The sequence below is a fragment of the Glutamicibacter soli genome (genome assembly GCF_003309065.1).
GTDB lineage: Bacteria > Actinomycetota > Actinomycetes > Actinomycetales > Micrococcaceae > Glutamicibacter > Glutamicibacter soli.
In genome coordinates this window covers 1-230,686 of sequence record NZ_POAF01000002.1, presented here as the reverse complement: position 1 = coordinate 230,686, position 230,686 = coordinate 1, and the positions used below count along the sequence as shown (strand labels likewise).

The window sequence follows — 230,686 nt, the reverse complement described above, 5'->3', positions numbered from 1 at the left end:
GTTCTGCTACCGCCTGGCTACGGCCATGCACGAACGCGGACACCGGGTCCACGTTTTGGCCGCGCGCGGCGAGTCCGGCCGGACCTACACCGAGGTTCGCGACGAGGCCATCGTCCACCGGCTGAAGTCGCACTCCGTGCCGACCCACGATTATTTCCGCATCGTTTTCCCGTGGGAGGTCAATCGGCAGATCGATAAGCTGCTGGCGGAGATCAAGCCTGACGTAGTGCATGCGCAAAGCCATTACATGATCGGCCAGCACACCATCGCCTGGGCGCGGAAGAACAAGGTCCGCTCCATCGCGACGAATCACTTCATGCCCGAGAACCTGGATCCATTCCTCCCGTTCCCGGTCTGGTTCAAGAAGATCGTCGCGCACAACTCGTGGCGGGACATGGGAAAGATCTTCGGCCGCGCCGAAGCCGTCACCACACCGACGCCACTGGCCGCGAAGGCCATGCGCGAACGAGCCCGGCTCAAGGACGTCCTTCCGCTGTCCAACGGGATCGAGGTCGGGAACTACGAACTGGCTGCAGGGGAGACCGTCTCCAAGAACGCGGAGCCGACCATTCTCTTCGCAGGCCGCCTGGCCGTGGAAAAGAACATCAACGAGTTGATTGAAGCACTGCCGCTGATGCACTCGGTGCCGAACGCGATTCTCGAGATTGTCGGAGGCGGAGAGCAGCGCAAGAACCTGGAACGCATCGCGGCCGAGCAGAAGGTCAGCGACAGGGTGCGATTCCTGGGCCATGTATCGGACGAGGAATTGCGCAAGGCCTACCTGCGCTGCGACGTGTTCTGCCAGCCGGGCACCGCAGAACTGCAGTCGCTGGTGACCTTGGAGGCGCTGTCCGCGTCCAAGCCCGTGGTGCTGGCCAACGCCATGGCCCTGCCGCACCTGGTAGATGAGGGCGTCAACGGCTACATGTTCACCCCGGGCGACCGGCAAGACCTTGCAAAGAAGCTGGAGAAGGTCCTGCAGCTCGACGAAGCTGGCCGGGCCAAGCTGGGCAAGGCTGGGCACCGCAAGGTGCTGAACCATGCGCAGGAGAAAACAATGAATGCCTTTGAAGCCCTGTACCGCGGACACAAGGTGACCATGCACTAATTGGGTTCGGGCCCGTGCGCCGAATCGGCGTTTGGGCTGGTGATGCCCTAGAATATTTCGAGTGTGCTTCCCCTGAAACTTCAGGAAAGCTCGCGGATGGGGAGTTAGCTCAGTTGGTTAGAGCAGGGGACTCATAATCCCTTGGTCGTCGGTTCAAGTCCGTCACTCCCTACATCTCGGGTCGCCCGGTGATCTGCGCCAGCAGATCGCCGGGCGATTTTTCGGTTTCAAGTCTTCAGTGAATTGCCTGCAGTCCTGTTGAAACGGCGCAAGCCTAATGCAAAGGCAACAGGATCGATGGCCGCAGATCCCTGATAAGCAGCGCCGGATCAATGTATTCGCCATCGAGTCGGACACCCCAGTGCAGGCAACGCTTCGAGCAATGCGCTCCGGTGGCCACGGTTCCGACGTTGTCTCCCGCCTCGATCCAGGCGCCGGCCGCGAGCTCGCTGCTGACAGGTTCCAGGCTGGTGACAAAACCAGAGCCGTGGTCGATCACAAGCACTGGTCGGTCCACGACCGTGGAACGGAACGCGACCTTTCCCCGGTGGGGTGCCAGCACGCTTGTGTCCTCGGCTGCCCGCAGGTCCACACCGCGGTGCCCGGCGAGCCATTTCTGTTCGGGCTTGTCGAACGGGGTCAGGATTGCGGGCTCGCCGGCCAGCGGCCATTGCCATCCCGGGCGGGCGGCGGCTGTGGGCAAGGAGCCTTGTGCGGCCGTGTTGCCAGATGTGCCCGCGGCAGTCAGCATGATGCCCAAAATCAGCAGTTGGATCAGTGCGAGTACTCGAAGGGGTTTCATGGATCCACCCTGCGATGCCCCGGGCCGACCGGTGTTGGATTCACCGCTGATTGTGGGCAGCGCGGTGGGCGCTAGATCACCTTGCTCTCGGGCGAAGCGGCCCCTGGGGGTGTAGTACACTGAAAAGTGCAGTTTTCTGTCAGAGGTGTGTCCAAAATCGGATGCTCCGGGCAGGAAATTGACTTCGCGCATGAAGTTCTTCCTCGCGCAAGCGGGGAAGCCGGCCGTTCCAGTGGTCCGAGAGAATCGGTGGACGGCGTGCGGAATGCCAAGCATTCCGGGGTTCATGCCAGGGCGGATGTTCACAATGTACATCTGCAACAACCCAAACAACTAGGGCAGTTACCGCGGGCGTTCGTGCGCCCGGTCCGCTACTGCTGAAAGGAGTTGCGACATGCCAGTCGTAACCATGCGAGAGCTGCTGAACAGCGGCGTACACTTCGGCCACCAGACCCGTCGCTGGAACCCGAAGATGAAGCGTTTCATCCTGACCGAGCGCAACGGCATCTACATCATCGACCTGCAGCAGTCGCTGTCGTTCATCGACCGCGCCTACGACTTCGTCAAGCAGACCGTTGCACACGGCGGCTCGGTGCTGTTCGTCGGCACCAAGAAGCAGGCTCAGGAAGCAATTGCCGAGCAGGCTAACCGCGTTGGCCAGCCATACGTGAACCAGCGCTGGCTCGGCGGTATGCTGACCAACTTCCAGACCGTCTCCAAGCGCGTTCAGCGCATGAAGGAACTGGAAGAGATCAACTTCGACGACGTTGCCGGTTCGGGCCACACCAAGAAGGAACTGCTGCTGCTGAAGCGCGAGCTGACCAAGCTGCAGAACAACCTCGGTGGTATCCGCAACCTGACCCGCACCCCGTCGGCTATCTGGATCGTTGACACCAAGAAGGAACACCTGGCAATCGACGAAGCTCAGAAGCTGGGCATCCCTGTTGTCGCCATCCTGGACACCAACTGCGATCCTGACGAAGTCACCTACCCGATCCCGGGTAACGACGACGCCATCCGCTCCGTCAACCTGCTGACCCGCGTTGTTGCCGACGCAGTGGCAGAGGGCCTGATTGCCAAGAACAACAAGGCTGCAGGCAAGACCGAGGGCGCCGCTGAGCCACTGGCTGAGTGGGAGCGCGAGCTGCTCGAGGGCGAGAAGGCCAAGGCCGAGGCTGCTGCCGAGACCGAGGCTCCAGAAGCCAAGTAGTCACTTCCGTGACTTCTGGAGTTTCCCTTTAGGCACTAGCGTGCTGTGAAGGGAAACTCCACACTCTCGTGGGACGGGTTGGGTATCCGACCCGTCCCACGAGCAAACTAACTTGAAACTCCTAGCTGAATGGGATTGCACGTGGCAAACTACACCGCTGCTGATATCAAGGCACTGCGCGAGCGCACCGGCGCCGGCATGATGGACGTTAAGAAGGCTCTGGACGAGGCCAACGGCGACGCCGAGAAGGCCATCGAGATCATCCGCGTCAAGGGCCTGAAGGGCGCTACCAAGCGCGAAGGCCGCTCGACCGCCGAGGGCCTGGTTGCCGCCAAGGTCGAGGGCAAGGCCGGCGTCATGATCGAGATCAACTGCGAGACCGACTTCGTTGCCAAGAACGACAAGTTCATCACCCTGGCCAACAAGGTCCTGGACGCAGCTGTCGCCTCGGGCGCAGCCGACGTCGAGACCCTGCTGGCTTTCGAGGTTGACGGCAAGACCGTTGGCGACACCGTCATCGAAGAGGGCGCAATCCTCGGCGAGAAGGTTGTTGTCCGCCGCGTAGCACGCGTTGAGGGCGAGCACGTTGCTGCTTACCTGCACAAGACCAGCAAGGACCTGCCTGCCCAGGTTGGCGTGCTGCTGGCTGTCGACTCCGCTTCGGAAGCTGCTGCTGCCGTGGCCCACGACGTTGCAGTGCACACCGCCGCAATGGCACCGACCTACCTGACCCGCGACGAGGTTCCAGCAGACAAGGTTGCCGACGAGCGCCGCATCGCTGACGAGACCGCTCGCGCCGAAGGCAAGCCAGAGGCCGCCCTGACCAAGATCGTTGAAGGCCGCCTGACCGGCTTCTTCAAGGAGCTTGTCCTGGTTGACCAGGCCTTCGCCAAGGATGCCAAGAAGTCCGTTGGTTCGGTTCTCGAAGAGGCCGGCACCAAGGCTGAGGCCTTCGCTCGTTTCCGCGTAGGCGCCTAAGCTTCACCGCCGAAGGCAATCGCACGAAATGTGTTCGCGGCCGCTAGCCGGCCGCACTAGAGAAAAGGGAGGTGGGCACCGAGCATACACTCGGTGACTCGCCTCCCTTTTCTCGAGCCCGGATCTCAAGGTAGCTTGGGACTCGGGATGATCCCCTCACCACAGAATTACCAACTGCAGGAGTTAGACCCCATGTCAACCAGCCCAGAAACCAAGCGTCGCCGCGTACTGCTCAAGCTCTCAGGAGAAGTTTTCGGCGGCGGCAAGGTGGGCGTCGACCCGAAGACCGTGCGCGGCATCGCCGAGCAGATTGCCCAGACTGTGGGCGAGGTCGAGGTGGCGATCGTCGTCGGCGGCGGCAACTTCTTCCGCGGCGCCGAGCTGTCGGCTTCGGGCATGGACCGCTCCCGCGCAGACTACATGGGTATGCTCGGCACCGTGATGAACTGCCTGGCCCTGCAGGACTTCCTGGAGCAGTGCGGCGTCGAGACCCGCGTGCAGTCGGCCATCGCCATGGCCCAGGTCGCGGAGAACTACATCCCGCGCCGCGCAATCCGCCACATGGAAAAGGACCGCGTGGTCATCTTCGGCGCGGGCGCCGGACTGCCGTACTTCTCCACCGACACCGTCGCGGCCCAGCGCGCCCTGGAAGTCGACGCCGACGAGGTGCTGATGGCCAAGTCGGGCGTGGACGGCGTGTATACCGCCGATCCCAAGACCGACCCGACCGCCACCAAGCTCGACACGCTGACCTACACCGAGGCGCTGGTCAAGAACATCCGCGTGATGGACCAGACCGCCATGACCATGTGCCAGGACAACAAGCTGGACATGCTGGTCTTCGGCATGGAAGGTGAGGGCAATGTCACCCGCGCCATCCGCGGCGAGCGAATCGGCACCACCGTCACCGCATAAGCGGTGAACGTGGCATAGGATTGTTCTAGATTTATTTTCCCTTGGTGGAAACAGCAATGAGTACTTGAGGAGTACCGGTGATTGACGAAACCCTGGCGGAAACCGCCGAAAAGATGGACCGCACCATTGAGGCCGCGAAGGAAGACTTCGCCACGATCCGCACCGGCCGTGCACACCCTGGCATGTACTCGAAGGTCATGGTGGACTACTACGGCTCGCCGACCCCGCTGCAGCAGCTGGCTTCCTTCGCCGTGCCAGAGGCCCGCACCATCACCATCACCCCGTTCGACGTGACCGCCCTGCGCGAGATCGAAAAGGCGCTGGGTGATCCAGAGGTCGGCGCCAACCCGTCGAGCGACGGCAAGATGATCCGCGTGACCCTTCCGGTGCTGACCGAGGAGCGCCGCAAGGAGTACGTCAAGCTGGCCCGCGCCAAGGGCGAGGATGCCCGCGTTGCACTGCGAAACCTGCGCCGCAAGGCCAAGGACGCCATCGACAAGTTCGTCAAGGACGGCGAGATCGGCGAGGACGAGGGCAACCGCGGTGAAAAGGACCTGGACGCACTGACCAAGAAGCACGTTGACGCAGTCGACGAGATTCTGAAGAACAAAGAAGCCGAGCTGCTGGAAGTCTAATGCCAGGCTCGACAGATCACACTGAGGGCACGGCTTCGGCGGTGCCCTCAGTGGCATCCGGTGAAGCCAAACCCCTGACCCGCCGCGAGGCGAGAGCCCTGCACGAAGCCCAGCAGAAGGAAGCCAAGCGCCGCGGCAAGAAGCCTGCCGCGCGCGAACCCGAGGACGCAGGCCCGCCGCAGCCGGTGATTGAACCGGGGATGCCAGCCGCGAGCGCCGCGGTGGACTCGCAGCAGGCCAAACAGCGCGCCAAGGCGGCTTTCACCGCGGAGGACCGCTCTCCGGTTCCTCCCGAGGAACTCAAGGTCGAAGGTCCTGCCGAGCCCCCTCCGGTCAGCGAGTCCGAGGACCTGGCTGAAACCGGTGAACCGGACGCCGCCCGGGCCTCGATCCCGACCGAACTGCTGGTCGGCGCGCCGGCCGAGCCCAAGAAGTCCCGGGCCGGGCGCAACCTGCCGGCCGCCATCGGCGTCGGACTGCTCATGCTCGGACTGGTGCTCGCGGGCCTGTTCCTCTACGAGCCTCTGCTGGTCGGACTGATTGTGGCCCTGGCCGGGGTGGGCAGCTGGGAAGTCGCCCGTGCGACCACCCACGCCAAGACCTCGGTCCCGCTGGTTCCGCTCTTCCTCGCCTCGGCGATGCTTCCGATCAGCGCGATCTGGGGCGGGCTGGAAGCCATGGGCTTCACCTACATGATCTGCCTGGTCATCGCGCTGCTGGTGCGGTTGACGGAGGGGCTGAAGGGGGCCGCGGCCTCGGTGATGAGCAGCGTGTTCATCATCAGCTGGGTCCCGCTGCTGCTGTCCTTCGCGCTGCTGATCCTCGAGGAGCCCAACGGCCAGTGGCTGATCGCAACGATCCTGCTGCTGGCGGTCAGCAACGACACCTTCGGCTATATCGTCGGGGTGCTGTTCGGCAAGCATCCCATGGCCCCGAAGATATCGCCCAAGAAGTCCTGGGAGGGCTTCGCCGGCTCGATGCTTGGATCCATGGCGGTCGGCGCCCTGGCCATGCACTTCTGGCTGGACATGCCATGGTGGACCGGCGTGATCCTGGCGTTCTTCACCACGATCGCGGCAACCACGGGAGACTTCTCCGAATCCATGATCAAGCGCGAGCTGGGCATCAAGGACATGAGCAACCTGCTGCCGGGCCATGGCGGCATCATGGACCGGCTGGACTCGGTGGTCTTCGTCGTCCCGTTGGGCTACCTGATCTCCCACTTGCTGACATGGAGTGTTTCCCTGTCATAGGCCGCAGCACCGGCGCGGTGTGATCCTTTCCCATGGATGACGCCCGCCGGTGTGGCTTTTAACCCATGCCTTGGCTCACGCCATAGAATAACTAGGGATCGCGGATCACCTCGATCCGCCCCTGACTTTATCGAGAGAAGAAGGATCAGTCGTGTCGCAGCAGCAAGATGCTCCGTTTTCCCGGGTCCCGGATTCGGAATTCGGCTACAACGTCAAGCAGGTTGATGCGTTCCTCAGCCGCGCCCGTGCCACCTTCAACGGCGGGGGCAACGACGACAGCGTGGTCACCAGCCACCTGATCCGCCGCACGACCTTCGCCCCGCAGAAGGGCGGCTACCAGGCCCGCGAGGTCGACGGCGCGCTGGACCGGCTGGAAGACGTCTTCGCCAAGCGCGAGCGCGACGACCTGATCGCCCACCAGGGCGAGGAAGTCTGGCTGCAGCAGGTAGGCCGCCTGGCGGCGATCCTGCGCGGGCGACTGCACCGTGCCAAGGGGGAGCGCTTCCGCCGCCCCTCGCGCACCAACGCTTCGAGCTACAACGTCGAAGACGTGGACCGCTTGTGCGACCAGCTGATCGACTACTTCGAGAAGGACGTGCCGATGTCAGTGGACACCGTGCGCCGCGTGGAGTTCCGCTCGTCCACCGGAACCGACGGCTACGAGGAGTCGCAGGTCGACGCGTTCCTCGACCGCGTGGTCGAGCTGATGGCCTCGATCGACTAGCACCGCGCAGCTTCACAGGCCGCCGCCTGCCCGGGTTATTCCCCGGCGGCCGGCGGCCTTGTGCGTCTCTGCACACTCCACGTGCTGGTGGGCGGTGGATCAGAAGGCGGAGTCGCGGTCCGGAACGTGCAGCCGGGCCATGATGCGGTCCGCATTGGCGGGGACGCTGCGCGCGGTGGCGCGGGAGACCGCGATCATGACCACGAAGGCCAGCGGGACGCTCCAGGCAGCCGGCTGGCGCAGCATGTGGAACCAGAGGGTGTCGACCTCGGGCAGCAGGCTGGAAATCATCAGTGCCAGGCCGCAGGCGGCCGCGCCGGTCAGCATGCCGGCAATGGCTCCGCGGGCGGTCAGCGAGCGCCACCAGATGCCCAGCAGCAGCAGCGGGCAGATGGTCGAGGCGGTGAAAGCGAAGACGTTGCCGATCGCTCCGGCCAGCGCCAGCGAGCTGGTCACCACCGCGATGAACACCGGCAGGGCGGTGGCCAGCACGGTGGAGATGCGGAAGCCCCGCACGGTCCCGGCGAAGAATTCCTGGGACAGCGCCCCGGCCAGCGAGACCACTAGCCCGGAGGTGGTGGACAGGAACGCGGCGAAGGCGCCGCCGACCACGATCGCGGTCAGCGAGTCGCCCAGGAACCCGTCCAGCACCGCCGAGGGCAGCAGGAGCACCGTGGCGTCGGTCTCCGCGTTGCCGCCCAGCTGCGGGGCGTAGAGCAGACCCAGCACGCCGAGGGTGGTGGGCAGCAGGTAAAACACCGAGAGCAAGCCCAGCACGATCACGGTAGTGGAACGTGCGGCCTGCCCGGTGGGGTTGGTGTAGAAGCGCACCAGCACGTGGGGAAGGCCCAGGGTGCCGAAGAGCAGCGCGAGGATGATGGAGATGGTCTCGTACAGGTTCAGCCCGGCCACCGATTCCAGCTGGGTCGCGATGCTGTCGAGGCGCGCGGTGCTGGACTGCTCTGGGATCACCTGGAAGAGCAGGAAGATCGTGGGGACCACGAGCGCTGCCAGCTTGAACCAGTACTGGAAAGCCTGGACGAAGGTCACCGAGCGCATGCCGCCGGAGACCACCGTGATGCACACGACCGCAGCCACGATCACCGGTCCGAGCCATCCGGGCAGCCCGGTGGCGATCGATAGGGTCAGGGCCGCCCCATGCATCTGCGGGACGATGTACAGCCAGCAGATCACCACCACCAGGTAGGTGGTGATCTTGCGCAGCGACTTGGATTCCTCGAAGCGGATCTGGGCGAAGTCGGGGATGGTATAGGCCTGCGAGCGGCGCAGCGGCGCGGCGACGAACAGCAGCAGCATCAGGTAGCCAGCCGTGTACCCGATGGGGAACCAGAGCCCGGACTGGCCGGAGAGCACGATCAGCCCGGCCACACCCAGGAAAGAGGCGGCCGACAGGTATTCGCCGCCGATGGCCGAGGCGTTCCACCACGGGCGCACGGTGCGGCTGGCCACGTAGAAATCGCTGGTGGTGCGCGACAGGCGCAGCCCGTGGAAGGCGATCAGCATGGTGGTCACGCAGACCACCACCAAGGCCAGGGCTGAAAGCAGATTAATCACGGCTGATGCTCCGGTAGCGTTTTTCATTGCGGGCCGCCGCGCCGTTGAACAGCATGCCGGCCACGATGATCAGCGGATAGATCCCCACCCCGAGAATCCACCATGGCAGGGGTATATGCCACAAAGTGAATTCATAGACCGTCGGCCAGAGGGCCAGCAGCGCACTGATACCCACGAGCATGGTCAGCAGCCCTGCGGCCACGGCGCAGGCCAGCCGCAACTGGGAGCGGATCAACTGCTGGACGTAGAATTCCTGGGCCGTATGTTCCGGCTTGACCGCGGAAACGGTCAGCGAGGCATTCTGGGGAGCCTGGACGCGTACCCGCTGCGGACGCTGCTGGGCAAAGCGTCCAGGCAGGGGAGCCTCCGGGGAGTCGCGCTTCACGGAATCACGCCGGGCCTAGAGCGGGCGGACGCGGTTGGCGGCCAGGCGCTCGCGCAAGTAGGGCAGGGCGCGCCGGGAGATCGGCAGCTCGGTCCCGTTGACCAGCACGGCCGCCTTGCCGGTCTGCAGCCGGACGTTTTCGATCTTGTCCATGCTCACCAGGTAGGAGCGGTGGATGCGCACGTAACCAGACTCCGCCCATTGCTGCTCCAGATCATTCAACGGGACGCGGATCAGATAGCTGGAGTCCTTGGTATGCAGGCGCGCGTAGTCCCCCTGGGCCTGGACGTAGGCGATGTCGCCGCGGGGGATGAGCTTGGTGATGCCGCCCTGGTCCACGGTGATCATTTCGGGTTTGGCGGGGGCTTCCTCCACGAGCTCGCACAGGCGGCGCACGGACTCGGCCAAGCGCTGCGGGCGGATGGGCTTGAGCACGTAGTCGACCGCGGCGAGCTCGAAGGCTTCCAAGGCCTGGTCCTCGTCGGCGGTCACGAAGACCACCAGCGGCGGGTTGGCGAAGCGGGAGATGACCCGTGCGATATCAAGGCCGGAGAGCGCGGGCATGTGGATGTCGAGGAAGAGCGCGTCCACTTCGTTTTCCTCCAGCGCTTTCAACGCCGCGGCGCCAGAGGTTGCGCGATGGATTTTCCCGATTCGGGAGTCCTGGCTCAGGAGGAACGCGATCTCTTCCACTGCCGGAAGTTCGTCGTCGGCGACAACCACATTAATCATGAGTTGATTCTATCGTTTCTGTTGTGTTTGCCTTCGGGACCCATGGAATTCATTCGTCGATCGATGCCGTGCCCGGAGCCAGGAACTTCGGGATGCGCAAGGTGATCTGCGTACCTGCGCCTGGCGCGGTGTCGATGATCAGCCCGTTCGAATTGCCGTAGAGCTGGCGAAGCCGCACGTCAACGTTGCGCAGACCCACATGCATGTTGACCGTGGTGCCTGCCAGCACGCTGGACAGCTGCTCCGGATCCATGCCCACGCCGTCGTCTTCCACGCTGATGACCGCGTGCATCCCGTCCTCGGTAGCGGTGATGGAAATAACCCCGCCGTCGGGCCTGGCTTCCAGGCCGTGGCGAACCGCGTTTTCCACCAGCGGTTGCAACGAGAGGAACGGGATCCTGGTCGAGAGCACTTCCGGGGCGATCTGCAAAGACACCTTGATGCGGTCGCCGAAGCGGGCCTTTTCCAGCAGCAGGTAGCGGTCGATGGCCTCCAGCTCCTCGGCCAGGGTGGTGAATTCCCCACGGCGGCGGAAGGAATAGCGGGTGAAGTCAGCGAATTCGATCACCAGCTCGCGGGCGCGGGCTGGATCCGTGTTGATGAACGAGGCGATGGCGTTCAGCGAGTTGTAGATGAAGTGGGGCGAAATCTGCGCGCGCAGGGCCCGCATCTGCGCTTCGAGCAGCATCGCCTTGTTCTCATCCAATTGCGCGGTGGAGACCTGGGCGGAGACGAAAACCGCCACCTCCGAGACGGCGCGGACGAATCCAGCCCCGGCACGCGGGGTCAGGGCGGTCACCGTACCCACCGGCTGGTTTCCCACCATGATCGGGGCGGCCACGAAATCCTGGCCGGAGAGCCGCTTCACCTGCGTTTTGCCGGTGGCCAGCGCGGTGCTGAATGCTTCCGAAGCTTGCTCTTCGAGATCCGCGGTGAATTCGATGCCGGCATCCGTGGCAAGGATGTGGCGGGTGTCGGAGATCAGCAGGACCGGGCAGTTCAGCAGCCTGCGCAGCGCCTTGGCGCTCTTCGCGGCTCCTTCCACTGTCAGCCCCCGTTCCAGGTGGGGAACGGCGACGGACATGTGGTGCAGGGTGGTGAAGGTCGCTTCCTCCGCGTCGGTGCCCATCTCCTTGGTTGAGCGGGAGATCTTGAATCCGAAATACCCGATGACGGCAATGCCGACCGTCACGATGGTGACGATGAGGGTGATCTGCAGGGCTGGGGACATACATCAATCCTAAGGTCACAACCCGTTGCCCGACCGCTTGTCGTCGATAGATGTGCCGTTGGGCGCAGGTTTTGCTCCGCTGAGCCATGGCTGGGCCCAAACCCCTAGTCGGGGACGGAACTTTCGCAGATAGTGAACTTAGTCACAGTCGAGATGTGCCTTGCATCACATCAGGTTTCAATCATCCAACCACCCGCACAAGGAGGGCATCATGAGTGCCAATCCCCACCACAATGTCGAAGACGACATTGATTTCGTGGCGGAGAGCAAGTCGGAGGAATTCCAGGAACTGCGCCGCACCCACCGTAGCTTCGTATTCCCCATGGCTATCTTCTTCCTGGTCTGGTATTTCGCCTACGTTCTTTTGGCCGATTACTTCCACGACTTCATGTCCATCAAGGTCCTGGGCAACATCAACATGGGCATCGTCCTGGGCCTGCTGCAGTTCGTGTCCACCTTCGCCATCACCGCAGCCTACGTGAGCTTCTCCAACAAGAAGCTCGATCCGAAGGCCACCAAGATCCGTGAGCGTCTGGAGAACCAGGGAGCAGATCAGTGAACAACCTAACCATCCTTGCGGCGGCGGCTGAGAAGACCACTGTCGGCAACCCGCTGGTGAACATCGCCATCTTCGTCGCCTTCGTCGGCGTCACCCTGGTGATCGTGCTCCGAGCCAGCAAGAACAACAAGACCGCCGCTGACTACTACGCCGGCGGACGCTCCTTCACCGGAACCCAGAATGGCACCGCCATCGCCGGCGACTACCTGTCGGCGGCATCCTTCCTGGGCATCGTCGGCGCCATCGCCATCAACGGCTACGACGGCTTCCTGTACTCCATCGGCTTCCTCGTGGCCTGGCTGGTTGCCCTGCTGCTCGTGGCCGAGCTGCTGCGCAACACCGGCAAGTTCACCATGGCCGATGTGCTTTCCTTCCGCCTGAAGCAGCGTCCTGTGCGCATCGCCGCGGCGATCTCCACCCTCGCGGTGTGCGTGTTCTACCTGCTGGCGCAAATGGCCGGCGCCGGCGCACTGGTGTCCCTGCTGCTGGGCATCGACTCCAAGGCAGGCCAGTCGCTGGTGATCGTCATCGTCGGCGCGCTGATGATCCTATACGTCCTGGTCGGCGGCATGAAGGGCACCACCTGGGTGCAGATCATCAAGGCCTGCCTGCTCATCGCCGGCGCCCTGATCATGACCGTGTGGACCCTGGCCATGTTCGGATTCAACTTCTCCGAGCTGCTAGGCAAGGCCGCCGAAGTGGCTGGCAACCCTGAGATCCTGAACCCGGGCATGCAGTATGGCAAGTCCGAAACCTCAAAGCTCGACTTCATCTCCCTGGCCCTGGCCTTGGTGCTCGGCACCGCAGGTTTGCCGCACGTGCTGATGCGCTTTTACACCGTGCCAACCGCCAAGGAAGCCCGCAAGTCGGTCGTCTGGGCCATCTGGCTGATCGGTGCCTTCTACCTGTTCACCCTGGTCCTCGGCTTCGGCGCCGGCGCCCTGATCGGCCCGGACAAGATCAAGGCCGCCCCGGGCGGCGTGAACTCCGCAGCCCCGCTGCTGGCCTACGAACTGGGCGGCACGCTGCTGCTGGGCCTGATCTCCGCGGTGGCCTTCGCAACCATCCTGGCGGTGGTAGCCGGCCTGACCATCACCGCAGCTGCTTCCTTCGCCCACGATGTCTACGCATCGGTCATCTCCAAGGGCAAGAGCACCCCGGAGAAGGAAATGAAGGTTGCCCGTCGCACCGTACTGGTCATCGGCGTCTTCGCGATCGCCGGCGGCATCGGTGCCCAGGGCCAGAACGTCGCCTTCCTGGTGGCGCTGGCCTTCGCGGTAGCTGCCTCGGCCAACCTTCCGACCATCCTCTACTCGCTGTTCTGGAAGGGCTTCAAGACCCGCGGTGCAGTCTGGTCGATGTACGGTGGCCTGGGCTCGGCCATCCTGCTGATCATCTTCTCGCCGGTCTTCTCCGGTGCGGCAACCTCGATGATCCCGAGCATCGATATCTCGATCTTCCCGCTGGCCAACCCGGGCCTCGTCTCCATCCCGCTGGCATTCCTGCTCGGCTGGCTGGGCTCGATCACCGATCCGGGAAGCGAGGATCCCAAGAAGGCGGCGGAAATGGAAGTTCGCTCGCTGACCGGTGTCGGTGCAGAGAAGGCAGTCGACCACTAGCCTTCTGCTCAATCACCTAGCGGAAAACCGATGCGGACGGGATCAGCCACTCAGGCTGGTCCCGTCCGCATTTCTGAGCCGCCATGCTGTGGCGCGCCGCTGCGCGGTGTCATGCATCGACCTGCCTGAGGGCGGAGCAGCCACCTCGGATACGGCGGATTGGGTGTTCCTGCCGGCCTTGCCAAGCGCTGGCCCGGGACAGTCGGGCGACCCGGCAGTCAGGTGCTCGGCAGACCCGGTGACGCGACTTTCCGGACGGGGAAATCCATGGACGCAAGCGCGTGGAGGGGTCGCTGATTGCGAAAAAGACACATTGTTACGCGAGGATTTTCAACGTTCCGAACGAAATTTTTGGGGACTTGGAGACGCGGATTAATGACTTTCCTGCTAGCTCGGAACTTCTGCGCCAGCGGTGATTTCATGGCCGCGGCCAGGGATTGAAGGCCGGAATTACGGCGCGGAAGGCAGCATCTACGTTCGCCCAACTGCACGTGAAGCCGCAGTTCGAGCGAGTGGGGTGGAGCCTTGAAAGTTCGTGGATTTCGAGTGGCGATGCGCGAAGTCGTGGAAGAAGTTTTGCCTGGATGCACGAATCAGGTACCTTGAATTTGCAAGTTGCGACGTAAATGTCGAGAACTGCACCAAGTATTGATCTAGGGGAATTATCAATACGCGTACCTTTTCATGAGCAAGAGTCTTTGCGATGGGGATCGTGAAGTCTTAAGTCATTGTTTGTGATTTCCGGACAAGCAGCTAACTGCTTTTCTGGTTATTTGGTGCGCCGACTTTTTGGGGGAAATCGGCTTATGCCATGGTCATCTGTAATTTCTGCTGCCTTGAGCCTTTCGGCAGCACTCGTCTTCGCGCTTCCAAGCCAGCGCAAGCATCTCAAGCGGCGTTTCCGCCGCGGTTCGCAACTCATCGCGGTACTGGTCGTGGGATCCATAGTCCTGGCCATGGTCAACCTGCTCGTGGCCAGCGGCCCATGGCAGTCGGAGCCATTGCGCGAAATGGCAATCCAGGTCACCCTCGTCTTCGCCTTCGGCATGGCGATCTTCGCGATCACCAACCAGATCGTGCCCGTCGTTCCGCAATCGCAGCAGCGGGTTGTCTTGGCGATCGGCGCCCATCCCGACGACCTTGAAATTGCCTGCGGTGCCACCCTGGCCAAGCTGGCCGATACGGGACACGAAGTTCACGTGCTGGTGATGAGCAACGGCGCGGTCGGAGGTGACGAAGCCGTTCGCGAAAACGAGGCGATGCGCGGAGCCCGTTTCATGGGAGCCAAGAGCATGGTCACTCACAGCCTTCCGGATACCAAGCTGTCCGATTCAACGAACGAGATGGTCCAGGCCATTGAAGAACGGGTGACGGTCCTGAATCCCGACCTGATTTTCACGCATTCCGAGCACGACCAGCACCAGGACCACCATGCTGTGCATTTCGCCACCCTCCGTGCGGCCCGCCGGCATTCGTCGATCCTGTGCTTTGAGAGCCCGTCGGTCACCAGGAAGTTCAATCCTGCCGTGTTCATCGACGTAGCCGACTACATCGGCGTCAAGGTCCATGCGGTGGCTCAGCACGCCGACCAGAAGGGCAAGCCCTACATGACCGAAGAGAATCTCAAGGGTATTGCCGCTTTCCGCGGCAACCAGGCCAAAACGAAGTATGCCGAGGGATTCGAGCCAGTGCGCCTGCTCGGTTCCGCGATTGGAGTGTTCTAAATGCGAATCCTGTTTACCGGAGCGAACGGACCAGCCGGCCGAGCCCTCGGGGCGCAGCTTGCCTCAAGCGATTTCACCGTCATCGGCGCCGACATGGACAGCACTGCCAATGAGTACTACGCGGTCATCGAGAAGGTCCCGGCGGCCAGCGACCCGTCGATGATCGGCCGCTTGGCCGAGATCATCCGCGAGCACCATATCGACGTGCTGATTCCCACGGTCAGCGACGAGCTTCCCGCCGTGGCGGCTGCCGGCGCCGAGCTGGCTGGATGCACCGTCATGATCGGATCGCCGGAAGCCGTATCCACCGCCCACGACAAGTGGCTGACCATGCAGGTCCTGGCAGCGGCCGGGGTGCCGGTCCCGCGCTCGGCGCTTCCAAGCAGCTTCGAGAACCTGGATGCGGCCTTCGAGGCGCTCGGCCGTCCACTGATCGTCAAGCCGCGAATCGCCCGGGGCGGCCGCGGGGTCGGCGTGGTGGGGAACCACAGCGATCTGGATTTCTCCGCGCTGGATGATTCATGGGTCCTGCAGGAATTCGCCAGCGGGGAAGAATTCGCGCCGATGGTCTTCAACGGCAACGGCGAGAACGACCTGGCAGTGGTCGTCCGCAAGACCGAGCTCAAGCAGGGAGTTGTGGGCAACGCGGTGTCGACCGAGCGCGTGGCAGCTGATGAAGCCGTGGACGTGCAGCAGATCGCACTGGACGCGGTGCGCGCGGTGGGCCTGGAATACCAGGCCGACCTCGACATCCGCCGCCTCGCCAACGGCCAGCCGGTGGTGCTGGAAATCAACGCCCGCTTCGGGGCGAACTCCCGGCAGGCTCCCGAGCTGCTGTCCACCGTGCTGCGCGCATCGTCCCGCGCACTAGCAGCCGCCGGGGGCAGGCCATGACCGAATTCCTGAATGGTTTCTTTGACGGGATCACGACGCCCATCGGCATGGTGGTCGTGGGGCTGTTCATGGTCGGCGGCGGGCTGATCCTCGGAATGGGTTTGGTCAAGCTCTGCTTCATTCCCATGTCGCTGGCGTTTGTCGCCCGCGAGCGCCGCCGCGCCAAGAACAACAAGCAGCTGGTCTTCGAATCCCGTCCGCGCGTGAGCATCGTGGTGCCCGGATACAACGAGGAAGTGGTCATCTCCAACTGCGTGGAGTCGATCCTGCGCAGCAACTACGAGGATTTCGAGGTGATCCTCGTTGACGACGGGTCGACTGACGGCACCGCCAGGATCATGGATGAATGGGCGGCGAAGGACCACCGGGTCTCCAGCATTTCCCAGCCAAATGCGGGAAAGGGCGCGGCGCTCAATCGCGGGTTCGCGGCCAGCGACGGCGAGGTAGTGCTCTTCGTCGATGCCGACGGCGTGTTCGGCGAGGAGACCATCAACGAGATGCTCAAGGGATTCAACCACCCCAGCATCGGCGCGGTGTGCGGGGACGACCGCCCGGTCAACCTGAATACCGTGCAGACCCGCCTGCTCACCGTCATCTCGCACCTGGGTACCGGCGTCGTGCGCCGCGCCTTGGCGCTCATCGGCTGCCTGCCCATCGTGTCCGGCAATTCCGGTGCGTTCCTGCGCTCCGCCTTGAACGTGGCCGGCAATTTGGATGAGCGGATTATCGGCGAGGACCTCGAACTGACGTGGCGCATCCACAAGGCCGGATACCAGGTGAACTTCGCGCCGCGGGCCCTGGTCTACGCGGAATCTCCGTCAACCCTGCGCGGGTTGTGGAAGCAGCGCGTACGGTGGGCGCGCGGACTGCTGCAAACCATCAAGATCCACAAGTCCATGCACGGAAATCCGCGTTTCGGAGCCTTCGGCTTCTTCCTCGTCTTCAACACCTTCAACATGGTCGCCATGCCGGTGATCCAGCTCCTGGTTCTCTTGTCGATCCCGGTGATGTTCCTGCTGGGAAGCAACCCGATTGGCGATGGCGTGTGGGCTTTCCTCGCGTGGCTCGGCATTCTTGTCTCGATTGCACTGGCCATCTACGCCATCGCGCTGAATCGCGCGGCGGCGGATCTGCGCCACCTGTGGACGATTCCGCTTTGGCCGATCTACTCCGTCTTGATCGGGCTGACGATGCTCAGCGCACTGTTCAAGGAGATCACCAACAAGCCTGCGAACTGGAACAAACTCGATCGCTCCGGCGTCGTGTCGGTCGGCAGGTAGCCCTCCGGACCTTTGTGAAGCCTCCCTGCTGCGCCCGCGCGATCGCGCCCGCGCCGCAGGGAGGCTTTGTGCCGTTGCTCATGCAGGTTGCTTGCGCGCAGGCCCGTCTGCCAGCGAATGCTCCAGCAACCGCGTGGTGCGGTAGGGGACCAGCTCCGCCATCGACAGCGCCGAATCGGCCCGGTTGACCCCTTCGATATGCAGCAGCTGGCCGTGGACCCGGAAAAGTTCTTCGGCGTCCTTGGCGGCGACCCGGACCAGGATGTCCGCCGAGCCGGTCAGTCCGTGCGCCTCGAGCACCTCAGGGATCTGTTCCAGCTTGGCCGCGATGTCCTCCAAATGGCGTTGGTCCACATGAAGCTCGACGAATGAGAGCAGCCCGTAACCCAGCGACTTCGCGGGGATGCGCCGGTCGAGCGAATCGAGGACCTCGTTCTCCAATCGGGTGATGCGGGTCTGCACGGTATTGCGGCCCAGGCCCAAGGTGGTTGCCACGGCTGAGGCGGTCCGCTTGGCGGCGGTGGACAGGGCAAGCAGGATGCGGCGGTCCGTCTGGTCAAGTAGCTGCATAATGAGCACGTTAGCACCGATACCGGAGGGCGGACAGTGCGTTTTGCCCGAATTCGAATCTGGCCATTGTGCAATCTGCGTTGCGTGAGTAGCATCACATTAAGCCTGAAGTGTGAAACTGCCTCGGGCACCGACTACGCGAGAGTAAGGATGCTGATCGTGTCCACCAAGCACATCGATGTAGCCGCGGAGTGCATACCTACGCACCAGCTGCTGAACGTCGCCGGGGAACGGGTCCCGGACCGAGAACTAGACCATTACGTTGCCAAGCTGACCGAGTCGGACTTGGCGGATTTTCTGCGGGACATGGTTGTCCTGCGGCGGCTGGATCACGAGGCGACCGCCTTGCAGCGCCAGGGCGAACTGGGCCTGTGGGCCCCTCTGCTCGGCCAGGAGGCTGCGCAGATCGGTTCGGTGCGCGCCGCCCGCGATTCTGATTTCATCTTCCCTTCCTACCGCGAGCACGGCGTGGCCTGGGCCCGGGGTGTTAAGGCCGAGGACCTCCTCAGCGTCTGGCGCGGGGCACAGTCCAGCGGGTGGAACCCCAACGAGGTCAACATCGCCTGCCAGCAGATCGTGATCGGTGCGCAGACCCTGCACGCCGCCGGCTACGGCATGGGCATCAAGTTCGACGGAACCGACGACGTGGCCATCACCTACTTCGGTGATGGCGCCACCAGCCAGGGCGACGTCAGCGAGGCCATGGTCTTCGCCGCCAGCTACCAGGCGCCGGTGCTGTTCTTCTGCCAGAACAACCAGTGGGCCATTTCCGAGCCGGTGGCGCTGCAGAGCCGCACCCAGATCGCCGACCGGGCCCACGGCTTCGGATTGAAGACTTGGCGTGTTGACGGCAACGACATCCTGGCCGTCTACGCCGCGACCCAAGCCGCCTTGGCGCACTGCCGCAACGGGCTGGGCCCGACATTCGTCGAAGCCGTCACCTACCGCATGGGTTCGCACACCACCGCCGATGATCCGACGCGGTACCGCAAGGATGAAGAGCTTCAGAAGTGGAAGGCCAAGGACCCGATCGACCGGCTGGTCAAGTACCTGCACGTGATCGGCGCCGACGTCCAGTCCTATGAGCAGCGCGCGCAGAACGCCGCCGACGACCTGGCCGCGCAGCTGCGCGCCGCCATCACCGCGATGCCTGACCCCGCGGTGGGCGAGCTGTTCGACAATGTCTATTCCGAGGCGCACGAGCCCAGCACCCGGGCACGCGAGGGCTACCTCAGCTACCTGTCGGAGTTTGAGGAGGAGGGGCACTGATGGCCACCACCATGCTCAAGGCGCTGAACCAGTCGCTGCGCGATGCGCTGACTGAGGACGAGAAAGTGGTCCTGCTCGGCGAGGACATCGGAACCCTCGGCGGGGTCTTCCGCGTCACCGATGGCCTGAAGAAGGACTTCGGCGAGCACCGGGTCGTCGACACCCCGCTGGCCGAATCCGGGATCGTGGGCGCCGCCATCGGCTTGGCCTACCGCGGCTACCGGCCGGTGGTGGAGATCCAATTCGACGGGTTCACCTATCCGGCCTTCGACCAGCTGGTCTCCCAGCTGGCCAAGCTGCACTACCGCTCGCGCGGCCGGGTGAAGATGCCCGTGACCGTGCGGATTCCCTACGGCGGCGGCATCGGCTCGCCCGAGCACCACAGCGAATCCCCGGAAGCCTACTTCGCCCACACCGCCGGGCTGCGTGTTTTCGCGCCGTCCAGCGTGCAGGACGCCTACACAATGCTGCGTCAGGCCATCGCGAGCGATGATCCGGTGATCTATTTCGAGCCCAAGCGCCGCTACCACGAAAAGGCTGAGGTCGAGCTGGCTACGCCGGAGAGCGACTCCTCGCCGAAGGCCAAGGTGCTGCGCGAAGGCGACGACGTCACTGTCGTTGGATACGGCCCGACCACCTACACGCTCATGGACGCGGCGCAGGCGGCGGAAGACGAAGGCGTCGGCCTGGAAGTCATCGACCTGCGCAGCCTGGACCCGCTGGATATCGACACCGTTGCCGAATCGGTGAAGCGCACCGGCAAGCTCGTGGTGGTGCACGAGGCCAGCCGCACCAGCGGGATGGGGGCCGAGATCTGCGCCCAGATCACCGAGAGCTGCTTCGACTACCTGGAGCACGCCCCGCTGCGGGTCACGGGCTTCGACGTCCCCTACCCGCCATCCCGGCTTGAAAGCCACCACCTGCCTGATCTCGACAGGGTGATGCATGCGGTCGACACCGTGATGCGCCACCACGAGGCAACCGAAGGAGCTGCCAAGTGATGACCGCCCAAACCTTCAAGCTGCCGGATCTCGGCGAAGGACTGACCGAGTCCGAGGTGCTGAACTGGAAAATCAAGGTCGGCGAGCACGTCAGCCTGAACCAGATCATTGCCGAAGTGGAAACCGCCAAGGCAGTGGTTGAGCTTCCCTCGCCCTTCGCTGGCATCGTGCAGAAGCTGCATGCCGACGAGGGCCAGGTAGTTCCCGTGGGAGGCCCCCTGGTGACCTTCGACGACAAGCCTGTGGACCTGGACGGCAAGGGCGGTGCACAGCCAGGAGCTGAAGTCCCGGGGGAGAAGGAGGGCGCCGCCGAGCGGACTCCGACGCTGGTGGGCTACGGCGCTCCGGCGGCCAGCGGCAAGCGTCCGGCTCGCCGCGGCCGCGGCAAGACCGTTGCCGCCGAGGGGTCTGCTGCTGCAAGTGCTGCCGCGGTGCCCGAAGCGGCGCGGGCCACCGTGGCACGCAGCACGCCCCCGGTCCGCAAGCTTGCCCGAGACCACGGCATCGACATCGCCGAGGTGAAAGGCAGCGGGCCCGATGGCCTGGTGCTGCGCCGGGATATTGAAGCTCTGGTCAGTTCTCCCGCGGCACCCGCTGTAGAACCGCGGCCTGTTGCGGGCGAGCCGGCTGCCGTGGATGGGCAGAAGCGGGTGAAGATCAGCGCCATGCGACGGGCCACCGCCAATGCCATGGTGCAGTCGGCATTCACGGCGCCGCATGCCACCGAGTTCTTGACGGTCGATGTCACGAAGTCGTTGGAGCTGATCGACAAGCTCCGTGCCCGCCGCGAATTCAGGGACCTGAAACTGAACATCACGTCGCTGACGGCACTGGTGGTTTCACGCCTGCTGCTGAACTTCCCGAGCGTCAATGCGCGCTGGGACGGCGAGAACGATGAAATTATCCAATTCGCGGACGTGAATCTCGGTATGGCGGTCGCCAGCGACCGCGGACTGCTTGTCCCCGTGCTCAAACAGGCGCAGAATAAGCCACTAACATTGTTGGCCGCTGAATTGACTGAGCTCATCGACCATGCGCGGGCCGGCACCCTGACGGCGTCCCAGCTGACCGGCGGTACTTTTTCAATCACTAACGTTGGGGTGTTCGGCGTCGATGCCGGTACACCTATTCTGCCTCCGGGGCAGACAGGGATTCTCGCCTTAGGCCAAGTCAAGCCTAGGCCTTGGGAGTACCGAGGGGAAGTAGCACTACGGCATACTTCAACGCTGGCCTTGTCGTTCGACCACCGGGTCGTGGATGGCAAGGAAGCCAGCGAGTTACTTGCCGGTATCGGTGCGGTCCTTGAGGATCCCGGAATGATGAACTTTTTTCTTTGATTACGTCTAACCTTTGACTTGTAATCATATTATAAGTTTGAGTGACTAAAAGATTATCAAGCACTACTTTCACGATTATTCATTGGTTGTTTCGCAATCTTTGATGTAATCTCATTCACTAAGTGCTATAGCTCACGCTATACCGCACGGCTCCGCGAATTGCGGAAGCAGCAACGAACTGTTGAGGAGAAGAAGGATGCGAATCTCGCACGCATCGAAGGCCGTAGCTCTGTCCGCGGCCCTGGCATTGACCCTGTCGGCATGTGGCGGCGGCTCGTCTGAAACCCCTGAGGGTAACGGCGACGCCCAGGCAGGCGACACTTCATACGTCGTTTCGGCAAACACCACCGAACCGCAGAACGGCCTGCTGCCGGCCAACACCAACGAAGTTGGTGGCGGCCGCGTCATGGATCTGATCTTCACCGGCCTGGTGAGCTACACCGCCGATGGCAAGACCCAGAATGAGCTGGCCGAGTCGATCGAAACCACCGACTCCCAGAACTACACCATCAAGATCAAGTCCGGCCAGACTTTCTCCGATGGCTCGCCAGTGACCGCTGCTTCGTTCGTGGACGCCTGGAACTTCGGCGCCGCTGCAAAGAACGCACAGCTGAACTCCTACTTCTTCGAGTCCATCAAGGGCTACAAGGAAGTTAGCGCAGAGAACGCCAAGAAGGACACCATGGAGGGCCTGAAGGTCGTGGATGACACCACCTTCACCGTAGAGCTCTCGCAGCCTGAGTCCGACTTCCCGCTGCGACTTGGCTACACCGCCTTCTTCCCGCTTCCTGAAGCAGCGTTCGAGGATCCCAAGGCCTTCGGCGAAAAGCCGGTCGGCAACGGTCCATACACGCTGGCCGAGTGGAACCACGACGTCAACCTGAAGCTGGAAGTCAACGAGAAGTACGACGGTCCACGCAAGGCCCAGAACGGCGGAATCGACTTCAAGGTATACCAGTCGACTGACTCGGCATACCAGGATCTCATTTCCGGCAACTTGGATGTCCTGGATCAGGTTCCGCCAAGCCAGCTGGCTTCGTACCAGAGTGACTTGGGTGACCGTTCGGTCAACTCGCCTTACGCAGGCAACGCGACCATCACCATCCCGGGCTACCTGGATCACTTCAAGCAGGGCGAAGAGGGCAACCTGCGTCGTGCCGCTATCTCGCAGGCTATCGACCGCCAGCTGGTCATCGACAAGGTGTACCAGGGCGGCAAGGTCATCGCCAAGGACTTCACCGCACCGGTAATCGACGGCTACTCCGACAGCATTCCAGGCAGTGAAGTGCTGACTTTCAACGCCGAGGCCGCCAAGAAGGCCTGGGCCGACGCAGATGCCATTTCGAAGTGGGATGCAGATGCAGAACTGTCCATCGGCTACAACGTTGACGGCGCCGGCAACAAGGAATACGTCGAGGCTGTTGTCAACCAGCTGAAGAACAACCTGGGCATCAACGCCGTAGCCAAACCATACAGCTCCTTCAAGGAACTGCGTGAGCAGGTCACCGAGCGCAAGATGACCGGCGGCTTCCGTACCGGCTGGCAGGCCGACTACCCATCGCTGTACAACTTCCTCGGCGCCCTCTACGGCACCGGCGCAGGCTCCAACGATGGCGACTACTCGAACAAGGAGTTCGACGCCAAGCTGAAGGAAGGCTTGGCAGCGACCGATCCTGCTGCAGGTGCCGAGATCTTCAACCAGGCCCAGGAAATCCTGATGAAGGACCTTCCGGCCATCCCGCTGTGGTACCAGGCTGTTCAGGGCGGCTGGAGCGAAAACGTCTCCAACGTCGAATTCGGCTGGAACGGTGTCCCGCTGTACAACGAGATCGCCGGCAAGTAATTACGTTCAGCGTTTAGCCTGATCAAAGGCTCGAATAGCTGGGAACAACGTCAAGGGAGACCCGCAACAACTAGGGTCTCCCTTTGGCGTGTCTGTCCTGCCTCGCAAAAAAGTAACGTCGGATAATCTCCGACGGAAAGAGGAAAATAATGGCCAAGCGCCCTCTGGTGTCTCGAGGTGAGATGCAAGCATGTTAAGTTTTACCCTCAAGCGCATTGCGCAGCTGATTCCGGTATTCATCGGAGCCACGTTGCTGGTGTACTTCCTGGTTTTTGCGACCCCGGGTGACCCGATCGCGGCACTATCCGGTGGCAAGCCGATGACGCCTGCGACCGAAGCAGCGCTTCGCGCACAATACAATCTTGACCAGCCATTCTGGATCCAGTACGGGCTCTACCTGAAGAATCTGGTGACCTTCGATCTCGGCATGTCCTTCTCTGGCCAGCCTGTGGCCGACCTGCTTGGACGGGCTTTCCCAGTGACCGCCCGTTTGGCGATCCTGGCATTGTTGATCGAAGGCGTTTTCGGCATCATCTTCGGCGTGATCGCCGGTATGCGCAAGGGCAAGTTCTTTGATTCGACCATTCTGGTTGCTTCGCTGATCGTCATCGCGGTTCCGACCTTCGTGCTCGGCTTCGTGCTGCAGTTCGTGATCGGTGTGAAGCTTGAATGGGCCAAACCCACTGTCTCCGGTGCCGGCACGTGGAGCGAGCTGATTCTCCCCGCCATGGTTCTGGGCTTGGTTTCGCTGGCCTACGTGATCCGCTTGACCCGTACCTCCGTGATCGAGAACAAGAGCGCGGACTATGTGCGTACCGCTACGGCCAAGGGATTGAGCCGCAACCGTGTGGTGCGTGTCCACGTCCTGCGCAACTCGCTGATTCCCGTGGTGACCTTCCTTGGTGCCGACCTCGGATCGCTCATGGGCGGCGCCATCGTGACCGAGGGTATCTTCAACGTCCCCGGTGTCGGAAACCTTTTGTACCGAGCGATCCTCAAGGGCGAGACGCCCACCGTTGTCGCCGTGGTCGGTGTCCTGGTGATCGTGTTCGTGATCGCCAACTTGATCGTGGATATGCTGTACGCCCTGCTTGACCCTAGGATCCGTTATGCCTGAGAACCAGAACTTCAATTCCGAGGCCGGCCTGCCCGTCAACCGCCGAGCTGGCAAGGTCTCCAAGTACAAGATCGAGCACTATGTGGCTCCGTTGGACGAGACGCCTCTGCAGGCAGTCGACTCCGTCAAGGAGACGGGCAAGCCGCTGTCCATGTGGGCCGAGGCCTGGCGCTCGCTGCGCAAGCAGCCTTTGTTCATCATTTCCGCAATCCTGATTCTCGCTGTCATCATCGTTGCAGCGTTCCCTCAGTGGTTCACGTCGCAAGACCCCACGTATTGCGCGCTGGAAAATTCGAACGAGCCGGGGCGTGAAGGCCACATCATGGGCTTCAACCTCCAAGGTTGCGACATCTACTCCCGCGTCATCTACGGCACGCGTGCTTCCCTCCTAGTCGGCATCTTCACGACCTTGATCGTAATCATCGTTGGCGGCACCATCGGTGCGCTGGCAGGCTTCTACGGAGGCTGGATCGACACCATCCTGGCTCGCTTGGGCGACATTTTCTTCGCCCTGCCGCTGATCCTCGGTGCAATCATCGTCATGCAGCTGCCTGCCTTCCGAGACAACAAGAGCGTCTGGACGGTGATCATCACGTTGGCCATCTTCGGCTGGCCGCAGCTGGCCCGCATCACCCGTGGTGCCGTCATCGAGGCGCGCAATGCGGACTTCGTCAAGGCTTCGCGCTCGCTGGGCCTGTCCAAGTTCAAGTCGTTGGTCAAGCACGTGCTGCCGAACTCGATCGCTCCGATCATCGTGGTTGCGACCGTGAATCTCGGTGTATACATCGTTGCCGAGGCAACCCTGTCCTTCCTGGGCGTTGGCTTGCCGCCGGATATCATGAGCTGGGGCAACGACATTGCCACCGCCCAGACCCAGCTTCGCAGCAATCCGATGATGCTGATGTGGCCAGCACTGTTCCTTTCAGTAACTGTCTTGAGCTTCATCATGCTCGGCGATGCAGTGCGCGACGCACTGGATCCCAAGGCCCGGAAGGGAGCCTAGCCCGTGAGCGAGAACGCAACTCCCAAGCCGCTGCTTGAAGTCAAGGATCTGGCGATCACCTTCTCCACTCCTGACGGACCGGTGCACGCGGTGCGCGACGCCAACTTCACCGTGATGCCCGGCGAAACCGTGGCCATCGTGGGCGAGTCCGGATCCGGCAAGTCGACGTCGGCACTGGCCGCCATCGGCCTGCTGGCCGGCAACGGCCGTGTGTCCGCAGGACAGATCCTGTTCGACGGCGAAGATATTGCCAACGCCAGCGAAAAGCGATTCGTTGAGCTGCGCGGCAACCACATCGGCATGGTTCCGCAGGACCCGATGTCGAACCTCAACCCGGTATGGAAGATCGGATTCCAGGTCAAGGAAACCCTGAAGGCCAACGGCTTGGCGGGGGACAATCCCAAGAAGCGTGTGGCCCAGGTGCTGGCCGACGCAGGGCTGCCCAACCCAGAGGCCCGCGCCAACCAGTACCCGCACGAGTTCTCCGGCGGCATGCGCCAGCGCGCGCTGATCGCCATCGGCCTCGCCTGCCGTCCTCGCCTGCTGATTGCCGACGAGCCGACCAGTGCGCTGGACGTGACGGTGCAGCAGCAGATCCTGGATCACTTGGATACCATGACCAGCGAGCTGGGCACCGCCGTGCTGCTGATCACCCACGACCTGGGCCTGGCCGCAGAGCGTGCCGAAAAGGTCGTCGTGATGTACAAGGGCCGCGTGGTCGAGTACGGGCCGGCGCTGGAGATCCTGCGCAACCCGAAGCACCCGTACACCCAGCGCCTGATCAACTCGGCTCCATCGCTCTCCGCTGCACGCGGCGACAAGCATGAGGCCATAGTCGAGGAGACCTCCCCGGCCAAGGCCGAGCCGCTGCTGTCCGTCAGCAACCTGACCAAGGTCTTCGACATCCGCAAGGGTTTCGGCAAGAAGGAAAAGTTCACCGCGGTGGACAACGTCTCCTTCGAGATTCCGAAGGGCACCACGACTGCAGTTGTGGGCGAATCGGGCTCCGGCAAGTCGACCATTGCGCAGATGGTGCTGAACCTGCTGGATTCGACCAGCGGCGAGATCACCTTCGACGGCCAGCAGATCGGCAACCTGAGCGAGAAGCAGCTGTTCAAGTACCGCCGCCGCGTCCAGCCGATCTTCCAGGATCCGTACGGCTCCCTGGATCCGATGTACTCGATCTACCGCACGATCGAGGAGCCGCTGCGCATCCACGGCATCGGAAACTCGGCCTCGCGCCAGAAGAAGGTCAAGGAGCTGCTTGACCAGGTCTCCATGCCTGCGGCAACCATGCACCGCTTCCCGAACGAGCTCTCCGGCGGCCAGCGCCAGCGCATCGCGATTGCGCGTGCCCTGGCCCTGCAGCCGGAAATGATCGTCTGCGACGAGGCGGTTTCCGCGCTGGACGTCCTGGTCCAGGCCCAGGTGCTGGAGCTCCTTGATGAGCTGCAGCGCGACATGGGGCTGACCTACCTGTTCATCACCCACGACCTTGCAGTCGTGCGCCAGATCGCGGACAACGTCTGCGTGATGGAACGCGGAAAGATCGTCGAGCAGGGTTCTGTCGACGATATTTTCGACGCGCCGAAGAGCGATTACACCCGTAATCTGCTGGCAGCCATCCCGGGGGCAACCCTGATCTAGCCGACGCTGAGCACGCCGAAAAGAACGCCGCAACCGATACCGGTTGCGGCGTTCTTTTCAGTTTTGATGACATGCATGCCTGCTTTGATGACGTGCGAGGACATCGATATTCAAGATTTGCTTGAGATTATTACGGGAATCTTCCGGCGTTACCAAACTGTTATAAACGACTCCAGGGCAAGACTTGGACTCAGCTGCGCATCTGGTTGATTTTTCCCAATCTGAAAGAAACCCTTGAAATCTTGCGGATGTGAGGCAACTCGCATTAACTCGCCGGTAACATGCGAAATCCTGCATTAACTTTTCGTGGCCTTCCCGTGACTATCTGAAGCGAGTCTTTCTATATCCAAGACCGGAAATTCCCGTTAGTCTATTGCTCATTGGATCGGGTGTGACTTGATCCACACTGATTCGGAAGTTTCAGAACTCGTATCAATCGAAGATCTCAAGGAGGCGAAATGCGGTTCCAACGCGTTTCGAAGGCAGTCGTCGTAGGCGCAGCGATGGCACTGGCGCTGTCTGCATGTGCCCCAGGCGGAAGCGAAACCAGCCCATCGGCCAGCGAATCCGCAGGCGGGGGCAACGCCGGCGCAGAGGCGACCACTACCGGTCTGGCGGACCTGGGCGACATCGCGACCAAGGATGGAGCCATCAAGGTTTCCATCGGCGCCCCTGAATTCATCAGCTACAACGGCAACACGCCGCAGACCTACTCCACCTACAACTCCGGCATTACCGACCGGATGTTCGCGAGCTTCGTCTACTTCGGTACCGACGGGAAGATCTACCCGAATGAGGACCTGGGAAGCTTCGAGAAGATCAGCGACGACCCGCTGACCATCAAGTACACCATCGCAGACAACGCCAAGTGGTCCGATGGCACCGACATCACCACCGCCGACGCGGTACTCGCGTGGGCTACTCAGAACCTGAACCTGAATTCGGGATCAAAGGACAAGCCGCTGTTCAACTCGGTCTCCACCGACCTCGGCGATACCGTCCCGAAGGGCCCTCAGGGCGATCCTGCGGGCAAGGAGTTCACCGTTGAGTTCAAGGCCCCGGATCCGGACTGGCAGATCCAGACCTGGATGCTGCACCCGGCCCACGTCGTGGCCAAGAAGGGCGGCCTGAGCACCGAAGAGTTCGTCGCTGCCGTTCGCGATGGCGACTCCAAGAAGCTTGAGAAGGCCGCAAAGTTCTGGAACGAAGGCTGGACCACCAAGCCGGGCACCCTTCCTGACGAAGCAGACATTCCGGTTTCTGGCCCATACAAGCTCAGCTCGTGGAAGGCTGGCGAGTCAGTCACCCTGACCGCCAATGAGAACTACTACGGCACCCCGGCGGCAACCAAGGAACTGAACTTCCGCTTCCTTGCCGATTCCGGCATGGTCCAGGCACTGCAGAACAAGGACCTCGACGTCATTGGCCCACAGCCGACCGTCGATACCCTGGAACAGCTCAAGGGGCTGGGCAGCGCCGTCAACATCCAGCAGGGTGACACCCTGACCTGGGAGCACCTGGACTTCAACTTCGTCAAGGGCAACACGATGACCAATCTGGAGCTGCGCAAGGCCTTCGCCATGTGCGTTCCGCGCCAGGAAATCGTCGACAACCTGATCAAGCCGCTGAACCCTGAGGCTCAGGTCATGAACCTGCGCGAAGTCTTCCCGTTCCAGGAGAACTACGCGGACACCGTGGCAGCAGCCTATGACGGACGCTACGACCAGGTCGACATCGAGGGTGCCAAGAAGATCCTCGAGGAACAGGACGCAGTCGGCACCAAGGTGCGCATCGGCTACTCGGCGCCGAACGAACGCCGCACCAACGAGGTCGCGCAGATCAAGTCCTCGTGCGACAAGGCGGGCTTCGAGATCGTGGATGCAGGCGACCCGAAGTTCTTCGCACCGGGCGGAACCCAGGAGCGCGGCGACTACGAGGTAGCACTGTTCGCGTGGGCCGGTTCGGGCCAGATCACATCCGGCCAGAACATCTACGCGACAGGCAAGCCGCAGAACTACGGCAAGTACTCGAATGCTGAGGTCGACGCCGCGTGGGAGACCCTGGCCACCTCGCTGGACCCGGCAGTCCACGCGGAGCAGACCAAGAAGATCGAGAAGCTGCTGTGGGATGACCTGTTCGGCATCCCGATGTTCGCCCACCCGGGTCTGAGCGCCTCGGGCGCAGACATCCAGAATGTCCGCCACACGGCAACCCAGAACGGCATCGTCTGGAACGCCGAGCAGTGGATGCGTGCTGAGTAGGCCTTGGGCCTAGACAAACGCATACACCAGCTGTGAGCGCCCGCGGGGCCCGATCATCATCGGGCCCCGCGTCGTGTCCGGCTCCAACATCGCGGAGGCGGGAGCGCCACAAGGCGAGAAGAAAGAGGACGTTAGTACCGTGTTGAAATTCATCCTGAAGAGACTGGGGTCGGCCGCCGGCGTGCTGTTAGCCGCATCGCTGCTGCTCTATATCCTGGTCATTAATTCCGGCGACCCGCTCGGCGATCTGCGTGAAAGCAACGCGGAAAACCGCGAGTACCTGATGCAGCAGCGCACCGAATACATGAACCTGGAACAGCCCTGGTACCTGCGGTACCTGACCTGGCTGACCGGTGTTTCCAAGTGCTTCGTGGGCGCCTGCGACCTGGGCCGCAATATCAACGGCATCGAGGTCACGGACCTGCTGGCCAACGCCGCATCATCAACCCTGCGACTGGTGCTGCTGGCAACAGTCATCGCAGCCATCCTGGGCATCGCCATCGGCGTGCTGACCGCCGTGCGCCAGTACTCGGGTCTCGACTACCTCGTCACCTTCCTGACCTTCCTGTTCTTCTCCCTGCCGGTGTTCTGGGCCGCGGTGCTGCTCAAGGAATACATGGCCATCGGCTACAACAACTGGCTGGAGAACCCCCAGATCTCACTGGGCACCAGCATCCTGATCGGCGTGGTCGCAGGTCTGGTCCTGCAGATGCTGCTGGCCGGTTCGCTCAAGCGCCGCGGCATCACCTTCCTGGCCACTGCCATCTTCGTGCCGCTGCTGCTGCAGTACAGCGTGTGGCTGAACTTCTACCGTTTCCCGCAGATGGGACCGGCAGTCATCATCGTGCTGACGGTGCTGCTGGCGCTGTCCGCCACCGCCATGAGCGTCGGGCTCAAGGAAAAGCGCGTGCTGTACCCGGCCTTGATCACCGCGGTGCTAGTGCTGGGCATGTACTACGCGACCTTCTGGCTCCTGGCGGAACCGAACGGATGGCTGCTGCTGGGCGGTGCCATCCTGGCCGTGGTCATTCCGGGCCTGATCGGCAAGCTCATGGGGGGCCGCCTGTCCAAGGCCGCCATGGGCGTTTCGGTGACCGTCGGCCTGGTCGGCGCCGGCCTAACCGTGCTGGACCACATCTTCCGCGCGTGGCCTGGCTTCCTGGACCTCAAGGGACGCCCCATCGCAACCATCGGTTCCTCCACCGCGAACCTTGAAGGCGGCTTCTGGGACCATTTCCTGGACAACGCCACCCAGCTGCTGCTGCCAACCATCGTGCTGGCCATCATCTCGCTGGCAAGCTACTCGCGCTACACCCGCTCATCGATGCTGGAAGTGCAGCAGCAGGACTACATCCGCACCGCACGCTCCAAAGGCTTGAGCGAACGCACCGTGATCTTCCGCCATGCATTCCGCAACGCGCTGATCCCGATCGCCACCATCGCGGCCTTCGACTTCGCCGGCCTGATCGGCGGCGCTGTGGTAACCGAGACGGTGTTCGGCTGGAAGGGCATGGGAGACCTGTTCAATACCGGGCTGCATGCGGTGGACCCCGCACCGGTCATGGCATTCTTCCTGGTCACCGGCACCGCAGCGGTGCTGTTCAACCTCCTGGCAGACATTGTGTACGCGATTCTCGATCCGCGGATCCGGGTCTAGGAAACTAAGGACATTCGATGAGTAACACAAACGACAAGATGCCAGGGAACCTGACATCCATTGCAGAGGTCGAAGACGCCAAACTCGCTGTCTCGACCGAAACTTCCAAGAGCCAGTCGCGGATCGTCCTGGAACGCTTCCTGCGCCACAAGCCGGCCATGATTTCCGCGATCGTCCTCGTGCTGATCACTTTGCTGGCATTCACCTCGATCGGCTACGGGCCGATTCCCGGCTGGTGGAAACAGAGCTACCTCGACGCCGGCGCCGTGGTCAACGGCGGCAAGCCCACCTTGTCGCTGCTGCCCACCTGGCTCGGCGGCTCGGGCATCCAGATCGGCGAGCACCCCTTCGGCCAGGACTCCATCGGCAAGGACTACTTCGCCCTGGTCATGAACGGGACGCAGAAGTCCATCATCATCGGCGTGGTCGTCGGGCTGGTGGCCACCGCGATCGGCGCAGTCGTCGGCGCGCTGGCCGGATATTTCCGCGGCTGGATCGACGAGGCGCTGATGCGCATCACCGACCTGTTCATCGTCATCCCGCTGCTGGTGCTGGCCGCGGTCTTGGGCCAGATCGCCGGGCGCGGATCCAGCTCGATCATCCTGCTGGCGCTCATGCTGGGACTGGTGTCCTGGACCGGCATGGCGCGCCTGGTGCGCGGCGACATCCTGTCGCTGCGTGAACGCGAATTCGTCTCCGCGGCCCAGGCCATGGGCTCCAAGACCTCGCGGGTGATTTTCAAGCACCTGCTGCCCAACACCATCGGCGTGATCGTGGTGAACTCGACCTTCCTGATCGCCGGGGCGATCCTGCTGGAATCCTCGCTGTCCTTCCTGGGCTTCGGGGTCCAGCCTCCGGAATCCTCGCTGGGCCTGCTGATCAGCCAGTACCAGAACGCGTTCACCACCCGGCCGTGGCTGTTCTGGTGGCCGGGCATGACCATCGTGGCCATCGCCCTGTCGGTGAACTTCCTGGGCGACGGCCTGCGAGATGCCTTCGACCCACGCCACAGTGGCAAGCGCCGCCGCCGCGCGGGCCTGTTTGCCATGCCAACCCGCAAGGAGAAGCCATGAGCCACGCCGCACCAACCAATGACTCTGCCGGGGGCTACGCGCTGAGCTTCAACAACCTGCAGGTCACGTTCGAGACCGCGGGCCCCGACGTGCACGCGGTCAAGGGGCTGTCGCTGGCAGTGAAGCCCGGCGAAGTGGTCGCGCTGGTCGGCGAGTCCGGCTCCGGCAAGTCGGTGACCTCCACCGCCGCCATGGGCCTGCTGCCTGAGAACGCTAACGTCTCGGGCGTGGCCAAGGTGGGCAACGTGAACGTGGTGGGCCTGGAAGCCGGGAAGATGCGCAAGATGCGCGCCACCGACATCGCCATGGTCTTCCAGGAGCCGATGACCGCGCTGAATCCGGTGCTGACCATCGAGCGCCAGCTGACCGAGGCGCTGGAACTGCACGGCATCGCCTACGGCAAGGAAGCCACCGCCCGCGCCGTGGAGCTGCTGACCCTGGTCGGCATTCCCGACCCGGCCAAGCGCATCAAGCAGTACCCGCACCAGTTCTCCGGCGGCCAGCGTCAGCGCATCGTGATTGCCATGGCGATCTCCTGCGACCCGAAGGTCATCATCGCCGACGAGCCGACCACCGCGCTGGACGTGACGGTGCAAGCCGAGATCCTCGACCTTTTGCGTGAGCTCAAGGACCGGCTGAACACCGGCATCCTGCTGATCACCCACAACATGGGTGTAGTGGCGGACATGGCGGACCAGGTGGCCGTGATGTTCCAGGGCAATCTGGTGGAGACCGGCACCGTGGAGCAGGTGATGCTGCATCCGCAGCACGAGTACACCCAGCGCCTGCTGTCGGCGGTGCCGAAGCTTTCGCCGGTGGTGATCGACGCGAACGCCGCCCACGCCGAGCAGACCGCCTCCGCGGGCCGCGAGCTGGTGCTTGAAGCCAAGGACCTGGTGCTGGAATACGACATGCGCGGCACCAAGTTCAGGGCCGTTCAGGGCGTAAGCTTCGACGTGGCCAAGGGCGAGGTGCTGGGCATCGTGGGCGAGTCCGGATCCGGCAAATCGACCGTAGCCAAGGCGGTGATCGGCCTGCTTCCGGTCGCCGAAGGCACGCTCTCGGTGCAGGGGCACAACCTGCCCAAGCTGTCGCCGCGCGAAGCGCGCAAGGTGCGCAAGTCGATCGGCGTGATCTTCCAAGATCCCGCCGCCTCGCTGAACCCGAGGTTCCCGATCGGCGAATGCATCACGGAGCCGATGGTGGTGCACAAGGAGGGCACCAAGGCCAGCCGCATCCAGCGCGCCATGGAGCTGCTGGACGCGGTGAAGCTGCCGCGCAGCGTGGTCAACCGCTATCCGCACGAGCTCTCCGGCGGCCAGCGCCAGCGTGTGTGCATCGCCCGCGCGCTGACGATGAACCCGGAACTGCTGATTGCCGACGAGCCCACCAGCGCGCTGGATGTCTCGGTGCAGGCGGTGGTGCTGGAAATGCTCCAGGACCTGCAGCGGGACTTCAACTTCGCCTGCCTGTTCGTCAGCCACGACCTGGCAGTGGTGGACATGCTCGCCGACTACGTGGTGGTCATGCAGTCAGGCCGTGCGGTGGAGCAGGGCAAGGTCAAGACCGTGCTGCACGCCCCGCAGCACGACTACACCCGTCGCCTGCTGGCGGCCGCTCCGGTGCCGGATCCTCATGAGCAGGCGGTCCGCCGCGAGGCCTGGCGGACGCTGAACGCCACCAGGTAGCGCCGGCCGGGGCACGGCGATTCGCCCCGACAATGCACTGAGCCGGTTCCCGCAAAGGGAACCGGCTCAGTGCATCAATGCTTGGCGCCGCTAGTCCAGCTGCATGACGTTCTCGGTGACGACTTCTGCGCGGGCGTTGGAGAAGATCTGCTCGGTGCCCACGGTCTTGAAGCCGCGGCGCTCAAGGACCTTGATGGAGCCGAGGTTGTCCTGCACCACGTGGGCCATCAACGGGCGCTTGGTGAACTCGGCCAGGAACGCATCCACCGCGCTGGTGGTGATGCCCTTGCCCCAGAACTTGGTGGAGGTCCAGAAGTTGATCTCGGGGGCTTCGCCGTCGAAGACCAGGATCGAGCCGGCGACTTCGCCTTCGTGCTCGATGGTGCGCACCAGCACCGTGGGATCGTTCAGGATCTGGTTCCAGTGGTGGTCGAACACCGAACGATCAGCAGGATTGCGCGCCTGGTAAGCGGCCATCAGATTCGCTTCTGGTTCCTGCTGGTGAGCGAAGAATGCGTCCAAGTCGGAAGCGCGGACCTCACGTAGCTGCACGGCAAAGGCCTTTCGATCGGGTGGGAAGCGTGCCGGTTGGCAGGCTTCAAAGAGCAAGGGCTTAGAACTAGGTTACCGGTGAAGTCAGCGCCGCAAGCGCCATATTGGACAGCAGCGGCTTTAATCCCGACTTTTTGGTGCGCGGATTGTGCGCCGAATGCGCGGTGGAGTTCAGCAGGCCGAACACCGCGTGCGCGCGGAAGCGGTGCGACTGCGCCGAGTCCCTGGGATGCAGCTTGGCCAGCTGCGCGGTCCACAGCGCGATATAGGAGTTCTGCAGCTTGCGCACCAGCGCCAGCTCGGCCTTGGGCAGCGATTTCAGGTCCCGGTCCTGCACCTGCAGGATGTCGGGGCGCGAGAGCGAAAAATCGGTGTGGAAATCCACCAGCCGGGAGAGCACCTCGATCGGCTCGCCGCCGGCCTCGGCCGCGGCCTGCCCGCCGTCGTGGATGTCCTTGGACATGTCCACCAGCAGGGCGATGAGCACCGCCTGCTTGCCGGCGAAGTGGCGGTAGACCGCCGGGCCCGAGATGCCGCACGCGGCGCCCAGGTCTTCCAGCGACACCCCGGCGTAGCCGTGCTGGGCGAACAGGCGGGTTGCCTCGCGCAGCAGCGCCTCTCGGCGTTCGGCCTTGGCGCGCTCGCGGTCCGTTGGCTCATGCAGCGGCTGGTACCTTGCCACAGGCATCATCTCCTTGCGAATGCCGACCCCGACTATGGACAACTGTGATGCCTGCCACTAGTGTCAAAAATGTGGCTGATACTAAAAAATATCGGCGATCAGTTAACGAATATTAACCATACGCGCCTTGGGTGTGAGCGGCCAAGTAATGCTGGCCTCAGGGCGACACGACCCGTCATCCAGTGCCGGCACACCGCGCAGCTGGATGGGGAACCCCGATGGAGAGAGAGCCTCATGCTTGATCTGGAACTCGATGAGCAATACCAGGACCTGGTAAACCTCGTTCGCGACTTCGCCCAACAGGTCGTGGCCCCGCAGAGCGCGGCCAACGACGCCAACAAGACCTTCCCCTATGACATCGTGAAGCAGATGGGTGAACTGGGCTTGTTCGGGCTTCCGATTTCCGAGGAATACGGCGGCTCGGGCGGCGACTACTTCCACCTGGCCCTCGCGCTGGAGGAACTGGGCAAGGTGGACCAGTCGGTGGCCATCACCCTGGAAGCCGGGGTGTCGCTGGGCGCCATGCCGCTGTACCGCTTCGGCAGCCAGGAGCAGAAGCTGACCTGGCTTCCGGAACTGGCGGCCGGGGAAAAGCTGGCCGGCTTCGGGCTGACCGAGCCCGGGGCGGGATCCGATGCCTCGGCAGCGCTGACCCGCGCCCGGCTCGAGGGCGGCGAATGGGTGATCGACGGGGGCAAGGAATTCATCACGAACTCCGGTACGGATATCACCTCCCTGGTCACGGTCACCGCGGTGACCGGCATGGACGAATCCACCGGAGAGAAGCAGATCTCGGCTATTATCGTCCCCTCGGGCACCCAGGGGTTCACCGTCGCTCCCGCCTATGACAAGGTCGGCTGGAGGGCCAGCGACACCCATGCGCTGCACTTCGACGGCGCCCGGGTGCCGCAGGAGAACCTGCTCGGCGAGCAGGGGCGCGGCTATTCCTACTTCCTGGAGATCCTCGACGAGGGGCGCATCGCCATCGCCGCCCTGGCCACGGGCGCAGCCCAGGGATGCCTGGACGAGGCGGTGGCATATGCCAAGACCCGCACGACCTTCGGCACCCCGATCGGCAAGAACCAGGGAATCTCGTTCATGCTGGCCCGCATGGCCACCCGCGTGCATCTGGCGCGCCTGGCCTACTACGCGGCGGCGGCGAAGATGCTGGCGGGCAAGGACTTCAAGGTGGAGGCCGCGCACGCCAAGCTGGTGGGCAGCGAGGCGGCCATGGACAACGCCCGGGACGCCACTCAGATTTTCGGCGGCTACGGTTTCATGAACGAATCCCTGGTGGCCAGGCACTACCGGGACTCCAAGATCCTTGAAATCGGGGAGGGAACCACCCAGGTGCAGCAGCTGCTGATTGCCCGCAGCCTGGGGCTGTGAGCGCCGGCGCGGAGGCGGCGCTCTTTGGGACCTCACAGTTAGAAGAACCATAATGGATGGGTGAGCACCAAAGATTTTTCTCCCGAACCAGGGCGGCCGCGCCGCGTCACGTTGATCGGTTCCACCGGGTCCATCGGCACCCAGGGGCTGGATGTCATCGACAACGCGCCGGAGCAGTTCAGCGTCGCCGCGCTCAGCGGCGGCTACAACCTGGAGCTGCTGGCGCGCCAGGCGGTGAAGTTCCGCCCTGCCGTGGTGGGCAGCGCCGTGGATTCCACGCAGGAGCTCGCCGACGCGATCGCCGCGGCCGCGCAGGAGGCCTCGGTGCACGGCTACGCGCCCGAGCTGTTCGCCGGCCCGCGGGCCGCCACCGAGGTCGCCGGGTTCGCGGACGCCGACGTGGTGCTCAACGGCATCACCGGCGCTATCGGCCTGGAGCCGACCATCGCCGCGCTGAAGGCAGGGCACCTGCTGGCGCTGGCCAACAAGGAATCATTGATCATCGGAGGCCAGGTGGTCAAGCAGTTCGCCGCACCGGGGCAGATCGCCCCGGTCGACTCCGAGCACTCGGCCCTGGCCCAGGCGCTGCGCTCGGGCACCCCTGACGAGGTGGCCAAGCTCATCGTCACCGCTTCCGGCGGGCCGTTCTTCGGCTATAGCTACGACCAGCTTCGCGATGTCACCCCGCAGCAGGCCATGGCCCACCCGACCTGGGACATGGGCCGCGTGGTGACCACCAACTCAGCCACCATGGTCAACAAGGCACTGGAAGTCATCGAAGCGCACCTGCTCTTCGACGTGCCGCTGGACCGGATCGAGCCGGTGGTGCACCGCCAGTCGATCATCCACTCCATGGTCGAGTTCATCGACGGATCGGTCATCGCCCAGGCCTCGCCCCCGGATATGCGCCTTCCCATCGCGCTGGGCATCAACTGGCCGCACCGCGTGGCCGGCGCCGCCACGGCCTGCGACTTCTCCACCGCCTCCAGCTGGACCTTCGACCCGCTGGACGAGTCGGTGTTCACCGCGGTGAAGCTCGCCAAGCAGGCCGCCGCGGCCTCCGGAACCCACATGGCCGTGTACAACGCCGCGAACGAGGTCGCGGTGGATGCATTCCACGACGGGAAGATCCGCTTCACCGACATCGTGGAGACCATCGAGCGCGCGCTGGATGACTACACCCCGGTCAACGCGGAGCCCAGCGTGGAAGTGGTGCTCGAGACCGACAAGTGGGCTCGCGCCCGCGCATCGAAGATCCTGGGGGCCGGCGCATGAGCACCGTGCTGTTCATCCTCGGAGTGGTCTTCATGGTGCTGGCCATCGGGGTCTCCATTGCGTTGCACGAGGTCGGGCACCTGGTGCCGGCCAAGCTGTTCGGGCTGCGGGTGCCGCAGTACATGATCGGCTTCGGCAAGACCCTGTTCTCCTTCAAGCGCGGGGAAACCCAGTACGGCATCAAGATGCTGCCGCTGGGCGGCTACATCTCCATGGTCGGCATGTACCCGCCGCGCCCGGCCGCCGAAGGCGAGGCGGGGACGCCGCGGAAGAAACCGAACCTGTTCCAACGCGTGTTCGGCCAGATGGTCGATGACGCGCGCTCGCAGGCCAACGAGAACGTCAAGCCCGAAGACGAAGGCCGGATGTTCTACCAGCTGCCCACCTACAAGCGGATCATCATCATGCTCGGCGGACCGTTCATGAACCTGGTGATCGGCTTCGTGCTGATCGGCATCGTGCTCACCAGCTTCGGCATCGCCACCACCACGACCACGGTTTCCGAGGTCTACAAGTGCATCGCCACCGCGGAGAACGCCGACCAGACCGAATGCTCGGCCTCGGACCCGGCCGCTCCCGCCTACGAGGCGGGGCTGCTGCCCGGCGACACCATCACCTCGGTGAACGGCATCGCCGTGGCGCAGGGGGAGTGGAACAAGCTCACCGACGTCATCCGCGAGAACCCGGGCCAGCCGGTGTCCCTGGAGTACACCCGCGACGGCACCAGCCGCAGCACCACGATGACCCCCTACCTGACCGACCGCCCCGTCACCGACGCCAACGGCTACCCGGTGAAGGGCGCGGACGGCGAATACGAAATGGCCAAGGTCGGCTTCGTGGGCATGAGCTCCACCGTGGAGAACCTGCCCCAGCCGCTGCGCGAGGTGCCCGGCGTGGTGGGCACCCAGCTGGCCAACATCGGCAACGTGATCCTGCACCTGCCGCAGCGCATGGGCGATGTCGCTCGGGCGGCCTTCGGCAGCGAGGAGCGGGACCCGAACGGCCCGGTGTCCATCGTGGGGGTCGGGCGGATTGCCGGGGAAATCAGCGCGGAAGACTCGATCTCCGTGGGGGACAAGTTCGCCACGCTGCTCTCGCTGGCCGGCGGGCTGAACCTCGCGCTGTTCGCATTCAACCTGATCCCGCTGCTGCCGCTGGACGGCGGCCACGTGGTCGGCGCGCTCTACGACGGACTGAAGCGCACCGTCGCCCGAATCTTCAACATCAAGAACGTCAAGCCGGTGGACACCATCAAGATGCTGCCGCTGACCTATGTGGTGGTCGTGGCCATGCTGGCGATGGGCGGCCTCTTAATATACGCGGACATCTTCAAGCCGATTCAGTTGTTCTAGGCGCAAGGATTTAAGCTGAACCCATGACTGTTTTTGCTGTTGAATACGTATACGCCGAGAACTCCGCGCAGCTGCGCAACGAGCACCGCCCGGCCCACCGGGAGTTCCTCGGAGGTTTTGTGGGCGACGGACCGGTGCAGCTGCTGGCTTCAGGCCCGACGCCGGTCAACGACGGCGCCTTGCTGATCCTGGCCGCGCAGTCTGAGGCAGCGCTCGTCGAGGTGCTGGAGCAGGACCCGTTCAGCACCACCGGTGCCCTGGCGCAGCGCATCATCACCGAGTGGAACCCGGTGACCGGCCTGCTCAAGGACTTCGCTTCCTAGAAGCCGCCATTCCACGCCCGCCCGGCGCCTGCCCGGCGCCTGCACTGCGCAGCTTGCGCAGCGGGCGCCGGCCTGCGTTTGCCCGTGGGAGACTGGGGAGATGGACCTGCACATTTCCCGTTCGCTGGTGATCCCGGCCGCCGAGCTGTCCTGGCACTTCAGCCGCTCTTCCGGGCCCGGCGGCCAGCACGTGAATACCTCGGACAGCCGGGTGGAACTGTCGTGGTCCATCGCCGGGTCCAGGGCGCTCTCGCCCTGGCAGCGGCAGCGGCTGCTGGACAAGCTGTCCTCCCGGCTGACCGGCGGGATGCTCGTGGTCGCCTCGGCCCAGGAACGTTCGCAGTGGCGCAACCGGCAGAATGCCCAGCAGAAGCTGGCCGAGCTGGTGGCCGCCGCGTTGCGGCCCGACCCGCCGCAGCGCCGGGCCACCAAACCCACCAGGGGTTCCCAGCGCCGCCGGCTGGAGACCAAGTCGAATCGCTCAGCGACCAAGCAGCTGCGCCGCCGCCCGCCCATGGACTAGATGCGGCATCCTCCGCCAGTGAGCCAGATCACCGGAAATCGGGGAATGGATCCGGGTTGCCTGCGGGTTGAATGTAGATGAAGCGTCAGCTTTCTAACTTTCCCCTTCTTTAGGAGTATTGCCCATGGCAACCAAAGTCCTCACTCTCGTAGGTTCCCTGCGCAGCGGCTCGACCAATCAGCAGTTGGCCGAAGCCACTGTCGTCAACGCCCCGGAAGGCGTCGAGGTCGAACTGTTCGCAGGACTGGAGAACATCCCCTTCTACAACGAGGACAAGGACGTGGCAGGCAGCGTCCCCGCCGCGGCGCAGGCACTGCGCGATGCAGCCACCGCAGCCGACGCGCTGATGCTGGTCACCCCCGAGTACAACGGCACCATGCCGGCCGTCCTGAAGAACGCCATCGACTGGCTGTCCCGTCCGTTCGGCGCCGGCGCCGTCAAGGACATGCCATCAGTGGTCGTGGGCACCGCCTTTGGGCAGTACGGCGGCGTGTGGGCACAGGACGAAGCTCGCAAGGCCCTGGGCATCGCCGGAGCCAAGGTCTTGGAAGACGTCAAGATGGCCATCCCGAACTCGGTGGTCCGCTTCGCCGAGCTGAACCCGAAGGACGACGCCGAGGTCGTCGAGCAGGTCGCCGGCGTGCTGAACAGCGTCAAGGCCGTCGCCGAAGCCAACTAGGTTTCTGCCCCGCCGCAGCGGATTCCCGCGCGGCAAACAAGTAGAAAGGCCACGGTTCTTCCGTGGCCTTTCTCGCATAGACCACCGCTTTGAACGAGTCGGTGACATACTTGGGTAGAGAGTATTACCCACAATCCATTCGGAGGCATCCATTGACTTCGGTCAGCCTAGGCATGCCGGCAGCCCCACCGCCGGTTCTCGCTCCACGTCGTAAGACCCGCCAGATTCAAGTCGGGTCGGTTGGCGTGGGGTCTGACTCGCCGATTTCGGTTCAGTCGATGACCACCACCAAGACCCACGACATCAACGCCACCTTGCAGCAGATTGCAGAGCTGACCGCTTCGGGCTGCGATATCGTGCGTGTCGCCTGCCCGACGGACAAGGACGCCGAAGCGCTGAAGATCATTACGATGAAGTCGCAGATCCCGGTGATCGCCGACATCCACTTCCAGCCAAAGTACGTCTACGCGGCCATCGAGGCCGGGTGCGGCGCCGTGCGCGTGAACCCGGGCAACATCCGACAGTTCGACGACCAGGTCAAGGAGATCGCCCAGGCCGCCAAGGACCACGGCACCTCGATCCGCATCGGCGTCAACGCCGGCTCGCTGGATCGCCGCCTGCTGGCCAAGTACGGCAAGGCAACCCCGGAGGCACTGGTCGAATCCGCCATCTGGGAAGCCTCGCTGTTCGAGGAGCATGGATTCCACGACTTCAAGATCTCGGTCAAGCACAACGACCCGGTGGTCATGGTCCGCGCCTACGAACTGCTGGCAGAAAGCGGCGACTGGCCGCTGCACCTGGGCGTCACCGAGGCCGGACCAGCCTTCCAGGGCACCATCAAGTCCGCGACGGCTTTCGGTGCGCTGCTGTCCAAGGGCATCGGCGACACCATCCGCGTCTCGCTCTCGGCCCCGCCGGTCGAGGAAGTCAAGGTCGGCAACCAGATCCTCGAATCCCTGAACCTGCGCCCGCGCAAGCTGGAAATCGTTTCCTGCCCGTCGTGCGGCCGCGCCCAGGTCGACGTCTACACCCTGGCCGACGAAGTGACCGCCGGGCTTGAAGGCATGACTGTTCCGCTGCGCGTGGCCGTGATGGGCTGCGTCGTCAATGGTCCGGGCGAAGCCCGCGATGCAGACCTTGGCGTAGCCTCCGGCAACGGCAAGGGCCAGATCTTCGTCAAGGGCGAGGTCATCAAGACCGTGCCCGAGGACCAGATCGTGGAAACCCTGATTGCAGAAGCCAACCGCTTGGCCGAGGAAATGGACTTGGGCGATGACGAGAATCCTGCCGCGGGTTCTCCAGTGGTCTCCGTCAGCTAGATCTGGCCGACGAGTCGACGAGGGACAACCGCGCATCTTGGGCCGCAGGGACACTGCGGCCCTCATCGAGCTGCTCGACCGTGACCCCGTGGCCAACATCTTCACCAGGTCCCAAGTGGAATTGCACCGCTCGGCAGTGCCGGACGGGTTCGCCCACGTGCTGGGGGTCGACGGTGAAGAAGGCCTGCTGTCCGCATGCTGGGTGGGCGCCAACATGGCGCCCACCGCCATGCCGGACGATCACGCCCACGAATACGCGCTGATGGCGCTGGCCACGCGCCAGCGCTTCGCCTCCATCTTCGGTCCGGCATCCACCGTGCTTGCCATGCACGAGGTGCTTCAGGACGGGCCGCAGCCGATATTCGACGTGCGCCGCAACCAGCCGCTGATGGAGATCCGAACCAACCCCGAAGGCATCCAGCGCCGTCGTCTGCGCGTGGCCCAGCCCGCGGAGTTCGACAAGGTCCTGCCTGCCAGCGCAGCCATGTTCGAAGAGGAACTCGGGTATTCGCCGCTGGAAAACGGCGGCAGCTTCTACCGGGGCCGCGTTCGCCAACTCATCCGCCAGGGCCACACCCTGATTGACACGGACGAGATGGGGCACATCGTTTTCAAGGCCGACCTGGGAACCGTCACCGAACAGGTCGCGCAGATCCAAGGCGTCTGGATCAACCCGATGTACCGGGGCCACTCGCTGGCCGCTGGGTATATGGCATCGACTGTTGACTACGCCCTTCAGCAAGCGCCGATCGTCAGCCTGTACGTCAACGACTTCAACGAGGCGGCGGTACGCACCTACCTGAAGGTCGGTTTCACCCAGGTTGGAACCTTCGCAACGGTCTTGTTCTAGGCCGAACCGGGAACGGGGCCGGCATCCGGCATCCCGCACTTGCCCCGGTCCATCCCATAGACTCGATTGCAGTCTCTGTAAACGACGGGAAGTGAAGTGCTGGCGCATCGACCACAAATTCTGCGGGCGGCATCCCTGGCCGTCGTCGCGCTCGTGATGGCCTCCTGCAGCGCCCCGGCGCCGTCGGACACCAATGATTCACTGGGCCCTGCCATTGAACGCAACGCCCAGCAGCTGGAAGAGGCGCTCAACCAGTTCGCCGGCGACCAGCCGGGGGCCACGGTGATCACCGACGCCCAGCTGCGCTCGATGATTCCCAAGGCGCAGCAATGGCTTGAAGACGTGGAGGTGAACCCCAGCAAATGCGGAATCACCTTCGCCGCCCCCATCGCCGAGCAGCTGCAGAATTCAGTGATGGGCGCCGTCGAAGCGGGGGACCGGCTGATCACCGTCGCCGTGTACCCTGATTCCGAAACCCTCAAATCCCAGTGGGACGCGCAGGCGGCCGCCAGCGCGGACTGCTCTCGTTACTCGGTCAAGGTCGATGGCGAATCCCGCGCCTTCCATCTGGCCAAGCAATCGGTCCAGAGCACAGCGAAACTCACCGAGGGGTACGTTGTCACCGGCAGCGACGGCAAGAAGACCTCCCAGCAGCTGGTAGTCCGCGCCGCCACCGCGAATATCCTGCTTGGCGTCCAGCAGGATACCAACGGGGCCACGATGCCGGAACATCTGGCAGCCGCTGCCGAAACCGTAGACAAGCTCATCGAGCAGCTGAACTGACGCAGAGCTGAAATCCGTCCCCGACACCAAAACATAAGGAAAATACTTCATGTCACATCGGTTCCTCTGGTTCCTTCCCCTGGCCGCAGCGCTTGCCTTGACCGGTTGTTCATCCGCAGGCCAGACGCAGCCGGAACCAGAGCAGGCCCAGACCCAGTCGCAGGACGGGAACCTGGATGCAGGGCAGGTTGAAACGGTGGTCAGGACCCTGTTGGGGGAGGATCCCTCGCTGACGGTCGTCGGAAACGAGACCATGCAACAGCAGCTTCAAATGGCCAAGGGCATGGGCTCGACCTCCGGAATCACCCCGGAAAAATGCGCCAAGCAGATGGAAAAATACACCGTCACCGACCTGACCGCGTCGGTTTCCGCCACCGGAAGCGTCACGGCTGAAAGCCTGGGCAAGGTGGTCCAGGTCTTCTCCATTACGGATGAAGCGACACGTAAGAAAATTTCCGATGCGCTTATGCTGGATGACATTTCCGGCTGCGAAAAAGTGACAGTGGAACAAAGCGGCGAAAAGCTGAGCGCCGATCGGCAGATCCTGCCCTTGAAGGTCGACGCCGACCAGTCGCTGACGATGTCCACCCAGATGGACGTCGGAGGTGGACAAAAAATGAGTTCAGTAGTTGTGCAGGCATTGAAGGGCAACAACTTCGTCATCGTCACTTTCCAGACCGGGCTCGCCGAGCCGGCAACGATGTCCGCAGAAGCTGTCGAATTGATTAACAAGGCCTTCGCTGAGATAGAAACGCTCAACTAAGCGGTAAAAATGTTTTATTTCTAGTTGGTTGTGAAATAGAGTTGTGTCCATCACCACCAACTGTGAGGACAAAACATCATGAAGAAGCGTTCATTCCTGCTGCTTCCGCTCGCTGGCGCACTGGCGCTTTCCGGCTGCGGCGGCTCGGGCAGCGACACCACTGAGGGATCCGCGGACGCCGGAGCCGCCCAGGAGCAGTCGGCCCCTGCGACCGCAGCGCTGAGCACCGAGCAAGCCACTGCCATCGTCACCAAACTCGCCGGAGATTCCAGCGGCGCCCAGATCATGGACGGCGACACTATCGCCGCTTCGCTGCCGCAGGCCAAGAAGCTGATCGAGCAGATGGAAATCAAGCCGGAGAAGTGCGCGGAGTTCGTCAGCCAGCAGGGTTCATGGGACATCGAAGGCATCAACATGGCTGTTGCCGTGCTGATGGATGAAGCCACTATGGCCTCGACCAGCTACAGCGTGGCAGGGTATGAGGACACCGCGAAGCTGGACAAGATCACTGAACAGGCCAAGAACAAGGACCTGCAGGGCTGCGATTCATTCAGCATGGCGGTATCCGGCCAGGAAGTCGAAGCCAGCGCGAAGATCCTGGACGCTTCCTCGGATGCCGACCTGACCTACGCCACCAGCAGCGCCATGAAGATGAACGGCACCGAGGTGCCCGGCGGCAGCTACCAGATGCAGGGACTGGTCGGAAACAACGCGGTCTCGGTGGCCATGACCGGAACCGGTTCAAAGTCCGAGGCCGACATGCTCAAGAAGCTCACCGACGAGCTGAACAAGGCCGTCGCTGAGGTCAAGGCAGTGGCCAAGTAGCCACGCGAAAGCACCCGGAAGCGGGGGCCGGAATTTCGGGGATAACCTGTTCCGGCCCCGTTTTTGTGGATTTCGAGGCCCGGGAAAATCCCCTGATTTCTTTTGTGAAAACCAGTGACGCGGGGACGATACAGGCGTACAGTTCTCATTCGTGAATACGAATATTGGGACGCTGAACGTCTCTCAGTCTTCGAATTCGGACTCGGCCCGCCGCCGCCTCTACCGGTGGTTGAATGACCAATCCGTGGGCCACGAAGACCCCGGCGATGACAAGAAGCACGCCGGAAAATGGTGGCAGGTCATGTGCCTCTCGGGCCTGGACTACTTCTCCACCCTGGGATACCAGCCCGCCATCGCCGCCTTGGCCGCCGGGGCTTTGGCCCCATTCGCCACACTGATCCTGATTGCCGTCACGCTGGGAGCGGCCTTGCCGGTATACCGCCGCGTCGCCGCGGAATCGCCGCACGGGCAAGGATCCATCGCCATGCTCGAACGCCTGCTGCCGCACTGGAAAGGCAAGCTATTGGTGTTGATCCTGCTGGGATTCGCGGCCACCGACTTCATGATCACCGCGACTCTTTCCGCGGCGGACGCGTCCGCCCACCTCATCGAGAACCCCTTCACCCCCGCATGGTTCACTGGCAAGCAGATCCCCTTGACGGTGATCCTGCTGCTCCTGCTCGGTGCCTTGTTCATGCGCGGATTCAACGAGGTCACCTGGATCGCGGTGACGCTTGTCGGCACCTTCTTAACCTTGAACTTGGTGGTCATCGCCGTCTCATTCACCAATATCGCCGCGCACCCGGTCGTCCTGGGCAATTGGATGGACTCCTTGCTGGCCGCGCACGGCAATCCAGTGATGATGCTGCTGGTTTGCCTCATCGTGTTCCCGAAACTTGCCCTGGGCCTGTCCGGATTCGAAACGGGTGTGGCCGTCATGCCACAGATCAACCTGAAACCTGGTGAATCGGCCGCAGATCCCTCCAGCCGCATCCGCGGCGCCCGCAAGCTGCTGACCACCGCCGCCTTGATCATGAGCAGCTTTCTGGTGCTGTCCTCGGTGGCCACCACGGTGCTGATCCCCGCCCCGGAATTCCAGGAAGGCGGAACCGCCAACGGCCGCGCCCTGTCCTGGCTGGCGCACCGGCTGATGGGGGACGGCTTCGGCACCGTCTACGACGTCTCCACCATCCTGATCCTCTGGTTTGCCGGCGCCTCGGCCATCGCCGGGCTGCTGAACCTGATCCCGCGCTATCTGCCGCGGTTCGGCATGGCGCCCGAATGGGCCCGTGCCGTGCGCCCGCTGGTGGTTGTGGTCATCCTAGTGGCGCTGGCCATCACCTGGCATTTCGAGGCAGACGTCAATGCCCAGGGCGCGGCCTACGCCACCGGCGTGCTGGTGCTGATGAGCTCGGCCGCCATCGCGGTGACGATCTCCGCCCGGCGGCGGCGCGAGCGCGGAAAAACAATCCTCTACGTATTCGTCTCGCTGGTCTTCCTCTACACCACGGTGGTCAACTGCTTTGAGAGGCCCGAGGGCCTGAAGATCGCGGCGTTCTTCATCGGCGCCGTGCTGCTGGTGTCGCTGTCCTCGCGCTTCCGCCGGTCGACCGAGCTGCGCGCCACCTCGGTGCGCTTCGACGCGGTCGCGGAACACCTGATTTCCGAATCAGCGCGGCGGGGGATCGTGCAGCTGATTGCCCACGAGCCGGCCAACACCACCAAGGCACGCTACCGCCGCAAACTGCACCATGCGGTGCTGGCAAGCCACATCTCGGACAAGGCCCCGGTGGTCTTCCTGGAGGTCAAGGTCTCGGACTACTCAGACTTCGCCGAGGATATCGAGGTCCGCGGCATCACGCGGCATGGCTTCTGGATCCTGGAGGCGACCGCGCCGTCGGTGCCCACCGCGATCGCCGCGATCTGCCTGGCGATCAGGGACAACTACGAGGTCATGCCGCACATCTACTTTCGCTGGACCGAGGGCAACCCGCTGAGCAACCTGGCCCGCTTCCTGCTCCTGGGGCAGGGCGAAATCGCGCCGCTGACCCGCGAGGTCCTGCGCGAAGCGGAACCGGACCTGCAGCGCCGGCCCTGGGTGCACGTGGGCTAGGAGCCTGTGCCCGGTGCATCGTGTGTCGGCGCCGGAACCGCAGTGCCCGGGCGAAGAGCCGAACCCGGTAGGATTGGAGGTGGTTGCCACGACGGCAGCTCACAACAGATTTTGCCTAGCACGGCGGCAGCTGCTCATCCATGGGTCTGCCGTCATACGGAAAAGGACACCACGCGTGGTTTTGAAGCTTTCCACAACGTTCCTGCGCACCCTGCGCGAAGATCCGGTTGACGCCGAGGTTGCCAGCCACAAACTCTTGGTTCGCGCCGGCTACATCCGCCGCGCCGCACCTGGCATCTACACCTGGCTCCCGCTGGGTCTGCGGGTCCTGGCACGTGTGGAAGCCATCGTCCGTGAAGAGATGAACGCCATCGGCGCCCAGGAAGTCCACTTCCCGGCGCTGCTGCCGCGCGAGCCGTACGAGCAGACCGGCCGCTGGACCGAATACGGCGAGGGCCTGTTCCGCCTCAAGGACCGCAAGGACGCCGATTACCTGCTGGCTCCGACCCACGAGGAAATGTTCACCCTGCTGGTCAAGGACCTGTACAACTCGTACAAGGACCTGCCGGTCTACCTGTACCAGATCCAGAACAAGTACCGCGACGAGGCGCGCCCCCGCGCAGGCCTGCTGCGCGGCCGCGAATTCATCATGAAGGACTCCTACTCCTTCAACATCGACGACGAAGGCCTGGACGAGGCCTACATGGCCCACCGCGGCGCCTACCTGAAGATCTTCGAGCGCCTGGGCCTGGAAGTTGTCCCGGTGTTTGCCCAGGCAGGCGCCATGGGCGGCTCGAAGTCCGAGGAATTCCTGCACCCGACCGCCATCGGCGAGGACACCTTCGTGCGCTCGCCGGGCGGCTACGCGGCCAACGTGGAGGCAGTGACCACAGTGGTCCCGGAGGCCATCGACTTCACCGATGCCCCGGCCTTCGAGGTGCTCGACACCCCGGATACCCCGACCATCGACACCCTGGTCGCCGCCGCCAACGAGCTGCGCCCGCGCACCGACCGCGCCTGGGAAGCCAAGGACACCCTGAAGAACGTCGTGCTGGCGATCATCGACCCCGAGGGCAACCGCCACCTGGTCGTGCTGGGTGTTCCCGGCGACCGCCAGGTCGACGAGAAGCGCTTGGAAGCAACCATCGGCGCGGCCCTGGGCATCAACGGCGAGGTCGAGGTCGAGCAGGCCACCGCCGAGGACCTGAAGAGCCACCCGGAGATTGTCACCGGCTACCTGGGCCCCGCCCTGGGACTGGACCAGCAGCTGCTGGGCAGCGAAACCGAGCACGGCGTCACCTACCTGGTCGACCCGCGCGTGGTCTCCGGAACCACCTGGATCACCGGCGCCAACGAGAAGGGCAAGCACGTCTTCGGCCTGGTGGCCGGCCGCGACTTCACCTTCGACGGCACCATCGAAGCTGTCAACGTGCTGGAAGGCGATCCGGCACCGGACGGCTCCGGTCCGTTGCGCACCGAGCGCGGCATCGAGATGGGCCACATCTTCCAGCTCGGCCGCAAGTACGCGCAGTCCCTGGACCTGAAGGTCCTGGACCAGAACGGCAAGCTGCAGGTTGTCACCATGGGCTCCTACGGCATCGGCGTCACCCGCGCGGTGGCGGCGCTGGCCGAGGCCTACCATGACGAGAACGGCCTGGCCTGGCCAAAGCAGATTGCCCCCGCCGACATCCACATCGTGGTCACCGGCAAGAGCGCCGAGCTGCTGGAAGCCGGCGACAAGCTGGCCAAGGAATTCGAAGCCGCCGGCAAGGAGGTCATCTTCGATGACCGTCCGAAGGTCTCGGCCGGCGTGAAGTTCTCCGACGCCGAGCTGATCGGTGTGCCGACCATCGTGGTCGTCGGCCGCGGCCTGGCCGACGGCCTGGTCGAGGTCAAGGACCGCGCCACCGGCGAACGCCGCGATGTGCAACTGAGCGACGTGGTGGTCGAGCTGTCCGCCTAGGACGCCAGCCGGCGAAGCCATGACAATTGAATAGGAGAGTAGCGCGGTGCAAGAGGTTCTCGATTTCCTGTCCGTCAACGGCGAACCAGTCTCCCTGTGGCCCCTGCTCCTGCTGCTGTTGGCAGGGTTCGGGGCCGGGTGGATTGATGCGGTGGTTGGCGGCGGGGGATTGATCCAATTGCCCGCGCTGCTGCTCTTTCCCGGCATCAGCCCGGTCCAGGCGCTGGCAACGAACAAGATGGCCTCCATCTTCGGAACCGCAACCAGCGCCGTGACCTATTACCGGCGGACCAGTCCAGACCTGAAAACCGCCATACCCATGGCGCTGACCGCGATGGTCGGCGCCTTCGGCGGCGCGGCGCTGGCCACGATGCTTCCGGCCGCCGCCATCAAGCCGATCATCATCGCCGCGCTGGTGGCGGTATTGCTGTTCACGATGCTCAAGCCCAGGGCCGGCGAACTTTCCCGCCTGCGCTACAGCGGCAAGCAGCACTACCTGCGCGCGGTGCTCATAGGCCTGGTGATCGGCGGCTACGACGGGATTATCGGCCCGGGCACCGGGTCCTTTTTGATCATCGCCATGGTGACGGTCCTCGGGTACAATTTCCTGCAGTCGTCGGCGAAGGCGAAGATCGTCAACCTGCTTACCAACTTCGGCGCCCTGGCCTTGTTCCTGCCCACCGGCCACGTGCTGCTGGGCGTGGGGCTGGCCATGGGCGTGATGAACATGCTCGGCGGCTATCTCGGCGCGCGCATGGCCATATCCAAGGGCAGCAAGTTCATCCGCATTGTTTTTGTGGTGGTAGTTGCCGCGCTGATCCTGAAGCTCGGTTCCGATCTGGTCTTGGGAAACTGACCCGGAGCGGCCGCGGCAGGGCCGTGGAAAAGGATAATGCCCATTGCGTGCCCGGCGAAGACCCGGGTACACAATGGGCTTGTGGTTATCCTCCCCCAAGGAACACCACAATCGATTCCGTTGAGTGACGCAAAGTTCGTCATGCCGAACAGATTGCGGTGAAGACCGCTCAACCGATTAGGAATCTTTATCTCTATTACGCGTGGTCGAGAACCTGCGCGTATTTCAAAATGCCTCTCCAAGGTGCCCGAAGAGATCCATTTCCCTTAAATCATCGCTTAGAATTCGAGGTAAAACGTCATACCAGGACGGTATGTTCAGGCCGGCAGCGGGTCGTCCGGGCGGACGAAACCCGAGCGATAGGCCAACGCGACCACCGCGGCGCGGTCCCGGGCACCGGTCTTGAACAGGATCCTGGCAACATGTGTTTTCACCGTCGCCTCGCTGAGCACCAGCGACTCGAGAATCTGCTGGTTTGACCGTCCGGCGGCAACATGGCGCAGGACTTCCTGCTCCCTGCGGGTGAGCACCTGGCGGATGTCAATCTGCTCATCGCTGCGCTCGCGCAATTTGGCCACCAGCCGCGTGGCCGCGGTGGCATCAAGCCAGGTATCCCCGCCGGCTACCCGGCGCAGCGCGTCGGCAATTTCGGTGGGGGACGCGTGCTTGAGCAGGTAGCCGCTGGCGCCGGCCTGGAGCGAGGAGACGACGATGTCCTCGTCATCGAACGTTGTCATGATCAGCACCCGGACCAGATGGTCCGGGTCACTGCCGTTCTGCCGGATGAGCTCGCTGGTTGCGGTGACCCCGTCCATGCCCGGCATGCGCACATCCATCAAAACCACATCGGGAGCGACCTCTTGGGCGAGCGCCAGGGCTTCGGCACCGGATCCAGCCTGTCCGACGATTTCAATGTCGTCCTCCGCGGAGAGAATCATGCTGATCCCGGCTCGAACCTGGGGCTGGTCGTCGACAATCACCACTCGAATCACGACGCCTCCTGGGTCTTTGCTGTATGCGTACTTCGCTGGTCGGAGGCGGAAGCATCTTCGGGCTTGTCGACCGGAAGCGAGGCCTTGAGCAGGTAACCGCCAGGGGTTGGGCCGTGGCTCAGCGAACCACCGGAGACTCCGACCCGCTCGCGTAGCCCGAGCAGCCCGAAACCGCCGGATACCGCAGGCCTTTTCGCGACCCCGGAAATGGACGTCACGGAGATCGTCAGTTCCGTCGGCATCCAGTGCGTCGCGATTTCCACCCGGCAGCCTTCGCCACCGTGCTTCATCGCATTGGACAGGCCTTCCTGCACAACGCGGTAGCCGGCATGGCTGATACTGGGGTCCAGCATTTGTGCTTCGCCGTTGCAGGTCACCACGACATCGAGGCCGGAATCCTGCGCTGACGAAACCAGCGAGGGGATGTCGTCAAAGGAATGCGACTGCCCGACCTGGGATTCTTCCTCGCTGCGCAGCATCCCCAGCAGTCGGTGCAGCTCGCGCATGCTCTGCTCGGCGGTCACCTGGATGTCGGCGAGCACCGGGTCGACCTTCTCGAACTCTGCGCCCTTCTTCAAGATTGCGCGCACACCGGCGACCTGTAGCACCACAGCGGTCATGGAGTGCGCTACCGAGTCATGCAGGTCGCGGCTGATGCGCAGGCGCTCTCCGGCGCGGGCTTCCTCCAGCGCAGCGTCAGCCCACCGCCGTTCGGTTTGCAACCGGTGCTCGGTTCTCCGCTGCGTCCGGGCGGCGAAGTAGCAGAGGAATGCAACTGCGGCATAGAAGCCGATATTCCACGCCATCAGACCCAGCAGATCCTCGGATCGGCCGTCGTAGCTCACGGAGCTGTAGGTCGCCACGAAAACAGGCAGGATCATTCCCGCCAGTGCCGTATTAGCCACTCGCGTGCTCGAATGCCGGACCATGAGGAAAAACGCCATGTAGGTTCCGACGATTCCAACGATGGAGGCCACCGCGAGACCCAGCAGCGAGATGAGGAGGAAAACGCTGAACCCTATCCAGATCCTGCGCTGGATCAGCAGGACCGCATACGCGCTAATCAGCGCTGCGGGGACCAGCCACACCGGCAGCACCGCACCGCCCGGCGTGGTGACGGCTCCTTGCCACAGGAACAGGTCAAATACGAAGGCGAACAGGCCGACAACTACACGCACAACGTGCCGGCGCTTTAGCATCCCGGAAGCCATGGAAACAGCCGGCACCAGGGGGATTCCCCGAGGTCGTCGTCGGGGTCCAGACCTTGGAAGCCTGGCGGGAAGGCGTCGTGCCCGACATGCAGGGTGCCCGTTTCCAGGAGCAGCAGGGTCCAAGGCTCCCAACCCTTGAGCTCGCGGCCGACGTAGCGGATCGTTGCGGGTTCGACATGCTTGCCGTGGATATCAACATGGACGGACTCGCCCAAGCCGCCAGCCTGGACCAGGATTGCGTCGGATCGGATAGCCCAGCCGACCAGCAACAAATCGTCGACATGGACCGGATATGAACGGGCAACAGGAAGCAAGGGGCGATTTTTCCCCGACGTTGCGCCCCCGGAAGTCTCTGACATGGTGTTCTCCTCAAGCGAGTGCCGTTAGAAGAATCGTGACACATTCGCTATCCGGGTGCATCATCCGTGCACTGTATGTCTGCCTCAGGCCCTTGACACCGTCGGCCAGCTGGCGCAGGGGAGGTCTGTGCCGTAGAGCGCTCCGGGCAAGGAAGCTGGTTTCAGGCTGCGTATTGGGGAAAGTATGTTGAGCCGATGCGGTAACCCTGTTTGAATGGCCGAAAGGGTACGTACAGAACACGCAGACTTCGGGGTGGGCAGATGTCCGATAACAACCAGACGAATCCACTGGGTACGGAAGCGCAACCGGGCACCAGCATGACCGGGCTTGCCGGCATTGACGGGGAATTTGAAACAGCGGTCAAGACGCAACTGGACAAGCCGCAAAGGCTGCGCGCGGATTCATGGAAATATGTCGTTAAACGCTCCCTGCATGAGTTCTCCAGGAACAAATGCACCGATCTGGCCGCGGCGCTGACCTACTACACCATGCTCTCGATTTTCCCGGCATTGCTGGCAGTTGTCTCCTTGCTGGGCGTCGTCGGGCAGGCGGAGACCACCACTAAATCGATGCTGTCGCTGCTGGAGGAATTCGCCAGCCCGCAGGTGGTAGAAATGCTGCGCCAACCCATCGAGCAGCTGACCTCGACACCCGCGGCGGGGCTGGCTTTGGCCGCTGGTCTCTTGGGCGCGATCTGGAGTGCCTCCGGGTACGTCGGTGCGTTCGGCCGGGCAATGAACCAGATCTATTCGGTGGATGAAGGCCGTCCGTTCTACAAGCTCAAGCCGATGATGCTTCTGGTGACGCTTTTCCTGCTGGTTGCCGCGGCGGTCATGGGCGCCTTGTTTGTGCTGTCCGGTCCCATCGCCCAGAAACTGGGCAACTTCATCGGGCTCGGGGAATCGGCGCTGCTGGTATGGAATATCGCCAAATGGCCGGTGATGGCCGTCTTCGCGGTCATGCTGGTCGCGGTGCTCTACTACGGGACTCCGAACGTCAAGCACGCAAAGTTCAGGGTGCTCAGTGTCGGGGCCTTTGTCGCACTCATCGTCCTGGCACTGGCCACGTCCGGCTTCTTCTTCTATGTCTCCAACTTCGGGAACTACAACAAGACCTACGGCGCGATCGGTGGCGTCATCGTGCTTCTGCTCTGGATCTGGATCGCCAACTTGTCGCTGCTCTTTGGCGCGGTGCTGGATGCGGAGCTCGAACGCGGTCGCGAACTGCAGGCAGGTCTCAGCGCCGAGCATTCCCTGCAGCTGCCGCCGCGCGATGTCGCCGGACTGCAAAAACAGACTCAACAGAAGGAGCAGGACATTCGCGACGGCGAACAGATCAGGATCGTGAGCGAAATCGCCGCGGTCGACAAGGTCGAGCAGGAATCCGGGCAGCGGGAACGCGATTAGAAAACGAAACGCCAGCCGCTTCGGGCCGCCCGCAAGGAGCTGGACCGGAAGTGCGGCTGGCGAAGATGGAGTCGAATTCAGGCGCGGCGGACGTCGACGGCGCTGGGCAGCCCCGGGTACTTCACTCCTGCAGACTTCTGCAGTGGAGGAATTGCGTGGGCGATTGCGCTGTGTGTCAGCGGTGCGACCCGGAAGGTCAGGCATGGGGTCGATTGCGCTTCGCGGTAAAGGTCCAAGATGGAGTCCTTCGCGTCGCGTGGGGCGACAACTTCAAGATCGGTGCATCCAATCACGACATAGGTGAAGCAGAGGTCGTTGGACTGCGGATCCAGCGTCGCGATCAACACCGGCGGTTGGTGCACTACTGTCAAGGCCATGACATCGGTGAGCTTCTCGTCATGCTGGGCGATGACGATGGGCATGCCCTCGCTCCAACCATGCTCCTTCAATACCTCTCGACCGTGGCGCGACCCGATGGTCTCCGCAGCGAGCTCTGCGATCTTCGAGCGGACAATGCGTCCTGTCATGGTTTTCTACCTCTATCTGATGGGAGCAAAACGAGTGGCTGCACTGGCTGAAGCCTGGCACTCGAAGCGGAATATTCCTCTCCGGAAAAATGACGGATTCGATGATTTAAAATCTCGAATTTAAAACTTCTAATAATTAGACCCTAACTCTCATAGGGCAAAATTGCGAGGTCGAATCATTCGGTTCGAACGGGGAGCGATCCGGTTCTCCGAGGATGCCGATCTTCGGAAAGTACGTAAAGGAACTGGTCGATGTAGGTTTTATCGAGAGCTGAGGACGGCAGGACGGTAGCTGTCGTGCCGATTTGAAGTTTTTATGAACCAGGGAATTCACTTGGCGGAAAGCGAAGATTTCACTTGGTGGGCACGAGGCCGCAAGAATAAACTTGCCGCCGGAATGCTGGATTTATTTTTACTGCTGTGGTGGTGTGGAATTCGGTAATGGTTCGAGAATTGGACGGTGCCGGTTCGGTTGCGCGGCGGAGACCTGGAAGCGAGCGCTCTACTCGGCGCGCGAGCGCAGGATGCGCTCCGCCTCGGACTGCGACTGCTGGGCGCCCAATGCGCTATTGACGACACCGGCAACGGTGGATCGCTGGTCCCCGGTGATATTCCCCGCCGCCGCGAGCAGCGCATTCGAGTAGTCGGATTGTGCCGCAGCGGCGACCTTTTCCAGCCGGTCCAGCCCGTTCTCCGGGAGTTCGTAGGCGGGCAGGCGGAGATCCGGGCAGTCCTCGGGCAAGGCTGAACGCAGGGTGCGCAGCTGTGAGTTCAGGGCGGTCCGCTGCTTTTCTGCTGCTTGCGCCGTCGCGTTGCTTCCCCTGGCCGCGTTGAGCTGCAAGGTGTTGTCCAAGGCGTATCCGCGATCCAGGGCGCGGGCCAGCACGACGGATTCAAGGAGTTCCTGGTCTGCTGGCGACGACGTGCCTTCGATCAAGCTGTGGTCAGCAAGGCATGCCACGGTTTGCGCGGCCTCCGGCGAGTCCGCCTTGCCTGCGCTGATTGCCGGGGGCAGCTGTGCCGCTTGTTTCTTGTCCACCAGCTTCAAGGCGTCCCGGGCATCGAAGTTGATCTGGAACGCTATTCGCGCCAAGGTCTCGCCACGCTGGAGATCGGGATCAGCGAACTCGGGAATGCTCGAACTCAAGGTCGCAACCGATGACGCCAAGGCGGCCAGTTTTTCGGGGGAGTAGCTCTCCGGCGCGTCGGCCGGAGGCTGATCGTCGAAATGCAGCTCGCCTAGCAGGGCCGCGCCCTGCGAGAGCGACGTGCCCAGATCGGCAAGCGCCGCGGCGATCTTCTCGTTCTCGGCCAGTGAAGCCATCGCGGCCGCCTGGCTTCCCAGGTCGGCCAGTTGGGCTCCGTACCCCCACTGCGCCTGTTGGTCGGCCGAAGCCTCGCTGACTGCATCCGGAAGGCCGCGGTCCACTAGCGCGCCGCGGAACACTGTGACGCCGATTCCCCAGGTGGCGGCCCCGGCAATGGAAGCGACCAGCACCGGGGCGATCCAGCCGGGGGCGCGTTTGGCCGGCGGCTGAACGGGCTTTGCGGGGCGGGGCGATGGATCAGTCATAGCGAAATGATCATCCCATGAAGTGGGCCGGCGACCCGGCCTTTGGCCATTCTTCCGTGGCGTGGTGCAAAAGACTGGCGTGAGTTCCTTCACCTGAGCCGGTCAACGAGTTCTCAAGCGGGGTTCGGGGAGATACGCTTAACGGACAACATCGAATAGCGTGGGAGGATATCCATGACCGGTATGCCGGCCGATACCGAACAGGAAGCGCAGCGTCTGAGTACTGCGTTGAAACCGGAAGTAGAATCCCACGGATTAATTCTGGAAGAAGTCTCTCTTCGCCCGTCGGGCAAACAGATGATCATCCAGGTCATCGTCGACAAGGCCGACGGCCGCGAGTCGGTGAATCTCGATGCGCTCGGTGAAGTCACCACCACCATTTCAAACGCCTTGGATAAGGACGTCGTCTACGCCTCGGCATCCCCCTATGAACTTGAAGTCAGCTCGCCAGGCCTGTCCCGTCCGCTGACCGCGCCACGCCACTGGGTGCGCGCACTGAACCGCATGGTCAAGCTCACGCTGACCGACGGCACCAAGCTTCGCGGACGCATTAACGAGGTTTCCGACGACGAGGTCGTTATTGCCGAACACCGGGAGCCTGCCAAAAAGGGCATGAAGACCAAGATCCTTGATCCAGTCAGCTACTCCTTTGAAAACATCCGCAAGGCCGTGGTCGATCCGGAGCTGAACTTCGACGACGAGCTGTTTGACACCATTGACACTGAAGATTTGGAGGGCTAGGCGTGGATATTGATCTCGACGCACTACGCATTCTGGAAAAAGACCGCGATATCCCGATGGATGTCCTGATCCCGACCATCGAGTCCGCGCTGCTGCTTGCCTACAACAAGACCGAAGGCGCCATGCCCGGCGCCCGTGCCCACATCGAGCGCAGCAACGGCCACGTCTCGATCCTCGTTGAGGACCGCGACGCAGCCGGCGTGCTGCTGGGCGAATTCGACGACACCCCGCACGGCTTCGGCCGCATCGCGGCGTCGACCGCGCGCCAGGTCATCATGCAGCGCTTGCGCGAAGCAGAGGATGCCCAGGTTGTCGGCGAATACGCCGCCCGCGTGGGCACCCTGATCTCCGGTGTCATCCAGCAGGGCTACTCCTCGCACATGGTGCAGGTCAACATCGGCGCCGTCGAAGCGCTGCTGCCTCCCGTGGAGCAGGTGCCGGGCGAGAAGTACCAGCACGGCAACCGCCTGCGCGCCTACGTGGTCTCCGCGGAACGCGGCAACAAGGGCCCTGCCGTGACCTTGTCGCGGTCGCACCCGAACCTGGTTCGCCTGCTGTTCGAAATGGAAGTTCCCGAGATCGCCGACGGCACCGTCGTGGTCGAGGCACTGGCCCGCGAAGCCGGGCACCGCACCAAGATCGCCGTCCGCGCCACCAAGCCGGGCGTCAACGCCAAGGGCGCCTGCATCGGCGAAATGGGCACCCGCGTGCGCGCCGTGATGAACGAGCTGAGCGACGAGAAGATCGATATCGTTGACTACAACGAGGATCCGGCCAAGTTCATCGCCGCCGCCCTGTCGCCGTCGAAGGTGGTCTCCGTGGAGATCCTGGATGAAGCCGAACGCCGCGCCCGCGTGGTGGTTCCGGATTCCCAGCTTTCGCTGGCCATCGGCAAGGAAGGGCAGAACGCCCGACTGGCCGCCAAGCTGACCGGCTGGCGCATCGACATCCTGGCCGCTTCGGGCGGCAAGGAGCCCCAGTACTAGAACTGGCTGGGATAAGTTTGCGGTCTGCCGCGGTGCGCCCTGAACGTGTGTGATACCAAACTCACGCGCACACCGGGGCGCAAACGCGCTAGACTGGTAGTTGGTTCATTTCAACGGGAAGGTGGCGACGGCGCTCGCATGAAGCTGCATCAGCAACGCACGTGCATTGGCTGTCGGACCTCTACCTCCAGAAATGATCTGATTCGTTGGGTTCTCACCGAGCAGGCACCGCTTCACGCGGTGCTTCTTGATGTCGGCGCTTCCGCCCCTGGGCGGGGCGCCTGGACCCACGGGATTGAAAAGTGTGTGCGGCAGGCAGTGCAGCGACGAGCGTTCTCCAGGGCTTTCAAGTCCGCGGTCAACGCCGATACGGTGCTCGCGCAATTCACCGCATACGAAGATCGACCGGCCGCAGGCCGGCCATCTGGCAAACATGATGAAAGCGGGTCAGAAATCTGATGGCAACCCGATGAGTCCGCAATGTTGAGCGCACACCGATGAACAATCAGTTCTGCGTGATCCACCGTGCGGCGGAAGAATTTCACGAATTACACAGCTGATCTGCCAGAACACCTAAGTCCCCAGGGACTCGGGGTTTATGCAGATCACATCAAAACAGGAGAGATGTGGCTAAACCCCGCGTTCACGAGCTCGCCAAAGAGCTCGGAATCACTTCGAAAGAAGCACTGACCAAACTGCAGGACATGGGCGAGTTCGTTCGCTCCGCGTCCTCAACCGTTGAGCCCCCGGTCGCCCGCAAGCTGCGCGACGCATTCCCGGGCGCCAATGGCGGCGCAGCCAAGCCCGCCGCCGCACGTCCGGCGGCAACCCCGGGCGCCGGCCGCCCGGCTGCTCCGAAGCCAGCTGGCGCCAAGACTGCTGCTACTCCGGGCCCGCGTCCGGCAGCCAAGCCTGCCGACGCCGCGCCGAAGACCGCACCGGCTGCCCCAGCGGCACCGGCAGCCCCGGCTGCACCGAAGGCCCAGGCCACCCCGGGCGCACCTGTCCCAGGTGCCCCGAAGCCAGGCGCCCGTCCGGCTCCGAAGCCGGGCACCCCGCGTCCGGGCAACAACCCGTTCAGCTCCCAGCAGGGCATGCGCACCGGCGAATCGACCGACCGCCGTGGCGGCGGCCGCGATGGTTCGCGCGCTCCTCGTCCGGGTGCTCCGCGTCCAGGCGGCCCACGCCCGGGCAACAACCCGTTCAGCTCCCAGCAGGGCATGCGCTCCGAGGGCGGCCAGGGCGGCCCGCGTCCATCACGCGACGGCCAGCGCGGCCCGCGTCCGGGCGGCGCAGGCCAGGGCGGTCCACGCCCATCACGCGACGGCCAGCGCGGCCCGCGTCCAGCTGGCCAGGGCGGTCCACGTCCAGCCGGTGCCGGTGGCCCGCGTCCAGCCGGTCAGGGCGGCCCACGTCCAGCCGGTGCCGGCGGACCACGCCCAGCAGGCGCACCGCGTCCGGGCGGCACCACTGCCACCCCGCGCATGATGCCTAACCGCACCGATCGTCCGGCTCCAGCCGGCGGCGGTCGCCCAGGCGCAGGCGCCGGCGGCCGTGGTCGTCCAGGCGGCGCAGGTGGCGGCGGCGGTACCGGTGGCGGCTTCCGCCCAGGTGCACCACGCGGCCGCGGCGGCGTGGGCGGTGCCTTCGGCAAGGGAGGCGCCGGTCGCGGCAAGCAGCGCAAGTCCAAGCGCGCGAAGCGCCAGGAATTGGAGCAGATGAGCGCTCCGTCGTTGGGCGGCGTGAATGTTCCACGCGGCACCGGCGACACCGAGATCCGTCTGCGCCGCGGCGCATCGATCACCGATTTCGCTGACAAGATCGGCGCAAACCCGGCCGCACTGGTGACCGTGCTGTTCCACCTCGGTGAAATGGCCACCGCCACCCAGTCGCTGGACGAGGCAACCTTCGAGGTCCTCGGCGAAGAGCTGGGCTACAAGGTTTCGGTCGTCTCCCCGGAGGACGAGGACAAGGAACTGCTCGAAGGCTTCGGCCTGGACCTGGATGCCGAGCTCGAGGCTGAGGGCGAGGACGTGCTCGAGGAGCGCGCCCCGGTCATCACCATCATGGGCCACGTCGACCACGGTAAGACCCGACTGCTGGATGCCATCCGCCAGTCCAACGTGATCGAGGGCGAGCACGGCGGCATCACACAGCACATCGGCGCCTACCAGATCACCCACGAGCACGAGGGCCGCGAACGCGCGATGACCTTCATCGATACCCCGGGCCACGAGGCGTTCACCGCCATGCGTGCCCGTGGTGCCGAGGTCACCGACGTGGCTGTGCTGGTGGTCGCAGCGGACGACGGCGTCATGCCGCAGACCGTTGAGGCGCTGAACCACGCGCAGGCCGCAGGCGTGCCGATCATCGTCGCAGTGAACAAGGTCGACAAGCCGGAAGCCAACCCGGACAAGGTCATGGGCCAGCTCACCGAGTACGGCCTGGTGCCCGAGGAATACGGTGGCGACACCATGTTCGTGAAGGTTTCCGCGCTGCAGAAGCTGGGCATCGAGGAACTGCTCGACGCCGTGCTGCTGACCAGCGACGTCATGGAGCTGCAGGCGAACCCCGACAAGTCCGCCCGCGGTGTGGCCATCGAAGCCAACCTGGACAAGGGCCGCGGTTCCGTGGTCACCGTCCTGGTGCAGTCAGGTACCCTCGCAGTCGGCGACACCATGGTGGTGGGCACCGCCCACGGCCGCGTGCGCGCAATGTTCAACGAGAACGGCGAGAACCTGGACATCGCCCTGCCGTCGCGTCCGGTGCAGGTTCTCGGCCTGTCCTCCGTGCCGCGTGCAGGCGACAGCTTCCTGGTCACCGAGGACGAGCGCACCGCCCGCCAGATCGCCGACAAGCGCGAGACCGCTGAGCGCAACGCCATGCTGGCCAAGCGTCGCAAGCGCATCACCCTGGAGGACTTCGACAAGGCAGTGGCCGAGGGCAAGATCGATACCCTCAACCTGATCCTGAAGGGCGACGCCTCCGGTGCCGTCGAGGCACTGGAAGACTCCCTGATGAAGATCGACGTGGGCGAGGACGTGCAGCTGCGCGTCATCCACCGCGGCGTCGGCGCGATCACCCAGAACGACGTCAACCTGGCGACCGTGGACAACGCGATCATCATTGGCTTCAACGTGCGTCCTGCTGAGCGCGTTGCCGAAATGGCCGACAAGGAAGGCGTTGACATGCGCTTCTACTCGGTCATCTACGCAGCCATCGACGACATCGAAGCGGCGCTCAAGGGCATGCTCAAGCCGGAGTACGAAGAAGTGGAGCTGGGCACCGCCGAGATCCGCATGGTCTTCCGCTCCTCGAAGTTCGGCAATATCGCCGGTTCGATCATCCGCTCGGGCACCATCAAGCGCAACACCAAGGCCCGCCTGGTGCGCGACGGCAACGTGGTCGCCGACAACCTGTCGATCGACTCGCTGCGCCGCGAGAAGGACGACGTCACCGAAGTCCGCGAGGGCTTCGAGTGCGGTATCGGCCTGGGGTCGTTCAACGACATCAAGGAAGGCGACATCATCGAGACCTTCGAGATGCGCGAGAAGCCACGCGCCTAGCAGCAACCCGCTGGTAGCTTCGTGACTTGCCGATTCGTGGGCGTTTGACCGCTTCCAAGCGGTCAGGCGCCCACGAATTTTGAACCATAAGGAGATAATCATGGCTGATTCAGCCCGTGCCGCACGCCTTGCCAAGCGCGTGCAGGTCCTCATGGCCCAGTCCCTGCGCACCGTCATCAAGGACGAGCGCATCGACAACGTGACGGTGACCGACGCCCGCGTCACCAACGACCTGCAGCACGCCACCGTGTACTACACGGTGTTCGGCGACGACACTGCCAAGGCAGAAATCGCCGAGCTGCTGTCCAAGCGCGGGGGAGCCCTGCGCAAGGAGCTGGGCCGCAACCTGACCATCCGGCTGACCCCGACGCTGACCTTCGTGGCCGACGAGATCCCCGAGGGCGCTTCGCACCTTGAGGAACTGCTGGCCAAGGCCCGCGAGAAGGACGCCGAGGTCGCGGCCCTGCGCGAAGGCAAGCACTTCGCCGGCGACGAGGACCCGTACAAGAAGGACGAGGACCAGGACGCCGAACAGGCCTAGGCGCACCTGCGCTGCCTGGCCCGGATCCGGGGCCCAAAGCCGGGAAATCCCCGGCGCCTGCACGATGCATATCGTGCAGGCGCCGGGGATTTCGTTTTTCCCGATACCTTGCGCCGCCCGCGGCGACGCGGCTCATTCCACCGTGAACTGCACCCGGTGCCAGCCTGACGCTCCGTCGGGCACCGGGTCGGCGCGCTCTTCGGTCTGCAGCTTGCCGCTGCGGTCGTAGGCCCGCACGGCGACCGCATGCGTGCCGGGCGCCGCGTCCTCCCAGCGGTAGCTCCATTGCCGCCAGGTATCGAGCGTCGCCTCCTCGGCCAGCGTTGCCTCGCGCCAGGAACCGCCGTCGATGCTGACCTGGACCCGGGAAATGCCGCGGGTCTGCGCCCAGGCGCTGCCGCCGAGATCCACCCGTCCGGCGGGCACCGTGGCGAAGGACTGCGGGGTGTCCACGCGGGATGACATCTTTATCGGGCCGCGTTCGGACCAGCCGCGGGTGGTCCAGTAGGCCGCCTTGTCCGCGAAGCGGGTCACCTCAAGGTCCACCACCCATTTGGTGGCCGAGACGTACCCGTAGAGCCCGGGAACCACCATGCGCACCGGGAAGCCGTGCTCCATGGGCAGCGCCTCGCCGTTCATGCCCACGGCCAGCAGCGCCATGCGTTCATCGGTCAGGGCTTCGAGCGGGGTGGACGCGCTGAATCCGTCGATCGAGGTGGACAGCACCATGTCCGCGCCCGCGGCCGGCTTGGCGCGGGCCAGCACCTCGCGCAGCGGATAGCCCAGCCACTTTGCGTTGCCCACCAGATCCCCGCCCACCGGGTTCGAAACGCAGGTCAGCGTCAGGTAGTGCTCCACCAGGTCCTGGCTGAGCAGCTCCTGGAAATTCATCGTGAACTCGTGCTCCACCAGGCCATGGACCCGCAGCGACCACTGCGCCGGGTCGATGCCGGGCACCCTCAACGCGGTGTCGATGCGGTAGAAATCCTGGTTCGGGGTGACGAACTCGGGCATCCCCGCCAGATTGATCTGGGCGCCCGGCGGCACCGCGGGAGCCGTGGTCTTGGCGGCCGGAAGCCGCAGGGCCTTGCGAGCCAGCTGCGCGGTGTTCCGGGCCGCGAACAGCGGCGTGGACAGGATGGCGGCGCCCGCCGCGAGCACCACGGCCCCGGCGGCCCCGAGCATGAAGTTGCGCCGGGCCACGCCATCGGGCGACTCCGAGTGCGCGGGATCCAGCCGGGAAGCCAACGAGCACAGCCACCGCAGGACAAGCAGCGCCGCCGCGGTGCCCAGGGCGGTCGGGACCAGATCCAGCGGACCGGTGGATGAACGCGAGATCACCGCGGCGCCCAGGATCCCCGCCAGCACCAGCACCGTTGCCGAGGCCGCGGCGGCGCTGCGCCGCGCCAGCAGGCCGATCAGCGCGGCGAGCACCACGGCCACCGCGCCCATCGAGACGAACAGGGCCAGCTTGTCGTTGGTGCCGAACAGCGAAATCGCCAGGTCCTTCAGCCCCGGCGGGGTGAAGTCGATGACAGCGGAGCCCAGCGCCACCAAAGGTGCTGACGACGAAGCGAAAAAGGCTGACACCAGCTGGGCGACGCCGAACAGCACCCCGGCCGAGCAGAGCCCCGTCAGCGCATACGCTCCGCGTGCTCCCAGGTTGCGCCTTGGTGTTTCCTTCACGGCATGTCACCTCCGGTGAGTAGCTGCCGCCCGGCGTTCCGGGTCGGCTGGTCCTTCAGCAACTGGTTCGGAGCCGGGCCGGGGGCGGATTGGCCCGGGCATGCTCAGAGTTCCTGGACCATCAGCGGTTCGGTGGTCGGCGCCGGAGAACCCGTGGCCGGTTCAACGGTGATGCCGAAATGCGAGACCCCGTCCATGGCACCGGTAAGCAATTTCAGGCCGTCGGCCCCGGTGCCCGGCAGCATGCCGGCCGGCTGGGCGCCGTCGGCGGAGATGAGCCACAGCTCGTAGCCCTTGTCCTTGGACAGCTCGGGCATTCCGGCGGTGGTGACTGCCATCAGGCCCCGCTCGACGGAATAGGACAGCGTCACCGTCGCCCCGTCGGCCATGGTCTGGGTTTTGGTTTCCACATCCGGCGCGCCCAGCAGCTCGGTGAGCTCGGCCTGGCGAGTGCTGAGATCGGTGAGCTGGGCCTGCAGCTGGCGCTGTTCGGCCTGCTGCAGGTAGACCACGGTTCCCAGCCCCGCCGAGCCCAGCAGCAGGATGGCCGCGGCCAGGGCGAAGAACTTCGCGGACTTGCGGCGGGCAGGCCATCCCTGCCGCGCGGGCACGGAATCCGGGGCTGGCGCGTGCTCGGGCTGCGGAATTGCCGCCGGCTCGTCCGCTCGTTCGTCCGTGGGATCCTCCGCCGGCAGCTGCGGGCGGCGGGCGATCTCCTCCATGAGCCGGGATTTCACCCTGGTCGGCGGGGGCACCGGTGCGCTGCCCAGCGCCAGCATGGCGGCGGTCTCGTCCATGGCATCCATGTCGGCTTGAAGCGCGGGGGAGTTCGCGGCCTGCGCCAGCAGCCTGGCGCGTTCCTCGTCGCTCAGCGCATTCAGGGCGTAGCTGCCGGTCAGCTCGTTCTCGTTCCGTTCCACTACGCCACCCCCATCAGGTCTCGAAGCTTAATCATGCCATCGCGGATGCGCGTCTTGGCGGTGCCCACCGGGATTTTCAGCAGGTCGGCCACCTCGTGGTGCGTGTAGCCCCCGAAGTAGGCCAGTTCGATGGCGGCGCGCTGGGCCTCGCTCAGGCGCTTGAGCGCCTGCACGATGCGCCGGCTCTCGTCATGCAGGATCGCGTTCTCTTCCACGTCGTTGTATTCCGTGCCGATCTCCTGTAGCCCCATGCGCAGGTCTCGTTCGCGGCTTGCCTGGCTGGAGCGGATGCGGTCCACCGTGCGGCGGTGCGCCAGGGTCAGCAACCAGCCCGCGGCGCTGCCGCGGGCAGGGTCGAAGCGGGCCGCATGCTGCCAGGCCTGAACGAAGACTTCCTGCAGGATCTCCTCGCTTTGCGCCTCGTCCCTCAGCAGGCGCCGCACCAGGCCGTACACGCGCGGCGCGAGGCAGTCGTAAAACTGCTCGAAGGCGCGCTCGTCGCCGCCGGCGATACGGCGCAGCAGTTCCTCGGGTGCTGCCGTCACCGGCTCTGGAACTGCGTCGCTCATCTCCGAACTCATGGACCCAAGAATCTCATGCACGAGGCGATCATTCCCATGGCTCTCATCCACCATTCAGTTTCAGGGGCGTTCCCCGCGGGTTCCGGGGCGCGCGGCGCACGGCGACGCCCGGCTCCTGTGCCGGAACCGGACGCCGCCATGGCTGGTTTACGTCGGACAGAATCCAGGCGCCGCGGCTACTTGTCGGCCGGCGGCATCAGGACGGTGTCGACCAGGTAGACCACCGCATTGGCGGTCTGGACTCCGCCGCAGACGACCTTGGCGTCATTGACCATCAGGTTGTCTGCGCTGCCTGTCACTTCCAGGTCCCGGCCCTCAACCGTGGTGTGCGTTCCCGCGATGTCGGCGGGCTGGATCTCCCCGGGAACCACATGGTAGGTGAGCACCTTGGTCAGCATGTCCGAATCCTTGACGACGGCGTTCAGGTCCTTCTCCGGGATGGCGGCGAAGGCTTCGTCTACCGGTGCGAAGACGGTGAATTCGGCCCCGTTCAAGGTGTCGACCAGATCGACGTCCGGGTTCAGCTTCCCGGAGACGGCCTTGGTCAAGGTCTTCAGCAGCGGGTTGTTGGACGCCGCGACGGCGACCGGGTCCTGGGCCATCCCGGCGACCGAGCCGTCGCCGCTCGGCACGGCTTCGGCGTAGGCCGAGCATCCCGAGCCGACAAGATTCGCGGTCGGGTCCATGCTGCTGTCCGCGGCCGGGCTGCTTTCGGTGGCCATCTCCGAGCTGGAGGCTTCGGGGGCGGGTGCGCTCGATGATTCCGGGGTGTCGCTGTCCATCGAACAGGCACTGAGTCCCAGCGCGGCGACCGCGATCAATCCCAGGGCTCCGGCGAACGTTCTCTGCGTGTGCTTCATGTCGTTCTCCTCCTGTGGCGACGGCAAGAACCGTCGTGGTGTCCCTCCCCGTCGGGGCGGGCTTTCACACGGTATTCGGGGCGCGGCACGGTGCGGATTGGACCGGATCGAAAAAATTTTGCAACCTCCGCACCAAGCACGCGCGCCGGCCCTCCCCCGATGCAGGGGAGAACCGGCACGCGCGCTGTACGGCTAGTGGGCGGGGCGCCTAGATCAGGTCCTCGCCACGGCGCTTCGCCTCGCGGGCTTCGGAAATGAAGGCCTTGGAGATGACGATGGCGACGACGGCCACGATGACCGGCCAGATGAGGACGTAGAGGCTGAGGGCTAGCATTTATTCACGCTCCTGGGCTGTTCTGGTTGAGTTGCGGCTGCCGGCAGGCACTGCAGCGACCGGCTGTTCCCCGGTATCGAAGTCTCCGGCCCGCTCGGCGATCACCGCGAAGTCGAAGTTCTGCGTGGACCTGAAGGACATGAGATAGCAGATGATGGTGCTGACCGAATAGGCGACCAGCGAGGCCGACAGGGTCGTGTAGTCGCGCAGGAAGCCGAAGCAGAACGGCGCGGCGACTACGCTGGCCCCGATGCCGATAACCATTGCCGGGCGCAGGCCGAAGAAGCCGAAGGCCATCAGGCCCAGGACGATGCCGATGCCCAGGATGGCCAGCAGCTCGATCAGCACGGCGGTGATGCCCGTCATCGGGATCAGGTCGAAACGCACCGGAATGAATACCGCCAGCGCGGCGATCACCGAAACGGTGAAGGCCTTGTTGGTGACCTTCTTCCAGTAGAAGCTCGCCAGCACCGGGAACACCAGCGCGCCCCACAAGGCGCCGACGAAGACCAGCAGGTCCAGGATGTTCATCTGCATGCTGGCCAAAGCGACGGCCAGGGCTGTTGCGGCGACCATCGTCAGCCGTCCGACCAGCAGCATGGTTTTCGGGTTCGCCTTCTTCTTGCCCGCGATGTTCTGTCCGTAGATGTCGGCCATCATGATGGAGGATAGCGCGGAGAGGTCCGAATCGGCGGTCGAGGACAGCGCGCCGATGATCATGATGAAGAACAGCGCCAACAGGATGCCCGGGAGGTAGCTTGCCGCCATTTCGGGGATGATGTTGTTCAAATCCCCGCCGGTCGGGGTGAAGCCCAGATACAGCGCCAGCACGCCGAGCATGCCCACGCCGATGACCATGGCGCCGTAGCCGATGGTCGCGGTGATGAAGGTCGGCTTGATCAGGTCCTCGCGCACCGCGAACAGCCGCTGGGCGATGGTCTGGTTGCCGATGGCGTAGGCCAGCACCGCGGCGATGTACGGGGCACCCTGGTTCAGGAAGGCCTCGGAGGAGAAGAAGTTCGACTGCTGCGCGGTGAGGTTCGCTGCCCCGGTCTCGAACGCGGCGGGGAATCCCGCGGCGAAGAAGATGAACGGCACGATGATGGCCACTGCGCCGAGCATGGCGATGACCTGCATGAAATCGGTGAGCACCGAAGCGCGGAACCCCGACCACAGGGTGTAGAGCAGCACGCCGCCGGCCACGGCGAATACGCCCTGGATGAAGTTGAAGGGGGAGAGCATCGAAATCAGCACGCCACCGGCGATGAAGTTGGACATCAGCGAGATGACCGAGCCGACGACGTTGGACCCTGCCAGCATGAGCTGGCTGGAGCGGCCGTGGCGTACGTACATGACCTCGGCCAGCGTGTGGGCCTTGGGCGCCACCTTGCGGATGCGCTTGCCGAAGGGGTAGATGAACAGGATCATCAACGCGCCCCACAGGCCGTAGTGGATGGGGCCGCTGATTCCGTAGGTGTAGCCGGACGACGCCGAGGCATACATGGAAGAGGCCCAGATCCAGGTAGCGGTCATGCTTGCCGCCGAAATGCCGAAGCCGATTTTATTGCCGGCGGTCATGTACCCGTCGGCATTTTCGTTTTTCTTACCAATGCGAGTGGAAACGAAAAACGTTCCACCGTAAAACAAGACCAATAAAAGTACAATGGTCAGAGCGCTGAAACCGACTGCTTCCGGGTTCACACTCCACCTCCTTAGGATCGACGAGTTCGAGAAACGACACCGGATCGGACAAGGATCCTCCGCGGTGCATGGTTCTGCACGTCTCATCCCGCACACTGCGATGGCGGGGTTCGATTAGCCGACGCACACAAGCCCTGGGGCCATCAATCACTCTCCGTCCGTTCTTCGGCTCATCTCTTTCCAGAACCAGCCTATTTTTACGCGCGCTGAGTCAGTTCGCTGTCGTCCTCATACATGCCTAGTTGAGGCCTAATACTTGGTGAATGGCTGGGAATTCGATCCTGATTGAATCGAACGCACCGAGTAAAGTGCTCGGTGACAAAATTGCCGTTCGTGCGCGGTTCTTTCCCAATTGACGGCGAAATTCAAGCCGGTCAGAGAACCCGTCGATGCTCCGCTCGGTCGAGACGGCAACTGTCCTGCGCCTGCAGTTCACCGGAAAACCGGTGTTGTGGAGCTCGTCACGTCCGACTAGCGCCGTAGATCCGGCGGGATCATCGACTGTTTGAGCGTAGCATGAATCACAGGATTCTGCTCAAATCGCTCCGGATTAGTATCTCAAGTCAGGACTTAGTTCGTGTCGCATCGCCTCCTATTTCGATAATTCAAAAATGGTGATAAATCGTTATCTGGGGTTGAAATTTGTCGAAAATGAATTATTATTTTGACGTCTATTTCCCGCTCGCAACACCTGGATTCTGAAGAGTGGATATTTCCCGCGGAGTCATGCCGGAACGGCGTCGTGCCCTGTTCTCCGACCGTGAGGACGAAAAGGTCGGGCTGTTTCGCGGCAGTCGTATGCCGGCAACAGGTTCTGATCGGCGGAATTCGGCGGGCCGCAGGTGAACCTGGCGCTGACATGACAAAGGGCCCGCGCTGCCCGAAAATTTTCGAGGAGCGCGGGCCCTGAGAATGACGTTATGCGGCTATGCCAACTTGTACCTGAGGCGAATGACCGCTAGTCCGATGAGCGAAAGGACTGCGATAGCCATGTAGTAGAAACTTGGGGCATCCAGGGAACCGGTTGCGCTAATCAGCCAGGTGAGCACGAGTGGCGCGATGCCGCCGAGTACGGTGACACCTACGTTGTACGTGACCGAGATTCCTGATCCGCGAATCGCTGCAGGGAACAACGACGAAATCAGCGCCGGAAGTGGACCGAAGTAGAACGCCATGATGACACCCAGCAGAGCGATCACGACGATCATGACTGGAACTGTGGGATTACCTGTCATCAACTTGAACAGCGGCCAGGCTCCCACGAGCGCGGCCACCGCTGCCCAAGTCATAACGCGCGCTGGCCCCACCCTGTCGGCAAGATGGCCGATGAACGGCACGCTGACCAGCGTTACGATGCCAGCAACCACGCCACCCAGGAATGCGGCATCGGCAGGGATGTGCAGATTCTGTACGGCAAATGTCGGCATGTAGAGAATCATGTAGACAGAGATCGTGGCGACGCCGATCGCCGCTGCTCCGGCCAAAAGCCGTCCGTAATTGTGGGCAAAAAGCTGCCCCAGCGGAGACTTCGACTTTTCAACCTTGATGAATTCTTCGGTCTCTTCGAGCCGTGCTCGGATGTACAGCCCGACCGGACCGATGAGCAAACCGACAAAGAACGGAACGCGCCATCCCCAGCTCTCCAGGGCCTCGGTGGACAACTGTGTAGTCAGGACGAACCCGAAAGCAGAAGCGAGCAGCATGGAGGCTCCCTGTGCCGCGACCTGCCAGGAGGCGTAGAAGGCCTTCTTGTGCGGGGCGGTTTCAATGAGAAATGCCGTGGCGGTGCCGAATTCGCCACCCGCCGAGAAACCCTGGAGCAGGCGTGAGAGCAGGATGATCAAGGCGCCCCAGACACCCACCATTTCGTAGGTCGGGGCAATGGCCATGATCAAGGTGCCGACCATCATGAGCATCAATGTGAGGGTCAGCGCAGCTTTGCGTCCCTTGCGATCAGCGTAGCTGCCCAGAACCATGCCGCCCAAGGGACGGATGACATAGGAAATAGCGAAGGTGGCGAATGTGAGGATTAGCGCGAAGGTTGCATCCGACTCGGGGTAGAACAATTTGGCGATTGTCGTGGCGAAGGTTGCATAGACAATGATGTCGAACCATTCCAGGGCTGCGCCGATGGAAGAAGAAATCACTGCCTTGCGTGCGTCGGCAAGCTGCTGCGTGGTCGGGGACTGCGGTGAAGCGGTCATGAGGAAAGTTCCTTGATCAGTTGATCCATGAATCCTTCGCAGGCAACGATTTGTTCGAGTTCAATGAATTCGTCCGGTGCATGGGCCTGGGCGATGTCGCCCGGACCGCAAACCACGGTCGGAATGCCTGCGGCGGCGAACAGTCCGGCCTCCGTGCCGTAGGTGACCTTGTCGTCGGCGGCGATGGCGCCGCATCGAGCGGCAAGATCGACGATCTCTTCCGACGGGGCGGTGTCCAGGCCCGGGGCACCTGCTACCTGCTCGAAGGTCATGGATGCCTGTGGGTTCCTGGCGCGCATTTCTTCGCCCAGTTGGCTCGCGAAATTCTTGATTCGGGCGGTCAGCGCCTCGCGGTCCACGACCGCCAGCGAACGGAACTCAAAATGCACTGTGCAGTCTGAAGGGATCGTATTGACAGCAATTCCACCGTTGATCAGATTCACGTTCATTGTCGTGGTGGGTTCGATGAAAGCCGGGTCGGAAGGGCCCTCCGTCCGCAGCTCATGGGCGATCTCTTCCACGAACCTGGCGAAACGAAGGCCGTAGGAGATGGCGTTGAGTCCTTCGCTGGGCAGCGATGAGTGCGCTGCGACCCCGTGGAAGGAAACCTTGAAAACATTCATGGACTTGTGCCCGCGGATTGCGCGCATACTGCTTGGCTCACCGACGAAGCAGCCGCGAGGGGCCAGTTCCTGGCTCACGATTTCATCAACGAGGCTCACCGCACCGACGCAACCGATTTCTTCGTCATAGGAGAATGCGAGGTGAATCGGCTGCGAAAGCTTGGCGGAGATGAACTCGGGCAGTTTGCCCAGGATGACCCCGATGTAGGACTTCATGTCGCAGGTGCCACGCCCGTACAGCTTCTCATCACGCTCATGGACAGTAAACGGATCGCTGGACCAGTTCTGTCCGTCGACCGGGACGACGTCGGTGTGGCCGGAGAGGACCACGCCCCCGCGGCGGCTTCCATCGTCCGCCGGAATGGTTGCCAGCAAATTGGCCTTGCTTCGATCTTCGTTGTAGATCCGTTTGGAATCGATTCCGACCGCTTGAAGTTTTGCTTCGAGCAGATCGATCAGCGGCAGGTTGGTGTCCCTGCTAGTGGTGTCGAGGGCAATGAGGTCGCTGATCTCGCGAAGGCTTGCCGATGATGGGCGCGTCATGAGGTTCCTTGATGTAGGTTTTATCTTTGGTTGAAGACATATTGTCATGGGTGAGTGGGCTCACAAAAATATGTTTCCCAAACGGACGAATCGTCAAAGGACGTTGAATGGGCTGCGAGGGAAACATCACCGGATTTTCGCTTTTGCGGCCAATTCAGAAGTACGCAAAGGGCTAGTCAACATGCGGTCGGAACCAGCGCAGCGTGGTGATATGGATCGAGGATTACGGCAATGTGATGTCCTTCTGGGATAACGGAGGCCCAGCTGGTGGGTGGAAAAATATTTCCCCGACTTCTCCACACCCCGCAACCACCTCCCGCCGCCACCCGTAGACCCGGCGCAGGCTGGGCTCATGAGTATCCACCAGCTAGCCGCAGCACTCCAGGTCCTGCACAACGCCATCACCACGAGCATCCCGCGCGGCGCGGCCGCCGCCCTGCTCGAAGTCATGGCCTCGTGCTGCGCCCTGCTGGTGAAACTCTCCGAAGCCCTGCACGGCATCGAGGACCCTCGGGTCGCCGCCGCCCACGCCCACCTGATCGAGCAGCTGTTCCACTACACCCAGCGCGAGCAGCTGCGCAGCCAGATCCATCTGGAATCCACCGGCGCGCACCTGCTCGAAGACGACGAGCTGGACGCCCTGCGCCAAGCCAGGGACCAGCACGCCTACCGGCAGCTGGACCTGGCAACGGCCCCGCGCCTGCACGCGGGCCGCGCCCACTACACCAGCACCGCGGACTTCTCCGCGGCCTGGCTGGGACTGAACTACTATGGCGCCGCGTCCCGGCTGCACGATGCGCACCTGCTGATCGCCCGCCGCGCCATGGACGGCGGCACGCTGACCCCGCGGCTGGCCGGGCTGGCCCGGCTGTACCAGGAGCCGGGAGCCGTGGACCCGCGCCGGATCGCGCAGGCGGCCCGGGCACTGGACAAGTTCGAACCAGCCGACACCTGCTTCGAAGGGCTCCCGTTGCCGCCAACCGCCCGGCACGCCGACGGGGCACTCATGGAAGAGCACGTACTGGCCGCCTTGGCCGAGCCGAACCGCACCACCAGCGAGAAACAGGTCTCCACCTTGATCTCCGACTACCGGCGCGAGCACGGCAAGCAACGGGCCCCGGAGACCGGGATCTTCTTCCGCGGCACCCGCGCCGGGGTGGACTGCTACGACCTGCGCGCGGCGGGGGAGCAGGCCGAGCAGTTGCGCTCGCTGATGGGGCAGGCGGACAACCCGCGGACCCAGGCCGGCAAGGCCGCCCGGGCCGCCCGGGCCGCCCGGCCTGGTTCCTCGAACCCCGACCGCTCGGCTGCGGACGCCGAGGCAATAGAACGCGGCGAGGTGCAGACCGACCCGTTGTTCAGTTCGGATGCCCCGGCTCCTGACTGGTCCGGCATCAATTCCGGCCCCGACAGCAGCCCCGATGCCGGTCCCGTCCCCGATGGCGGCACTGGTGGCGGCCCGGCCGAGGAAGGCCGGGAGAATCTCATTGACTTTGATACGTGGCATAGCGCGGGCAAAGGCTCGCAGGGTGCCTCGGAGGGCCAGTACGGCCAAGACATCTCGGAGAGCCAGCACGCTCAGGAGTCCTCCGAGGGCCAGGAAGGCCAGGATTCCGGGGGTGCGGAAACCGGCCACGAGGATGCAGGCCATGGCTTCGGGGATGCCGCCGGGCAGCCGCGGACCGAATACAGCGATCAGGACCCGGAGTTGGGCGGCGACGCGGACGTGCCGCCGGCCCAGCGCCGGTTGAACGCGTTCCTCGCAGCCCTCAGCTCCGGTCATCAGGGGCCGGGGGCGAAGACCATCGCGCCGCGGGTCGGGATCCACATCCAGCTCAAGGCCTTGGAGGATTTGCGGCACCCCGAGATGCTCACCTCGACCACGGATCACGGGGTGGGGCTCGACGCGGCGGAGACCGGGAGGTTGATGTGCGAGGGAGCGATTTACCGGGTGATCTTCGGGCCCGACGGGCAGCCCTTGGATGTGGGGCGGACCCAGCGGTTCTTCACCGAGGCGATCAAGCGGGCCGCGTTGGCCCGGGACCGAGGGTGTATTGTGCCCGGGTGCACCGCGCCGCCGGAGATGCTTGAGTGCCATCATGATGATTGGTGGGAGCATGGCGGGCAGACCAGTTGCCGTAATGCGTCGTGTTTGTGCCGTCGGCATCATTTGGCGATCCATGCCGGGTTGCTGACCTTGGTCAAGATCGGGGGATTGGCGTATATCTTGTTCCCGAAGCATGTGGATCCGTTGCAGATACCGCAGCGGAACCGGCTCTACACCGCTGCCTAATTCCTGTTGATGGGTAGACAGAGTATGCGCAGACTTCGGTCCGGGGGATCTTGAGATCGTTGACGGGTCGTCTGGCAGATCCAGAGCTTCGCAAGCAACCGCTACAACTTTCATACTCTTTGCGGATAGGTTAATCGACTTGGAATTGTCACGCTCTGACCACCATCGCTCCCACGCAGGATTATTCGCCGGACAGGAGAAATCCGTGCAGGTCTCTCCAGAGACCTGCACGGATTTCGGTTTCCTATTTCACTCAGCGATGGCCATGATGGCTGTGGCCCAACGTTGCAGTGACTATTGATCCGGACGGCGTCAGCGCGTTCGTGCTGACAGCCATCCTGTGCCCGCTGATGGCGACATCGGAGGCCATCGGCGCTGGGAGCACATTAACTGCCTTGCCCTTCACGATCTTGGATACGCCTCCGCCGAACAGCTCGGTCACGTAGATGCTTCCGCGATCATCCACTGCGATGCCGGTGGGCGCGCTCAGGCCGCTGGCCACGAGGTAGCTTTTCTTGCTGTGGAGATTCAACTTGTAGATCTTGCCCTTGGACATGGACTCGCCCGGAGCTCCCGGCAGTACGGTGTAGTACAGCCAATTGCCACGAAGTTCGATGTCGGTAGGAACGGCCTGGGCCCAGTAGGTGCGTCCCATCATGCAATCGGGAACCGTCAGTCCTGCTTCTGCGGCTGCAGCGACGGCTGCTTCATCGATCACAACAGGTTCGGCGGGGAGCACTTTGACTACGCTCGCCTTGCCGTGTGAATTCACCTTCCAGAGTGCGTTGCCGCCCGCGTCGCCCACATAGACATTGCCGCGCCACACGGAGGTGGAATACGGATGGGAATAGACCTCGCCGGTGGATTGCATCCACGGAGCTTGATCCAGACAGGTCTGAGGGGCATCGCGCACACCGTAGACGGTCTTACCGTCCGGGTTGAGCTTGACTTCCCACTTGGTCATGTCGGTGATGGTCCGGGTCTTGCCATGGTGGCTGATGGACTTGAGCAATGCCGGGCCGATGGCCTCTGGATTTTCATCGGTGCCCGCCACGTTTTCAAAGTAGTAGGTGGTGCCGCGAGAGTACGACACGGCTCCGATTTCCTTACCCGGCGCAGAAGCCAGAACCTTTTTGGTTCCGTCCGATGCCACCGACGACAACATGCCGGCGAAAGATTCTGCGACCAGGATGTTGCCGTGGGATCCATAGGCCACTTTCAACGGCCCGCCGAGCCCCTCGATGAGGGTTTCGACATGCTGCACCGTCGTCCGGGAGTTATGGTGGGAGTCACCGCCGGCTTGTGCCGGGGCGATGTTCAACGTTGTTGCCAGAAGCGCCCCCGCAGCAACAGCTGCGAATGCACGGAATTTCATGGGGTGTTCCTTGCCTTGCTGGTGACTCGCGATCCATCACAGGGATCGCGCGCTGTGGATCGTCACCCGCAAGATCCGTGGAAGTCATCATGCGCAAATACTCCCCTGATGGCGCGCGGCCACAGGGAACAGTTTTTGATAGCCCCAAGAATTTTGCGAGTGAGTGGAAGCCGTGCGAGGCGGCTCGCGGCGAAGTGCCCCAGCCACCTCGTCCCCAACGTCACAGGCGTGATAAAACCACGCAAGTGGTTAGAGTTTAGGAGTGTTGACGTCGCCGGTCAATCGTTTCCGAGCAGTAACCTTTGGTTCCGGCCCAGGATCCGGGACGTCGTTGAGGTCTGCAGAAATTCCGGCGTGAACATATTTTTTGTTCATTCTTCGCTGCGCGGACGGCGTGGGACCAGCGCTCGGCAGCGCAGGGGGGTGTGTTGCAGCCGGCATCGCGTTGGCGCGCTATCGCACAGCCGAACTCAACGCGGTGTTTTCCGGGCCTGATGGGCCGACAGCGCGCTGGTGATGGGATCGACCACATCTGCGTCCCAAACAGGCTAATGACCGGGGCAGCGCCTATACTGGAACGCGTGAGTAAAGCCGGGCAGAACACTGAAGAGCAGGCCTCTGGCCTCGTACTAGTCGATAAAGAACAGGGCATGACCTCCCACGATGTGGTTGGTCGCATCCGCCGGCTGGCGGGCACCCGCAAGGTCGGGCATGCCGGAACGCTGGATCCCATGGCCACTGGCGTGCTGGTCATCGGCGTCAACAAGGCTACCCGCCTGCTCACTTACATCGTCGGCCACGACAAGACCTACACCGCCACCATTCGCCTGGGCCAGAGCACCGTTACCGACGACGCCGAGGGCGATATCGTCTCCGAGCGCATCGCCGCTGCGGTGACCGACGAGGACATCGAGCGCGAGGTGGCCAAGCTGCGCGGGGACATCCAGCAGGTCCCGAGCCAGGTTTCTGCGATCAAGGTCGACGGCAAGCGCTCCTATGCGCGCGTTCGCGCCGGCGAGCAGGTGGAATTGAAGTCCCGCCCGGTGACGATCAAGCGCTTCGACATCCACGAGATCCGCCGCGAGAATGGCGGCAAGATCCTGGATGTGGACGTCACCGTCTCCTGCACTTCGGGTACCTACATCCGCGCCCTGGCCCGCGACCTGGGCGAAGCCTTGAACGTCGGCGGCCACCTGACCGCGCTGCGCCGCACCGAAGTCGGCCCGTACAAGATCGAGCTGGCCCGCACCCTAGAGCAACTGGCGCAGGAGTTCGAGATCCTGCCCCTGGAAAAGGCTGCCGCGGCGATCTTCCCGAACCGCACCGTGAGCGTCGACGAAGCAGTCGAGCTGTCCTTCGGCCGCCCCATCGCTGCGTCATCCAAGACCATGGACGTCGCGGCAGACCAGCCCGTGGCCGCTTTCGCGCCCAACGGCGTGCTGGTCGCGCTGCTGGAAGACAAGGGCGACAAGGCCCGCACCACGCTGGTTTTCACCGCCAAGTAAGCCGCGGACCCGGAACGTAATCCAGGGAGGATTGCCCTTTTGATTGTCATGAACGGCTTTTTCGTCGCCGGCGCGATTGTCTGCGCGGTAGCGCTGCTTGTCGCGGTGATCGCCACGCTCATCCGCAAGCACCCTGACGACTGGGCCCTGGTCGGCGCGATCGCCACCGAGGTGTTCCTGATCGTCTACGGCATTGCCGCGGCCATCCGCCAGGCCGGGGGAGATGCTGTGGCAGGAGACCCGATCGAGTTCTGGGGCTACTTCATCACCGCGCTGATCATGCCGCCGATCGCGTTCTTCTGGGCCGTCAGCGAGAAAAGCCGCTGGTCAAACGCCTTGCTCGCGGCTTCGGCACTGGTCACGTTCGTAATGTTGTTCCGCATGGAACAGATCTGGCAGTAGGAGCCTCCACATGAGTCAGAAGCCACGCAATTCGCGCATCCTGCAGGCGGCCGAAGCCAAGAAAAGCGCTGACGGACCCAAGCCCAGCCGCACCACCGGCCTGGGCCGGGTCATCATCGCGGTCTACGGCATCCTCGCCCTGGCTGCGACGGTGCGCGCCGTCTACCAAATTGTGAGCAAGTTCGACGAAGCCCCGGAAGCCTACGTGCTGTCGCTGATTTCCGGCCTGATCTACTTCGTCGCAACCTTCTCGCTGTCCTCGGCCAAGCCGCGCGCGTGGATGGTGTCGCTGTGGGCCGTGAGCATCGAGCTGGTCGGAGTGCTGGTGGTCGGCACGCTGTCGCTGACCCACCCTGAGATCTTCGCCCACCCGTCGGTGTGGAGCGGTTTCGGAGAAGGCTACGGATACATCCCGCTGGTGCTTCCGATCATCGGCCTGTGGTGGCTGTACCGTAATCGTAGTGAGCGTCACAGCTAAACCCGTGTAAGAATTGCTTCGGCGGGTTTTTTGATCTGCCGAGGAAAGTACCCATAAAGGAGCAAAGTGCACTATTGGAAGGGCCTGGACGCAGTCCCCACTGACGTGGCTCCCACCGTTGTGACCATTGGCAACTTCGACGGGGTCCATCTGGGACACTGCGAAGTCCTGGACGCCGTCGTCTCGCTGGCGAAGCAGCGGGCGGCCAAGTCGGTGGCCATCACCTTTGAACCCCACCCGGCATTGGTGCACCGCCCGGACAGCGCACCGGAATTGATCATGGGTCTCGCCGACCGCGTGGACACCCTGGCCAGCGTGGGCCTGGACGCCGTCCTGATGATCCACTACACCCTGGAATTCGCGGACCAGAGCGCCGAGGAATTCGTGAAGTCCATCATCGTGGACACGCTGCACGCCACCGCCGTCGTGGTGGGCCATGACGTGCGCTTCGGTCGCAACAACTCCGGCGACTTCGAGTTCATGCAGGAACTGGGCCGGAAGTACGGCTTCGACGTCATCGGCGTGGACGACGTGGGCGACAAGCGCCGCCTGTCCTCCACCTGGGTGCGCGAGGAACTGGCCGCCGGCAACGTCGAAGCCGCCGCCTCGATCCTCGGCCGCCCGCACCGCATGCGCGGTGAAGTGGTCCACGGGGCCGCCCGCGGCCGGGAACTTGGTTTCCCGACTGCGAACCTGTCCTCCGACGCCTCCGGCATCATCCCGGCCGACGGCGTGTACGCCGGCTGGCTGGTCGACGAGGCCGACGTGCGCTGGCCTGCCGCGATTTCTGTGGGCTCCAACCCGACCTTCGAAGGCATCTCCCGCGTCGTGGAAGCCCACGTCATGGACCGCCCGGACGAGGGCGTCGAGGACTTCGACCTCTACGGGCAGCAGGTCATCGTCGAATTCGTCTCGCACCTGCGCCCGATGGTCGCCTACCGTGGCATCGAGGCCCTGATCGACCAGATGGCCGAGGACGTCGAGCAGGCCCGCGCGGTCCTGGCGCTGGAGCAGCACTAGGCTCGATGGCTGAAATTCCCTCGTTGCCGCGGCGCGCCTTCACTGTCGACGCCGCGCGGCGCACCGACCTGGCCTCCGCCTTCCAGAGCGGGGCGGACAGCTACGACAAGATCCGCCCCTCCTATCCGGAGCAGGCGCTGGACTTCACGCTGCAGTCGCAGCCGAAAACCGTGGTGGACATCGGCTGCGGCTCGGGCATCTTCACCGAGCAGCTCGCGGCCCGCGGGCTGGAGGTCAGCGCGGTCGATCCGTCCGCCGACATGCTCCGGGTGCTGGCCGAACGCCTGCCCCAGGTAGTGCGCACCTGCGCCCCCGGGGAGGACACAGGGCTGCCCGAGAACGCTTTCGACCTGGTCACCTATGCGCAGGCCTGGCACTGGGTGGACCACCCCAAGGCCAGCGCCGAAGCCGCGCGACTGCTGCGCAATGACGGTTGGCTGACCCTGCTGTGGAACCAGCTGGATGTCACCATTCCGTGGGTGCACCGGTTGGCGCGGATCATGCATGCAGGCGACGTCCACCGGCCGGAGTTGGAGCCGCCACTGGGCGGGCAGTTCGGGAAGCCCGAGCACGGGATCTGGCATTGGTCCATGGAACTTGATTTCGCGCAGATCGTCGAACTGACCCAGTCCCGAAGCTACTACCGCCGGGCCAGCGAGAGAACGCGCGCCAAGGTGGAGGGGAACCTCGCTTGGTACTGGATGGAGCATCTGGGATACACCGCCGAAGCAAAGGTGCAGGTGCCCTATCTCACGCATGCCTGGAGGGCGCGTCGACGCACCCGTCGATGATATGATTATTGATGGCCTTCGCTGCAGTCCGCGGTTGCGAGATGCCACCGTGAGCGTCTGACGCTCGCATTTGAATGAAACGCGGTCCAACTCTAGGAGTTTGTTATGGCACTGGATGCCGCAATCAAGAACGAAATCATCAAGGCTTACGCCACCCACGAGGGTGACACCGGTTCGCCTGAGGTTCAGATCGCTGTCATGTCCCGTCGTATTTCGGACCTGACCGAGCACCTGAAGATGCACAAGCATGACCACCACACCCGCCGTGGCCTGATGGCTCTGGTTGGTCGTCGTCGTCGTATGCTCGGCTACCTCAAGAACACCGACATCGAGCGTTACCGTTCGCTGATCGAGCGTCTGGGCCTGCGCAAGTAGTCTCCGGCTGTTCAGCCGAAACCCCCGATTCCTGCCGGAATCGGGGGTTTCGCATCTGCCGGTGAGGAAGCGGCTACTCAGCTGGCTGGGTGGCGGCTTCAGCGGCTTCTTCCGCTTCGGCTGCTGCAGCCTTCTCGTGGTGAATCACCTCGGCCAGTAGCTTTTCCATTTCTTTGGCCACGCCTCCGGCGGAAGCAGGATTCTGTCCTGTCACCAGCCGGTCGGAGACCTGGACGTTCTCCTCGAAGTCGTCCGCTGCCACGTGGGTGGCTCCCTGCTCCTCCAAGCGGTCCGCCAGCAGGAACGGGACGATCTTCTCCTTGCCCACCGCGATCTCCTCCGAATTCGTGAAGGCGGCGACATGCTTGCCCGTCAGCAGCTTCATGCCGTGGTCGAGTTCCACATCAAGCAACCCAGCCGGGCCGTGGCAGACCGCACCGACGATGCCGCCCTTGAGATAGATGCTTGAAATCAGCTTCTGCAGGCCTTCGTTGTTCGGGAAGTCCCACATGGTGCCGTGGCCGCCGACAAGATAGACCGCGTCGTACTGCTGCGGGTCTATGACTTCAACCCTGGCGGTGTTGTACAAGCCGGCACGGGTTGTCTCGTCCTGTGTGAATGCCACCTGAATCGGGTCCGAGGTATCCACTGTGTCCCGCGGTGGCTGGCCTCCCTTGATGGAAGCGAAATCCACGAAGTGTCCGGAATCGCGGAAGACCTTCCACGGGTGGGCGGCTTCAGCGACGTTGTAGCCGGTCGGCTCCCCGGTATCGCCGAGTTCTGAAACGCTGGTAAGGACCATGAGGATTTTCTTCAAGGTGTGCTCCTTTCGCTTTCGTATCCCCAGCCTTGTTGATGGCTACCGGTGATTCAAGGAAATGGAGGGACTTGCCAGCTAGGTCTTGGGACGCTGATAGCCGGCGTTGGAGTCCAGGACGGATCTCTGGCGGCCTTCGGAAGCAGTCCTTTGCGAGTCGTGGCCGGGAATCTGATCAATTTTTTTGATCACGAAATCTGTTTGGCAACCGTGCTTGTCGTCCCCGCCCGAGAATCTGATCAAAAAATCTGATTAGAAAAACTGTTCACGAATCATCCGCGCTGGAAAGTTGTGTTCGGGAAATGTACCGGCCGTGAGATTGCACTGATCCGTCAAACGAACGATGCGAGTGTGGAACAATCCGAATTAATGGTGTTCGGGAGATGGCGTAGGTGGTGGGAGGACTTCGAAATGGCCGAAGAGCATCAGCGCCGTGCACGGGTTCTTGACTGGATCTTTCAGGTAGGGCTGCTGTTCAAAGGCCTCGACGGTGGCTTGGAAATCGTCGGCGGCGCGCTTTTTCTCCTGTTCAAGCCCGACCAGTTGAATTCCCTGTCCCAGGCACTTACGCAGCATGAGCTTTCGGAAGATCCGGGAGACGCGATCGCCAATTTCCTGCTCCATGCCAGCGGGTCGCTGACAATTTCGGGATCATGGTTCGTCGCCGCCTATCTCTTGCTGCACGGAATCGTCAAAGTGGTATTGGTCTGGGCGGTGTTGCTCGACAAACTCTGGGCCTATCCGTGGATGATCGCCTTCCTGCTGATGTTCATTGGCTACCAGAGCTATGAACTGCTTGCCGGATTCAGCCTGGGAATATTGGCCTTGACACTCTTCGACGTGTTTATTGTCTGGCTCACCGTGCGAGAGTACCGGATCCAGCGCCGACGCAGGCGGAAGAGCGGAAATGTCGACGTGTAGCTGACTTTCGAAATGGTGGAATTTTTGTCATACGGAAGTTAACTTTCGTTTTGATCGGTGACGGGCGATAGGCTTGGGGCACGTTAGAGCTTCACCGTGTCAAGAAAGCGAGCCGTCATGACCCAGCCAGTTCTTCAACGCCAACTTTTCGGACCTGGTCCCAGCAACCCCTACCCGGAGGCCACCGCAGCCCTGGGCTTGCCGTTGCTTGGGCATCTGGACCCGGCATTCATTGCCCGCATGGACCGGGTCTGCGATTCGCTGCGAACCCTGTGGGGAACGTCCAACGCTCGCACCCTGCCGCTGAGCGCCACCGGCTCCGCCGGCATGGAAGCCGCCTTCGTGAACACCATCAACCCGGGCGATGTGGCAGTAATCGCAGTCAACGGCCTGTTCGGCGAGCGCATGTGCGAGGTGGCTTCGCGTGTGGGCGCCGAGGTCGTCAGGGTAGACCACGAATACGGGACTCCGATCGATGCGCAGCGTGTTGCCGAGGCGCACCCGAACCCGACGGTGATTGCCGGTGTGCATGCCGAGACGAGCACCGGCGTGCTGTCTGACATCGCCGCATTGGGAGCCATCAAGGGCGATGCCTTGCTGATCACCGACGCGGTGACTTCCATCGGCGGCATGCCCGTGCTTGCCGACGAATGGGGCATCGACGTGGGTTATGCCGGCACCCAGAAGTGCATCGGCGTGGCCCCGGGCCTAGCGCCATTCACCATTTCGGACCGCGCCTTCGAGCGTCGGGTGCAGAAGCCCCAGTCCTGGTACCTGGACCTGGGCCTGCTGGGCGGATACACCACCGGTTCAACCGGCGGCGGCCGCACTTACCACCACACCGCTCCGGTGGCCATGGTCGCTTCGCTAGAGGCAGGCCTCGAGCGCATCCTCAGCGAAGGCCTCGACACGGTGACCACACGCCACCAGGCAGCCGGCACGGCGCTGCAGAACGGCCTTCAGGAGATGGGGCTGGAGCTGTTTGCCGCGGAGGGCCATCGACTGCCGCAGCTGACCACCGTCAAGGTTCCCCAGTCCGTGGATTCCGCCAAGGTCCGGGGCTACCTGCTGGAGCGGTTCAACATCGAGATCGGAGGCGGCGTGGGACAGTACGCCAATACCGTGTGGCGCATCGGGCTGATGGGCCCCAACGCAAACCCTTCGTCGGTGGCGCTGCTGCTGGCAGCACTGAAGGAAGCGATCGACAAGGCGTAGTTGCAACGCCGCCTTGCCGCGGCAATCACGCATAAAATGCTGACGGGCTGGTGCTCGCCGAAGGAATTCGGCGGGTGCCGGCCCGTTGCGTCTTTTCGGCTGGAATTTAGCCAGCAAGGCCCTCGGGCTCGTGGGCGAAGTCCAGCCGAACCCTGCCGCCGGTGGCATCCAGTGCCGCCCAGCCTCCGATGGGCAATGTGAACATCGGGCTGGTATGCCCGAAATCCAGATTGGCGACAACCGGCACGGTAGACAGCATCGGATGTTTCGCGATCACCTGTTCCAGCAACGAGCGGGTGATCTTGGATTCGAGCTGGAACCTGCCGAGGGCCAGGCCCCGGATCCTGGACGCCTCCGGCATTTGCAGCAGCGAGGCGAGGCTTCGCGCGAATTCATCGACGTCCGCGGCGCAGTCGTCTTCGAGGAACAAGAACGCGCCAGCCAACTGAGGCATCAGCTCGCCGCCCTGCAGCAGTCGCAGCGTTCCGAGGTTTCCGCCGATGACCCGGCCGGCCGCCTGCCCGGGATTCAGTACCCATGGGCCGTCGGTGCCATGCACGGTGCGGCGGTCCTGGTCCATGAACCACAGGTCGTCGGTGAACTGGCCGGCATGCTCAATGGACCACGAGAGTTCGTGGGTGGCCTGCCGAAACCACCATCCGGTGGGTTCGAAATGGTCCCGCATCCCGAAGGATGACCAATGGGCGCCGACATAGGTGATCAGCCCGGTCTTCGCATAAATGGCGTTGGCAAGGACGGTGAAGTCCGAGTATCCGCAGCAGACCTTGGGGTTGGCGGCGATCAGCTCCCAATCCAGGTAGGGCAGCAGCTCGTTGGCGTTGAATCCGCCGATGACGCTGATGATCCCGTCGACTCCCGGATCCGCGAACGCGGCGTGCAGGTCCGCCAGCCGGGAGGCAATGGGGGAGCTGTCGAAGTCGTCCAGCTCATCCACGTGCTCCCCGTACTGCAGCTGGAGTCCCGCGGCGTTGAAGCGCTCGTTGACCCATTGCGTATTGTCGTGTTCCATGACGTAGGCACGCGAGCAGGATGGGGCGATCACCCGCAGCGTGGCTCCGGGGACAAGCCTGCGGGCGATCTGCGGAGGCGGGGTCGAGGCTGTCATTTTCCCATCCTAGGCCTGCAGCCGGCCGGACGGGGTGCGGCGAAGACCGGGAAGGCAGTTTCCGGCGGGGCGTCATGGGACGGGGAAAGGACCTCGACCGGCTGCCAGCCTCAGGTCCGCCGGGGGAGCCCGGGACAACGCGCTGGAGCTGAACGAGCTCTGCCAGTTCCCGGGGCTTGGTGCAATTGATGGAAAATCCGATTGAACGCTCTTATCAAGCGACGATTTGTTGGGTAGTCTCGGCATCATCATCCGCAGTGGCATGGGAAAGCAGGCAAAACAGTGAAAGCCCTTTTCGATTTCGACTTCAGGAAATTCATTACCCCGTCGATCATCAAGATCGTCTACATCTTGATTATGGTGTTGCTCGTCATCGGCTACCTCGTGTTCGTGATCGCCAGTTTCAGGGCCAATGGCGCCCTTGGATTCACGGTGCTGATCTTGGTCGGTCCGCTGTTCGTGCTCATCTATCTGGTGCTGGCGCGTGCAGGGCTTGAATCCCTGATCGCACAGATCCGCACCGCGGAAAACACCGCCGAGCTGGTTCGCCTGGCAGGCGGCACTCCACCAAGCGAGCAGGGTTCGTTCCAGATTAATCCGGCCCCGCCATCGGGACCGGCCGCTCCGCGAATGCCGAATCCAGGGCCTTCCGCACCCCGGCCTCCGGCGGGGCAGACTACGGAGGGCGGTTCCTCGGCGCCACCGAACCCGTACAAGCAGTAGACGGCAGGGCTCAACAACCACCCTGGGCCAGCTGACGGCCCGGGGCGGTGGCGTACGCAAGTGCCTGCACCAGAGGTCATTGCACTCTCCCGCGGGTCCTGCTCGCCCGATGGAAGGCGGTGGCACGATGAGCGAGATCCTGTTTCCTGTCCTGTCCGAGAAGAACCTCGAAGCCGGAGGGACCGTGGCCACCTGGTTCGCCCCCGGGCGGCACCGCAGTGGCCAGGACGAACTGATTGCGGAGCTCGCCGTGGACAAGGTGGACATGGAGATCACCGCACCCGAAGCCAGGACCCTGACCCACCTGGTGGAGGAAGGAGCCATCGTCAAACAGCAAACGGTGATCGCGACCATCGGCTGACGCCCAGCGCCGATGCCCGATTCATCGGCGGCCTCCGGACCGGCCGCCAACGGTTCCGCGGCCGCCGGTGCGCGCCCGGCGCCGAATCGTCGGTGCCGCCTCCTAGGCTGGGGCCCATGATTGATACTTCACACGCTGTGGGCCGGCTGGTTCTGCACCACCGGCGCGAGTGGTATTCCGCGGAGGAACTGAACCTCCTGCCGGAGGATCCTGAACCGGATGAAGAGATGTTCTGGACAACCAGCGAAACGCCCGTGTGGGAAGAGCTCGAATCGATCCCGCAGATTGCCGAGGTGCTGCAGTCGCTGACGGAGCCGGGACAAACCTTCACTTTCCAGGGGGAGGAACCGATCAACAAATATGCGCAGGGCGCACGCCTGGACGACGGCAATTTCATGCTGGAGCTGGCAGTGGTCGACGACGGGGGCCTACAACATGCGCATCGCATATGGTCCGGATGCGGACCAGATGACCAGCCATCCGGATGACGACGTGGAGCGCTACGGGCCGCAGTCGCTGACACTGGCCCAGACCTACGAGGTCCTGGCCGGGTGAGTTTCCGGGCGCAGGCTTCCCACCGGGTACGGTGGAAGCATCCATATCTACGGGTAGCCAATTCCGGCGAAGGACCGGCAGCAGGGAAATGCGGAAGCGGCAGTCCTCGGATCGGCTAAGCCAGGCCCGATGCGGCCAGCGGTTCGAAGGCATGGTCGCTCATCATCGCCTGGAGCTGGCGGCGGCGTACGCCGACGTTGCCGCCTTCGATGATCGGGTAGGCCAGGACATCCATCAGGTGGCGGAGCATGGGGAAATCGTGGTCGTAGGCGGTGACGCCGACGGCCTTGATAAGCGCGTTGATCACCTCGACCCCGGTTTCGGAGCCGAAGATCTTCGCGTGCAGCGACAGTTCGGGGGCGCCGGGCCGCCCGGCGAACACCGCATCCAGCGCCGACCACGACAGCAGGCGCACCGCTTCGATTTTTCCCTTGGCGTCGGCGAGGATATCGGCGACCGCCTGGTGCTCGATGACGGGGACAAGGCCGCCGCGCTTCTCGCTTTGGGCGAAACGCAGGGCGATGTCGAAGGCCTGGCGCATGGCCGCCACCGAAAAGGTCCCGATGGAGGCTCCGCTGGCCTGGAACGCATTGCGCGTCAGCCGGACTCCGTCTCCTTCGTCCCCCAGCAGGTAGTCCTTGGGAACCCTCACATCCCGCAACGTGACCCGCGTGGTGAGGCAGCCACGCAGGCCGGGAAGATCGTAGTACTCGTCCACGTCGATATGCCCGCGAAGCTGTTCGCGTTCGGCAACGATGAGCGATACGCCCCTGTCCGTCCGGCAGACGATGGTCATCAGGTCAGGCCCCTCGCCATCCCAGCCGCCCAGATGCGAGGCCCAGGCCTTGGATCCGTTGATCACCCATTCATCGCCGTCCAGGACCGCTCGTGTCCGCACGCCCTCGGCCGGCGACTCGGCATCGAAGTTTGCGCTGCCGCCGGGTTCACTGTAGGCCATGGCCGCTACGGGTGCCCCGTGATCGGCTAGGAACGGCGTGACGAAGCGGGCAATCTGTTCGGCGGTTCCCACTTCGTAAACCGGCGCCAGCGCGATCAACGGTCCGGCCATCGAGATCACGAAGTCCGGGCTTTCGGAAGCCAGTTCCTCAATGAAGATCGCCGCGTCCACGCCGCTGTTGGCCAGGCCGCCGAAGGGGACCGGGATCAGCGACTTCAGGAAGCCGGCCTGCACTGCCTGTTCCATCACCGGGCGCAGCAGCAGCGCACGCTGCAGCGGGTCCGCACTTTGGCCGACGGCGGTCATGAGCGGCCGCAGCTGCTCGCGGGCGAAGCTGCGGGCCTGCCGCTTCAGCTGTTCCTGGTCTGCGGTGAGCGAAAATGAAACGGTCATGATGATCTCTCTCAAATTTCCTAGGCGCTGGTGGCCCGAGCGAACTGGTCTTGAGATCCATATCACTGCTTTTTCCGTGCAATAGCTATGCAGTCCGTGCGGCGGTCCTATGCAGTTTGCGCAGCGCGGGCGCGGCGCAGCTCGAGGGGGCTCACATCGAAGTGCCGACGAAACGCCCTGGAGAAGGAACTGGGGTCGTAGAATCCGCAGATCCGGGCAAGCTCGGTCACGGACAGCGAGCAGGAGGGATCCGAGAGCACGTCGAACGCGTGCTGGAGCCGAAGCTGCCTGACCATCTTCGCGAAGGAGATGCCGGTGCCCTCGAAAAGAGTGTGCAGGGTGCGCGGGGAAATCGAGAATGCGCGGCTGACGAGGTCAACACCCAAGCCAGGATCCCCGTAGTTCCGCCTCACGAATTCCATGACGGCGGCCCGCAGGGGTGTTGTGCCGATGGAGTCGCCGGCCGGGCCGGGAGCCGCCGCCAGGGTTCCGATGACCGCAGACTCGAACGCCTGGACCAAGGCTTCTGCCGAAGCGGGCGGGAGGTCGTCAGGCAGGGAGCTCAAGCTGGTCATCAGGCTGGTCACCGCCGCACCGGCGCCGGTTGAGCCGATCGAAGTGCCCAACCGGGTGCGGAAAGCCGCCAGCCGATGGGCGAGGCTGGCATGCTGCACGCGGAAGGAGAGCATCCTCCAATCGCCCTTGAACTCGAATTCATAGGGTTCGGTGGTGTCGACAACCATGAAATCCCCCGGAGCAACCACGGAGCAGGTTCCCCCGACACGGGCCAAGCATTGCCCGGCAAGCTGCAGGTTCACGAAGAAATACGCATGATCAGAAACCGCGATTTCCCGGGAACTGCGCCGGGTGATCTGCGCCTTGGACATGATGCTGGCGCGGTTGAGCGAACCGAGCGCGGAAGTTTCGACCTTCGAAGCGAAGCCCGTGATCTCGTCGGTCTTGACGGCCGACAAGGGCACGAACTCGCGGCAAATGACATCCTGCCAGTAGTCGAATTGTTCCCGCGTAGGGACGTCCGTCCCGTCCCACAGTCCCATCATGCCTCCCGACGTCCAGAAGCTCCGCTAACGGTTGTGCAAGCCAAGGAACTGCGGTAGGTGATCGCCGCCCTTGTTGAATACAGTGAACCACACTACGCCGCCCGATGGATGGCGGTCGTCGTCGTGGGCGCAATGCCGGCGTGCTGGACGGATTAACGCGCAAGCCGCGCCACCCCGAGGGGGCGACGCGGCGTGGAAAGCTCGGGGCCTAGTGTGCGGACGTGCGTCCTATTGCGAGGAACCAGGCGATGGCGCTGACGACGTGCATCAGGCCCAGCCAGGTGCCGGCGGCAAAGCTGTCGGTCGCGATGTAGGAGCTGGCGATGGAGCCTAATGCGACGATGACGCCGATCCAGCGGGCGGCCGGGAGAATGGACGGCTTGAGCCAGCCCAGGTACAGGGCGATGGTGCCCATCAGTAGGATCGGCACGAAGCTCGCCGCGCCCACCAAGGCGTAGCTGATTTCGTCGATCGGCGCCCCGGTGACATTGAAAGAGGCCCCGGCGGACATTCCGGTGAAGTACAGCGCGGAGTTCACGGTTGTCGCGCCCACAGCAAGAATCAGCAGCTCGACCATGCTGACTCTGTACTTAGGTCGTGCTTCGGCCCGGGTGATGACGGCACTCATGTTTTTCGCTTCTCCTGGTAGGTGGGATTCTCCACCCCACCATACGTGTCGCCCGGAGGGAAAACCCGGTAATCAGGGGAAGTGAGAGCGACACCACCTTCGGGGCAGCCGAAAAAGAAAAAGCCTAGTGAAAGCCCCTAAACGCAATACCCGTGGGCAATATTCCCTTTTTCGAAACTAAGTAGTTTCAAAAAAATTGGCCCTGCCCCGGGCAAGGGGAATCAGCGGGCCTGCAACGGGGCTTTTCCTCCGTAGTGCGCCGCAAGCTGTGCCAGCCCCTGGTCGATCGTGACCCCGGGCCGCCAATCCAGCACCCGGCGGGTTTCGCGCTGGTCGAACCAGTGCGCGGTGGACAGCTGCTCTGCCAGGAACCGGGTCATGGGCGGCTCGTCCTGGACCAGGTTGCGTGCACCGGCGGCCAGCCAGGCGCGTTCGATGACCGCCCCGGCGCCGCGCGCCAGCCAGCCCGGCACGCTGAGCTTCGGAGCCGGCGCCCCGCCGGCTCGGCAGATGCCGGCGATCAGCTCGCCGACGGGGCGCGGTTCGCCGTTGGTGACAACCAGCGCGAGCCCCTGCGCCTGCTGCATGCGCTCCAGCCCCCGGACGATGGCGTCGGCCGCGTTGTCGATGTAGGTGGTGTCGATCAGCGCCGCGCCGCCATCCAGCAGCGGCAGCCGGCCGCCGGCGGCGCGCTCGATGACGCGCTCCACCAGCTGGGTGTCGCCCGGGCCCCACACCACGTGCGGGCGGATCGCTGCGACTCGGAACCGGTCGTTGTTGCGGGACAGGGCTTCGAGCTCCGCCGCCGCCTTGGACCGGGCATAGTTGCCTCGGGCCTTGGCCGGGTCGGCTGTCCCTGCCGCGGCGCCGGCCAGCGGCTGGCCGAAGTGCGCGACGGAAGGGGAGGAGACGAACACGAAGTCCTCCACCCCGGCCGCCTGCGCAGCATCCAGCAGGCGCCTGGTCCCCTCGATGTTCGTGGCGACGAAGTCGTCCCAGTGCCCGGTGAACGACACCTTGGCGGCCAGGTGGATGACGGCGTCCATGCCCTCGACCGCCCGGGCGATCTGCTGCGGGTCGGTCAGCGATCCCAGCACCTCGTCGGTGGCGCCGTGCGAGGCGCGGCGCTGGAAGGTGCGCACGTGGTGGCCCTGTTTGCGCAGCAGCTGCGCGACGGCTGCGCCGAGCATGCCGCTGGCGCCGGTGACCAGCACCCGGCGTGCGGTCATCGGCTGGTTGCGTGGTGTCATGGCTTGCGGATCCTTCCTCCGGCCAGCGTGGCGGCGGCCCAGCCGGCCAGGTGAGCCCGGTCGATCTTCGAATTGTGGCGGATGTCCGTGGGCAGCTCGGGAACCACCAGCACGGCCGAGACCTCGACGCCGGCGGGTGCGACGGCCCGGCGGATTCGCCGAGCCAGCTCGGGGGATGCCGGGGCCGGCTTGCGGGCGGCAGGCACGGTTTCCATCACGATGACCGCGCTCTGCGTGCCGGCCGGCCCGACCGGAACCAGGGCGGCGCGCCCGGCGCCGGGCACGCCCTGCGCCAGGTTCTCGGCCGCCACCGGGGTGAGCGGTCCGCCGGCGGTGCGCAGCACATGGGCCAGGCGGCCCTCGACCCAGAGCCGTCCTTCGGTATCCAGATGCCCCACGTCGCCGGTGCGGTGCCACCCGGGGATGGACGTGCTGTGCTGCTCGGTGATCCACAACCGGTCGTAGCGGTCCTTCACATGCGGGGCGCGGACCAGGATCTCGCCGGTCAGCCCGGGCTCGGTGGACGGCTCGGCGGCGGGCTCGCCCGCGGAGTCCAGCACCGCGATGGCCACGCTGGCCCCGGCGACCGGGGTGCCCACGCAGACGCCATTGCCGGAACCTGCCGCGCGGATGCCGGCCAGGTCGATGTCGGTGACCGGCAGGGCCTCGGTCATGCCGTAGGGGGTGTGCACCGAGGCCTGCGGGGCCAGCTGCTGGACCTCGGCCAGCAGCGGCTCCGGGATCGGCGCCCCGGCCGACAGCAGCAGGGACACCTGCTCCAGGGCCCGGCGCTGCGCGGTGGTCAGCTCGTCCCGAGTAGCCAGCACGTTGGCCAGAGCCGCCGGGGAAGCGAAGACCACGGTGGCGCCCACCGCGGCGGCCGCGTCGGCCAGCGCCGCGGCGGTGAGCGTCTTCGGGGAGGTGACATCCATGTCCGGGGTCACCGAGGTGGCGCCCAGGGCGGGGCCCAGCAGCGCGAACGGGGCGAAGCCCGCCACCAGCGCGGAACCGGGCTTCAGCTGGTAGGTGGCGGACAGCGTATCGCGCATGGCGGCCAGCTGGCGGTGGGTGTACACCACGCCCTTGGCCGGGCCGGTGGAGCCGGAGGTGAACAGCACCGCTGCATCCGCGTCAGGGTCCGCCGGGGTGAAGTCCCCGGCCTGCGGGGCGCCCGCGGCACCGGCTTCCAGCAATTGCGGCACCGAGTGCCCGACGCCAAGGACCTTGGCCAGGGCCGGCGGCAGCTGCGTGGCGGAAATGCGCGTGCCCGGCCAGTTCAGCGTCTTGGCGCCGATGAGCGCGCGCTGGATGCCGATCAGGAACTGCGGCCCGGCGCCCTTGATGGCCCGGCCCAGTCCCTTGGTGCCCAGGCCCGCGTCGGCCACCACGATCACTGCGCCCAGGCGCAGGCAGGCGTAGATCAGCGTGGTCAGCTCGATGCCCGGCGGGACCAGCAGGTTGACCCGGGAGCCAGGGCGCACGCCGATCCGCTCCAGGCCCTTGGCCAGGGCGTTCACGCGCTGGCCGAGCTGCGCCCAGGACAGCGTGCGAGGCGGGCTGATGTCCACCACCGCGGGGCTGTGATCCGCGGTGCGCTCGTCGAGCTGCGCGAGCATCGGACGGTAGTCCTGCAGGCTGCCCGCGCGCACGGTCTCGCCGGCGCCGGCGGACTGGAGCCAGTCGAAGATCGGGGTGGCGATGTCGCGGTCCTCGGCCACCAGGTGCCCGGCGCCCTCGAAGCGGTGCACCTTGGCCTGCGGCAGGCGGTCCATCAAGTCGCGCAGGTAGCGGTCGGAGAAGACCGGGTCCTTCGGTCCCCACAGCATCAGGGCCGGCACGGTGAGTTCGCGGATGGCCTCGGAGATGGAATCCAGGGCCGGGCGGCTGGGATGGCCGGGTGCGAAGGGGATGTCTGCGACGAAGTTGCCCACCCCGGTGCGCTGCGCGGCGCTGGTGTAGGGGGACATGTAGGCCTTCCTGACCTCGGGGGCCAGCGCGGGGGTGGCCAGCGAGTGGGTGACCCGCAGGAACGCATCGGTGCTGGTGGTGCCCCAGCCGTGCACCGCCGGGTGGGAGGCCAGCTGCAGCGCGGCGGGCAGCTCGAAGCCGGCCGGGTGCACCGCGGTATTGGTCAGCACCACATTCGCCAGCTGCCCGCGGTGGGCCACGGCCCAGCCCAGGGAGATGATCCCGCCCCAGTCATGGCCCACGGTGGTGACCGGGCCGGACAGCTGCAGCGCAGCGGTCAGGTCGCCCAGGTCGTTGACCCGGTCGGCCAGGCGGCGGAAGACTCCGGTGCGCTCGGAGAAGCCCATGTCCAGCTGGTCCACCGCGACGATGCGCCAGGGCAGGGCGTGCCGTGAGACGTGGGCGAACAAGGAGCGCCACAGGTAGGACCAGGTGGGGTTGCCGTGCACGCACAGCAGGGTGCCGACCGGGGTGACGCCGCGGGATTCGAGTTCAGCCTGGTTGTCCAGCAGGTGCCAGCGGTGGCTGGTGCCCGGGACGTCGACCAGGGAGGTGGACGGAACTGTCAGGTGGCGGGAGTGCTGCTGGGCGACGCCGGGGAATGGGCCGGTCACCAGGCCAGCTCCATCATCGCGGTGTTCAGTCCCGAGCCCACCCCCATGCACAGCACCCGGTCCCCGGGCTTGAGCGACTTCGCCTCCTGCCACAGGGTCATCGGCAGCGAGGCAGGGCCCACGTTGCCCCACTTGGGGAAGGTCACCGGGACCTTGTCCTTGACCAGGCCCACGGCCTTGATGATGGCGTTGGTGTACGACTTGGAGACCTGGTGCGTGACGTAGCGGTCCATGGACTTCCAGTTCCAGCCGGCGGCGTGCGCCTCGTCCCAGGCGTCGACCACCAGTTCCAGGCCGTTGTCCAGCAGTCCCTTGCTGTCGGTGTACATGCCAGCCGGCCCGCCCACGCACAGCTCGTGGTGCGCGGTGCCGGCGCGGGAGACCCCGCCCAGGATCCGCGGCTTGCCCGGGTGCAGATCGGCCGGGCCGATGACCGCGGCTGCCGCGCCGGAGCCCAAGGTCAGGGTGGCGAACTGGCGCAGGTAGTCCTCGCGGGTGGAGTTCGGGTCGTTCAGCCGCTGGAAGGTGACTTCCTGGGTGGGCTGGGCGTCCTCGCCGGCGACGATCAGCGCGTAGCTGATCTGCCCGGAGTCGATCATGTTCGCGGCCAAGGTCATGCCGTTGACGAAGCCCAGGCAGGCGTTGGCGATGTCGAAGTTCATGGCGGAGGAGGGCAGGCCCAGGCCGTGGTGCACCTTGGAGGCCACCGATGGCTCAAGGTTGCGTCGGGTTACCGAGGTGTTGATCAGCAGGCCGATCTGCCCGGGTTCGATGCCTGCGGCGTCCAGCGCCTGCTTGCCGGCCGAGATCGCGGCGTCGTCGAAGGTGGTTCCCGCCGACCACCAGCGGCGTTCGGCGACCCCGGAGACGCGTTCGAGCAGCTTCTTGGACAGGCGCAGCCGTTTCAGACTCGGGGCCAGCCGCTCGTCGAACTCGGCGGAGCTGAGCACCTCGTCGGCGAGCACGCTGTTCACCGAGAGCAGCGCTACGTTGTTGTGTCTGAAGGTTGCATTGCCGTTCAAGATTAAAGCCTTTACAGGGGACAGGCGTGCCAAACGGGGCCACGGCGCCGGGTGCTCGGTGGGCCCGTCGGGAGCCAACGAGCGGGTTTCCTCCTCTAACGGTATTCCCTCAAGCGCGGTTCCCCCTATTTCCGCAGGCATTTCAGCCGATAGCTCGAAAAAACCCATGCATTGCTGTATGGACGCTGATAATCGGCCGTGAATATCGGCCATCAATGCGACCGCGCGCCCGACGGCGGCGGCCAGCCAGATCAGGCGTCGATGAGGTGGGACGCGGGAAGCGTCGGGCGCCCGGCATCGGTAGAGTCATAGCCATGCCACACGTGATACCACTGCGTCGGATGCTCACACTGCGAATCGTGCTGGAAGGCTCCGCGCCGCCCATCTGGCGCACCATGGAAATTGACGACGGCATCATGCTCGATGAAGCCGGGCTGGCCCTGCAATGCGTCATGGGCTGGGAACATGCGCACCTCCAAGCGTTTCACAGCGCCGTCCCCTATGCCCGCGAGGATGCCGGACAGGCCATCACCTGGTACGAAGAGCAGAGCCGGCCGGAGATCGGGGTCGGCGAGCCCCAGGAGACCACCACGCTGGGCCAGGCCCTGGCCGCAGCCGGCGGCGAACTCTACTTCGAATACGACTTCGGAGACTGCTGGATGCACAAGATCACCGTTGAAGCGCAGCGGGCCAAGGCACCGGGTGAGGCGCCCTACCGTGTGGTGGCCGGGCAGCTGCGCGCCCCGCTGGAGGACAGCGGCGGGATCCACGGCTGGCAGGAGAAACTCTCGATCCTCCAGGGCAACCCGGCGCCGGAGGACCTCGAAGCGCAGGACATCGTGGCCTGGATGCACTGGCGCGGCGGACGCTGGAATCCGTTGAAACCCGCGGAATTCCGCGCGGACGTGGCCGACGCTCGCCTGGCCATGCTTGCCGCGCAATTCACCGGCGACAACGGACTGGGCCGCTGGTTCGACACGATGGAACCGGAGCTGCGCCGGGCGATCTCCGTGCCTGCCGCCCAGATCGGCCTGGGCTTGCAACCGGGCGGCATCACGATCCCGCCGTGGTTTGTCGATCTGATGCGGTCCTTCGCGGTGCTCACCGCCCTGTGCGACGCCCCGGTCAAGCTCTCGGCCGCCGGGTGGCTGCCTCCGAAGATCGTGGGAGAGCTGGTGGAACGCTCCGGGCTGGATGGCATCGACTACGAAAGCGGGAGCACGAAGCGCGAGAACAACATGATCACGGTGATCCGGCTGCGCGAATCGGCCCAGCAGATGGGACTGCTGCGCAAGGCCAAGGGCGTGCTCACCGCGACCCGGCGCGGACGCCAACTCATGGAGGACCCGGTAGCCCTGGCCGAATACGTGGCCCGGAAGCTGGCCCAGCCCAAGGCGGAGGGTCCGAAGGACCGGGACATCGACAGCGACTCGACGTTCGCCGGGTGGTTTATCCGCGCCGGGGGATTCATTCCGGACCGGATGCAGCGCTACACGCCGCAGCCGGGGCTGTTCATGGACAAGTCTGAGCTGCTGGAGATTTTCGGCTACTGGGATCCGAACCAGCGCTGCCCGGTCAACGAGCAGTCCCGCCTGCCCTCCCTGCAGTCCTGGTATCTGCTCGAGCACTTGTTGGACTACCGGCTGCGCGCCGAGGACATGGCGGAGCGGATCCCGGAACGGCTGGCAGAACTCTCGCGCTACCTGTTGCAAGGGTAGCCTGCCCGCTGCACACCGGACATGGCGAAGGCCGTGGATCCCGCAAGGGGGAATCCGCGACCTTCGCCGAACTGCGTTTACAAATGGTCGGGTGCTTTGAGGGACAAGACCGGGCACGTGGCCTGCAGGATGATCCGCTGGGCGGTGCTGCCCATGAGGAACTTGCCCACTGCGCTGCGCTTGCGCAGCCCGATGACGATCAGCTCCGCGCGGCGGGCCTCGGCCACGCGCAGCACCTCGGCCGCCGCGTCGCCGCCCTGCGGGAAACGCTCGATCCAGAAGTCGATGTCCTCCCCAGCCAGCCTGGCTTCCAGCTCGTTGAACTGCCGGGCGTCGATCAGCCGGTCGTCGACCGGGGCGTCTCCCCTGGAGGAGTTCACCACAACCAGGGTGCAGCCGGCGCGCCGGGCTTCGAGGACCGCCCGGTCCAGCGCCGCCTCCCCGGCCGGGGAAGGGATGTATCCCACCACGATGCTCATGGCTGATCCTTCCGTCGATGCTCGTCCTGCGGGGCCGGCTGCGGCACGGTGTGCGCGGCGCGGTCGGGGTCCTGCTCCTGCGCGGTATCAGATTCCGCGGCGGCATCCAGCGTGCCGGGCCCGTCCAGCGGCCCGGTGGCGGGGGCCACCAGGGCCGGGGCTGAACCGCCACGCAGGCGGCGCACCAGCTTGAGGATCAGCGGGAAGAGCAGCACCAGCGCGATGATCACGTAGATCGCCACGGCCAGCGGTTCGCCGAACAGCCCGGAGACCTCGCCGCTGGACAGCTGCAGGGTCTGGCGCAGCTGCTTCTCGGCGCGCGGGCCGATGATCACACCGAGGATCAGCGGCAGCACCGGCAGCCCGAAGCGCCTCATCGCGAAGCCCAGCGCGCCGATGACCAGCAGCAGCACCAGGTCGGTGGCCTGCAAGTTGACGGCGAAGGCGCCGAGCGTGGCGAAGAACAGGATCCCGGAGTAGAGGTACGGGCGCGGGATCTTCAGCAGCTTGGCCCACATCGGCGCCAGCGGCAGGTTGATCAGCAGCAGCAGGGCGTTGCCGATGAACAGGCTGGCGATCATGGTCCATAGCAGGTCCGGCTCGTTGTCGAACAGGAACGGGCCGGGCTGGATGCCCTTCTGCACCAGGAATGCCAGCATGACCGCGGCGGTGGCGTTGGTCGGCAGGCCCAGGGTGAGCATCGGGGTCAGCGTGCCGGCGGCCGAGGCGTTGTTCGCCGCCTCCGGGCCGGCGACTCCCTCGATGGCGCCGTGCCCGAATTCCTCCGGGTGCTTGCTCAGCTTCTTCTCGGTGACATAGGACAGGAAGGTGGGTACCTCGGCGCCGCCGGCCGGCAGCGCGCCGAACGGGAAGCCGTACGCGGTGCCGCGCAGCCACGGCTTCCAGGAGCGTTTCCAGTCCTGCCTGCCCATCCACGGGGTGCCCACCGGGATGGTCTTCACCGGGGTGCGGCGCAGGTGAGCGGCGATCCACAGCGCTTCGCCGATGGCGAAGATCGCCACGGCCACCACCACGATGTCCAGCCCGTCGGCCAGCGGCGCGAAACCGAAGACCAGGCGGTTCTGGCCGGAGACCGGGTCCATGCCGACCAGGCCGATGGCCAGGCCCAGACCCAGCGAGGCGAACCCGCGGATCTTGGAGGAGCCGAGCACCGCGGTGACGGTGATCAGCGCCAGCAGCATGATGGCCATGTAGCTCGGGGCGCCCATGCTGACCGCGAAGTCAGCCACGATCGGGGCGAAGGCCACCAGCAGCGCGGTGCCGATGGTGCCGGCGATGAACGAGCCGATGGCGGCGGTGGCCAGCGCCTGCGCGGCGCGCCCGGCCTTGGCCATCTTGTGGCCTTCGATCGCGGTGATCACCGTGGCGGATTCGCCCGGGGTGTTCAGCAGGATCGAGGTGGTCGACCCGCCGTACATGCCGCCGTAATAGATGCCGGCGAACATGATCAGCGCCGCATCGGTCTGCATGCCGTAGGTGGCCGGCAGCAGCAGCGCGATGGCCATGGCCGGGCCGATGCCCGGCAGCACGCCCACGGCGGTGCCCAGCAGCACCCCAAGGAAGGCGAACAGCAGGTTGATCGGGGTCAGCGCGGAAGCGAAGCCCTCCATCAGCAGATTCAGGGTATCCATCTACAGCACCCCCTGAAGGATTCCGGCCGGCAGCTTGATGCCCAGGCCCAGATAGAAGCCGTAGAAGGAGCCCACGGCCAGCAGCAGCGAAATGAGGAAGGTCAGCACGTAGCGGCGGCCGCCCAGGGCGAGCACCGATCCGAAGAACAGCAGTGTGCCGGAGATGACCCAGCCGGCCCAGTTGATCAGCACGATGTTCAGCACGAACACGCCGACCAGCGGCAGCAGCGTCTTCCAGTCCGTCGGCTGGCCCAGATCGACGTCCTCGCCTTCGTCGCCTTCGGCCAGATTGCCGCGCAGCACCGTCACGCCCAGGGCGATGGCCGAGGCCATCAGCAGCCCGGCGACCAGGTAGGGGACCGTCTTGGGTCCCACCGGGTCGGCCTGGGAGTACGTCACATGGATCTGCGACGCGTCAACGAGCACCAGGACGCCGATCAGGAAAAGAAACGCGGCGAACAGCAGTTCGACGCGTTTCTTCGCCGGCGTGGCTACCTGGCTCACGCCAGCCCCAGGGCCTTCAGCACGTCGGCCACACGCTGGTCCTGCTCGGTGAGGAAGGAGGAGAACTCATCGCCGGTGATGAATGCGTCGGTCCAGCCGTTGGTTTCCAGCGCCTGCTTCCAGGCGTCGGACTCGTGCATGGTGGTCAGCACGTTGATCCACTTTTCCCTGTCAGCCTCGGAGATCTCCGGCGGGGCGACCACGCCGCGCCAGTTGGTGAAGTTCAGGTCGATGCCGGACTCGATGAAGGTCGGAGCGTCCACGTTCTCCAGGCGCTTATCGCCACTGGTGGCCAGCACGCGGATCTCGCCCTTCTCGATCTGCTGCATGTACTCGCCGGCTCCCGAGGCGGCCACATCGACCTTGTTGCCCAGGATGGCCGGCAGCAGGTCGCCGCCGCCGTCGTAGGACACGAAGTTCACCTTGGTCGGATCGATGCCCACGGTCTGGGCCAGCTGCATCGGCAGCAGGTGGTCCGGGCCGCCCGGTGAGGAGCCGCCGCCGACGCTGATGCTGCCCGGATCCTTCTTCCAGGCCTCGACCAGATCGTCGATGGTCTTGAACTCGGAGTCCTTGGAGACCATGATCGCGCCGGGCTCCTCGATGAGCTTGGCGATCGGGGTGGTGTCGGTCAGCTTGGCGTCGGTGTCGTTGGTGTAGCTGGCGCCGACCACGCCAAGTCCCATGAGCATGGCCAGGTCGCCGTTGCCGGACTCGTTGACGATGCGGGCCAGGCCCACGGTGCCGCCGGCCCCGGCGAGGTTGAAGACCTCGGGGTTGGCTGCGATGTCGGTTTCCTCCATGACCTTGGCGGCCACGCGGGCGGTGGTGTCATAGCCGCCGCCGGGGGTGTTCGGCACCAGGATCCGCAGGCCCTCGACCGGGCCGGACGCGGCCGGTGCTTCGCTGGAGTCGGTGCCGGAGCTGGTCACTCCGCAGCCGGTGGCGGCCAGGGCTAGGCCGGCGGCGACGGCGGCCAGGCGCAGGGTCTTGAATGTTCGCATGGTGATTCCTCATCGAATCGGTGGGTGAGTGGAATTCCTCCACGCTATGCGCGGCGGTGACACGGCTCACTCTTGCGTACACAAAGTAGATAATGTTCATTGTGTAACCGGACGGGAGCCTGTGATTCAGGTCTCGAACATGATGGGGTAGTGAAGTCGCAAAAATCTACCCCATCCCAATGTTGCCGCACCGTCGGTGCGGGGCGGGATGCGAAGGCCGAAGGAGTGCTGATGCCAGCAGCCGGTGCCCCTGCTTCCGCCGGGCCCAGATTCAAGTTCACCCTAGCCGGCCAGTACCTGATCCTGCAGCTGCTGCTGATTTGCGTGGTGCTGGTCGGGGTGATTGCCCTGACCGTCGGGCAGGCCATCGACAGCTTCGAGGAATCCGAAGGCCGGCGCAGCCTGTCCGCGGCCGAATCGCTGGCGGCCAACCCGTTGCTGCGCACGCTGCTCCCGGACGCCGAGCCGCGGCAGGGCGCCGCGCTGCCGGCCATGGCCGAAACCGTGCGCAGCGTCTCCGGGCTGCGTTTCGTCAGCATCTCCGGCAGCGACGGGGTCATCCTCACCTCCAGCCGGCCGGAGGACATCGGCACGAAAGCCATGCCGCCGGAGAGCACCGTGCTCGCCGGGAGGGCCTGGACCGGGGACGTGAAACGCGGCGGAAACCGAGTGCTTGTCGCCCAGGTCCCGGTCTACGACCTGGGCAGCGAAATGGTGGGATTCGTGAGCGTCGGGCAGAACTATCCGAGCACCGAGGAGATCTTCAGCGAGGTCGCCCCGACCACCGCCGTGGTGCTGCTGGTCTCGGTGCTGCTGGGCGGCGTCGGGTCGGTGCTGCTCTCGCGCCGGGTCAAGAAGCAGACCCTGGGCATGGAGCCGGCGGAGATCGCCGGGCTGGTGGAGTACCGCGAGGCGCTGCTGCACGGGGTGCGCGAGGGAGTGGTGTCCATCGGCTCTGACCGTCGGATCACCCTGGTCAACGACGAGGCACGCCACCTGCTCGAACTGCCCGCGCAGTGCGTGGGCCGTACGCTGGAGGAGCTGGACGTGCCCAAGGCCGTGAGCCAGGCGCTGATGATCGAGCAGCCGATCCCGGACCGGCAGATGCTGGTGGGGGAGAAGGTCATCGTCTTCAACCGCATGCTGGTCTCCTCTTCCGGACGGGACCTGGGATCGGTCACCACCCTGCGCGACCGGACGGACCTGACGCTGCTGGAGCAGGAGCTCGGCGACACCAAGGCCACCACCGACATGCTGCGCGCCCAGACCCACGAATTCGCCAACCAGCTGCACACGATTTCCGGACTGGTGCAGCTGCGGGAGTACGCGGAGGTGGTGAACTTCATCGACGGGGTCAGCTTCAGCCGCAGCCGCATCTTCGAGGACATCGCCGCCCGCATAGCCGACCCGACCATCGCCGCGTTGCTGATCGCCAAAACCAGCGTGGCCACCGAAAAGGGGATCAAGGTTCAGCTGGGCGAGGAATCGCGGCTTGAACGCTGCGACGACGAGCTGGCCCGCGACCTCACCACGGTCATCGGGAACCTGCTGGACAACGCTATGGATGCGGTCGGCGAAACCTCGGACCCGGCCATCCGGATTTCGGTGGCAGGGACCGGCGGGCAGGTCACCGTCGTCGTCAGGGACAATGGGGTGGGAATCAACGAGGCCGAACTCGCCGAGATCTTCACCCAGGGCTACTCCACCAAGGACAGTTCCAGCGCCGGCGGCCGGGGGTTCGGGCTGGCGCTGACCCGGCTGGTCTGCCGCAGGCGCTCCGGCGACGTGCAGGCAGTCAACGACGACGGCGCCCGTTTCACCGCTACACTCAGAAAGTAGGAAAACCGCGTGATCAAGGTACTGGTGATCGATGACGATTTCATGGTCGCCAAGGTCCATTCAGGATTCGTGAACAGCGAACCCGGCTATGAGGTGGTGGGTGTCGCCTACACCGCTGTCGAAGCGCTGCGCGCGGTGAATACGCTGCAGCCCGACCTCGTGCTGCTGGACATCCACCTGCCGGACATGAACGGCTTGGACCTGCTCCAGCACCTGCGCGATGCCAAACCGGAACTGGACGTGATCGTGATCAGCGCCGCCCGCGAAATGGAGACCGTGCGTCGGGCTCTGCGCGGTGGAATAGTCCACTACCTGATGAAGCCGTTCTCCCGCGAGGACCTGCACGACCGCCTGGAGCACTACCGGAAGACCTACCGTTCGCTGCGCGCGCCCGACCAGCCGCTGGACCAAGAGGACGTCAACCGGCTCTTCGGGCTGGGCGGGCAGAGCAGGAAGCCGCTGCCCAAGGGCTGCAGCGTTGAAACCATGGGACTTGTCGAGCGGATCCTGCGCGAATCCGCGGGCCCGATTTCAGCCAGCGAAACCGCGGAAAAGCTCGGCACCTCGCGGGTGAGCGCTCGCCGGTACCTCGAATATCTTGCCGAAGAGGGGATCGCCCAGGTCAGCCTGAAGTACGGCGGGGTCGGGCGGCCCGAGCGCCGGTATGCCGTGGGCTCCTGAGCAGCGGTCCCACTTGTTGCAGCGGTTGGATCTGAGTCGTTCGATAACTCGACAACAGCCTCGCTGGCGGACACCGAACGACAAGAAGAATGCACTCACCGCAAAACCGGCCGAGGTAACCGAGTATGCGCGGTCCCATAACGGTCATCAATGCTTGGGGCCGAACTGCGACACTCGGCTGTTCCCAGTGCTTTTCCTCGGGAATGGGCGCGGCTATGTGGTCGCGATGGCCACGGTGCTTGAACGGTGGGCCACCAGGCCGCCGTCCACGCGAATGTCCGAGCCATTGACCCATCCGGGCTGCTCGGAAAGCAGGTAGCCGATGACCTCGGCGATATCCTCCGGCACTGCGAACCGGCCCAGCAACTGCGCGGCGGAGTTCACCTTGTCCTGTCCATGGTCCTTCTTGAAGTCCTCCAGGATCGGGGTCTGGACCGGGCCGGGGCTCACGGAATTGACACGGATGCGCTGCGCCACGAACTCGGCCGCCAGCTGTTCGGTGAGCAGGCGGACGCACTGCTTGGAAAACAAGTAGCTGTTGTCCGCGATCTGCGGCGAATCGGCGGCCTGCTGAATTGCATCCTGCTGGTCCTGGGCCAGCGCGAAGCCGCGGCATTCCGCGGCCATGATGCGCCAGCCGGTGGCCACGGAGGAGGCAAGGTTGACCACGGAAGCACCCTCGACCAGCAGCGGGGCCAGCTGGCGTGCCAGCTCGCGCACCGCGAAGACGTTGACGTACAGCACGGTCGCCAGCGGGGCGGTGCCCGGGACGCCGGCGATGTTCGCCAGCCCGCGCAGCCCGGCTGGGGCCAGCTCCTGCACCCGGGACACAACGTCCGCAATGCCCTGCGGGGACGACAGGTCGGCGTGGATGAACGCGCCCGGGAAATCGGAAGGTTCGGTGCGGTCGACGCCGATCAGCTGGTATCCCTGGGAGATCAGCAGCGCCGCAGTGGCGGCGCCGATCCCGGAGGAGATTCCGGTGACGACGACGGGCAGGCCGGTCAGTGACATGTGTGCTCCTTAGGCTGGTGTCGGCGCCGGCCAAGCCGTGCCTTCGTAGTGCTTTCATCGTCGGGCATGCGGCCAGTGGTCGCCGACACGTTTTCCATCCAATGGAAGCTTGGGACGCTCGCCCGAACGTAAAGCGACAAGCTAACTACAAGCAAAGTTTTTCATCAGGGAGGATGCACATGCCTGTGCCAGTTTACGATGTGCTTGATCCGGCCACCTTGGAGGTGATCGGGCAGGCTCCCGAGCACACCGAGAACGATGTGCAAGCCGCCATCGCCACAGCCCGCGGCGCTGCACGGGCCTGGGCGGCGGACCGCGAGGTGCGCCGTGGCATGCTGCGCCTGGTCGCCGAGCGCATCCGCGCCAGGGCCCCGCAGCTTGGCCGCCTGCTTTCCCGCGAGCAGGGCAAGGTGCTTATGGAGGCCATTGGCGAGTTCCGCCTCGCCGCTGACCTCTTCGATTACTATGCGGACCTCGCCTGGAACGAGTCCGAGGACTTGCCGCAGCGCGATGGCCGCAGCCTCCAGGTGCAGTACCGCCCGGTGGGCCTGGTCGGAACCATCACCCCGTGGAATTTCCCGATCTCGCTGCTGTGCGTCAAGTTGGCCCCGGCGCTGGTCGCCGGCTGCACCGTCATCGCCAAGCCATCGGCCACCACCCCGCTGTCCACCATGGCCCTGGTGGACCTGGTCAACGAGGTCCTGCCCGCCGGTGTGCTGCAGGTGCGTACCAGCAGCCGCCGCACCGTCAACGTGGCTTTGGCCAGCCTGCCGCAGGTGCGCAAGATTTCCTTCACCGGTTCCACCGATGTCGGTACCGCGGTCGCCGCGAGCGCCACGGCATCGGTCAAGCGCGTCACCCTCGAACTGGGCGGCAACGACCCGGCCATTGTGCTGGAAGACGCCGACCTGGAAGCTACCGCGCGTGGCATCGTGGGCAGCGCCTTCCGCAACGCCGGCCAGGTGTGCATGGCGGTGAAGCGCGCCTATGTGCCGCGCCACCTGCAGGCCCGCTTCACCGAGGCGATCGTGGCCGAAAGCGCCAAGCTGTCGCTGGGCCACGGCATCGCGGAGGGAACCACCATGGGCCCGATGCACAACCAGAAGCAGCGCGAGACCGTGCGCGAACTGGTGTCCTCGGCGGTGTCCTCCGGTGCGCGGGTGGCCCACGGAGGCGGGGTCGGCTGCGACCTGCCCGGCTACTTCATGGAGCCGACGATCATCACCGACGCCGTCCCGGGCATGGGACTGGTCGACGAGGAACAATTCGGCAGCGCCCTGCCGATCATCGGCTACGACGACCTGGGCGAGGTCATCGACCATGTCAACGACGGCCCCTTCGGCCTGGGCGCCTCCATCTGGTCGCCGGATCTGGAGCGGGCACGACAGGCCGCCTTCGAGATCGAAGCCGGCACCGTGTGGATCAACCAGCACACCGTGGTCGAGTTGGACGCACCCTTTGGCGGTTGGAAGACCTCGGGCACCGGACGAGAGCGCGGGGCCTGGGGACTGCACGAGTACCTGGAACCACGCACCATCAACGCCCGGACCCACGGCTGACCGGCACCTCGCAGATTTTCAAGGAAAGCAATTGAGCATGACGTCAGTAACGGAACTCATCACCCTGGGCACGGCCGCCGGCCCCGCTATTCGCGGCAAGGAAAACGGCATGGCCAGCGCGCTGGTGGTCGACGGAAAATACTACATGGTGGACTTCGGCCTGGGCTGCGTTCGCGCTGCCCACCAGGCCGGGCTGCGCGGCCAGGACTTCGTCGCCGGGTTCATCACGCACCTGCATTCGGACCACGTGGGCGAGCTTCCCGCCTACCTGCTGTGGAACTGGGGCGAGCCCGTGGACGGGTTCACCTCGCCGGTGGGGGTCTACGGCCCCGGACGCGACCCGCAGCATGTGCGCGGGGACAAGCTCTCGGGAACCAAGGACCTGGTTTCCCATACCCTGCAGGCATTCTCCTACGACCTGGACATCCGCGTGACCGATGAGGCCCGCCCGGAAATGACCTCGCTGCTGGACGTGCACGAGATCGAGATCCCTTCGGTCGAGCAGGGTGCCGGGCACCGTCCGTTCGTCGTGTTCGAGGACGAACGGGTGAAGGTCACCGCCGTGCTGGTGCTGCACCCGCCGGTCTACCCGGCCTTTGCGTTCCGCTTCGACACCGCGCACGGTTCGGTGACGTTTTCCGGGGATACCGCCGAGTGCCCCGCGCTGGTCGAACTGGCCCGCGGGACCGACATCCTCGTGCATGAGGCCGTCAACCTGGACTTCTTCACCTCCATGGGATTCAGCCCGACATTCATCAACCACCAGCGCGAATCACACACGTCGCCGGAGGGTGCCGGCCGGATCGCCGAAGCCTGCGGGGCGGGCCAGCTGGTGCTATCGCATCTGGCCGGCGTGGCCAGCGTGGAGGAATGGCGCACCCGCGCAGCGAGCACCTTTAGCGGTCAGGTCAACGTGGCCACCAGCGGACAGCGCTTCAGCGTGACCGGCGCGCCAGCCGCCGCGCGCATCTAGCGGCAGCGTTTCCCACCGGGGCCCAAGGATACATCTGAGGGCCCCGGCTCTATTTAAGCGAACCGCAACCGGACTCGTCCGGGCCAATACGTCATCGAATCATCAAGCATGGTTCAGGGTTGGTTTCATCTGCCGATGGCGTCTTGAACTGTTGTAACGAAAAGAAAACAGGCTACCTGATCCTCAACGCCGCTGAATATGCGGCGCAGGAGTCACCAAGAACGCAATCATCAAAGGCGCTGCCGGTGACAAGCAGGGTGGCGTTTCCGGATGGGAAATCTTCCGGTATCAGGACAGCGCTGGAAAAGGAACCGTCCGAGTTGACGGGCGTTGATCCCAGGTCAACCGGGTCGTCACCGTGAGCTTCGGCGACCAGCGTGTACCCGTAGATTGTTCCATTGGCGATCTGAAGGTCACATGCCGTGGGCTCAGAGGAAATCGTCACCGCCGAACCGGGCACTGCACTGCCGGGTGAAATCTCTAGTGCACCGGGCAAACACCGACTGGTGGTGCTGGCGCATCCGGCCAAAAGGAACGCGGGCATAAGCAATACCGCGACACCGGCGAAGAGCATCGTCTTTTTCATCGGACCCTTTCGCCATGTTAATCGCACAGCCTAGCCCACCTTGGCCGGTGGAGCATGGCCCGGATCGACGGGTCGTGCCGTGGGTTGGGCATGGCGGGGTCTTCGTGGGTCCGTTTTCGCGGGCCCACGTCATAGGCCGCATCTTTACTGATGGCCGCGCTCCCGGGCTCTCGCCAGATGCCTGACCGGTGCGCCGAGCTCTTGCCCGGAATCCATGACGGCCTACGCGACGCCTGATGCCCCCGCCTTCCGCAGCACTGGACCTTGCCATGGCAAGTGGCCATGAGGACGTCTCATGGCACAACGATGAGGGTGTGCCCGCAACGCCGAACCCAGCTGCCGCCACCCACGTCCGGTCTCTCGGATCAAAACACTGAGCGGCCCGCCACCAATGGGGCGGGCCGCTCAGTGTGCGGTGGACCTCAAGGCCAAGAGAGGGGGGGATTAGACCTCCAGGCCCAGCTTCTTGCGGTCGCGCTGCTGGTTGATCCCCAGGCAGGCGACGACGCCGATGACCGCGATCATGACTCCGGTGAGCACGAACGCCTGCTCGTAGCCGATGGCCGGGGTGGCGGCGGCGCTGACCATGGCGCCGACCACGGCCGGGGCGAACAGGCCGCCCGCGGTCAGGAATGCGTTGGTGATCTGCAGGACCGCACCACGCTGGGCAATGCTGGTGGTTTCCGCCGCGACCAGGTAGGTGATGGCGAACAGTGCCGGAGCGGTGCCGAAGCCGAAGGTGAAGAAGGCCAGTGCCGCGCCTTGGGAGTCGGCCGCGGTGCCCAGCAGCACCATGACGCCGGAGAAGACGGCCGATCCGCCCAGAACCAGCCCGCGGGAGACGCGGGTGCTCAGGCCCCGGTTGCCCAGCACCTGGGTGAGCCAGGACAGCCCCACGGTGGAAATGGCGCCCCAGATGGCTGGCAGGGCGATCAGCGATCCGCCCTTCTGGGTGCTGGTGCCCATCACGGTTTCGAAGTAGGCCGGCAACCAGGTCATCGCCACGGTGAAGGTCCAGTAGCCCAGGAAGGAGCACAGCACGGCGATCAGCCAGCTGGGGGTCAGGAACGACTTCAGGTACGGGACCTTGGTGTCCGCGACCACGGACTTGGCACCTTCCAGCGGGCTGGTGCCTTCGATCTCCATCTCAGCCTGGACGGAGGTGTAGGGTCCTTCCTTGCCGATGAACAGCCACAGCACGCTCCATACGACACCCACCAGGGCCACGAAGATGAACGCGCTCTTCCAGCCGAATTCTGCGGTGACGTAGGCGATCACCGGGGCAAAGGCGACCACACCGAGGGTGACGCCGGCCGAGGCCAACGCGGCCGGGGTGGCCGAGCGGCGCATCGGGAACCACTTGTACACGGCGTGCATCGTGATCGGGGCCAGCGGCCCCTCGCCGGCGCCCAGCAACAGCCGGCTGAACCACAGTGCGGGCAGCGAGGCGAAGAGGAACACCGGGACCTGGGCAATCGACCAGACGATGCACAGGACCAGCAGGATCCACTTGGCCTGGATGCGGTTGGCAATGGGGGCGGCGACGAATTGGGCGACGCCGAAAAGCGCGAATACCGCGCTGCCAAGTAGGCCGAATTCGGCCGGGGTGATTCCCAGGTCCTTCATCAGCGGAACCGCAACAATGCCGAGGATGGCCTTGTCGGCCCAGCTGATCATCATCAGAATCAGCAGCATGACGGTTACGAGCCACCCGTAGGCGGTCCGCTTTCGACTGCTCCACGTCGCAGGATTGGAGTTCGAGGACTTGCGGGGCACGGAGGGTGCCGGAGTTGTCTGAGTCATGGTTTTCCCAAGTGAGTGAGGGCGGCTTCGTTGCCGTTGGAGGGATGTTGGGGGAGTACAGAAGCCCTAAGGAGCGTGGGCGGAGATGAAATTCTCCGCCGGACAACGGTGGTTGTGGGCGGAGAATCCCATCGGTTGCGGCGCTTAGCGCGCCGCGGTGATGGTCACTGGCAGCGATTCAAAGCCGCGCAGCACATTGTGGATGATCGGCACCGCAGGGGCGGCCGGGGTGATGGTTTCAACGCGCTCCAGGAGTTGCTGGAGCACGATTTCCATCTCCAGGCGTGCGATCGGTTGACCCACGCACTGGTGCAGGCCCATTCCGAAGGCCACGTGGCCGGAGGAAGAGCGGTCGAAGCTGAACTTGTCGGCGTCCGGACCCCATTTGTTCGGGTCGCGGTTCGCCGCGCCGAGGAATACCAGCACCTTGGTTCCGGCTGGCAGATGTACGCCGCCCAGCTCCGTGTCGACGGAGACGGTGCGGTGGAACTTCTGGAACGGCGACTCCAGGCGCAGCGCCTCGTCGATGGCGAACTTCGCCAGGTTGGGCTGGCGGCGCAGTTCGGCCCAGACCTCCGGCTCGCGGGCCAGCACCGAGAGGGTGTTGCCAATGCCGAAGATCGTGGTGTCCACACCGGCCGAGAGCAGCGCGCGCACCAGCAAGGTGGCCTGCTGCTCGGTGATCAGGCCGTCTTCGACGCGGGCCCAGATCTTGGCCCCGAAGCCGTTCTCGGACAGCGACTCGCGTTGGCAGGCGTGCATGACCGCGGCGGTGTGCACGTCGGCCTCGGCGAAGGCCTGCTGGAAGATGTAGTTTTCCGGACCGAAGGCGTTGAACACCATGTTTCCGTACGGCAGCAGGTGCTCGCGGCCTTCTTCCGGGGTGCCCACGGCATCCGGGAAGACGCGGATCGGGTACTTTTCGGCCAGGTCCTTGACGACGTCGAAGCCCTGAAGCGTGGCCAATTGCTCGGTGAGCTCAACGGCCGGCGGGGTGAAGGGACCGCGCAGCGCGCGCACGGTACCGGGGTTGATGACACCGGTCAGTGCGCGGCGCATCAGGGTGTGGATCGGCGGATCCGACTCCAGGATGCTCGGCGGGCGCCAAGCCTCGTCCTTGCGGATGTCCCGGGGGCCGAGGCCGCCGGCGGAGGAGTAGGTCTCGAAGTCGGTGAGGACCTCGTAGACCTCCTCGTAGCCACTGATGGCGTAGCTGCCGGTGGCTTCCAGGTAGCTGACCGGGCCGGCCGCGCGCAGCCGTTCCAAGAATGGGTAGGGATCGGCGATCGCCGCGACGTCGAACGGATCTTCGCGGAACACCGGTGCTTGTGTCGTGGTTGACATGGGAATCCTTTAGAGTTCGAGAACGAGCTTGCTGCAACCGGCGGCGGCGCGGGAAACGCAGACCATCATGACGTCTCCGGCGTCCTTGTCCGCCTGGGAGAGGGCGGCATCGCGGTGTTCCGCCTCGCCGCTGATGATGCGGGTTTCGCAGGTGCCGCACAGTCCGGCGCGGCAGCTGGAGAGCACCCGGACGCCGACCTCTTCGGCTGCTTCGAGAATGGTCTGGTTGGTCTCCACTCTCAGGGTGGTGCCGGTCAGCGCGAGCTGAACCTCGAACGGTTCGGTGTTGCCGCCCACGCCCAGGTTGTCTGCGGCGAAGCGCTCGGTGTGCAGTGCGCCGGGAGGCCAGCCCATGCAGAAGTCCTCCACCGCCCCGAGCATGCCGCCCGGGCCGCAGGCGTAGACCAGCATGTGGGCGCGGGGCATGCCCAGGATCTGCTGCAGGTCCAGGCGGCCGGACTCGTCCTCGGCGATGATGCGGACCTTCTGCGCGCCGAACTCGTCTTCCAGCTGCTGGGCGAAGGCCATGGTGTCGCGTGAGCGTCCGCCATAGTACAGGGTCCATTCCTTGCCCTGGGCTTCGGCGGCGCGCAGCATCGGGATGATCGGGGTGATGCCGATGCCGCCGGCGAGGAACAGGTACTTGCGCGAATCCACCAGCGGGAAGTTGTTGCGCGGTGCGGAGATGCGCAGTTCGCCGCCGGCACGCAGCTGGTCGTGGACCCAGGCCGAGCCGCCCCGCGAGTCCGGGGTGCGCAGCACGCCGACGCGCAGCGTGGACAGGTCGTCGGTGGGGGAGCACAGGGAGTACTGGCGGGTCAGCTCATCGGTCAGGTACAGGTCGATGTGGGAGCCCGGCGCCCACTGGGGGAAGTCCGAGCCGTCGGCGCGGCGCAGAATCAGCGACGCAACGCCGTCTGCGGGGTGCTCGACGGCATCGATAACGGTGTCGATGATGGCCGGGGCCTGGATGGGGGCAGTGATAGTCATGCTCTACCGCTCCTGGGTGCTATTGGTGCGAGTTTTCGGTCCGGAATCCGGAGGCGAGGTGTGACCCCAGCGTAGGTGTAGCGTGCAACACAATTGTCCAAGCTTTCCACCCAATGGAAGATCGCCGTTCGCGGCGGGTTCGGCGCCTGTCAGTTCGCCATCGACGTGCCGATTCGACGGGCAATGCTGCGGGCGGCAATGCGGAGCACCGGGACCACGGCACCCACGGAGGCGGGGCGTTCAAGGGTGACCACGCCCAGCGCTGCCACGCAGCGGCCGGTCAGCGACATCACCGGAACCGCGATGCCGTAGTTGTGGCTTCCGGCTTCCCCATGGGTGGTCGCGTAGCCGTTCTCGCGCGCCCGGGACACCTCGGTGCGCAGCTTGGAGGGCGAGGTGATGGTCCGGTCGGTCAGCCGGTTCAGATGTTCGAGCCCGACCTCCAGCAGTTCGGGCTCGCCGAAGGCCATCATGACCTTTCCTGCGGCCGAGGCATGCAGTGGCAGGTGGTCGCCCACGCGCCGGAAGGGGGCGCCCACGCGGGTGCCGGACATGCGTTCAAGCAGGAGCACCTGGTGGCCGTCCAGGATAAACAGGTTGACCACGTTCTGCGTGACAAACAAAACGTCCTGCATATACGGGGCGGCCAGCTCGGCAAAGTTCTGGTGGGTCGGGGCCAGCAGTCCCAACTGCCAGAGCCGGTGCCCGATGAAATATTCCTGGCCCGAGCGGTGCAGCGCGCCCCAATCCTGCAGTTCGGCGATGAGCCGGTGGGCGGTGGCCACCGGAAGTCCGGCGCGCCGCGACATCTCGCTGAGGGTCAGCCGCGGGTGTTCGGAGTCGAAGGCGCCCAGCAGGGCCAGCGCCCGCGAGGTCACCGACTGCCCGCGGGCGGAGGGCTGGGCTGACTGGGTGCGCGCTTGGCGCGGCGTGGCATTGGCCATCAAACAACTCCGGAAAACTTCGAATGCCGCGACACGTGGCACGTGGCGGACGCTGCATGAACGGCGCCGGACCGTCCATCCGGTCCTCGGTCTATCCATGGTACGGGCGCTGGCATGGCCGGGGTTAAAGATGACCTAGTGTTTCCATTGGGCGAAAAGCTATCGCACCGAGCGCGGCGGCCTCCGGCAGGCTGGCGAAGGATCGGCCGGGTGGCCGTCCTGCAGGTATACGGGAGTGATCGATGGCGACCAGCGACAGCACCACGACGCAAGTCGCGGCCGGACCCAACGCGGCCGCGTGGCTGAGCGTTGTCGGAGTGGGCGTCGTGGCCGCGACGCACATCTGGAAGCTGCCTTCGGCCCTGCAGCAACTGCAGGCCGAACTGCATTTCGACCTGCTCTTTTCCGGGGTGCTGCTCGGTGTCATCCAGGTGGCGAGCATGCTCGGAGGCCTGCTGGCCGCCTGGTGCGGCGAGCGCTACGGCCTGCGCAGGCTCTTGATGCTCGGCCTGCTGCTGCTCGGGGTCGGGTCGCTGCTCGGAGCTGCATCACCGGATGCGCTCGTGCTGCTGTGCTCCCGGCTGCTTGAAGGCATCGGCTTTGTGCTGTGTACCGTGCTGGCGCCGGCGCTGATCCGGCTGAACTGCGCGCCGACGGAACTGAACAGGGCCATGGGCGCCTGGGGTTCGTTCCAGGGTTTAGCCACCCTGGCTGGCCTGTCGCTATCGAGCCTCATGCTTGACTGGACCAGCTGGCGCTGGCTATGGGTGGCGATGGCGCTGCTGAGCCTGGCGATGCTGCTTCCGCTGGCCAGGCTGGTGCCCGATGACCGTCGCGCCCGTCATACGGAGTCCGGAGTGCGCGGCCAGATCGTGGCCACCGCGCGCCAGCCGGCGCCGTGGCTGACAGGGCTGGGCTTTGCCTGCTATACCGTCCAATGGATGGCGGTCATGGGATTCCTGCCCGCGATTTACGGGGCCTTCGGGATCTCTGCGCTGACCGCCGGGTTGTTCTCCGCCGGCGTGGGTGGGGTAAATATCATTGGCGCAGTGGTGGCCGGGCGGATGCTGCAATCCGGCCGCAGCCCGTCGGTGCTGCTGGTGTTTGCCTTCCTGTTGATGGCGGTGTCATCGATCGGGTTCTTTGCGCTGCCGTGGGTACAGATCGGCGGGGGCATGGTCGGGGCGCTGGCCTGCGCCGCGGTGTTCTCGCTGGTTGGCGGCATGGCCCCGGCGGTCTTCAGCCGGATCGGCGTGGACCTGGCGCCCTCGGGTGGTTCGGTCAGTGCCGTGATCGGGTTGATGCAACAGCTGTTCAACGTCGGTAACTTTATCGGTCCGTTCATCCTGGCCTGGGTTGCCGTGCTGGCCGGAGGCTGGCAGGCCTCCTGGGTCATGACCTGCGCCTTCAGCGCCGTGGGCATCTGGTTGGTGCTGCTGTTGCGCCGTCGCTTGACGTTCGGATCGCGTGTCGAATCACAGGGTCAAGCGTCCGGTGCCGGCGCGCGTTGAGCCTGCCCGTAGGCTACCGCACTGCCGCGGCATTCCGGCTGTCGGTGGGTATTGCCAGGCGCCACTGCGCGGCATCGCACAGTGCGCAGGGCTTGACCCTCAAACATCAGACGTCTAACGTTTAAGCAATGACCGAACAGGTAGATTCACTCCCCGCACCATCATCCGCAACGGCAAAGGCCTCCGCGCCGGCCAGCTCCGGCGGTTACCGCAAGGCCACCATGGCTTTGGCCCTGGTGGCCATCGTGCTGCTGGGCGTGAATCTCCGTGTCGCCGTGGCCAGTGCCGCCGCGCTCTTCCCGGCCCTGCAGGAACTGCTCGGTTACGGTCCGCTGGTCGCGGCGCTGCTGCCCACGATCCCGGTGCTGTGTTTTGCCTTCGCCGGGCTGGCGGCCACCCGCCTGATGCGGCTGATGGGACTGGAACGCTCCATGGTGTTGGCGTTGGTTCTGCTCACCGCCGGGCTATCAATCCGTTTGGCCCCCGCCACCTCCATGCTCCTGCTGGGCACCATCGTGGCGATGTCGGGCCTGGCTGTGTGCAACGTGGCCATGCCCTCCTTCGTGCGCAAGTACTTCCCGCAGCGCACCGCGGGCATCACCAGCCTCTACTCCATCACCATGTCCGCCGGCGCGGCGCTCGCCTCCGGCATCAGCGTTCCCATTGCCCTGCAACTGGATTCACCGCTGGCGGCCCTGGGCGTCTGGGCCATCCCGACGCTGGCAACCCTGGCCGTGGTGGCGCCGCTGGCCCTGGGCGCTCGCCGGAACCGGAACGAGTCGAACGCCGCGGTCCACGTCTCTCCCTGGCCGTTGCTGGCTACCCGGCGCGGCCTGCTGATCACCGGGCTGTTCACGCTGCAGGCTCTGCTGGTCTACAGCATCGTCGGCTGGCTGCCCTCGATCCTGGTCGACCGCGGCATGGACGCCACGGCCGCCGGTGGGCTGCTGGGCGGGCTTCAGCTGGTCACCATCCCCGCCACGATCCTGGTCATGGCGCTGGCATCCAAGGGGCTGCTGCGTGCGGCCTTCATGATTGCCAGCGGCGCTGCCCTGGTGGGTTTCCTGACCCTTGAGTTGCTGCCCATCCAGCTGGCCCTGCTGCCCACCCTATTCCTTGGCATCGGCTTCACCATGTTCCCGCTGGTGATGCTCGCCATCAGCCGCAGCGGCGACAGCGTCGAAGAATCCTCGGCCATGTCCAGCCTGGCGCAGTCGGTAGGCTATGTGTTCGCGGCCATTGGACCGTTCTCCCTGGGTTTGCTCTCCGCGCTGCTTGGCAGCTGGACCCTGCCGCTCTGGCTGCTGGTGGCAGCGGCCGCGCTGCAGGTGCTGCTGGCGCTGTGGCTCAGTGCCAGCATGCCCAAGCGCAAAACCGGCCGGCTTGAGCAAGTCGATGCCAACGCAGGAGAATAGCAGCCATGTCTTCCGTGCAGAATTTTTCGCACCGCGGTCCGCTGTCGCACGAGGTCACCGACTGGCTGCGCGAACGCATTGTTTCCGGCCAATGGCCCCGGGACGAACGCATCCCCTCGGAATTCGAGCTCATGGAGCAGCTGCACGTGTCCCGCGGCACACTGCGCGAAGCTATCAAAGCCTTGAGTCATGTAGGCATGTTGGAGGTCCTGCGCGGGGACGGCACCTATGTGCGGGCTACCAACGAATTCGACGGAGCCGCGCAACAGGTCTACCGGGAACACAAGGACACGGACGTGTTGCAGCTGCGTTTTGCCCTGGATACCCAGGCCGCGCGGCTGGCGGCGCTCAATGCGGACGCGCGGGCCAAGGCCATGCTGCGCGAACTGCTTGACGAGCGCCGGCGCGCCTGGCAATCCAAGGACACCCAGGGATGGATTGATGCGGACTGGCAGTTCCATCTCGTGGTCGCGGAAGCCTCCGGGAACCGGCTGCTGCATGAGGTCTACACGAGTTTCAACGACATCTTCCACGGCACCAAGATGCACCAGCGGCTGCTCGGCGGCTTCGACGGCTGCCTGGCTGCCGGGCATGAAGAACTGCTGGCCGCCATCGAGGGACGCGACGAGGAAAAGGCGGCCGCCACCGTCCAAGCGAATCTGGACTACTGCATGAGCTGGGCACAGCGAAGCTGACTTCGCGCGGCCATCCGGCTGCCGGAGCTTGGCGGTGCTTGATTGCGATGCGGGGTTCAGAACTCCTCAACGATTTGTTCCACCGAAGCCGGCCTTGGGACTCGTCGCCCCATCGGGGCGCGCCATGTGCTACCTGGTCCACTGCAGCTTTGACGGTTTCCCGGTAGGCTTATTACATGGGCCGGTGCAATGTGCGCTGCGCCCCGAAAGAAAACAACTCCCAGGACTGACCGACCGTTGGTCCCGACCGCCAGTTTCGCGGTCCTCGGTAGTGATCTTCGCGGAAACCCCCTGGGGTTCACGCGCGGGTCTCGATCGAAGACCAGATCTGGGTAGGGCCACACGGTTCGCTCACCGTCGCATGGGAGCGATCGAAAGGAGCACCCCCTTAATGGAGGGTCCAGAAATCCAGTTCGCCGAGGCCGTTATCGACAACGGCCGCTTCGGCTCCCGCACCATCCGCTTCGAGACCGGCCGCCTTGCCAAGCAGGCCGCCGGCTCCGCGATGGTCTACATCGACGAAGAGACCGCGCTGCTCTCGGCAACCACTGCCGGCAAGCACCCGCGCGAGGGCTTCGACTTCTTCCCGCTGACCGTGGACGTCGAGGAGCGCATGTACGCTGCCGGCCGCATCCCGGGCAGCTTCTTCCGCCGCGAAGGCCGTCCGTCGACCGAGGCCATCCTGGCTTGCCGCCTGATGGACCGCCCGCTGCGCCCTGCCTTCGTCAAGGGCCTGCGCAACGAGGTCCAGGTGGTTGTCACCGTTCTGGCCATCGATCCGGACGAGCTGTACGACGTGGTGGCCATCAACGCCTCCTCGATGTCCACCCAGCTCTCCGGCCTGCCATTCTCCGGCCCGATCGGCGGCGTGCGCGTGGCCCTGGTGGACGACGGCAACGGAGCCCAGTGGGTTGCCTTCCCGCGCCATTCCGAGCTGAAGAACTCGGTCTTCAACATGGTTGTCGCCGGCCGCATCGCCGGTGACGACGTCGCCATCATGATGGTGGAAGCCGAGGCTACCGACAACGCTTGGGAACTGATCAAGGAACGCGGCGCCGTGGCTCCGACCGAAGAGGTCGTCGCCGAGGGCCTTGAGGCTGCCAAGCCGTTCATCAAGGTATTGTGCGAGGCCCAGGCCGACCTGGCTTCCCGCGCCGCCAAGGAAACCGTCGAGTTCCCTGTCTTCCGCGACTACGAAGAAGATGCCTACGCAGCAGTCGAGGCCGCCGCTTCGACCCGCCTGGCGGAGATCTACACCATCGCCGACAAGCAGGACCGCGACAACACCGCCAGCGAGTACAAGGACGAGATCCTTGCCGAACTGGCAGGCGAAGGCAAGGCCTTCGAAGGCCGCGAGGGCGAAATCTCCAAGGCCTTCGGCGCTGTCACCAAGCACATCGTGCGCCAGCGAATCCTGACCGAGCAGGTCCGCATCGACGGCCGCGGCCTGGCTGACATCCGCCAGCTGTCCGCCGAGGTCGAGGTCCTGCCTCGCGTGCACGGTTCGGCCATCTTCGAGCGCGGCGAAACCCAGATCATGGGCGTCACCACCTTGAACATGCTGAAGATGGAGCAGCAGATCGACTCGCTGTCCCCAGTGAAGTCCAAGCGCTACATGCACAACTACAACTTCCCGCCATACTCGACCGGTGAGACCGGCCGCGTGGGTTCGCCTAAGCGCCGCGAAATCGGCCACGGCGCACTGGCAGAGCGCGCACTGGTTCCAGTGCTGCCAAGCCGCGAGGAATTCCCGTACGCCATCCGCCAGGTCTCCGAGGCGCTGGGCTCCAACGGCTCGACCTCCATGGGCTCTGTCTGCGCCTCGACCCTGTCGCTGTTGAACGCCGGCGTGCCGCTGAAGGCAGCCGTTGCAGGCATCGCCATGGGCCTGGTCTCGGACACCGTTGACGGCGAAACCCGCTACGCGGCCCTGACCGACATCCTGGGCGCCGAAGACGCCATGGGCGACATGGACTTCAAGGTCGCAGGTACCTCCGAGTTCGTGACCGCGATCCAGCTGGACACCAAGCTGGACGGCATCCCTGCCTCGGTGCTGGCCGCTGCGCTGACCCAGGCCCGCGAAGCACGCCTGCACATCCTGAACGTGCTGAACCAGGCCATCGACGCTCCGGACGAGCTGAACGTCAACGCTCCGCGCATCATCTCGGTGAAGATCCCGGTTGACAAGATCGGCGAGGTCATCGGCCCGAAGGGCAAGATGATCAACCAGATCCAGGAAGACACCGGCGCTGACATCTCGATCGAGGACGACGGCACCGTGCTGATCGGCGCAACCAACGGCGAATCCGCCGAGGCTGCCCGTTCGGCCATCAACGCCATCGCCAACCCCCAGGTTCCTGAGGTCGGCGAGCGTTACCTGGGCACCGTCGTGAAGCTGACCACCTTCGGTGCGTTCGTTTCGCTGACCCCGGGCAAGGACGGCCTGCTGCACATCTCCGAGCTGCGCAAGATCAACGACGGCAAGCGCGTGGAGGACGTCGAAGACGTCGTCGGCGTTGGCCAGAAGATCCAGGTCGAGATCACCAAGATCGACGACCGCGGAAAGCTGTCGCTGGCACCTGTTGTCGAAGGCGAAGACGAGGCCGCAGCCGTCGAGTAATCTCGCTGGCTAGTCTCCGAAAGGCCCCGTTCCACCCAAGGGTGGGACGGGGCCTTTCCCGTCCCCGGAGGGCAGCAAACGCGACGGTGCCCCGCCGGACAAAGCCGGCGGGGCACCGTTGCAGGGTAGCCGCACTGGAGCTAGTCTGCGACGAGCTCCTCGTCCGTACGGGCCACGCGAGGCTGGGCCTCGGTGATGCGCGGCGGGATCAGTGCGACGGCACCAGCCGCAATCACGCCGACGACGGCGAAGAAGATGAAGTTGAACTCGAAGCTGACCCCGGTGGCGGCGATCCAGCCGCCGATGATCGGCCCGGAGATCGCGCCGATGCGGGCGAAGGACAGCGCCCAACCGGTTGCGGTGCCGCGCTGCGCCGCAGGGTAGTAGTCGGCGATGTAGCCGGTCAGCACCAGCGACGTGGAGATCGACCCGATGCCGGCGAATGCCACGAGGCACAGGTTCACGAACATGGAATTCGGGAACATCAGCAGCAGGATGCCGCCGGCGCCGAGCAGGTAGAACACCACCAGGATGATCTTCTGGCCGTACTTGTCGGCGAGGTAGCCGAGGATCAGTCCGCCAACTGCGGAAGCCAGCGAGAAGACCAGCAGGAAGGTCAACGACGAGCCCAGGTCGTAGCCGGCCTTGCGCATGATCTGCGGGAGCCAGGTGTTCAGGCCGTAGACCAGTACCATGCCGCAGAACAGCGAGATCCAGAAGAACACGGTTGAACGCAGGTACTTGCCGGAGAACATCGCACCCATGACTTCGCGCCAAGGCACCTTCTTGCCCGGGGCCTTGGGAGCCTGCGGCTGGTAGTCGCGGACGTTGAGTTTTGCTGCCAAGGATTTCGCTTCGGCAATCCGCCCCTTGGACACCAGGTATTCGAGGGATTCGGGCAGCATCCAGGCGATGACCGGCAGGATAAGCACTGGTAGGGAACCGACGGCGATGACCCAGCGCCAGCCGAGCACCGGCAGCAGCGCCATGGCGACAAGGGCTGCGGCCACGATGCCCAGCGAATAGCCCGAGTACATGATGCCGTAGTTCAGCGAGCGCTTCTTCGGCGCCGAGTATTCAATGGTCAGGGCCGCGGCGACCGGGATGATGCCGCCCATGCCCAGGCCGCCCAGCAGGCGGAAGAGCCCGAAAAGCTCCGGGGTGGGGGCCAGTGCCGCGCCGGCTTGGGTGATGGTGAAGATGACCATCGAGGCGAGCAACATCTTCTTGCGTCCGATGATGTCGCTGAGCGTTCCGATGAACAGTGCGCCGATGAGCATGCCGACCAGCGCGTACGCGCCCAACCCGCCGAGCTCCAGGGGAGTCAGCGACCATTCCTTGTATTCCGCGAGCGCAGGAAGCACTGCTCCGAGCACACCCACGTCGTAGCCTTCGGCCAGGATGGCCAGCCAGCAGGCGAACAGCACCAGCCCCGTGGTGCGTTTGGGAATGTTCCATTCCTCGACATTGTTGACTGTCGCCATGTTGCTCCTCGTTGACATGCAGTGCGAAATTGTCTGATTCACATATTATGGCGTTAATGTGACGGGCGTTACAATAGTTCGAGAGATTAAGTTTTTCGGGACCAGGGAGTGCGAAATGGGCGATACGGGACAGGCACAGCGAATTGAAGATGTGGTCGCAGACTGCCTCGCGGGAGCGGTGGCCGGAACTGCGAGCGAGCGCATCATCGAGTGGGTGGACACCGATGCGGCCGGCCATCAGCACAACTCGGTCATCATGAGATTCGTCGAAGCCGCGGAATCGAAACTGTTCCGCGAACTTGAGCTTCCGGAATACTTTCCCATCGCGCCACGCGTGCGCCAGGAAGTCGACTACAAGGCCAAGCTCTTTTTCGGGCAGCATGTTACTACCGTGCTGCGCATCGATCGGCTGGGGGAGAAATCCCTGAGCTTTTCGTTCAAGGTTTTCGGCCATGAGCACGAAGGGCGGCCAATCGTTGAAGCCGCTTCGGGCAAGTTCGTCACCGCATGCGTCCCGCTGGGTGCGTTGTCTTCGGCTCCTTGGCCAGACAACGTCCGCCATGCAATTCTGGGCGGCTAGGGGACGCGCTAGCTTCCTTGTCCTCGCAGGGACGCAGAAGGGGAAACACCGAATTGGTGCTTGTAGCTCTGCGCGAAGCGCCCCAAGTGGGCGAACCCGCAGTCCTGGGCAATCTGCGAAACATTCGCCGACTGCGGGTCGGCCGCAATCAATAGATCACGCGCCCGTTCCAGCCGCGCCTTGCGCAGCTGGGCGGACGGCGTCGAATTCAGCTCCCGCGCCACGGCTACCTGCAAGGTCCTCGCCGCGACGCCCAGCGCCTCCGCCATATCCGAAACCGTGAGATCCTCCGCGGAATGGGCCCGGAGCAGGGTGAGGAATTCATTGACCAATCGCGAGGAATAACCATTGGCAGTCGGGGCATTCCATTGCTCCATGCTTTGCGCGAGATTCGAGCGATTGGCCATAAGCCAGCGAGCCAGGACCAGCTCGTGCTGCAGCCTTCGTGCGTAATCGCTGTGCCTGCCGTTTTTCTCATTGAGCATGTCATGCAGTTCAAAGATTGAACGCATGAATGCCTGTCCCTCGGCACTGGACAGATCCATGGACGGTGCCAGTCGCAGCGTGCCGTCGATCTGCGCCCCGTAGAGGCTCTGCGCCGCGGATTCGAGCGCCGCGCGCGGCGCGGTCAGAATCACCTGCGGGGTATTTTTCTCCCAATTCATGGAGAACTCGGCATCAATCGGCGGCACCGAGGCGATCTGCGGCGTGGAATCCACCTGCTGGCGACCGATTTGGAGGTCAGCGCGCCCCGAGAGCGGAATCTGCACCATGTAGAAAGTCTTCAGAGCCTCGGGGCTGATTTTCACGGACGCGCCGTAATCCAGCAGGTGCAGGCCGACGCCGGCGCCAGTTGAACGCAGATTCATCTTCAGTGTGCCCTGGGAAGCGCCCTTCTGCAGCTTGTGCGGGCAGAAGAGCGTGCCAATTTTCTCCCGCGCCTCGTGCAGGTCCGCGGTGGCAAGGGTCGGCAGCTGATCCAGAACGCGGGTTGAAGCTGGGCTCGCAAGAGGCTGGCTGAGCATGACGTGCGCTCCTTCGGGTGTCCATGCGTCCTTTGGATATCTGCTGCGTGCAGCGGATAGTACGCACCCCTGAAGCGGAGTAAGTTCTATCCAGAACACCAATTATGACATGCATCACAGCATGGGAAAGCCGAGGGGTGCAATGGAAGAACTGCAGGATCGCGTCGTTCTGGTGACCGGAGGGGCCACCAAGGTAGGCGTGGGAATCGTCCAGTGCTTGGCACGCTCCGGAGCGCACGTCATCGTCGTGGACATCGACGCCGAGGGCGGAGCGCAGCTGACCGAGCAGATTCCGCAGGTCGAATTCCACACCCTGGACATCACCGACGACGGCGCCATCGGCTCGCTGATTGACTCCGTGTCGCAGCGCTTCGGCAAGCTCGACGGACTAGTCAACCTGGCCTGCAGCTACCTGGACGAAGGCGCCGACTCGCCGCGCGCCGACTGGCTGACGGCATTGAACATCAACGTGGTCTCCGCCGTGGTGCTGGCCAACGCGGCACGGCCGCTGCTGGCGGCTTCCGGGCATGGAGCCATCGTCAACTTCACCTCGATCTCCAGCTCCGTGGCGCAGACCGGCCGCTGGCTGTACCCGGCCAGCAAGGCGGCGCTGGTGCAGATCACCCGCTCCATGGCGGCCGACCTCGCCGCCGACGGCATCCGGGTAAACTCGGTCAGCCCGGGCTGGACCTGGTCCAAGATCATGGACACGCTCAGCGGCGGCAACCTGGAAAAGACCGACTCCGTGGCCGCGCCGTTCCACATCCTGGGTCGGGTTGGACGCCCCGAGGAAGTCGGCGAGGTCGTCGCCTTCCTGCTCTCGGACAAGGCATCCTTCGTCACCGGCGCCGACTGGGCCGCCGACGGGGGCTACTCCGCGCTGGGTCCGGAACGCAACGAACCTGCCATCCCGCTGCTGGCCGCCGAGTAGCACCACACCACCACGACGCTTCATCCACCAAAAACCACGAAGGATCTCCTGATCATGGATTCACGACACATCACCATCGTCGGCGCCGGACAGTCCGGCCTGCAGCTGGGTATCGGCCTGCTGGATGCCGGCTACCAGGTCACCCTGATTTCCAACCGCACCCCGGAGCAGATCCGCGACGGTTCCATCGCCTCCAGCCAGTGCATGTTCGACCAGGCGCTGGGACATGAACGCGCCCTGGGCCTGGACCTCTGGCCGGATGCACCGGTTGTGGAAGGCATTTCCTTCACCATTGCCCCCACCGAAGCACCGGGTGTGAAGGCCATCAGCTGGGACCACCGGCTTGACGCCACGGCGCAGTCCATCGACCAGCGAGTCAAGTTCCCTGCCTTCATGGCCGAATTCGAGAAGCGCGGCGGCACCTTGGTCTTCGAGGACGCCGGCATCGCCGAACTGGAACGCTACGCGGAAAACAGCGACATGGTCCTGGTTGCCGCCGGCAAGGGCGAAATCGCCCAGCTGTTCACCCGCGACGACCAGCGCAGCCACTACGCTGCCCCGCAGCGCGCGCTGGCCTTGACCTACGTGAACGGCATGACCCCGCGCGAGGAATTCTCCGCCGTGAACTTCAACGTCATCCCGGGCGTCGGCGAATACTTCGTCTTCCCGGCGCTGACCACCACCGGCCCCTGCGAGATCATGGTCTTCGAAGGCCTGCCCGGCTCGGACATGGACTCCTGGAAGGGGCTGACCCCGGCAGAGCACCTGGAGAACTCGCTGCGCATCCTGCGCACCTACCTGCCATGGGAATACGAGCGCAGCGCCAACGTCGAACTCACCGATCCCAACGGCGTGCTGCAGGGTCGCTTCCCGCCAACCGTCCGCCACCCGCTGGCCACCCTGCCCTCGGGCAAGACAGTGGTGGGCATGGCCGATGTGGTGGTGCTCAACGACCCGATCACCGGCCAGGGCTCGAACAACGCCTCCAAGTGCGCCGCCAGCTACCTGGCCTCGATCATCGGCCACGGGGACGCCGCATACGACGACTCGTTCAAGACCTCGATGTTCGAAGAGTACTGGAAGTACGCGCAGCACGTGGCCCGCTGGACCAACACCATGCTGGCCCCGCCGGCCGAGCACGCACTGGGCCTGTTCGCCGCCGCGCAGCAGAACCCCGCCATCGCCCAGCGCTTCGCCAACGGCTTCGACTACCCGCCGGACTTCGGCTCGTGGTTCCTGGACGCCCAGGGCGCCGCAGACTACCAGGCCTCGTTCAACACCGTGGCCTAGATCCGCCAAGGAGCAACATCATGCGAAAAATTGCAATCGTCGGCGCCGGCGAATCCGGCGCCCAGCTGGCCCTGGAACTGCAGCGGCTGGAACACGAAGTCACCTTGTTCTCCGACCGCTCCGCGGCCGAAATCCGCAGCGGAACGATCACCTCCAGCCAGTGCGTCTTCTCCTCCGCGCTGCGGGTCCAGCTGCCGCTGGAAATCCCCGGCGCGGACAGCGAGAGCATCGGCATCACCGGGATGACCTTCAACATCAAGCCCGATGACGGCGAAGCCATCTCTTGGCACGGATCGCTGGAAAACCCTGCAATGTCCGTGGACCAGCGCGTGAAGTGCGCGCACTGGATCGAGCAGTTCATCACCCGCGGAGGCGACTTCCGCATCGAGAAGCTCAATGTGAAGCGCCTGGAGGAATTGGCGGCGATCTACGACCTGGTGGTCGTCTGCACCGGCAAGGGCGAACTCGGGCAGATCTTCTCCACCGACAAGTCGCGCAGCCCCTACGACCGTCCGCAGCGCGCCGTCGCGGTGACCTACGTGAAGCCGGCCCAGAACAGCGGGCCGGAGAACACGAACGAAATCCGCATGAACATGCTCCCTGGCGTCGGCGAATTCTTCACCTTCCCGGGTTTGAGCACCGAAGGCGCCTGCCAGATGATGGTCTTCGAGGGCATCCCGGGCGGGCCGATGGATTGCTGGGACACCGTCTCGGATGCCGACGGGCACTGGGGGACCTCCATGTCCATCCTGCGCGAGCACTTCCCGGCTGAATACGAGCTGTTCAAGGACAGCAAGCTCAACGATCCCGGCGCCTGCCTGCGCGGGCGCATCACCCCGGTGGTGCGCCATGCGGTGGGCAGCCTGCCCGGCGGGCGCTCCGTGCTGGGCCTGGGCGACGCCATCCTGCTCAACGACCCGGTGACCGGCCAGGGATCCAACAACGCGACCCTCGCGGCCGACCACTACGCCCGGGCGATCCACATCCACGGCGACGCGCCCTTCGACGAGGCATGGATGACGCGGACCTTCGACGAATACTGGCGCGGCTGGGGCCAGTTCTCCACGGTGTGGACCAACTCGATGCTGCGCAGCAAGGACGGATGGCAGCTGGAGGTGCTGGCCAAGGCCAGCGAGCACCAGGCGCTCGCCGACTCCTTCGCCAACGGCTTCGACGACCCCCGGACGCTGTTCCCCTGGTGGTTCGACCGCCAGGAAGCCTCGGGCTTCGTCGAGCGGATCGTCGCCGAGGAAGGCGCGGCCTTCGACCTGCGCGATTTCCGCACCACCCTGGGCCAGTTCGCCACCGGAGTGACAGTGGTGACCACCCGCACCCCGCAGGGCGCGAAGGTCGGCATGACCGCCAACTCCTTCACCTCGGTGTCGATGGATCCGCCGCTGGTGCTGTGGTGCCCGAGCAAATTCGCCCCGTCGCTGCCGGACTTCGAGGCGGCAACGCACTTCGCCATCAATGTGCTTGAATCCTCGCAGCACGTGCTCTCGCGCCAGTTCGCCACCCCCGCCGATGACAAGTTCGCCGGAGTGAGCATTTCCGAGGGCGTCGCCGGGCTGCCGCTGCTCGACGGTTCGGTGGCCACGTTCGAATGCCGGACAGTGGCTCGCCACGAAGCAGGGGATCACGTAATTTACGTGGGTGAGGTGGAGAAGTACTCCCGGGCCGACGGGGACCCGCTGGTCTTCCACGCCGGGGCCTACCACAGCACTGAGCTTCATCCGGATTTCAAGTAGACCAAAGCGCCTGCGCCTTTTCGGCGCAGGCGCTTGGGCAACCAGAATTGCAACAGTAGGGGAGAAGATGCACAGCGACTACGTCATCATCGGTTCGGGAATCAATTCCCTGGTGGCCGCCGCGGAACTGGCAGGCGCTGGGGCCTCGGTCACGCTGCTGGAGCAGCACGAGAAGATCGGCGGGTTCATCGATTCCGGGGAATTGACGCTGCCCGGATTCATCCACGATACGTATTCCTCCTGGCATCCGCTGTTCGTCTCGGGACCGGGTTATGCGGCCCTGGGCGAAGACCTCCACCGCCATGGCCTGCGCTACCGCAACACCGAGGACGCCGGCACACAGTGGGTGACCGCCAGTATCGGAACCGACGCCGAAGGCAGGCGGCTCACGTCGATGGCCACCCGCGACCCGAAGGCTACCGCGGACCTGTTCGAAAATGACGGCGACCGGCTGGCCTACCTGCAGATGATGGAGGAGTTCGGCGCCCAAGCGCCTGTGGTTTTCGGAGCCTTGGGCAGCGAGATGACCTGGCCGGCCCTGGCCAAGCTCGGATTCAAGGCGCTGCGCATGGGGGTGGGCAACGCGCAGAACTTGGTGAGGCAGGCGCTGATGAGCGGGCGCAACTACACCCGGAGCCGTTTCGCGGGAACTGAAGCAGACCAGCTGTGGGCCCCGTGGCTGCTGCACGCCGGGTTGGGCCCGGAACAGGCCAGCGGCGGCATCATGCTCCCCGTGATGGCCGCCAGCATGCACCAGTTCGGGCTTCCGGTGGTTGAAGGCGGCGCCGGGAACTTCCTGAAGGCCTTCGAAGCGCTGCTGATCGAACGCGGGGTGAAGATCCATACCGGAACGAAGGCGGAGAAGATCGGATCCCTGAACGGCGGGGTTCGGACAGTGTCCACCGATCGCGGGGACTTCACCGCACAGCATGCGGTGCTGGCTTCCGCCTCGGTGCCCGGACTCTACGAGGATCTGCTGGGGGAGCAGGACAGTGCGAAGACCTTCCCCCTCGGCACGGGCAGCTACCTTCCCGGGCGGGCCGCGATGCAGATCCACCTCGCGCTAGATGCACCGGTGCCGTGGAGCGACGAGCGGCTGGCAACAACACCGCTGGTCCATTTGGGCACCGGCTCGAACTCCACGGCGATCGCCTGCGCCCAGGCCGAGGCGGGCCTGCTTCCGGCCGAGCCGACCATTGTGGTGGGCCAGCAGTGCGTGTTGGATTCGAGCCGTGCCCCGGAAGGCAAGGCAACGCTGTGGATCCAGTTGCAGGAAGTGCCCTTTGCCCCGAAGGGGGACGCCGCCGGGGAACTGGATACGTCCCAAGGCTGGAGCGATGAACTGGTGGACCGGTACGTCGACCGGGTGCTGGCGCGCATTGAGGCATACGCCCCGGGCTTCAAGGACCTGGTCCTGGCCCGCAAGGTCATCAGTCCCGCGGCGCTGGCACAGGCCAACCCGAATGCCGTGGCCGGCGACCCCTACGGCGGATCTGCGGAGCTGTTCCAGAATCTGCTGTGGCGCCCGATGCCCGCGGCGGGCCGCGGCCGGCAGCCGGTGAAGGGCGTCTGGCATATCGGCGCGGCAAGCCATCCCGGTCCGGGACTGGGCGGCGGCTCCGGCCACCTGGCGGCGCAGCAGTTGATACGCGCAGCCAAGCGCCGCAGGAAATAGTCGGTCATTGACTGCCGAACTCTTCCCAGCGCAAACTACGACTGATAGATTGTGCTCATGCAAACTTCGTGACGATCGTCACGAATATTCCATATATGATTCTTTCCCTTTTCATGGAGGCGTAATGACTCAACTAACCCACGTGCTGACGTCGCTGGCTGCCGGATCGGTGACGGTCCAGGACCTCACCGCTCCGCTGTCCAAGGACACCCCAACGCTGGTTCTGCCGGATCCCTTCTCGAACCTGATCGACTTCAGCCTCGAAGAGGTGTCGGCCTACAATGAGCCCGGCCCGTTCTGGAAGCACCACAACATCCACACCGGTGAGCACATCGGAACCCACATCGATGCCCCGGTGCACTGGATCTCGGGTCGGGAGGGCAAGGACGTATCCCAGATTGATCCGCAGCGTCTCGTTGGACCCGCGGTGGTGCTCGACTTCAGTGCGGAAGCAGCAGCCGACCCCGACTACCTGATTAGCGTCGAGGATCTGAAGTCTTGGCAGGAGGCGCACGGAGAATTTCCGGCCAATGCTTGGCTGCTCTTCCGCACCGGCTGGGACCAGTACGGCGAGGACCGTGCCGCCTTCCTGAACTTGGACGACAATGGATCGCATACACCGGGGTTCACCGCCGAATGCGCCCGGTACATCGCCGAGGAGCTCGACATCTCCGGGGTCGGCGTGGAAACCGTGGGTATCGATGCGGGCAACGCGGCCCTGCTCGACCCGCCGTTCCCAATGCACAATTTCTTGCTGGGCAATGACAAGTACGGCATCACGTCGCTGAAAAACCTGTCCAAGCTGCCCATGTTCGGCGCGATGATCGTTGTCGCGCCGCTGCCCATCGTGGGCGGCACCGGTGCGCCGACGCGAGTGCTGGCGCTGATGTAGCGGCCCAGCCCGCGCTCCAAGCAAGGATGAGCGCGGGCCGCCTCGACCATCCTGGACCAGCCCCGGCCGCTGCGGCCCGAACCCGGATCTGCCAGCTATCGGCACCCCGGCACGATAATAAGGAAACATCCATGAATGTTGCAGAACTAGTAGGAAAAACCCTCGCGGAGCTCGGCGTGGGTCATGCCTTCGGAGTTGTCGGCAGCGGAAACTTCACCATTACCAATGCCCTGATCGAACACGGCGTGCCCTACACAGCCGCCCGCCACGAGGGCGGAGCGGCGACGATGGCCGACGCCTACTCGCGCACCAGCGGCGAAGTCGGGGTGGTATCGGTGCACCAGGGCTGCGGGCTGACCAATGCCGCCACCGGCATCGGGGAAGCGGCCAAGTCTCGAACGCCGATGATCGTGCTGGCAGCCGAGGCCGCTCCCAGCGCAGTGTACTCCAACTTCGCCATGGACCAGGACTCGTTTGCGGCCTCCGTCTACGCGGTCTCCGAGCGGATCCACAGCGCGCAGAGCGCGGTGGCCGATACGGTGCGCGCCTACCGCACCGCAGTCAACGACCGCCGGACAGTGGTTCTGAATCTTCCGCTGAACGTCCAGGCCCTGCCGGCCCCGGAAACAACAGAGCAAATCGAGATCGTGCCGCGCGAACCGATCCGCCCTTCGCGCGATGCCGCGCGGGCCCTGGCGGTCCTGTTGGAAAATGCCCAGCGTCCGGTATTCGTTGCCGGCCGCGGAGGCCGCAACGCGAAGCAGGAGATCCTTGCACTGGCCAGCCATACCGGCGCACTGGTGGCTACCAGCGCCGTGGCCAAGGGACTGTTCAACGAGGATGAATTCAACCTGGGCATTTCCGGCGGCTTCTCCTCCCCGCTGGCCGCCGAGCTCATCTCCGGCGCGGACCTGATTGTCGGATTCGGTTGCGCACTGAACATGTGGACCATGCGCCACGGGCACCTGATCGGACGCGGTGCCAAGGTGGTCCAGGTGGATTTGGACGAACCGGCCTTGGGCGCGAACCGACCGGTCGACCTGGGCATCGTGGGGGACAGCGCCGAATGCGCCAAGGACGTGCTGGAGCTGCTGCTGGCCCAGAAGACCGCGCCGCACCGGGGCTACCGCACCGAGGACGTGAAGGAACGCATCGGTTCCCAGGCCCGGTGGCAGCAGGTCGGCTACGCGGACCTGTCCACCGGATCGTCCATCGACCCGCGGACGTTGACCAAGGCACTGGACGAGATCCTGCCGGCTGAACGCGTGGTGAGCGTGGATTCGGGCAACTTCATGGGATACCCGAGCCAGTTCCTGGATGTGCCGGACGAGCACGGCTTCTGCTTCACCCAGGCCTTCCAGTCCATCGGCCTTGGCCTGTACACGGCCATCGGCGCGGCGCTGGCGCAGCCAGAGCGGCTGCCGGTGCTGGGCACCGGAGACGGCGGCTTCCACATGGCCATCTCCGAACTTGATACCGCGGTGCGCCTAAAACTGCCGCTGGTATGCATTGTCTACAACGACGCGGCCTATGGTGCAGAGGTGCACCACTTCGGAGAGGCCGAAGAGGCTCCGGACATGGGCTCGGTGGTATTCCCAGAAACCGATTTCGCCGCTATCGGGCGCGGGTTCGGGGCCCAGGGGATTACGGTGCGTTCGGTGTCGGATTTGCAGGCGGTGCAGACATGGCTGGATTCAGACCCTCAGGGGCCGTTGGTCATCGACGCGAAGATCGCCTCGGACGGCGGCGCCTGGTGGCTGGCCGAAGCCTTCAAGGGGCACTAAGCCCATAGAAGTGAAACGAAGACCTGCGGAGGCACGCCTCCGCAGGTCTTCTGAGCTGGTCAAGTTTCTGAGACACGATCTTTAATCTCTTCTAAATATCCTCAAGCCGCAAGGGCCAGAGAATTCCTTTCCCAATACGAGTCCAGCGCCGCCTGAGGACTGAGCCCGGCATTAGTTGTATGCGGGCGCTTCCGGTTGTACCAGACCTCGATGTACTCCATCACCGCGGTACGCGCTGCCATCCTGCTGGTGAAGGCCTGGTGATGATACATTTCGTTCTTGATCGTCGAGAAGGTCGACTCAGCGACGGCGTTATCCCAACCCCCGGTGCGGCCCATCGACTGGTGCACGCCCTGCACGGCGCACCATGCCTGGAACGCGTACGAGGTGTACTGCGTTCCTCGATCCGAGTTAAGCCGATATCGGCTTAACTCAGATAACGGGGATGCCCTGATTCCAATCCGCCGGGGCATCACCAGCGAACTGGTCGCCTACGCCAACAGCCTGGGCGTCGCCACGATCACCGGCAAACCGTATAGGCCCACGACCCAGGGGAAGAATGAGAGGTTCCATTCGACTTTGTTCAAGTGGCTGAAGAAGCGGCCGTTCGCCAAGGACCTTGCCGAGCTGCAAGCTCAGGTCGATGTCTTTGACCAGGCCTACAATACCCAGCGTGGCCACCAGTCCCTGGAGGATCGCTGCACGCCACAGGAAGCATAGGATGCCACGCCGATTCCGCAGCCGCTGGCGCCAGGTGAATGGGTGAAGCTGAGCACCACGCCCAGCTCCACCATCGCCGAAGCAGCCCTTGCCACCCTTGCCGAGGCCCGGGCCAAGCCCCGGCTGCGGTTCCGGAGGTGGCGCCGGAACCGGTGAAGCTCAGCGCCACGCTGCGGGCTGATCAGATGGAACCTGCAGGCAGCCAGCTGATGAAAGTGAATAAGAACCGGTGCATGAAGGTGGCCGGGGTTCAGCTCTATCTGGGCAAGTTGCTGCGCTCCACCCACGTGAAGGTCATCTGGGATGCCGAGGAGCTGATGGTGGTTTCGATGGATGGCGAGCTGGTCACGAAATATGATTTCCCGTTTCCTGACGGGGTCACGTATTTGAGTTTGCGGCATGCGAAGGCGAAGTTCCAGAACATGCCTGAGGAGGGATAAGTCACCGATGTGATGAAACAGGATTGTTACCGCTGTGTCGAGACATCACACATTCTTTTAAAAAGTCGTTCTCCCGTTTCACCTCCAACAGTTCCTTGCGCAGCAACTTGTACTGGGCCCATTCCACCGGTCCGCGTTCCTCTGTTTCCGCTTCAGGATGCTCGGCGCGGTAGGCACGGACCCAATTGCCCAGGATTCCCTCGTAAATGCCCAGGGAAGCTGCGACCTCGACCAGGCTCTTCTGGGACGAGATCGCCAGTTCGACTGCTTCGGCACGGAAGCCCGGGGGTGAATTTCTGACGTTTGGACATGCGCTCATTCTCCTACGAACGCGTATCTCACAACATCATGACAGCTCATTCCTTTGCTGTTGGTAGTCGGTTCCGATAGCGTGATCCGCACCGAGGGCAGCAAACACATGTCGTAAGTCATTTGAAACTTTGCCACCTGCAGGGGCGCTTGCCGTGAATGAACACGATTCTCCGTAGCGAACTGGAGAACACTTCTCCAAGACTCAGCAGGCTCTGAGCCAACCGCAATGAGTACTGGAACAACCATTGCGGATGTTCTATTTGAACGCCCGAGTTCGTGGATGAAGTGGGCTGTGAACGAAACATCCCGACAGATTATCTCCATTGCCGTTGCCAGACCCGGGAAAGAAATAGGGCCATTCTCCCAGGGTGCTTGCATAGAAGACGAGTAGCAGTTGCGGGCTGACTTGCTCAACGGCCATCCCAGAGCACACATATATTGATCGATGCATGCACACGTGCCACCTAATGCCTGAGCGATCGTTGAAACGCAGCTCGTTGGCTTTCTGGCCAGGCTTTGGTGTCAATGGCTCGGTGGAGTCACTGCGACAATAAACCCGACACCTTCCTCCGTGTCGTTCACGAAGCGATGGGGAATTCGGGAATTGAAGTGGCAGCTGTCGCCCTCAGATAGCTCTAGGCGTTCGCGGTCAGTCTCAATCACGAGCCGGCCACGGGTCACCACGATGCATTCCTCCGCTTCGTGGCTCCATACAGTCTCGCGCGAGACGCCGCCCGGTAGCAGTTCCCCTGCAAGTACTTCGAGCTGCTTTCCGACCGTCGACTTACGACGGTACTTCAAATCCCCGGAGCTTGTTGTAAGCGTCATCTCGTCACCTGCGCGCAAGACGTGCATCTGCTCGCGGTCAACCTCTGGAACGAATAGTTCGAACAGCGGAACATCCAAGACCTGAGCAATCTGGCGCAAAGTCTCGAGGCTCGGGTCAACAAGACCCCGTTCAACCTGGCTGAGCATGGAAGCTGAGATTCCTGCCGACTCAGCGAGTTCATTTGCTTTTAGCCCTTTAGCCTGGCGGAGTCGTCGCACGCGCAACGGAAAGCTCATATTTCGTCCTCAACGATTGCAGGTTATGAAAAATGTAGTGCAATTTAAAAAAATTTACGTATACTAAAGTAACGGGCGTCACAGAAGCGAGATATTGACTCGATTGGACAAGGCCCTTTCAACCCTAGTTATCCAACAATCCTACTTCCTAGGAGTGTCTCTACGATGTTCGTGAAACCAACTGCCGAGCCACCCCACCGCGTCATGGTCCTAATGGCCTGCCGCGATTCATGGTACGAGGCGAGCGACGATGAACGTAACAACGTCGCACTACCAACCTTGCAGCATCTCCTCGAAGACTGGGAGGCGCTTGGGTTCGAATTATTGCATTCATTTGACGACGATTTCTTCCTTGTCGGTCAGCCGGGGTCTTTGCAGTTTCCAATCACGATTCTTGGCATGGTGCCGTCGCTGGACACTGTCGTTCAGATGATGAACCGTGCACGCACCACCGTAAATGGTGAGCGTGCAGATCGTTATTACCGGTTCGAAAGTCGTCTAGGACGCAAGCTATTCCTACTTCCTAGATGAGCCAGGATCCTCGCTAGGCATTCATATTCCGCTTCATCCGATCAAGAAAGGCGCCATCAACTTGAATACCAACAAACCACTTCAATTCCGAGTTGGCACTTTCGGTGCGTTTATCGCTCCAATCATCTTTATCGCAGGCGCAGTCGTATACTTCGTTGTATTCAAAGCGTTTGACACGACGGCACTTACAACCGCTGGCATCGTCGGCATTATAGTTGCCGGAGTTTTCGCCAAGGAGTACACCCGATTCTGGGACAGCGTGATCGCGGGCCTAGCGAACACTATTGCGATGACTGTAGTGATGATCTTGTTTGTCGTCGGTCCTTTGTCGTCTTTGCTTGAATCCACAGGAGTTTCAGAAGGCTTTGTCTGGCTTGCTGCCGAATTGAACGTGACAGGCGGCCTATTCATCGCCATCGTCTTTCTTGCGTGCTGCGCCATGTCGATGGCGACTGGAACCTCCCTGGGAACCTTGTTCACTGCGTTCCCGATTTTCTATCCTGCTGGTGCTAGCGTCGGTGCGGATGCACTGTTGCTCGCGGGTGCGATCTTTTCCGGTGCTATGTTCGGCGACAGCCTTGCTCCGATATCTGATACCACAATTGTTTCGGCATCCACGCAACGCTATCGTCGACGTAAAGGTAGTGCTGAAGTAGCCGGGGTGGTTGGCACGCGTGCTAAATACGCGCTGACTGCCGCTGGGATCAGCGCGATCTTGTTCCTGGTACTGGGTAATATTGCCGCACCACCAGCCGCGGGTGGCTCGGTCGACGCCAGCGGATACTCACCGCTCGGACTTGTCATGTTGCTTCCGGTCGTCGCACTCATCGTGGTCGCGTTTTGGAAGCGAAATCTTTACCTTGCCATCACAGTCGGCGTCGTCAGCGGTACCGTCGTCGCTCTCATCGCAGGACTGATCACGCCGAAGGACATCATGTTCGTTGCGGACGGCGCTCCGACAGGCTTCCTTTTTGACGGTGTCAATGGAATGCTGCCTCTGATCGGCCTGTCGATAGCGGTCTTCGGGATGATCGGGATCGTACGTGAAGCGGGCATATTCGAAATTATCATCAATGCGCTATCGCGCCGACCTTGGACGCAGAGTCCTCGTGGTGCGGAAACCGCCATTGCAGTCGGCCAAACGATCACAACCACCATGTTTGCCGGGGTTGTGGGCCCTTCGATCGTTCCGTTCTCCGCTATCGCCGATGAAATCGGCGCTCGTGCGAAGCTTCATCCGTATCGGCGGGCGAATGTAATGGAGGCGTTTGCCGCGGGTATTGCCTGCATCGTCCCCTCTTTCAGCGCGTTCCTTTTCATCATCAACCAGCTGACAACGGGTGTCGAGGGTATGCCAGTGATATCTCCCATCACCGTGGCGTTTGTATCCTTCTATCCCATCTTGTTTAGTGCAGTAATGATCTTCTCGATTATTACCGGTTGGGGCCGACGTTTCGAATCGGCCGACGGGGCCCCGGTAAAGCGATTCGAAGACATAGTTCCTGAGGCCCCGAACGAACTTGCAGATTCCACCGAAACAGAGCTAGCTCCCGCACCGCGCGGTTAGAAGACCCACCATCGACCACAGAATTGAGGAAATCATGACACTAAACGTCACTTCACGAGTTTCACTTACGCCCGAGCAGTTCCGTCGGAATTTTGCGCAGCTCGATAAAGCCCCGCATTTCGCGAGTTGTAGCCAAGGAGCACTTTCCGACCACTTGACGCAAACGATGCAGCGCATGACTGGATCACTCGTCGATTCCCAGGCACCTTGGGACGTGTGGGTAGGCGTTGTGGAGCAATACAGGGCTAAGAGCGCAGCGTTCCTCGGTTGTTCGAGCGATCAGATTGCAGTGATTTCATGTGCGAGCGAAGGTGCTTTCCAGACAGTCTCCTCGTTTGACTGGTCCGGTGAAAGGAATCGCCTTGTCACCTCCGATCTTGAGTTTCCATCGGTCGGCAACGTCTGGCGTGCTCAGCGTGAAGGCATTGAAGTTGTCAATGTGCCGGGTATCGAGGGAGCACTCCTAGCTGAAAACTGGATCCCGCACATCGATGAGCGCACAAAGCTGGTCTCGGTTCCGCTCGTGAGCTACATAAATGGCACGAGGCCGGAGATTGACCGCATCATCGAACATGCTCACTCGGTCGGTGCATTGGTTTTCGTCGATGCATACCAAGGTGCGGGCGTAGTTCCGTTCTCGGTTGACGAGCTCGAATGCGACTTCCTGGTCACGGGCAATCTGAAGTACTTGTTGGGATTGCCGGGTATCGCATCGCTGTATGTACGCGAACCCGAGAAGGCCGAACAAGACGCGATTCTGACCGGTTGGTTCGGGCGTGTTAATCCGTTTGCGTTCGATCCGGAGCTCGTTGACTACCCGAACAATGCGCGTCGTTACGAGACCGGTACCTACGCAATCCCCTCAGCGTATGCCGGAGTGGCAGGCTACGAAGTTCTCGAACAAATTGATATTGCCAGCTGCTGGCCGCATGTCGAAGCACTGCGGGAATCGCTAGCGGGGGAACTGCTTGCGCTCGGCTACGAGCTCGATTATCCCGAGAACCCAGCCCACCGCGGACCAGAAGTAGCAATCGTATGCGAGGACCCAGACGCACTTGCAGCTAAGCTCGCCGAGTTCCGTATCGGAACCTCACCCCGTGGTTCACGCTTGAGATTGTCTCTGCATGCGTATTCAGCTCAGAGCGACGTTGATGCACTTGTCAGGGCCCTGAAAACACTTTAGGTCCAACGCCATATACACAACGCGTCTCAGATACTCTTGCTTATTCATGACACATCGTGGAAAAGCACGGCCTGAAGCAGCGACAACAACCAGTCAAGGCAACTTGCCTCGGTGATGTAGCCGCGGAAATTGCAAAAATTGCCAAGGGGAGCGCAGTGTTGGGAACACACACGCTTGTAGCTCCTGCTAGTCTCGGCTTCCCAGTGCATGCACGGCCGTGACCTGTGGTTGTATTGCTTTAGATGCCAGGAACCCCGATTCACCGGGGTTCCTGGCAACTTTCGTTATTCGGGTGCGGGGTGCTTCTCGCTTTTAGACTTCCAGCGTCAAGCGGTACCCGTATGAAGGCGTCTTTGCTGTCCCCGCCTCCGGCGGGGTAGTTCATTGCAGTCTGGATTTCCAAGGACTGGGGGACCCGACAACATGGCCAAAATGGCCTTAGGATCAAGGTGGGCCGGCGGTGGGTAGTTGTATCGGCGGGGAGGCCACCGTATTCGGCCGCCGGAGGGGTGGATCTTTCAATTCCCGGTGTTCAGCCGGCGGTAGACAGCGCCGAGAACGGCGCCAGCGGCAGGATGTCCGTGGCCTGGGTGGCAAGCTGCTGGTCCAGGGCTACCAGCGCGTCTGCCTGCAGCACACCGATGGCCAGGTATTCGGCCCTGCCCAGTGATGCCCATCCGTGCTTGCGGGCGAGCTTCCAGGCGGTGCCCCGCGAACCCCTGTCGCCCAGGGTGCGGATCTTCACCGCCGTCATTGCATCGTGCAGCTCCAGGGCGGCGGCTTCTGGCATTGTTCCTGCCGCAACCTCGGTTAGCAGCAGTTCCATGGCCTCGACGCGGACGGCGTGCGGGGCTACGAGTTGGTGGTCGGAGTGGATCGAAACGCCTTCCTGCGCAATCGCCAGGAGCACAGGCGGGTCAATAAGGAAACGGGTCATGCGCCCCATGCTACGCCCGCACGAATCGTCTGTCAGCGGACTTCGGGTTGAGCGCCACCCGGAATTGCAACGAAGCGATCGGGCAACCTGGCCCGGAGTGCTCCGCTTCTCCCGCCCCGGCGGAGGTGCTGCGGGCATGCCCCAGGCACGACGAAGACAGGGAGCGCTGCGGGCGGTTTCCCGCTGATCGCAACACTCCCTGTCGAGCCTGGCCGTGCCAGGCGAGTCTAGGCGTTCGAGGCGATGGCCTCTGGCTCCTGGTCCCTGGCCGGGGTCCAGCGCAGGTGGACCTGCTCGTCGACCTCGGCCTCCTGCAGCAGCGACAGGCGCGGGCGGACCGCGTCGGTGCGTGCGCTTGGCGGCTTGCGGCGTCCGGCCTTGAACGGCAGCGGCCAGGTGGCCCCGGCGCCCACGTACTCCTGTTCGGCGGCGGCCTGCAGGGTCCACTGCGGGTTGTACAGGTGGGTACGGCCCAGCGCTACCAGGTCGGCACGTCCCGCCAGCAGGATCGAGTTCACATCGTCGTAGGAGCTGATGGCGCCCACGGCAATGACCGTCACCCCGGCGGCCGCGGCGACCTGGTTGCGGATCTTGTCCGCAAACGGGGTCTGGTAGCTGCGGCCGAAGGCAGGGCGCTCATTGCGCACGATCTGGCCCGAGGACACGTCGATCGAGTCGATGCCGTGGGCGATGAACGCCTTGGCGATCTCCAGCGCGTCGTCCTCGGTGTTGCCGCCCTCCGCCCAGTCGGTGGCGGAGATGCGGGCGCCCAGCGGCTTGTGCGCCGGCCAGGCGGCACGCACCGCGTCTAGGACCTCCAGCGGGTAGCGCAGGCGGTTCTCCAGCGAGCCGCCGTATTCGTCGGTGCGCTGGTTGGACAGCGGGGAGAGGAACGACGAGAGCAGGTAGCCGTGCGCGGCGTGCACCTCAAGCAGGTCGAAACCGGCCTCGTCGGCGCGCTTGGCGGCGGCCACGAACTGCTCGCGGACCTCATCCATCTGGGCACGGGTGATTTCCACCGGAACGTGGCAGCCTTCGCCGTACGGCAGCGCCGAAGGGGCCAGGACTTCCCAGTTGCCCTCTTCCAGCGGCTCGTCGAGGCCTTCCCACATGAGCTTGGTGGAACCCTTGCGGCCGGAGTGGCCGATCTGGGCGCCGATCTTCGCCTGCGAGTTGCCGTGCACGTACTGCGTGATGCGCTTCCACGCGGCGCCCTGCTCATCGGTGTACAAGCCGGTGCAGCCCGGGGTGATGCGGCCGATGTCGGAGACGCAGACCATTTCGGTCATGACCAGTCCGGCGCCGCCCATGGCCTTGGAGCCCAGATGGACCAGGTGGAAGTCGCCGGGCACGCCGTCGACCGCCGAGTACATGTCCATGGGGGAGACCACCACGCGGTTGACGAGCTCCAGCTCGCCGATCTTGTGCGGCTGGAACATCGCCGGGGCCACCACATCGGATCCGTTCAGGCGTGCGAAGTCCTCATCCACCTTGGTGGCGAACTCGGTGTCGCGCAGCTTGAGGTTGTCGTAGGTGATGCGGCGCGAACGGGTGAGCAGGTTGAAGCAGAACTGGACCGGATCCTGGTCCTTGTACTGGCCGATGTTCTCGAACCATTCCAGCGATGCCTGGGCGGCACGCTGGGTGGATTCGACCACCGGGCGGCGCTCGGTCTCGTAGGCTTCAAGCGCCGCCTCAACCGAGTTGTGCTCGTGCAGGCAGGCGGCCAGGGCCAGGGAGTCTTCCATGGCCAGTTTGGTGCCGGAGCCGATGGAGAAGTGCGCAGTGTGCGCGGCATCGCCCAGCAACACGATGTTCTCGTGGCGCCAGTGCTGGTTGCGCACCGTGGTGAAGTTGATCCACTTGGAGTTGTTGGTCAGCACGTCGAAGCCGGCCAGTTCGTCCGCGAAGATCTCCTTGACCTTGGCCACGGATTTCATGTCGCTCACGCCTGGAGGGAAGACCTCGTTTTCGCTCTCGTCGAAGCCGGCGGCCCGCCACACGTCCTCGTGCATTTCGACGATGAAGGTGGAGCCCTCGTCGGAGTACGGGTAGCCGTGGATCTGCATGGTGCCCGCGTCGGTTTCCTTGACGAAGAACTTGAAGGCCTCGAACACCTGGTCGGTGCCCAGCCACATGTACTTGGAAGCGCGCGGATCCAGCGAGGGCTTGAAGGACTCGGGGAACTTGGCGCGGACGGAGGAGTTCAAGCCGTCGGCCGCCAGCACCAGGTCGTACTGCGCCATCAGCTCTTCCACCGGCGGGGCGACGGTGGAGAAGCGCACGTCAACGCCCAGCTCGATGCTGCGGCGCTGCAGCAGCTCCAGCAGCTCCTTGCGGCTCATGGCCGCGAAACCCTGGCCGCCGACAGTGTGCATGGCGCCGCGGAAGTGGATGTCGATGTCGCTCCAGCGGGCGAAACGGCGGGACATGTACTCGGCGATCACCGGGTCGGCGTTGCCGATGCCGCCCAGGGTCTCGTCGGAGAACACCACGCCGAAGCCGAAGGTGTCGCTGGCGGCGTTGCGCTCCCAGACCGTCACCTCGTGCGCCGCGTCCAGCTGCTTCATCAGGGCGCCGAAGTACAGTCCGCCCGGGCCTCCGCCAATCACTGCGATTTTCATGGTCTTAGTCCTTTCACCAGTCCCCGTGGGCACTGCGGTCAAAAATTTGCTGGGGTGGGCTGCCGGTTAGGACAGCGAATCGGCGTTCAGCGCCTCGCGCAGCTTGAAGTGCTGCAGCTTGCCGCTGGGATTGTGCGGCAGCTCGTCCACGAAGTGGATTTCACGCGGGTACTTGTAGGGGGCGATGGTTGCCTTCACGAAGTCCTGCAGTTCCTTAGCCTTGGCCTCGGACTGCTCGGCCCCGTCGACCAGCACCACGAACGCGCACACGATGGATCCGCGGTTCGGGTCCGGGCGGGCGATGACCGCGGTCTCCAGCACCTCGTCGTGCTGGTTCAACGCGTTCTCCACTTCCGGAGCCCCGATGTTGTAGCCGGAGGAGACGATCATGTTGTCGCTGCGGGCCTGGTAGATGAAGTAGCCCTCCTCATCCTTCATGAACACGTCCCCGGTGACGTTCCAGCCGCCGCTGATGTAGTTCAGCTGGCGTTCGTCGTCCAGATAGCGGCACCCGGTCGGGCCGATGACCGCGAGTCGGCCGATCTCGTTCGGGCCCAGCTCCTTGCCATGCTCATCCAGGATGGTGGCGCGGAAACCGGGGATCGCGGTGCCGGTGCGGCCGGGACGGATGTCCTTGCCGGCGGCCGAGATGAACACGTGCAGCATCTCGGTGGAGCCGATGCCGTTGACCAGTTCCAGTCCGGTGGCCTCGTTCACCTGGTGCCAGGTTTCAGCCGGCAGGTGCTCGCCGGCCGAGACGCCGACGCGCAGCGAGCGCAGCAGGTCGGCCTTGCCGTTCTTGAGGATCGCCCGGTAGGCGGTGGGCGCGGTGAACAGCACCGTCGCCCCGGCCTGGTGCGAGAGCTCTGCCAGTTCCACCGGGGTGGCCCGCTCGGTCAGCAGCGAGCTGGCCCCGAAACGCAGCGGGAAGACAACCAGGCCGCCGAGCCCGAAGGTGAAGGCCAGCGGGGGAGACCCGGCGAACACGTCGTCCTTGGTGGGCTTGAGGATATGGCGCGCGAAGGTGTCCGCGTTGGCCAGGATGTCGCGGTGGAAGTGCATGGTGATCTTCGGCGTTCCGGTGGTGCCGGAAGTCGGGCCCAGCAGCGCCACGTCGTCGGCGGCGGTGTCCACGTTGGTGAACTGCCCCGACTTCGCCGCGGCCAGCTGCACCAGGTCGGATTCCCCGTCGCCGCCGAACGCCACCACCGGGTAGGCGTCGTCGGCGGCGAGCACCATGTCCTCGACGAAGCGGTGGTCGCACAGGGCCACGGAAGGCTTGGTCAGCTCCGCGATGGTTGTGATCTCCTGGGCGCGCAGCGCCGCCATGGTGGTCACCGCGACGGCGCCGGCCTTGAGCACACCCAGCCAGCAGGCGACCAGCCAAGCGTTGTTCGGTCCGCGCAGCATGACCCGGTTGCCCGGGACGATGCCGAAGTCCTCCACCAGCACCTGCGCCACCTGGTTGGAGCGGGCCAGCAGCTGGCCGTAGCTGAGGGTGGTTCCGTCGGGCGCCAGCAGGGCCGGACGGTCCGCGCCGAAGGCGGCGACGGCGTCGTCGATCAGCACGGTGGCCGCGTTCATCCGGTCCGGGTACTGCAGTTCCGGCAGGGTGAATTCCATCGTCGGCCACTGTTCCAGCGGCGGCAGATGGTCGCGGGTGAACGTGTCAACGTGGGACGAGGGTGATAGAGGCATGTCGTATCTCCAGTGGTCGTTTCGCCGTATACGGTGTGGTGAAGGATTTCGGGCGGTGCACTAGCCGCGTGGGCCGCGGATCATGCCCTCTTGGGCAACGGTGGCCAGCAGCTTGCCGTCCCGGGTGTAGAACCGGCCCAGGGCCAGTCCGCGGTTGTTCTGGCTGGAGACTGCCTCCTGGACGTAGAGTACCCAGTCGTCCACCCGGCCCTCGCGGTGGAACCACATGGAGTGGTCCAGGCTGGCAGTGGTCAGGCCCTCGGTGCGCCATGGCAGGTTCAGGCTGCGCAGGATCGGTTCCAGGATGGTGTAGTCGCAGACGTAGGTCAGCGCCGCCCGCTGGATCACCTTGTCGTCCGGCAGCGGGGAGAAGGCCTTAACCCAGACCGCCTGGTGCGGCTCGGTAGACCCTTCCACGCTCAGGTACACCGGCGATGGCACATGGCGCATTTCGAAGCTGCGCCCGGTGGACCAGTACTCGGCATCCGCGCCTTCGGCGCCTTCCAGCGCCTGGGCGGCGCTGTCCAGCGACTCCGGATCCAGGTCGAAGGAGCCTTCCGGAGCATCCTTGGACAGGTCCGGGCCCTGCTCGGGCACGTGGAAGGAACCCAGGGCGGAGAAGACCGGCTTGCCGTTCTGGAATCCACGCACCTGGCGGGTGGAGTATCCGCGGCCGTCGCGCAGGTGCTCCACCTCGTAGCGCACCGGCTCGTGCATGTCGACGGGGCGCAGGAAGTAGGAGTGCATTGAATGCAGCTCGCGGTCATCGCCCACCGAACGCATCATGGCCATGGCCCCCTGGGCCACCATGTCGCCGCCGTAGGCCTTGGGCCACGGAGCGTACTGCGGGGTGGCGTTGAACGCCTGGTCGAAAACCTCCGGCGCGGTCTCCGTCAGATCGATGGCCTTCAGGAAGATCTGGGAGTCGAGGGTCTGGGCGCTCATGCTCGGCGGTATCCTTCCAGCGATGCGTCGTCGACGTCTTCGAGGTTCACCACGATGTTTTCCGGGGTGCGGGCGGTGAGCCAGACGAGCTCCTCGGTGACCGACATGTTGGCTTCGACGTGAGGCATGAACGGCGGAACGAAGACCCAGTCGCCTGCGGTCATGTCCAGGTACTGCTCGTAGTTCTCGCCGAAGTAGATGCGGCCGTGGCCGCGCAGCACGTAGCCGCCGGTTTCGGCTTCGCCGTGGTGGTGCGGCAGCGAGCGGTAGCCCGGGGTATTGGAGACCTGGCCGAACCAGATCTTGGTGGCTGGGGTGTGCTGGATGCTGACGCCCGAGACGCGTACGCAGTCGCCGGACTGCGCGGTGTTGGTGTCTTCCTGACCGGCACGGGTGACTACGGGGACCACAAAACCGTCGGCGCCGGCGTACATCGAGTTGTCGCCTTCGGTGCGGTAGACCATTGGTGTTTCAGTCATGGTTTTTCTCCTTTGGAAGTGTGAACTGGAGTTCTGGTTGAGGTGAAGTTTGCTTGCGGATCAAGCGTCGGCCGGGATCCGCAGGGTGAACTTGTTGGACAGTTCGCCGATGCCGGGAACCTCCGTGGACAGCACGTCGCCCGATTGCAGGAAGCGCGGAGGGGTCATGCCCATGCCCACGCCTCCCGGGGTTCCGGTGAGCACCACGTCGCCGGCCCGGAGCGTGGTGAAGCTGGAAATGTAGGACAGCAGGGCGGCCGCCGAGAAGACCAGGGTCCGGGTATTTCCGCGCTGGACCTCTTCGCCGTTGACCTTGCAGATGACCTCGACGCCGGCGACCGGGTCGATCTCGTCAGGGGTCACCAGGTACGGGCCCAGCGGGGTGGTGCCGTCGAAGGCCTTGCCTTGGAACCACTGGAGGGTGCGGCGCTGCCAGTCGCGCATCGAGACGTCGTTGGCCACCGTGTATCCGGCGATCGCCGCGAGCGCTTCGTCTTCGCTGGCATGGCGCAGGGTGGAGCCGACAACCACTGCCAGTTCGGCTTCCCAGTCGACGGACTCGGAATTTTCGCTGGTGATCTCGGCATTCGGATCGGTCAGGGTATCGGCGAACTTGGCGAAAAGCGTCGGGTATTCGGGCAGTTCGCGGCCCATTTCCAGGATGTGCTCGGAGTAGTTCAGCCCGCAGCAGATGACCTTGTTCGGGGCGGGGACGGGGTTCAGGATGGTTGCATCGGCGGTGGCGATGAATTCGGCGGATCCGGAGGCAAGAGCTTTCCGGGCCAAGTCCTGCCACTGCTCGTTGTCGAGGAGCTCACTGAGATTCTGGGCATTCAGCGGAGCAAAGCCGCCGTCTACCGCCACGGCTGCCATGCGCTGTGTTTTGTACTGAATCGAAGCGAGTTTCATGGTGTGCTTTCTCCCGGAGAACTATGTGTCGACTTTTTTACCGCCGTCACGTATGCTCAATGTAGCACGCATCACAATTTGTGCGCTAGACCTAATTTTTGGATATCGCATCGAATCTCTGAAAGGGATCACCATGGCCGAAACCGCAGTCTTCGAAAACCTCACTGTCAACCCGGAATCCCTGCCCAAGCCATCCGGCTATGCGCATGGAATGCGTGCTGGAGACACCGTTTACCTCGGCGGCCAGACCGCCCTGGACAAAAACATGCAGATCGTTCCCGGCGGCATCGTGGAACAGTTCAAGCAGGCTTTCGGCAACGTCTTGACCACCCTTGAGGAAGCCGGCGGCAAGCCGGAGGACCTGGTGACCGTGACCATCTACCTCACCGACGTCGACGACTACATGGCCAACGGCCGTGAGATCGGCAAGCTGTGGCGCGAGATGGCGGGCAGCAAGTACCCGGCCATGGCCGGCATCGGCGTCACCCGCCTGTGGCAGAAGGAAGCGCTTATCGAGATCCAGGGCGTCGCCGTGATCCAGAGCCGCTAGGGATTTACCGGGCAGCAAAACGACAATAAGCCGCAGGCCAGTTCGCATGAACTGGCCTGCGGCTTATTGTTGGCCGGGCAGGCAGGCAGAAGCCTCGGAGCTAGATGCGGGCGTCGCTTTCCTGGGCGCTGATGGCGCGTTCCGCGTGCCGGGACGCCCTGAACCCGATGATTTCGTGGAGTTGCTGGAACAGGTCGGAGGCCGCGATGGCGTTCCACCCTTCTGGCAGGAGCTCGGCAGGGAGGCCCGGGTCGGAATACGGCAGCCGCCGCCACTGGGTAATCAACACGAGGTAGTCGGCAAACGCCTCGGCGTCGAGGTCCTCCGACTCTTGCGCGGTTGGAATTCCCGTCCATTTCTCCAGCAGCGGCCGATTGGTTTCCAGGAACTCGGAATAGAGGGAATCCAGCGATTCGAGGTCCCACCAAATGCCCATGTTCTTGGCCAGGTCATGGCTGCCCACATGCTCCGCCAGGAAGAACTCGAAGTAATCCGCCATCCCGTGTCGGTCGAAGTAGGACAGGGCCTCGTCCTTGAGGTGCTCCGGGGCAATCCACAGCCCGGGTGCGACGGCGCCGAATCCCATGCGGACCAGGGTCGAGCGGATCTTGTGCCGGATGCTGCGCTGCGATTCGGGCACCGTGAACGTGGCCAGCAGCCAGCGGCTGTCGGCGGTCGCCCGGCGGGGAGTGAAGATGCGTTCATCGCCTTCCGCGAACGCGGACAAGGCCGAGGGCGACAGCGCGTAACCTTTCCGGTTGTTGACCTTGACGCTGTCGATGACGCCGCGCTTCTTGAGCCGCGAGATCGAAGAACGCACGCCGGCCGACTCGACGCCGAGGTCGTTCATCAGCGAAATGATCGTGGACACCTGCAGCTCGCCCCCGTGCGCCCTGGCGTAGAGGCCGAAGAGGGAAATGATCAGCTGATGGTGGCGCGGCGTCGAATTTTCGCTGCCACCTGATGGTTGCTCGGTCCGTGGCGTCATGCGCTCACTGTATCGAATCCCAGGTCGATTAGACCAAGCGGCAGTTTGGACGCCGACCGTGTCGATCCCGTCCGGCCCGATCCCGGCGGGTTGGCAATGGCCAAGAACAAAGGGCAAGGGCAGCGTCCGGGTATCGCCCCGCGGCGCTGCCCCTGCCCTCGGTGCGGTTGCCGCTAGGCCAGGTTCTTTTCGAAGAACTCGCGCAGCTGCACGCTCTTGGCCTTGGCGATGTCGTCCCATTCATCGATCGACGCCGAGTCGTCCGCGTAGTCCGACGGGATCTTGAAGATCTGCAGCGGCACGTTGAAGCGCTGGCAGATGCTGGCGTACGCGTAGCCTTCCATGTCTACCAAGGAGGCGCCCAAGCCGGAGATGTGCACGCGCTGCTGGTCGTCGGAGACGAAGACGTCGCCGGTGGCCATGGTGGCCTGGAAGCCGGGGAGCAGGATTTCGCCGGTTGGCTCGACGTCTGCCGAAGGCAGCGGGAAGTCGTGCTGGATCAGCTTGGTCACCTGGTAGATGGTGTCGAGGCTCGGGCGGTCCTCGCCTGCATGGCCGACCACGCCGGCGGTGCCCAGCACGACGACGCGTTCGATATTGCCTCCGGCCAGTTCGCCGGCCAGTGCCACGGCCGCATTGACCTTGCCCACACCGGAAATCAGGTGCTCGACATCGGCGAATGCCACGGCCTCGTCGCTATGCGCGAATACGAGCAAGGTCTTCTTGTCCGACATGAAGTTCCCTTCTAGGAAGTAAGTTCACGGTCCGCTGCTGCGCCCCGAAGTCTCACAAAATTCTATCGGTTACGCCTCATTAACCATCATCGCGTCGAGGCCAAGTGAGCGGATAGACTTTTGGCATGAGTGATATTGAACTTGCAGAAGTTGAGAGCTTCGCGCTGGACCACACCAAGGTCAAGGCGCCCTACGTGCGCAAGATCGGCGTCGAGCGCGGCCCCAAGGGCGACGCCATTTCCAACTACGATATCCGCTTCGTCCAGCCGAACCACGGCGAGATCCCGACCGCCGGGCTGCACACCATCGAGCACACCCTGGCCGGGCTGATCCGCACCCGCTTCGAGGGCCTGATCGACTTTTCGCCGTTCGGCTGCCGCACCGGATTCCACCTGATCGCCTGGGGCGAGCCGACCCCCGAGCAGGTGGCCGCGGCCATCAAGACCTCGCTGGAGGACCTGGTCCAGAAGGTGACCTGGGATGACGTGCCGGGCACCGAGGCGGTCAGCTGCGGCAATTACCGCGACCACAGCCTGCACTCGGCCAAGGAATGGGCCAAGGTGATCCTGGAGCAGGGCATCAGCCTGGACGCCTTCGACCGTTCCCGCATCGCCTAGCCGCAGCACCCTGCGGCAGAGGATCCCGGCCCCGCCCGTGTGCGTGGCCGGGATTTTTCGCGCTCCGGGCACGGCCGGCGCGTGCTTGAAGCAACCCAGCCAATACCTATGTTGCATGGGTAGCATGGCAGGTATGCGAAAAGTTCTGTCCTCGGCCGCTGTACTGTCGATCATCACGCTGGCGGCGGCCGGCTGTACGAACTTCGACGCCGCGGCGACCTCCCCGGTCAGCGACACCTGCAGCGCGGCCATCCAAACGCAGAACGAGGCATGGTCCAATCCCGAGTCCTCGAACGAGCAGCTGCAGGAAGCCGAGCTGCGCGGACTGCAGGAGTGCAAGAACATCGACGAGTGGAGCACCGCGGTGTCCTACAACCCCGGGTCCATGGGCTACGACGTGCTGAGCACCGAAGAAGCCGCCAACCTGGTCTACATGGCCTGTGAAAGCGGGGACGCGGAGAACCTGACCCCGGTCTGCGCGGACGCCGCAGGCCGCGGCTACCTGAACTAAGCCCCCGGGCGGAGCGGAATTCCGCACCCCAGGCGGCACGCGGGACTGGCATGCTTCGCCACGCGGCGCCCCGAGACCCAGTTTTTCGGTAGTCTTGCATGAAACGCCAAGCCACCGAGCAAAAACTCCTGGGAAGTCCGCCCCGTGCTACTGACAATCACCCTAGAATCCGCCCCCGGGTCGGGGATCGACGCCACCGCCCTGTCGCATCTGCTGCGCAAGCATCCAGGCAAGGTACAGTCCTTCGACCTGGCGGTGGGCCAAGCCCACGTGTTCTATCCCGAATATTCCAAGCAACGCGCCACCGCGGCCCTGCTCTTGGAAGTCGACCCCGTGGGGCTGGTGCGCAGCAAGCGCTTCCGCGGCGACGCCGGGGCCCTGGACTACTACGTCAACGACCGCCCGTACGCCGCGTCGAGCCTGATGTCAGTGGCCCTGGGCAAGGTGCTGCGCAGCGCCATGACCGGGACCAGCGAAAGCTACCCGGAGCTGGCCGCCGCGCCGCTGCCGCTGCGCTTCGAGCTGCCCGTGCTCTCCACCCGCGGGCACGCGGGCCGGGACCTGGCCAAGCGGCTGTTCGCGCCGCTGGGCTGGAACGTCGAGCAGACGCCCATCGCCCTGGACGAGCAGCATCCGCACTGGGGCGATTCGCAGTACAGCGCGCTGGCGCTCAGCGGAGAGGTCCGCTTGGACCTTGCGCTGCGCCAGCTCTACGTCCTGCTGCCGGTGCTGGATGACTCGAAGCACTACTGGGTCAACGACGACGAAGCGGAAAAGCTTGCCCGGCAGGGCGAAGGCTGGCTGGAGGACCACCCCGACCGGGAGCTGATCGCCCGCCGCTATCTGGCCCACCAGAAGGACCTGGTGGCGCTGGCCGAGGCGCGGATGGATCCGCCAGCCGTCCCGGAAGCCACGGCAGACCCGGGCATTTCGGAGCAGGCGGGCGGCGAAGCAGCCGTCCCGCTGCGGGTGCAGCGTGCCATGGATGTCATCGCCGCGCTCAAGGAACACGGAGCCCACCGGGTGGTGGACCTGGGCTGCGGGCCCGGTGCGCTGCTGCGCCGGCTGCAGGCGGACCCGTTTTTCACCCGCATCGTCGGCGCCGATGTCTCCGCGCGATCCCTCGAACAGGCTGCCGCCGCGCTGCGCCTGGAGGAGCGCACGGACGAGCAGCAAGAACGCATCAGCCTGCTGCACAGCTCCGCGGTCTACCGCGACGACCGGCTGGCCGGCTACGACGCGCTGGTGCTCATGGAGGTCATCGAGCATGTGGACGCCTCGCGGCTGCCGGCACTGCAGGACGCGGTGTTCGCCGGCGCCGCCCCTCGCATGGTCGTGATGACCACTCCGAACGTCGAATACAACAGCAAGTACCCGGACCTGGAACATGGCTCCCTGCGCCACGACGACCACCGTTTCGAATGGACGCGCGCGGAATTCCAGACCTGGGCCGGGGCCGCCGCCACGGACTACGGCTACGCCGTGGAGTTCCGCGGCATCGGGCCGGTGGACGGCTCCGCGGGCACGCCCACCCAGATGGCGATCTTCCGAAAGGACGCGGCATGAACGAATTCTCCATTCCCGAGTCAGGGCTGGTGGTGCTCATCGGCGTCTCCGGATCCGGCAAGTCGACTTTCGCCGCCAAGCACTTCGGCCGCTTCGAGACGCTGTCCAGCGACTACTTCCGCGGCCTGGTCGGCAATGACGAGACCGACCAGTCCGTCACCGCCGCGGCTTTCGACGCGCTGCACTACGTGGCAGGCAAGCGGCTGGAAGCCGGCCTGCTGACCGTGGTGGATGCCACCAGCGTCCAGCCCGCCGCCCGGCAGAGCTTGATCGAGCTGGCGCGCAGCCACGACGTGCTGGCCACGGCCATCGTGCTGGACGTCCCAGTCGAGGTGTGCCTTGAACGCAACGAGACCCGCGGCGAGCACCGGGTGCCCAAGTCGGCGATCGACCGCCAGCACCAGCAGCTGCGCCGGTCGCTCAAGATGCTGCGCCGCGAGGGCTTCGCCCGGGTCCACGTGCTCTCGTCCTTGGCGGAGATCGAGGACGCGGTCATCACCCGGCACAAGCTGCTCAACGACTTCAGGGACCAGCACGGCCCGTTCGACGTCATCGGGGACGTGCACGGCTGCCTGGACGAGCTGGTGCTGCTGCTGGAGAAGCTGGGCTACGAACTGGTCCGCGACCGGCAGGGGCGCGCCGTCGACGCCGTCCACCCGCAGCGGCGGGCAGTCTTCGTGGGCGACCTGGTGGACCGCGGCCCTGATTCGCCCGGCGTGCTGCGCCTGGTGATGGGCATGGCCGCCGCCGGGCACGCGCTGGCGGTGCCAGGCAACCACGAGGACAAGCTGGTGCGCGCCCTGCGCGGGGCCAAGGTCACTCTGGGCCACGGCCTGGACAAGACCCTGGAACAGCTGGAGGCCGAAGGCCCGGAATTCACGCGCGAGGTGCAGGACTTCGCCCGTTCCCTGGTCTCCCACCTGGTGTTGGATGAGGGCAAGCTGGTGGTGGCGCACGCGGGGCTGATCGAGAAGTACCATGGGCGGGCCTCCAAGCGGGTGCGGGCCTTCGCCCTCTACGGACAGGTCAGCGGCGAGAAGGACGAGTACGGCCTGCCGGTGCGCTATCCCTGGGCCCGGGACTACCGCGGTGCGGCCGCCGTCCTCTACGGGCATACCCCGGTCACCGAGGTCGCCTGGATCAACAACACCGCCTGCTTGGACACCGGATGCGCCTTCGGCGGGCAGCTCAGCGCGCTGCGCTACCCGGAACGGGACGTCGTGGCCGTGGACGCGCTGGCGCAGTACGCCGAACCGCTGCGGCCGCTGGAATCCCCGCACGGGCCGCAGCGCGAACCGGGCGTGCTGTCCATGGCGGACGTCACCGGCCCGCTGCACCTAAAGGCCGGCGAGCGCGGCACCGTGAAGCTCAGCGCCGCGCAGGCCGCCGGCGCCCTGGAAACCATGAGCCGCTTCGCTACCGACCCGCGCTGGCTGCGCTATCTGCCGCCGACCATGTCCCCGGCGGAGTCCTCGGCGCGTCCGGGGTATCTGGAGCACCCGGACGAGGCCTTCGCCTACTTCCGCAAGCACGGGATCACCGAGGTCGTCTGCGAAGAGAAGCACATGGGCTCGCGCGCGGTGCTGCTGCTGGCCCGCAATCCCGGGCGCTTCGACGCGCCCGAGGGCTGGCTCGGCGCCCTGCATACGCGCACCGGGCGCGATTTCCTGGCTCCGGAGGTGGAACGCGCCCTGCTGCAACGGGCGCATGAGGCCGTGGAAGCGGCGGGCTTGTGGGAGGAGCTGGGCTCGGACTGGGTCATCCTGGACGGCGAGCTGCTGCCCTGGTCGCTGAAGGCGGAATCACTGATCAAGGACAACTACGCTTCGGTCGGCGCCGCCGCGGTGGCAGCCACCTCGGCAGCCGTCGACCTGCTGGAGAAGGCTGCTGGGACCGGGCTGGAATTGACCGCGCTGCTTGAACGCACCCGTGAACGCAGCGGGAATGCGCTGGCGTTCCGCGAGTCCTACCGGCGGTACGTGGGAAACAAGGACGAGATCCGCTTCGCCGCATTCCAGGTGCTGGCCTCCGAGGGCAAGACCCATGAAAGCCGCGACCATGGATGGCACCTGGGAATTGCGCAGAAGCTGGCGGTGCAGGCGCCGGACCTGTTCAAGGACACCGCCTGGATGCGGGTGTCACTGGACTCCGGGGAATCGACGGACCAAGCGGTGCGCTGGTGGGAGGAGCTGACCATGACGGGCGGCGAAGGCATGGTGGTCAAGCCGTGGCAGAACCTCACCCGCGGTCCCAAGGGCTGGGTGCAGCCGGGCATCAAGGTGCGCGGGCGGGAATACCTGCGCATTATCTACGGCGCCGACTACCTTCAGGAAGAAAACCTGCGGCGCTTGAAGCAGCGGGCCACCGACCGGAAGCGTTCGCGGGCCATGCAGGAGTACCTGCTGGGACTGGAAGCGCTGCGGCTGACCGCGGTGGGGGAGCCGCTGTGGAAGGTTCACCAGATGGTGTTCGGTGTGCTCGCGCTGGAATCCGAGCCGCTGGACCCGAGGCTTTAGGCCGCCGGCCGCGGGTCCCTAACCCGCGGCCACGAACCCGCCACGCCAAATTGAGTAGTTTTGATACATAATAAATGATCAAAAACATCGTGGACAGTACATTGTTCTGCGTCACATAATGAACACCAGACCAACTGATGTCATGCGACGAGTACTGAGGAGCAAGCGATGGCGCGCCAGAAAAGTGAATGGGACCTCGAATACGATGTGGTGGTTCTGGGGACTGGGGCCGGCGGCCTTGCCGCCACGCTGACCGCCGCGGCGCATGGCGCCAAGGTGCTGACGCTGGAAAAGACCGAGTACCTCGGCGGCACGACCGCCTACTCCGCCGGCACCTGCTGGGTGCCGGACAACAAGTTCCAGCGCGAGCAGGGAATCCTGGACGACTACGAGAAAGCCGTGCGCTACCTGGACCTGGTGGTGGGGGACAAGGCGCCGCGCGAGGCCCGGCTAGGATACCTCGACGCCGCGCCCAAGATGCTTGATGAACTCGAAGAACTGGGTGTGCGCTTCCTGCATTCGCCGGCCGTTGTTGACTACCACTCCGAGCTTCCCGAAACAGGGAAGACCGGCCGCGCTCTGGAACCCGAGCCCTTCGATGGACGCAAGCTCTCGGCCACCGAATTCCGCCGCATCCGCCGCCCTGTCCCCGAATTCGCGCTGATGGGCGGCACCCTGATGCTGCGCCGCCCGGACGTTGCCGCGCTGCTGAAGCTGTTCACCGGCAGCGCCGCCGAGCGCGCGAAGGCCGTGGGCCTGGCCGGCAAGCTGGGGCTGCAGTGGGCGCGCGACCGGGTCACCCGCCCGCGCGGTACCCGGCTGGTGATGGGCAATGGCTTGGTTGCCTCCATCTACCACCAGTCGCTCCAGCGCGGAGTGGACTTCCGCTTCAGCGCCCACACCACGGAGCTGATCCGCGGCAGCGAACGCATCGAGGGGCTCGTGGTGGTCCACGAGGGCAAAACCCTGAAGATCCGCGCCCGCCGGGGCGTGGTGCTGGCCGGCGGCGGCTTCTCGCAGAGCCCGGCGCTGCGCGAGCAGTACATGCCCAAGCCCACCCCGCAGTTCTCCCGCGCCGGCGAAGGAGCCACCGGCGACACCTTGGCGCTGGCCGCCGGGGTCGGTGCGGCGCTGGGGCAGGACAACGGCGAAAACGCGCTGTGGTTCCCCAGCTCCATCGGGCGCCGCGCCGACGGTTCCCAGGTCGTGTTCCCGCATATCTGGGACCGCGCCAAGCCCGGTGTGATCGCGGTGGGCAGTGACGGCAAGCGTTTCGTCGACGAGTCCTGCTCCTACCACCGCTTCGTGCGCGCGATGTACGCCACCGACGGCCGTGCCATCCCGGCTTGGCTGATCGTCGACTCGCGCACGCTGGCCAAGTACGGGCTGGGCATGATCACCATGCCGCACCTGCCGCGGGCCGCGCTGCAACGCTACGTGAAGGATGGCTACCTCTACGAATCCGAGACGCTGGCCGGCCTGGCCGCGCAGATCGGGGTGGACCCCGCGGGCCTCGAAGCCACCGTGCGGCGCTACAACGGCTTCGCCGAAACCGGCAAGGACGAGGACTTCGGGAAGGGCGACCTGCTCTTCGGCCAAGTGGCCGGAGACCCCGAGCATGGGCCCAACCCGAACGTCGGGCCGGTGGCCCGTGCGCCGTTCTACGCCATGGCTTTGGTGCCTACCCCGTTGGCCACCGCCTTCGGGGTGCTCACCAACCCGCAGGCCCAGGCGCTGGACGAGCGTGGCGAGGCCATCGCTGGCCTGTACGCGGTGGGAAACGACGCCGCCTCCGTGATGGGCTCGGAATACCCGGGAGCCGGCGTGCAGGTCGGCTCCGGCCTGGCCTTCGGTTGGGCCGCAGCCCGTCACGCCACCGGGAGCCTGCCGCGCCCCGGTACGCTGGAGGAGTTGACGACCGACTAGGGAAAAGCGGGTAGGCATGGAAATCAGGTGGCTTGAGGCATTCATCGCGGTGGCGGAGGAGCTGCACTTCGGCAATGCGGCCTTGCGGTTGCGCATGGCGCAGTCGCCGCTGAGCCAGACCATCCGCAAGCTGGAGCGCTCGCTGGGCACCGAGCTGTTCGTGCGCAGCACCCGCTCGGTGGAGCTGACCGCCGCCGGCCATGCGCTGCTGCCGCACGCGCGGCAGGTTATGGAGGAGCTGACCATCGCCGCCCAGGCCGTGAAGGTGCCGCAGGGGAAGGTCTACGGAAAACTCTCGCTGGGCTTCACCGGCGTGCTCAACCAGCTGGCCCTGCCGCCCATGACCCGCGCGCTGCGCAGCACCCACCCCGACATCGAGCTGACGCTGGTGGGCCGCGTGATGACCCATGACGCGGTGCACCAGCTGGAGGCGGGCTCCCTGGACCTGGCGTTCGTCGGCCTGCCGGTGGATTCCGCACGCATCAACTCGCGCCTGCTGGCCCAGGAAGCCTTCGGCATGGTGCTGCCGCAGGAGCACCCGCTGGCCGACCGGGAGGGTGTCGAGCTCGCCGCCTTCGCCGACGACTCATTCATCACCCCGCCGATCTCCGCGGGGTCCGCGCTCTACCAGTCGACCATTTACGCCTGCACCGACGCTGGGTTCTATCCGACGGTGTCGCAGGAAATCACCGACCCCTACATGACCATGATGCTCGTGGCGGCAGGGGTCGGTGTCGCGTTCATGCCCGAGGGCATCGCCCATGTGGTGCCTCCGGGCGCCGTCTTCGTCCCGCTGCACGGCAAGCAGTACTACATGAACCACGGCCTGGCCTGGTCGGTGCGCCCCGGCTCGCTGGCCCGCGACGCATTCCTCGAATTGAGCGAAGAAGTGCTTCCGTCGCCCACGAGAATTATGTAGTTAATACACATAGCTAATGTGCAATTAGGTCGTGGACATAATAAGTTAGGCGGGTCACACTAGATGATGTTCCTCTCGAAGAGGAGAAAGGACTCATCATGCGATCTGCAACTTCTTCCCCGGATGCCCTCCAGGCTCCCGCCCGTCCACAGGCCCGCCGCGCGGCCGTGTCCGGCTTCCTCGGCAGCGCCCTGGAATACTACGACTTCTTCATCTACGGCTCCGCCGCCGCCCTGGTTTTCTCCCACGTCTTCTTCCCTGAAGGCGGTGCCAACTCGGTGCTCCTGTCGATCTCCACCCTGGGCGTGGCCTACGTGGCCCGCCCGCTGGGCGCGGTGCTCTGGGGGCACCTGGGAGACCGTTTCGGACGCCGCAACACCCTCATGGCCTGCCTGCTGCTGATGGGCATTTCGACCTTGGCGATCGGCCTGCTGCCGACCTATGAGCAGATCGGCATCTTCGCACCGATCCTGCTGGTGGTCTTGCGCCTGTTCCAGGGTCTGTCCGCCGGCGGCGAATCGCCGGGCGCCGCTTCGCTGTCCATGGAACACGCCCCGGAACGCCGCCGCTCCTTCTTCGCCTCCTTCACCATGAGCGGCGTGATGTTCGGCATCGTGCTGGCCACCGTGGTCTTCATCCCGATCGCCAGCATGCCCGACGAGCAGATGCTCAGCTGGGGCTGGCGCATCCCGTTCCTGGCCAGCGTGGTGCTGACCGTCCTGGCCTTCTTCATCCGCCGCCATCTGGACGAGCCTGAGGCCTTCACCGAAGCCAAGGAAAACAACGAGGTCGTCAAGGTCCCGATCCTGGAGCTCTTCGCCCGCCACTGGACCTCGGTGGTGCGCGTGATGCTCTCCTCCACCTTTGCCATGATCAACACCATCGTGAACGTCTTCGCCCTGGCCTATGCGGTGGAGCACAACGGCATCGAACGCACCACCATGCTCGCGGCCATCGCCGCGGCAAACCTGGCCGCGGTCTTCACCCAGCCGATCTATGGGATGCTGGCCGACAAGATCGGCCGCAAGCCGGTATTCATCGGCGGCGCCCTGGGCGCCGGAGCCATGGTCTTCATGTTCTTCAATGCCATCAGCACCGGCAATGTCGCGGTCATCTTCGTCTCAGCAATCATCCTGATCGGTGTCTTCTATGCGGCCCCGAACTCGACCTACATGGCAGGCTTCCCGGAGCAGTTCCCGGCCAGCGTGCGCTACTCGGGCATGGCCATCGGCCTGATGCTGGGCCTGCTTGTCTCCGGCTTCACCCCGGCCATCGGCACCCTGATGACCTCCGGCGACACCGCCAACTGGATGCCGGTCGCCTGGATGTGCATGGGCTTCGCCACCCTGTCCGCCATCGCCTTCGCCACCGGCCCGGAGACCTACCGCACCCCGACCGCCGAACTGGGGCTGACCAAGCTGCAGGTCCAGGCGCTGCGCGAGATGCAGGAGAAGAAGTAGCATGCGCCGCACCGCACACCGCATCGGCCTGATCGGCAACGACCTGGGCGGCTCGCTCTCCCCGGCCCTGCACCAGGCCGAGGCCCACGCGCTGGGCCTGCCCGACTACAGCTACGAGCGCATCGACCTGGAGGGGCGGACGGACGTCGACCTGGGACAGGTGCTGCGCGAGTCGCTGGCGCAGGGCTTCACCGGGTTCAACGTCACCCACCCGCACAAGCAGGCCATCATGCCGCATTTGGACGAGATCGCCCCGGACGCCGCCGCCATCGGCGCGGTGAACACCGTGGTGCTCCAGGACGGACGGCTGATCGGGCACAACACCGACCGCACCGGCTTCCTGGCCGGGCTGCGCCGGGGCTTGGCCCGCGACGCGAAGCGCGCCACCGTCACCCTCTTCGGGGCAGGCGGCGCCGGCTCCGCGGTGGGCGCGGCGCTGCTGGACTTCGGCGTGGCGGACCTGCGGATCATCGACACCGACGCCGGGCGCCTGGCCCAGCTCAAGGACCTGCTCACCGCCTCCCTGGGCGCTGGGCAGCAGGTATCCACCGGCACCCCGGAACAGGCCCGCGGCTGGATCGCCGCCTCGCAGGGCGTGGTCAACGCGACCCCGCTGGGCATGGAAGGCATCGGCGGCACGCCCTTCGACACCTCCTGGCTGGCAGCAGACCAGTGGGTGGCTGACGTGGTCTACCGCCCGGTGGACACCGAGCTGCTGCGTGACGCCGCGGCGCACGGCTGCACCACCGTGAAAGGCACCGAGATGCTCGTCGAGCAGGCGGCGGACACCTTCGCCCTGCTGGTCTGCACCGCCCCGGACCGCCGGCGCATGCGCAGCTCGCTGGAGCACCTGCTCGCCGCCGTTTAACCGCCACGGCCCGGCCTGGCCCGGGCGCACAGCTATCGAAGCACATCGAATCCAAGGACCCACAACATGCCAACACCGCCACGCACCGCCACCACCGACGCACCCCGCGCCCTGCGGGTGGGCATCGTGGGCTGCGGCAACATCAGCGCCAACCACCTCGAAGCGTTCCAAGCCCTGGACTCGGTCACCGTGGCCGCGCTCTGCGACGTGGACGGGGCCCGGGCCGCAGCGATGGCCGCCGAATACTCGGTGGAGCACGCCGTCGATTCGGTAGAGCGATTGCTGGAACTGGGTCTGGACATCGTCTCGGTGTGCACCCCGCACCCCACCCACCAGCAGGTGGTGCTGGCCGCCGCGGCGGCCGGGGTGCATGTGTTGTGCGAGAAACCCATCGCGGTGGACGTGCCGGCGGCCGAGCAAATGGTGCAGGCCTGCGCCGAGGCCGGAGTGAAGCTCGGGGTGCTGTTCCAGCGCCGCTTCTGGCCGGCGGCCGCCGAACTGCGGGCGCAGATCGATTCGGGCGCACTGGGCACCCCGGTGCTCGGCCAGGTCTCGGTGCTGCTGCACCGCGAGCACGAATACTATTCGGCCGCCGGCTGGCGCGGCACCTGGGCTGCGGACGGCGGCGGGGTGCTGATGACGCAGGCGATCCACTACCTGGACCTGCTGCAGTGGTACCTCGGCGATGTGGCCCGCGTTCAGGGCGAAGTTAACACCTACAAGCACGGCGAGCACATCGAGGTGGAGGACTCGGCCACCGCGCTGATCACCTTCACCAGCGGAGCCATGGCCACGGTGCTCGCCAGCACCAGCGCCGACCCCGCGCTGGGCGTGCAGATCCGCATCACCGGCTCCAACGGGGCCAGCGCTGAACTGAGCGAATTCCCCGAAGGCAGCGACGGCCGGCTGACCCTGCAGGCATCCGAGCACAAGATCGCCGCGCGGCCGGTGCACCCGGCTGGCGTTGACGCGAACGTCGAGCTGTCCCGGATCAACGGGGCGCTGAAGGACCACCACCGGGCGCAGATCACCCAGTTCGTGGCCGCGGTCCGCGAGGACCTGGAACCTGCGGTCACCGGCCGCGAAGCGCTGAAGTCCCTGCGCATCTTGCTTGCAGTCTACGAATCCGCCCGGACCGGACGCCCGGTCGACTTCGCTCCGGCTTCCAACCAGCGCACCATCGTCCCGCCGTCCGTCGCCGACCGGCTCTACACCACCGCCCGCGCCTAGAATCTTTCGACCACCAAGGAGCCAACATGAACACCACCACCCAGGAACTCGGACTGGCCCAGCTTTCGCTGCTGGGCAGCTCCCCGGCAGCACTTGTCTACCTGGCCGCCGACACCGGCTTCGACTTCGTCGGGGCCCGCGTACGCCAGGTGACCGAGGAGGAAAAACCCTACAACTTGCAGCCCGGCTCGCCGCTGCTGGCCAAAACCCTCAAAGCGGTCAAGGACACCGGCGTACGGGTGCACGACATCGAATTCATCCTGCTGGACGGCGCCAACCAGCGCGAGGCATGGCTGCAGATGCTCGACGCCGGGCAGGCGCTGGAGGCTAGGACGCTGACCGTCGCCGCCTCGGACGGCAACCTGCAGCGGCTCACCGAGAACCTGGGACTGATGACCGAGGACGCCCAGGGCTTCGGCATCGTGCCGACCTTGGAAGTCATCTCCTACCAGAGCGTGAACACCCTTGAACTGGCCGGCGAGCTGGCTCAGGCCAGCGGATGCCGGATCGTCGCCGACACCCTGCACCTGAGCCGCATCCAGGCCAGCCCCGCCCAGCTCGCGGCCCAGGCCCGGCACGTGGCCATGCTGCAGCTGTGCGACGCGCCGGCCCAGCGCCCGGACACCCGCGAAGGGCTGGTGCTCGAATCGCGCAGCGAACGCATGGTTCCCGGACAGGGGGCCGTGCAGCTGGCAGAGTTCGTGGCCGCCCTGCCGGCCGGAACGCCGCTGAGTGTTGAAACCCCCTCCGACTCGACCGTCGCCCGGATCGGCGCCCGCCGCTGGGCCGAAGAACTCAAGGCCGGGGCGGAACAGGTCCTGGCGCGGGCCCGCACCCTGCGCACCGCCGCGGTCTAAGCCGCGGCACCCACCGAACCGCCAAACACGAACCGCCAAGCACGAACACCCAAGAAACGGATGATTTCCATGAGCACCGCAACCCTACGAAGCGCAACCGCCGACACCGCCGCCGATGTCGTGGTCGTCGGCTCCGGCGCCGGCGGGCTATCGGCGGCAGTGGCCGCCGCCTACCACGGACTGAAGGTCATCGTGGTGGAAAAGGCCAAGGTCTGCGGAGGGGCGACCTCCTACTCCGGCGGCTGGGCCTGGGCCCCGGGCAACCCGCTGGCCAAAGCCGATGGCGTGGACGAGGACCGGGAGGAATTCCGCACCTACCTGCAGCACCGGCTGGGGGAGTACTACAACGCCGACCGCGTGGACGCCTTCCTCGAAGGAGCCCCGCAGATGGTGGACTTCTTCCACAACCACACCAGCTTGCAGTTCACCCCCGGCGCGCAGATCAAGGACATCTACGGCAACACCCCGGGCGCCGGCACCGGCCACCGCTCGGTAGGCCCGGCGCCCTACGACGCCCGCAAGATCCCGCGCGAACTGCGCGCCAAGATGCGCCACCAGCTCTACGCCACCAGCTTCCTGGGTATGGGCATCATGGCAGGCCCGGACCTTTCCAAGTTCCTCTCAGCCTCAACCGGCAGCATCCCGGGTCTCATCCACGCCGCCAAGCGCGTGAGCACCCATATGCTGTCCATGGCCGTCTACCGCCGCAATATGCAGCTGGTCAACGGCACCGCGCTGACCGGGCGCCTGATGAAGTCCGCCGACGACCTGGGAGTCGACATCCGCGTGTCAACGTCCGCGGACGAACTGCTCACCGATTCCACCGGTCGCATCACCGGGGTCAGGGTCAGCAGCGGCGCCACGGGCTACACCATCACCGCAGCGCGCGGCGTGGTGCTGGCCACCGGAGGCTTTCCGCAGAACGCCCAGCTGCGCCGGGAACTGTTCCCCAAGACCCCGACGGGCAAGGAACACTGGACGCTGACCCCGCCGGAAGCCGACGGTGCCGGCCTGCGCCTGGCCCAGGCGGTGGGCGCCCGCTTCAACACCGACGTCGCCTCCCCGGCGGCCTGGTGCCCGGTCTCGCTGATCCGCTACCCCAACGGAAGCACCGGGACCTTCCCGCACATCATGGACCGCGCCAAGCCCGGCAGCATCGGCGTGCTGCCCAACGGCAAGCGCTTCGTCAACGAGGCCAACGGCTACTACGACTACGTCACCGGCATGCTGGAAGCCACCCCGGAGGGCCAGCCGGTGGTCTCCTGGCAGATCGCCGATTCGCGCTACGTGCGCCGCTTCCCGCTGGGCATGGCCAAGCCGCTGCCGGTGCCGCTGACCCCGTACCTGCGCAGCGGCTACCTGGTCAAGGGCGACACCCTGGCGGAGCTCGCCGCCAAATGCGGCATCGACCCGGCGCAGCTTGAAAAGACCGTCGAGGACTTCAACGCCAACGCCGCCAAGGGCATCGACCCTCAGTTCGGCCGCGGCGAAACCCCGTTCAATCGCTACGGCGGCGATGCCAAGAACACCCCCAACCCGACCCTCGGCCCGATCCAGAAGGGCCCGTTCTACGCGGTCAAGGTGGTTCCGGGCAGCTTCGCCACTTTCGCCGGGCTGGATGTGGACGCCAAGGCCCGGGTGCTTGACGAGCAGGGCGAGGCCCTGCCGGGGCTGTTCGCCGTCGGCAACGACCAGGCCAGCGTCATGGGCGGCCACTACCCGGCCGGCGGCATCAACCTCGGCCCGGCACTGACCTTCGGCTACCTGGTGGGCCGCGACCTGGCCACGGACCCCTCTGCCGAAAACCCTTCCAACGAGCCGACTTCGCGTTCCGCCGCCCGCAGCTAACCCGACCATCGAACAAGGAGCATCGAGCATGAACTTCTACGCCATCACCTACACCTACTCGCCGGCCACCAGCGACGCACGGGACCGTGTCCGCCCGACCCACGTCGAATTCCTGCAGCAGCGCTTCGAGAACGGCGAGCTGCGCGTGAGCGGACCGGTGGACTCCGGCGCCGGCGCGCTGCTGGTCATCGGCGCCGAATCCGAGCAGGCGGCGCTGGCGCTGATGGACCAGGACCCGTTCGCCCGCGAAGGCCTGATCGAGCAGCGCGAGATCCACCGCTGGGACGTCTTCTTCGGCAAGGACAAACTCTAGGAACCCCGGCGGCGGCCCCGAGCCGCCGCCACGGAAGGACAGCACCATGCTCACCGCCACCACGACGGCCAAGCGATGCATTGAATACCGCGAAGTCCCCGCTCCGGCCCCGGCGCCCGGCCGCGCTCTGGTCCGGGTCCGGCACGTGGCCCTGTGCGGCACCGACGCGCACATCTGGGACGACGACTACCCGGCCGAGCTGCCGGTCATCCAGGGCCACGAATTCACCGGAATCATCGAGCAGATCGATTCCAGCGCCGTTGACCCGCGCAGCGGGCTGCCGCTGGTCCCCGGGCTGGAAGTGGCGGTGAGCCCCATGGTCTACTGCTCCCACTGCCCGCCGTGCCTGGACGGGCGGTACAACGTCTGCGAATCGATCTCCTGCCTGGGCTGCTACGAGGACGGGGCGCTGGCAGAAGTCGTCAGCGTCCCGGTGGACAAGCTGCATCCGCTGCCCCAGGGGCTGCCGCTGCATCTGGGCGCGCTGGGGGAGCCCGGATCCATCGCCATGCAGGCGGTCAACCGGGGCACCCCGGTACCCGGAGAAACCGCGCTGGTGCTCGGTTGCGGCCCCATCGGCCTGCTGGCCACGCTGTTCCTGGCCGAACGCGGGGTCCGGGTCATCGCCTCGGACCTGTCCCGGGCACGCATGGATTTGGCCCGCGACTTCGGCGCTGTGGCAGCCTTCGCACCCGGTGGCGGGATCCCGCGGGAAGCCTGGGGAGCCGCCGCGGGACCGACCCTGGTCATCGAGGCCACCGGCGTCCCCGCGTCCTTCGAAACCGCTGTCCGCCTGGCCGCGCCGACCGCACGCCTGGTGCAGGTGGGCATCTCCACCCGCCACGCCTCGCTGTCCCTGCGCGATATTCCCTTCAAGGAGCTGGACATCCGCGGCAGCCGCAACAGCCTGAACCTGATCCCCGACGCGCTCGACGTGCTCGCCCGCCATCAGCAGCAGGCAACGCGGCTGGTTACCCACCGCTTCGCCTTCGACTCGCTGGGCCAGGCCTTTGAAACCATGCTCGACTCCAGCCAAGCCGTCGGCAAGATCGTCATCGACCTGCCCGTCACTGGAGCAGGCACCCCACCGCAGGCCGGCACTGCCCGCCTGGAAAGGAGTACCGCCAGATGAGTATGACCCCCGAATCGACTCGCAACCCGCTGACCGCCATTCAGGAGCTGGATTCAGGCTACGACCTGGTGGTTCTCGGTTCCGGAGCCGCAGGACTGACCGCGGCGGTCCGGGCCGCCGCGTCAGGAGCCAGCGTGCTGGTGCTGGAGAAGGCCGGCAAGCTCGGCGGCACCAGCTCGGCCGGTGGCGGCGTCATCTGGGCGCCGAACAACCACCTGGCCAAGCAGGCCGGCTACCGGGACAGCGCCGCGGCCGGCGCCGCCTACCTGAAGGCCGCGGCCGGCGAGGTGATGAGCCGGGAGGAGATCGACTGGTTCGTGGACACCAGCGCGCAGGCGGTGGAATTCCTGGACACTCATACCCGGGTGCGGCTGGTGCCGCTGGGGCGCCCGGACTACCACATGGAATGGCAGGGCGCGGCGTCCGGCGGGCGCAGCCTGGACAACCTGCCGTTCACCACCGAGGACTATCCGGGTCTGGCCGACGCGCTGCGCCAACCCACCTATTTCCCGCTGCTGAGCATGATCGAACGCGACGAGCTCAACGGCCGCGCCCCGGATCCGGAACTGCTGGCCCGGCGCAAGGCGTCGGGGGTGCGCACCATGGGCGGCGCGCTGGTCGGCTCGCTCGCGGCGAGCGCGCTGGACCGCGGCGTGCAGCTGGCGCTGGATGCAGAAGTCACCGGCCTGCGGCGGGAACAGGACGGCTGGATCCTCGAAGTAGCCGGCAAGCGGCAGGTCAGCGCCGTCAGCGTGGTCATCGCCTCGGGCGGATTCGAATGGAACCCGAGGCTGCGCGAGACCTACCTGTCATTCGATGTGACCCCGATCAGCGCGCCGTCCAACGAGGGCAGCGGCCTGGAGCTGGCGTTGGCCGCCGGCGCCGCGGTCAAGGACATGACCGCGATCTGGGGTGTGCCGGTGATCGCCGCTCCGGACGCCGAGTACGACGGCAAACCCTCCGGACGCATGGCGAATGTCGAGATGACCCTTCCGGGATCCATCACCGTCAACGCCTCCGGCCGGCGGTTCGTGAACGAGGCACTGAACTACCACGATCTGTGCCGGGTCTTCGGCAACATCGACCCGGTCAGCTCGGCCCTGCAGAACAGCCCAGCCTGGCTTGTCTTCGACGCTGACTATTTCGCAAAGTACCCGGTGGCCGGTTCCACGCCCGGGGTACGGCCCGACTGGATGCACAGCGCGCCGACGCTGCGGGAGCTGGCCGGGGAAGTGGGCATCGACGCGGCGGCACTGCAGGAGAGCGTCGAACGCTTCAACATCGGCGCCCGGGCGGGTGCGGACCCCGAGTTCGGCCGTGGCGCCACCGAGCAGGACCGGCATCTGGGGGATGCCGCGAATGCGCCCAACCCGTGCCTCGCCCCGTTGCAGCGGGGGCCGTTCTACGCGGTGCCGATCCATCCCGGCGTGCTGGGAACCTCGGGCGGGCTGTCTACCAACGAGCATTCCCAGGTGCTGGATCGCCACGGCGAACCGATCACCGGGCTGTATGCGGCGGGCAATGCCTCGGCAGGGGTGTTCCGCAACAACTACCCGGGCGGGGGCGCGACCCTGGGCTCGGCCGTCACCCGCGGCTACGCGGCCGGCGCCCACATTGCCGGCGCCCATGCGGCCCGGGAGCAGGCCGCAGCGGCATTGGTGGAGGCTGGCAAATGACGGATCAGGCATCCGCTGGCGTCCCCGGGCAGTTCGTTCCCTGGGAGGGGCGCTTTTCCGGGCGGGTGGTGCTGGTCACCGGGGCGGCCGGAGGACTGGGCGCCGACGCGGTGCGACGGCTGGCAAAGGAGGGAGCCACCGTGGTGGCCACCGACCTCGTCAAGCCACGGACCCCGCAGGCGGCGCTGTCCCTGGATTTGGACGTCGCGGATCCGCAGGCTTGGCAAGCCGCCGCACACAGCATTCGCGAGGCCTACGGCCGGCTGGACGGGGCACTGTTCTGCCACGGCATCCAGGGCCCGGAATATGCGGTGCAGGATGTGCCGGCGGCCGGGTGGAAGAAGACCCTTGAAATCAACCTGGACGGCTGCTTCTACGGTTTGCAGGTGGTTCTCCCGCTGATGAAGCAGGCGAACTACGGGCGCATCGTGATGCTCTCCTCCATTGCCGGGCGCGAAGGCAACGAGAACATGAGCGCCTACGCGGTGTCCAAGGCAGGGATGATCACCCTGGCCAAGGCAGTGGCCAAGGAAACCGCTCGCTTCGGGATCACCATCAACTGCATCGCTCCTTCGATGTTCAATACCCGGCTGCTCGAAGACCTCAGCCCCGAACGCAATGCGGCGCTGCTCGCGCGGGTTCCGATGAAACGCGTGGGGGAGCCGCAGGAATTCTCGGCGCTGGCCCTGTGGCTGCTCTCGCCCGAAGCCAGCTACATGACCGGGCAGGTGCTGGACCTCAGCGGGGGCCGCAACACCGCGTAAACACCAGGAGACAGGGACGCAAAGTTGATGCCCGGAGCCGCAGCCAGCTTCGTGGCCGCGGCTCCGGGCATCCGCGTGTTTTCCGGACCGGCTAGAAGTCCACGGCCTCGCGCGAGAGCGGATTGGTCATGCAGTGCCCGCCGCCGCGGCCGCGTCCAAGTTCTGCTCCGACAATCGTGATGACTTCCACGCCTTCCTTGCGCAGCAGCGAATTCACATGCGTGTTGCGGTCGTAGGCGAACACCACGCCGGGCTCCACCGCTACCAGGTTGTTGCCCGAGTCCCACTGCTGGCGCTCGCCGGCATACCATCCGCCGCCCGGCTTGATGGCGCGCTGCTTCTTCAGGCCCAGCGAATCGGCCACCACGTCCACAAACGGATCCTTCTCCTCGAAGACCTCCACCGATCCGTTGTCGGCAGGGCGCAGCGAGAAGGGGTGGATGCCGTCAACGATGTCCGGGAAGTAGGTCACCACATCGCGGTCGGCGAAGGTGAACACGGTATCCAGATGCATGGCGGCGCGCAGCTTCGGCATCCCGGCAACTACCACGCGTTGCGCGGCGCCGGCGGCGAAGAGGTTCTGTGCCACCTGGGTGATGGCCTGCCGGCTGGTGCGCTCACCTATGCCACCATCCGCCAGCGGGGACAAGCCAAAGGACGAAGATCTGGCTCAGACCGGTATCGCTGCAGCGGCACTGATGGGACTTGCAGGCGTGCTGATCCTGCTGGGAACCATTGCGGTCCTGGCGAGAAAGCGCCGGGCTCACTAATCAAGTTGAATTGATGCACCGATGGTGCCAGTCGGAACCGACTGGCACCATCGGTGTTTTTGACCGAACACACTTTCCTGCCGCCGGTCGGCCGGTGACAGTTGCCAACACTTTTCGCTCGCTGTGCGAGAATTAATGAACGATTGCCAGCATGGTGCTGGCTGACTTCGAGCGATCTAAGGACGTACCCAGTGGTCATGATTCCGTTGCCGTTGCATTCGGTGGAGGATCAGCAGTTTTCGCCTCTCGACCCCGCGGACCTCACGCTGGTTCACCGCGGCGAGGGCGGTTCGGAAGTTCGCCGCAGCATCCTGCCCGGCGGCGTCCGCGTCTTGACCGAAGCCATGCCGGGGCAGCGCTCGACCACCGTGGGGTTCTGGGTTCCGGTTGGTTCGCGTGACGAGGAAGCCGGGCACTACGGCTCGACCCACTTCCTGGAACACCTGCTGTTCAAGGGCACCACCAAACGCAGCGCGCTGGAAATCGCCCAGTCCTTCGACGCCGTCGGCGGCGAATCCAATGCGGCCACCGCCAAGGAATCGACCTGCTACTACGCGCGGGTCCTGGACACCGACCTGCCGATGGCCATGGAAGTCATTGCGGACATGGTCACCTCGGCCGTCATCGACCCGCATGAGCTGGAGCAGGAACGCGGTGTCATTATCGAGGAACTGGCCATGGACGCCGATGACGCCACGGATGTCGCGCACGAGCACTTTGTCGCCCGCGTCATGGGCAACCACCCGCTGGGCCGCCCCATCGGCGGCAGCCCTGAAGAGATCATGGCGATTTCCCGCGAGGCGGTGATGGAGCACTACCGCGCCCACTACCGTCCGAGCGAACTGATCGTCACTGCGGCAGGCTCGCTGGACCACGAGGAACTGTGCTCCATGCTGATGACCGCGCTGAGCGACGCCGGATGGGAACTGGACCCGCTGGCCGTGCCCGAGCCGCGCCGCAACCCGGAGCCGGCAAAAATCACCAGCATCTCCGGACTCGAAGTCATCAACCGCCCGGTGGAACAGGCAAACATCATCATCGGGTGCACCAGCATCACCGGGCACGACGACCGCCGCCAGGTGCTGGCGGTGCTCAACGCCGTGCTCGGAGGCGGCATGAGTTCGCGGCTGTTCCAAGAGATCCGCGAAAAGCGCGGCCTGGCCTACTCCACCTATTCCTTCTCCGCGGCGTACACTGACGCCGGCTACTTCGGCATGTACGCCGGCTGCGCTCCCGGCAAGGCCGCCGAGGTCATCGGGCTGCTCGGCGCTGAACTTGACCGGCTGGCCCAGCAGGGCATCTCTGCCGAGGAACTGTCCCAGGCCAAGGGCCAGCTGGCCGGCGGCACCGTGCTGGCGCTGGAAGATCCGGGAAGCCGCATGTCCCGACTGGGGCGCGCGGAAATGATCACCGGAGAATTCCAGGACATTGATGAAGCCCTGTCCCGCGTGCATGCCGTGACTGCCGAGCAGGTCCAGGCGCTGGCACAGGAACTGGCCGCCCGGGAACGGGTCATCACCGTTGTGGGGCCGTTCGAAAACGAGGCGGCGCTGGGCCTGTAGGAGGATGTGGCCCTGCGGTCAGGCAGCTTCGGCCGGAACCGCGGGGACCCCAGCTGCATGGCCGGCTGCTCCGGCCCGCCGGATGATTCCTGCCAGCTCCGGCGCATGGGAGAAATTGAACCCATGCGCGGCCTGGCGCAGGATCGTCAGCTGGGACCCCGGGGCCTTGGCGGTGAGCCGCAGCCCGAATTCCGGCGGGGAGAGCGGGTCTCTGGTGCCGCACACGACATCCACCGGGCAGCGGACCGTGCCCAGCAGGTCGATGGTCGGATAATCCAGCATCTCCCGGCAGCTCTTGGCCCACCACGGGATGCCGCAGCGCAGGTAGTCCACCGCAAGGATTGCCTTGACCGAATTCAACTCGTTCGGGAAGTCCTCCAGCAGGCGCCGGGTCTGCCGGAACAGGGTGTCCTCCCGGTCGTTAACTGCCGGTGCGGCGACAACCAGGTGCTTGACCAGACCGGGCCAGGAGCGCGCGATTTCGATGGCCACCTGGGCTCCCATTGAATGCCCTACCAGCACCACGTTCTCGGCCTTGAGCTGTCGCAGCGCCAGGGCTACCTCGTGGGCAAACCTGGCCACCGTGACCGGTCTGCCGTCGTCCATGTTCTTTCCATGCCCCGGCAGTTCAGGAACGATCACGCGGTGGTCGGCGGCGAGCAGGTTGGCCAGCGGGGTGAAATACCGGCTGGACGCGCCGAGCCCGTGGATCAGTACCACATCGGGTCCCTGTCCCGCCATGCGCACCGACAGCCGGGTTTTCAGGGACTCGGGCAGTACTCCGAAGTATTCGTGCCTCACGGTGGCCTTTCGTGGTGTCAGAAATGACGGGGCTGGGTTGTGCGGCACTCAGGCTCCGCGGTGGCGCTGTTCGAGCGCGGACCACAGGTCCTCGGGAAACATCTCGTGCACGTCTTTGAGGTACCGATCGCCGTCTTCGGGTTTCTGAACCGTGTCCCCGGTGATCTTGAACGGGAAAGAGGCGGCTTGGGTGGCGGGCGCGGGGCCCGGGCCCTGCGTCTCTGTGCAGGTTGCCCAGCCGAAGGTGGCGGGATCCCCGATGCGGAAGACCTCGACCTGGCACGACGGCGCGGTGAAGTCAGTGCCGTGATCCTGGACCAGGTCGACGATGGCCTGCTGCTGGTCATCGGCCAGGGCGTCAGGTTCGCTGGCAGCCCCGCAGGCGGTAGTTCCACATGCCAATACCAGCACCGAAAGCGCGCTGAATCCGATTCGCTTGATTGTTTGCCCCACTGAGTCCATGCCTGTCGATCGTGATGTGCCTGCACTCATCTTGGCCTAGCCTGCGCGGGAAAACCAAGCAACCCCACCGCACGGGCCCGCAGTGTCCGCAGAAACACAGCGGCAGCGCCCTGCGGTGCATCCAGTTGAGCTGCGCGTCACGCAAATCCATCGCACACCTTTGTTGGCGATAGGGTTAAAGGCATGAGTGCACAGATCAAGGTGGCCGTGCTCGGCGCGGCCGGACGTATGGGCTCGGAAGCGGTCAAGGCCGTCACCGACGCAGCAGATATGGAACTGGTAGCGAGCCTGGGGCGAGGGGACGACCTCCAGCAGATCATCGATGCCGGAGCCACCCACATCGTTGATCTGTCTGTCCCCGCCTCCACCGAGCAGAACGTGCGTTTCGCCATCGAACACGGGCTGCATGCGGTGGTCGGCACCACCGGGTGGAGCGACGAGCGCCGCGCTGCGCTCGAAGCGCTCCTGGCCGAGCACCCCGAGAACGGCGTGCTGATCGCCCCGAACTTCGCCTTGGGATCCGTGCTGGCCAGCGCGTTCGCGGCCACCGCCGCCAAGTACTTCGAATCGGTGGAAATCATTGAATTGCACCACCCGAACAAGGTCGACGCACCCAGCGGCACCGCCGTGCGCACCGCCGAGCTGATTGCCAAGTCCCGCGAGGCCGCAGGCGTCGCTCCGAGCCCGGATGCCACCGAAACCCAGCTGGACGGCGCTCGCGGAGCCGAGGTGGATGGCATCCACGTGCATTCGGTGCGCCTGCGCGGCCTGGTCGCCCACCAGGAAGTCCTGCTCGGCGGTCCGGGTGAGCAGCTCACCTTGCGCCATGATTCCTACGACCGCGCCTCTTTCATGCCAGGCGTGCTGCTGGGCTTGCGCACCGTGGCCTCGCGCCCGGGACTGACCTACGGGCTGGACGGTTACCTGGAGCTGGGCCAGTGAAAACAAAACTTTGGGTCGGCGGAATCCTCATTCTCTTCGCCCTGTATATCGGCATGGCATTCACCCAGGCGTTCCGCTTCATGGGTACCGATTCGCTGACGGCAAAGATCATGGGTGTCGCCATTCTGGTGGTTCCCGCGTTCGGCGTCTGGATCCTGATCCGCGAAGTCCTGTTCGGACTGCGCACCGAAGCCATGGGCAAGACCCTGGCCACGCTGGGCGAACTGCCCGAGGACCTGCCGCGCATGCCGTCGGGACGGTTCGTGCGTGAAGCCGCGGATGCCGACTTCCCCAACCACCAACGCGATGTGGAGGAAAACCCGGAGTCCTGGAAGTCCTGGTACCGTCTGGCCCTGGCCTACGAGGCCTGCGGCGACAAGCGCCGGGCGCGCAACTCGATGCGCACGTCCATCGGCTTCTGGCGCCAGGAGCAGAAGACCGGAGCGGTCTAATCCTGCGGCGCATTGCCTACGACAGCACAGGTCCCCGTCTTCCTCGACCAAGGAAGGCGGGGATCTTTTGGGTGTTCGTCGGGAGCCGGCGCCACCGGCTCAGCGGGACGGCGGGGCCGAAGCGCCCCTGCCGGGTGGCTCGGAGTCGGCGCCGCTCAGGACCCGCACCACGTATTCCAGAGGGCCGGTGGACTTGGTGAATCCGAGCCAGAGCCCCAGCGCCGCGGTAGCCGCGCACAGGATCCACCAGATCGCCATCGGCGGCAGGTAGTCCTGCATCAGGGGCAGGACCAGAATATGCCCCGCGTACAGCGTCAACGGGGCCCGTCCCGCCCCGGCAAGGAACCAGCCCACCAGGCCCAGCAACGGAACGACCAGCTGCATCAGGCCGATCGCCGTGACGGCGCAGGCGGCCGCATGGAGGGTGAAGACCAGTGAGGTGCTGTGCGCGGTGGGCAGCCAGATGTAGGAGGGGTCCGCCAACAACGGATCCAGGCTGACTCGCGGCAGACGGCCGGCGGCCACCAGTGCGCCCACGTCGTCCAGGGGGATCCGTACGGCGGCTGCGATCTGCTCGGTAAACCGGCTCGTAGCCGCCCAGCCGAGCGCGAGCGTCGTAAGGGCCGCCGCCGCCCCGCCTGCGGCGAGCTTTGCGGCGGTCGCCGGCGAAGCCAGGGACGTGCGCCCCAGCGCGATGCCCAGCAGCCCGAATCCGACCCAGACCATCAGCGGGTAGTAGCCGGTGACCAAGATGTCCTTGAGCAGCAGCTCTGGGGTGAGCAGGTCGAGAAAGGTCGGGTTGTGCCCGAGCGTCTGGCCCTCCCAGGCGTGCGCCAAGGGCCGCCACAGTATAGGCATGATCAGCAGCCATAGGGCTGAGACTACCCAAATTGTTGTTCTTGAGAGCCTCAGGGCCAGAGGAAGCAACAGGAAAAGTAGGCCATAGTGAACCAAAATGACCGCAATGCCTTCATTTGACGGTCCAATCAGCATTCCGAGCACGGCAATAATTGATGCTCTCAGGGCAAGGACTGAGTAAACCTTGGGGTTGGAAAAGCCCCTGCGCGCTAGCGAACGCGTCAGCAGCGTCAGCGAAACTCCGGCCAAAACCATGAACAAAACCGAAGCCCGCCCCGCGGCTACAGCCCCGGTAAACGTAGGGGAGTAGGCTCCTTCGGGCCCCCTTTCGTACAGGCTGAAAATGTGGGCCGCGAACATGCCTAGGATGGCGGCAAGACGTGCCGCATCCACCCCCAGCAGCCGTGACGGTTTGCTCGATTGGTCCATGGAGTTATCGCATCACGGAATTGTCGGAAGATGCCATCGCGACAGGCGCGAGTGTAGATTTAATCCCATGGCTACAAGTGCAATTGATAATCAGGCGTTCCCCTTTGGCACGGTGCTGACCGCGATGGTCACGCCCTTCACCGACGCTGGTGAGGTCGATTATGAAATGGCCGCCAAGCTGGCCGCCAAGCTCGTGGACGATGGCTGCGACGGCCTGGTCGTCACCGGCACCACCGGCGAGACCTCGACCCTGACCGACGAGGAAAACGTGGGCCTGTTCCGCGCAGTAGTCGCGGCCGTCGGAGACCGCGCCGCGGTGCTCGCCGGATCCACCACGAACGACACCCGCCACTCCATCGCACTGTCGCTGGCCGCCAAGGAAACCGGCGTTGACGGCATCCTGGTCACCACCCCGTACTACAACAAGCCGAGCCAGGCAGGTGTCATCGCCCACGTGAAGGCGATCGCCGAAGCCGTGGAACTGCCCATCATGCTCTACGACATCCCCGGCCGGGCCGGCATCTCGCTGGCCCCGCAGACGATCATCGAACTGGCGAAGATCCCGCAGGTGATCGCGTTGAAGGACGCCAAGGCCGATTACCAGTCCACCACCACCGTGCTGGCCAAGACCAACCTGCATGTGTACTCGGGCGACGACGGGCTGACCCTGCCGCTCATGGCCGCGGGCGCCGTCGGCGTGGTTTCGGTCTCCGCTCACGTCGCGGCCGCCAAATACCGTACGCTGGTTAATGCAATGCATGCCGGGGATCTGGCCACTGCACGCGCTACACACTTCGAGCTGGACCCGATCCAGCGCGGCATCATGAGCCACATCCAGGGCGCGGTCGCCGCAAAATATGGACTTCACTGGCAGGGTGTCCTGCCGAACACCGTCGTCCGACTGCCGCTGCTGGCACCGTCGGACGCAGAACTCGATGCCATCCGCGCGGACCTACGTGAAGGCGGATGGGATCTGTAACGAAAGGGTATAACCGCATATGACTGAGAGTTCAGTAGGAAAGGCCGATTCTGCACGCATGCAGACCCCGGCCAAGGTGAAGAAGGGGACCATGCGCATCGTCCCCCTCGGAGGCTTGGGCGAAGTCGGCCGAAACATGACAGTGTTCGAGCTCGACGGCAAGCTGTTGATCGTGGACTGCGGCGTGCTCTTCCCCGAGGAGCACCAGCCTGGCGTGGATCTGATCCTGCCGGACTTCTCATACATCAAGGACCGCCTGGACGACGTGGTGGGCCTCGTGCTCACCCACGGCCATGAGGACCACATCGGTGCGGTGCCGTACCTGCTGCGCCTTCGCGAAGACATCCCGCTGTACGGGTCCAAGCTGACCCTGGCCTTCGTCGAAGCCAAGCTGGCCGAGCACCGCATCAAGGCCAACAGCAACATCGTGGTGGAGGGCGAGATCGCCCAGGTCGGCAACTTCGAATGCGAATTCGTCGCGGTCAACCACTCCATCCCGGACGCCCTGGCGGTCTTCCTGCGCACCGAGGCCGGCACCGTGCTGCACACCGGCGACTTCAAGATGGATCAGCTGCCGCTGGACGGCCGCATCACCGATCTGCGCCACTTCGCCCGCCTCGGGGAGGAAGGCGTGGACCTGTTCCTGCCGGACTCCACCAACGCGGAGGTGCCGGGCTTCACCGTCGCCGAACGCGAAATCGGCCCGGTGCTCGAAGCCAAGTTCGCCCGCGCCCGCCGCCGCATCATTGTCGCTTCCTTCTCCTCGCACGTGCACCGCGTGCAGCAGGTGCTGGACGCCGCGGCCATGCACGGACGCAAGGTGGCCTTCATCGGCCGCTCGATGGTGCGCAACATGGGCATCGCCGAACGCCTGGGCTACCTGGACATCCCGCCGGGCGTACTGGTCGACCTGAAGCAGATCGACCAGCTGCCGGACCACAAGGTCGTGCTGATGTCCACCGGCTCGCAGGGTGAGCCGATGGCCGCGCTCTCGCGCATGGCCAACGGCGAGCACAAGGTGCAGATCAACCCGGGCGACACCGTGATCCTGGCTTCCAGCCTGATCCCGGGCAACGAGAACTCGGTCTTCCGCGTGATCAACGGCCTGATGCGCTTGGGCGCCGAGGTCATCCACAAGGGCATGGCCAAGGTCCACGTCTCCGGGCACGCCTCGGCCGGCGAGCTGCTGTACTGCTACAACATCCTGCGCCCGAAGAACGTGCTGCCGGTGCACGGCGAAACCCGCCACCTGATCGCCAACGGCCGCCTGGCCGCGCAGTCGGGTGTGCCGGAGGAGAACGTGCTGCTGGCCGAGGACGGCTCGGTCATCGACCTCAAGGACGGCGTGGCCAAGCTCGTCGGCCAGGTCGAATGCGGATACGTCTACGTTGACGGCTCCAAGGTCGGCACCATCACCGACGACGACCTGAAGGACCGCGTCACCCTGGGCGAGGAGGGCTTCATCTCGGTCATCACCGTGATCAACCGCCAGAACGGCACCATCATCTCCGGCCCGGACATCCACGCCCGCGGCGTGGCCGAAGAGGACTCGGTCTTCAACGAGATCAAGCCGAAGATCGCCGCCGCGATCGTGGAGGCGGTTGCGAACAACCCGAACCACACCACGCACCAGCTGCAGCAGATCACGCGCCGCGTGATCGGCTCGTGGGTTTCGCGCAAGCTGCGCCGCCGCCCGATGATCGTACCTGTGGTGCTCGAAGCCTAGGCTTCTGGAACACCGAACCGCGGAACCCTGCCCCCGGGCGGGGTTCCGCTGTTTAACCCGGCGTTGTGCGATCCGCGGGTCTCCCAGTCCGTCGCGCGGCAAGGGCCGCACCCCAACGATTTATTCGTGATGTCGAGCCAGGGCGAAATATTCCGGGGAAAACCAGTAAAAATTTCCGATGCCTCCCAGATGCTTTGTTGAGCTCGATGTCGCAACGGCATCGCACTCACACGCATTCTGGGGGACCTCATGAGGAAAACTGCACTATCACGCGCCATGGGCGCGCTGGCAACGATGGGCTTGGTCGGGGCCCTCGCCGTGGCCGCGGCTCCGGCGCAGGCCAGCGAACGCCCGATCGACATCACCGGCTATTCGGTGTCGTCGATCACCGTCGGGGACTCGAGCTGCCGCAATATTCCGGTGTCTGCCAGCACCAAGATCAAAGGCGACTACGTCGATTCCTATGGGATTATCGACGTCACGCGAAACGGCGGTGTGGTTGATGCCTTGTGGATGGAGGGACGTCGCGTATCGGACAGGGCCTCTGTCTGCCCGAGCCTTTACGGCTTGGGTGCCTACAAGGTTGGACCGGCTGACATCTTCGCCGAGTACGACTACTGGGATTCGTACTTCGGCGAATACTTCTCCGACTACAGCGATTACACCGACTACAGCAGCAAGACGTTCTATGTGCGGGGCAAGACCAAGAGCACGCTGAAAGCGACCCGCTCGGGTAGCAAGGTCACCTTGACGGCCACGGCACAGGTTTATTCGCCGGAGAAGTACCGCTACGCCCAGTACAACGGCAAGAAGGCCAAGTTCCAGGTGAAGTCGGGCAACACCTGGAAGACCTTGAAGACCGTTGACCTCAAGAAGGGCACGGCGAAGATTACCGTGAAGCAGCCGAAGAAGAAGAGCTACAGGCTGACGATCCCGACAGCAACATGGGCCGCGCCCACCACAACCAAGACCGTGACCAAGTAGTCTTATCCGCGATGCCGTAGCGGACCGGTTGCTCAGAAGCCTGCATCGTCCCGCCAGCCAGGGGAAGATGCAGGCTTTGCGCCGTCCGCAGGCCTCGTCGAGTCGAATCTGAGCAGGTTTGCGGAACAAGGCGTCATCTCCGGATTCCTCGGCGTCGCCCGCGAAGCCCCCGGGCTAGGATTGGCCTATGATCCGTCAACGAGCACGCGACCTCGGCACCATGGGCAAACGGCTGTTCTGGACAGCCGCGGGCCTCGGGGTACTGTCCGGAACGATTTCCGTCGCCGCTTGGTGGGGACCCCAATTCATCGGGACAGCACCGGAGGAGATGCTTGATGGCGGCTACCTCCTGGATCTGGCATTGGTGGTGCTTCCGGCCGCGATGCTCTGCGGCTTGGCGCTGGGAATACTCTCGTGGTCTGCGACCTATGCGGCCTTGGGAATCCTCGAAGCCCGACGCCCGGAAGCGACGGTACTTCAGCAAGCAGCCGCCGGTGGCATGGGCTCAATGGCCGGCGGGCTGATTCCCGCATTGCTGATCTTCTCAACCGTTCTCAGCGAGGAACCAAATCTAGGATTCGTCTACGCCATCACCTTCGGCCTGCTGGCGTGGTGCTTCATCTTGGCCTTCGGAACCCTGCTGGTGTTGAACCGCACGGATGCCAGCCAAGGGCCCGCGACATGACAGCCCGTACCAGCATATTATTTGCCCAAGGAAAGATTCTGCCCACGTGTCACACGCTCCCGCACCGGAAGTTCAACGGATTTCGCTTCGCTTGCTGGCCGGAACGGTGCTTGTCGGCGCAGCGCTCGGCGCTTTGCTGGTAATACTGAACCACCGGGGTCTACTGGTCGAAACGTCGACAACCGCAGGACGGCCGACGGATTCGTTCGCCATAGCTTTCGGCGCACTGGCCAACGGAGCCATGCTCGGTGCCGGCGCCGAGCTGATTCCCGGGTTGGGCGCCCTCGCTGGAATGGTGCTCCAGGCTCGTCGCCGGAATCCGGGCAGTGCGGCAACCCCGCGGGGTGCGGCGGCCACCGGGGCCGTGGCGACCATGCTTGTTTCCGACGCCGGATTGCTGCTTCTCTTGCCGGGCGCACCTGCAGGGTTCTGGATCTGGAGTGCGGCAGGGTACCTCGCACTGTCCGTGTCAAGCGTTTGGATGATCACTCCAAGGTTGTCCGGACGCAATGCCGAATCAGCGGCCTGAGAGGCCAACCCGTTGTGAATCCATGTGTAGTTGGTAGGAGATGCCGCTATTCACTAGTGTGGATCCCGAGGAATCTCTAGATCAGTTGTGCTTAAACATTGGTCTCCCATCCTCATCGAGGCCAGCGCCTCACCACCATCAACCGCATCGCGAGGATTCCTCATGTCAGTTCCGCCAAACCCGCCGAATTACTACGCCAACTCCACCAGCTCGTATCCGTCCAACCCTTACGAGCAGCACAACAACGGTGAAGGCCACAAGAGCTTCATTGCAACGTGGCTGCTCTCGTGGTTCCTCGGAGGTCTGGGCATCGACCGCTTCTACCTCGGGAAGATCGGCACCGGAATCCTCAAGCTGATCACCCTCGGCGGTTTCGGCATCTGGCTCATCGTGGACATCATCTTGATCCTTGCCGGCGGCATGCGCGACAAGTACGGCTACCGTCTGGCCGGGTACGAAGAGCACAAGAAGACCGCATGGATCATTTCGATCATTCTGCTGGTCCTCGGAATTGGTTTCGGCAGCGTGAACGCCCCGGACTACCTCGATCAGTGGCAGTCCTTCTAAAGAGCTGTCGATGACCCCGTGAAATCTCGCAGAGAATTTCGCGGGGTCATTCTTTTGCGATCACTTATACGTTCCTGATCTGGGATGACAAACTGAACTAATGCTGAAGATTTGCGAGCGGGACTGTGCAGGAAGCCTCGGATTAGGCAGAATGGGGCAAATGAACGCCCTGACGAATCCCCTGAGGCCAGCGTCGCACCGTGCGCTGCAGATCCAGGATGCGGACGGTGTCCGCCCATGATCGAATTCGACGCAGTCAGCAAGAGCTACCCGGGCGGCACCACGGCGGTCAGCGATTTCTCCCTCGAAGTGCCAGCGCACCGCACCACGGTGTTCGTCGGATCCTCCGGGTGCGGCAAGACGACGCTGCTGCGCATGGTCAACCGAATGGTCGAGCCCTCCGCCGGGAGCATCAGGATCGACGGGCAGGACATCGGCTCCGGGTCCCCGGTCCAGCTGCGCCGCAGCATCGGCTATGTCATGCAGAACGCCGGGCTGCTCCCGCACTTCACCGTCGCGGAGAACATCGCCACGGTACCCAGGCTCAAGGGAACTTCCCGCGGCAAGGCCCGCCACCGGGCACTTGAACTGATGGCGACGGTGGGACTGGATTCCGGCCTGGCCGACAGGTATCCGCACCAGCTCTCCGGCGGCCAGCAGCAGCGCGTCGGCGTCGCACGGGCGCTGGCCCCGGAACCGAACATCCTGCTCATGGACGAGCCCTTCGGCGCGGTGGACCCGATCGTGCGCACCGAACTGCAGCAGGAGCTGCTGCGGCTGCAGCGGGAGCTGGGCAAAACGATCATCTTCGTCACCCACGACATCGACGAGGCGTTCCTGCTGGGGGACCAGGTGGTCATCCTCTCCGAGCAGGCCCGGAAGCTGCAGGTGGGAACCCCCAGCCAGATCATCGAATCGCCGGCCAACGATTTTGTCGCCTCGTTCATCGGGGCCGAACGCGGGCAGCGCGCCCTGCGCCTGAAGCAGACGCCTACCGGCACGGTGCTGGTGGACCCCCAGGGCAGGACCCAGGGACGCCTGATCGACGAGAACGACCTGGACCGGGCATGAACTGGATCCTGGAGAACCTCGACCTGATCGGGACGCTGGCCCTGGAGCACCTGCGCCAAAGCCTGTGGGCGATCGCCGCCGGCTTCCTGGTCTCGCTGCCCCTGGGCTGGGCCGCCTGGCGCTACAAGGCGCTACGCGGACTGGTGGTGACCGGCACCGGCCTGCTCTACACCATCCCCTCGCTGGCGCTGCTCATGATCCTGCCGGTCGTCACCGGAATGAGCGCCATCAGCGAAGCGAACCTCATCGTGGCGCTGACCATCTACGCGCTGGCCATCATGGTCCGCTGCGTGGTGGACGGCCTGGACTCGGTTGATCCGCAGACCCGCTCGGCCGCCACGGCCATGGGCTACGGCCCCGGCCGGCGCTTCGCCGCGGTGGAGCTTCCGCTGGCCGGCCCGGTGATCCTCGCCGGGCTGCGCGTCACCTCGGTCAGCACCATCTCGCTGGCCACCGTGGGCATCCTGGTCGGCGTGACCAACCTGGGTTACTTGTTCACCAACGGCCTGCAGCGGCGCATCATCCCCGAGGTGCTCGCCGGCGTCCTCGCGGTGGCGCTGATCGCGCTGATCATCGACTTGCTGCTGGTGCTGGCCGGGCGCTGGCTTATGCCATGGACCGCCGCGCAGCCGCGGCGCGCACGGCGCGCACGCCGCGCACGGAACCGCGCCCCGCAGGCAGTGGGCACCCGATGAACCTGCTGCGCGAAGCCTTCACCTGGCTCACCGACCCCGCCCAGTGGGGCGGGCCGAACTCGCTGCTGCTCCTGCTCGGACAGCACCTGATGTACACGGCGCTCGCCGTCGCGATCGCCGCGGTCATCGCCATCCCCGCCGGCTGGGCCATCGGCCATACCGGACGCGGCCGCGAAATCGCGGTGGCGGTCTCCGGGCTGGCCCGGGCCGTTCCCTCCTTCGGACTGCTGATCCTGCTGGTGCTGCTGGCCGGCGTGCTGCACAAGCCGGAAGCCGCGGTCATCACCTTCGTGCTGCTCGCCATCCCGTCCATTCTGGCCGGCGCCTATACCGGGCTTGAATCCATCGACCGCAAAACCATCGACGCCGCCCGCGCCATGGGCATGACCGAACGCGAGATCCTGGCCAAGGTCGAGATTCCCTTGGGCCTGCCGCTGCTGGTGGGCGGCCTGCGTTCGGCCATCTTGCAGGTGGCAGCCACCGTCACCATCGCCGCCTACGTCAACCTCGGGGGACTGGGCCTGCCGATCATTACCGGCCTGAACCTCAGGCGCTACGACATGGTGCTCGGCGGCGCGCTCTTGGTCGCGGCGCTCGCGCTCATCCTGGAGCTGCTGATGGCCCTGGCCCAGAAGATGTCGGTTCCCCGCGGGCTGCGCAGCACCCGTGCCGGGGACCGCGACGCACCCGGCGGGCACGGCGCGGGTAACGGAAACACCCTTGAGTTACAGATAGATCGCCCCGTTGAAAGGACGCGAACATGAAGTTCCCAATGCACAAGGCCCGGGCGGCCTCGGTCCTGGCGCTGGCCGGAATGCTGGCGCTGGCCGGATGCGGTTCCAGCGATCCGCTGGCCAACGAGCCAAGCGCCGGAGCCTCCGGGGAATCGGACAAGAGCGTGGTCGTGGGCTCGCAGGCGTACTACTCGAATGAGATCATCGCGGAGATCTACGCCCAGGCGCTGGAGAAGGCAGGTTTCACCGTGGAACGGAAGTTCAACATCGGGCAGCGCGATGCGTACATGCCGCAGCTGGAGAACGGCAGCATCGACATCATGCCCGAATACACCGGCAACCTGTTGCAGTATTTCGAGCCGAAAACCTCAGCCCGCGCGTCGGAAGACGTGTATGACGAGCTCGGCAAGGCGCTGCCCGACTCCCTGGCGGTGCTGGACCAGGCCCAGGCCTCGGACCAGGATTCGTACACGGTCACCGAGAAGTTCGCCAAGGACAACAGCGTCTCGTCGATCGAGGATCTGGCCAAGGTGTCGCAGAAGCTCACTCTCGGAGGTCCGCCGGAGCTGGCCGAGCGGCCTTACGGCCCGAAGGGCCTGAGCAAGACGTACGGAGTCGACGTGGCATTCTCGGCCACGGGAGACACCACCGTGGAAGACCTGAACGCCGGAACGGTGAACGTGGCCAACGTGTTCACCGCCGACCCGCGGATCAAGACGGACAAGCTGGTGGTCCTGGACGACCCGAAGGCGCTGTTCCTCGCCTCCAACGTGGTCCCGGTGGTCGAAGCCGACAAGTCCGAAGAGCTCGCGGCAGTGATCAACCCGATCAGCGCCAAGCTCTCCGCCGAGGAACTGGTCAACCTGAATGTCCAGAGCACCGTGGACCAGAAGTCCGCGCAGGACATTGCCAGCGCGTGGTTGGGTAGCAACGGCTGAGCCTGCCTGACGGGGCGTGATTATTCTCTAGCGCCGGGGGAGCACCGAGTTCACGTGTAAATTCGGTGCGTTCCCAGCGGAGGGCGATACCCTAGAATCATGGCCCCACGTACCCAGTCTCAGGGGGCGAAGAAGCCAACGACGCGTAAACCCAAGGCGTCCGGCACCTCGTCCTCCAAGAAACCCACCGAAAATCCGGAACAGGAACTGCCCCTGCCGCTGCGCATGATCCGCAGCGTGTGGATGGGCATCGCCCGGATCTTCGGTGGCGCCTTCCGACGCATCGGCGGCACCGTCAAGCCCGAGTACGAGCTGCGGCGCGACGGCACGGGACTCTTCCTCGCCCTGATCGCCATCGTCGTGGCGATCATCGAATGGTGGGGGCTGCGCGACGCGGGCTGGTTCGGAACCGGAGTGCACGCGGTGGTCGGCGGCACGCTCGGCTTCATGGCCGTGCTGCTGCCGATCATCCTCTTCGTGGGCGCCTTCCGCCTGTTCCGCTACCCGGAGGCGGTGACCGAGAACAACCGCATCGGCATCGGCCTGCTGATCATGACGCTGTCCGGGTCCTCCATCGCTTCGCTGGCCAATGGCTCGCCGGCGGTGTCCGAGGACTTCGACGTGCTCTGGAATGCCGGCGGCATGGCCGGTTCCATCCTGGGCACCCCGCTGGGTCTGCTGATTTCGGTCCCCGGAGCCATGGCCGTCTTCATCTTCCTGGTGTTCATGTCGCTGCTGATCGTCACGGCCACCCCGATCACCCAGATCCCGACGCGCATCCGCGCCGGCTACAACCGGCTGCTGGGCCAGGACCCCGATGCCGAACGCCCGGCCCGCGCTTCATCGCACGCTGGCGCCCGCGGCGGCGAGCTGAACGCCGAGACCGAGGACCACGACCAGTCCTACCTCTACCCGCAGGAAGAGGAAACTCAGGCGCCGAAGAAAAAGAAGCCCGGCTTCTTCGAGCGCCGCGCCGCGGCCCGCAAGGTCACCGAGGTCTACGACGTGGACGGCCACGAGGACTCCGAGCGCAGCGGCGACGTCGCCTACGACAAGGCGGTCATCGACGAGGACTCGGCCGAGCCGGCCGAAGCCGCCACCACCTCGCTGCCAGCGGTCCACCGCAACCGCTCCTCGGAGGTCTTCGACGCCGACGAGGCGGCCACCCAGGCCTTCTCGCGGGAGCAGCTGGCCTCTGAGCACCCGACCGTCGCGCACCGCGCGGTGGACATCGAACCGGACCAGGACGCCCAGCCGGATCCGCAGACCCCGCCTCCGGGCGTGAAGCGCCCGACAAAGGCCGAGGCCGAGATGGCCCAGATCATGGAGAGCATCGGGCTGAAGGCCGAGCCTGAAGCCGCCACCAGCGCCATGGACCAGGTCTCCTCGCGCGCTGCCGGGCTCTCCGGCGCCCCGCAGCCGCCCATCCCTGCGCGCACCGAGCAGCTGCAGCTTTCCGGGGACATCACCTACACCCTGCCCTCGGCAGACTTCCTGCCGCCGGGCCCTCCGGCCAAGGAAGCCTCCGAAGCCAACCAGGTCGTGGTCGACGCGCTGACCAACACCCTGCAGCAGTTCAAGGTCGACGCCCAGGTCACCGGGTTCTCCCGCGGGCCGACGGTGACCCGCTACGAGATCGAGCTGTCCCCGGGCACCAAGGTGGAGAAGGTCACCGCGCTGTCCAAGAACATCTCCTACGCGGTGGCCTCCTCCGACGTGCGCATCCTGTCCCCGATCCCGGGCAAGTCCGCCATCGGCATCGAGATCCCGAATACCGACAAGGAAGTTGTGGCTCTGGGCGACGTGCTGCGCAGCCAGAATGCGCGCAAGACCGAGCACCCGATGGTCATGGGCGTGGGCAAGGACGTCGAAGGCGGGTTCGTCGTGGCGAACCTGGCCAAGATGCCGCACCTTCTGGTGGCAGGCGCCACAGGTGCGGGCAAGTCCTCGTTCGTGAACTCCATGATCACCTCGATCCTGATGCGCTCCACCCCTGACCAGGTCCGCATGGTCATGGTGGACCCCAAGCGAGTGGAGCTGACCGCCTACGAGGGCGTGCCGCACCTGATCACCCCGATCATCACCAACCCGAAGAAGGCTGCCGAGGCGCTGGGCTGGGTCGTGCGCGAGATGGACACCCGCTACGACGACCTGGCCAACTTCGGCTTCAAGCACATCGACGACTTCAACAAGGCGGTCAAGGCCGGCAAGGTGCACCCGCCCGAGGGTTCCAAGCGCGTGCTCAAGCCCTACCCGTACCTGCTGGTGATTGTCGACGAGCTCGCCGACTTGATGATGGTCGCCCCGCGCGACGTCGAGGACTCGATCGTCCGCATCACCCAGCTGGCCCGCGCCGCCGGCATCCACCTGGTGCTGGCCACCCAGCGCCCGTCCGTGGACGTGGTCACCGGCCTGATCAAGGCCAACGTGCCATCGCGCATGGCGTTCGCGACCTCCTCGGTCACCGACTCCCGCGTGGTGCTCGACCAGCCGGGCGCGGAGAAGCTGCTGGGCCAGGGCGACGCCCTGTTCCTGCCCATGGGCACCTCCAAGCCGATGCGCGTGCAGGGCGCCTGGGTCACCGAGTCGGAGATCCACCGCGTGGTGGAGCACGTCAAGGCCCAGCTGCAGCCCGAATACCGCGACGACGTCATGCCGGTCGCGGAAAAGAAGAAGATCGACGAGGACATCGGAGACGATCTGGAGCTGCTGCTGCAGGCCACCGAATTGGTGGTCACCAGCCAGTTCGGTTCCACCTCGATGCTGCAGCGCAAGCTGCGTGTGGGCTTCGCCAAGGCCGGCCGCCTGATGGACCTGATGGAGTCGCGCGGCGTAGTGGGCCCGTCGGAGGGCTCCAAGGCCCGCGACGTGCTCATCAAGCCGGACGACCTGCCGATGGTGCTGGCCGCCATGCGTGGCGACGATCCGTCCAGCACGCAGGCCACCGCCGCCGAGCAGGCGCTGGTGGACGAGGCGAATGTGAACCACGCGGATCCGGTGGCAGAATTTGCCGAGGACCTGGTTGCCAAGGACCTGGATGACCGGCCGCAGGCCGTCGACTACTTCGACGGCTCCGACGACGAGGGCTCCGGCGAGGACGCCTGGGACCTGACAGGGAGAAACTGACCCGAATGAGTGAGCAAGCTTCGCACGAGCCGCCGAATCCGGTGCCGACGTTGAACATCGCCAACGTGCTGACCACGATCCGCATCATCATGGTTCCGTTCTTCATCTGGGCGCTGTTTGCGGACGACAGCACCCAGGGCACCTGGCGCTGGGTGGCGCTGGCCATCTTCGTGGTGGCCATGTACACCGACAAGCTGGATGGCGACCTGGCCCGCAGCCGCGGGCTGATCACCAATTTCGGCAAGATCGCCGACCCGATTGCGGACAAGCTGCTCACCGGCTCGGCGCTGGTCTGCCTGTCCATCCTGGCCGAGCTCCCATGGTGGGTCACCGTGACCATCCTGGTGCGCGAATGGGGCATCACCCTGCTGCGCGTGGTGGTCATCCGCTACGGCGTGATCGCCGCGAACATGGGTGGGAAGATCAAGACCGTGCTGCAGGCTGTGGTCATCGGGCTGTACCTGCTGCCACTGACCCATACCGTCGGCTGGCTGCACGCGGTGGCCTGGGCCCTGATGCTGCTGACCGTGGCGGTAACCGTGGTGACTGGTGTCGAGTACATCTTCAAGGCCATCGCCCTGCGCAGCGCGTACAAGAAGAACGCACAGAACTAGCGCATTCCGGCAACCGACGAGCATCGGTGCGCATCGGAGACATTCCCGTGCGCACCATCCATATCCAGGGGAGTGACACATGAGGCACCAGGCACCAGCGGTGATTTCCATGGCCAGCGAGCACAAGCTCCAGCTTGCCACCGCCGAATCACTGACCGCCGGGCTGATCGCTGCCACCTTGGCCGAGGTGCCGGGCGCCTCTGCGGTGCTGCGCGGCGGGGTGGTCAGCTACTCCAGCGACGTCAAGGCCTCGGTGCTGGGCGTGGACCAGAAGCTGCTGGCGGAAAAGGGATCCGTTGATCCCGAGGTAGCACGCCAGATGGCAGTGGGAGCCCAGCGAGCATGCGGGGCGGATCTTGCCGTTTCGGCCACTGGTGTCGCCGGCCCCGAACCGCATGACGGCAAATCCGTGGGCACCGTGTACATCGGCTGGGCGTCCGGAAGCGAGTCCGGAGCCAGGGAGCACCATTTTGTGGGGGACCGCGCGCAGATCCGCGAGCAGAGCACCAACGCAGCCATCAACCAGCTGGCTGCCATATTGGGTAAAGCTTCTTCACAGTAAAGAGCGGAATACTACTTTTCCCGGGAATTTCCGCAATGAATCATCGATTTGTGGCGTACGTCGCAAATTTATGATTAGGGTGATAGCACGGGAACAAATTCGAATGACATGCCGTTGTACGAATTGTAGGGCTGCAAGGACGGCCCCCGTTATGAACAGATCTTCGAGATGGACCTAGGAGCAAAGGCTAAATTTATGGTCAAGCAACCCGTCACAGTCAATGGTGTTGTCCGTTGGCGCGATATGGGAGAAGCCCATATGGTCCAGCCCGTGAAGGAGGAGCACAAAATGGTAGTACTCCGTCATGAAATCGGTGACGTCCTGCGAGACGTCCGCCAGCGCCAGGGCCGAACCCTCCGCGAGGTTTCCCATAGCGCCCGTGTCTCATTGGGCTACCTGTCGGAAGTCGAGCGTGGACAGAAGGAAGCTTCCTCCGAGCTGCTCTCCTCCATCTGCTCCGCACTGGAGATTCCGCTCTCGCTCATGCTGCGCGAAGTATCCGAGCGCGTCGCACTGGCCGAAGGCATCGCGATCCCGGACACCGTTCCAACCGATATGGCCAACGAGTTCGCTGCAACCCGCAACGACAAGCCGCTGGCCTCGGTCTAAGCTTCACCACTACTTACCAGGCCTCGGTAGGTGGGTGGTCCGACGGGCGAGGGCCCACGCAAATGCGTGGGCCCTCGCCTCATTCGTGGGAGGATATTCCAGTGAGACTTAGCGACTTCTGGCGGAACATGGAGAATGAATTCGGCCAGCGATATTCCCATGTTCTGGCCGATACCATGGCCCTGTCCGAATTGGACAGCCTGACAGCGAGCGATGCCCTGAAGAAAGGCATCAAGCCGAAGCAGGTGTGGGAAGCGTTGTGCCGTGCGCAGGATGTGCCGGTGGACCGCTGGCTTGGTGTAGATATCGAGCCCAAGCAGTCCTAGACAACGGCGGGCAGTTTCGAGTATTCGAAACATCCACATTGATTTTCGAACATCTATTCGGATAGAATCGTTTGTGAACGAGGCGGAACACCGCCCGCGAAAACTTAAACTCTGAGTTTGTCCACACTTACCGGATCCACGGGTCCAAAGTGTCGGTAGGCGCTCATACTGTCTAATGCAGGACAAGAAATCGTGAGCAGGTCGATTAATGGCTTGCATGAGCAAAGGTGAACCATGGCAGCAAATAATGATCGGGAAAAGGCACTTGAGTCTGTCCTGGGCCAGATCGACAAGGCCTTCGGCAAGGGCTCGGTCATGCGCCTGGGTGATGAAACCCGCGCTCCCATTGAAGTAATTCCTACCGGTTCGGTTGCGCTGGACGTGGCTCTGGGCATTGGCGGACTTCCGCGCGGTCGTGTCGTGGAGATCTACGGTCCTGAATCCTCCGGTAAGACCACCGTTGCACTGCACGCCGTGGCAAGCGCCCAGCGCAACGGCGGCATTGCAGCATTCATCGATGCTGAACACGCTTTGGATCCCGAATACGCCAAGAAGCTTGGCGTGGACACCGACGCCCTGCTGGTTTCCCAGCCGGACACCGGTGAGCAGGCTCTGGAAATCATGGATATGCTTGTCGGCTCCGGCGCGCTGGACATCATCGTCATCGACTCCGTGGCCGCTCTGGTGCCGCGTGCGGAAATTGAAGGCGAAATGGGTGACAGCCACGTGGGTCTGCAGGCCCGACTGATGTCCCAGGCGCTGCGCAAGATCACCGGCCGCCTCTCGGCTTCGAAGACCACCGCGATCTTCATCAACCAGCTTCGCGAGAAGATCGGTGTCTTCTTCGGCAGCCCGGAAACCACCACCGGTGGCAAAGCCCTGAAATTCTACGCTTCGGTTCGCATCGATATCCGCCGTATTGAAACCCTCAAGGAGGGAACCAACCCGGTCGGCAACCGCACCCGTGCCAAGATCGTGAAGAACAAGATGGCGCCTCCATTCAAGCAGGCAGAATTCGACATCCTGTACGGTCACGGCATTTCCCGCGAGGGCTCGCTCATCGACATGGGTGTTGAGCACAACCTGGTCAAGAAGTCCGGCGCTTGGTTCACCTACGACGGCGACCAGCTGGGCCAGGGCAAGGAAAACGCCCGCCGCTTCCTGCGCGACAACCCGGATCTGGCTACCGAACTGGAGCGCCAGATCCTGCAGAAGCTCGGCGTCTTGCCAGCAGAAGAAGTGGAAGAAGACGAGACAGAACTGCGAGTCGTCGAGGGCGATCAGTAGTGAGCTCAGGCTTCAAACGACGTAGCGTTCGATCCGGATTCAATTCCGGGTCGGACGCTATGTCCGTTTCCAATGAATTTCAGGGAGACCTGGAAGACATGCCCGAGTGGGCCCGGCCAGACCCGGCCGAGCCAGAAGCGTCCCAACCGGCGAAGCCGGGCACCGGCGAAGCCGGCGCAAGGAAGGCTTCCTCCGACACGTTGGCACCAACCAACCGCCGGATCATCGCCAGCCTCCCGGCACAGGAAAAGAAGAAGCCGGAAAGCGTCGATGAACTGCGTGCGGCGATGTACGAAATCCTTTCGTCTCCGGCTCCGGCGGCGCCCACCAAGAAAGAGCGCAAGGATGCCCGCGAGGCCAGGCGCGCGGCGCGTGAGTCAGGGGAAACCGGCGAACTCAGCGACGACCAATGGCGTGAAAAAGCCCGCGGGATCCTGCTGCGGCAACTGACGGCCAGCGACAAAACCGCGAAACAGCTCAAGGACAAGCTCCTTGACAAGGACTGTCCCGAAGAGATCGCCGATGAGGTGATCGAGCGCTACGCAGAAATCAACCTCGTTGACGACGAACGTTTTGCCAAGACGTGGGTCGCCGCAAGGGCTCGTTCCCGCGGACTGGCGCGCGGCGCGATCAAACGTGAGCTGCGCACCAAGGGCGTCGACGACGAAACCGCAGCCGAAGCGCTGGAACAGATCGACGACGAAACCGAAGAGCAGCGCGCACGGGAACTGGTCCGCGCCAAACTGCGGCCAGAATCAATGGGAGCGGACCGGGACAGGGCGCTGCGGCGCCTGGTCGGCATGCTGGGGCGCAAGGGCTATAACGGCGGCATGGCTTTCAAGGTGGCCCGCGAAGAATGGGATGAACGCTTCGGACGGCACGAGGGGCAATACTGAGGATCGTCGCGCGCCGAGGATTGCCTTCGTTTCAGGGTCCCGGCGGATTCGGTAACCTTATAAGGTGAGCGAGCAACAACCGATTTCCAGCCCCCAGTCCGAAGGCCTTCCGCGCACCTACGAAGTGCGCACCTTCGGCTGCCAGATGAACGTCCACGACTCCGAGCGGCTCTCCGGCCTGCTTGAAGATGCCGGGCTTGCGCGGAAGCCGGAAGATTTGACTGAAGAGGTCGCAGACGTCGTGGTGTTCAACACCTGCGCCGTGCGTGAAAACGCTGACAACAAGCTGTATGGCAACCTCGGCATCCTGAAGGGGGTCAAGGAATCCCGGCCAGGAATGCAGATCGCTGTCGGCGGCTGCCTGGCGCAGAAAGACCGCGACACCATTCTCAAGAAGGCTCCTTGGGTTGATGTGGTTTTCGGAACCCATAACATCGGCTCGCTGCCGGCACTCCTGAACCGGTCCCAGCACAACAAGAAGGCCGAACTGGAGATCCTCGAATCCCTCGAAGTCTTTCCATCGACGCTGCCCACCCGCCGGGAGTCCGTCTACGCAGGCTGGGTGTCGATCTCGGTTGGCTGCAACAACACCTGTACGTTCTGCATTGTTCCTTCCCTGCGCGGCAAGGAACGCGACCGTCGGCCGGGGGAGATCCTTGCCGAAATCCAGGCACTTGTCGACGACGGCGCCATCGAAGTGACGCTGCTGGGCCAGAACGTGAACTCCTACGGCGTCGAATTCGGCGACCGTCTGGCCTTTGGCAAGCTGCTGCGCGCCTGCGGTGAAATCGAAGGCCTTGAACGCGTGCGTTTCACCAGCCCGCACCCGGCGGCATTCACCGACGACGTCATCGAAGCCATGGCCGAAACTTCGAATGTCATGCCGCAGCTGCACATGCCGCTGCAGTCCGGATCGGACCGCGTGCTCAAGCAGATGCGCCGTTCCTACCGTTCAAAGAAATTCCTCGGAATCCTGGACAAGGTGCGCGAGCGCATCCCGCATGCGGCGATCACCACCGACATCATCGTCGGGTTCCCCGGAGAGACCGAAGAAGACTTCCAAGCCACCTTGGACGTCGTGGAAGCTTCACGTTTTGCCTCGGCATTCACCTTCCAGTACTCCCAGCGCCCGGGCACGCCGGCGGCGACCATGGACGAGCAACTGCCCAAGGCCGTTGTCCAGGAACGCTACGAGCGACTGACTGCACTGCAGGACCGGATTGCCAAGGAGGAAAACGCCAAGCAGTTGGGACGCACCGTCGAGGTCATGGTCACCGAGCATGCCGGTCGCAAGGCTGAAACGACCCATCGGCTCTCCGGCCGTTCGCAGGATCAGCGCCTCGTGCACTTCTCGGTTCCCGAGGGCGCCCAGACGCCGCGCCCCGGCGACCTGGTCACCTTGCCGATCACCGAAGTAGCCGCCTTCCACCTGGTTTCTGACCCGACCGCGGAGCAATACCAGTTGCGCCGTTCACGGGCAGGGGATGCCTGGGACCGCTCGCAGGCCGACAGCTGCGGCGTGCCGGCTCCCGGCGCCAGCAGCGAGCCGGGACGCACCAACTTGGGGATGCCGACCCTGAAGGTGCGCAGCTAGCTTGATGGAAGCCACGCACCTTCCGGTCATTGCCGTGGTCGGTCCGACCGGAACCGGCAAATCGGATCTGGCCATCGCCCTGGCCCAGAACTTGAATGGCGAGATCGTCAATTCCGACGCGCTGCAGTTCTACCGGGGCATGGACATCGGTACCGCCAAACTCGCCGTCGACGAGCGAGGCGGAATCGAACACCACCTCATGGACATCATGTCCGTACGGGAAGAGGCATCCGTCGCAACCTTCCAGGCTCAGGCCCGCGAACGCTTCGAGGCGATCCGGGCCAAGGGCAAGGTGCCCGTCATGGTCGGCGGATCCGGACTGTACGTTCGTGCCGCGCTGGACGTCATCGACTTCCCGCCAACCGATCCACAGGTGCGGGCACGGCTCGAAGCCGAGGTCAAAGCCCATGGAGACGGAGAGGTGCGGCGCCGTCTGGCGGAGGTGGATCCGGTCTCCGCGGCGAGGAACCTCGACCAGCGGCGCGCCATCCGCGCCCTGGAGGTCTACGAAATCTCCGGCCGGGCGTTCAGCTCCTATATGCCCCAGCGCCAGTACTTCCAGCCTGCAGTCCAGATCGGACTAAATTACGAGCGCTCCGCGTTGCATGAAGCATTGGAAGCCCGGGTCCATAAAATGGATTCCAAGGGGCTGGCCCAGGAAGTCGCAGGACTGCTGGATTCGGGACTGCGCGAAGGCAAGACCGCTTCGCGGGCCATCGGCTATCAGCAGTACATCGATTTCCTGGACGGGAAGATCGAACGTGCCGAGGCCATAGAGCAGACCGTGGTCGCCACCCGGAAGTTCGCCCGCCGCCAGATCACCTGGTTCAATGCGGACGAACGCGTCTCCTGGCTCGACCCGACCAAGCCCGGTCTGCTCGACCAGGCGCTGGAGCTGGTGGCCCGGACCCAGCGGAACTGACGCAACTAGCGAACGAAGCACGAAACACGAGGAGCACGGATGTACCGCAGCGAACTTCAGCAGCTTGCAGGCCAGGCATTTGCCAAGGGCCATGCAACCGGAAACGACTTCGTCTTGCTCGCGGATCCCACGGGAGCACTTCAAATCACCGCTGAACAGGTGGCGGCCCTGTGCCACCGGCATTTCGGCATCGGTGGCGACGGGCTGATCCGTGCGGTGCCGACCTCCCAGGTGTCCGGTTATGAGCAGCAGTTCATCGAGCATCCCAAGGCCTACTGGTTCATGGACTACCGCAACAACGACGGCTCCATCGCCGAGATGTGCGGCAATGGAGTGCGCGCGTTCGTGCATTTCCTCATCGCCGAAGGCCTGGTCAATCTAGCGGTCGGCCAGAGCCTGCAGATCGGCAGCCGTGCCGGCGTCAAGGAAGTCACCCGGCTGGCGGACGGGTACGCAGCCAATCTGGGGCCATGGGGCCTGATCCATGAGGACCAGGCCGCCGCCGACTCGGTGGATTCGATGGTCCGCCCCAGCGGCTGGGAACAGGCGTTGCCGGCGCTGAGCATCACGATGGGCAATCCGCACACCGTGGTAGCGCTTCCGGACCAAGGCATGCTGGAAGATCTGGAGCTCTTTGTCGCCCCGGAAGTCTCGCCGGCCCCGCCCCACGGAACCAACGTGGAATTCGTGGTTCCCGCCGAGCCGCTGATCGAAGACGGCCGGGCCAGAGTGAAGATGCGCGTCCACGAACGCGGGGTAGGGGAGACGCTGTCCTGCGGCACCGGAGCTTGCGCGGCCGCCGCTGCGATGCGCTACTGGGCGCGCGGCACCGCCTTGATCAATGATTGGTCGGTTGAAGTTCCCGGAGGCACGGTCGGGGTTGCATTCCTTGCCAACGGCGATCGGGAAGATACCATCCTGAGCGGGCCGGCGGAACTGGTCGCGCGCGGGATCATCAGCCGGGACTAGCAGGCGGGCCACACAGCCAACTGGCACGGCGAACCTACTGGGCCGGGCGTGAAACCTTCAAAACGCGGAAGGCCTTTGCCGTGGCTTCACGGGTGACGCGCCAGTCGTTTGGCAACTGCTCGACCAACCATTTCTGGAGGGAATCGCTGCCCAAGTTCTTCTGCACTACCATCCAGGCCTCGCCACCCGGCGCCAGCCGCGGCAGCCAAAGCAGCAGAAGTTCATGCAGGGCTTCCTTGCCGATGCGGATCGGCGGATTCGACCAGATCGTGTCGAATTCAAGCTCCGGGTCCACAGTTTCCGGCCGGCCGACCACCACGTTGTCCAGGCCCAAGCTCTGCGCATTCAGGCGGGCCAGCTCGATGGAACGCTCGTTGACGTCGACGCCGTAGACTTCCGAACCGGGGCTTTGCTCGGCCGCGGTAATTGTGATGGGTCCCCAGCCGCAGCCGATGTCCAAGATGCGGCCACGCGGCGCCGGAACGTTCTTCAACAGCACCTCGGTGCCCTTGTCCAAACCGGAAGGCGAGAAGATGCCGGCTGCGGTCTGGATCTTGCGAACGGTGCCGTTCAACTCGACTGAAATCGTGCGGCGTTCATCGGCCGAGGCGGGGCTGGCGCTGAAGTAGTGATCCGAGCTCATACTGCAAAGTTTATCGTTGCGTGCGCACGGGCCAAATATGGGCGGAGGCAACGTGACAAAGCCAATATGTACCAGGCCGCACAAGACTGATAGAGTTTTGTCTATGACTTTGTTCTTCGTCTAATACGTAGCCCACACGGTTACCCGTGATTCCCGAATCCCCGGCGCTGGTCTTGCGCGCCCGGACGGCGGAATCCGCAGGCGGCAAAGTCTTTTCTACTTTCCAGACTCCCAGGTGTGTTGGGGTCTTCACCTTGCCTTTGCGTTTGCGTAACCGCATCACCATCAGCACCGAATGCTGCTACCGATTTCTGCAAAGGATACTCAATGACCAACGAACACCTTGAAACCGACCGCGCCACGTCGCGAAGTGGGGGTGCCCCGCACTATTCTGGAAAGCGAAGTACTTCAAAGGAGACCATGACTAACTCCGAGTCACACGAACACGATTCATCGTCGATGGACGACGCCCAGATTCAGGCCGCCATCGACCGCATCCTTGCGGCAGACGAGGCCCAGGGGCCTCAGGTGCAGCATTTCGCATCCGATGATGAATCCATTTTCTCTGGTCAGGCGACCGCCCTGAACCGTTTTTCCTCCGGCTATTCCACCTATGACGGTGAGCAGGACGACCTGGCCGAGCGTCGCGCCCTGCGACGCGTTGCAGGCCTCTCTACGGAGCTCGAAGACGTCACCGAGGTGGAATACCGCCAGCTGCGCCTTGAGCGTGTGGTGCTGGCCGGAGTCTGGACCGATGGAAGCGTCACCGAAGCGGAGAATTCGCTGCGCGAATTGGCAGCGCTAGCGGAAACCGCAGGCTCGGAAGTACTCGACGGTGTTGTGCAGCGCCGCAGCAAGCCAGACCCGTCGACGTATCTGGGCTCGGGCAAGGCCATGGAGTTGCGCGAGATCGTAGCCTCCACTGGCGCCGATACCGTGATTGTCGATGCCGAACTGGCCCCGTCGCAGCGCCGTGCGCTGGAAGACGTTGTCAAGGTCAAGGTCATCGACCGCACCAGTTTGATCCTGGACATCTTCGCGCAGCATGCGAAGTCCCGTGAAGGCAAGGCCCAGGTCGAACTGGCCCAGCTGGAATACCTGCTTCCGCGTCTGCGTGGCTGGGGCGAATCCATGTCCCGCCAGGCCGGCGGCCGGGTGGGCGCCGCGGGCGGCGGCATTGGTTCGCGTGGCCCGGGTGAAACCAAGATTGAAATGGATCGCCGCCGCATTCGCGACCGCATGGCAAAATTGCGCCGTGAGATCAAGGCGATGAAGCCGGCCCGAGAAGCCAAGCGCGCAAACCGCCGCCGCAACGAAGTTCCCGCGGTCGCCATTGCCGGCTATACCAATGCCGGGAAGTCCTCCCTGCTGAACCGACTGACCAATGCCGGGGTCTTGGTGGAGAACGCGCTGTTCGCCACCCTGGATCCCACGGTGCGGCAGGCGGCCACCGAGGACGGGCTGACCTACACGCTGGCGGATACGGTGGGTTTCGTGTCCAACCTGCCAACGCAGCTGGTGGAGGCTTTCCGCTCGACGCTGGAGGAAATTGCGGATTCCGACCTGATTCTTCACGTTGTTGATGCCTCGCATCCGGATCCGGAAGGCCAGATCCAGGCAGTGCGTACGGTGCTGGGCGAAGTCGATGCGCTGAACATTCCCGAGATCATCGTGCTGAACAAGGCTGATGTGGCTGACCCATTTGTTATTGAAAGGGTCCGAAACCGCGAATCCAACACCGTGGTTGTCTCGGCACACACCGGTGAGGGAATCAAGGAGCTTCTGGCGAAGGTCAGCTCTTCAATTCCGCGCCCGGGAGTGCAGATGGAAGTGCTGATCCCATATAACCGCGGGGATCTGATCGCGAAACTTCATCAGAGTGAGTCTGAAATCCTTGAAAGCGAGCATCTGGAGAACGGAACCAGATTAATCGTCAAGGTACGAGAATCGTTGGCAGCAGAGTTGGAGACTTTCAACCTTCATGGATAAGCAAGAGCAGGCCCTTGACCTGCTGGAAGCCGCAGTAACTTCCATGGGCGGCGCCATGCGCGCCGGCCAGCAGGAAATGGTCAAGCACGTTGTATCGGCGCTGGAAGACGAAGAGCATCTGCTGGTGCAAGCAGGAACCGGTACGGGCAAGTCCATGGGCTACCTGATCCCGGCACTGGCACACGCCCAGACCAGCGCCAAACCGGTAATCGTATCGACTGCAACCTTGGCGTTGCAGTCGCAGATCGTCGGACGTGACGTACCTCGGCTCCTGGAGTCTCTCAAAGGCAAGCTTTCGCGACCCATGGACGTGGCCCTGCTCAAGGGCCGCTCCAACTACCTCTGCCAGTACAAGCTCGGCGGCGGATACCCGGAAGACGACGAAGGCACGTTGTTCTCCATGGATGAGCCCGCCGCGCCCAGGGGACAGACATTTTCCCCACTGGCCAGCGAAGTCATGAAGCTTCGCGAATGGGCCGAGCGCACCGACACAGGGGACCGGGACGAACTGGTCCCCGGAGTCAGCGACAAGGCATGGAAACAGGTTTCGGTGTCCGCCATGGAGTGCCTTGGCTCCCAGAAATGCCCTATGGCCGATGAATGCTTCTCGGAGATGGCCCGCGCCCGGGCCGCCGAATCCGACGTGGTGATTACCAACCACGCCCTGCTGGCGGTCTCCGCCTTCGAAGGGCTGTCGGTGCTCCCGGACTTCGACGTCGCCATCATCGATGAGGCCCACGAGCTCCAGGACCGCGTCACCAGCTCGGTCTCAGGGGCGCTGTCGGCTCGTATGGTGCTCACCGCAGCGGGCGGGGCCAAGCGCCATTGCGCCGTCAACGTTGACGAATTGGTCAAAGCCACCAACAGACTTGAAAAGGCCTTGACCGGCGTACCGACCGGGTTGTTGCAGACCGGCCTGCGCGAGGACATGGGAATCGCCCTGAACGACATCGTGGAACAGGCCCGGCTCATTCTCGCATTGACGAAGCCTGAAGCCAACGCGCCGGCCGATGGTGGTCGCCAGACCGCCAGGTCGCAAATGCAGGCCGTCATGGATGACGCCATCCGCATGCTCGAAGCCGAAGACCGCCGGGAGGTGCTCTACACGACCCGTCCGCGAGAATTTGTCGAAGGCCGCGGCTATGTCGAGGCGGATGACAACCAGCCGGCGACACTTAACGTGGCACCGCTGTCCGTGGCCGGAAAACTGCGCGAAGGACTCTTTGACGGTCGTACCGTCATCTTGACCAGCGCCACCTTGGCCATCGGCGCGCAATTCGACTCGGTGGCCGGTTCACTGGGGCTCATGGGTGCCGGTGCACCGTCATGGACAGGCATCGACGTCGGCAGCCCATTTGATTATCCGAAGCAGGGCATCTTGTATGTCGCCAAGCACCTGCCCAAACCCGGCAGGCAGCTTGCCGCCGAGACCCTGGACGAAATCGAGGATCTGATCAAGGCTTCGGGCGGCGGCGCGTTGGCGCTGTTCACCTCGAAGCGTTCTGCCGAAGAAGCGGCGGCGATCTTGCGCGAGCGCCTCGACGTCGAGATCCTCTGCCAGGGTGATGCGAGCATGAAGTCTCTGGTAGCGCAGTTTGCCGAGGAACGGGACACTTGTCTCTTCGGCACCATGACTCTCTGGCAGGGCGTAGACGTGCCGGGCGACTCCTGCCGTTTGGTTATTATCGACAAGATCCCGTTCCCGCGTCCGGACGATCCGATCTCCAAGGCCCGCACCGAAGACGTGCAGAAGCACGGCGGCAACGGTTTCATGCAGGTTTCGGCCACCCACGCCGCGATCCGTCTGGCCCAGGGCGCTGGCCGGTTGATTCGTTCCGTGTCGGACAAGGGCGTCGTGGCAATCCTCGACTCACGCATGGCTACCGCACGCTACGGCAGTTTCCTCAAGGCCTCGTTGCCGCCGATGTGGCCCACCGTGGACAAGAAGACCATCACCGGTGTCCTCAAGCGGATGGACCCGAACCGCTAGATCGGTATTGGTTCATTCCGCGGAAGCCGGCACGGCTGAGCCCGTATCGAAGCAAAGAGCGCTGGGACGCAGTCATATTGAACTGCACCCCAGCGCTCTTCGATTTGTCGGATTAGAGCGAACGCATGACCGATACAACGCGTCCCATGACGGTCGCTGCATCACCGAGGATCGGCTCGTACCGAGAATTCTGCGGCAACAACCAGGTATGACCGTCGCGCTGCCGGAACGTCTTCACGGTAGCTTCTTCATCGAGCAATGCAGCCACGATGTCGCCGTTGTTCGCAGTTTGCTGGCGACGCACAACAACCCAGTCACCGTCGCAGATCGCAGCATCAACCATCGAGTCTCCTGAGACTCGAAGCATGAACAGCTCTCCGTGGCCCACCAGCTGGCGCGGAAGCGCGAACACGTCCTCTACCGTCTGATCTGCAAGGATCGGTCCACCAGCGGCGATACGGCCAACCAGCGGCACCATAGTGGTGTCCGCGGAGGTGCTCAGCTCAATGATCTTCGCATCTTCCTTGCCGGCCTCTTCCGCTGGCTTGGGCGCCTCGGCCGCTGCGGCATCCTCGCTGAGCTGCAGCGGCAGCAGGATCTCCATGGCACGAGGTCGGCGTGGATCACGACGAAGGTAGCCGAGCTTTTCAAGCTGGCTCAACTGGTGCGTGACACTCGACAGGCTCTTGAGCCCCACGGTGTCGCCGATCTCGCGCATCGACGGCGGATAGCCGTTCTTTCCGATCGAGCGCTGGATGGTCTCGAGAATTTTCTTCTGGCGGATCGTCAGCGAACGTGCATTCGATCGGGGAGTGCGCTCTGAAGCTGACATGACCTTTAGCCTTCCCTAATCACCGGTCGTGAGCTGGGCGGATGCCTAACTGTCGGAAGCCAGTGATGTTATGTATTCGTTCCTCTTCTACTTCGAAATCTTAGTCGATGTGAGGGAGTCTTTCAAAGATTTGTTCGAAAGTGTCTGGACAATTTCCGCGAAGTTCTGTTAGAAAAGATATACGAGAATCGAACACATCTTCGAAAACAGTATTCGAAGACAGGTTCGCATCATGCCACTGTTGAGGAGAATAGTCATGGCAACCGCCGCACTTGACTCGAAACGCACCAAAGAACACATGAAGATCCGCATCAATCGTCGCGGCTGGGCCGTGCTGGTTGGGGTCCCGGTGTTCATTCTGACCATCGCCGCCGCATTCCTGATCACCATGTTCACTTCAAGTGCCCAGGCGGCGTCCAACTCGCCGCAAGGTGTTGAAACCGTGGCCGTGACCGTCATCCCGGGCGACTCGTTGTGGGATCTCGCCCGTGAATACGCCGTAGGCTACGACGTGAATGCGGCCATGGAGCATATCGCGGAGATCAACGCACTGGACTCCAGCGAGATCCGCGTTGGCGACACCTTGGAGATCCCGGTGTTGGCCAACTAGCCGGTCAAACCCTCAAAATGGCGACAGGTATTGTTACCAAGGTTTGTCGCCAATTCTTGAACCGACGACTGCGCCATTAGACTTAATGACGTGAATGTCCGCAGTGAACTATTGAGTCAGCTGCCCTTGCGTGAGAATCTCCGCGGGCTGTCCCCTTACGGTGCGCCACAAATTGACGTACCAATTCAGCTGAATGTCAATGAGAACACCCATCCGCTTCCGCAGACCGTGATTGATGCAATCGCTCAAGAAGTCTCCAAGGCAGCGGCCACGCTGAATCGCTACCCGGATCGTGAATTCGTGGAATTGCGTGAACTCCTAGCCAAGTACCTGGGCCACGATCTGGATCGCGAGAACATTTGGGCCGCGAACGGTTCCAATGAGATCCTGCAGCAGATCCTGCAAGCCTTCGGCGGCCCCGGTCGAAGCGTCATGAGTTTCGGCCCCACTTATTCCATGTACCCGCTGCTGGCCAGCGGAACCGATACCGAATACATCGCCGGCCAACGCGCCGATGATTTCACTCTCTCGGCCGACTCTGCTGCCGCGCAGGTACGCGAGCACACACCGAATATCGTTTTCCTCTGCTCTCCGAACAACCCAACCGGCACGGCATTGGGATTGGACGTCATCGAGGCTGTCTACGAGGCAGCCTCCGAGACCAACGCCATGGTCATCGTCGACGAGGCCTACGCTGAATTTTCACTGGCCAATACCAAGTCGGCACTGAGCCTCCTCGGAGGTCGCCAGCGCTTGATTGTCAGCCGCACGATGTCCAAGGCCTTCGGCCTGGCTGGCGCCCGAGTGGGCTACTTGGCTGCGGCACCGGAAGTCACCGATGCGATTCGGCTTGTCCGCCTGCCCTACCACCTCTCTGCAGTGACCCAGGCGACCGCCATTGCCGCGCTGAAGAACGTTGACCTTCTGCTGGCACAGGTCGAAGAAATCAAGACCCAACGCGACCGCATCGTGAGCACCTTGACCGAGCTGGGTTTGAAGCCTTCGGTTTCAGACTCGAACTTCGTCTTTTTCGGCGGCCTGGACGACCCCCACGCCATTTGGCAGGGGCTTCTGGACGCTGGAATCATCATCCGTGACAACGGAATCGCCGGCACCCTGCGAGTCACCGCGGGAACTGAGGCCGAAACCACCGCCTTCTTGGAGCGGCTGACCGAACTGCTCAGCGCACAGAAGTAGAAAAGACAAGCGAAGGAAGACATGTCTGCCGAATTGATTGGCGCACGTCGCGCCCGTATGGAACGAGTCACCAGCGAATCCTCGGTATTCGTTGAATTGGATCTCGATGGCTCAGGCGTCTCGGAGATCAGCACCACCGTGCCGTTCTTCGACCATATGCTCACTGCCCTGTCCAAGCACTCGCTGATCGACCTCACCGTGCGTGCAACCGGCGACACCCATATCGACGTACACCACACAGTGGAAGACACCGCGATCACCATCGGCGAGGTGCTGCGTGTTGCCCTGGGCAACAAGGCGGGTATCCGCCGCTTCGGCACTTCCTACGCACCGCTGGACGAAGCACTAGCCCGCTCCGTTGTAGATGTCTCCGGGCGCCCCTACCTCGTGCACGGCGGCGAGCCGGCCGGCCAGGAATACCATCTGATCGGTGGACACTTCACCGGTTCGATGACCCGTCACGTTTTCGAGGCGATCACGTTCCACGCGCAGATTTGTGCCCACATCGAGGTGCTCTCGGGCCGCGACCCGCACCACATCGTCGAAGCGCAGTTCAAGTCCTTCGCCCGTGCCTTGCGCGAAGCCGTCGAGCACGACGAACGCATGGGCGACAAGATTCCATCCACGAAGGGTGCCCTTTAAGTGGCAAAAAAGAAAGTTGTTGTCCTGGACTACGGTTCGGGCAACGTTCGCTCGGCAGTGCGTGCGCTTGAAGCAGCCGGAGCCGAGGTAGAGCTGACCGCAGACGCGGACAAGGTCCAAGCGGCTGACGGTCTGGTCGTTCCCGGCGTCGGCGCCTACGCATCGGTCATGGACCAGCTGACCAAGCTCGGTGCACTGCGCTGGATCGGTCGCCGTATCGCCGGCGGCAAGCCCGTGCTCGGAATCTGCGTTGGACATCAGGTCTTCTTCGACGAAGGCGTGGAACACGGCGTCAAGACGGCGGGTATTGGCGAGTGGCCAGGCACCGTAGAGCGGCTGCAGGCTGATGTCATCCCGCATATGGGCTGGAACACCGTTCGTCCGCCGGAAAACACCAAGCTCTTTGCAGGTATTGAAAACGAGCGCTTCTACTTCGTGCATTCATATGGAGTGCAGAAGTGGGAATTCGACGTCACCCAGCCGGCAATGACTCCGCCGCAGGTTACCTGGTCCACCCACGGAACCCCATTCATCGCAGCCGTTGAAAACGGTGCCTTGTCGGCAGTGCAATTCCACCCGGAGAAGTCTGGCGAAGCTGGCAAGAAGCTGCTGAGCAACTGGCTGGAGACTCTCTAGAATGTGGTCGATCGCACTCCTCGGGGTCGGCGCATTTCTTGCCGGCGGAGCAATCTCCTTGAAGAACCAGAAAGCGCACCTGTCGTGGATCATTGCCGCGTGGGGCCTGGCAGCTGGTTGTGTCATCGCAGCATGGGTCTTGACCCTCTAGTTTCAAACTTTCGAAGAAGGACAACATGAGTGAGCAACCAATTCTCGAACTGCTTCCCGCAGTAGATATCGCCGGCGGACAGGCGGTTCGCCTGGTTCAGGGTGAAGCCGGATCCGAAACTGGATACGGCGACCCTCTGGAAGCGGCGCTGGCCTGGCAGAACGACGGTGCAGAATGGCTGCACCTGGTCGACCTCGACGCCGCCTTCGGTCGCGGCAGCAACATCGAGATCGTCCAGCGAATCGCCCAGGAGCTGTCCATCAAGGTTGAGCTCTCCGGCGGAATCCGTGATGACGCGTCACTAGATCGCGCACTGGAATTCGGCGCCACCCGCGTGAACCTCGGGACGGCCGCACTGGAGAACCCGGAGTGGACCCGCAAGGCCATTGCCCGCCACGGCGACAAGATCGCCGTGGGCATGGATGTGCGTGGCACTACGCTCTCCGGCCATGGCTGGACCAAGGACGGGGGAGACCTCTGGGAGGTGCTTGCCCGCTTGGAGGATGCCGGCTGTGCGCGCTACGTCGTCACTGACGTCACGAAGGACGGAACCCTGCGTGGACCCAACGTTGAATTGCTGCGCGAGATCGCCTCGAAAACCAACAAGCCGGTTGTCGCATCGGGCGGTATCTCTTCCCTCGAAGACCTGCGTGTTCTGCGTGCGTTGGTGCCGGAAGGCATCGAAGGCGCCATCATGGGCAAGGCCCTGTACTCGGGGCAGTTCACGCTGCCCGAGGCGCTTGATGTGGCAGGCCGTCGCTAAATAGGTCTGAGCCAGACCTTTGAAGTCGTGGATCGGTTGGAAAAATCCAGCCGGTCCACGATTTTTTATGAAGCCGAATATGAACCTCCTGCGGCGTCTGTGGCCAACGGCGGGGGACGGATGAGCCCCCGCCCAGGCCGCGAACTGCGCCCTGCGGGACATAGCCCGGCATTGCCGTGGCAAACAGGCTCTCGGATTCCGTGTCCTTGCGCATTATCATTTCAAGATGCCACATCCGCCGCGTTGTGGCCAGGCCCGAATATCTGAAGTGTGCCCAAGGTCTCGTGGGCAAGCTCATGCCCGAGTCCCTGAAACTTGTTCTTCCACCGGGGTTCTCACAGATAGCATGGATCTATGAGCACCGCGCAACCTGAATCCGCACCCAAGCGCCACCTGCCCGGACATATCGCCGCGGCACTGGCGCAGGCAGGTTCCCCGACTGATTCCGCAGGTCAAAGCTGGGAAGGACGGGACCTGGCCGGTGATGAAAACCCGCTGCACAAGTTCGACAAGGACGACGGACTGGCAGATGAGGCGGTGATGCAGGCGCTGGCTGATCTGCGAGCCGGCAACGGCAGCGAGTCCGGCGTCCACCAGTCGCTGGCCAACGCCCGGGTTTTCGTTGCAGTAGTAGCCCAGCTTGGCGAAGAAGCGATGACCGAGCACGGCTTCGCCTCCGACAAGGAAGCCGACATGGCCCTGGTCAAGATCAAGGGGCCGGACGGACGCATGGCCTTGCCGGTGTTCACCACCGTGGAGCGGCTCCAGGCCTGGCACAACGAAGCGAGACCAGTCGCGGTCTACGCCCCGCGCGCCGCGTTGTCTGCGGTCAGCGAAGAATGCCAATTACTGGTGCTGGATCCGGGCGGCGACTACACGTTCGTCCTTCGACGACCGGGCATGTGGAACCTTGCCAAGCAGATCGAATGGACACCGAGCTATCTGAACCAGGGCATTGCTGAAATCGTCCAGGACGCGACGAGTGGCTACGCCCAGCTTCGCAAAGTGCAGCTAGCACCAGGCCGAGGAGTTGGTTCACGAGATGCGCAGGGCAACGCAGTGCCCGGAGGCGGCTCCGGACCGGAATTGAACCTGCAGTTCGTTTTCGCGGCAGGAACCAGCGAAAACGATGCGCGAGAGATCGCGACAAATATTCACGGGCTATTGGCTCGAAAACCCGAGTTCGCCGAGGCGGTGGACTCGATAGAAATCAGCTTGCTCAGCTCATCCAGCTAGGGAGGGGCCTACACGAAGAGGAATACTCCGCGTCATGAAGAACTACTGGCAGATCCTGCGTCAGCCTCAGATCGCTTCGCTGATGGTTATCGGCATGGTCGCTCGGCTTCCTCATTCGGCGTTGGGCATGCTGCTTTTGCTCCATCTGGTCACGAACCTGGACCAGAGCTGGGTTTCCGCCGGCTTGGTGACAGCCCTGATGACCATTGGCATCGCGATCGGCGCACCTTGGCGCGGTGCCCGCGTAGACATGTGGGGTCTGCGCAGGGCGCTGATTCCCTCGGTCATCGTCGAAACAGCGGTCTGGTGCACAGTCCCGCACGTCCCGCTGGTATGGATCTATCCGCTGGCTTTCATCGGCGGGCTCTTCGCCCTGCCGGTCTTCTCCGTGGTCCGAACCGCCTTGGGCGTGATGACCACCGGCGAGCAACGGCGCACCGCGTTCGCCCTGGATGCCACCGCCACCGAACTGGTGTTCATCGTCGGCCCGGCAGCCGCAGGTATCGTGGCAACGCAGATTTCAAGCACCATCGGGCTGAGCGTCATCGGCGTGACGGCCTCGGCGGCCGGATTGGCCATGATGCTCTTGAACCCTCCGACCAGCAGCGCCGACCCCAAGGCGTCGGCAAACAAGTCCAACGCCCACGAAGAACGGCTCGGCGCCGAGGCGAGCTTCATCGCCGCGGCTCCGGTAGGCGTGCCGGAAGTTGAAGGCGAATTGATTCTGGCCGGTATGAAATCTGCGCGTGCCAGGATCAAGAAGCGCGGCAAGAACTTCAAAAACCGCTTCAGCTGGGTCAGCGCCTCGGTGCTCGCGGTCTTCATCGCGGCCTCCGGAGCAGGAATGCTGCTGACCGGCACCGAGGTATCCATCGTGGCTGAACTTGAAGCTGGCGGGAACAGCGAACAGCTTGGTCTCGTGTTCCTGTTTTGGTGCGGCGCATCCTTGATTGGCGGCCTGCTGTACGGTGCCATGCGCCGCAATATTTCGCCCCTTGTCCTGCTGCTGCTCATGGCGATCTTGACGATCCCGATGTTCTTCGCCTGGGATCCGCTGTCTCTGGCGATCTTCTCCGCGCTGCCTGGCTTCATGTGCGCACCGACCTTGTCCGCCGCCTCGGAGTGGCTGACCGACCTGGTGGCTGAAAAGCGCCGTGGCGAGGCCATGGGCTGGTACGGGTCGGCCATGACCGGCGGCACGGCGTTGGGGTCCCCGATGACCGGCGTGATGGTCGACAATTTCGGCCCCCCGCTGGCATTCGTCGGCATCGGTTCGCTGGCCATCATCGTTGTTGTCCTGGCATTGCTTGCCCAGCAGATTCGCCGCCGGGTCCGCCGGCAGCGCACCCGTACCCGCATCGCGGCGTAGATGGCGTAGATACCGTTTACGCGGATCTTCGGTTACAAGAACAAAAAAATCATCCTCGGTTCGGCACAATGTGCCGGACCGAGGATGATCTTAATCTCTAATATTTTTTCGGATCGAAGCCTAGTTGACCGGTCCGGTGAACTTTTCGCCCGGGCCGTTGCCTGGTGCGTCGGGGATCAGCGAGGCTTCGCGGAAGGCCAGCTGCAGGCTACGCAGGCCGTCGCGCAGCGGCGCTGCATGCTGCGAACCAATCTCAGGTGCACCCGCGGTGACTAGGCCGGCGAGGGCGGTGATCAGCTTGCGGGCTTCGTCCAAATCCTTCAGTTCATTTGCGTCATCGCCTTCGGCCAGGCCGCATTTGACGGCGGCGGCGCTCATCAGGTGAACGGCAGCGGTCGTGATGATCTCTACTGCAGCGACCTCAGCGATGTCACGCACCTGCTGGTCGACGGAGTGCTGATGCGAGTTGGTGTCTTCGGTACTCATACTGCTAAGCTTGTCACAGACCGACTCGATACATGCAGTCAGGGTCCACCGGTTCGCGCCGGGCGGACGGATCGTATTAGTATTGAGCCAAGCAAGTGGAGGCCAACTCCCACCCGCTGTCGCCGTTTTGAGGCTTCCGGGTAATTCGGCAGGATATGCCTGAGCATATCCAAGATGGAACTCGGAAATTTCCGCAGATCCATTGTGTCGTCACTGTGGCCTTCGCCTGCAATCGCAGCCGGAGGCCTTCTTCGTTTGCGGGTATGGAACTTAGGATTTCAGGAGTGACACATCAGCGATCCACGCATTAATGAGCGCATTCGCGTGCCAGAGGTACGTCTCGTCGGCCCCAATGGTGAGCAGGTAGGCATCGTCCGCATCGAGGACGCGCTTCGACTGGCTCACGAGTCCGATCTGGACTTGGTCGAGGTGGCACCCAACGCCAAGCCTCCAGTGTGCAAACTGATGGACTTCGGCAAGTACAAGTACGAAGCCGCTGTCAAGGCTCGCGAAGCTCGCAAGAACCAGACCAATACGGTCCTGAAGGAAGTTCGCTTCCGCCTGAAGATTGACACCCACGACTACCAGACCAAGGTCGGCCACGCACTGCGCTTCCTGGGCGCCGGTGACAAGGTCAAGGCCATGATCCAGTTCCGTGGTCGTGAACAGCAGCGTCCCGAGATGGGTATCCGCCTGCTGGAGAAGTTTGCAGCGGATGTCGCCGAGGTTGGCGTCATTGAATCCAGCCCGCGCATCGATGGCCGAAACATGGTCATGGTTGTAGGTCCGCTGAAGAACAAGGCCGAGGCTCGCCGCGAACAGCAGCAGAAGTCGGGTGGCCGTGATTCGGCCAAGCGCAAGATCCGCACCGACGCTCCAGCCGAGACCGAAGGCCAGAATGTCGCAGCAGCGATGGACGAGGAATCTCGCGCCAAGCTGGAGCAGGCACGCCAAGCAGCTGAAGGCGACGCCTAGCCAAGCCTGTTGGGCTTTCGAGCCCGTCACCGCTAGACGGTGAAGGAACTTCCTTGGAAGATCCAACTACAAGAGAACAGCAGCGGTCACCTTTCGCAAGGGGCCCGCTTCGGATGATCCCTACACGTCATTCAATTGCCGTGTGGAGCACGTAAGGAGAACGGCAGCTATGCCGAAGTTCAAGACTCACAGTGGCGCCAAGAAGCGCTTCAAGGTTACCGGCAGCGGTAAGCTCGTCCGCCAGCAGGCTAACCGCCGTCACTACCTGGAGCACAAGTCCTCGCGACTGACCCGTCGCCTGGCTTCTGACCAGCTGGTCGCAAAGGCTGATGTGAAGACCATCAAGCGGATGCTGGGCCTCTGAGCCTCCCTTTCGCAATTCGGGGAAGCATCACCCCACCACCCATAGACTTCTCCCATTCCGCCACCGCGGCCTGGGGAACCAACTTGAAGGAGAACACACGTGGCACGTGTGAAGCGGGCAGTAAACGCCCACAAGAAGCGTCGCGTCGTAATGGAACGCGCCAAGGGCTACCGCGGTCAGCGTTCGCGCCTGTACCGCAAGGCCAAGGAGCAGCTGCTCCACTCGTTCGTTTACAGCTTCAACGACCGTCGCAAGCGCAAGGGTGACTTCCGCCGCCTGTGGATCCAGCGCATCAACGCTGCATCCCGCGCCAACGGTCTGACCTACAACCGTCTGATCCAGGGCCTGAAGGCCGCTGAGATCGAGGTTGACCGCCGCATGCTTGCCGAGCTGGCTGTCTCGGACTCCAACGCATTCGCCACTCTGGTTCAGGTAGCAAAGGGTGCCCTGCCGGCTGACGTCAACGCCCCAAAAGCGCCTAAGGTAGTAGCCGCTGCAGCCCCAAAGGCTGCTGCTAAGGCTGCTGCCGCTGCTCCAGAGGCCGCAAAGGCCCCAGCCGCAGAGGCTACGCAAGCAAACGGCGTCTTCAAGGTAGTTGAAGGTGCTGAGGTCCCAGAGGGCTTCATCATCAAGGGCAATGCAGGCTCCAACAAGTACCACGTACCGGGCTCGACTTGGTACGAGCAGACTGACGCTGAAGTTTGGTTCAACTCCATCGAGGCTGCCAAGGCCGCAGGCTTCGAGCCTGCCGGCGGCGAAGCCCGCCAGAAGATGAAGTAAATCTACTTCCTCTTTATTGGAGAGATCACACCAAAGGGTGGGATCCGCACTAGGTGCGGATCCTGCCCTTTGGCGTTTCTACCGGTATTCTCGAATCATGACCTATTCGCCCGAGCTCATGTCCAATCCACGCGCCGACAGGGTCAAGGCCGTCGCGCGGCTTGCCAGCCGCAAGGGACGTGAAGCCACCGGTCAGTTCCTCGCCGAAGGCCCGCAGGCCGTGCGGGAAGCGCTGCTGGCGCACCGGCACAACGACAACCTCATCCAGGACATCTATGCGGTTCCCGGATTCCTTGAAAGCCACCCCGAGTTCAACGCGCTGCTGGCCGACAGCAAGCTGACACCTCGCCTCGTCACCGGGGAAGTGCTGCTCGCCATGGCGGATACGCAGAGCCCGCAGGGGATCCTGGGGGTGGTGGCCATGAGCCAGCCGCAACTCAGCGAGGTGCTGGAAGCCAAGCCGAAACTGATTGCTGTGCTCTGCCGCGTCCAGGACCCGGGCAACGCCGGAACCATCCTGCGCGCAGCCGACGCCGCCGGCGCGGACGCGGTGGTGCTGACCAAGGGCAGCGTGGATATCTACAATCCGAAAGCCGTGCGCTCCACGGTGGGCTCGCTGTTCCACCTCCCGGTGCTCAGCAACATCGAATTCGACCACCTCGCGGCGGCTGCCAAGGCTACCGGCGTCCAGGTGCTGGCAGCCGACGGCTATGCAGCCCACAACCTCGACACCCTGCAGGACCAGGCGGTGCTGCGCGCCCACGCTGGAAGCGCCACCCCTTCCGAGGGAACCGAACCCGTGCTTGAATCTGCCACCATGTGGCTGTTCGGCAACGAAGGCCAAGGACTGGACGACCACGAAAAAGCCTCGGCCGACTTCCGCGTCGCAGTTCCGCTGTACGGTGTCGCCGAGTCTCTCAATGTCGGAACCGCGGCCACGGTCTGCCTCTACGGCTCGGCCCGCGCGCAGCGCTGACCGACCGCAATCGACCCCGAGGGAAGCAAACCTGAATGAATACCCCACTGAAGCAGATCGTCGCGGTGGCGATCGTCGACGACCTCACCTCGCCGACCCGGATGCTCGCCGCGCGCCGCAACCGTCCCGAAGCCTTGGCCGGCCTGTGGGAATTCCCCGGCGGCAAGGTCGAACCGGGGGAGTCCGACACCTCAGCGGTGCACCGCGAACTGCGCGAGGAACTGGGTGTCGAGCTGAGCCTCGGGGCCGAAATTACCGGTCCGCTGGCGCAGGGCTGGCAACTGAACGACAAGGCAGCGATGCGCGTCTGGTTCGCCGTCATCACGCAAGGGGAACCACAGCCTTTGGACGGCCACGACCAACTGGCGTGGCTCGACCTGGACGATTCGCTGGGCGAAGCGGTTGAGTGGATTCCCGCCGATGCGCCGATCGTCCGGGCCTGTCTAAATCTGAGCCGAATCGGCCATCTGGCCGGACACCCGTAGACTGGTATATAGCGTCAACAGTGGCTAGCTAGCCACGTCCCCAAGAATTCAAGGAGCGTCTCCGTGAAGAGACTCATTAGCGTCATTGCGCTGGCATTCGCTGCCGTGCTGGCCCTGTCCGGCTGCGTCAGCATGAACGCCGGCGTCAGCATCCAGGGCGACGACAAGGCCACCGGTACCGTCGAGGTCACCATGAAAAAGGACGCGCTCCAGGGCCTGGACTTCCAGGATCTGCTGGCCACCCAGGTCAACATGGACCAGCTGAACTCCCAGCTGGCCGGCGTCTGGACCACCACCGACATCGATGACGGCACAAACGTCGGACTGGCCTTCACCACCGCCAAGACCATGACCTTCACGGAGCTTGCCGACGCCTTCACCGTCTTCGGTTTCCCGGTCGCCATCTCCGGCAACGGCCAGGAGTTCAGCTTCTCGATGCCGGGCACCGGCCAGACCGCCGTGGACTCCAGCTTCACCGAGGCGAACTTCGCGGTGACCTTCCCGGGCGCGATCGTTTCCACCACCGCCGGCGAGGTCGACCACCACACCGTGACCTTCGACTTGATCCAGGGCGCCGAGACCTACCAGGCGACCGGCAAGGCAGATTTCTCGCTGTTCTACTCGACGATCTTCGGCGGCGCGCTGCTCGTGCTGACCCTGGTCTTCGTGCTCGCCTTCAGCCCCAAGGCCGCCAAGGAATCCCACTAACGCGGATTTCACCGCAGCTGCGTAAGCAGTGCCACGCTCAGGGCCCGTCATCGTTGAAACGAAGACGGGCCCTTGGCAATAGAATAGAAGCAAAGTGCTTGAACGAGTAATTACAAGATAAGAGTAAGGATCGATCGATCCCATGTCTGATCAGACACCATCAACGGCTCCGGACGCGGAGCCGAACATTCCGCACCCCACCGATGAAGCCGCGATTTCCCAGGCAGTAGAAGCCGCCCTGGCGGCCATCGAAGCCGCCGGGGACTTGACCGAGCTGAAGGAAGCGCGTCTGGCGCACACCGGCGAGAAGTCGCCGCTGTCGCTGGCCAACCGCCAGATCGGCAAGCTGGACAAGTCGGAAAAGGCCGTCGCCGGCAAGCTCGTGGGCGGCGCCCGCGGACGGGTCAACAAGGCCTTGGCCGCCCGCACCGTGGTGCTGGAAGAAGCCGAAGCCGCACGCATCCTCGTCGAGGAAACCGTCGACGTCACCGCCGCCCCGCGCCGCCGCCGCGCCGGAGCCCGCCACCCGCTGTCGGTCTTGCAGGACCGCGTCTCGGACATCTTCGTGGGCATGGGCTGGGAGATCGCCGAAGGCCCCGAGGTGGAATCCGAGTGGTTCAACTTCGACGCGCTGAACTTCAAGCCGGACCACCCGGCCCGCGAAATGCAGGACACCTTCTTCATCGAGCCTGCAGACGCCCATCTGGTGCTGCGCACCCACACCTCCCCGGTGCAGGTCCGCTCCATGCTTGAACGCGAAGTCCCGGTCTACGTGCTATGCCCGGGCCGCACCTTCCGCACCGACGAGCTGGACGCAACCCACACCCCGGTCTTCCACCAGTTCGAAGGCCTGGCCGTGGACAAGGGCCTGACCATGGCCGACCTGCGCGGAACCCTGGAGCACTTCGCACGGCAGATGTTCGGCGCCGAAGCGCAGATCCGACTGCGCCCTGCCTACTTCCCGTTCACCGAACCGAGCGCCGAACTCGACATCTGGCACCCGGGCGCCAAAGGCGGCCCGCGCTGGATTGAGTGGGGCGGCTGCGGAATGATCAACCCGAACGTGCTGCGCGCCGCAGGCATCGATCCGGAGGAATACTCCGGCTTCGCCTTCGGCATGGGCATCGAGCGCACGCTCATGTTCCGCAACGACGTCCCGGACATGCACGACATGATCGAGGGCGACGTACGTTTCAGCCAGCACTTCGGGATGGAGATCTAAGTTATGCGTATTCCACTGTCATGGCTGCGCGAGTACACGCAGCTTCCTGCCGATGCCTCGGCCGAAGACCTCATGGCGGACCTGGTCAAGGTCGGCTTGGAGGAAGAAGACGTCCACCGCCCCTCCGACGAGCTTTCAGGGCCGATCGTGGTCGGCCAGGTGCTCTCGCTGGTCAAGGAGGAAGCCTCCAACGGCAAGACCATCAACTGGTGCCAGGTCCGCGTGGTGCCTGAGGGCGCCGAGCAGACCCTGACCGGCAAGGGCATCGACCCCTCCGGCGTGCAGGGCATCGTGTGCGGCGCGCACAACTTCGTGGAGGGCGACAAGGTGGTCGTCACCCTTCCGGGCGCCGTGCTGCCCGGCGACTTCAAGATCTCCCCGCGCAAGACCTACGGCCACACCTCGGCCGGCATGATCGCCTCCAGCCGCGAGCTGGGCATCGGCGACGACCACGACGGCATCATCGTGCTCTCCCGCCTGGGCCTGGACCCGGAGCTGGGCACCGACGTGCTCGAGCTCTTCGGCCTGGACGACCAGGCCGCGGAGATCAACGTGACCCCTGACCGCGGCTACTGCTTCTCGATCCGCGGCGTGGCCCGCGAATACGGGCTGGCCACCGGCACCGCGTTCACCGATCCGGCCTCCAAGGTCCAGGTCACGGACGCCGCCGAAGCCGGGCACCCGGTGGTGCTCGCCGATGACGCGCCGATCTACGGCGTGGCGGGCTGCACCCGCTTCGTGACCCGCGAGGTGACCGGCATCGACCCGACCCGTCCGACCCCGCGCTGGATGGCTTCGCGCCTGCAGCTGGCCGGGATGCGCTCGATCTCCCTGCCAGTGGACATCTCCAACTACGTGATGCTGGAGCTGGGTTCCCCGCTGCACTTCTACGACGCGGACAAGCTCTCCGGCGCCATCACCGTGCGCCGCGCGGCAGCCGGCGAGAAGCTCACCACCCTGGATGAGAAGGAACGCGAGCTGTCGGTCGAGGACCTGCTGATCACCGACGAGTCCGGCGCCATCGGCATCGCCGGCGTCATGGGCGGGGCCAGCACCGAGGTGTCGGATGCGACTTCCCGCGTGCTGATCGAGGCCGCGCACTTCGACGCGGTGTCCATCGCCCGCTCGCGGCGCCGCCACAAGCTGCCCTCCGAAGCCTCCAAGCGCTTCGAACGCGGCGTGGACCCGCGCATCATGCAGATCGCCGCGCAGCGCGCCGTGGACCTGCTGGTCGAGCTGGCCGGCGGCACCGAGACCGCCAAGATCACCGACGCCGGAGCCGTGCCGCAGGCCGCGCAGATCGTGCTGCCCGCAGGCTTCGCCTCGGCGCTGATCGGCGTGGACTACACCGATGCGCAGATCATCTCCGCGCTGGAGGGCATCGGCGCCGAGGTGTCGCAGGACGCCGCCGGCTTCACCGTGACCGCCCCGAGCTGGCGCCCGGACCTGGCCATCAAGGAAGACCTGGTCGAAGAGGTCGCCCGCGTGATCGGCTACGACCAGATCCCTGCCACCCTGCCGGTAGCCCCTCCAGGCCGCGGCCTGAGCCGTTCCCAGTCCCAGCGCCGCCGCGTGCTGCAGGGCCTGGCCGACTTCGGCATGACCGAGGTGCTCTGCTACCCGTTCGTCTCCGAGGCGCAGAACAACACCTTCGGCGCGGCGCAGGCCGGGGACCAGGTCAAGGCCATCACCCTGGCCAACCCGATCTCCAAGGAATTCCGCTTCCTGCGCACCTCGCTGCTGCCGGGCCTGCTGGACACCGCCCGCCGCAACAACGGCCGCGGCTTCCGCGACCTGGCCCTGTACGAGGGCGGCTTGGTCTTCTTTCCGGGCGTGCAGCTGGGTTCCAGTGTGCTTCCCCCGCTGGGCGCCAAGCCGAGCGACGAGGTGCTGGCCGAGCTCTTCGCCGGCGTGCCGAACCAGCCATGGCAGATCGCCGGCGTGTTCACCGGCCATGAGGCTCCGGCCGCCGCCGGGTTCGCCCCGCGCGTTTGGGACTGGGCCGACGCACTGGATGCCGCGCGCACCGTCGCCGACATCCTGGGCACCGAGCTGGAGATCGTCCAGGGCAGCCACCAGGCGTTCCACCCGGGCCGTGCCGCGGCGCTGAAGCTGAACGGCGAGATCGTCGGCTACGCCGGCGAGCTGCACCCGGCCCTGCTGAAGGATGCCGATCTTCCGGCGCGCACCGTAGCCTTCGAGCTGAACGCCACCGCCGTGATGGACGCCGCCCCCGCAGTAGTGGTCGCCGAGCACCTGTCCACCCAGCCGCTGGCCACCCAGGACGTGGCCTTGGTGGTCGACCGCGAGGTCGTGGCCGGCGACGTGCTGGCTGCCCTGCGCGAAGGCGCCGGCGAGCTGCTGGAAGACGTCGCGCTGTTCGACGTCTACGAGGGCAAGGGCATCGAGGACGGCAAGAAGTCGCTGGCCTTCGGCCTGCGTTTCCGCGCCACCGACCGCACCCTGACCGCTGACGAGGCTTCCGAGGCGCGTGCCGCCGCGGTGGCCGTGGCCGCCGAGAAGTTCGGCGCCGTCCAGCGCTAGGACGCAACAGCGCAGCACGCCCCGACTCCCCGGACCCCCGGAGAGTCGGGGCGTTTCCCTTGCCCGCTAGCGGTACAGGAATCGGTACCAGTGCGGCCGGGATTGCTTCTGGAACCAGCCCAGCTCGCGGGTTTCGGCTGGGTAGTCGTCGATCAGCGCCCACTGGGGAAGGACGTCCTGCAGCTCTTCGCGGGAGATCCCTCCGATGAACGAGTTGAATCGGGAGTTGCCGAATTGCAAGGCCAGGAACGTCGCGCCTGGCGCGGCCAGCCGGCCGACCGCATGCCCGTAGCGGCTGCGGGCTTCGCCTACCAGACCTTGCAGGCACCCGGAATCCAGGAAGAAATTGAACCCAGGCGTCAGCTCGGACAGGTCTGTCACGTCGGCCTGTACGTAGGTCTCGTGCGGCCCGGCCTGGTCACGGGCACGGACCAGGGCCCGCTGCTGCGCATCCACGCCGACTACCTCGAAACCTGCCGCGGCCATGCGGCGGCAGTGGATCCCGCTGCCGTAGCCGAGATCAATGGCCCGGGGGAGAACACCAGGGGATGCACCTGCATGCTGCTCGATTTCGACCTGCAGCTGATGCTCGAAGTTGGCGAGGTGGAGCTTGGCGTAGTGTTCCCAGGGGTGCAAGCCCAAGCGGTAATACAAGCCGTAGTTGATTTCCATGGTGATCCCCTCCGCCGTAATTGAGGTATGCAGAGCATTATCATCCCAGGAAGCCCGTCCTAGCTAGGATGCGAACGCGTGAACGGCCGGCCTTGTCCACGGGCTAGACTTGTGGCTTGGGTTGATTCGGTGCGAAAGGGGAACCCATGTCTGCTGCGCGGAAAACGGGGGCTTGCCTGCTCGTTGTGGTTTTGGGAGCGATGGCTGTCGTGGCGGCTATCGCCATTGCGTGGGGCGCGGTGCTGCTGATCCAGCGCGGTGCGGGAACGCATCTGGACGAACCAGCGCAGGACCAGCAGCGCGAACAAGAATTCAGGGACGGCTACAAGCCGTCTTCCGAAACTTCGGAGTCTGCCGAGCGGTAGGTATTCGGGGCGATCCGCAGGGCCAGGGTGACCAGGTCCTCGGCATCGGTGCCCTGCGTGGTGAATCCGTAGCGCTCCAGCAACTTGAGCGAACCGGTATTGTTCCTTAATGCCCTGGCGATAAACGCCGTGGCGCCCTGGTCGGCCAGCAATGACACGCCTTGGGGGATCATGTGGCCGGCGATGCTCCGTCCCCAGAACTGCGGGTCAACCCAATAGCCGATTTCACTTGCTTCAGGCTTGCGCGTTGCGGTGAAGAATCCCACCGGAGTCCTTTCCCTGCCAAGCGATAAACCATTGGACGCCCGGATCCTGCAGCGCCTGCTCCATTCGTCGCGAAAGATAGGGGCCCGTCCACGGCCTGCCGTCGCCGGTAAAGGCCGTGACACGCGGATCACTGGCGAGCTTGGCCAGGAAATCATGATCCGCTGTGGAAAAGGGCATCAAACGCACGGGTTCTGTCATGGGACAAGTTTAAAAGTGAATGCCGAGGAATGGAACGAAGGGTTCGCATTCCTCGGCATGTCAGCAGAGTGCTTTGCCGGTTCTAGCTGCCGGATACGGTCTTCTCGACAGGTGGCAAATCCGACCATGGGAAGGTGATCCACTTGTCGGTGCGGCGCCATTCGTAGTCGGGAACCATGATGGTGCGCGGCTTGGTGTAGAGGCAAACGGTCTTGACGTTTGCGCCCCATTCGGAGATGAGGTCGACGACCTTGGCAAGGGTGCGGCCGGAATCCGAGACGTCGTCAACGAGCAGCACGTTCTTGCCGTGCAGCGCGCCCTCGTCCAGCATCGGAGGAAGCACCACTGGCTCCTCAAGAACCGTGCCAATGCCGGTGTAGAACTCCACGTTCAGGGCACCGCAGGCCTTGGCGCCCAAGGCGTAGGCGATGGAACCGGCCAACAGCAGTCCGCCGCGGGCGATGGCCACGACTACGTCGGTCTCGAAACCGCTGTCGACAACGGTCTGTGCCAGTTCGCGGGATGCCACACCGAAGGTGTCCCAGGTGAGAACTTCGCGTTCGGCTTCAGGAAGTACGGCTGCGCCGGAATCGTCAATGCTAGTCATCCTCCGATTTTACAACCACTTGTAACACGCATTGACATGAAAGGGTTTCATCCTTTCGGATTTCTTGGTTCTTCTCCCATCATTATTGCTGGTCTGATATGCGACGAAGCGTTGAATTCGAAAGTCTGCAAGGCCATCGGTTCCGGACGAAGTGTTACCCGCATCTCTGATATACCGTCGATCTGCGCTCCCGCGTGCGAGTCCGAGCTGCCGGCGGGGCACGGGGAGTCTTGCGCCGAGTGGCGCAGGGCAGTGGGGAGCTGATCATCCCTGAGAGCTATATTCAGCGAATTGGGTTGTAAGGCTACCTGGCTAGTGAGGATATCTAAGGATGGAAGATTTTGAAGACTATCCGGAACTGACGCGGGCCGCGCTGCCGCAGGCGGTGCTTGCGGTGCTGAGCCATGGGGAGAACCACGGGTACGCCATTGCCGAGAAGCTTCGCCAGCACGGTTTTGCGCGGATCAAGGGTGGGACGCTGTACCCGCTGCTGAAGCGGTTGGACGAACAGAAGCTTACGCAGCACCTGTGGACGCACGAGCACGCGGGACCTCCGCGCAAGCTCTTCAAGCTCACGCCGCAGGGCGAGGCGGAACTTCTGCGTGCTGAAGCCGCGTGGACCGGCATGACCCGGGCCTTGACCAGCATCCGAACGACCAGCCAGGAGAAATCATGAACTACGAACGGAAGCTGGCCTTCAACCTGCGGATGCAGGGCATGACTGAAGCGGAGATCGCTGAGACGCTCAAAGAGGTTCGGTCCTATGAGAACACAGCGGGAACCTCCGTCGAGACGGAATTCGGCCCTGCCGAGGAGTACGCCAAGCAGTTCCCGAAACGAAAGCGGCGCACGCAGGGCCGGGCCATTGCCAGCGTCGGCATGGTGCTGGCGATCGTGTACCTGCTTTTCGCCTTCTTCGGCAAACCGCTCGCGGGGATCGATATCCGGGATTATGTCGGCCCTCTGGTGATCCTGCCAGCGCTCGCCGTCATCGCCGCGGGTTTGCTCCTTGGATTCCTGGTGGACTACTTCCGGCCTGCCCGAGTCTCGTAGTGCGATTGCCGTTCGCGAGACGAGCGATCCGGGACAATGGCTTCGCGCCGCTTGGGTCCGGCCGCTTCATCCTCAGCGTGGCCCGCGGCGGCCATCCGAACTGCGTGGTCAGTTGGGAATGCAATTGAGGTTCAAGACTTCGTTTGAAATAGCCGATACGATGGCTTAAAGCCATTGTTGCGATGATCGACCTGCTATTGGACCGGAGTTCTGCACATGCAATTTCGCCACTCTTTGACTCGATGCTCTGCCGCGGCGGCCGTGGTCCTGTTGGGGCTAGCCCCGGGACTGCCGGCAGCTGCTGCCAGCAGTTCAACGATCGGCGTCGCCGCCGGAGCGAATCTGGAGGGCATCAGCGTCTACGACACGGCCGATGTCCTCAATGATGAGAAGATCAAGGACGCCCTCTCAAGCATCGATTTCAACGAGCCTACAAAGGTTGCGGTCTTCTCCCGCCAAGGCGAATACTCCGACGACATCAACAGCGAAACACTCGCGTTCGCCCGGGAGGAGCATCCTGAATGGATCTCGCAAGATGCCGAGGACTACGGCGACTATTGGGCCGACGGATACTTCATCATCACACTCTCGGTTGAGGGACACGGCGACGGCCAGATCGGAACCTACTTCGGCGAAGACCGCAAGGTTTCAACGAGCCAGATGGAATCCATCCACGAGGCAGGATATGAGGACTTCAACCTCTCGCGCTGGACCGACGGCGTGATCGCCGTTGGCGCCAAGGGCGCGAAGATCATGAACCGACCATGGTACAAGAACCCCGCCCTGTGGATCACCACCGGTGTCGCCGGCGGCGCCGCGGGAGCGACGGGTTTGGTGGTTCTCGGTGTCAGGGCTTCACGGCGCAAGGAGTTCGAAGCGAACCTCAGCACCGGACGGGAGCATCTAAGCAATGTGACCATGGATTTAGATACCACCGAGCTGTCCGCCCGTACCTTGCCGACCGGCTCGCGCCATGCGGCGGATCTGGAACGTCGTTTCGCCGATTTCATGGCCAAGTACCGCACGTTGTTCGCCCGGCAACAGGAGCTTGAAGCCGCGACGAAGAAAACCCGCTCCTCCGGCTCCGGTGTCGCCCTGTCCAAGGACTTCATCGATACCGCCCAGCAGCTGGACGCGACCGATGACGCGATCATCGCCGCCGCAGCGCTCTACACCAGGTCTGCCACGTGGCAAGAGGCCTGGCGGGCGCAGACGGCTCCGATCCTTGAAGACCTGGCGGAACTCCCCGAGTTGCTCGGCGGCCCGGACAAGAAGCTGGGCCCGGCCGGGAGCGCGCTGCGCTCATTCGCCGACACGGCGCAGCAGGAAGTGCAGGCCGTCGGCACGGACTTGGCCGCGCAGGTGATCGATGTCGATACCGCCCTGGACCGGCTCAGCGAACTGCGCAAGCAATTAACCAAACGCCTCGACGCCTACGCGGCCGCGCGGATCGGCGCCTACGCCAAGTCCGAGGCCGAAGAAAAGCAAATGCGCGCGAAGCTGCGCAAGCAACGCTACGCCTCCACCGGAACCCGCAGCGGCGGGTCGATCCTGGACGTCACCAGCCCGGCAGAATTCTTCTGGCGGGTCAGTGCTTTCAACATCGGCTATCAATCCGCGGTCAAGGCAGTGGACAGTTCCCGCCAGGCGGCCAGCTCGTCCTCCGGAGTCTCCACCGGTTACTCCGGAGGCGGCAGTTTCTCCGGCGCCGGCGGTTCCTCCCGTTTCTAGGGCGCTGCACCCGAAGTTGTCGAGCAGGTGGCCGCACCGGCTCGATCTGCGCCGGTCGCCCGAGCTGGCTAGACCGCCGCGCGCACCTGGGCCAGCAGGCGCTGCGGCGTTTCCCAGAGGACCTCGCGCATCCACTGCTCGCCCAGGCCCAGGGCGTCGAGGGCCTGGAGCTGGTGGCTGTAGGGGTAGGGGATATTGGGGAAGTCGGTGCCGAGCACGACCTTGCCTGCCAGCTGCGCCAGCAGTGCGCGGTAGCCTTCGGGCATCGGCGCGAACTGCTCCGTGAAATCGGTGGCCAGCATGGTGGTGTCGAGATAGACGTTCGGGTGCTCCAGCGCCAGCTCGGCGAACTCGCTGTAGTCAGGCAACCCCGCATGGGCGATCACCAGCACCAAGTCCTCATGGCGCGCCAGCAGCCGGCGGATGGGCTCGATGCCGGTGTGCTGCCCCTTGTGCGGGCCGTTGCCGCAGTGGATGATGACCGGGGTGCGGGCTTCGGCCACCAGCTGCCAGGCCCGATCCAGCTGCGGATCGTTGGGATCGAAGTTTCCGACCTGGACGTGGATCTTGAAGACCTCGACGCCCGATTCGAGGCAGTCCCTGACCTGCTGTTCGGTGCCCTCCTCGGGATAGAAGGTCCCGGAGGCGATGGCCTGCGGATGGAGCGCCGCGAAGTTCTTCGAGTACTCGTTCAGCCAGTCGGCCATGCCCGGGCGGTGCGCATAGTTCAGGGTGCTGAACCGGGCGACGCCCAGCTGCTCCAGGGTCGCGACGCGTTGCGCCTCGTCGGTGCGGTAGCTGATCGGCCACGGCAGGTCGCCATCCGCTTCGCGGCCATCGAAGAATGCCCAGACCTTGTCCAGCACGTTTTGCGGCATGAAATGCACATGCAGGTCGATCAGCCCCGGAAGGCCCAGTCGGTGCAGGTAGTCCTTGATCTCGGCATCATTGGCGGGGCTTCGTTGCTCCCGGGGAAGATGTTCCACTGGTGAACTCCGTGGGTTGTCGGTACGGGGAAATGAGGGCCGGCCGCGGGCCGGAGGCCGGATCAGTCCAGCAGCGCCGCGGTCCGGGCGACGGCGAAAGCCAGGAAGCACAGCGCTCCGGCAAAAAGTGCCCAGTCGACGACGCCGAAGGAGGAAAAGTCATTGGCGAAGCGCTGGCGCATGCTGGTGCGCTGGATGGCCTTGGCCCGCGCCGAGTTTTGCCGGTTCCGATGCACGTGGCGGCCGTGGCCGCCATCCGAATTCTCGGACTTGGCACTGAACACTGCGTAGAACAACAGCAGGAACAGGCCCGCACCCAGGAGCCAGGACATCGCCAGTGAAGCCAACAGCTCATTCAAGGTAGTCGATTATGGCGGGAGGCCGCCTGCCGGGGGGGCACAGGCCCCGCAGCCGCGGCGCCGAGGCTAGGGAACGAGCAGCACCTTGCCCGTGGTGCTGCGGGACTCCAATGCGGTGTGGGCCGCCGCGGCCTCGGACAGCGGGAAGCTCGCGCCGATGCGCACATCCAGCTTGCCTTCGGAGGCCCAGCGGAAGATGTCGCCGAAACGCCAGTGCATTTCGTATTCGGTGGCAATGAAGTCGTCGAGCTTCGGTCGGGTGACGGTCAGCGAGCCGCCGGCGTTCAACCGCTGGAGGTTGAAGTCCGGCACCTGGCCGCTGGCTCCGCCGAACAGCACCAGGGTGCCGCGGCGGCGCAGCGCGGTCAGCGAGGTCTCGAAGGTGTCCTTGCCGATGCCGTCGTAGACCGCATGCACCCCCTGGCCGTCGGTGACCTTTTCGACGGTCTGAGCCACCTGGCCGTAGTCCACCACGTAGTCCGCACCGGCCGCCTTGGCCAAGTCCTTCTTCTCCTGGGTGCTGGCGGTGGTGATCACCGTAGCGCCTTTGAGCTTGAGCAGCTGGGTCAACAGCAGTCCCACGCCGCCGGCGCCGGCGTAGGTCAGGATGACATCTCCCTCGCGCACGATGTAGCTCGAATTCACCAGGTAGTGGGCGGTCATGCCCTGCAGCGGCAGCGCGGCGGCCACCTGCAGGTCTACGCCGGCGGGAACGTGGCCCGCCCGTGCGGCATCGACTACCGCGTACTGGGCGTAGCCGGCGGTGCCGGAGGCGGTCGCGACCCGGTCGCCGACGGCGAAGTTCTGCACTCCCTGCCCGACTTCGGTGACGACTCCTGAGAACTCCGAGCCCGGGGTGAACGGGTAGTCGACCTTGTAGACGCCGCTGCGCTGGTAGGTTTCGATGAAGTTGACTCCGGCGGCGGCGACCTTCACCTGCACTTGCCCCGGCCCCGCGGACGGAATGGGCGCCTGTCCCAGAACCAGCCCCTTGGCATCCGAGGGTTCGGCAACGAGTATGGCTTGCTGCTGCATGGGGGAGCGCTCCTGTGGAAGATTGACGTCGGCCCGCATCGCCCGGGCCACTGCTAGGCCCAGTCTATGACTCGAGCCTGCATGGTGGTTGGTCGAAAGCGCCCATGTCGGACTTCATGACAAACTAAGTTATGAATATTTATTAGCCTGTATGCATATTTTGCGGTAAGCTCTGGTCATGACGATTTCAGTTGCTGTCTCCGGTGCCAGCGGGTACGCCGGTGGCGAGGTTCTGCGCATCCTGGCCGCCCACCCCGACGTAGAAATTGGCGCCATCACTGCGCATTCCCAGGCCGGGCAGCGCCTGGGCGGCATCGCCCCGCACCTGCACGCGCTCGCCGACCGCGTCCTGGTGGACACCACCGTGGAAAACCTCGCCGGGCACGACGTCGTCTTCCTGGCCCTGCCGCACGGCGCCAGCGCCGCCGTGGCCGAGCAGCTGCCCGAATCCGCCCTGGTCATCGACGCCGGAGCCGACTTCCGCCTGGAATCCGCCGAGGCCTGGGAGAAGTTCTACGGCACCAAGCACGCCGGTTCCTGGCCCTACGGCCTGCCCGAGCTGCCCGGACAGCGCGAAAAGCTGGTCGGCGCCAAGCGCATCGCGGTGCCCGGCTGCTACCCGACCGGTGGCCAGCTCTCGCTGGCTCCCGGCTTCGCGGCCAATCTGCTGGAACCGGACGACGTGGTGATCGTGTCCGCCTCGGGTACCTCCGGTGCCGGCAAGAGCGCCAAGACCCACCTGCTGGGCGCCGAGGTCATGGGCTCCATGAGCACCTACGGCGTGGGCGGCGTGCACCGCCACATCCCGGAGATGGAACAGGGCTTCTCCAAGCTGGCCGGCGAACCGGTGACCGTCTCCTTCACCCCGACGCTCGCCCCGATGCCGCGCGGCATCCTGACCACCGCCACCGCCAAGGTGAAGCCCGGGGTCACCGAAGCGCAGCTGCGCGAGGCCTGGGCCGCGGCCTACGACAACGAGCTGTTCGTCCACCTGCTGCCCGAGGGCCAGTGGCCGACCACCGGCGCGGTGCAGGCAAGCAACCACGTCCAGCTGCAGCTGGCCTTCGACACCCACGCCAACCGCGTGATCGTCTCGGTGGCGCTGGACAACCTGACCAAGGGCACCGCAGGTGCCGCAGTCCAGTCGATGAACATCGCGCTGGGACTGGAAGAAAACACCGGATTGCTCATGCAAGGAGTCGCCCCGTGAGCCTCGCCCACACCAATACCCACCCATCCGCCAACGCCCTGGGCGTCACCGCCCCGGCGGGCTTCACCGCCGCCGGCGTGCCGGCGGGCCTGAAGTCCACCGGCAAGAACGACGTGGTCCTGGTGCGCAACCTCGGACCCGACTTCGCCGCAGCCGGCGTCTTCACCTCCAACCGCGTGGCAGCCGCCCCGGTCAAGTGGTCCCGCCAGGTGCTGGCCGACGGCCGCATCGACGCGGTGCTGCTGAACTCCGGCGGCGCCAACGCCTGCACCGGCGCCGAGGGCTTCGGCAACACCCACCGCAGCGCCGAATACGTGGCGGACCTGCTGAAGGTTTCCGCCGGCGACGTCGCAGTGGCCTCCACCGGCCTGATCGGACAGCAGCTGCCGATGGACAAGCTGCTGCCGGGCATCGCCGCGGCCGCCGCCGCGCTGGCCGGTACCCAGGACGCCTCCGACCAGGCCGCCGCCGGCATCATGACCACGGACTCGGTCTCCAAGCAGGTCAGCCGCGTGGTGGGGGATTCCACCACCGGCCAGGTCATCATCGGTGGCATGGCCAAGGGCGCGGGCATGCTCGCCCCGGCGCTGGCCACCATGCTGGTCGTGCTGACCACCGACGCGGCGCTCACCAGCGAGCAGCTGGACGCCGCGCTGCGCAGCGCCACCGCGATGAGCTTCGACCGCGCCGACTCCGACGGCTGCATGTCCACCAACGACACCGTGCTGCTGCTGGCTTCCGGCGCCTCGGGCATCACCCCGGACGCCGCCGAATTCACCGCCGCGCTGACCGACGCCTGCCAGGAGCTGGCAGCCCGCCTGATCGACGACGCCGAGGGCGCGGAGCACACCATCGCGATCCGCACCTTCAACGCCGCCACCGAGGCCGACGCCCTGGAGGTCTCCAAGGCCGTCTCGCGCTCGAACCTGGTCAAGACCGCGGTCTTCGGCAAGGACCCGAACTGGGGACGCGTGCTCTCCGAGGTCGGCACCACCCAGGCCGCCTTCGAACCGGACGAGCTGAATGTCGCCATCAACGGCGTCTGGGTCTGCAAGAACGGCGGCGTGGGCGAGGACCGCTCGCTGGTTTCGCTGGAAGATCGCAACGTCACCATCGACATCGACCTGAACGCGGGCACCGCGCAGGCCACGGTGCTGACCAACGACCTGACCCACGACTACGTCCACGAGAACTCCGCCTACTCCAGCTAGGCCCGTCCCTCGACGAGGACAAAGGAAGAGCACATGCCTGAGAACACCCGCACCGACGTCGGATTGGCCCAGCGCAAGGCCGAGGCGCTGATCGAGGCCCTGCCCTGGATCCAGCGCTTCGCCGGCACCACCATGGTCATCAAGTACGGCGGCAACGCCATGGTCAACGAGCAGCTGCGCCGCGCCTTCGCGGAGGACATCGTGTTCCTGCGCCACGCCGGGATCAACCCGGTGGTGGTGCACGGCGGCGGCCCGCAGATCAACAAGATGCTCGACACCCTGGGCATCGAGTCGGAATTCCGCGGCGGGCTGCGGGTGACCACCCCCGAAGCCATGGACGTGGTGCGCATGGTGCTCACCGGCCAGGTCCAGCGCGACCTGGTCGGCCTGATCAACTCGCACGGCCCCTACTCGGTGGGCATGTCAGGGGAGGACGGCGCCACCTTGCAGGCCATCCGCACCGGCACCATCATCGACGGTCTGCCCGTGGACCTGGGCCTGGTCGGCGAGGTGACCCGCGTGCGCACCGACCAGGTGGACTCGCTCATCGACGCAGGGATGATCCCGGTGATCTCCACCGTGGCTCCGGAATTCGACGCCGAGGGCGAACCGACCGGAGCGGTGCTCAACGTCAACGCCGACACCGCCGCCGGCGCCCTGGCCACCGCGCTGGGCGCCTCCAAGCTGGTGATCCTCACCGACGTGGAGGGCCTGTACAGCGCCTGGCCCGACAAGTCCTCGCTGATCACCTCGCTGAGCACCGACGAGCTGCGCGAGATGCTGCCGTCCCTGGAATCGGGCATGATCCCCAAGATGGGCGCCTGCCTGGACGCCGTGGACTCCGGCGTGGGCCAGGCCCACATCGTGGATGGCCGCGAACCGCATTCAATGCTGCTAGAAATCTTCACCACCGCCGGCGTGGGTACCCAGGTGGTCCCCGCCGCACCAACAAACCAGAAGGACCAGAAGTGAGCGAGAGCGCCGCCGCAACCGAAGCAACACCGAGCGGGAACTCCCAGGCCGCCGACCTGGCCGGATTGGGCAACCAGTCATCGGCCGCGCTGGCCGAGCGCTACTCCAACAGCCTGCTAGGCGTGTTCGGCGCGCCGCAGCGCGTGCTGGTGCGCGGGGCCGGCTGCCACGTGTGGGACGCCGACGGCAACCAGTACCTGGATTTGCTCGGCGGCATCGCGGTGAACACCTTGGGCCACAGCAACCCGCTGCTGACTTCCGTGATCACCTCGCAGCTTGCCACGTTGGGGCATGTCTCCAATTTCTTCACCTCGCCCACGCAGATCGCGCTGGCCGAGAAGCTGCTGCAGATCTCCGCCGCCCCGGCCGGCTCCAAGGTGTTCTTCGCGAACTCCGGCACTGAGGCCAACGAGGCGGCGCTGAAGCTCACCCGCCGCAACGCGGGCACCGAGCAGGCGCCGCGCACCAAGGTGATCGCACTGGAGCATGCCTTTCACGGCCGTACCCTGGGTGCGCTGTCGCTGACCTACAAGGAGAAGTACCGCGCCCCGTTCGCGCCGCTGCCCGAGAACGTCACCTGGATCCCCGCCGGGGACATCCAGGCATTGCGCGAGGCGGTGGACCACACCGTTTCGGCAGTGTTCATCGAGCCGATCCAGGGCGAGGCGGGTGTACTGGAGCTGTCCGCCGAGTACCTGCAGGCGGCCCGCGAGATCACCACCGAGGCCGGCGCGCTGCTGGTCTTCGACGAGGTGCAGACCGGCATGGGCCGCACCGGCGAGTTCTTCGCTTCCGCGCCGGTGATTCCGGACGTGATGACTCTGGCCAAGGGCCTGGGCGGCGGCTTCCCGATCGGCGCGATGATCGTCTTTGGCGAGGCCAACACCTCCTGGCTGACCCCGGGCGACCACGGCACCACCTTCGGCGGCAACCCGGTGGCCTGCGCCGCCGGCCTGGCGGTCATCCACACCATCGAAAAGGACAACCTGCTGGCCCACGTGCGCGAGACCGGCGCCTGGCTGCGCGAGCAGCTGGCAGGCGTTCACGGCGTGGGCGCGGTGCGCGGCGCCGGCCTGCTCAACGCCTTCGAGCTGCTGAACGGCTCGGCGCCGAAGATGGTCGCCGCCGCGCTGGACGCCGGCTTCATCATCAACGCCACCGACGAGCGCACCATCCGCCTGGCCCCGCCGCTGGTCATCACCCGCGAGCAGCTGGCCACCTTCATCGCGGCGCTGCCCGGCCTGCTGGCCGCTGCCGCAGCCTAAGAACCACCTCAGACTTTAAGGAACACACCATGAGCGCAACCCGCCACTTCCTGACCGACCTGGACTTCACCCAGGCCGAGCAGACCAAGGTGCTGGACCTGGCACTGGCCATGAAGGCCGACAAGTACGGCTTCACCCCGTACGCCGGCCCGCAGACCGTCGCGGTCTTCTTCGACAAGACCTCCACCCGCACCCGGGTCTCCTTCCACGCCGGCATCGCCGAATTGGGCGGCTCCCCGCTGATCATCAACTCCGCCGAGTCCCAGCTGGGCCACAAGGAGTCCATCTCCGACTCGGCCAAGGTGCTCGAGCGTATGGTCTCCACCATCGTGTGGCGCACCTACGCCCAGTCGGGCCTGGAGGAAATGGCGGCGAACTCCTCGGTGCCGGTGATCAACGCGCTCTCCGACGACTACCACCCCTGCCAGCTGATCGCCGACCTGCTCACCGTGCGCGAGCACAAGGGCGCGCTGGCAAGCCTGAAGATGGCCTACCTGGGCGACGCTGCCAACAACATGGCCAACTCCTACCTGCTGGCCGGGGTCACCGCGGGCATGCACGTGGCCATCGCCGGACCGGAAGGCTACTTGCCGGCGGCCTCCATCGTCGCCGCGGCGCAGGAGCGCGCCGCGCTGACCGGCGGCTCGGTCACCATCACCACCGACGCCGCCGCCGCGCTGGCGGACGCCGACGTGGTCGCCACCGACACCTGGGTCTCCATGGGCCAGGAAGAGGAGAAGGAAGCGCGCCTGAAGCTGTTCACCGACTACTCGGTCACCTCCGCGGCGATGAAGCACGCCAAGGACGACGCCATTGTGCTGCACTGCCTGCCGGCCTACCGCGGCTACGAGATCGAGGCAGAGGTCATCGACGGCCCGCAGTCGGTCGTCTTCGACGAGGCCGAGAACCGCGTGCACGCGCAGAAGGCGGTCATGACCTGGCTCATGGTCGCCTCCGGCCTGGCCGAAGACCCCAGGGTGGAGCTGTAAACATGGCTTCGCAGCCCAGTACTAAAACCGCCCGCCAGGCGCGCATCCGCGCATTCCTGGGCAACAACTCGGTCAAGTCCCAGGCCGAGCTGCTTGGCTTGCTCAAGGACGACGGGCTGGAAGTCACCCAGGCCACGCTCTCGCGCGACCTGGTGGAAATCGGCGCGGTGCGCATCCGCGACAACCTGGGCCAGCTGATCTACGCGGTGCGGCAGGAAGGCGGGGACCGCTCTCCGCAGACCGCCATCACCCAGGAGGTGCTGGACGCCCGGCTGGCCAAGATCTGCGCCGAGCAGCTGGTCACCGCCGAGGCCTCCGGGAACATCGTGGTGCTGCGCACCCCTCCGGGCGCCGCGAACCTTTTGGCCCTGGCCATCGACCACTCGCAGATGCCTTCCATCCTCGGCTGCATCGCCGGGGACGACACCATCATGGTCACCACCCGCCAGGTGGACGGCGGCGCCGAGGTGGCCGCCCGCTTCCTGCAGCTGGCCGAGCCGAGCTAGAACACGGCGGATCCTCCGCAGCCCAATGACGATGCCGGGCGCGGAATGTTATCCACATTCTGCGCCCGGCATCGTTGCGCCCGCGCTCGGTGCGCCATCATCGGTGCATGGGCGGCCGCGGCCCTGCCCGCGGTACCGCGGGCGCCTTGCCCGGCGCGGCCGTCCTAGCCGTCCGGGCCCGCGCCGCAGCATCCCCCAAGCGCGGCCGGTGCGCCCGGGCGGTGCCCGGCAATCGCGCTGCCAAGACAGCGAAGCCGCCGCGCACCTTGCGGTCCGCGGCGGCTATTGTGCATCATGAGCGGCTTTGGGAGCCGCGCGCTGCTAGGCTGCCAGCTCCTCGACGGCGTTCAGCGTGAAGGCTTCCTCGAAGGCCGCCTGCACTTCGTCGTTGTAGGCGACCAGGACGATCCGGTGGATCGGGGAGATGTGCTTGTTGGTCTGGACCCACTCGTTGATGGCCGTGAAGGCGATCTGCGCAACCTGCTTGGGATCCCAGCGGAATGCCCCGGCGCCCAGCGCGGGGAAGGCGATCGAATGCGCCTCGTGGCGGGCTGCCACATACAAGGAGTTCTTGAAGCAATCGGCCAGGATCTTGGGGTTCGGCTTGATCAGGGCCAGGTTCGGGGCTGCCGTGTGGATGACCCACTTGGCCTTGAGGTTTCCCGCCTTGGTTGCCACGGCGACACCCGAGGGAATGCCGTCAGGATAGCGATTGGCGCGGACTTCGCGGCATGCGGCCAGCAAGGCCGGACCCGCGGCTGCATGGATGGCACCGTCCACGCCTCCGCCGCCGAGCAGGGACGGGTTGGCTGCGTTGACGATGGCGTCCACGCTCAGGGTGGTGATGTCACCGCGGAACAACTGGATATCCATTTGATTTCCTCCAACGACGTATCCGTATACGACTATGGCTTCACCTTACGCCGGGGTCATGCTTCGTGGAAGAGGGAAGCCGCCAACTGTTGGCGAGCGCGACGGGACTTCTTCCACTTTCCACAGGAGTGGTTTCGCAAGGCCTGGGGGAACTCACCTGCGGTTGATGCATATTTATGAGCAACATTGCATAAACCTTTGCTAGAGTAGGATTCAGCGAAATAAACTCCACCGCGCCCGCCGGCGAAACCGGTTGGGCGCGCGGCGGAATCCGGGCAGCAGAAAGGAACGAGCCATGGCCTCGTCAACAAATGAAGGATCGCTCTGGGGCGGCCGTTTCTCCGACGGTCCCGCGGACGCAATGGCCGCGCTGAGTAAATCCACCCACTTCGACTGGCGCCTGGCCAGCTACGACATCGCCGGCTCCCGCGCCCACGCCAAGGTGCTGCAGCGTGCCGGCCTGCTCACCGAGCAGGAACTGGCCGACATGATTTCCGCGCTGGACAAGCTCGAGGCCGACGTGCTGGACGGCACCTACACCGCCGCGCACTCCGACGAGGACGTGCACGGTTCGCTGGAACGCGGGCTGCTTGAGCGCGCCGGCACCCAGCTGGGCGGCAAGCTGCGCGCCGGACGCTCGCGCAACGACCAGATCGCCACCCTGGGCCGCATGTTCCTGCGCGACCACGCCCGTATCATCGCCGGCGGCGTCATTGACACCCTCGACGCGCTGCTGGGCCAGGCCAAGGCCCACCCGTACGCGCCGATGCCGGGCCGCACCCACCTGCAGCACGCCCAGCCGATCCTGCTCTCGCACCTGCTGCTGGCCTACGCCTGGCCGCTGCTGCGGGATGTGCAGCGCTTCGTGGACTGGGACAAGCGCGCTGCAGTCTCCCCGTACGGCTCCGGCGCGCTGGCCGGCCAGACCCTGGGCCTGGACCCAAACTTCGTGGCCGACGAGCTGGGCTTCGACTCAGCCGTGTTCAACTCGATCGACGGCACCGCCGCCCGCGACGTGTTCGCCGAGTTCTCCTGGATCGCCGCGATGATCGGCGTGGACCTGTCCCGCGTGAGCGAAGAGGTCATCCTCTGGGCCACCAAGGAATTCAGCTTCGTGAAGCTGCACGACGCCTTCTCCACCGGCTCCTCGATCATGCCGCAGAAGAAGAACCCGGACATCGCGGAGCTCGCCCGCGGCAAGGCAGGACGCCTGATCGGCGACCTGACCGGCCTGCTGGCCACCCTGAAGGCGCTGCCGCTGGCCTACAACCGCGACCTGCAGGAAGACAAGGAGCCGGTGTTCGACGCAGCGGACACCCTTGAAATCCTGCTGCCCGCCGTGGCCGGCATGATCGAAACCCTGACCTTCAACACCGAGCGCATGGCCGGCCTGGCCCCGCAGGGCTTCGCGCTGGCCACCGACATCGCCGAGTGGCTGGTACGCCAGGGCGTGCCGTTCCGCGACGCCCACGAGCTCTCCGGCGCCGCCGTGCAGCTGGCCGAATCGCGCGGCGTGGAGCTGTGGGACCTGAGCGACGAGGACTATGCAGGCATCTCCGAGCACCTGACCCCGGCGGTGCGCGAAGTGCTCTCCACCGAGGGCTCGCTCAACGCCCGCAACGGCCAGGGCGGCACCGCCCCGAGCGCTGTCGCGCAGCAGATCACCGAGTTCGAGCGCCAGCTTGACGAGGTCCGCGGCTGGATCGCCAAGTAGCCTGGACCGGCCGGTGGCCGGAGCCGCACCGCAGGAATCATGCGGCGCGGATCCGGCCGCCTACGCATTTAAGCCCTACTCGCGATACAGTGTGGGTCATGACACAGATACTGGCGCCGGACGCACTCATTTCTCAGGTCACCACCGCATTGGATGAGCTGCGCGAACAGGTGCGCGGCGTCGACTTCCAGAACTACCCCAAGGCCAGTTCGCTGCCGGGCTGGAGCACCGCCCAGCTCATTGCGCACCTGGCCTCCTTCGCGAAGGCAGCCCGCCGCCAGTTCGAGCGCGCCGGGCAGGAACCGCCGCTGGAAATGTACGACGGGGGAGCGGCCGGCCGCATCGAGTCCATCAACATGACAGCGCTGATGCGCCCCGAGGCGCTGCTGGAGCTGACCAACACCGCGCTGGCCGAGCTGCGCGAGGTGCTGCCTTCCGCCGCCGGCAAGTGGGAGGAATCGGTGGGCTACCGCCCCGGCGCGAAGGTTGCGGACATGATGTACGCCACCTGGCGAGAGATGCTGATCCACGCCACCGACCTTGACGAGTTCGTGCGCCCTGCTTCCAGCTGGCCGGCCGAATTCTCTGAGCATCTCTTCCGCGCGCTGGCCGCCCGGGTGCCTTCCGAGGACCGCCTGGTGCTGCAGCCCCACGGCAAGTCCCCGGTGGTGCTGGGCGCCGGGGAGAACTCCTGGGTGCTCTCCGGAACCGAGTTTGATCTGGCAGCATGGCTTGCCGGCCGTCCGGCCGCCGGTCCGGTGCAGGCCACCGCGGCCGCGGACGCCGCCGACTACCCCGAGCTGCTGCCCTGGCCGAGCGACCGGCTGATGAACCGCTAGCGCCGGGCCGCCGAAACCGAGGCCGCAGTTCCCTTCCGGGAACTGCGGCCGAGGCAGTTAAGCCGCGTGGTTCGAAGAGCCCCGAGTACGGCTAAAATTGTGAGGCGTGAATACTACTGAGAGCATTACCGACCTGCTGGACCGTTTGTGCGCGATTGTCCCCGACTACCCGCAGCCCGGAATTTCATTCAAGGACCTGACTCCGGTCTTCGCGGACCCAACGGGCCTGCGCCGCATGGTCGACGAACTGATCGCCCCGTTCGAGGGCCAGTTCGACATCGTGGCAGGGCTGGAGGCCCGCGGTTTCGTGCTCGCCGCGGCGGCCGCCTACGCCTCCGGCAAGGGAATGCTGACCATCCGCAAGGCAGGCAAGCTGCCGCGCGAGGTCTACCGCGACGAATACACCCTGGAATACGGCTCCGGCTGCCTGGAAATGCACCGCGACGAGATCGCCCCGGGCACCCGGGTGCTGATTCTGGACGATGTGCTGGCCACCGGCGGCACCGTGGGCTCGGCGGTGCGCCTGGTCGAGCTGACCGGCGCCGTGGTCGCGGGCATCGGCGTGGTGCTGGAACTCGACGGCTTAGACGGCCGCGCCAAGCTGGACGGGCACGAGGTCGTCTCGCTGCAGCTGGTGCACTCCTGAAGTAACACGTCGGCTGGTTACGCCGCCCGCGAAGCGGATTACCGGCCGCCGCCGCGGCACGCGTAGAATTGTCTGTCCTGTGAATTTAGCGCAAGGGGAAACTGGGTTGTCCGAAACGATCGAACAGGATCTGTCCGTCGAGACCGAGTACGTGGGGAAACTGTACGCAAGGCTTGATGAATTGCGCGCCGAAAAGGTGGAGCAGCTCGGACGCACCCGGGCGCAGGGCGCCGTGGGCAGCTTCCAGAACATGTCCGAGCGCGACTCCTTCGCGACCCTGTACGAGGACCGCATCGCGCAGCTGGATGCAGTGCAGGACCGGCTGGTCTTCGGCCGCCTGGACATGGCCGCGGCCAACGGCTCCAACGGGGATCCCCAGGCGGAGGAGAACCGCATCCGCTACATCGGGCGTATCGGCCTGAGCGACGAGGACCTCAACCGGCTGATGATCGACTGGCGCGCCGCCGAGGCCGCGCCGTTCTACCAGGCGACCGCGCTGAACCCGCGCGGCGTGCGCCGCCGCCGCCACCTGATGCTCTCCGGGCGCACCGTGGCAGGCATCGAGGACGACGTGCTGGACGAGACCTGGCTTGACGAGGGCCACACCCACCACGGGGAAGGCGCGCTCATGGCGGCGCTGCGCGAAAAGCGCACCGGCCGCATGGGCGACATCGTGGGCACCATCCAGGCCGAGCAGGACGCCATTATCCGCGCGCCGCTGCCCGGGGCAGTGGTGGTCCAGGGCGGGCCGGGCACCGGCAAGACCGCCGTGGCGCTGCACCGCGCCGCCTTCCTGCTCTACGAATACCGCGAACGGCTGAAGAACACCGGCGTGCTGATCGTCGGGCCCTCGAATTCCTTCATGCGCTACATCGAGCGCGTGCTGCCCTCGCTGGGCGAGACCGGCGTGGTCATGTCCTCCGTGGGCGAGCTGTACCACGGGGTGCAGGCAGTGCCGGAAACCAACCGCACCGTGGCCCGGCTCAAGGGCCGGCCCTCCATGGCCCGGGTCATCTCCGCCGCCGTGCGCAACCGCCAGCGCGTGCTTCCCGAGGACCGCACCGTGGTGGTCGAAGGCACGCGGCTGACGTTGACCCGCAAGATGGTGCTCAACGCGCGCGAACGCGCCCGCCACACCCACAAGCCGTACAACCAGGCCCGCGAAACCTTCGTGAAGGTGCTCGTGGGGGACCTGGCCGAGCAGCTGCGCCGCAAGCTGGAGGAATCGGCCGGGCAGTCCTCGACCACCGACCGCTCCTACCTGCCGCAGGAAGTGCGCGAGTCCTGGGACGTGCGCGTGGCGCTGAACCTGTGCTGGATGCCGATGACCCCGCAGAAGCTGGTGCGCGAGCTGTTCGCCAACCCGCACCTGCTGGCCGCCGCCGCGCCGAAGCTTTCCGAAGCCGACCGCGACGCGCTCTACCGCCGCGTCGATGCGCCGTTCACCGAGGCCGACGTGCCGCTTCTTGACGAGGCCGCCGAGCTGCTGGGCGAGTTCGAGGACCCGCACGCCGCCAGCAACCAGGCCCAGTACGACCGCGACGTGGAAAACGCGCAGGCCGCGCTGGTGAACATGCATACCATGCTGGAAAACGCAGGCATCGACGGGGTGGTCACCGCGGAGCAGGTCGCCGGCGTCAACCAGGAGACCGCCGCCCGCCAGACCGCAGCCGAGCGTGCGGTCGCCGACCGCACCTGGGCCTACGGGCACATCGTGGTGGACGAGGCGCAGGAGCTCTCGCCCATGCAGTGGCGCCTGCTGCTGCGCCGCTGCCCGATCAAGTCCTTCACCATCGTGGGGGACATCGCCCAGACCTCCGCGGCCTCGGGCGCGACCAGCTGGGCGCAGGCGCTGTCGCCGTTCTTCGGCGAACGCTTCACCTTGGAGGAGCTGACGGTCAACTATCGCACGCCGGCGCAGATCGCCGACGCCGCGGTGCGCGTGGCCCAGGCCGCCGGGCTGAACATCACCACCCCGCGCGCCGTGCGCGAGGGCGACTGGCCTCCGCTGCTGACCAAGACCACGGGCGCGCAGCTGGATGACACGTTGCGCGCGGCCTTGGCCGAGGAATTGGAGTATTCCGCCGGAGGCCTGCAGGCGGTCATCGTCCCGCAGGACCAGCTGGCCCATACGCGCGACGTGATTTCCGCAGCCTACGGGGACCGTGTCGGGGAAGGCTCCGGCGGGTTGAGCCAGGACATCGTGGTGATTTCCGCCCGCGAATCCAAGGGCCTTGAATTCGACAGCGTGATCATCTTGGAACCCGAGCAGCTGGTGGCCGAGGTCGACGGGGGAGTGGGGGACCTGTACGTGGCGATGACCCGCACCACCCAGCGCTTGCGCGTGGTTTACACCGGCGAGCTGCCCGAGGGGATGGAAGCCTAGGAGCGTCGGCCGCGCGAACTGGCATACAGCCGCCGCGAACCGATAATCTAGGAAGTGCGCACGCCAGGAAACCCCAACTGGCTGCGCCGTAGTGAACTTCCGCTGGAAGCAGCGGGAGCAAAGGGGCAGAACATAGACAGAAAAATGGTCAAAGTTAGCATGTCTGAAACCAATCAGAATCCCGTTATTGCGGGACAGAGTAATGATTCCTCCTTCGCGAATGTCTGGCAGGAGCTGAAGTGGCGCGGCCTGGTGCACGTGTCCACCGACGAGGCCGAGCTGGAGCGGGCGCTGTCCGAGGAGACCATTACCTACTATTGCGGCTTTGACCCCACCGCGCCGTCGCTGCACCTAGGCAACCTGGTGCAGCTGCTGAACATGCGCCGCCTGCAGCTGGCAGGCCACAAGCCGCTGGCACTGGTGGGCGGTTCCACCGGTCTGATCGGTGATCCGCGCCAGACAGCCGAGCGCACCTTGAACACCAAGGAGACCGTCACCGAGTGGGTTGCCAAGCTGCAGGCTCAGGTCTCGCGCTTCCTGTCCAATGAGGGCGAGAACGCGGTGCGCCTGGTCAACAACCTGGACTGGACCGCGCCGCTGTCCGCCCTGGACTTCCTGCGCGACGTGGGCAAGTACTTCCGCGTGGGCACGATGATCAAGAAGGAGATCGTGGCCGCGCGCCTGAACTCCGACGAGGGCATCAGCTACACCGAGTTCTCCTACCAGGTGCTGCAGGGCTACGACTACCTGGAGCTGTACCGCCAGTACGGCTGCACCCTGCAGACTGGTGGCTCGGACCAGTGGGGCAACCTGACCAGCGGCACCGACCTGATCCGCAAGGTGGAGGGCAAGTCCGCCTACGCCTACGGTACCCCGCTGATCACCAACTCGGACGGCACCAAATTCGGCAAGTCCGAGGGCAACGCGATTTGGCTGGATGCGGAGATGTGCTCCCCGTACACCTTCTACCAGTTCTGGCTGAACACCGCCGATGCAGATGTGATCGACCGTCTGAAGGTCTTTACCTTCATGTCGCGCGAACAGATCGAGGCCTTGGCTGTGGAAGTTGCCGAGCGTCCGTTCAAGCGCCAGGCCCAGCGCGAGCTTGCCTGGCAGGTAACCAGCCTGGTGCACGGCGAAGACGCCACCACCAAGGTGATCGCTGCTTCCGCCGCGGTCTTCGGCAATGGTGAACTGGGCGAGATCGACTTGTCGACCCTGCAGGCAGTGATTGCCGAACTGCCAATCGTCCAGGTGGCGGCCGACGACCTCGGCATCCTGAACGTGCTGCACGCTTCGGGCCTCAGCGAGAGCTTGTCTGCTGCGCGACGCACCGTCGGCGAGGGCGGCGCCTACGTGAACAACGAAAAGGTCGAGGGCATCGACAGCGAACTGTCTGAAGCCGACTTCCTCCATGGCCGCTACGCCATCGTTCGCCGCGGCAAGAAGAACATGGCTGTCGTCGAACTGACTAAGTAAAAACCAAGCAAAACCGCCAAAGAATCTGTGAACCACCACACTTTTTTGGCGGTTTTGTTGTACCCGAAACATGAAATACCTAGTCAGACTGGTAAATGGGTTAGTTTCCGGGAGTACTAGGCGGATTTTGCGTGGGGGTACAGGGCGTGTAAAGTTTTATCTCGTGCCGCTGACACGGACCGAACGGAAACGGACGGGAAGTCAACGCGAAGCGAACAGGCTTGGAACGCCGAGTTGACACTGGTCAACGAGGTGGTAAGCTTGAAAAGTTGCTCCGGAGCGAAGCAGCTCGAACCCTTCGGGTTCGGAATGCGGTGTCGAGAGTGTTTGTTGTTTGAGAACTCAATAGTGTGCCAAGTTTGTTGATACCAAATTATTTTTTGTTTGGTGAATACGAAACATTTTGCTTGGGATGATGCACCCCCGTGTGTTGTTCCGAGTGTTTTTATTCGCCAGGATTTCATCACC

At 64.5% G+C, this 230,686-nt stretch carries 212 protein-coding genes, 1 tRNA gene and 3 pseudogenes (1 of these 216 cut by a window edge); 148 read left to right on the top strand and 68 right to left on the bottom strand.

The window, feature by feature from the left end; genetic code table 11:
• Positions 1-1,108: the 3' portion of a glycosyltransferase gene (locus tag C1H84_RS04635; protein WP_047121034.1), read on the top strand. The gene continues 80 nt to the left of window position 1, outside the view; only the last 1,108 of its 1,188 coding nucleotides appear in the window; the start codon falls outside the window, past its left edge; it ends in the stop codon at positions 1,106-1,108.
• Between the two features lie 98 nt (positions 1,109-1,206).
• Positions 1,207-1,280: transfer RNA gene (locus tag C1H84_RS04630), tRNA-Ile, on the top strand.
• A 102-nt stretch (positions 1,281-1,382) separates the two neighbouring features.
• Here the strand turns inward: C1H84_RS04630 and C1H84_RS04625 are convergent.
• Entirely contained in the window at positions 1,383-2,102 is a 720-nt protein-coding gene (locus tag C1H84_RS04625; protein WP_342352843.1) for a M23 family metallopeptidase, read from the bottom strand.
• A 202-nt stretch (positions 2,103-2,304) separates the two neighbouring features.
• Between C1H84_RS04625 and rpsB the strand changes: the two genes are divergently transcribed.
• The 6 genes from rpsB (at position 2,305) to C1H84_RS04595 (ending at position 7,625) form a co-directional block, all read left to right on the top strand.
• Positions 2,305-3,120 (top strand): 30S ribosomal protein S2, encoded by an 816-nt coding sequence (rpsB, locus tag C1H84_RS04620; protein ID WP_047121036.1) that lies wholly within the window; start codon positions 2,305-2,307, stop codon positions 3,118-3,120.
• 141 nt (positions 3,121-3,261) lie between these two features.
• Positions 3,262-4,098, top strand: coding sequence for a translation elongation factor Ts (gene tsf, locus C1H84_RS04615; RefSeq protein WP_047121193.1), 837 nt, complete (start codon positions 3,262-3,264; stop codon positions 4,096-4,098).
• A gap of 192 nt (positions 4,099-4,290) precedes the next feature.
• On the top strand, positions 4,291-5,013 hold the full coding sequence (gene pyrH, locus C1H84_RS04610) for a UMP kinase (RefSeq protein ID WP_047121037.1): 723 nt from the start codon (positions 4,291-4,293) through the stop codon (positions 5,011-5,013).
• Between the two features lie 77 nt (positions 5,014-5,090).
• A complete protein-coding gene (gene frr, locus C1H84_RS04605) occupies positions 5,091-5,648 on the top strand; it encodes a ribosome recycling factor (protein ID WP_047121038.1) in 558 nt (185 codons plus the stop codon).
• Between the two features lie 50 nt (positions 5,649-5,698).
• A complete protein-coding gene (locus C1H84_RS18485; RefSeq protein ID WP_244910807.1) occupies positions 5,699-6,901 on the top strand; it encodes a phosphatidate cytidylyltransferase in 1,203 nt (400 codons plus the stop codon).
• Positions 6,902-7,052: 151 nt separating this feature from the next.
• Positions 7,053-7,625 carry a DivIVA domain-containing protein gene (locus C1H84_RS04595; protein ID WP_047121039.1) on the top strand — a complete coding sequence of 191 codons (573 nt, stop codon included), beginning with the start codon at positions 7,053-7,055 and terminating at the stop codon, positions 7,623-7,625.
• A 99-nt stretch (positions 7,626-7,724) separates the two neighbouring features.
• Here C1H84_RS04595 and C1H84_RS04590 read toward each other — a convergent pair whose 3' ends face one another.
• From C1H84_RS04590 to C1H84_RS04575, 4 genes are read right to left on the bottom strand one after another with little or no spacing between them, the layout of a single operon-like run.
• Positions 7,725-9,149 (bottom strand): sodium/solute symporter, encoded by a 1,425-nt coding sequence (locus C1H84_RS04590; protein ID WP_113606905.1) that lies wholly within the window; start codon positions 9,147-9,149, stop codon positions 7,725-7,727.
• A 43-nt stretch (positions 9,150-9,192) separates the two neighbouring features.
• The gene (locus C1H84_RS04585; protein ID WP_052772604.1) at positions 9,193-9,585 is read right to left on the bottom strand and encodes a hypothetical protein; all 393 of its coding nucleotides are present in this window, start codon (positions 9,583-9,585) and stop codon (positions 9,193-9,195) included.
• Positions 9,586-9,600: 15 nt separating this feature from the next.
• Positions 9,601-10,317, bottom strand: a complete 717-nt coding sequence (locus C1H84_RS04580) for a LytR/AlgR family response regulator transcription factor (protein ID WP_047121040.1) — start codon at positions 10,315-10,317, stop codon at positions 9,601-9,603.
• Positions 10,318-10,366: 49 nt separating this feature from the next.
• Positions 10,367-11,548, bottom strand: a complete 1,182-nt coding sequence (locus C1H84_RS04575; RefSeq protein WP_047121041.1) for a sensor histidine kinase — start codon at positions 11,546-11,548, stop codon at positions 10,367-10,369.
• A 211-nt stretch (positions 11,549-11,759) separates the two neighbouring features.
• On the opposite strand from C1H84_RS04575, the gene C1H84_RS04570 reads away from it, so the two are divergent.
• From C1H84_RS04570 to C1H84_RS04550, 5 genes are all read left to right on the top strand, one after another.
• A complete protein-coding gene (locus tag C1H84_RS04570; RefSeq protein WP_047121042.1) occupies positions 11,760-12,107 on the top strand; it encodes a DUF485 domain-containing protein in 348 nt (115 codons plus the stop codon).
• 11 nt (positions 12,108-12,118) lie between these two features.
• Positions 12,119-13,726 carry a solute symporter family protein gene (locus C1H84_RS04565; RefSeq protein WP_047121197.1) on the top strand — a complete coding sequence of 536 codons (1,608 nt, stop codon included), beginning with the start codon at positions 12,119-12,121 and terminating at the stop codon, positions 13,724-13,726.
• Positions 13,727-14,460: 734 nt separating this feature from the next.
• Positions 14,461-15,450 (top strand): PIG-L deacetylase family protein, encoded by a 990-nt coding sequence (locus C1H84_RS04560; protein ID WP_231736101.1) that lies wholly within the window; start codon positions 14,461-14,463, stop codon positions 15,448-15,450.
• On the top strand, positions 15,451-16,344 hold the full coding sequence (locus tag C1H84_RS04555) for an ATP-grasp domain-containing protein (RefSeq protein WP_113606684.1): 894 nt from the start codon (positions 15,451-15,453) through the stop codon (positions 16,342-16,344).
• Positions 16,341-17,624 (top strand): glycosyltransferase family 2 protein, encoded by a 1,284-nt coding sequence (locus C1H84_RS04550; RefSeq protein WP_113606683.1) that lies wholly within the window; start codon positions 16,341-16,343, stop codon positions 17,622-17,624. The genes C1H84_RS04555 and C1H84_RS04550 overlap by 4 nt, the downstream gene beginning before the upstream one ends.
• 78 nt (positions 17,625-17,702) lie before the next feature.
• Here the strand turns inward: C1H84_RS04550 and C1H84_RS04545 are convergent, their stop codons facing one another.
• Positions 17,703-18,194 (bottom strand): Lrp/AsnC family transcriptional regulator, encoded by a 492-nt coding sequence (locus C1H84_RS04545; RefSeq protein WP_047121200.1) that lies wholly within the window; start codon positions 18,192-18,194, stop codon positions 17,703-17,705.
• Positions 18,195-18,344: 150 nt separating this feature from the next.
• On the opposite strand from C1H84_RS04545, the gene pdhA reads away from it, so the two are divergent.
• The 11 genes from pdhA (at position 18,345) to C1H84_RS04490 (ending at position 34,090) form a co-directional block, all read left to right on the top strand.
• Positions 18,345-19,463 (top strand): pyruvate dehydrogenase (acetyl-transferring) E1 component subunit alpha, encoded by a 1,119-nt coding sequence (pdhA, locus tag C1H84_RS04540; RefSeq protein WP_113606682.1) that lies wholly within the window; start codon positions 18,345-18,347, stop codon positions 19,461-19,463.
• Entirely contained in the window at positions 19,463-20,464 is a 1,002-nt protein-coding gene (locus C1H84_RS04535; RefSeq protein ID WP_113606681.1) for an alpha-ketoacid dehydrogenase subunit beta, read from the top strand. Before pdhA ends, C1H84_RS04535 begins: the two co-directional genes overlap by 1 nt.
• A complete protein-coding gene (locus tag C1H84_RS04530) occupies positions 20,464-21,801 on the top strand; it encodes a dihydrolipoamide acetyltransferase family protein (protein WP_113606680.1) in 1,338 nt (445 codons plus the stop codon). The genes C1H84_RS04535 and C1H84_RS04530 overlap by 1 nt, the downstream gene beginning before the upstream one ends.
• Positions 21,802-21,997: 196 nt before the next feature.
• On the top strand, positions 21,998-23,644 hold the full coding sequence (locus C1H84_RS04525) for a peptide ABC transporter substrate-binding protein (RefSeq protein ID WP_047121047.1): 1,647 nt from the start codon (positions 21,998-22,000) through the stop codon (positions 23,642-23,644).
• Between the two features lie 190 nt (positions 23,645-23,834).
• On the top strand, positions 23,835-24,761 hold the full coding sequence (locus C1H84_RS04520) for an ABC transporter permease (protein ID WP_047121048.1): 927 nt from the start codon (positions 23,835-23,837) through the stop codon (positions 24,759-24,761).
• Positions 24,754-25,764, top strand: coding sequence for an ABC transporter permease (locus C1H84_RS04515; RefSeq protein WP_082124092.1), 1,011 nt, complete (start codon positions 24,754-24,756; stop codon positions 25,762-25,764). The genes C1H84_RS04520 and C1H84_RS04515 overlap by 8 nt, the downstream gene beginning before the upstream one ends.
• 3 nt (positions 25,765-25,767) lie before the next feature.
• Positions 25,768-27,411 carry an ABC transporter ATP-binding protein gene (locus C1H84_RS04510; protein WP_113606679.1) on the top strand — a complete coding sequence of 548 codons (1,644 nt, stop codon included), beginning with the start codon at positions 25,768-25,770 and terminating at the stop codon, positions 27,409-27,411.
• 458 nt (positions 27,412-27,869) lie between these two features.
• Positions 27,870-29,672 (top strand): ABC transporter family substrate-binding protein, encoded by a 1,803-nt coding sequence (locus tag C1H84_RS04505; protein WP_113606678.1) that lies wholly within the window; start codon positions 27,870-27,872, stop codon positions 29,670-29,672.
• Positions 29,673-29,811: 139 nt separating this feature from the next.
• On the top strand, positions 29,812-31,329 hold the full coding sequence (locus C1H84_RS04500; protein ID WP_047121051.1) for an ABC transporter permease: 1,518 nt from the start codon (positions 29,812-29,814) through the stop codon (positions 31,327-31,329).
• Positions 31,330-31,346: 17 nt separating this feature from the next.
• Complete coding sequence (locus tag C1H84_RS04495; RefSeq protein ID WP_047121052.1) at positions 31,347-32,402, top strand: ABC transporter permease; 1,056 nt, start codon at positions 31,347-31,349, stop codon at positions 32,400-32,402.
• Positions 32,399-34,090 (top strand): ABC transporter ATP-binding protein, encoded by a 1,692-nt coding sequence (locus C1H84_RS04490; protein ID WP_047121053.1) that lies wholly within the window; start codon positions 32,399-32,401, stop codon positions 34,088-34,090. The genes C1H84_RS04495 and C1H84_RS04490 overlap by 4 nt, the downstream gene beginning before the upstream one ends.
• A gap of 90 nt (positions 34,091-34,180) precedes the next feature.
• Here C1H84_RS04490 and C1H84_RS04485 read toward each other — a convergent pair whose 3' ends face one another.
• Both C1H84_RS04485 and C1H84_RS04480 read right to left on the bottom strand, forming a co-directional pair.
• On the bottom strand, positions 34,181-34,642 hold the full coding sequence (locus tag C1H84_RS04485; RefSeq protein WP_047121054.1) for a GNAT family N-acetyltransferase: 462 nt from the start codon (positions 34,640-34,642) through the stop codon (positions 34,181-34,183).
• Positions 34,643-34,709: 67 nt separating this feature from the next.
• Entirely contained in the window at positions 34,710-35,330 is a 621-nt protein-coding gene (locus C1H84_RS04480; RefSeq protein WP_047121055.1) for a TetR/AcrR family transcriptional regulator, read from the bottom strand.
• A gap of 228 nt (positions 35,331-35,558) precedes the next feature.
• Between C1H84_RS04480 and C1H84_RS04475 the strand changes: the two genes are divergently transcribed.
• From C1H84_RS04475 to C1H84_RS04410, 14 genes are all read left to right on the top strand, one after another.
• Positions 35,559-36,713 (top strand): acyl-CoA dehydrogenase family protein, encoded by a 1,155-nt coding sequence (locus C1H84_RS04475; RefSeq protein ID WP_113606677.1) that lies wholly within the window; start codon positions 35,559-35,561, stop codon positions 36,711-36,713.
• Positions 36,714-36,773: 60 nt separating this feature from the next.
• On the top strand, positions 36,774-37,988 hold the full coding sequence (gene dxr, locus C1H84_RS04470; protein WP_113606676.1) for a 1-deoxy-D-xylulose-5-phosphate reductoisomerase: 1,215 nt from the start codon (positions 36,774-36,776) through the stop codon (positions 37,986-37,988).
• Entirely contained in the window at positions 37,985-39,340 is a 1,356-nt protein-coding gene (locus C1H84_RS04465; protein ID WP_113606904.1) for a M50 family metallopeptidase, read from the top strand. The genes dxr and C1H84_RS04465 overlap by 4 nt, the downstream gene beginning before the upstream one ends.
• A 23-nt stretch (positions 39,341-39,363) precedes the next feature.
• Entirely contained in the window at positions 39,364-39,663 is a 300-nt protein-coding gene (locus C1H84_RS04460; protein WP_047121059.1) for a YciI family protein, read from the top strand.
• Between the two features lie 100 nt (positions 39,664-39,763).
• On the top strand, positions 39,764-40,186 hold the full coding sequence (gene arfB / locus C1H84_RS04455) for an alternative ribosome rescue aminoacyl-tRNA hydrolase ArfB (RefSeq protein ID WP_047121060.1): 423 nt from the start codon (positions 39,764-39,766) through the stop codon (positions 40,184-40,186).
• A gap of 124 nt (positions 40,187-40,310) precedes the next feature.
• A complete protein-coding gene (locus C1H84_RS04450; protein ID WP_047121061.1) occupies positions 40,311-40,865 on the top strand; it encodes an NAD(P)H-dependent oxidoreductase in 555 nt (184 codons plus the stop codon).
• 152 nt (positions 40,866-41,017) lie between these two features.
• Positions 41,018-42,184, top strand: a complete 1,167-nt coding sequence (gene ispG / locus C1H84_RS04445; protein WP_113606675.1) for a flavodoxin-dependent (E)-4-hydroxy-3-methylbut-2-enyl-diphosphate synthase — start codon at positions 41,018-41,020, stop codon at positions 42,182-42,184.
• 37 nt (positions 42,185-42,221) lie between these two features.
• Positions 42,222-43,034 (top strand): GNAT family N-acetyltransferase, encoded by an 813-nt coding sequence (locus tag C1H84_RS04440; RefSeq protein ID WP_052772606.1) that lies wholly within the window; start codon positions 42,222-42,224, stop codon positions 43,032-43,034.
• A 96-nt stretch (positions 43,035-43,130) separates the two neighbouring features.
• On the top strand, positions 43,131-43,817 hold the full coding sequence (locus tag C1H84_RS04435; protein ID WP_113606674.1) for a hypothetical protein: 687 nt from the start codon (positions 43,131-43,133) through the stop codon (positions 43,815-43,817).
• Positions 43,818-43,866: 49 nt separating this feature from the next.
• A complete protein-coding gene (locus C1H84_RS04430; protein ID WP_113606673.1) occupies positions 43,867-44,580 on the top strand; it encodes a hypothetical protein in 714 nt (237 codons plus the stop codon).
• Positions 44,581-44,658: 78 nt separating this feature from the next.
• Positions 44,659-45,405 (top strand): hypothetical protein, encoded by a 747-nt coding sequence (locus tag C1H84_RS04425; protein ID WP_053797633.1) that lies wholly within the window; start codon positions 44,659-44,661, stop codon positions 45,403-45,405.
• Positions 45,406-45,706: 301 nt separating this feature from the next.
• The gene (locus C1H84_RS04420; RefSeq protein ID WP_113606903.1) at positions 45,707-47,518 is read left to right on the top strand and encodes an APC family permease; all 1,812 of its coding nucleotides are present in this window, start codon (positions 45,707-45,709) and stop codon (positions 47,516-47,518) included.
• 175 nt (positions 47,519-47,693) lie between these two features.
• The gene (locus C1H84_RS04415) at positions 47,694-49,481 is read left to right on the top strand and encodes a proline--tRNA ligase (protein WP_047121067.1); all 1,788 of its coding nucleotides are present in this window, start codon (positions 47,694-47,696) and stop codon (positions 49,479-49,481) included.
• A gap of 67 nt (positions 49,482-49,548) precedes the next feature.
• Positions 49,549-50,337 carry a TSUP family transporter gene (locus C1H84_RS04410; RefSeq protein WP_425323561.1) on the top strand — a complete coding sequence of 263 codons (789 nt, stop codon included), beginning with the start codon at positions 49,549-49,551 and terminating at the stop codon, positions 50,335-50,337.
• Between the two features lie 317 nt (positions 50,338-50,654).
• Here the strand turns inward: C1H84_RS04410 and C1H84_RS04405 are convergent, their stop codons facing one another.
• Genes C1H84_RS04405 through C1H84_RS17915 form a run of 3 tightly spaced genes read right to left on the bottom strand, consistent with a single transcriptional unit; the run spans position 50,655 to position 52,854 of the window.
• A complete protein-coding gene (locus C1H84_RS04405) occupies positions 50,655-51,329 on the bottom strand; it encodes a response regulator (protein ID WP_047121068.1) in 675 nt (224 codons plus the stop codon).
• The gene (locus C1H84_RS04400) at positions 51,326-52,528 is read right to left on the bottom strand and encodes a sensor histidine kinase (RefSeq protein WP_220124876.1); all 1,203 of its coding nucleotides are present in this window, start codon (positions 52,526-52,528) and stop codon (positions 51,326-51,328) included. The genes C1H84_RS04405 and C1H84_RS04400 overlap by 4 nt, the downstream gene beginning before the upstream one ends.
• Positions 52,522-52,854: a hypothetical protein gene (locus C1H84_RS17915; protein WP_146955865.1), complete on the bottom strand. Its 333-nt coding sequence runs from the start codon at positions 52,852-52,854 to the stop codon at positions 52,522-52,524. Before C1H84_RS17915 ends, C1H84_RS04400 begins: the two co-directional genes overlap by 7 nt.
• A 306-nt stretch (positions 52,855-53,160) precedes the next feature.
• Between C1H84_RS17915 and C1H84_RS04390 the strand changes: the two genes are divergently transcribed.
• A complete protein-coding gene (locus C1H84_RS04390) occupies positions 53,161-54,306 on the top strand; it encodes a YihY/virulence factor BrkB family protein (protein WP_244910806.1) in 1,146 nt (381 codons plus the stop codon).
• Between the two features lie 77 nt (positions 54,307-54,383).
• Here the strand turns inward: C1H84_RS04390 and C1H84_RS04385 are convergent, their stop codons facing one another.
• Complete coding sequence (locus C1H84_RS04385; protein ID WP_082124095.1) at positions 54,384-54,833, bottom strand: hypothetical protein; 450 nt, start codon at positions 54,831-54,833, stop codon at positions 54,384-54,386.
• 502 nt (positions 54,834-55,335) lie between these two features.
• The gene (locus tag C1H84_RS04380; protein ID WP_146955863.1) at positions 55,336-56,406 is read right to left on the bottom strand and encodes a hypothetical protein; all 1,071 of its coding nucleotides are present in this window, start codon (positions 56,404-56,406) and stop codon (positions 55,336-55,338) included.
• A 174-nt stretch (positions 56,407-56,580) separates the two neighbouring features.
• On the opposite strand from C1H84_RS04380, the gene C1H84_RS04375 reads away from it, so the two are divergent.
• The 5 genes from C1H84_RS04375 to rbfA all read left to right on the top strand — a co-directional run bounded on the left by C1H84_RS04375 (position 56,581) and on the right by rbfA (position 62,240).
• On the top strand, positions 56,581-57,147 hold the full coding sequence (locus C1H84_RS04375; protein WP_082344667.1) for a ribosome maturation factor RimP: 567 nt from the start codon (positions 56,581-56,583) through the stop codon (positions 57,145-57,147).
• Positions 57,148-57,149: 2 nt separating this feature from the next.
• Complete coding sequence (gene nusA, locus C1H84_RS04370; RefSeq protein WP_047121075.1) at positions 57,150-58,133, top strand: transcription termination factor NusA; 984 nt, start codon at positions 57,150-57,152, stop codon at positions 58,131-58,133.
• Between the two features lie 138 nt (positions 58,134-58,271).
• A complete protein-coding gene (locus C1H84_RS04365; protein WP_082124096.1) occupies positions 58,272-58,592 on the top strand; it encodes a YlxR family protein in 321 nt (106 codons plus the stop codon).
• Between the two features lie 167 nt (positions 58,593-58,759).
• Positions 58,760-61,699 (top strand): translation initiation factor IF-2, encoded by a 2,940-nt coding sequence (gene infB / locus C1H84_RS04360; protein WP_113606668.1) that lies wholly within the window; start codon positions 58,760-58,762, stop codon positions 61,697-61,699.
• A 100-nt stretch (positions 61,700-61,799) separates the two neighbouring features.
• The gene (rbfA, locus tag C1H84_RS04355) at positions 61,800-62,240 is read left to right on the top strand and encodes a 30S ribosome-binding factor RbfA (protein ID WP_047121077.1); all 441 of its coding nucleotides are present in this window, start codon (positions 61,800-61,802) and stop codon (positions 62,238-62,240) included.
• Between the two features lie 132 nt (positions 62,241-62,372).
• Here the strand turns inward: rbfA and C1H84_RS04350 are convergent, their stop codons facing one another.
• From C1H84_RS04350 to argE, 8 genes are all read right to left on the bottom strand, one after another.
• Complete coding sequence (locus C1H84_RS04350; protein ID WP_244910805.1) at positions 62,373-63,926, bottom strand: molybdopterin-dependent oxidoreductase; 1,554 nt, start codon at positions 63,924-63,926, stop codon at positions 62,373-62,375.
• Positions 63,927-64,030: 104 nt separating this feature from the next.
• Entirely contained in the window at positions 64,031-64,846 is an 816-nt protein-coding gene (locus C1H84_RS04345) for an anti-sigma factor (protein ID WP_113606667.1), read from the bottom strand.
• Positions 64,846-65,415: an ECF RNA polymerase sigma factor SigK gene (gene sigK, locus C1H84_RS04340; protein ID WP_113606666.1), complete on the bottom strand. Its 570-nt coding sequence runs from the start codon at positions 65,413-65,415 to the stop codon at positions 64,846-64,848. The genes C1H84_RS04345 and sigK overlap by 1 nt, the downstream gene beginning before the upstream one ends.
• A gap of 188 nt (positions 65,416-65,603) precedes the next feature.
• On the bottom strand, positions 65,604-66,287 hold the full coding sequence (locus C1H84_RS04335) for a fasciclin domain-containing protein (RefSeq protein WP_047121080.1): 684 nt from the start codon (positions 66,285-66,287) through the stop codon (positions 65,604-65,606).
• A 208-nt stretch (positions 66,288-66,495) separates the two neighbouring features.
• On the bottom strand, positions 66,496-66,621 hold the full coding sequence (locus tag C1H84_RS18385) for a putative transporter small subunit (protein ID WP_047121081.1): 126 nt from the start codon (positions 66,619-66,621) through the stop codon (positions 66,496-66,498).
• A complete protein-coding gene (locus tag C1H84_RS04330; RefSeq protein ID WP_047121082.1) occupies positions 66,622-68,322 on the bottom strand; it encodes a sodium:solute symporter family protein in 1,701 nt (566 codons plus the stop codon). It lies immediately after the preceding gene.
• Positions 68,323-69,248: 926 nt separating this feature from the next.
• Entirely contained in the window at positions 69,249-70,526 is a 1,278-nt protein-coding gene (locus C1H84_RS04325; protein ID WP_113606665.1) for an MFS transporter, read from the bottom strand.
• Entirely contained in the window at positions 70,523-71,740 is a 1,218-nt protein-coding gene (argE, locus tag C1H84_RS04320) for an acetylornithine deacetylase (protein ID WP_244910804.1), read from the bottom strand. The genes C1H84_RS04325 and argE overlap by 4 nt, the downstream gene beginning before the upstream one ends.
• A 304-nt stretch (positions 71,741-72,044) precedes the next feature.
• Between argE and C1H84_RS04315 the strand changes: the two genes are divergently transcribed.
• Positions 72,045-73,985 (top strand): DUF222 domain-containing protein, encoded by a 1,941-nt coding sequence (locus tag C1H84_RS04315; RefSeq protein ID WP_113606663.1) that lies wholly within the window; start codon positions 72,045-72,047, stop codon positions 73,983-73,985.
• A gap of 253 nt (positions 73,986-74,238) precedes the next feature.
• On the opposite strand, the gene C1H84_RS04310 is transcribed toward C1H84_RS04315, so the two are convergent.
• Positions 74,239-75,360, bottom strand: a complete 1,122-nt coding sequence (locus tag C1H84_RS04310; protein WP_113606662.1) for a ScyD/ScyE family protein — start codon at positions 75,358-75,360, stop codon at positions 74,239-74,241.
• 551 nt (positions 75,361-75,911) lie between these two features.
• Between C1H84_RS04310 and truB the strand changes: the two genes are divergently transcribed.
• The 6 genes from truB (at position 75,912) to rpsO (ending at position 79,931) form a co-directional block, all read left to right on the top strand.
• Positions 75,912-76,865 (top strand): tRNA pseudouridine(55) synthase TruB, encoded by a 954-nt coding sequence (gene truB, locus C1H84_RS04305; protein WP_272926282.1) that lies wholly within the window; start codon positions 75,912-75,914, stop codon positions 76,863-76,865.
• Between the two features lie 48 nt (positions 76,866-76,913).
• Positions 76,914-77,267 (top strand): hypothetical protein, encoded by a 354-nt coding sequence (locus C1H84_RS04300; RefSeq protein ID WP_047121207.1) that lies wholly within the window; start codon positions 76,914-76,916, stop codon positions 77,265-77,267.
• A 10-nt stretch (positions 77,268-77,277) separates the two neighbouring features.
• A complete protein-coding gene (locus C1H84_RS04295; protein WP_181728036.1) occupies positions 77,278-77,745 on the top strand; it encodes a hypothetical protein in 468 nt (155 codons plus the stop codon).
• A gap of 66 nt (positions 77,746-77,811) precedes the next feature.
• Complete coding sequence (locus C1H84_RS04290) at positions 77,812-78,765, top strand: bifunctional riboflavin kinase/FAD synthetase (protein WP_047121087.1); 954 nt, start codon at positions 77,812-77,814, stop codon at positions 78,763-78,765.
• A 5-nt stretch (positions 78,766-78,770) separates the two neighbouring features.
• Positions 78,771-79,556, top strand: a complete 786-nt coding sequence (locus tag C1H84_RS04285; protein WP_113606661.1) for a class I SAM-dependent methyltransferase — start codon at positions 78,771-78,773, stop codon at positions 79,554-79,556.
• Positions 79,557-79,661: 105 nt separating this feature from the next.
• Entirely contained in the window at positions 79,662-79,931 is a 270-nt protein-coding gene (rpsO, locus tag C1H84_RS04280) for a 30S ribosomal protein S15 (RefSeq protein ID WP_047121089.1), read from the top strand.
• A gap of 73 nt (positions 79,932-80,004) precedes the next feature.
• Here the strand turns inward: rpsO and C1H84_RS04275 are convergent, their stop codons facing one another.
• Positions 80,005-80,748 (bottom strand): type 1 glutamine amidotransferase domain-containing protein, encoded by a 744-nt coding sequence (locus C1H84_RS04275; protein ID WP_053797648.1) that lies wholly within the window; start codon positions 80,746-80,748, stop codon positions 80,005-80,007.
• A gap of 411 nt (positions 80,749-81,159) precedes the next feature.
• On the opposite strand from C1H84_RS04275, the gene C1H84_RS04270 reads away from it, so the two are divergent.
• Both C1H84_RS04270 and C1H84_RS04265 read left to right on the top strand, forming a co-directional pair.
• Entirely contained in the window at positions 81,160-81,669 is a 510-nt protein-coding gene (locus tag C1H84_RS04270; RefSeq protein ID WP_181728035.1) for a DUF2127 domain-containing protein, read from the top strand.
• Positions 81,670-81,786: 117 nt separating this feature from the next.
• Entirely contained in the window at positions 81,787-82,884 is a 1,098-nt protein-coding gene (locus C1H84_RS04265; RefSeq protein ID WP_113606659.1) for a pyridoxal-phosphate-dependent aminotransferase family protein, read from the top strand.
• Between the two features lie 106 nt (positions 82,885-82,990).
• On the opposite strand, the gene C1H84_RS04260 is transcribed toward C1H84_RS04265, so the two are convergent.
• Positions 82,991-84,010: a S66 family peptidase gene (locus tag C1H84_RS04260; protein WP_113606658.1), complete on the bottom strand. Its 1,020-nt coding sequence runs from the start codon at positions 84,008-84,010 to the stop codon at positions 82,991-82,993.
• Positions 84,011-84,292: 282 nt separating this feature from the next.
• Between C1H84_RS04260 and C1H84_RS04255 the strand changes: the two genes are divergently transcribed.
• From C1H84_RS04255 to C1H84_RS04245, 3 genes are all read left to right on the top strand, one after another.
• Complete coding sequence (locus tag C1H84_RS04255) at positions 84,293-84,733, top strand: DUF4282 domain-containing protein (RefSeq protein WP_113606657.1); 441 nt, start codon at positions 84,293-84,295, stop codon at positions 84,731-84,733.
• 127 nt (positions 84,734-84,860) lie between these two features.
• Positions 84,861-85,094, top strand: a complete 234-nt coding sequence (locus C1H84_RS04250; protein WP_113606656.1) for a biotin/lipoyl-containing protein — start codon at positions 84,861-84,863, stop codon at positions 85,092-85,094.
• 116 nt (positions 85,095-85,210) lie between these two features.
• Positions 85,211-85,582, top strand: a complete 372-nt coding sequence (locus C1H84_RS04245) for a hypothetical protein (protein ID WP_220124875.1) — start codon at positions 85,211-85,213, stop codon at positions 85,580-85,582.
• 182 nt (positions 85,583-85,764) lie between these two features.
• Here the strand turns inward: C1H84_RS04245 and C1H84_RS04240 are convergent, their stop codons facing one another.
• The 6 genes from C1H84_RS04240 to C1H84_RS04215 all read right to left on the bottom strand — a co-directional run bounded on the left by C1H84_RS04240 (position 85,765) and on the right by C1H84_RS04215 (position 93,543).
• On the bottom strand, positions 85,765-87,000 hold the full coding sequence (locus C1H84_RS04240; protein WP_113606654.1) for an acyl-CoA dehydrogenase family protein: 1,236 nt from the start codon (positions 86,998-87,000) through the stop codon (positions 85,765-85,767).
• Positions 87,001-87,107: 107 nt separating this feature from the next.
• Positions 87,108-88,061: an AraC-like ligand-binding domain-containing protein gene (locus tag C1H84_RS04235; RefSeq protein ID WP_113606653.1), complete on the bottom strand. Its 954-nt coding sequence runs from the start codon at positions 88,059-88,061 to the stop codon at positions 87,108-87,110.
• A gap of 208 nt (positions 88,062-88,269) precedes the next feature.
• Positions 88,270-88,689, bottom strand: coding sequence for a DUF6069 family protein (locus tag C1H84_RS04230; protein WP_113606652.1), 420 nt, complete (start codon positions 88,687-88,689; stop codon positions 88,270-88,272).
• 221 nt (positions 88,690-88,910) lie between these two features.
• The gene (locus tag C1H84_RS04225; protein ID WP_113606651.1) at positions 88,911-89,939 is read right to left on the bottom strand and encodes an NAD-dependent epimerase/dehydratase family protein; all 1,029 of its coding nucleotides are present in this window, start codon (positions 89,937-89,939) and stop codon (positions 88,911-88,913) included.
• On the bottom strand, positions 89,936-92,521 hold the full coding sequence (locus C1H84_RS04220) for an alpha/beta fold hydrolase (protein WP_113606650.1): 2,586 nt from the start codon (positions 92,519-92,521) through the stop codon (positions 89,936-89,938). The genes C1H84_RS04225 and C1H84_RS04220 overlap by 4 nt, the downstream gene beginning before the upstream one ends.
• Positions 92,518-93,543 carry a 3-oxoacyl-ACP synthase III gene (locus C1H84_RS04215; RefSeq protein ID WP_047121097.1) on the bottom strand — a complete coding sequence of 342 codons (1,026 nt, stop codon included), beginning with the start codon at positions 93,541-93,543 and terminating at the stop codon, positions 92,518-92,520. Before C1H84_RS04215 ends, C1H84_RS04220 begins: the two co-directional genes overlap by 4 nt.
• Before the next feature lie 341 nt (positions 93,544-93,884).
• Between C1H84_RS04215 and C1H84_RS04210 the strand changes: the two genes are divergently transcribed.
• Entirely contained in the window at positions 93,885-95,261 is a 1,377-nt protein-coding gene (locus C1H84_RS04210) for a plasmid pRiA4b ORF-3 family protein (protein WP_181728034.1), read from the top strand.
• A gap of 77 nt (positions 95,262-95,338) precedes the next feature.
• Here the strand turns inward: C1H84_RS04210 and C1H84_RS04205 are convergent, their stop codons facing one another.
• The 4 genes from C1H84_RS04205 to C1H84_RS04190 are packed head-to-tail and all read right to left on the bottom strand — an operon-like array spanning position 95,339 to position 98,900.
• On the bottom strand, positions 95,339-95,740 hold the full coding sequence (locus C1H84_RS04205) for a universal stress protein (RefSeq protein ID WP_053797659.1): 402 nt from the start codon (positions 95,738-95,740) through the stop codon (positions 95,339-95,341).
• Positions 95,737-97,392 (bottom strand): tripartite tricarboxylate transporter permease, encoded by a 1,656-nt coding sequence (locus tag C1H84_RS04200; RefSeq protein WP_113606648.1) that lies wholly within the window; start codon positions 97,390-97,392, stop codon positions 95,737-95,739. The genes C1H84_RS04205 and C1H84_RS04200 overlap by 4 nt, the downstream gene beginning before the upstream one ends.
• Positions 97,393-97,896 (bottom strand): tripartite tricarboxylate transporter TctB family protein, encoded by a 504-nt coding sequence (locus C1H84_RS04195; RefSeq protein WP_113606647.1) that lies wholly within the window; start codon positions 97,894-97,896, stop codon positions 97,393-97,395.
• The gene (locus C1H84_RS04190; RefSeq protein WP_113606646.1) at positions 97,893-98,900 is read right to left on the bottom strand and encodes a Bug family tripartite tricarboxylate transporter substrate binding protein; all 1,008 of its coding nucleotides are present in this window, start codon (positions 98,898-98,900) and stop codon (positions 97,893-97,895) included. The genes C1H84_RS04195 and C1H84_RS04190 overlap by 4 nt, the downstream gene beginning before the upstream one ends.
• Positions 98,901-99,131: 231 nt before the next feature.
• On the opposite strand from C1H84_RS04190, the gene C1H84_RS04185 reads away from it, so the two are divergent.
• Both C1H84_RS04185 and C1H84_RS04180 read left to right on the top strand, forming a co-directional pair.
• Positions 99,132-100,739, top strand: a complete 1,608-nt coding sequence (locus tag C1H84_RS04185) for a sensor histidine kinase (RefSeq protein ID WP_113606645.1) — start codon at positions 99,132-99,134, stop codon at positions 100,737-100,739.
• A 9-nt stretch (positions 100,740-100,748) separates the two neighbouring features.
• Positions 100,749-101,420, top strand: coding sequence for a response regulator (locus tag C1H84_RS04180; RefSeq protein ID WP_113606644.1), 672 nt, complete (start codon positions 100,749-100,751; stop codon positions 101,418-101,420).
• Between the two features lie 213 nt (positions 101,421-101,633).
• On the opposite strand, the gene C1H84_RS04175 is transcribed toward C1H84_RS04180, so the two are convergent.
• Positions 101,634-102,434: an SDR family oxidoreductase gene (locus C1H84_RS04175; protein ID WP_113606643.1), complete on the bottom strand. Its 801-nt coding sequence runs from the start codon at positions 102,432-102,434 to the stop codon at positions 101,634-101,636.
• Positions 102,435-102,613: 179 nt separating this feature from the next.
• On the opposite strand from C1H84_RS04175, the gene C1H84_RS04170 reads away from it, so the two are divergent.
• Both C1H84_RS04170 and C1H84_RS04165 read left to right on the top strand, forming a co-directional pair.
• The gene (locus tag C1H84_RS04170; RefSeq protein WP_113606642.1) at positions 102,614-103,993 is read left to right on the top strand and encodes an aldehyde dehydrogenase family protein; all 1,380 of its coding nucleotides are present in this window, start codon (positions 102,614-102,616) and stop codon (positions 103,991-103,993) included.
• Between the two features lie 37 nt (positions 103,994-104,030).
• Positions 104,031-104,966, top strand: a complete 936-nt coding sequence (locus tag C1H84_RS04165) for an MBL fold metallo-hydrolase (protein WP_113606641.1) — start codon at positions 104,031-104,033, stop codon at positions 104,964-104,966.
• A gap of 172 nt (positions 104,967-105,138) precedes the next feature.
• Here the strand turns inward: C1H84_RS04165 and C1H84_RS04160 are convergent, their stop codons facing one another.
• The 5 genes from C1H84_RS04160 to C1H84_RS04140 form a co-directional block, all read right to left on the bottom strand.
• Positions 105,139-105,552: a hypothetical protein gene (locus tag C1H84_RS04160; protein ID WP_060617032.1), complete on the bottom strand. Its 414-nt coding sequence runs from the start codon at positions 105,550-105,552 to the stop codon at positions 105,139-105,141.
• Between the two features lie 444 nt (positions 105,553-105,996).
• Positions 105,997-107,355, bottom strand: coding sequence for an MFS transporter (locus tag C1H84_RS04155; RefSeq protein WP_047121108.1), 1,359 nt, complete (start codon positions 107,353-107,355; stop codon positions 105,997-105,999).
• Between the two features lie 144 nt (positions 107,356-107,499).
• The gene (locus tag C1H84_RS04150) at positions 107,500-108,699 is read right to left on the bottom strand and encodes a cytochrome P450 (protein WP_113606640.1); all 1,200 of its coding nucleotides are present in this window, start codon (positions 108,697-108,699) and stop codon (positions 107,500-107,502) included.
• Between the two features lie 9 nt (positions 108,700-108,708).
• On the bottom strand, positions 108,709-109,689 hold the full coding sequence (locus C1H84_RS04145; protein WP_113606639.1) for a PDR/VanB family oxidoreductase: 981 nt from the start codon (positions 109,687-109,689) through the stop codon (positions 108,709-108,711).
• Positions 109,690-109,838: 149 nt separating this feature from the next.
• Positions 109,839-110,633, bottom strand: a complete 795-nt coding sequence (locus tag C1H84_RS04140; protein WP_113606638.1) for an IclR family transcriptional regulator — start codon at positions 110,631-110,633, stop codon at positions 109,839-109,841.
• 242 nt (positions 110,634-110,875) lie between these two features.
• Here C1H84_RS04140 and C1H84_RS04135 point away from each other — a divergent pair, with 242 nt between their 5' ends.
• The 4 genes from C1H84_RS04135 to C1H84_RS04120 all read left to right on the top strand — a co-directional run bounded on the left by C1H84_RS04135 (position 110,876) and on the right by C1H84_RS04120 (position 116,874).
• The gene (locus tag C1H84_RS04135) at positions 110,876-112,144 is read left to right on the top strand and encodes an MFS transporter (RefSeq protein ID WP_113606637.1); all 1,269 of its coding nucleotides are present in this window, start codon (positions 110,876-110,878) and stop codon (positions 112,142-112,144) included.
• Between the two features lie 128 nt (positions 112,145-112,272).
• The gene (locus tag C1H84_RS04130; protein ID WP_244910803.1) at positions 112,273-113,559 is read left to right on the top strand and encodes an MFS transporter; all 1,287 of its coding nucleotides are present in this window, start codon (positions 112,273-112,275) and stop codon (positions 113,557-113,559) included.
• 5 nt (positions 113,560-113,564) lie between these two features.
• Positions 113,565-114,254: a FadR/GntR family transcriptional regulator gene (locus tag C1H84_RS04125; protein ID WP_113606636.1), complete on the top strand. Its 690-nt coding sequence runs from the start codon at positions 113,565-113,567 to the stop codon at positions 114,252-114,254.
• Positions 114,255-114,645: 391 nt separating this feature from the next.
• Complete coding sequence (locus tag C1H84_RS04120; RefSeq protein ID WP_113606635.1) at positions 114,646-116,874, top strand: polyribonucleotide nucleotidyltransferase; 2,229 nt, start codon at positions 114,646-114,648, stop codon at positions 116,872-116,874.
• A gap of 140 nt (positions 116,875-117,014) precedes the next feature.
• Here the strand turns inward: C1H84_RS04120 and C1H84_RS04115 are convergent, their stop codons facing one another.
• The gene (locus C1H84_RS04115; RefSeq protein WP_113606634.1) at positions 117,015-118,358 is read right to left on the bottom strand and encodes an MFS transporter; all 1,344 of its coding nucleotides are present in this window, start codon (positions 118,356-118,358) and stop codon (positions 117,015-117,017) included.
• 115 nt (positions 118,359-118,473) lie between these two features.
• On the opposite strand from C1H84_RS04115, the gene C1H84_RS04110 reads away from it, so the two are divergent.
• Positions 118,474-118,938 (top strand): acyl-CoA thioesterase, encoded by a 465-nt coding sequence (locus C1H84_RS04110; RefSeq protein ID WP_113606633.1) that lies wholly within the window; start codon positions 118,474-118,476, stop codon positions 118,936-118,938.
• Between the two features lie 8 nt (positions 118,939-118,946).
• Here C1H84_RS04110 and C1H84_RS04105 read toward each other — a convergent pair whose 3' ends face one another.
• Entirely contained in the window at positions 118,947-119,963 is a 1,017-nt protein-coding gene (locus tag C1H84_RS04105; RefSeq protein ID WP_113606632.1) for an AraC family transcriptional regulator, read from the bottom strand.
• A 142-nt stretch (positions 119,964-120,105) separates the two neighbouring features.
• Here C1H84_RS04105 and C1H84_RS04100 point away from each other — a divergent pair, with 142 nt between their 5' ends.
• From C1H84_RS04100 to C1H84_RS04075, 6 genes are all read left to right on the top strand, one after another.
• Positions 120,106-120,894 carry an SDR family oxidoreductase gene (locus tag C1H84_RS04100; protein WP_113606631.1) on the top strand — a complete coding sequence of 263 codons (789 nt, stop codon included), beginning with the start codon at positions 120,106-120,108 and terminating at the stop codon, positions 120,892-120,894.
• Positions 120,895-120,948: 54 nt separating this feature from the next.
• Positions 120,949-122,184, top strand: coding sequence for a styrene monooxygenase/indole monooxygenase family protein (locus tag C1H84_RS04095; RefSeq protein ID WP_113606630.1), 1,236 nt, complete (start codon positions 120,949-120,951; stop codon positions 122,182-122,184).
• Between the two features lie 20 nt (positions 122,185-122,204).
• On the top strand, positions 122,205-123,932 hold the full coding sequence (locus C1H84_RS04090; RefSeq protein ID WP_113606629.1) for a flavin reductase: 1,728 nt from the start codon (positions 122,205-122,207) through the stop codon (positions 123,930-123,932).
• A gap of 67 nt (positions 123,933-123,999) precedes the next feature.
• Positions 124,000-125,607 carry a phytoene desaturase family protein gene (locus C1H84_RS04085; protein WP_113606628.1) on the top strand — a complete coding sequence of 536 codons (1,608 nt, stop codon included), beginning with the start codon at positions 124,000-124,002 and terminating at the stop codon, positions 125,605-125,607.
• A 124-nt stretch (positions 125,608-125,731) separates the two neighbouring features.
• Positions 125,732-126,499 (top strand): cyclase family protein, encoded by a 768-nt coding sequence (locus C1H84_RS04080; RefSeq protein ID WP_113606627.1) that lies wholly within the window; start codon positions 125,732-125,734, stop codon positions 126,497-126,499.
• 131 nt (positions 126,500-126,630) lie between these two features.
• Positions 126,631-128,283 (top strand): thiamine pyrophosphate-binding protein, encoded by a 1,653-nt coding sequence (locus tag C1H84_RS04075; protein ID WP_113606626.1) that lies wholly within the window; start codon positions 126,631-126,633, stop codon positions 128,281-128,283.
• A 101-nt stretch (positions 128,284-128,384) separates the two neighbouring features.
• On the opposite strand, the pseudogene C1H84_RS04070 reads toward C1H84_RS04075, so the two are convergent.
• Positions 128,385-128,696: pseudogene (locus tag C1H84_RS04070) on the bottom strand (IS3 family transposase); the annotation flags it as partial.
• Between the two features lie 10 nt (positions 128,697-128,706).
• Here C1H84_RS04070 and C1H84_RS18480 point away from each other — a divergent pair.
• Positions 128,707-129,443, top strand: a pseudogene (locus C1H84_RS18480) (integrase core domain-containing protein); the annotation flags it as partial.
• Positions 129,444-129,492: 49 nt separating this feature from the next.
• Here C1H84_RS18480 and C1H84_RS04055 read toward each other — a convergent pair.
• Together C1H84_RS04055 and C1H84_RS04050 are read right to left on the bottom strand one after the other, a co-directional pair.
• Positions 129,493-129,754, bottom strand: a pseudogene (locus tag C1H84_RS04055) (transposase); the annotation flags it as partial.
• A 523-nt stretch (positions 129,755-130,277) separates the two neighbouring features.
• Entirely contained in the window at positions 130,278-130,820 is a 543-nt protein-coding gene (locus C1H84_RS04050; RefSeq protein WP_113606623.1) for a helix-turn-helix domain-containing protein, read from the bottom strand.
• Positions 130,821-130,985: 165 nt separating this feature from the next.
• Here C1H84_RS04050 and C1H84_RS04045 point away from each other — a divergent pair, with 165 nt between their 5' ends.
• From C1H84_RS04045 to C1H84_RS04035, 3 genes are all read left to right on the top strand, one after another.
• A complete protein-coding gene (locus C1H84_RS04045; protein WP_113606622.1) occupies positions 130,986-131,351 on the top strand; it encodes a hypothetical protein in 366 nt (121 codons plus the stop codon).
• Between the two features lie 61 nt (positions 131,352-131,412).
• A complete protein-coding gene (locus C1H84_RS04040) occupies positions 131,413-132,918 on the top strand; it encodes a Na+/H+ antiporter NhaC family protein (RefSeq protein ID WP_113606621.1) in 1,506 nt (501 codons plus the stop codon).
• Between the two features lie 34 nt (positions 132,919-132,952).
• Positions 132,953-134,101 (top strand): aminotransferase class V-fold PLP-dependent enzyme, encoded by a 1,149-nt coding sequence (locus C1H84_RS04035; protein WP_113606620.1) that lies wholly within the window; start codon positions 132,953-132,955, stop codon positions 134,099-134,101.
• 532 nt (positions 134,102-134,633) lie between these two features.
• On the opposite strand, the gene C1H84_RS04030 is transcribed toward C1H84_RS04035, so the two are convergent.
• The 6 genes from C1H84_RS04030 to C1H84_RS04005 all read right to left on the bottom strand — a co-directional run bounded on the left by C1H84_RS04030 (position 134,634) and on the right by C1H84_RS04005 (position 141,693).
• A complete protein-coding gene (locus tag C1H84_RS04030) occupies positions 134,634-135,038 on the bottom strand; it encodes a hypothetical protein (RefSeq protein WP_113606619.1) in 405 nt (134 codons plus the stop codon).
• 227 nt (positions 135,039-135,265) lie between these two features.
• Entirely contained in the window at positions 135,266-137,662 is a 2,397-nt protein-coding gene (locus C1H84_RS04025; RefSeq protein WP_113606618.1) for a bifunctional salicylyl-CoA 5-hydroxylase/oxidoreductase, read from the bottom strand.
• A 66-nt stretch (positions 137,663-137,728) separates the two neighbouring features.
• Positions 137,729-139,360: an AMP-binding protein gene (locus C1H84_RS04020; protein WP_113606617.1), complete on the bottom strand. Its 1,632-nt coding sequence runs from the start codon at positions 139,358-139,360 to the stop codon at positions 137,729-137,731.
• 60 nt (positions 139,361-139,420) lie between these two features.
• Positions 139,421-140,305, bottom strand: a complete 885-nt coding sequence (locus C1H84_RS04015) for an acyl-CoA thioesterase (RefSeq protein ID WP_113606616.1) — start codon at positions 140,303-140,305, stop codon at positions 139,421-139,423.
• A complete protein-coding gene (locus C1H84_RS04010) occupies positions 140,302-140,784 on the bottom strand; it encodes a cupin domain-containing protein (RefSeq protein WP_053797681.1) in 483 nt (160 codons plus the stop codon). Before C1H84_RS04010 ends, C1H84_RS04015 begins: the two co-directional genes overlap by 4 nt.
• Before the next feature lie 60 nt (positions 140,785-140,844).
• Entirely contained in the window at positions 140,845-141,693 is an 849-nt protein-coding gene (locus C1H84_RS04005; RefSeq protein ID WP_113606615.1) for a fumarylacetoacetate hydrolase family protein, read from the bottom strand.
• A gap of 133 nt (positions 141,694-141,826) precedes the next feature.
• On the opposite strand from C1H84_RS04005, the gene C1H84_RS04000 reads away from it, so the two are divergent.
• The gene (locus C1H84_RS04000) at positions 141,827-142,243 is read left to right on the top strand and encodes a RidA family protein (RefSeq protein ID WP_053797683.1); all 417 of its coding nucleotides are present in this window, start codon (positions 141,827-141,829) and stop codon (positions 142,241-142,243) included.
• A gap of 100 nt (positions 142,244-142,343) precedes the next feature.
• On the opposite strand, the gene C1H84_RS03995 is transcribed toward C1H84_RS04000, so the two are convergent.
• On the bottom strand, positions 142,344-143,231 hold the full coding sequence (locus tag C1H84_RS03995) for a PaaX family transcriptional regulator (protein ID WP_113606614.1): 888 nt from the start codon (positions 143,229-143,231) through the stop codon (positions 142,344-142,346).
• Positions 143,232-143,404: 173 nt separating this feature from the next.
• Entirely contained in the window at positions 143,405-143,965 is a 561-nt protein-coding gene (locus C1H84_RS03990) for a phosphorylase family protein (RefSeq protein ID WP_113606613.1), read from the bottom strand.
• Between the two features lie 125 nt (positions 143,966-144,090).
• Here C1H84_RS03990 and C1H84_RS03985 point away from each other — a divergent pair, with 125 nt between their 5' ends.
• The 15 genes from C1H84_RS03985 (at position 144,091) to C1H84_RS03915 (ending at position 162,168) form a co-directional block, all read left to right on the top strand.
• Positions 144,091-144,582: an S-ribosylhomocysteine lyase gene (locus C1H84_RS03985; RefSeq protein WP_113606612.1), complete on the top strand. Its 492-nt coding sequence runs from the start codon at positions 144,091-144,093 to the stop codon at positions 144,580-144,582.
• A 133-nt stretch (positions 144,583-144,715) separates the two neighbouring features.
• Entirely contained in the window at positions 144,716-145,093 is a 378-nt protein-coding gene (locus tag C1H84_RS03980; RefSeq protein WP_047121122.1) for a hypothetical protein, read from the top strand.
• 150 nt (positions 145,094-145,243) lie between these two features.
• Entirely contained in the window at positions 145,244-146,659 is a 1,416-nt protein-coding gene (locus C1H84_RS03975; RefSeq protein WP_425323560.1) for a 3' terminal RNA ribose 2'-O-methyltransferase Hen1, read from the top strand.
• Positions 146,656-149,175: a polynucleotide kinase-phosphatase gene (locus C1H84_RS03970; protein WP_113606610.1), complete on the top strand. Its 2,520-nt coding sequence runs from the start codon at positions 146,656-146,658 to the stop codon at positions 149,173-149,175. Before C1H84_RS03975 ends, C1H84_RS03970 begins: the two co-directional genes overlap by 4 nt.
• Before the next feature lie 168 nt (positions 149,176-149,343).
• Positions 149,344-151,101: an FAD-binding protein gene (locus C1H84_RS03965; RefSeq protein WP_113606609.1), complete on the top strand. Its 1,758-nt coding sequence runs from the start codon at positions 149,344-149,346 to the stop codon at positions 151,099-151,101.
• A gap of 16 nt (positions 151,102-151,117) precedes the next feature.
• Positions 151,118-152,020: a LysR family transcriptional regulator gene (locus tag C1H84_RS03960; RefSeq protein WP_113606608.1), complete on the top strand. Its 903-nt coding sequence runs from the start codon at positions 151,118-151,120 to the stop codon at positions 152,018-152,020.
• Positions 152,021-152,118: 98 nt separating this feature from the next.
• Positions 152,119-153,480, top strand: coding sequence for an MFS transporter (locus C1H84_RS03955; RefSeq protein ID WP_047121127.1), 1,362 nt, complete (start codon positions 152,119-152,121; stop codon positions 153,478-153,480).
• 1 nt (position 153,481) lies between these two features.
• Complete coding sequence (locus C1H84_RS03950; protein WP_113606607.1) at positions 153,482-154,348, top strand: shikimate dehydrogenase; 867 nt, start codon at positions 153,482-153,484, stop codon at positions 154,346-154,348.
• Positions 154,349-154,414: 66 nt separating this feature from the next.
• Positions 154,415-155,578 (top strand): Gfo/Idh/MocA family protein, encoded by a 1,164-nt coding sequence (locus C1H84_RS03945; protein ID WP_113606606.1) that lies wholly within the window; start codon positions 154,415-154,417, stop codon positions 155,576-155,578.
• Between the two features lie 26 nt (positions 155,579-155,604).
• Positions 155,605-156,435: a sugar phosphate isomerase/epimerase family protein gene (locus tag C1H84_RS03940; RefSeq protein WP_113606605.1), complete on the top strand. Its 831-nt coding sequence runs from the start codon at positions 155,605-155,607 to the stop codon at positions 156,433-156,435.
• Between the two features lie 69 nt (positions 156,436-156,504).
• A complete protein-coding gene (locus tag C1H84_RS03935) occupies positions 156,505-158,283 on the top strand; it encodes an FAD-dependent oxidoreductase (RefSeq protein ID WP_113606899.1) in 1,779 nt (592 codons plus the stop codon).
• A gap of 28 nt (positions 158,284-158,311) precedes the next feature.
• Positions 158,312-158,596: a YciI family protein gene (locus C1H84_RS03930; protein ID WP_113606604.1), complete on the top strand. Its 285-nt coding sequence runs from the start codon at positions 158,312-158,314 to the stop codon at positions 158,594-158,596.
• Positions 158,597-158,642: 46 nt separating this feature from the next.
• Entirely contained in the window at positions 158,643-159,728 is a 1,086-nt protein-coding gene (locus tag C1H84_RS03925; protein WP_113606603.1) for an alcohol dehydrogenase catalytic domain-containing protein, read from the top strand.
• On the top strand, positions 159,725-161,404 hold the full coding sequence (locus tag C1H84_RS03920) for an FAD-dependent oxidoreductase (RefSeq protein WP_280524251.1): 1,680 nt from the start codon (positions 159,725-159,727) through the stop codon (positions 161,402-161,404). Before C1H84_RS03925 ends, C1H84_RS03920 begins: the two co-directional genes overlap by 4 nt.
• Positions 161,401-162,168: an SDR family NAD(P)-dependent oxidoreductase gene (locus C1H84_RS03915; protein ID WP_113606601.1), complete on the top strand. Its 768-nt coding sequence runs from the start codon at positions 161,401-161,403 to the stop codon at positions 162,166-162,168. Before C1H84_RS03920 ends, C1H84_RS03915 begins: the two co-directional genes overlap by 4 nt.
• A 91-nt stretch (positions 162,169-162,259) precedes the next feature.
• Here C1H84_RS03915 and C1H84_RS03910 read toward each other — a convergent pair whose 3' ends face one another.
• Positions 162,260-162,757: an arginine deiminase family protein gene (locus C1H84_RS03910; protein WP_342352842.1), complete on the bottom strand. Its 498-nt coding sequence runs from the start codon at positions 162,755-162,757 to the stop codon at positions 162,260-162,262.
• 34 nt (positions 162,758-162,791) lie between these two features.
• Here C1H84_RS03910 and C1H84_RS18675 point away from each other — a divergent pair, with 34 nt between their 5' ends.
• Both C1H84_RS18675 and C1H84_RS03900 read left to right on the top strand, forming a co-directional pair.
• Positions 162,792-162,938, top strand: a complete 147-nt coding sequence (locus C1H84_RS18675) for an LPXTG cell wall anchor domain-containing protein (RefSeq protein ID WP_181728032.1) — start codon at positions 162,792-162,794, stop codon at positions 162,936-162,938.
• A 191-nt stretch (positions 162,939-163,129) separates the two neighbouring features.
• Positions 163,130-164,500, top strand: a complete 1,371-nt coding sequence (locus C1H84_RS03900) for a M16 family metallopeptidase (RefSeq protein ID WP_425323556.1) — start codon at positions 163,130-163,132, stop codon at positions 164,498-164,500.
• 18 nt (positions 164,501-164,518) lie between these two features.
• On the opposite strand, the gene C1H84_RS03895 is transcribed toward C1H84_RS03900, so the two are convergent.
• Positions 164,519-165,301 carry an alpha/beta fold hydrolase gene (locus C1H84_RS03895; RefSeq protein WP_052772612.1) on the bottom strand — a complete coding sequence of 261 codons (783 nt, stop codon included), beginning with the start codon at positions 165,299-165,301 and terminating at the stop codon, positions 164,519-164,521.
• Between the two features lie 48 nt (positions 165,302-165,349).
• Entirely contained in the window at positions 165,350-165,754 is a 405-nt protein-coding gene (locus C1H84_RS03890; RefSeq protein WP_146955856.1) for a hypothetical protein, read from the bottom strand.
• Between the two features lie 192 nt (positions 165,755-165,946).
• On the opposite strand from C1H84_RS03890, the gene dapB reads away from it, so the two are divergent.
• Positions 165,947-166,705 carry a 4-hydroxy-tetrahydrodipicolinate reductase gene (gene dapB, locus C1H84_RS03885; protein WP_047121138.1) on the top strand — a complete coding sequence of 253 codons (759 nt, stop codon included), beginning with the start codon at positions 165,947-165,949 and terminating at the stop codon, positions 166,703-166,705.
• Positions 166,702-167,157 carry a tetratricopeptide repeat protein gene (locus tag C1H84_RS03880; protein WP_047121139.1) on the top strand — a complete coding sequence of 152 codons (456 nt, stop codon included), beginning with the start codon at positions 166,702-166,704 and terminating at the stop codon, positions 167,155-167,157. Before dapB ends, C1H84_RS03880 begins: the two co-directional genes overlap by 4 nt.
• A gap of 99 nt (positions 167,158-167,256) precedes the next feature.
• On the opposite strand, the gene C1H84_RS03875 is transcribed toward C1H84_RS03880, so the two are convergent.
• Positions 167,257-168,444 carry a heparan-alpha-glucosaminide N-acetyltransferase domain-containing protein gene (locus C1H84_RS03875; protein ID WP_113606599.1) on the bottom strand — a complete coding sequence of 396 codons (1,188 nt, stop codon included), beginning with the start codon at positions 168,442-168,444 and terminating at the stop codon, positions 167,257-167,259.
• A gap of 67 nt (positions 168,445-168,511) precedes the next feature.
• Here C1H84_RS03875 and dapA point away from each other — a divergent pair, with 67 nt between their 5' ends.
• The 20 genes from dapA to dapF all read left to right on the top strand — a co-directional run bounded on the left by dapA (position 168,512) and on the right by dapF (position 188,257).
• Entirely contained in the window at positions 168,512-169,423 is a 912-nt protein-coding gene (dapA, locus tag C1H84_RS03870; RefSeq protein ID WP_047121140.1) for a 4-hydroxy-tetrahydrodipicolinate synthase, read from the top strand.
• Between the two features lie 58 nt (positions 169,424-169,481).
• Complete coding sequence (locus tag C1H84_RS03865) at positions 169,482-171,149, top strand: ribonuclease J (protein ID WP_424572653.1); 1,668 nt, start codon at positions 169,482-169,484, stop codon at positions 171,147-171,149.
• A gap of 249 nt (positions 171,150-171,398) precedes the next feature.
• Positions 171,399-172,133 (top strand): hypothetical protein, encoded by a 735-nt coding sequence (locus C1H84_RS03860; protein ID WP_146955854.1) that lies wholly within the window; start codon positions 171,399-171,401, stop codon positions 172,131-172,133.
• A gap of 187 nt (positions 172,134-172,320) precedes the next feature.
• Complete coding sequence (locus C1H84_RS03855; protein ID WP_113606598.1) at positions 172,321-172,818, top strand: hypothetical protein; 498 nt, start codon at positions 172,321-172,323, stop codon at positions 172,816-172,818.
• 46 nt (positions 172,819-172,864) lie between these two features.
• Complete coding sequence (locus C1H84_RS03850) at positions 172,865-173,347, top strand: hypothetical protein (RefSeq protein ID WP_146955852.1); 483 nt, start codon at positions 172,865-172,867, stop codon at positions 173,345-173,347.
• 162 nt (positions 173,348-173,509) lie between these two features.
• Complete coding sequence (locus C1H84_RS03845) at positions 173,510-173,914, top strand: TM2 domain-containing protein (protein ID WP_082124108.1); 405 nt, start codon at positions 173,510-173,512, stop codon at positions 173,912-173,914.
• 237 nt (positions 173,915-174,151) lie between these two features.
• Positions 174,152-174,985, top strand: a complete 834-nt coding sequence (locus tag C1H84_RS03840) for an ABC transporter ATP-binding protein (RefSeq protein ID WP_113606596.1) — start codon at positions 174,152-174,154, stop codon at positions 174,983-174,985.
• Positions 174,982-175,680, top strand: a complete 699-nt coding sequence (locus C1H84_RS03835) for an ABC transporter permease (protein WP_053797705.1) — start codon at positions 174,982-174,984, stop codon at positions 175,678-175,680. Before C1H84_RS03840 ends, C1H84_RS03835 begins: the two co-directional genes overlap by 4 nt.
• Entirely contained in the window at positions 175,677-176,444 is a 768-nt protein-coding gene (locus C1H84_RS03830; protein WP_113606595.1) for an ABC transporter permease, read from the top strand. The genes C1H84_RS03835 and C1H84_RS03830 overlap by 4 nt, the downstream gene beginning before the upstream one ends.
• Positions 176,441-177,352, top strand: coding sequence for an ABC transporter substrate-binding protein (locus tag C1H84_RS03825; RefSeq protein ID WP_113606594.1), 912 nt, complete (start codon positions 176,441-176,443; stop codon positions 177,350-177,352). The genes C1H84_RS03830 and C1H84_RS03825 overlap by 4 nt, the downstream gene beginning before the upstream one ends.
• Before the next feature lie 99 nt (positions 177,353-177,451).
• Positions 177,452-180,478 (top strand): FtsK/SpoIIIE family DNA translocase, encoded by a 3,027-nt coding sequence (locus tag C1H84_RS03820; RefSeq protein ID WP_113606593.1) that lies wholly within the window; start codon positions 177,452-177,454, stop codon positions 180,476-180,478.
• Positions 180,479-180,483: 5 nt separating this feature from the next.
• Positions 180,484-181,092: a CDP-diacylglycerol--glycerol-3-phosphate 3-phosphatidyltransferase gene (gene pgsA / locus C1H84_RS03815; protein ID WP_053797708.1), complete on the top strand. Its 609-nt coding sequence runs from the start codon at positions 180,484-180,486 to the stop codon at positions 181,090-181,092.
• Between the two features lie 79 nt (positions 181,093-181,171).
• On the top strand, positions 181,172-181,654 hold the full coding sequence (locus C1H84_RS03810) for a CinA family protein (protein ID WP_053797709.1): 483 nt from the start codon (positions 181,172-181,174) through the stop codon (positions 181,652-181,654).
• A gap of 195 nt (positions 181,655-181,849) precedes the next feature.
• Positions 181,850-182,263 (top strand): helix-turn-helix domain-containing protein, encoded by a 414-nt coding sequence (locus C1H84_RS03805; protein WP_047121151.1) that lies wholly within the window; start codon positions 181,850-181,852, stop codon positions 182,261-182,263.
• 62 nt (positions 182,264-182,325) lie between these two features.
• Positions 182,326-182,589: a DUF3046 domain-containing protein gene (locus tag C1H84_RS03800; RefSeq protein WP_202605637.1), complete on the top strand. Its 264-nt coding sequence runs from the start codon at positions 182,326-182,328 to the stop codon at positions 182,587-182,589.
• A gap of 234 nt (positions 182,590-182,823) precedes the next feature.
• On the top strand, positions 182,824-183,876 hold the full coding sequence (gene recA / locus C1H84_RS03795) for a recombinase RecA (protein WP_047121153.1): 1,053 nt from the start codon (positions 182,824-182,826) through the stop codon (positions 183,874-183,876).
• Positions 183,877-183,935: 59 nt separating this feature from the next.
• Positions 183,936-184,772, top strand: a complete 837-nt coding sequence (locus C1H84_RS03790; protein WP_113606592.1) for a regulatory protein RecX — start codon at positions 183,936-183,938, stop codon at positions 184,770-184,772.
• A gap of 64 nt (positions 184,773-184,836) precedes the next feature.
• Positions 184,837-186,366, top strand: a complete 1,530-nt coding sequence (gene miaB / locus C1H84_RS03785) for a tRNA (N6-isopentenyl adenosine(37)-C2)-methylthiotransferase MiaB (RefSeq protein WP_113606591.1) — start codon at positions 184,837-184,839, stop codon at positions 186,364-186,366.
• A gap of 4 nt (positions 186,367-186,370) precedes the next feature.
• Positions 186,371-187,288, top strand: a complete 918-nt coding sequence (gene miaA / locus C1H84_RS03780; RefSeq protein ID WP_047121218.1) for a tRNA (adenosine(37)-N6)-dimethylallyltransferase MiaA — start codon at positions 186,371-186,373, stop codon at positions 187,286-187,288.
• Positions 187,289-187,327: 39 nt separating this feature from the next.
• Positions 187,328-188,257 (top strand): diaminopimelate epimerase, encoded by a 930-nt coding sequence (dapF, locus tag C1H84_RS03775; RefSeq protein WP_113606590.1) that lies wholly within the window; start codon positions 187,328-187,330, stop codon positions 188,255-188,257.
• Between the two features lie 34 nt (positions 188,258-188,291).
• Here the strand turns inward: dapF and C1H84_RS03770 are convergent, their stop codons facing one another.
• Positions 188,292-188,900 carry a class I SAM-dependent methyltransferase gene (locus C1H84_RS03770; protein ID WP_113606589.1) on the bottom strand — a complete coding sequence of 203 codons (609 nt, stop codon included), beginning with the start codon at positions 188,898-188,900 and terminating at the stop codon, positions 188,292-188,294.
• 420 nt (positions 188,901-189,320) lie between these two features.
• Between C1H84_RS03770 and hflX the strand changes: the two genes are divergently transcribed.
• Both hflX and C1H84_RS03760 read left to right on the top strand, forming a co-directional pair.
• Entirely contained in the window at positions 189,321-190,889 is a 1,569-nt protein-coding gene (hflX, locus tag C1H84_RS03765) for a GTPase HflX (RefSeq protein ID WP_113606588.1), read from the top strand.
• Complete coding sequence (locus tag C1H84_RS03760; RefSeq protein ID WP_047121158.1) at positions 190,882-192,879, top strand: ATP-dependent DNA helicase; 1,998 nt, start codon at positions 190,882-190,884, stop codon at positions 192,877-192,879. Before hflX ends, C1H84_RS03760 begins: the two co-directional genes overlap by 8 nt.
• Positions 192,880-192,991: 112 nt before the next feature.
• Here the strand turns inward: C1H84_RS03760 and lexA are convergent, their stop codons facing one another.
• Complete coding sequence (gene lexA / locus C1H84_RS03755) at positions 192,992-193,711, bottom strand: transcriptional repressor LexA (protein WP_047121159.1); 720 nt, start codon at positions 193,709-193,711, stop codon at positions 192,992-192,994.
• 256 nt (positions 193,712-193,967) lie between these two features.
• Between lexA and C1H84_RS03750 the strand changes: the two genes are divergently transcribed.
• From C1H84_RS03750 to C1H84_RS03720, 8 genes are all read left to right on the top strand, one after another.
• Positions 193,968-194,321 carry a LysM peptidoglycan-binding domain-containing protein gene (locus C1H84_RS03750; RefSeq protein ID WP_181728031.1) on the top strand — a complete coding sequence of 118 codons (354 nt, stop codon included), beginning with the start codon at positions 193,968-193,970 and terminating at the stop codon, positions 194,319-194,321.
• A gap of 90 nt (positions 194,322-194,411) precedes the next feature.
• Positions 194,412-195,518 (top strand): histidinol-phosphate transaminase, encoded by a 1,107-nt coding sequence (locus C1H84_RS03745; protein ID WP_047121161.1) that lies wholly within the window; start codon positions 194,412-194,414, stop codon positions 195,516-195,518.
• A gap of 21 nt (positions 195,519-195,539) precedes the next feature.
• Positions 195,540-196,160, top strand: coding sequence for an imidazoleglycerol-phosphate dehydratase HisB (gene hisB / locus C1H84_RS03740; RefSeq protein WP_047121162.1), 621 nt, complete (start codon positions 195,540-195,542; stop codon positions 196,158-196,160).
• A complete protein-coding gene (gene hisH / locus C1H84_RS03735) occupies positions 196,161-196,796 on the top strand; it encodes an imidazole glycerol phosphate synthase subunit HisH (RefSeq protein WP_047121163.1) in 636 nt (211 codons plus the stop codon).
• Position 196,797: 1 nt separating this feature from the next.
• The gene (locus C1H84_RS18175; protein ID WP_181728030.1) at positions 196,798-196,947 is read left to right on the top strand and encodes a hypothetical protein; all 150 of its coding nucleotides are present in this window, start codon (positions 196,798-196,800) and stop codon (positions 196,945-196,947) included.
• 25 nt (positions 196,948-196,972) lie between these two features.
• On the top strand, positions 196,973-197,710 hold the full coding sequence (gene priA, locus C1H84_RS03730) for a bifunctional 1-(5-phosphoribosyl)-5-((5-phosphoribosylamino)methylideneamino)imidazole-4-carboxamide isomerase/phosphoribosylanthranilate isomerase PriA (RefSeq protein WP_053797716.1): 738 nt from the start codon (positions 196,973-196,975) through the stop codon (positions 197,708-197,710).
• A gap of 354 nt (positions 197,711-198,064) precedes the next feature.
• Complete coding sequence (locus C1H84_RS03725; protein WP_113606586.1) at positions 198,065-198,946, top strand: SseB family protein; 882 nt, start codon at positions 198,065-198,067, stop codon at positions 198,944-198,946.
• Positions 198,947-198,980: 34 nt separating this feature from the next.
• Entirely contained in the window at positions 198,981-200,315 is a 1,335-nt protein-coding gene (locus C1H84_RS03720) for an MFS transporter (RefSeq protein WP_113606585.1), read from the top strand.
• A 120-nt stretch (positions 200,316-200,435) separates the two neighbouring features.
• Here the strand turns inward: C1H84_RS03720 and C1H84_RS03715 are convergent, their stop codons facing one another.
• Positions 200,436-200,801, bottom strand: a complete 366-nt coding sequence (locus tag C1H84_RS03715; RefSeq protein ID WP_113606584.1) for a DUF1844 domain-containing protein — start codon at positions 200,799-200,801, stop codon at positions 200,436-200,438.
• A gap of 324 nt (positions 200,802-201,125) precedes the next feature.
• Between C1H84_RS03715 and infC the strand changes: the two genes are divergently transcribed.
• From infC to pheT, 8 genes are all read left to right on the top strand, one after another.
• Complete coding sequence (gene infC / locus C1H84_RS03710; RefSeq protein ID WP_053797719.1) at positions 201,126-201,776, top strand: translation initiation factor IF-3; 651 nt, start codon at positions 201,126-201,128, stop codon at positions 201,774-201,776.
• Between the two features lie 169 nt (positions 201,777-201,945).
• Positions 201,946-202,140 (top strand): 50S ribosomal protein L35, encoded by a 195-nt coding sequence (rpmI, locus tag C1H84_RS03705; protein WP_047121169.1) that lies wholly within the window; start codon positions 201,946-201,948, stop codon positions 202,138-202,140.
• Between the two features lie 99 nt (positions 202,141-202,239).
• A complete protein-coding gene (gene rplT / locus C1H84_RS03700; protein ID WP_047121170.1) occupies positions 202,240-202,920 on the top strand; it encodes a 50S ribosomal protein L20, sunset domain variant in 681 nt (226 codons plus the stop codon).
• Between the two features lie 97 nt (positions 202,921-203,017).
• The gene (locus C1H84_RS03695; RefSeq protein WP_047121171.1) at positions 203,018-203,896 is read left to right on the top strand and encodes a TrmH family RNA methyltransferase; all 879 of its coding nucleotides are present in this window, start codon (positions 203,018-203,020) and stop codon (positions 203,894-203,896) included.
• 35 nt (positions 203,897-203,931) lie between these two features.
• Entirely contained in the window at positions 203,932-204,381 is a 450-nt protein-coding gene (locus C1H84_RS03690; RefSeq protein WP_113606582.1) for a (deoxy)nucleoside triphosphate pyrophosphohydrolase, read from the top strand.
• Between the two features lie 63 nt (positions 204,382-204,444).
• On the top strand, positions 204,445-205,089 hold the full coding sequence (locus C1H84_RS03685; protein WP_113606581.1) for an LppM family (lipo)protein: 645 nt from the start codon (positions 204,445-204,447) through the stop codon (positions 205,087-205,089).
• 142 nt (positions 205,090-205,231) lie between these two features.
• A complete protein-coding gene (gene pheS / locus C1H84_RS03680; RefSeq protein ID WP_053797722.1) occupies positions 205,232-206,311 on the top strand; it encodes a phenylalanine--tRNA ligase subunit alpha in 1,080 nt (359 codons plus the stop codon).
• Between the two features lie 3 nt (positions 206,312-206,314).
• Positions 206,315-208,855 (top strand): phenylalanine--tRNA ligase subunit beta, encoded by a 2,541-nt coding sequence (gene pheT, locus C1H84_RS03675; protein WP_113606580.1) that lies wholly within the window; start codon positions 206,315-206,317, stop codon positions 208,853-208,855.
• A 66-nt stretch (positions 208,856-208,921) separates the two neighbouring features.
• On the opposite strand, the gene C1H84_RS03670 is transcribed toward pheT, so the two are convergent.
• The 4 genes from C1H84_RS03670 to C1H84_RS03660 form a co-directional block, all read right to left on the bottom strand.
• Complete coding sequence (locus tag C1H84_RS03670) at positions 208,922-209,527, bottom strand: class I SAM-dependent methyltransferase (RefSeq protein WP_113606579.1); 606 nt, start codon at positions 209,525-209,527, stop codon at positions 208,922-208,924.
• Between the two features lie 322 nt (positions 209,528-209,849).
• Positions 209,850-210,158, bottom strand: coding sequence for a GNAT family N-acetyltransferase (locus C1H84_RS03665; protein WP_342352841.1), 309 nt, complete (start codon positions 210,156-210,158; stop codon positions 209,850-209,852).
• The gene (locus tag C1H84_RS18470) at positions 210,127-210,357 is read right to left on the bottom strand and encodes a GNAT family N-acetyltransferase (RefSeq protein ID WP_244910832.1); all 231 of its coding nucleotides are present in this window, start codon (positions 210,355-210,357) and stop codon (positions 210,127-210,129) included. Before C1H84_RS18470 ends, C1H84_RS03665 begins: the two co-directional genes overlap by 32 nt.
• A gap of 82 nt (positions 210,358-210,439) precedes the next feature.
• On the bottom strand, positions 210,440-210,964 hold the full coding sequence (locus tag C1H84_RS03660; RefSeq protein WP_047121177.1) for a phosphoribosyltransferase: 525 nt from the start codon (positions 210,962-210,964) through the stop codon (positions 210,440-210,442).
• A 331-nt stretch (positions 210,965-211,295) separates the two neighbouring features.
• Here C1H84_RS03660 and C1H84_RS03655 point away from each other — a divergent pair, with 331 nt between their 5' ends.
• The 3 genes from C1H84_RS03655 to C1H84_RS03645 all read left to right on the top strand — a co-directional run bounded on the left by C1H84_RS03655 (position 211,296) and on the right by C1H84_RS03645 (position 213,748).
• Positions 211,296-211,640, top strand: a complete 345-nt coding sequence (locus C1H84_RS03655) for a PadR family transcriptional regulator (protein ID WP_047121178.1) — start codon at positions 211,296-211,298, stop codon at positions 211,638-211,640.
• Positions 211,637-212,017: a hypothetical protein gene (locus C1H84_RS03650; RefSeq protein ID WP_053797728.1), complete on the top strand. Its 381-nt coding sequence runs from the start codon at positions 211,637-211,639 to the stop codon at positions 212,015-212,017. The genes C1H84_RS03655 and C1H84_RS03650 overlap by 4 nt, the downstream gene beginning before the upstream one ends.
• A 216-nt stretch (positions 212,018-212,233) precedes the next feature.
• On the top strand, positions 212,234-213,748 hold the full coding sequence (locus C1H84_RS03645; protein ID WP_113606577.1) for a DUF5129 domain-containing protein: 1,515 nt from the start codon (positions 212,234-212,236) through the stop codon (positions 213,746-213,748).
• A 68-nt stretch (positions 213,749-213,816) separates the two neighbouring features.
• On the opposite strand, the gene C1H84_RS03640 is transcribed toward C1H84_RS03645, so the two are convergent.
• The 3 genes from C1H84_RS03640 to C1H84_RS03630 form a co-directional block, all read right to left on the bottom strand.
• A complete protein-coding gene (locus C1H84_RS03640) occupies positions 213,817-214,734 on the bottom strand; it encodes an amidohydrolase family protein (RefSeq protein WP_047121181.1) in 918 nt (305 codons plus the stop codon).
• A 62-nt stretch (positions 214,735-214,796) separates the two neighbouring features.
• Entirely contained in the window at positions 214,797-215,081 is a 285-nt protein-coding gene (locus C1H84_RS03635; protein WP_146955848.1) for a hypothetical protein, read from the bottom strand.
• A gap of 78 nt (positions 215,082-215,159) precedes the next feature.
• Complete coding sequence (locus tag C1H84_RS03630) at positions 215,160-216,128, bottom strand: quinone oxidoreductase family protein (protein ID WP_052772615.1); 969 nt, start codon at positions 216,126-216,128, stop codon at positions 215,160-215,162.
• A gap of 178 nt (positions 216,129-216,306) precedes the next feature.
• Between C1H84_RS03630 and argC the strand changes: the two genes are divergently transcribed.
• The 6 genes from argC to C1H84_RS03600 are packed head-to-tail and all read left to right on the top strand — an operon-like array spanning position 216,307 to position 222,281.
• Positions 216,307-217,338, top strand: a complete 1,032-nt coding sequence (argC, locus tag C1H84_RS03625) for an N-acetyl-gamma-glutamyl-phosphate reductase (RefSeq protein WP_113606576.1) — start codon at positions 216,307-216,309, stop codon at positions 217,336-217,338.
• A 38-nt stretch (positions 217,339-217,376) separates the two neighbouring features.
• Entirely contained in the window at positions 217,377-218,549 is a 1,173-nt protein-coding gene (argJ, locus tag C1H84_RS03620) for a bifunctional glutamate N-acetyltransferase/amino-acid acetyltransferase ArgJ (protein ID WP_047121221.1), read from the top strand.
• 33 nt (positions 218,550-218,582) lie between these two features.
• Positions 218,583-219,521: an acetylglutamate kinase gene (gene argB, locus C1H84_RS03615; RefSeq protein WP_053797733.1), complete on the top strand. Its 939-nt coding sequence runs from the start codon at positions 218,583-218,585 to the stop codon at positions 219,519-219,521.
• Positions 219,518-220,786, top strand: a complete 1,269-nt coding sequence (locus C1H84_RS03610; RefSeq protein WP_181728029.1) for an acetylornithine transaminase — start codon at positions 219,518-219,520, stop codon at positions 220,784-220,786. Before argB ends, C1H84_RS03610 begins: the two co-directional genes overlap by 4 nt.
• 29 nt (positions 220,787-220,815) lie before the next feature.
• Positions 220,816-221,775: an ornithine carbamoyltransferase gene (argF, locus tag C1H84_RS03605; protein ID WP_113606575.1), complete on the top strand. Its 960-nt coding sequence runs from the start codon at positions 220,816-220,818 to the stop codon at positions 221,773-221,775.
• Positions 221,776-221,777: 2 nt separating this feature from the next.
• The gene (locus C1H84_RS03600) at positions 221,778-222,281 is read left to right on the top strand and encodes an arginine repressor (protein WP_047121186.1); all 504 of its coding nucleotides are present in this window, start codon (positions 221,778-221,780) and stop codon (positions 222,279-222,281) included.
• Between the two features lie 321 nt (positions 222,282-222,602).
• Here the strand turns inward: C1H84_RS03600 and C1H84_RS03595 are convergent, their stop codons facing one another.
• The gene (locus tag C1H84_RS03595) at positions 222,603-223,154 is read right to left on the bottom strand and encodes a macro domain-containing protein (RefSeq protein WP_113606574.1); all 552 of its coding nucleotides are present in this window, start codon (positions 223,152-223,154) and stop codon (positions 222,603-222,605) included.
• 295 nt (positions 223,155-223,449) lie between these two features.
• Between C1H84_RS03595 and argH the strand changes: the two genes are divergently transcribed.
• The 5 genes from argH (at position 223,450) to tyrS (ending at position 230,218) form a co-directional block, all read left to right on the top strand.
• Positions 223,450-224,868 carry an argininosuccinate lyase gene (gene argH / locus C1H84_RS03590; protein ID WP_053797737.1) on the top strand — a complete coding sequence of 473 codons (1,419 nt, stop codon included), beginning with the start codon at positions 223,450-223,452 and terminating at the stop codon, positions 224,866-224,868.
• Between the two features lie 98 nt (positions 224,869-224,966).
• On the top strand, positions 224,967-225,707 hold the full coding sequence (locus C1H84_RS03585) for a maleylpyruvate isomerase family mycothiol-dependent enzyme (RefSeq protein ID WP_113606573.1): 741 nt from the start codon (positions 224,967-224,969) through the stop codon (positions 225,705-225,707).
• Positions 225,708-225,813: 106 nt separating this feature from the next.
• Positions 225,814-226,353 (top strand): adenine phosphoribosyltransferase, encoded by a 540-nt coding sequence (locus tag C1H84_RS03580; protein WP_047121190.1) that lies wholly within the window; start codon positions 225,814-225,816, stop codon positions 226,351-226,353.
• A 106-nt stretch (positions 226,354-226,459) separates the two neighbouring features.
• Positions 226,460-228,739, top strand: a complete 2,280-nt coding sequence (locus C1H84_RS03575; RefSeq protein ID WP_113606572.1) for a HelD family protein — start codon at positions 226,460-226,462, stop codon at positions 228,737-228,739.
• Between the two features lie 159 nt (positions 228,740-228,898).
• Complete coding sequence (tyrS, locus tag C1H84_RS03570; protein WP_047121191.1) at positions 228,899-230,218, top strand: tyrosine--tRNA ligase; 1,320 nt, start codon at positions 228,899-228,901, stop codon at positions 230,216-230,218.
• The last annotated feature ends 468 nt before the right edge of the window (positions 230,219-230,686 follow it).

Excerpts from the sequence above, each read along its gene's own strand:
- C1H84_RS03645 (WP_113606577.1), top strand. The coding sequence starts at position 212,234 with ATGCAATTTCGCCACTCTTTGACTCGATGCTCTGCCGCGGCGGCCGTG.
- C1H84_RS04135 (WP_113606637.1), top strand. The coding sequence starts at position 110,876 with ATGGCGACCAGCGACAGCACCACGACGCAAGTCGCGGCCGGACCCAAC.
- sigK (WP_113606666.1), bottom strand. The coding sequence starts at position 65,415 with ATGAGCGACGCAGTTCCAGAGCCGGTGACGGCAGCACCCGAGGAACTG.
- C1H84_RS04185 (WP_113606645.1), top strand. The coding sequence starts at position 99,132 with ATGCCAGCAGCCGGTGCCCCTGCTTCCGCCGGGCCCAGATTCAAGTTC.
- C1H84_RS18470 (WP_244910832.1), bottom strand. The coding sequence starts at position 210,357 with ATGACAGAACCCGTGCGTTTGATGCCCTTTTCCACAGCGGATCATGAT.
- C1H84_RS04085 (WP_113606628.1), top strand. The coding sequence starts at position 124,000 with ATGCACAGCGACTACGTCATCATCGGTTCGGGAATCAATTCCCTGGTG.
- C1H84_RS04175 (WP_113606643.1), bottom strand. The coding sequence starts at position 102,434 with ATGTCACTGACCGGCCTGCCCGTCGTCGTCACCGGAATCTCCTCCGGG.
- C1H84_RS04210 (WP_181728034.1), top strand. The coding sequence starts at position 93,885 with ATGCTCACACTGCGAATCGTGCTGGAAGGCTCCGCGCCGCCCATCTGG.
- C1H84_RS04010 (WP_053797681.1), bottom strand. The coding sequence starts at position 140,784 with ATGACTGAAACACCAATGGTCTACCGCACCGAAGGCGACAACTCGATG.
- C1H84_RS04110 (WP_113606633.1), top strand. The coding sequence starts at position 118,474 with ATGGGCGATACGGGACAGGCACAGCGAATTGAAGATGTGGTCGCAGAC.
- C1H84_RS03750 (WP_181728031.1), top strand. The coding sequence starts at position 193,968 with ATGGCAACCGCCGCACTTGACTCGAAACGCACCAAAGAACACATGAAG.
- recA (WP_047121153.1), top strand. The coding sequence starts at position 182,824 with ATGGCAGCAAATAATGATCGGGAAAAGGCACTTGAGTCTGTCCTGGGC.
- C1H84_RS04025 (WP_113606618.1), bottom strand. The coding sequence starts at position 137,662 with ATGAAAATCGCAGTGATTGGCGGAGGCCCGGGCGGACTGTACTTCGGC.
- C1H84_RS04495 (WP_047121052.1), top strand. The coding sequence starts at position 31,347 with ATGAGTAACACAAACGACAAGATGCCAGGGAACCTGACATCCATTGCA.
- C1H84_RS04335 (WP_047121080.1), bottom strand. The coding sequence starts at position 66,287 with ATGAAGCACACGCAGAGAACGTTCGCCGGAGCCCTGGGATTGATCGCG.
- C1H84_RS04490 (WP_047121053.1), top strand. The coding sequence starts at position 32,399 with ATGAGCCACGCCGCACCAACCAATGACTCTGCCGGGGGCTACGCGCTG.
- C1H84_RS04460 (WP_047121059.1), top strand. The coding sequence starts at position 39,364 with ATGACTGTTTTTGCTGTTGAATACGTATACGCCGAGAACTCCGCGCAG.
- C1H84_RS04005 (WP_113606615.1), bottom strand. The coding sequence starts at position 141,693 with ATGAAACTCGCTTCGATTCAGTACAAAACACAGCGCATGGCAGCCGTG.
- C1H84_RS03915 (WP_113606601.1), top strand. The coding sequence starts at position 161,401 with ATGACGGATCAGGCATCCGCTGGCGTCCCCGGGCAGTTCGTTCCCTGG.
- C1H84_RS04245 (WP_220124875.1), top strand. The coding sequence starts at position 85,211 with ATGATTGATACTTCACACGCTGTGGGCCGGCTGGTTCTGCACCACCGG.
- C1H84_RS03990 (WP_113606613.1), bottom strand. The coding sequence starts at position 143,965 with ATGTCGGACAAGAAGACCTTGCTCGTATTCGCGCATAGCGACGAGGCC.
- lexA (WP_047121159.1), bottom strand. The coding sequence starts at position 193,711 with ATGTCAGCTTCAGAGCGCACTCCCCGATCGAATGCACGTTCGCTGACG.
- C1H84_RS04145 (WP_113606639.1), bottom strand. The coding sequence starts at position 109,689 with ATGACTATCACTGCCCCCATCCAGGCCCCGGCCATCATCGACACCGTT.
- C1H84_RS03920 (WP_280524251.1), top strand. The coding sequence starts at position 159,725 with ATGAGTATGACCCCCGAATCGACTCGCAACCCGCTGACCGCCATTCAG.
- C1H84_RS03720 (WP_113606585.1), top strand. The coding sequence starts at position 198,981 with ATGAAGAACTACTGGCAGATCCTGCGTCAGCCTCAGATCGCTTCGCTG.
- C1H84_RS03845 (WP_082124108.1), top strand. The coding sequence starts at position 173,510 with ATGTCAGTTCCGCCAAACCCGCCGAATTACTACGCCAACTCCACCAGC.
- hisB (WP_047121162.1), top strand. The coding sequence starts at position 195,540 with ATGTCTGCCGAATTGATTGGCGCACGTCGCGCCCGTATGGAACGAGTC.
- miaA (WP_047121218.1), top strand. The coding sequence starts at position 186,371 with ATGGAAGCCACGCACCTTCCGGTCATTGCCGTGGTCGGTCCGACCGGA.
- argB (WP_053797733.1), top strand. The coding sequence starts at position 218,583 with ATGCCTGAGAACACCCGCACCGACGTCGGATTGGCCCAGCGCAAGGCC.
- dapA (WP_047121140.1), top strand. The coding sequence starts at position 168,512 with ATGGCTACAAGTGCAATTGATAATCAGGCGTTCCCCTTTGGCACGGTG.
- arfB (WP_047121060.1), top strand. The coding sequence starts at position 39,764 with ATGGACCTGCACATTTCCCGTTCGCTGGTGATCCCGGCCGCCGAGCTG.
- C1H84_RS04515 (WP_082124092.1), top strand. The coding sequence starts at position 24,754 with ATGCCTGAGAACCAGAACTTCAATTCCGAGGCCGGCCTGCCCGTCAAC.
- C1H84_RS04580 (WP_047121040.1), bottom strand. The coding sequence starts at position 10,317 with ATGATTAATGTGGTTGTCGCCGACGACGAACTTCCGGCAGTGGAAGAG.
- rpsO (WP_047121089.1), top strand. The coding sequence starts at position 79,662 with ATGGCACTGGATGCCGCAATCAAGAACGAAATCATCAAGGCTTACGCC.
- pdhA (WP_113606682.1), top strand. The coding sequence starts at position 18,345 with ATGCTGATCGTGTCCACCAAGCACATCGATGTAGCCGCGGAGTGCATA.
- C1H84_RS04465 (WP_113606904.1), top strand. The coding sequence starts at position 37,985 with ATGAGCACCGTGCTGTTCATCCTCGGAGTGGTCTTCATGGTGCTGGCC.
- C1H84_RS03995 (WP_113606614.1), bottom strand. The coding sequence starts at position 143,231 with ATGACGCCACGGACCGAGCAACCATCAGGTGGCAGCGAAAATTCGACG.
- C1H84_RS04425 (WP_053797633.1), top strand. The coding sequence starts at position 44,659 with ATGAAGAAGCGTTCATTCCTGCTGCTTCCGCTCGCTGGCGCACTGGCG.
- C1H84_RS04525 (WP_047121047.1), top strand. The coding sequence starts at position 21,998 with ATGCGAATCTCGCACGCATCGAAGGCCGTAGCTCTGTCCGCGGCCCTG.
- C1H84_RS04030 (WP_113606619.1), bottom strand. The coding sequence starts at position 135,038 with ATGACCCGTTTCCTTATTGACCCGCCTGTGCTCCTGGCGATTGCGCAG.
- C1H84_RS04285 (WP_113606661.1), top strand. The coding sequence starts at position 78,771 with ATGGCTGAAATTCCCTCGTTGCCGCGGCGCGCCTTCACTGTCGACGCC.
- C1H84_RS03865 (WP_424572653.1), top strand. The coding sequence starts at position 169,482 with ATGCAGACCCCGGCCAAGGTGAAGAAGGGGACCATGCGCATCGTCCCC.
- C1H84_RS03970 (WP_113606610.1), top strand. The coding sequence starts at position 146,656 with ATGAACGAATTCTCCATTCCCGAGTCAGGGCTGGTGGTGCTCATCGGC.
- C1H84_RS04430 (WP_113606673.1), top strand. The coding sequence starts at position 43,867 with ATGTCACATCGGTTCCTCTGGTTCCTTCCCCTGGCCGCAGCGCTTGCC.
- C1H84_RS04450 (WP_047121061.1), top strand. The coding sequence starts at position 40,311 with ATGGCAACCAAAGTCCTCACTCTCGTAGGTTCCCTGCGCAGCGGCTCG.
- C1H84_RS04625 (WP_342352843.1), bottom strand. The coding sequence starts at position 2,102 with ATGCGCGAAGTCAATTTCCTGCCCGGAGCATCCGATTTTGGACACACC.
- C1H84_RS03965 (WP_113606609.1), top strand. The coding sequence starts at position 149,344 with ATGGCGCGCCAGAAAAGTGAATGGGACCTCGAATACGATGTGGTGGTT.
- C1H84_RS04380 (WP_146955863.1), bottom strand. The coding sequence starts at position 56,406 with ATGACTGATCCATCGCCCCGCCCCGCAAAGCCCGTTCAGCCGCCGGCC.
- C1H84_RS03725 (WP_113606586.1), top strand. The coding sequence starts at position 198,065 with ATGAGCACCGCGCAACCTGAATCCGCACCCAAGCGCCACCTGCCCGGA.
- rpsB (WP_047121036.1), top strand. The coding sequence starts at position 2,305 with ATGCCAGTCGTAACCATGCGAGAGCTGCTGAACAGCGGCGTACACTTC.
- C1H84_RS03790 (WP_113606592.1), top strand. The coding sequence starts at position 183,936 with ATGTCCGTTTCCAATGAATTTCAGGGAGACCTGGAAGACATGCCCGAG.
- C1H84_RS03695 (WP_047121171.1), top strand. The coding sequence starts at position 203,018 with ATGACCTATTCGCCCGAGCTCATGTCCAATCCACGCGCCGACAGGGTC.
- argH (WP_053797737.1), top strand. The coding sequence starts at position 223,450 with ATGGCCTCGTCAACAAATGAAGGATCGCTCTGGGGCGGCCGTTTCTCC.
- C1H84_RS04200 (WP_113606648.1), bottom strand. The coding sequence starts at position 97,392 with ATGGATACCCTGAATCTGCTGATGGAGGGCTTCGCTTCCGCGCTGACC.
- C1H84_RS03925 (WP_113606603.1), top strand. The coding sequence starts at position 158,643 with ATGCTCACCGCCACCACGACGGCCAAGCGATGCATTGAATACCGCGAA.
- C1H84_RS04575 (WP_047121041.1), bottom strand. The coding sequence starts at position 11,548 with ATGTCCCCAGCCCTGCAGATCACCCTCATCGTCACCATCGTGACGGTC.
- C1H84_RS03810 (WP_053797709.1), top strand. The coding sequence starts at position 181,172 with ATGAGGCACCAGGCACCAGCGGTGATTTCCATGGCCAGCGAGCACAAG.
- C1H84_RS03630 (WP_052772615.1), bottom strand. The coding sequence starts at position 216,128 with ATGCAGCAGCAAGCCATACTCGTTGCCGAACCCTCGGATGCCAAGGGG.
- C1H84_RS04300 (WP_047121207.1), top strand. The coding sequence starts at position 76,914 with ATGAACGGCTTTTTCGTCGCCGGCGCGATTGTCTGCGCGGTAGCGCTG.
- C1H84_RS04295 (WP_181728036.1), top strand. The coding sequence starts at position 77,278 with ATGAGTCAGAAGCCACGCAATTCGCGCATCCTGCAGGCGGCCGAAGCC.
- truB (WP_272926282.1), top strand. The coding sequence starts at position 75,912 with ATGACCGGGGCAGCGCCTATACTGGAACGCGTGAGTAAAGCCGGGCAG.
- C1H84_RS03945 (WP_113606606.1), top strand. The coding sequence starts at position 154,415 with ATGCCAACACCGCCACGCACCGCCACCACCGACGCACCCCGCGCCCTG.
- C1H84_RS04165 (WP_113606641.1), top strand. The coding sequence starts at position 104,031 with ATGACGTCAGTAACGGAACTCATCACCCTGGGCACGGCCGCCGGCCCC.
- C1H84_RS04325 (WP_113606665.1), bottom strand. The coding sequence starts at position 70,526 with ATGACCGCTTCACCGCAGTCCCCGACCACGCAGCAGCTTGCCGACGCA.
- argF (WP_113606575.1), top strand. The coding sequence starts at position 220,816 with ATGAGCGCAACCCGCCACTTCCTGACCGACCTGGACTTCACCCAGGCC.
- C1H84_RS03595 (WP_113606574.1), bottom strand. The coding sequence starts at position 223,154 with ATGGATATCCAGTTGTTCCGCGGTGACATCACCACCCTGAGCGTGGAC.
- C1H84_RS04045 (WP_113606622.1), top strand. The coding sequence starts at position 130,986 with ATGTTCGTGAAACCAACTGCCGAGCCACCCCACCGCGTCATGGTCCTA.
- C1H84_RS04265 (WP_113606659.1), top strand. The coding sequence starts at position 81,787 with ATGACCCAGCCAGTTCTTCAACGCCAACTTTTCGGACCTGGTCCCAGC.
- C1H84_RS04315 (WP_113606663.1), top strand. The coding sequence starts at position 72,045 with ATGAGTATCCACCAGCTAGCCGCAGCACTCCAGGTCCTGCACAACGCC.
- C1H84_RS03935 (WP_113606899.1), top strand. The coding sequence starts at position 156,505 with ATGAGCACCGCAACCCTACGAAGCGCAACCGCCGACACCGCCGCCGAT.
- C1H84_RS04420 (WP_113606903.1), top strand. The coding sequence starts at position 45,707 with ATGTGCCTCTCGGGCCTGGACTACTTCTCCACCCTGGGATACCAGCCC.
- C1H84_RS03760 (WP_047121158.1), top strand. The coding sequence starts at position 190,882 with ATGGATAAGCAAGAGCAGGCCCTTGACCTGCTGGAAGCCGCAGTAACT.
- C1H84_RS03800 (WP_202605637.1), top strand. The coding sequence starts at position 182,326 with ATGCGTGGGCCCTCGCCTCATTCGTGGGAGGATATTCCAGTGAGACTT.
- C1H84_RS03960 (WP_113606608.1), top strand. The coding sequence starts at position 151,118 with ATGGAAATCAGGTGGCTTGAGGCATTCATCGCGGTGGCGGAGGAGCTG.
- argE (WP_244910804.1), bottom strand. The coding sequence starts at position 71,740 with ATGACAATATGTCTTCAACCAAAGATAAAACCTACATCAAGGAACCTC.
- C1H84_RS03585 (WP_113606573.1), top strand. The coding sequence starts at position 224,967 with ATGACACAGATACTGGCGCCGGACGCACTCATTTCTCAGGTCACCACC.
- C1H84_RS04260 (WP_113606658.1), bottom strand. The coding sequence starts at position 84,010 with ATGACAGCCTCGACCCCGCCTCCGCAGATCGCCCGCAGGCTTGTCCCC.
- C1H84_RS03835 (WP_053797705.1), top strand. The coding sequence starts at position 174,982 with ATGAACTGGATCCTGGAGAACCTCGACCTGATCGGGACGCTGGCCCTG.
- C1H84_RS04230 (WP_113606652.1), bottom strand. The coding sequence starts at position 88,689 with ATGAGTGCCGTCATCACCCGGGCCGAAGCACGACCTAAGTACAGAGTC.
- C1H84_RS03660 (WP_047121177.1), bottom strand. The coding sequence starts at position 210,964 with ATGACTAGCATTGACGATTCCGGCGCAGCCGTACTTCCTGAAGCCGAA.
- pheT (WP_113606580.1), top strand. The coding sequence starts at position 206,315 with ATGCGTATTCCACTGTCATGGCTGCGCGAGTACACGCAGCTTCCTGCC.
- C1H84_RS03600 (WP_047121186.1), top strand. The coding sequence starts at position 221,778 with ATGGCTTCGCAGCCCAGTACTAAAACCGCCCGCCAGGCGCGCATCCGC.
- C1H84_RS04160 (WP_060617032.1), bottom strand. The coding sequence starts at position 105,552 with ATGAAAAAGACGATGCTCTTCGCCGGTGTCGCGGTATTGCTTATGCCC.
- C1H84_RS18385 (WP_047121081.1), bottom strand. The coding sequence starts at position 66,621 with ATGCTAGCCCTCAGCCTCTACGTCCTCATCTGGCCGGTCATCGTGGCC.
- pgsA (WP_053797708.1), top strand. The coding sequence starts at position 180,484 with ATGAGTGAGCAAGCTTCGCACGAGCCGCCGAATCCGGTGCCGACGTTG.
- C1H84_RS04240 (WP_113606654.1), bottom strand. The coding sequence starts at position 87,000 with ATGACCGTTTCATTTTCGCTCACCGCAGACCAGGAACAGCTGAAGCGG.
- C1H84_RS04035 (WP_113606620.1), top strand. The coding sequence starts at position 132,953 with ATGACACTAAACGTCACTTCACGAGTTTCACTTACGCCCGAGCAGTTC.
- C1H84_RS04505 (WP_113606678.1), top strand. The coding sequence starts at position 27,870 with ATGCGGTTCCAACGCGTTTCGAAGGCAGTCGTCGTAGGCGCAGCGATG.
- C1H84_RS03825 (WP_113606594.1), top strand. The coding sequence starts at position 176,441 with ATGAAGTTCCCAATGCACAAGGCCCGGGCGGCCTCGGTCCTGGCGCTG.
- C1H84_RS04365 (WP_082124096.1), top strand. The coding sequence starts at position 58,272 with ATGAAGCTGCATCAGCAACGCACGTGCATTGGCTGTCGGACCTCTACC.
- C1H84_RS04270 (WP_181728035.1), top strand. The coding sequence starts at position 81,160 with ATGGCCGAAGAGCATCAGCGCCGTGCACGGGTTCTTGACTGGATCTTT.
- C1H84_RS04590 (WP_113606905.1), bottom strand. The coding sequence starts at position 9,149 with ATGCTGATCGCCTTCCACGGGCTGCGCCTGTCGCGCACCACCAGCGAT.
- C1H84_RS03860 (WP_146955854.1), top strand. The coding sequence starts at position 171,399 with ATGAGGAAAACTGCACTATCACGCGCCATGGGCGCGCTGGCAACGATG.
- C1H84_RS04020 (WP_113606617.1), bottom strand. The coding sequence starts at position 139,360 with ATGCCTCTATCACCCTCGTCCCACGTTGACACGTTCACCCGCGACCAT.
- C1H84_RS03820 (WP_113606593.1), top strand. The coding sequence starts at position 177,452 with ATGGCCCCACGTACCCAGTCTCAGGGGGCGAAGAAGCCAACGACGCGT.
- C1H84_RS03955 (WP_047121127.1), top strand. The coding sequence starts at position 152,119 with ATGCGATCTGCAACTTCTTCCCCGGATGCCCTCCAGGCTCCCGCCCGT.
- C1H84_RS04225 (WP_113606651.1), bottom strand. The coding sequence starts at position 89,939 with ATGACACCACGCAACCAGCCGATGACCGCACGCCGGGTGCTGGTCACC.
- C1H84_RS04095 (WP_113606630.1), top strand. The coding sequence starts at position 120,949 with ATGGATTCACGACACATCACCATCGTCGGCGCCGGACAGTCCGGCCTG.
- C1H84_RS04155 (WP_047121108.1), bottom strand. The coding sequence starts at position 107,355 with ATGACTCAGACAACTCCGGCACCCTCCGTGCCCCGCAAGTCCTCGAAC.
- C1H84_RS04390 (WP_244910806.1), top strand. The coding sequence starts at position 53,161 with ATGTCCGATAACAACCAGACGAATCCACTGGGTACGGAAGCGCAACCG.
- rpmI (WP_047121169.1), top strand. The coding sequence starts at position 201,946 with ATGCCGAAGTTCAAGACTCACAGTGGCGCCAAGAAGCGCTTCAAGGTT.
- C1H84_RS04545 (WP_047121200.1), bottom strand. The coding sequence starts at position 18,194 with ATGCAGCTACTTGACCAGACGGACCGCCGCATCCTGCTTGCCCTGTCC.
- C1H84_RS04075 (WP_113606626.1), top strand. The coding sequence starts at position 126,631 with ATGAATGTTGCAGAACTAGTAGGAAAAACCCTCGCGGAGCTCGGCGTG.
- C1H84_RS03650 (WP_053797728.1), top strand. The coding sequence starts at position 211,637 with ATGAACTACGAACGGAAGCTGGCCTTCAACCTGCGGATGCAGGGCATG.
- tyrS (WP_047121191.1), top strand. The coding sequence starts at position 228,899 with ATGTCTGAAACCAATCAGAATCCCGTTATTGCGGGACAGAGTAATGAT.
- priA (WP_053797716.1), top strand. The coding sequence starts at position 196,973 with ATGAGTGAGCAACCAATTCTCGAACTGCTTCCCGCAGTAGATATCGCC.
- C1H84_RS04015 (WP_113606616.1), bottom strand. The coding sequence starts at position 140,305 with ATGAGCGCCCAGACCCTCGACTCCCAGATCTTCCTGAAGGCCATCGAT.
- hflX (WP_113606588.1), top strand. The coding sequence starts at position 189,321 with ATGACTAACTCCGAGTCACACGAACACGATTCATCGTCGATGGACGAC.
- C1H84_RS03985 (WP_113606612.1), top strand. The coding sequence starts at position 144,091 with ATGAGTGATATTGAACTTGCAGAAGTTGAGAGCTTCGCGCTGGACCAC.
- C1H84_RS03715 (WP_113606584.1), bottom strand. The coding sequence starts at position 200,801 with ATGAGTACCGAAGACACCAACTCGCATCAGCACTCCGTCGACCAGCAG.
- C1H84_RS18175 (WP_181728030.1), top strand. The coding sequence starts at position 196,798 with ATGTGGTCGATCGCACTCCTCGGGGTCGGCGCATTTCTTGCCGGCGGA.
- C1H84_RS04090 (WP_113606629.1), top strand. The coding sequence starts at position 122,205 with ATGCGAAAAATTGCAATCGTCGGCGCCGGCGAATCCGGCGCCCAGCTG.
- dapF (WP_113606590.1), top strand. The coding sequence starts at position 187,328 with ATGTACCGCAGCGAACTTCAGCAGCTTGCAGGCCAGGCATTTGCCAAG.
- C1H84_RS04125 (WP_113606636.1), top strand. The coding sequence starts at position 113,565 with ATGTCTTCCGTGCAGAATTTTTCGCACCGCGGTCCGCTGTCGCACGAG.
- C1H84_RS04105 (WP_113606632.1), bottom strand. The coding sequence starts at position 119,963 with ATGCTCAGCCAGCCTCTTGCGAGCCCAGCTTCAACCCGCGTTCTGGAT.
- C1H84_RS04250 (WP_113606656.1), top strand. The coding sequence starts at position 84,861 with ATGAGCGAGATCCTGTTTCCTGTCCTGTCCGAGAAGAACCTCGAAGCC.
- C1H84_RS03830 (WP_113606595.1), top strand. The coding sequence starts at position 175,677 with ATGAACCTGCTGCGCGAAGCCTTCACCTGGCTCACCGACCCCGCCCAG.
- C1H84_RS04310 (WP_113606662.1), bottom strand. The coding sequence starts at position 75,360 with ATGAAATTCCGTGCATTCGCAGCTGTTGCTGCGGGGGCGCTTCTGGCA.
- C1H84_RS04205 (WP_053797659.1), bottom strand. The coding sequence starts at position 95,740 with ATGAGCATCGTGGTGGGATACATCCCTTCCCCGGCCGGGGAGGCGGCG.
- C1H84_RS04235 (WP_113606653.1), bottom strand. The coding sequence starts at position 88,061 with ATGATGGGACTGTGGGACGGGACGGACGTCCCTACGCGGGAACAATTC.
- C1H84_RS04080 (WP_113606627.1), top strand. The coding sequence starts at position 125,732 with ATGACTCAACTAACCCACGTGCTGACGTCGCTGGCTGCCGGATCGGTG.
- C1H84_RS03950 (WP_113606607.1), top strand. The coding sequence starts at position 153,482 with ATGCGCCGCACCGCACACCGCATCGGCCTGATCGGCAACGACCTGGGC.
- pheS (WP_053797722.1), top strand. The coding sequence starts at position 205,232 with ATGTCTGATCAGACACCATCAACGGCTCCGGACGCGGAGCCGAACATT.
- argC (WP_113606576.1), top strand. The coding sequence starts at position 216,307 with ATGACGATTTCAGTTGCTGTCTCCGGTGCCAGCGGGTACGCCGGTGGC.
- C1H84_RS03930 (WP_113606604.1), top strand. The coding sequence starts at position 158,312 with ATGAACTTCTACGCCATCACCTACACCTACTCGCCGGCCACCAGCGAC.
- C1H84_RS03655 (WP_047121178.1), top strand. The coding sequence starts at position 211,296 with ATGGAAGATTTTGAAGACTATCCGGAACTGACGCGGGCCGCGCTGCCG.
- C1H84_RS03840 (WP_113606596.1), top strand. The coding sequence starts at position 174,152 with ATGATCGAATTCGACGCAGTCAGCAAGAGCTACCCGGGCGGCACCACG.
- C1H84_RS04150 (WP_113606640.1), bottom strand. The coding sequence starts at position 108,699 with ATGTCAACCACGACACAAGCACCGGTGTTCCGCGAAGATCCGTTCGAC.
- C1H84_RS03690 (WP_113606582.1), top strand. The coding sequence starts at position 203,932 with ATGAATACCCCACTGAAGCAGATCGTCGCGGTGGCGATCGTCGACGAC.
- C1H84_RS04100 (WP_113606631.1), top strand. The coding sequence starts at position 120,106 with ATGGAAGAACTGCAGGATCGCGTCGTTCTGGTGACCGGAGGGGCCACC.
- C1H84_RS03670 (WP_113606579.1), bottom strand. The coding sequence starts at position 209,527 with ATGGAAATCAACTACGGCTTGTATTACCGCTTGGGCTTGCACCCCTGG.
- C1H84_RS18675 (WP_181728032.1), top strand. The coding sequence starts at position 162,792 with ATGCCACCATCCGCCAGCGGGGACAAGCCAAAGGACGAAGATCTGGCT.
- C1H84_RS04120 (WP_113606635.1), top strand. The coding sequence starts at position 114,646 with ATGGAGGGTCCAGAAATCCAGTTCGCCGAGGCCGTTATCGACAACGGC.
- C1H84_RS04130 (WP_244910803.1), top strand. The coding sequence starts at position 112,273 with ATGACCGAACAGGTAGATTCACTCCCCGCACCATCATCCGCAACGGCA.
- C1H84_RS04000 (WP_053797683.1), top strand. The coding sequence starts at position 141,827 with ATGGCCGAAACCGCAGTCTTCGAAAACCTCACTGTCAACCCGGAATCC.
- C1H84_RS04555 (WP_113606684.1), top strand. The coding sequence starts at position 15,451 with ATGCGAATCCTGTTTACCGGAGCGAACGGACCAGCCGGCCGAGCCCTC.
- C1H84_RS03940 (WP_113606605.1), top strand. The coding sequence starts at position 155,605 with ATGAACACCACCACCCAGGAACTCGGACTGGCCCAGCTTTCGCTGCTG.
- rbfA (WP_047121077.1), top strand. The coding sequence starts at position 61,800 with ATGGCTGATTCAGCCCGTGCCGCACGCCTTGCCAAGCGCGTGCAGGTC.
- C1H84_RS04550 (WP_113606683.1), top strand. The coding sequence starts at position 16,341 with ATGACCGAATTCCTGAATGGTTTCTTTGACGGGATCACGACGCCCATC.
- C1H84_RS04535 (WP_113606681.1), top strand. The coding sequence starts at position 19,463 with ATGGCCACCACCATGCTCAAGGCGCTGAACCAGTCGCTGCGCGATGCG.
- C1H84_RS04400 (WP_220124876.1), bottom strand. The coding sequence starts at position 52,528 with ATGCTAAAGCGCCGGCACGTTGTGCGTGTAGTTGTCGGCCTGTTCGCC.
- C1H84_RS04170 (WP_113606642.1), top strand. The coding sequence starts at position 102,614 with ATGCCTGTGCCAGTTTACGATGTGCTTGATCCGGCCACCTTGGAGGTG.
- C1H84_RS04475 (WP_113606677.1), top strand. The coding sequence starts at position 35,559 with ATGCTTGATCTGGAACTCGATGAGCAATACCAGGACCTGGTAAACCTC.
- dapB (WP_047121138.1), top strand. The coding sequence starts at position 165,947 with ATGAGTGCACAGATCAAGGTGGCCGTGCTCGGCGCGGCCGGACGTATG.
- C1H84_RS04530 (WP_113606680.1), top strand. The coding sequence starts at position 20,464 with ATGACCGCCCAAACCTTCAAGCTGCCGGATCTCGGCGAAGGACTGACC.
- C1H84_RS03980 (WP_047121122.1), top strand. The coding sequence starts at position 144,716 with ATGCGAAAAGTTCTGTCCTCGGCCGCTGTACTGTCGATCATCACGCTG.
- C1H84_RS04190 (WP_113606646.1), bottom strand. The coding sequence starts at position 98,900 with ATGCGAACATTCAAGACCCTGCGCCTGGCCGCCGTCGCCGCCGGCCTA.
- pyrH (WP_047121037.1), top strand. The coding sequence starts at position 4,291 with ATGTCAACCAGCCCAGAAACCAAGCGTCGCCGCGTACTGCTCAAGCTC.
- C1H84_RS04050 (WP_113606623.1), bottom strand. The coding sequence starts at position 130,820 with ATGAGCTTTCCGTTGCGCGTGCGACGACTCCGCCAGGCTAAAGGGCTA.
- C1H84_RS03875 (WP_113606599.1), bottom strand. The coding sequence starts at position 168,444 with ATGGACCAATCGAGCAAACCGTCACGGCTGCTGGGGGTGGATGCGGCA.
- C1H84_RS04385 (WP_082124095.1), bottom strand. The coding sequence starts at position 54,833 with ATGACAGGACGCATTGTCCGCTCGAAGATCGCAGAGCTCGCTGCGGAG.
- C1H84_RS04570 (WP_047121042.1), top strand. The coding sequence starts at position 11,760 with ATGAGTGCCAATCCCCACCACAATGTCGAAGACGACATTGATTTCGTG.
- C1H84_RS04115 (WP_113606634.1), bottom strand. The coding sequence starts at position 118,358 with ATGGCGACAGTCAACAATGTCGAGGAATGGAACATTCCCAAACGCACC.
- C1H84_RS04375 (WP_082344667.1), top strand. The coding sequence starts at position 56,581 with ATGACCGGTATGCCGGCCGATACCGAACAGGAAGCGCAGCGTCTGAGT.
- C1H84_RS03770 (WP_113606589.1), bottom strand. The coding sequence starts at position 188,900 with ATGAGCTCGGATCACTACTTCAGCGCCAGCCCCGCCTCGGCCGATGAA.
- C1H84_RS04480 (WP_047121055.1), bottom strand. The coding sequence starts at position 35,330 with ATGCCTGTGGCAAGGTACCAGCCGCTGCATGAGCCAACGGACCGCGAG.
- C1H84_RS04140 (WP_113606638.1), bottom strand. The coding sequence starts at position 110,633 with ATGGCCAATGCCACGCCGCGCCAAGCGCGCACCCAGTCAGCCCAGCCC.
- C1H84_RS04520 (WP_047121048.1), top strand. The coding sequence starts at position 23,835 with ATGTTAAGTTTTACCCTCAAGCGCATTGCGCAGCTGATTCCGGTATTC.
- C1H84_RS03805 (WP_047121151.1), top strand. The coding sequence starts at position 181,850 with ATGGTCAAGCAACCCGTCACAGTCAATGGTGTTGTCCGTTGGCGCGAT.
- C1H84_RS03855 (WP_113606598.1), top strand. The coding sequence starts at position 172,321 with ATGATCCGTCAACGAGCACGCGACCTCGGCACCATGGGCAAACGGCTG.